Annotated in this window: 189 protein-coding genes and 1 pseudogene (2 of these 190 running past the window's edge); 66 read left to right on the top strand and 124 right to left on the bottom strand. The window is 71.0% G+C overall.

Features of this window, described 5'->3' with window-relative positions:
• Nucleotides 1–2,706: the 3' end of a hypothetical protein gene (locus tag OG446_RS31545; protein WP_328897204.1), read on the top strand. It extends 3,171 nt beyond the left edge of the window; only the last 2,706 of its 5,877 coding nucleotides appear in the window; the start codon falls outside the window, past its left edge; its stop codon occupies nt 2,704–2,706.
• Nucleotides 2,707–2,862: 156 nt separating this feature from the next.
• Here the strand turns inward: OG446_RS31545 and OG446_RS31540 are convergent.
• From OG446_RS31540 to OG446_RS31515, 6 genes and pseudogenes are all read right to left on the bottom strand, one after another.
• Nucleotides 2,863–2,958, bottom strand: a pseudogene (locus OG446_RS31540) (IS5/IS1182 family transposase); the annotation flags it as partial.
• 17 nt (nt 2,959–2,975) lie between these two features.
• Nucleotides 2,976–3,149 carry a hypothetical protein gene (locus tag OG446_RS31535; RefSeq protein WP_328897203.1) on the bottom strand — a complete coding sequence of 58 codons (174 nt, stop codon included), beginning with the start codon at nt 3,147–3,149 and terminating at the stop codon, nt 2,976–2,978.
• Between the two features lie 319 nt (nt 3,150–3,468).
• Nucleotides 3,469–4,653 (bottom strand): Wadjet anti-phage system protein JetD domain-containing protein, encoded by a 1,185-nt coding sequence (locus OG446_RS31530; protein WP_328897202.1) that lies wholly within the window; start codon nt 4,651–4,653, stop codon nt 3,469–3,471.
• Nucleotide 4,654: 1 nt separating this feature from the next.
• Nucleotides 4,655–8,074: an ATP-binding protein gene (locus OG446_RS31525; RefSeq protein ID WP_328897201.1), complete on the bottom strand. Its 3,420-nt coding sequence runs from the start codon at nt 8,072–8,074 to the stop codon at nt 4,655–4,657.
• The gene (locus tag OG446_RS31520; RefSeq protein WP_328897200.1) at nt 8,071–8,691 is read right to left on the bottom strand and encodes a DUF4194 domain-containing protein; all 621 of its coding nucleotides are present in this window, start codon (nt 8,689–8,691) and stop codon (nt 8,071–8,073) included. The genes OG446_RS31525 and OG446_RS31520 overlap by 4 nt, the downstream gene beginning before the upstream one ends.
• Nucleotides 8,688–10,169, bottom strand: a complete 1,482-nt coding sequence (locus OG446_RS31515) for a DUF3375 domain-containing protein (RefSeq protein WP_328897199.1) — start codon at nt 10,167–10,169, stop codon at nt 8,688–8,690. The genes OG446_RS31520 and OG446_RS31515 overlap by 4 nt, the downstream gene beginning before the upstream one ends.
• A 791-nt stretch (nt 10,170–10,960) precedes the next feature.
• On the opposite strand from OG446_RS31515, the gene OG446_RS31510 reads away from it, so the two are divergent.
• Entirely contained in the window at nt 10,961–12,043 is a 1,083-nt protein-coding gene (locus tag OG446_RS31510; RefSeq protein WP_328897198.1) for a hypothetical protein, read from the top strand.
• A 417-nt stretch (nt 12,044–12,460) separates the two neighbouring features.
• On the opposite strand, the gene OG446_RS31505 is transcribed toward OG446_RS31510, so the two are convergent.
• Both OG446_RS31505 and OG446_RS31500 read right to left on the bottom strand, forming a co-directional pair.
• A complete protein-coding gene (locus OG446_RS31505) occupies nt 12,461–13,237 on the bottom strand; it encodes a site-specific integrase (RefSeq protein ID WP_328897197.1) in 777 nt (258 codons plus the stop codon).
• Nucleotides 13,204–13,551, bottom strand: a complete 348-nt coding sequence (locus tag OG446_RS31500) for a hypothetical protein (RefSeq protein ID WP_328897196.1) — start codon at nt 13,549–13,551, stop codon at nt 13,204–13,206. The genes OG446_RS31505 and OG446_RS31500 overlap by 34 nt, the downstream gene beginning before the upstream one ends.
• A gap of 244 nt (nt 13,552–13,795) precedes the next feature.
• On the opposite strand from OG446_RS31500, the gene OG446_RS31495 reads away from it, so the two are divergent.
• The 3 genes from OG446_RS31495 (at nt 13,796) to OG446_RS31485 (ending at nt 20,339) form a co-directional block, all read left to right on the top strand.
• Entirely contained in the window at nt 13,796–16,552 is a 2,757-nt protein-coding gene (locus OG446_RS31495) for an RHS repeat-associated core domain-containing protein (protein WP_328897195.1), read from the top strand.
• 23 nt (nt 16,553–16,575) lie between these two features.
• On the top strand, nt 16,576–17,241 hold the full coding sequence (locus OG446_RS31490) for a hypothetical protein (RefSeq protein ID WP_328897194.1): 666 nt from the start codon (nt 16,576–16,578) through the stop codon (nt 17,239–17,241).
• 1,397 nt (nt 17,242–18,638) lie between these two features.
• Entirely contained in the window at nt 18,639–20,339 is a 1,701-nt protein-coding gene (locus OG446_RS31485) for an FG-GAP-like repeat-containing protein (RefSeq protein WP_328897193.1), read from the top strand.
• A 210-nt stretch (nt 20,340–20,549) separates the two neighbouring features.
• Here the strand turns inward: OG446_RS31485 and OG446_RS31480 are convergent, their stop codons facing one another.
• The 5 genes from OG446_RS31480 to OG446_RS31460 form a co-directional block, all read right to left on the bottom strand.
• The gene (locus OG446_RS31480) at nt 20,550–21,509 is read right to left on the bottom strand and encodes a sigma-70 family RNA polymerase sigma factor (protein ID WP_328897192.1); all 960 of its coding nucleotides are present in this window, start codon (nt 21,507–21,509) and stop codon (nt 20,550–20,552) included.
• Between the two features lie 22 nt (nt 21,510–21,531).
• Nucleotides 21,532–22,731, bottom strand: a complete 1,200-nt coding sequence (locus OG446_RS31475) for an NAD(P)/FAD-dependent oxidoreductase (protein WP_328897191.1) — start codon at nt 22,729–22,731, stop codon at nt 21,532–21,534.
• Between the two features lie 840 nt (nt 22,732–23,571).
• Nucleotides 23,572–23,991, bottom strand: coding sequence for a hypothetical protein (locus OG446_RS31470; RefSeq protein WP_328897190.1), 420 nt, complete (start codon nt 23,989–23,991; stop codon nt 23,572–23,574).
• A 313-nt stretch (nt 23,992–24,304) separates the two neighbouring features.
• The gene (locus tag OG446_RS31465; protein WP_328897189.1) at nt 24,305–24,457 is read right to left on the bottom strand and encodes a hypothetical protein; all 153 of its coding nucleotides are present in this window, start codon (nt 24,455–24,457) and stop codon (nt 24,305–24,307) included.
• A gap of 84 nt (nt 24,458–24,541) precedes the next feature.
• Nucleotides 24,542–25,144, bottom strand: coding sequence for a hypothetical protein (locus tag OG446_RS31460; RefSeq protein WP_328897188.1), 603 nt, complete (start codon nt 25,142–25,144; stop codon nt 24,542–24,544).
• Between the two features lie 999 nt (nt 25,145–26,143).
• Between OG446_RS31460 and OG446_RS31455 the strand changes: the two genes are divergently transcribed.
• Nucleotides 26,144–26,758 (top strand): hypothetical protein, encoded by a 615-nt coding sequence (locus tag OG446_RS31455; RefSeq protein WP_328897187.1) that lies wholly within the window; start codon nt 26,144–26,146, stop codon nt 26,756–26,758.
• Between the two features lie 987 nt (nt 26,759–27,745).
• Here OG446_RS31455 and OG446_RS31450 read toward each other — a convergent pair.
• Both OG446_RS31450 and OG446_RS31445 read right to left on the bottom strand, forming a co-directional pair.
• Nucleotides 27,746–28,234 (bottom strand): cupin domain-containing protein, encoded by a 489-nt coding sequence (locus OG446_RS31450; protein WP_328897186.1) that lies wholly within the window; start codon nt 28,232–28,234, stop codon nt 27,746–27,748.
• Between the two features lie 349 nt (nt 28,235–28,583).
• Entirely contained in the window at nt 28,584–29,222 is a 639-nt protein-coding gene (locus OG446_RS31445) for an NADPH-dependent F420 reductase (RefSeq protein ID WP_328897185.1), read from the bottom strand.
• A 175-nt stretch (nt 29,223–29,397) separates the two neighbouring features.
• Between OG446_RS31445 and OG446_RS31440 the strand changes: the two genes are divergently transcribed.
• Nucleotides 29,398–30,027, top strand: coding sequence for a TetR/AcrR family transcriptional regulator (locus tag OG446_RS31440; protein ID WP_443050243.1), 630 nt, complete (start codon nt 29,398–29,400; stop codon nt 30,025–30,027).
• 179 nt (nt 30,028–30,206) lie between these two features.
• Here OG446_RS31440 and OG446_RS31435 read toward each other — a convergent pair whose 3' ends face one another.
• The 8 genes from OG446_RS31435 to OG446_RS31400 form a co-directional block, all read right to left on the bottom strand.
• Nucleotides 30,207–33,155, bottom strand: a complete 2,949-nt coding sequence (locus OG446_RS31435; protein WP_328897183.1) for a hypothetical protein — start codon at nt 33,153–33,155, stop codon at nt 30,207–30,209.
• Between the two features lie 2 nt (nt 33,156–33,157).
• The gene (locus OG446_RS31430) at nt 33,158–35,005 is read right to left on the bottom strand and encodes an HSP90 family protein (protein WP_328897182.1); all 1,848 of its coding nucleotides are present in this window, start codon (nt 35,003–35,005) and stop codon (nt 33,158–33,160) included.
• 55 nt (nt 35,006–35,060) lie between these two features.
• Nucleotides 35,061–36,047, bottom strand: coding sequence for a hypothetical protein (locus OG446_RS31425; RefSeq protein ID WP_328897181.1), 987 nt, complete (start codon nt 36,045–36,047; stop codon nt 35,061–35,063).
• 127 nt (nt 36,048–36,174) lie between these two features.
• Entirely contained in the window at nt 36,175–38,295 is a 2,121-nt protein-coding gene (locus OG446_RS31420) for a phosphocholine-specific phospholipase C (protein ID WP_328897180.1), read from the bottom strand.
• 203 nt (nt 38,296–38,498) lie between these two features.
• Nucleotides 38,499–39,524 carry an RNA polymerase subunit sigma-70 gene (locus OG446_RS31415; RefSeq protein ID WP_328897179.1) on the bottom strand — a complete coding sequence of 342 codons (1,026 nt, stop codon included), beginning with the start codon at nt 39,522–39,524 and terminating at the stop codon, nt 38,499–38,501.
• Nucleotides 39,525–39,589: 65 nt separating this feature from the next.
• Nucleotides 39,590–39,847: a hypothetical protein gene (locus OG446_RS31410; protein WP_328897178.1), complete on the bottom strand. Its 258-nt coding sequence runs from the start codon at nt 39,845–39,847 to the stop codon at nt 39,590–39,592.
• A 151-nt stretch (nt 39,848–39,998) separates the two neighbouring features.
• Nucleotides 39,999–40,670 carry a ThuA domain-containing protein gene (locus OG446_RS31405; protein WP_328897177.1) on the bottom strand — a complete coding sequence of 224 codons (672 nt, stop codon included), beginning with the start codon at nt 40,668–40,670 and terminating at the stop codon, nt 39,999–40,001.
• Nucleotides 40,671–40,907: 237 nt separating this feature from the next.
• Nucleotides 40,908–44,957 (bottom strand): molybdopterin-dependent oxidoreductase, encoded by a 4,050-nt coding sequence (locus tag OG446_RS31400; RefSeq protein ID WP_443050293.1) that lies wholly within the window; start codon nt 44,955–44,957, stop codon nt 40,908–40,910.
• 340 nt (nt 44,958–45,297) lie between these two features.
• On the opposite strand from OG446_RS31400, the gene OG446_RS31395 reads away from it, so the two are divergent.
• The gene (locus OG446_RS31395) at nt 45,298–45,990 is read left to right on the top strand and encodes a TetR/AcrR family transcriptional regulator (RefSeq protein WP_328897176.1); all 693 of its coding nucleotides are present in this window, start codon (nt 45,298–45,300) and stop codon (nt 45,988–45,990) included.
• A 70-nt stretch (nt 45,991–46,060) separates the two neighbouring features.
• Nucleotides 46,061–47,587, top strand: a complete 1,527-nt coding sequence (locus tag OG446_RS31390) for an FAD-dependent monooxygenase (RefSeq protein ID WP_328897175.1) — start codon at nt 46,061–46,063, stop codon at nt 47,585–47,587.
• A gap of 27 nt (nt 47,588–47,614) precedes the next feature.
• Here the strand turns inward: OG446_RS31390 and OG446_RS31385 are convergent, their stop codons facing one another.
• The 6 genes from OG446_RS31385 to OG446_RS31360 all read right to left on the bottom strand — a co-directional run bounded on the left by OG446_RS31385 (nt 47,615) and on the right by OG446_RS31360 (nt 62,105).
• The gene (locus OG446_RS31385; RefSeq protein WP_328897174.1) at nt 47,615–49,606 is read right to left on the bottom strand and encodes a hypothetical protein; all 1,992 of its coding nucleotides are present in this window, start codon (nt 49,604–49,606) and stop codon (nt 47,615–47,617) included.
• Nucleotides 49,603–53,592, bottom strand: a complete 3,990-nt coding sequence (locus tag OG446_RS31380; RefSeq protein WP_328897173.1) for a DUF5682 family protein — start codon at nt 53,590–53,592, stop codon at nt 49,603–49,605. Before OG446_RS31380 ends, OG446_RS31385 begins: the two co-directional genes overlap by 4 nt.
• Nucleotides 53,593–53,594: 2 nt before the next feature.
• Nucleotides 53,595–54,818, bottom strand: a complete 1,224-nt coding sequence (locus OG446_RS31375) for an ATP-binding protein (protein ID WP_328897172.1) — start codon at nt 54,816–54,818, stop codon at nt 53,595–53,597.
• Nucleotides 54,815–60,010 (bottom strand): hypothetical protein, encoded by a 5,196-nt coding sequence (locus OG446_RS31370; protein ID WP_328897171.1) that lies wholly within the window; start codon nt 60,008–60,010, stop codon nt 54,815–54,817. The genes OG446_RS31375 and OG446_RS31370 overlap by 4 nt, the downstream gene beginning before the upstream one ends.
• Nucleotides 60,007–60,867, bottom strand: coding sequence for a DUF4132 domain-containing protein (locus tag OG446_RS31365; protein WP_328897170.1), 861 nt, complete (start codon nt 60,865–60,867; stop codon nt 60,007–60,009). Before OG446_RS31365 ends, OG446_RS31370 begins: the two co-directional genes overlap by 4 nt.
• A gap of 473 nt (nt 60,868–61,340) precedes the next feature.
• Nucleotides 61,341–62,105 (bottom strand): class I SAM-dependent methyltransferase, encoded by a 765-nt coding sequence (locus tag OG446_RS31360; RefSeq protein ID WP_328897169.1) that lies wholly within the window; start codon nt 62,103–62,105, stop codon nt 61,341–61,343.
• A 228-nt stretch (nt 62,106–62,333) separates the two neighbouring features.
• On the opposite strand from OG446_RS31360, the gene OG446_RS31355 reads away from it, so the two are divergent.
• Entirely contained in the window at nt 62,334–63,560 is a 1,227-nt protein-coding gene (locus OG446_RS31355; RefSeq protein WP_328897168.1) for a metallophosphoesterase, read from the top strand.
• A gap of 16 nt (nt 63,561–63,576) precedes the next feature.
• Here the strand turns inward: OG446_RS31355 and OG446_RS31350 are convergent, their stop codons facing one another.
• Together OG446_RS31350 and OG446_RS31345 are read right to left on the bottom strand one after the other, a co-directional pair.
• Nucleotides 63,577–64,305 carry an SDR family oxidoreductase gene (locus tag OG446_RS31350; RefSeq protein ID WP_328897167.1) on the bottom strand — a complete coding sequence of 243 codons (729 nt, stop codon included), beginning with the start codon at nt 64,303–64,305 and terminating at the stop codon, nt 63,577–63,579.
• 314 nt (nt 64,306–64,619) lie between these two features.
• Nucleotides 64,620–65,453 (bottom strand): PIG-L family deacetylase, encoded by an 834-nt coding sequence (locus OG446_RS31345; RefSeq protein WP_328897166.1) that lies wholly within the window; start codon nt 65,451–65,453, stop codon nt 64,620–64,622.
• 529 nt (nt 65,454–65,982) lie between these two features.
• On the opposite strand from OG446_RS31345, the gene OG446_RS31340 reads away from it, so the two are divergent.
• Both OG446_RS31340 and OG446_RS31335 read left to right on the top strand, forming a co-directional pair.
• Nucleotides 65,983–67,443 carry a basic amino acid/polyamine antiporter gene (locus OG446_RS31340; protein ID WP_328897165.1) on the top strand — a complete coding sequence of 487 codons (1,461 nt, stop codon included), beginning with the start codon at nt 65,983–65,985 and terminating at the stop codon, nt 67,441–67,443.
• A 44-nt stretch (nt 67,444–67,487) separates the two neighbouring features.
• Complete coding sequence (locus OG446_RS31335) at nt 67,488–68,747, top strand: arginine deiminase (RefSeq protein WP_328897164.1); 1,260 nt, start codon at nt 67,488–67,490, stop codon at nt 68,745–68,747.
• Between the two features lie 38 nt (nt 68,748–68,785).
• On the opposite strand, the gene OG446_RS31330 is transcribed toward OG446_RS31335, so the two are convergent.
• The 6 genes from OG446_RS31330 to OG446_RS31305 form a co-directional block, all read right to left on the bottom strand.
• Nucleotides 68,786–69,376 (bottom strand): hypothetical protein, encoded by a 591-nt coding sequence (locus OG446_RS31330; RefSeq protein WP_328897163.1) that lies wholly within the window; start codon nt 69,374–69,376, stop codon nt 68,786–68,788.
• Nucleotides 69,377–69,390: 14 nt separating this feature from the next.
• Nucleotides 69,391–70,554, bottom strand: a complete 1,164-nt coding sequence (locus OG446_RS31325; RefSeq protein WP_123463723.1) for an ROK family glucokinase — start codon at nt 70,552–70,554, stop codon at nt 69,391–69,393.
• Nucleotides 70,555–70,809: 255 nt separating this feature from the next.
• Nucleotides 70,810–71,658, bottom strand: coding sequence for an ATP-binding cassette domain-containing protein (locus OG446_RS31320; protein ID WP_328897162.1), 849 nt, complete (start codon nt 71,656–71,658; stop codon nt 70,810–70,812).
• A complete protein-coding gene (locus tag OG446_RS31315) occupies nt 71,655–72,704 on the bottom strand; it encodes an ABC transporter permease (RefSeq protein ID WP_328897161.1) in 1,050 nt (349 codons plus the stop codon). Before OG446_RS31315 ends, OG446_RS31320 begins: the two co-directional genes overlap by 4 nt.
• Nucleotides 72,701–73,714 (bottom strand): substrate-binding domain-containing protein, encoded by a 1,014-nt coding sequence (locus tag OG446_RS31310; protein ID WP_443050242.1) that lies wholly within the window; start codon nt 73,712–73,714, stop codon nt 72,701–72,703. The genes OG446_RS31315 and OG446_RS31310 overlap by 4 nt, the downstream gene beginning before the upstream one ends.
• 229 nt (nt 73,715–73,943) lie before the next feature.
• Entirely contained in the window at nt 73,944–74,702 is a 759-nt protein-coding gene (locus OG446_RS31305; RefSeq protein ID WP_328897159.1) for a GntR family transcriptional regulator, read from the bottom strand.
• 173 nt (nt 74,703–74,875) lie between these two features.
• On the opposite strand from OG446_RS31305, the gene OG446_RS31300 reads away from it, so the two are divergent.
• Complete coding sequence (locus OG446_RS31300) at nt 74,876–75,880, top strand: Gfo/Idh/MocA family protein (protein WP_328897158.1); 1,005 nt, start codon at nt 74,876–74,878, stop codon at nt 75,878–75,880.
• Nucleotides 75,881–75,962: 82 nt separating this feature from the next.
• Here the strand turns inward: OG446_RS31300 and OG446_RS31295 are convergent, their stop codons facing one another.
• The 4 genes from OG446_RS31295 to OG446_RS31280 all read right to left on the bottom strand — a co-directional run bounded on the left by OG446_RS31295 (nt 75,963) and on the right by OG446_RS31280 (nt 79,610).
• Nucleotides 75,963–77,159 carry a cytochrome P450 family protein gene (locus tag OG446_RS31295; protein ID WP_328897157.1) on the bottom strand — a complete coding sequence of 399 codons (1,197 nt, stop codon included), beginning with the start codon at nt 77,157–77,159 and terminating at the stop codon, nt 75,963–75,965.
• A gap of 11 nt (nt 77,160–77,170) precedes the next feature.
• The gene (locus OG446_RS31290; RefSeq protein WP_328897156.1) at nt 77,171–77,590 is read right to left on the bottom strand and encodes a PaaI family thioesterase; all 420 of its coding nucleotides are present in this window, start codon (nt 77,588–77,590) and stop codon (nt 77,171–77,173) included.
• A gap of 86 nt (nt 77,591–77,676) precedes the next feature.
• Nucleotides 77,677–78,396 (bottom strand): response regulator transcription factor, encoded by a 720-nt coding sequence (locus tag OG446_RS31285; RefSeq protein WP_328897155.1) that lies wholly within the window; start codon nt 78,394–78,396, stop codon nt 77,677–77,679.
• The gene (locus tag OG446_RS31280) at nt 78,393–79,610 is read right to left on the bottom strand and encodes a sensor histidine kinase (RefSeq protein WP_328897154.1); all 1,218 of its coding nucleotides are present in this window, start codon (nt 79,608–79,610) and stop codon (nt 78,393–78,395) included. The genes OG446_RS31285 and OG446_RS31280 overlap by 4 nt, the downstream gene beginning before the upstream one ends.
• 146 nt (nt 79,611–79,756) lie before the next feature.
• On the opposite strand from OG446_RS31280, the gene OG446_RS31275 reads away from it, so the two are divergent.
• On the top strand, nt 79,757–79,960 hold the full coding sequence (locus tag OG446_RS31275) for a hypothetical protein (RefSeq protein WP_328897153.1): 204 nt from the start codon (nt 79,757–79,759) through the stop codon (nt 79,958–79,960).
• Nucleotides 79,961–79,971: 11 nt separating this feature from the next.
• On the opposite strand, the gene OG446_RS31270 is transcribed toward OG446_RS31275, so the two are convergent.
• Nucleotides 79,972–80,895, bottom strand: coding sequence for a DMT family transporter (locus OG446_RS31270; RefSeq protein WP_328897152.1), 924 nt, complete (start codon nt 80,893–80,895; stop codon nt 79,972–79,974).
• 116 nt (nt 80,896–81,011) lie between these two features.
• Nucleotides 81,012–81,635, bottom strand: coding sequence for a dihydrofolate reductase family protein (locus tag OG446_RS31265; RefSeq protein ID WP_328897151.1), 624 nt, complete (start codon nt 81,633–81,635; stop codon nt 81,012–81,014).
• Between the two features lie 185 nt (nt 81,636–81,820).
• On the opposite strand from OG446_RS31265, the gene OG446_RS31260 reads away from it, so the two are divergent.
• From OG446_RS31260 to OG446_RS31250, 3 genes are all read left to right on the top strand, one after another.
• Nucleotides 81,821–82,567: an SDR family NAD(P)-dependent oxidoreductase gene (locus OG446_RS31260; protein ID WP_328897150.1), complete on the top strand. Its 747-nt coding sequence runs from the start codon at nt 81,821–81,823 to the stop codon at nt 82,565–82,567.
• 44 nt (nt 82,568–82,611) lie between these two features.
• Nucleotides 82,612–82,848 carry a hypothetical protein gene (locus OG446_RS31255; RefSeq protein ID WP_328897149.1) on the top strand — a complete coding sequence of 79 codons (237 nt, stop codon included), beginning with the start codon at nt 82,612–82,614 and terminating at the stop codon, nt 82,846–82,848.
• A 280-nt stretch (nt 82,849–83,128) separates the two neighbouring features.
• Nucleotides 83,129–83,959 carry an aldo/keto reductase gene (locus OG446_RS31250; protein ID WP_328897148.1) on the top strand — a complete coding sequence of 277 codons (831 nt, stop codon included), beginning with the start codon at nt 83,129–83,131 and terminating at the stop codon, nt 83,957–83,959.
• Between the two features lie 27 nt (nt 83,960–83,986).
• Here the strand turns inward: OG446_RS31250 and OG446_RS31245 are convergent, their stop codons facing one another.
• From OG446_RS31245 to allB, 3 genes are all read right to left on the bottom strand, one after another.
• Nucleotides 83,987–84,313 (bottom strand): putative quinol monooxygenase, encoded by a 327-nt coding sequence (locus OG446_RS31245; RefSeq protein WP_328897147.1) that lies wholly within the window; start codon nt 84,311–84,313, stop codon nt 83,987–83,989.
• 91 nt (nt 84,314–84,404) lie between these two features.
• Nucleotides 84,405–85,517, bottom strand: coding sequence for an allantoicase (gene alc / locus OG446_RS31240; protein WP_328897146.1), 1,113 nt, complete (start codon nt 85,515–85,517; stop codon nt 84,405–84,407).
• Between the two features lie 2 nt (nt 85,518–85,519).
• The gene (gene allB, locus OG446_RS31235; protein WP_328898471.1) at nt 85,520–86,863 is read right to left on the bottom strand and encodes an allantoinase AllB; all 1,344 of its coding nucleotides are present in this window, start codon (nt 86,861–86,863) and stop codon (nt 85,520–85,522) included.
• Between the two features lie 326 nt (nt 86,864–87,189).
• On the opposite strand from allB, the gene OG446_RS31230 reads away from it, so the two are divergent.
• On the top strand, nt 87,190–87,990 hold the full coding sequence (locus tag OG446_RS31230; RefSeq protein WP_328897145.1) for an IclR family transcriptional regulator: 801 nt from the start codon (nt 87,190–87,192) through the stop codon (nt 87,988–87,990).
• Between the two features lie 69 nt (nt 87,991–88,059).
• Here OG446_RS31230 and OG446_RS31225 read toward each other — a convergent pair whose 3' ends face one another.
• Nucleotides 88,060–88,740, bottom strand: a complete 681-nt coding sequence (locus OG446_RS31225; protein ID WP_328897144.1) for an ABC transporter ATP-binding protein — start codon at nt 88,738–88,740, stop codon at nt 88,060–88,062.
• Between the two features lie 67 nt (nt 88,741–88,807).
• Nucleotides 88,808–89,899: an ABC transporter permease gene (locus tag OG446_RS31220; protein ID WP_328897143.1), complete on the bottom strand. Its 1,092-nt coding sequence runs from the start codon at nt 89,897–89,899 to the stop codon at nt 88,808–88,810.
• 110 nt (nt 89,900–90,009) lie between these two features.
• Here OG446_RS31220 and OG446_RS31215 point away from each other — a divergent pair, with 110 nt between their 5' ends.
• Nucleotides 90,010–91,218, top strand: coding sequence for a sensor histidine kinase (locus OG446_RS31215; protein WP_328897142.1), 1,209 nt, complete (start codon nt 90,010–90,012; stop codon nt 91,216–91,218).
• Nucleotides 91,215–91,853, top strand: a complete 639-nt coding sequence (locus OG446_RS31210) for a response regulator transcription factor (RefSeq protein ID WP_328897141.1) — start codon at nt 91,215–91,217, stop codon at nt 91,851–91,853. Before OG446_RS31215 ends, OG446_RS31210 begins: the two co-directional genes overlap by 4 nt.
• A gap of 20 nt (nt 91,854–91,873) precedes the next feature.
• Here OG446_RS31210 and OG446_RS31205 read toward each other — a convergent pair whose 3' ends face one another.
• The gene (locus tag OG446_RS31205) at nt 91,874–92,176 is read right to left on the bottom strand and encodes a DUF5955 family protein (protein ID WP_219567907.1); all 303 of its coding nucleotides are present in this window, start codon (nt 92,174–92,176) and stop codon (nt 91,874–91,876) included.
• Nucleotides 92,177–92,394: 218 nt separating this feature from the next.
• Between OG446_RS31205 and OG446_RS31200 the strand changes: the two genes are divergently transcribed.
• Nucleotides 92,395–93,027: a nucleotidyltransferase family protein gene (locus OG446_RS31200; RefSeq protein ID WP_328897140.1), complete on the top strand. Its 633-nt coding sequence runs from the start codon at nt 92,395–92,397 to the stop codon at nt 93,025–93,027.
• A 234-nt stretch (nt 93,028–93,261) separates the two neighbouring features.
• Nucleotides 93,262–94,881: a malate synthase A gene (gene aceB / locus OG446_RS31195; protein WP_328897139.1), complete on the top strand. Its 1,620-nt coding sequence runs from the start codon at nt 93,262–93,264 to the stop codon at nt 94,879–94,881.
• 71 nt (nt 94,882–94,952) lie between these two features.
• Here the strand turns inward: aceB and OG446_RS31190 are convergent, their stop codons facing one another.
• Together OG446_RS31190 and OG446_RS31185 are read right to left on the bottom strand one after the other, a co-directional pair.
• On the bottom strand, nt 94,953–97,241 hold the full coding sequence (locus OG446_RS31190; RefSeq protein WP_328897138.1) for a glycosyl hydrolase family 18 protein: 2,289 nt from the start codon (nt 97,239–97,241) through the stop codon (nt 94,953–94,955).
• Nucleotides 97,242–97,403: 162 nt separating this feature from the next.
• Entirely contained in the window at nt 97,404–98,396 is a 993-nt protein-coding gene (locus OG446_RS31185) for a fibronectin type III domain-containing protein (RefSeq protein WP_328897137.1), read from the bottom strand.
• Nucleotides 98,397–98,564: 168 nt separating this feature from the next.
• Between OG446_RS31185 and OG446_RS31180 the strand changes: the two genes are divergently transcribed.
• A complete protein-coding gene (locus tag OG446_RS31180) occupies nt 98,565–99,170 on the top strand; it encodes a TIGR03086 family metal-binding protein (RefSeq protein ID WP_328897136.1) in 606 nt (201 codons plus the stop codon).
• 77 nt (nt 99,171–99,247) lie between these two features.
• On the opposite strand, the gene OG446_RS31175 is transcribed toward OG446_RS31180, so the two are convergent.
• Complete coding sequence (locus OG446_RS31175; protein WP_328897135.1) at nt 99,248–99,931, bottom strand: alpha/beta fold hydrolase; 684 nt, start codon at nt 99,929–99,931, stop codon at nt 99,248–99,250.
• 60 nt (nt 99,932–99,991) lie between these two features.
• Here OG446_RS31175 and OG446_RS31170 point away from each other — a divergent pair, with 60 nt between their 5' ends.
• The 3 genes from OG446_RS31170 to OG446_RS31160 all read left to right on the top strand — a co-directional run bounded on the left by OG446_RS31170 (nt 99,992) and on the right by OG446_RS31160 (nt 102,374).
• Nucleotides 99,992–100,840, top strand: a complete 849-nt coding sequence (locus tag OG446_RS31170; protein WP_328897134.1) for a chitosanase — start codon at nt 99,992–99,994, stop codon at nt 100,838–100,840.
• A gap of 188 nt (nt 100,841–101,028) precedes the next feature.
• A complete protein-coding gene (locus tag OG446_RS31165) occupies nt 101,029–101,340 on the top strand; it encodes an SH3 domain-containing protein (protein ID WP_328897133.1) in 312 nt (103 codons plus the stop codon).
• Nucleotides 101,341–101,510: 170 nt separating this feature from the next.
• Nucleotides 101,511–102,374: a chitosanase gene (locus OG446_RS31160; protein WP_328897132.1), complete on the top strand. Its 864-nt coding sequence runs from the start codon at nt 101,511–101,513 to the stop codon at nt 102,372–102,374.
• Nucleotides 102,375–102,453: 79 nt separating this feature from the next.
• Here the strand turns inward: OG446_RS31160 and OG446_RS31155 are convergent, their stop codons facing one another.
• The 10 genes from OG446_RS31155 to OG446_RS31110 all read right to left on the bottom strand — a co-directional run bounded on the left by OG446_RS31155 (nt 102,454) and on the right by OG446_RS31110 (nt 111,988).
• On the bottom strand, nt 102,454–103,890 hold the full coding sequence (locus OG446_RS31155) for a nucleobase:cation symporter-2 family protein (RefSeq protein ID WP_328897131.1): 1,437 nt from the start codon (nt 103,888–103,890) through the stop codon (nt 102,454–102,456).
• Between the two features lie 298 nt (nt 103,891–104,188).
• Complete coding sequence (locus OG446_RS31150) at nt 104,189–105,583, bottom strand: 8-oxoguanine deaminase (RefSeq protein ID WP_328897130.1); 1,395 nt, start codon at nt 105,581–105,583, stop codon at nt 104,189–104,191.
• Nucleotides 105,584–105,625: 42 nt separating this feature from the next.
• Entirely contained in the window at nt 105,626–107,023 is a 1,398-nt protein-coding gene (locus tag OG446_RS31145; RefSeq protein WP_328897129.1) for a nucleobase:cation symporter-2 family protein, read from the bottom strand.
• A 67-nt stretch (nt 107,024–107,090) separates the two neighbouring features.
• A complete protein-coding gene (gene pucL, locus OG446_RS31140; RefSeq protein ID WP_328897128.1) occupies nt 107,091–108,014 on the bottom strand; it encodes a factor-independent urate hydroxylase in 924 nt (307 codons plus the stop codon).
• Between the two features lie 7 nt (nt 108,015–108,021).
• The gene (gene uraH, locus OG446_RS31135; protein WP_328897127.1) at nt 108,022–108,414 is read right to left on the bottom strand and encodes a hydroxyisourate hydrolase; all 393 of its coding nucleotides are present in this window, start codon (nt 108,412–108,414) and stop codon (nt 108,022–108,024) included.
• Between the two features lie 5 nt (nt 108,415–108,419).
• Nucleotides 108,420–108,971 carry a 2-oxo-4-hydroxy-4-carboxy-5-ureidoimidazoline decarboxylase gene (gene uraD / locus OG446_RS31130; protein WP_328897126.1) on the bottom strand — a complete coding sequence of 184 codons (552 nt, stop codon included), beginning with the start codon at nt 108,969–108,971 and terminating at the stop codon, nt 108,420–108,422.
• Between the two features lie 176 nt (nt 108,972–109,147).
• Nucleotides 109,148–109,528 (bottom strand): helix-turn-helix domain-containing protein, encoded by a 381-nt coding sequence (locus OG446_RS31125; RefSeq protein WP_328897125.1) that lies wholly within the window; start codon nt 109,526–109,528, stop codon nt 109,148–109,150.
• Nucleotides 109,525–109,764, bottom strand: a complete 240-nt coding sequence (locus OG446_RS31120; protein WP_148022282.1) for a hypothetical protein — start codon at nt 109,762–109,764, stop codon at nt 109,525–109,527. Before OG446_RS31120 ends, OG446_RS31125 begins: the two co-directional genes overlap by 4 nt.
• Nucleotides 109,765–109,849: 85 nt before the next feature.
• Complete coding sequence (locus tag OG446_RS31115; RefSeq protein WP_328897124.1) at nt 109,850–111,022, bottom strand: lactonase family protein; 1,173 nt, start codon at nt 111,020–111,022, stop codon at nt 109,850–109,852.
• A gap of 126 nt (nt 111,023–111,148) precedes the next feature.
• The gene (locus OG446_RS31110) at nt 111,149–111,988 is read right to left on the bottom strand and encodes a GntR family transcriptional regulator (RefSeq protein ID WP_328897123.1); all 840 of its coding nucleotides are present in this window, start codon (nt 111,986–111,988) and stop codon (nt 111,149–111,151) included.
• A 258-nt stretch (nt 111,989–112,246) separates the two neighbouring features.
• On the opposite strand from OG446_RS31110, the gene OG446_RS31105 reads away from it, so the two are divergent.
• The 9 genes from OG446_RS31105 to OG446_RS31065 all read left to right on the top strand — a co-directional run bounded on the left by OG446_RS31105 (nt 112,247) and on the right by OG446_RS31065 (nt 123,868).
• Nucleotides 112,247–113,515, top strand: coding sequence for an extracellular solute-binding protein (locus OG446_RS31105; RefSeq protein WP_328897122.1), 1,269 nt, complete (start codon nt 112,247–112,249; stop codon nt 113,513–113,515).
• Nucleotides 113,516–113,555: 40 nt separating this feature from the next.
• On the top strand, nt 113,556–114,539 hold the full coding sequence (locus tag OG446_RS31100; protein ID WP_328897121.1) for a carbohydrate ABC transporter permease: 984 nt from the start codon (nt 113,556–113,558) through the stop codon (nt 114,537–114,539).
• The gene (locus OG446_RS31095) at nt 114,536–115,375 is read left to right on the top strand and encodes a carbohydrate ABC transporter permease (protein WP_328897120.1); all 840 of its coding nucleotides are present in this window, start codon (nt 114,536–114,538) and stop codon (nt 115,373–115,375) included. Before OG446_RS31100 ends, OG446_RS31095 begins: the two co-directional genes overlap by 4 nt.
• A gap of 30 nt (nt 115,376–115,405) precedes the next feature.
• On the top strand, nt 115,406–116,998 hold the full coding sequence (locus tag OG446_RS31090; protein WP_328897119.1) for a beta-N-acetylhexosaminidase: 1,593 nt from the start codon (nt 115,406–115,408) through the stop codon (nt 116,996–116,998).
• A 40-nt stretch (nt 116,999–117,038) separates the two neighbouring features.
• Nucleotides 117,039–118,472 (top strand): cellulose binding domain-containing protein, encoded by a 1,434-nt coding sequence (locus tag OG446_RS31085; RefSeq protein WP_328897118.1) that lies wholly within the window; start codon nt 117,039–117,041, stop codon nt 118,470–118,472.
• A 173-nt stretch (nt 118,473–118,645) separates the two neighbouring features.
• Complete coding sequence (locus OG446_RS31080; protein WP_328897117.1) at nt 118,646–119,485, top strand: TIM barrel protein; 840 nt, start codon at nt 118,646–118,648, stop codon at nt 119,483–119,485.
• A 48-nt stretch (nt 119,486–119,533) separates the two neighbouring features.
• Entirely contained in the window at nt 119,534–120,433 is a 900-nt protein-coding gene (locus OG446_RS31075) for a 2-hydroxy-3-oxopropionate reductase (protein ID WP_328897116.1), read from the top strand.
• Nucleotides 120,434–120,744: 311 nt separating this feature from the next.
• On the top strand, nt 120,745–122,202 hold the full coding sequence (locus OG446_RS31070; protein ID WP_328897115.1) for a catalase: 1,458 nt from the start codon (nt 120,745–120,747) through the stop codon (nt 122,200–122,202).
• Nucleotides 122,203–122,593: 391 nt separating this feature from the next.
• Nucleotides 122,594–123,868, top strand: a complete 1,275-nt coding sequence (locus OG446_RS31065; protein ID WP_328897114.1) for a phospholipase D-like domain-containing protein — start codon at nt 122,594–122,596, stop codon at nt 123,866–123,868.
• 114 nt (nt 123,869–123,982) lie between these two features.
• Here OG446_RS31065 and gcl read toward each other — a convergent pair whose 3' ends face one another.
• Entirely contained in the window at nt 123,983–125,758 is a 1,776-nt protein-coding gene (gene gcl, locus OG446_RS31060; RefSeq protein ID WP_328897113.1) for a glyoxylate carboligase, read from the bottom strand.
• 297 nt (nt 125,759–126,055) lie between these two features.
• Between gcl and OG446_RS31055 the strand changes: the two genes are divergently transcribed.
• The 3 genes from OG446_RS31055 to OG446_RS31045 all read left to right on the top strand — a co-directional run bounded on the left by OG446_RS31055 (nt 126,056) and on the right by OG446_RS31045 (nt 127,686).
• The gene (locus OG446_RS31055; protein WP_328897112.1) at nt 126,056–126,769 is read left to right on the top strand and encodes a hypothetical protein; all 714 of its coding nucleotides are present in this window, start codon (nt 126,056–126,058) and stop codon (nt 126,767–126,769) included.
• 46 nt (nt 126,770–126,815) lie between these two features.
• On the top strand, nt 126,816–127,352 hold the full coding sequence (locus tag OG446_RS31050; RefSeq protein ID WP_328897111.1) for a GNAT family N-acetyltransferase: 537 nt from the start codon (nt 126,816–126,818) through the stop codon (nt 127,350–127,352).
• Nucleotides 127,353–127,428: 76 nt separating this feature from the next.
• Complete coding sequence (locus tag OG446_RS31045; RefSeq protein ID WP_328897110.1) at nt 127,429–127,686, top strand: hypothetical protein; 258 nt, start codon at nt 127,429–127,431, stop codon at nt 127,684–127,686.
• A gap of 22 nt (nt 127,687–127,708) precedes the next feature.
• Here the strand turns inward: OG446_RS31045 and OG446_RS31040 are convergent, their stop codons facing one another.
• Both OG446_RS31040 and OG446_RS31035 read right to left on the bottom strand, forming a co-directional pair.
• The gene (locus OG446_RS31040; RefSeq protein ID WP_328897109.1) at nt 127,709–129,316 is read right to left on the bottom strand and encodes an AMP-binding protein; all 1,608 of its coding nucleotides are present in this window, start codon (nt 129,314–129,316) and stop codon (nt 127,709–127,711) included.
• The gene (locus tag OG446_RS31035) at nt 129,313–130,989 is read right to left on the bottom strand and encodes an AMP-binding protein (RefSeq protein WP_328897108.1); all 1,677 of its coding nucleotides are present in this window, start codon (nt 130,987–130,989) and stop codon (nt 129,313–129,315) included. Before OG446_RS31035 ends, OG446_RS31040 begins: the two co-directional genes overlap by 4 nt.
• A gap of 150 nt (nt 130,990–131,139) precedes the next feature.
• Between OG446_RS31035 and OG446_RS31030 the strand changes: the two genes are divergently transcribed.
• Nucleotides 131,140–131,982 carry a helix-turn-helix transcriptional regulator gene (locus tag OG446_RS31030; protein ID WP_328897107.1) on the top strand — a complete coding sequence of 281 codons (843 nt, stop codon included), beginning with the start codon at nt 131,140–131,142 and terminating at the stop codon, nt 131,980–131,982.
• Nucleotides 131,983–131,984: 2 nt separating this feature from the next.
• On the opposite strand, the gene OG446_RS31025 is transcribed toward OG446_RS31030, so the two are convergent.
• Complete coding sequence (locus OG446_RS31025) at nt 131,985–133,139, bottom strand: winged helix DNA-binding domain-containing protein (protein WP_328897106.1); 1,155 nt, start codon at nt 133,137–133,139, stop codon at nt 131,985–131,987.
• A gap of 129 nt (nt 133,140–133,268) precedes the next feature.
• Between OG446_RS31025 and OG446_RS31020 the strand changes: the two genes are divergently transcribed.
• Nucleotides 133,269–134,147, top strand: coding sequence for a DMT family transporter (locus tag OG446_RS31020; protein ID WP_328897105.1), 879 nt, complete (start codon nt 133,269–133,271; stop codon nt 134,145–134,147).
• Between the two features lie 60 nt (nt 134,148–134,207).
• Here the strand turns inward: OG446_RS31020 and OG446_RS31015 are convergent, their stop codons facing one another.
• From OG446_RS31015 to OG446_RS31005, 3 genes are all read right to left on the bottom strand, one after another.
• Nucleotides 134,208–134,792 (bottom strand): TerD family protein, encoded by a 585-nt coding sequence (locus OG446_RS31015; protein ID WP_148021658.1) that lies wholly within the window; start codon nt 134,790–134,792, stop codon nt 134,208–134,210.
• Nucleotides 134,793–134,893: 101 nt separating this feature from the next.
• Nucleotides 134,894–136,159, bottom strand: a complete 1,266-nt coding sequence (locus tag OG446_RS31010) for a CaiB/BaiF CoA transferase family protein (RefSeq protein WP_328897104.1) — start codon at nt 136,157–136,159, stop codon at nt 134,894–134,896.
• Nucleotides 136,160–136,440: 281 nt separating this feature from the next.
• The gene (locus OG446_RS31005; protein ID WP_328897103.1) at nt 136,441–136,671 is read right to left on the bottom strand and encodes a DUF6296 family protein; all 231 of its coding nucleotides are present in this window, start codon (nt 136,669–136,671) and stop codon (nt 136,441–136,443) included.
• Nucleotides 136,672–136,946: 275 nt separating this feature from the next.
• Here OG446_RS31005 and OG446_RS31000 point away from each other — a divergent pair, with 275 nt between their 5' ends.
• Both OG446_RS31000 and OG446_RS30995 read left to right on the top strand, forming a co-directional pair.
• Nucleotides 136,947–137,399 (top strand): DUF5709 domain-containing protein, encoded by a 453-nt coding sequence (locus OG446_RS31000; RefSeq protein WP_328897102.1) that lies wholly within the window; start codon nt 136,947–136,949, stop codon nt 137,397–137,399.
• A 130-nt stretch (nt 137,400–137,529) separates the two neighbouring features.
• The gene (locus tag OG446_RS30995) at nt 137,530–137,898 is read left to right on the top strand and encodes a nuclear transport factor 2 family protein (protein WP_327172834.1); all 369 of its coding nucleotides are present in this window, start codon (nt 137,530–137,532) and stop codon (nt 137,896–137,898) included.
• A gap of 111 nt (nt 137,899–138,009) precedes the next feature.
• Here OG446_RS30995 and OG446_RS30990 read toward each other — a convergent pair whose 3' ends face one another.
• The 6 genes from OG446_RS30990 to OG446_RS30965 all read right to left on the bottom strand — a co-directional run bounded on the left by OG446_RS30990 (nt 138,010) and on the right by OG446_RS30965 (nt 144,295).
• Nucleotides 138,010–139,395 (bottom strand): LLM class flavin-dependent oxidoreductase, encoded by a 1,386-nt coding sequence (locus tag OG446_RS30990; RefSeq protein WP_328897101.1) that lies wholly within the window; start codon nt 139,393–139,395, stop codon nt 138,010–138,012.
• Nucleotides 139,379–140,188, bottom strand: a complete 810-nt coding sequence (locus tag OG446_RS30985) for an ABC transporter ATP-binding protein (RefSeq protein WP_328897100.1) — start codon at nt 140,186–140,188, stop codon at nt 139,379–139,381. The genes OG446_RS30990 and OG446_RS30985 overlap by 17 nt, the downstream gene beginning before the upstream one ends.
• Entirely contained in the window at nt 140,164–141,081 is a 918-nt protein-coding gene (locus tag OG446_RS30980) for an ABC transporter permease (RefSeq protein WP_328897099.1), read from the bottom strand. The genes OG446_RS30985 and OG446_RS30980 overlap by 25 nt, the downstream gene beginning before the upstream one ends.
• Nucleotides 141,078–142,145, bottom strand: a complete 1,068-nt coding sequence (locus tag OG446_RS30975; RefSeq protein ID WP_328897098.1) for an ABC transporter substrate-binding protein — start codon at nt 142,143–142,145, stop codon at nt 141,078–141,080. The genes OG446_RS30980 and OG446_RS30975 overlap by 4 nt, the downstream gene beginning before the upstream one ends.
• A 41-nt stretch (nt 142,146–142,186) precedes the next feature.
• Nucleotides 142,187–142,699, bottom strand: a complete 513-nt coding sequence (locus OG446_RS30970) for a flavin reductase family protein (RefSeq protein WP_328897097.1) — start codon at nt 142,697–142,699, stop codon at nt 142,187–142,189.
• A 327-nt stretch (nt 142,700–143,026) separates the two neighbouring features.
• The gene (locus OG446_RS30965; protein ID WP_328897096.1) at nt 143,027–144,295 is read right to left on the bottom strand and encodes an ROK family transcriptional regulator; all 1,269 of its coding nucleotides are present in this window, start codon (nt 144,293–144,295) and stop codon (nt 143,027–143,029) included.
• Between the two features lie 539 nt (nt 144,296–144,834).
• Between OG446_RS30965 and OG446_RS30960 the strand changes: the two genes are divergently transcribed.
• Nucleotides 144,835–147,243, top strand: coding sequence for an endonuclease/exonuclease/phosphatase family protein (locus tag OG446_RS30960; RefSeq protein ID WP_328897095.1), 2,409 nt, complete (start codon nt 144,835–144,837; stop codon nt 147,241–147,243).
• 25 nt (nt 147,244–147,268) lie between these two features.
• Here OG446_RS30960 and OG446_RS30955 read toward each other — a convergent pair whose 3' ends face one another.
• From OG446_RS30955 to OG446_RS30945, 3 genes are read right to left on the bottom strand one after another with little or no spacing between them, the layout of a single operon-like run.
• Nucleotides 147,269–148,189, bottom strand: coding sequence for an alpha/beta fold hydrolase (locus tag OG446_RS30955; protein WP_328898470.1), 921 nt, complete (start codon nt 148,187–148,189; stop codon nt 147,269–147,271).
• 36 nt (nt 148,190–148,225) lie between these two features.
• A complete protein-coding gene (locus tag OG446_RS30950; RefSeq protein WP_328897094.1) occupies nt 148,226–149,473 on the bottom strand; it encodes a beta-ketoacyl-[acyl-carrier-protein] synthase family protein in 1,248 nt (415 codons plus the stop codon).
• Complete coding sequence (locus OG446_RS30945) at nt 149,470–149,703, bottom strand: acyl carrier protein (protein ID WP_328897093.1); 234 nt, start codon at nt 149,701–149,703, stop codon at nt 149,470–149,472. The genes OG446_RS30950 and OG446_RS30945 overlap by 4 nt, the downstream gene beginning before the upstream one ends.
• A gap of 278 nt (nt 149,704–149,981) precedes the next feature.
• Between OG446_RS30945 and OG446_RS30940 the strand changes: the two genes are divergently transcribed.
• Both OG446_RS30940 and OG446_RS30935 read left to right on the top strand, forming a co-directional pair.
• Nucleotides 149,982–150,710: a nitroreductase family protein gene (locus OG446_RS30940; RefSeq protein WP_328897092.1), complete on the top strand. Its 729-nt coding sequence runs from the start codon at nt 149,982–149,984 to the stop codon at nt 150,708–150,710.
• A 216-nt stretch (nt 150,711–150,926) separates the two neighbouring features.
• Nucleotides 150,927–152,480: a peptidoglycan-binding protein gene (locus tag OG446_RS30935; protein WP_328897091.1), complete on the top strand. Its 1,554-nt coding sequence runs from the start codon at nt 150,927–150,929 to the stop codon at nt 152,478–152,480.
• Between the two features lie 157 nt (nt 152,481–152,637).
• Here the strand turns inward: OG446_RS30935 and OG446_RS30930 are convergent, their stop codons facing one another.
• The 7 genes from OG446_RS30930 to OG446_RS30900 form a co-directional block, all read right to left on the bottom strand.
• Nucleotides 152,638–153,030 (bottom strand): ArsR/SmtB family transcription factor, encoded by a 393-nt coding sequence (locus OG446_RS30930; protein WP_328897090.1) that lies wholly within the window; start codon nt 153,028–153,030, stop codon nt 152,638–152,640.
• A gap of 238 nt (nt 153,031–153,268) precedes the next feature.
• The gene (locus OG446_RS30925; protein ID WP_328897089.1) at nt 153,269–153,634 is read right to left on the bottom strand and encodes a zinc ribbon domain-containing protein YjdM; all 366 of its coding nucleotides are present in this window, start codon (nt 153,632–153,634) and stop codon (nt 153,269–153,271) included.
• Between the two features lie 48 nt (nt 153,635–153,682).
• Nucleotides 153,683–154,054, bottom strand: a complete 372-nt coding sequence (locus tag OG446_RS30920) for an ATP-binding protein (RefSeq protein ID WP_443050292.1) — start codon at nt 154,052–154,054, stop codon at nt 153,683–153,685.
• 139 nt (nt 154,055–154,193) lie between these two features.
• Nucleotides 154,194–155,864: a SulP family inorganic anion transporter gene (locus OG446_RS30915; RefSeq protein WP_443050291.1), complete on the bottom strand. Its 1,671-nt coding sequence runs from the start codon at nt 155,862–155,864 to the stop codon at nt 154,194–154,196.
• A 68-nt stretch (nt 155,865–155,932) separates the two neighbouring features.
• Nucleotides 155,933–156,274, bottom strand: coding sequence for an ArsR/SmtB family transcription factor (locus tag OG446_RS30910; RefSeq protein ID WP_328897086.1), 342 nt, complete (start codon nt 156,272–156,274; stop codon nt 155,933–155,935).
• A 298-nt stretch (nt 156,275–156,572) separates the two neighbouring features.
• A complete protein-coding gene (locus OG446_RS30905) occupies nt 156,573–157,133 on the bottom strand; it encodes a dihydrofolate reductase family protein (protein ID WP_328897085.1) in 561 nt (186 codons plus the stop codon).
• Nucleotides 157,134–157,277: 144 nt separating this feature from the next.
• Complete coding sequence (locus tag OG446_RS30900) at nt 157,278–157,727, bottom strand: DUF5707 domain-containing protein (RefSeq protein ID WP_328897084.1); 450 nt, start codon at nt 157,725–157,727, stop codon at nt 157,278–157,280.
• 232 nt (nt 157,728–157,959) lie between these two features.
• On the opposite strand from OG446_RS30900, the gene OG446_RS30895 reads away from it, so the two are divergent.
• The 4 genes from OG446_RS30895 to OG446_RS30880 all read left to right on the top strand — a co-directional run bounded on the left by OG446_RS30895 (nt 157,960) and on the right by OG446_RS30880 (nt 163,447).
• A complete protein-coding gene (locus OG446_RS30895) occupies nt 157,960–160,296 on the top strand; it encodes a sensor histidine kinase (protein ID WP_328897083.1) in 2,337 nt (778 codons plus the stop codon).
• Nucleotides 160,293–160,979 (top strand): response regulator transcription factor, encoded by a 687-nt coding sequence (locus tag OG446_RS30890; RefSeq protein ID WP_328897082.1) that lies wholly within the window; start codon nt 160,293–160,295, stop codon nt 160,977–160,979. The genes OG446_RS30895 and OG446_RS30890 overlap by 4 nt, the downstream gene beginning before the upstream one ends.
• Nucleotides 160,976–162,016, top strand: a complete 1,041-nt coding sequence (locus OG446_RS30885; protein WP_328897081.1) for a hypothetical protein — start codon at nt 160,976–160,978, stop codon at nt 162,014–162,016. Before OG446_RS30890 ends, OG446_RS30885 begins: the two co-directional genes overlap by 4 nt.
• 162 nt (nt 162,017–162,178) lie before the next feature.
• Nucleotides 162,179–163,447: an MFS transporter gene (locus OG446_RS30880; RefSeq protein ID WP_443050290.1), complete on the top strand. Its 1,269-nt coding sequence runs from the start codon at nt 162,179–162,181 to the stop codon at nt 163,445–163,447.
• Here OG446_RS30880 and OG446_RS30875 read toward each other — a convergent pair.
• From OG446_RS30875 to OG446_RS30815, 13 genes are all read right to left on the bottom strand, one after another.
• Nucleotides 163,434–164,177, bottom strand: a complete 744-nt coding sequence (locus OG446_RS30875) for an SDR family NAD(P)-dependent oxidoreductase (RefSeq protein ID WP_328897080.1) — start codon at nt 164,175–164,177, stop codon at nt 163,434–163,436. The two genes, OG446_RS30880 and OG446_RS30875, sit on opposite strands and share 14 nt — an antisense overlap.
• Nucleotides 164,178–164,267: 90 nt before the next feature.
• On the bottom strand, nt 164,268–164,984 hold the full coding sequence (locus OG446_RS30870) for an urease accessory protein UreD (RefSeq protein WP_328897079.1): 717 nt from the start codon (nt 164,982–164,984) through the stop codon (nt 164,268–164,270).
• On the bottom strand, nt 164,981–165,706 hold the full coding sequence (gene ureG, locus OG446_RS30865; protein ID WP_443050289.1) for an urease accessory protein UreG: 726 nt from the start codon (nt 165,704–165,706) through the stop codon (nt 164,981–164,983). The genes OG446_RS30870 and ureG overlap by 4 nt, the downstream gene beginning before the upstream one ends.
• A gap of 7 nt (nt 165,707–165,713) precedes the next feature.
• Nucleotides 165,714–166,379, bottom strand: a complete 666-nt coding sequence (locus OG446_RS30860; RefSeq protein WP_328897078.1) for an urease accessory protein UreF — start codon at nt 166,377–166,379, stop codon at nt 165,714–165,716.
• Nucleotides 166,379–168,082, bottom strand: coding sequence for an urease subunit alpha (locus tag OG446_RS30855; RefSeq protein WP_328897077.1), 1,704 nt, complete (start codon nt 168,080–168,082; stop codon nt 166,379–166,381). Before OG446_RS30855 ends, OG446_RS30860 begins: the two co-directional genes overlap by 1 nt.
• Before the next feature lies 1 nt (nt 168,083).
• Entirely contained in the window at nt 168,084–168,413 is a 330-nt protein-coding gene (locus OG446_RS30850) for an urease subunit beta (protein ID WP_328897076.1), read from the bottom strand.
• Nucleotides 168,410–168,712, bottom strand: a complete 303-nt coding sequence (locus OG446_RS30845) for an urease subunit gamma (RefSeq protein WP_148021623.1) — start codon at nt 168,710–168,712, stop codon at nt 168,410–168,412. Before OG446_RS30845 ends, OG446_RS30850 begins: the two co-directional genes overlap by 4 nt.
• Before the next feature lie 242 nt (nt 168,713–168,954).
• Nucleotides 168,955–172,713, bottom strand: a complete 3,759-nt coding sequence (locus tag OG446_RS30840) for a S8 family serine peptidase (RefSeq protein ID WP_328897075.1) — start codon at nt 172,711–172,713, stop codon at nt 168,955–168,957.
• A gap of 184 nt (nt 172,714–172,897) precedes the next feature.
• On the bottom strand, nt 172,898–174,049 hold the full coding sequence (locus tag OG446_RS30835) for an XdhC/CoxI family protein (RefSeq protein WP_328897074.1): 1,152 nt from the start codon (nt 174,047–174,049) through the stop codon (nt 172,898–172,900).
• Between the two features lie 35 nt (nt 174,050–174,084).
• Nucleotides 174,085–175,542, bottom strand: a complete 1,458-nt coding sequence (locus OG446_RS30830) for an NCS2 family permease (protein ID WP_328897073.1) — start codon at nt 175,540–175,542, stop codon at nt 174,085–174,087.
• A 255-nt stretch (nt 175,543–175,797) separates the two neighbouring features.
• Nucleotides 175,798–178,182 (bottom strand): xanthine dehydrogenase subunit D, encoded by a 2,385-nt coding sequence (gene pucD, locus OG446_RS30825; protein WP_328897072.1) that lies wholly within the window; start codon nt 178,180–178,182, stop codon nt 175,798–175,800.
• A gap of 2 nt (nt 178,183–178,184) precedes the next feature.
• Nucleotides 178,185–178,778: a (2Fe-2S)-binding protein gene (locus tag OG446_RS30820; protein ID WP_328897071.1), complete on the bottom strand. Its 594-nt coding sequence runs from the start codon at nt 178,776–178,778 to the stop codon at nt 178,185–178,187.
• Nucleotides 178,779–178,780: 2 nt separating this feature from the next.
• Complete coding sequence (locus tag OG446_RS30815) at nt 178,781–179,671, bottom strand: FAD binding domain-containing protein (RefSeq protein ID WP_328897070.1); 891 nt, start codon at nt 179,669–179,671, stop codon at nt 178,781–178,783.
• Between the two features lie 256 nt (nt 179,672–179,927).
• On the opposite strand from OG446_RS30815, the gene OG446_RS30810 reads away from it, so the two are divergent.
• Together OG446_RS30810 and OG446_RS30805 are read left to right on the top strand one after the other, a co-directional pair.
• On the top strand, nt 179,928–181,652 hold the full coding sequence (locus tag OG446_RS30810) for a PucR family transcriptional regulator (RefSeq protein ID WP_328897069.1): 1,725 nt from the start codon (nt 179,928–179,930) through the stop codon (nt 181,650–181,652).
• Between the two features lie 195 nt (nt 181,653–181,847).
• Nucleotides 181,848–182,633 (top strand): hypothetical protein, encoded by a 786-nt coding sequence (locus OG446_RS30805; RefSeq protein ID WP_328897068.1) that lies wholly within the window; start codon nt 181,848–181,850, stop codon nt 182,631–182,633.
• A gap of 64 nt (nt 182,634–182,697) precedes the next feature.
• Here the strand turns inward: OG446_RS30805 and OG446_RS30800 are convergent, their stop codons facing one another.
• Nucleotides 182,698–183,459 (bottom strand): GntR family transcriptional regulator, encoded by a 762-nt coding sequence (locus OG446_RS30800; RefSeq protein ID WP_328897067.1) that lies wholly within the window; start codon nt 183,457–183,459, stop codon nt 182,698–182,700.
• A 146-nt stretch (nt 183,460–183,605) separates the two neighbouring features.
• On the opposite strand from OG446_RS30800, the gene OG446_RS30795 reads away from it, so the two are divergent.
• Nucleotides 183,606–184,454: a (2Fe-2S)-binding protein gene (locus OG446_RS30795; protein WP_328897066.1), complete on the top strand. Its 849-nt coding sequence runs from the start codon at nt 183,606–183,608 to the stop codon at nt 184,452–184,454.
• 226 nt (nt 184,455–184,680) lie between these two features.
• Complete coding sequence (locus OG446_RS30790) at nt 184,681–185,760, top strand: DUF2637 domain-containing protein (RefSeq protein WP_328897065.1); 1,080 nt, start codon at nt 184,681–184,683, stop codon at nt 185,758–185,760.
• 115 nt (nt 185,761–185,875) lie between these two features.
• Here the strand turns inward: OG446_RS30790 and OG446_RS30785 are convergent, their stop codons facing one another.
• On the bottom strand, nt 185,876–186,265 hold the full coding sequence (locus OG446_RS30785; RefSeq protein ID WP_328897064.1) for an ATP-binding protein: 390 nt from the start codon (nt 186,263–186,265) through the stop codon (nt 185,876–185,878).
• A 143-nt stretch (nt 186,266–186,408) separates the two neighbouring features.
• Entirely contained in the window at nt 186,409–187,680 is a 1,272-nt protein-coding gene (locus OG446_RS30780; protein ID WP_328897063.1) for an MFS transporter, read from the bottom strand.
• Between the two features lie 100 nt (nt 187,681–187,780).
• Between OG446_RS30780 and OG446_RS30775 the strand changes: the two genes are divergently transcribed.
• The 3 genes from OG446_RS30775 (at nt 187,781) to OG446_RS30765 (ending at nt 189,843) form a co-directional block, all read left to right on the top strand.
• Nucleotides 187,781–188,866 (top strand): helix-turn-helix domain-containing protein, encoded by a 1,086-nt coding sequence (locus OG446_RS30775; RefSeq protein WP_328897062.1) that lies wholly within the window; start codon nt 187,781–187,783, stop codon nt 188,864–188,866.
• A gap of 112 nt (nt 188,867–188,978) precedes the next feature.
• On the top strand, nt 188,979–189,371 hold the full coding sequence (locus tag OG446_RS30770) for a ribonuclease domain-containing protein (RefSeq protein ID WP_326656968.1): 393 nt from the start codon (nt 188,979–188,981) through the stop codon (nt 189,369–189,371).
• An 82-nt stretch (nt 189,372–189,453) separates the two neighbouring features.
• Nucleotides 189,454–189,843, top strand: a complete 390-nt coding sequence (locus tag OG446_RS30765) for a barstar family protein (protein WP_328897061.1) — start codon at nt 189,454–189,456, stop codon at nt 189,841–189,843.
• Between the two features lie 45 nt (nt 189,844–189,888).
• Here OG446_RS30765 and OG446_RS30760 read toward each other — a convergent pair whose 3' ends face one another.
• On the bottom strand, nt 189,889–192,276 hold the full coding sequence (locus OG446_RS30760; protein ID WP_328897060.1) for a M9 family metallopeptidase: 2,388 nt from the start codon (nt 192,274–192,276) through the stop codon (nt 189,889–189,891).
• Nucleotides 192,277–192,603: 327 nt separating this feature from the next.
• On the opposite strand from OG446_RS30760, the gene OG446_RS30755 reads away from it, so the two are divergent.
• Nucleotides 192,604–194,070 carry an aminopeptidase P family protein gene (locus OG446_RS30755; protein ID WP_328897059.1) on the top strand — a complete coding sequence of 489 codons (1,467 nt, stop codon included), beginning with the start codon at nt 192,604–192,606 and terminating at the stop codon, nt 194,068–194,070.
• An 81-nt stretch (nt 194,071–194,151) separates the two neighbouring features.
• Here OG446_RS30755 and OG446_RS30750 read toward each other — a convergent pair whose 3' ends face one another.
• From OG446_RS30750 to OG446_RS30710, 9 genes are all read right to left on the bottom strand, one after another.
• A complete protein-coding gene (locus OG446_RS30750) occupies nt 194,152–194,820 on the bottom strand; it encodes a GntR family transcriptional regulator (RefSeq protein WP_328897058.1) in 669 nt (222 codons plus the stop codon).
• A 69-nt stretch (nt 194,821–194,889) separates the two neighbouring features.
• Entirely contained in the window at nt 194,890–195,891 is a 1,002-nt protein-coding gene (locus OG446_RS30745; RefSeq protein ID WP_328897057.1) for a proline racemase family protein, read from the bottom strand.
• A 105-nt stretch (nt 195,892–195,996) separates the two neighbouring features.
• Nucleotides 195,997–196,905, bottom strand: coding sequence for a dihydrodipicolinate synthase family protein (locus OG446_RS30740; protein ID WP_328897056.1), 909 nt, complete (start codon nt 196,903–196,905; stop codon nt 195,997–195,999).
• Nucleotides 196,906–196,970: 65 nt separating this feature from the next.
• On the bottom strand, nt 196,971–198,425 hold the full coding sequence (locus OG446_RS30735) for an FAD/NAD(P)-dependent oxidoreductase (protein WP_328897055.1): 1,455 nt from the start codon (nt 198,423–198,425) through the stop codon (nt 196,971–196,973).
• Nucleotides 198,406–198,744, bottom strand: coding sequence for a (2Fe-2S)-binding protein (locus OG446_RS30730; protein ID WP_328897054.1), 339 nt, complete (start codon nt 198,742–198,744; stop codon nt 198,406–198,408). The genes OG446_RS30735 and OG446_RS30730 overlap by 20 nt, the downstream gene beginning before the upstream one ends.
• Before the next feature lie 82 nt (nt 198,745–198,826).
• Nucleotides 198,827–200,002: an NAD(P)/FAD-dependent oxidoreductase gene (locus OG446_RS30725; RefSeq protein WP_328897053.1), complete on the bottom strand. Its 1,176-nt coding sequence runs from the start codon at nt 200,000–200,002 to the stop codon at nt 198,827–198,829.
• Between the two features lie 87 nt (nt 200,003–200,089).
• Complete coding sequence (locus tag OG446_RS30720; RefSeq protein ID WP_328897052.1) at nt 200,090–201,832, bottom strand: pyruvate dehydrogenase; 1,743 nt, start codon at nt 201,830–201,832, stop codon at nt 200,090–200,092.
• 113 nt (nt 201,833–201,945) lie between these two features.
• Nucleotides 201,946–203,640: a protein phosphatase 2C domain-containing protein gene (locus tag OG446_RS30715; RefSeq protein ID WP_328897051.1), complete on the bottom strand. Its 1,695-nt coding sequence runs from the start codon at nt 203,638–203,640 to the stop codon at nt 201,946–201,948.
• Nucleotides 203,641–203,780: 140 nt separating this feature from the next.
• Nucleotides 203,781–207,548 carry a S8 family peptidase gene (locus OG446_RS30710; protein ID WP_328897050.1) on the bottom strand — a complete coding sequence of 1,256 codons (3,768 nt, stop codon included), beginning with the start codon at nt 207,546–207,548 and terminating at the stop codon, nt 203,781–203,783.
• 210 nt (nt 207,549–207,758) lie between these two features.
• On the opposite strand from OG446_RS30710, the gene OG446_RS30705 reads away from it, so the two are divergent.
• From OG446_RS30705 to OG446_RS30695, 3 genes are all read left to right on the top strand, one after another.
• Complete coding sequence (locus OG446_RS30705) at nt 207,759–208,748, top strand: helix-turn-helix domain-containing protein (RefSeq protein WP_328897049.1); 990 nt, start codon at nt 207,759–207,761, stop codon at nt 208,746–208,748.
• A gap of 150 nt (nt 208,749–208,898) precedes the next feature.
• Nucleotides 208,899–209,381 carry a DUF456 domain-containing protein gene (locus OG446_RS30700; RefSeq protein WP_328897048.1) on the top strand — a complete coding sequence of 161 codons (483 nt, stop codon included), beginning with the start codon at nt 208,899–208,901 and terminating at the stop codon, nt 209,379–209,381.
• 417 nt (nt 209,382–209,798) lie between these two features.
• Nucleotides 209,799–211,940 (top strand): glycosyl hydrolase family 95 catalytic domain-containing protein, encoded by a 2,142-nt coding sequence (locus OG446_RS30695; RefSeq protein ID WP_389257486.1) that lies wholly within the window; start codon nt 209,799–209,801, stop codon nt 211,938–211,940.
• Between the two features lie 5 nt (nt 211,941–211,945).
• Here OG446_RS30695 and OG446_RS30690 read toward each other — a convergent pair whose 3' ends face one another.
• Complete coding sequence (locus tag OG446_RS30690; RefSeq protein ID WP_328898466.1) at nt 211,946–213,313, bottom strand: DNA-3-methyladenine glycosylase 2 family protein; 1,368 nt, start codon at nt 213,311–213,313, stop codon at nt 211,946–211,948.
• Between the two features lie 73 nt (nt 213,314–213,386).
• Nucleotides 213,387–214,568 carry a ribosome small subunit-dependent GTPase A gene (gene rsgA / locus OG446_RS30685; RefSeq protein ID WP_328897047.1) on the bottom strand — a complete coding sequence of 394 codons (1,182 nt, stop codon included), beginning with the start codon at nt 214,566–214,568 and terminating at the stop codon, nt 213,387–213,389.
• A gap of 362 nt (nt 214,569–214,930) precedes the next feature.
• Here rsgA and OG446_RS30680 point away from each other — a divergent pair, with 362 nt between their 5' ends.
• Nucleotides 214,931–215,431 carry a DUF5949 family protein gene (locus OG446_RS30680; RefSeq protein ID WP_219573855.1) on the top strand — a complete coding sequence of 167 codons (501 nt, stop codon included), beginning with the start codon at nt 214,931–214,933 and terminating at the stop codon, nt 215,429–215,431.
• Nucleotides 215,432–215,555: 124 nt separating this feature from the next.
• Here OG446_RS30680 and OG446_RS30675 read toward each other — a convergent pair whose 3' ends face one another.
• The 6 genes from OG446_RS30675 to OG446_RS30650 all read right to left on the bottom strand — a co-directional run bounded on the left by OG446_RS30675 (nt 215,556) and on the right by OG446_RS30650 (nt 218,726).
• Nucleotides 215,556–215,966, bottom strand: a complete 411-nt coding sequence (locus OG446_RS30675) for a rodlin (protein WP_328897046.1) — start codon at nt 215,964–215,966, stop codon at nt 215,556–215,558.
• A gap of 108 nt (nt 215,967–216,074) precedes the next feature.
• Nucleotides 216,075–216,269 carry a hypothetical protein gene (locus OG446_RS30670; RefSeq protein ID WP_328897045.1) on the bottom strand — a complete coding sequence of 65 codons (195 nt, stop codon included), beginning with the start codon at nt 216,267–216,269 and terminating at the stop codon, nt 216,075–216,077.
• A 202-nt stretch (nt 216,270–216,471) separates the two neighbouring features.
• Entirely contained in the window at nt 216,472–216,882 is a 411-nt protein-coding gene (locus OG446_RS30665) for a rodlin (RefSeq protein WP_219574399.1), read from the bottom strand.
• A gap of 188 nt (nt 216,883–217,070) precedes the next feature.
• Nucleotides 217,071–217,361, bottom strand: a complete 291-nt coding sequence (locus OG446_RS30660) for a hypothetical protein (RefSeq protein ID WP_219574398.1) — start codon at nt 217,359–217,361, stop codon at nt 217,071–217,073.
• A gap of 441 nt (nt 217,362–217,802) precedes the next feature.
• Nucleotides 217,803–218,036 (bottom strand): chaplin, encoded by a 234-nt coding sequence (locus OG446_RS30655; RefSeq protein WP_389257311.1) that lies wholly within the window; start codon nt 218,034–218,036, stop codon nt 217,803–217,805.
• 288 nt (nt 218,037–218,324) lie between these two features.
• Nucleotides 218,325–218,726 (bottom strand): rodlin, encoded by a 402-nt coding sequence (locus OG446_RS30650; protein ID WP_148016803.1) that lies wholly within the window; start codon nt 218,724–218,726, stop codon nt 218,325–218,327.
• A gap of 384 nt (nt 218,727–219,110) precedes the next feature.
• Between OG446_RS30650 and OG446_RS30645 the strand changes: the two genes are divergently transcribed.
• Nucleotides 219,111–219,950 carry a chaplin gene (locus OG446_RS30645; RefSeq protein ID WP_328898464.1) on the top strand — a complete coding sequence of 280 codons (840 nt, stop codon included), beginning with the start codon at nt 219,111–219,113 and terminating at the stop codon, nt 219,948–219,950.
• A 72-nt stretch (nt 219,951–220,022) separates the two neighbouring features.
• Here the strand turns inward: OG446_RS30645 and OG446_RS30640 are convergent, their stop codons facing one another.
• The 5 genes from OG446_RS30640 to OG446_RS30620 form a co-directional block, all read right to left on the bottom strand.
• On the bottom strand, nt 220,023–220,958 hold the full coding sequence (locus OG446_RS30640) for a dihydrodipicolinate synthase family protein (RefSeq protein WP_328897044.1): 936 nt from the start codon (nt 220,956–220,958) through the stop codon (nt 220,023–220,025).
• A complete protein-coding gene (locus OG446_RS30635) occupies nt 220,955–221,962 on the bottom strand; it encodes an ABC transporter ATP-binding protein (protein WP_328897043.1) in 1,008 nt (335 codons plus the stop codon). The genes OG446_RS30640 and OG446_RS30635 overlap by 4 nt, the downstream gene beginning before the upstream one ends.
• Nucleotides 221,959–223,929, bottom strand: coding sequence for a dipeptide/oligopeptide/nickel ABC transporter permease/ATP-binding protein (locus OG446_RS30630; RefSeq protein ID WP_328897042.1), 1,971 nt, complete (start codon nt 223,927–223,929; stop codon nt 221,959–221,961). The genes OG446_RS30635 and OG446_RS30630 overlap by 4 nt, the downstream gene beginning before the upstream one ends.
• 1 nt (nt 223,930) lies before the next feature.
• Nucleotides 223,931–224,881, bottom strand: a complete 951-nt coding sequence (locus tag OG446_RS30625; RefSeq protein WP_328897041.1) for an ABC transporter permease — start codon at nt 224,879–224,881, stop codon at nt 223,931–223,933.
• 200 nt (nt 224,882–225,081) lie between these two features.
• Nucleotides 225,082–226,677, bottom strand: a complete 1,596-nt coding sequence (locus OG446_RS30620; protein ID WP_328897040.1) for an ABC transporter substrate-binding protein — start codon at nt 226,675–226,677, stop codon at nt 225,082–225,084.
• A gap of 169 nt (nt 226,678–226,846) precedes the next feature.
• Here OG446_RS30620 and OG446_RS30615 point away from each other — a divergent pair, with 169 nt between their 5' ends.
• The 4 genes from OG446_RS30615 to OG446_RS30600 form a co-directional block, all read left to right on the top strand.
• Nucleotides 226,847–227,566, top strand: coding sequence for a FadR/GntR family transcriptional regulator (locus OG446_RS30615; protein WP_328897039.1), 720 nt, complete (start codon nt 226,847–226,849; stop codon nt 227,564–227,566).
• 173 nt (nt 227,567–227,739) lie between these two features.
• Complete coding sequence (locus OG446_RS30610) at nt 227,740–228,741, top strand: acetylxylan esterase (RefSeq protein ID WP_328897038.1); 1,002 nt, start codon at nt 227,740–227,742, stop codon at nt 228,739–228,741.
• A gap of 30 nt (nt 228,742–228,771) precedes the next feature.
• Nucleotides 228,772–230,055 (top strand): GDSL-type esterase/lipase family protein, encoded by a 1,284-nt coding sequence (locus OG446_RS30605; protein WP_328897037.1) that lies wholly within the window; start codon nt 228,772–228,774, stop codon nt 230,053–230,055.
• A 68-nt stretch (nt 230,056–230,123) separates the two neighbouring features.
• Nucleotides 230,124–230,686: the 5' end (the start) of an exo-alpha-sialidase gene (locus OG446_RS30600; RefSeq protein ID WP_328897036.1), read on the top strand. Its footprint extends 874 nt past the window's final position; 563 of the gene's 1,437 nt are visible here — the first part of the coding sequence; its start codon is at nt 230,124–230,126; the stop codon falls past the right edge of the window.

Here is a 230,686-nt window from a genome sequence, read left to right as displayed (position 1 = left end):
CTGGCCGACTTCGATGCCTTTTTCCCTGCGGTCCCACAAGCCCTGGCCGATGGCATCACCCCCGCGGTGATCACCGCGGCCGAGAACGGCACCAGACTGGGCCCCTTGGACTTCGGCCCCCTGTCCCCCGGTGATCGTAAAATCGCCGTGGCCGCACTCACTGCCTGGCACCACGTTGCCACCCGATGGGCCCAGGTCCGCACCAACACCTACGTACTGAGCCCGGCTCTGCGTCTGGCCGGTATCGAATATGAGCGCGAGGCCGACCCCGGCCTGCCGGTCGCCTCAAACCTGCGCCGGTGGGTCGATCTTCGCGACGTGACACTGATCGGCAAGGTTCGCCTGCCGGCTTTCGGTACGCAAGCGGACGGCCGACTGCGACTACTGATGACGTCCGAGGTCACCGACGCTGCCAAGCTCCTCGCCTGGGTCCAGCAAGATCCCAGCTCCATTCCCGTCATGATCGCGTTCATCGGCACCCTATCTCCCGCTCAACGCAGAGCCCTGGCCGCAGTCTGCGCCGAACATCCCGCCAAACCCGTTCTGGTACTGGACGCTGCTGCTCTGGCGTACCTGGCCTCCCGCGGCAGTGGACAGTTCACCTTGACTGAACGCATCCTGGCCCCGTTCAGTGCCATCAATCCCTACACCCCCGACGCCAACGAAGCCGTGCCGGAGGAGATGTTCTACGGTCGCGCCGAGGAACTGTCCGCCGTCACTGACCAGCACGGTGTCAGTCTCTTGTACGGCGGGCGCAGGCTGGGAAAGTCGGCCCTCCTACGGGCCGCTGGTCGCCGCCACGCCCTCACCGAAGGCCATGTCGCGCTCTACCTACCGCTGCCCAGTAGCCTGGCCTCGGGCACAGAGGAGATCTGGGACATGATCTCCACCGAGCTGGGTCGGGCAGGGATCGGTCTGGCACCCGGCCGGCGCGCCTCCACCGCGTTTCGGCGTGTCCGGGATGCCGTCACGGCCTGGCTCGATCAGGACCGGACCCGACGGTTGCTGCTCCTGCTCGACGAGTGCGATTCCTTCTTCGACGCCGAAGCCGACGCCGGCTTCCCTCAGACCACCCGCCTGCGGGACCTGATGAGCGCGACCGAACGCCGCTTCAAGCCCGTCTTCGCCGGTCTGCACCAGGTCCAGCGCTTCGCCGGTCTGCCCAACCAACCTCTCGCCGAGGCGCACTTCGGCAAAGCCCTGGGCATCGGCCCCCTCTCCCCTGGCCCTGCCTACCGTCTACTCCAGGAGCCTGCTGAAGTCCTGGGGATCAACTTCGCGCACGACAGCCTCATCCACCGCCTGCTGGCCTACTGCAACTACCACCCGAAACTCCTTCAGGTCGCCGGTGAGGCCCTCGTCAGCGAAGCACTGGCCAGCCGCACGCCCGATGGGCCGCCCTGGACCATCGACAACGACATCCTCGAACGCGTTGTCGGCTCGCCGGAGTTGCGACGTCGTATCCGCGACACCGTGCGCCTCAACCTCAATCTCGACCCCCGCTACAAGGTCATCGCATTGCTCATCGCGCACAACGCCCACACGCATGGCGTCGAACACAGCATGAGCACGCGCGCCCTGCGCCAGCAATGCGCTGAATGGTGGCCCGAGAGCTTCACCCACCACACGGCCGACGAGTTCCGCGTCCTGCTGGAAGAGATGCTGGGCCTGGGGATCCTGGCCACCGAACGTGACGGCTGGCGCCTGCGCTCCTCCAACGTCCTGCGACTCTTGGGTACCCAGGACGCCATCGAGGAAGAACTCCACGCTCACGACCCCAACGACATCTCCACCCGTCTGTCCATCAGCCAGGCTCGGCGCCCGCTTCCCGGCGCCCGAATTAGTCCCCTGACGGAACAGCAGATCGCGGGTCTGGTGCGTCGCAACAACGCGCTGCGCATCGTGCTTGGCACCGACGCCACCTGCCTCGATGACGTCACCGCCGCGCTGACCGACCAGCAGCAACGCACCCCCAGCGAGCTGGCCCCCCTGATCAAACCGGCCACACCCCACGCATACCGCCAGGCGCTGAGCGCAGGCAAGGCCCGCAGCCCTCACCGGCTGATCGTCAGTGACATGCGACACTTCAAGCCCGACCGCGTCGATACCGCTCTGCGCGACGCCATCACCCGCCAACCCGCCTCCGGCGTAACCCGCTGCGTCATCGCCCTCATTGACGCCGGGAATCGCGAACACCTTGAGGTCCTGTCCCGCTACGCGGAAGAGGACATTCTTGTCCCCCTGCAGCGCGCCACCACCGACGGCATTCGCAGTTGGGTCACCCCCACCGATGTCCTGACCGCCTTCAACGCCCCGGAAGATCGCCGCCGCCTCTTCGCCACGACCGGCGGTTGGCCGATGCTGCTCAATCAAGCCGCCGAGCTGGCCGCCACGAGGCACAGCGCAGCGGACATCTGCCGCACCCTGCACGACGCCCTCGCCACCCCCGCCGGTGCCAACCAGCTTCTGGAAGCAGCCGCCCTCACCGGTCCGGCCCTGCAGGGCATCCTGCACGACCTGTCCGAACTCGACGAGCCCCTGTCCGAAGACGACCTCGTCGACCTCCTCACTTCAGAACACCCCGACGCCGCTGACGTACTGGCCACCCTGCGCCACATGTCAGCCCTGACCGAGACACCCGGCACTGACGACTCGGCGCTGGAAGCAACCATCGCTACTGCCTGGCGTGCACACGGACCACGCTAACCACCGCAGCGACACACAAAACATCGTTAAGTGCCCAAGATCCCGGTGTGACGAACGACCTGGACACCCTCGCGACTGCACTATAAGCGTGTTGTAGAAGGCCGTAGTCAGGCAGGCTGAACTGGGCATTTGGCGTGCCTGGTCAAGCGGTGAGGGCGCGAGGTGATGCATGCGGGCGACGGCCTGGACCGCGTGGTGGAGGCTGTCGCCGCGCTGCCAACAGTCACGGAGAATATTGCAGTTCTTCATCCGACTACCTCCGGTAGGGCTCACGGAGGAGGGCGGGACGGAACGGCGAAGGTACGGCCGAGGAGCCGGCCGCCGATGCACTCGACTGCTGCCGGATGCCCGTTGCCCTGCTGCGCCGCATAGCAGATCCGGTTCTGCGCTACGCGGAGCTGGATGCCCGGGCGCAGCGCGCCATGCGGGACGGCAAGAGCCACCGCCGCCGGCCCCAAGGTAGTCAGCGGCTGAGCCGCGTCGCCGGCATCCCGCCATGCGGTGCTCGAGCGCAGCCAACGGGGCTGGGAGAACCTCTGCTGCCCTGATCCCCGCTACACCTCGGCACTCAGCCGCAATGGGCCATGATCGCTCTGTGCCCGAGCTGCCATGCCCTGAAGACCCCGTGGGACGGTGACCGACGAGTTCCGTGCCTCTCCTTCGTCCTACGGCGCTCGCCAGGCACCAGGAACTGCTTGCCGCAGATCGATGAACCTGCCCCTTCATCGACACCGACAAGCTGGCTGACGGTGTGTGCGGTTGCTAGCGGAGCTCCTTGAGGGCGTCTTCAAGCAGGTGGAACCGCACGCGTTCTTGTTCGAGTCGCACGTTGAGGCCGAACTCGCCTTCCACGAGGCTGTCGTAGACATCGGCCTCGTCCGGTGTGAGCGTGCCGAGAGGCCGGTGGGTGGGGGCGTCTTCGTTCACCCACTGGCCGCGGTGCTCCAGGAGAACGCCCCGGTTCATCAGGATGGACTGCGCGTGCGGGAAGGCCCGACGCAGCCGGTCGAGGATGGTGAACCCGTGAGTGTCCAGGTCGCCCCAGTACACAAGGCGTATGCCGTGTAGCCAGTTCAGGGCGGAGAGTTGGGTGACGGCGTAGCCTGCGCCGTGGATTACGATGCTGTGGGGTTGGTCAGGGAAAGCCAGATAGGTGGTCTCGTTCTCGATGACGTAGACGGTCGTGATGCCGGGCGGGGGTGCGGTGAACTCATCTGCCCGGACGGCCAGTTCGCGGAAGCCGGCCAGCGCTTCGCCGTCGAGGAGCCGGAAGCGCAGGTAGGCGGGCTTTCGTAGAAAGCGGAAGCGGGCGGCGAAGTCGGTGCGTGCGGCTTCGGTGTTGATGCGGTCTTCGGGGAGACACTGCTCGAGCAGGGTGGTCAGGATGGCTCGGTGGCGTTCGATGAATTTGGTGTCCACGCCGGGTACGTCGAGCTGGCGCAGGTAGACGGTGGGACCGTGGTAGTCGAGGATCCATTGGATGGTGCTCTGCAAGCGGGCCCAGTCGCCTTCGCGCTGGAGCACCTGCATGGGATGGCCGGTCATCCACTCGACGAGGTCGGGCAGCACGTCTCGGGCAGAGGTCAGCAGACTCTGGTAGCGGTCGACCGTGGGACTGACGCCGAGCAGACGCCAGAGGTGGTCACGGTCGTCGATGCGAACGCGGGCGGGGACGTTGTTCACGCCGGCCAGGCGCCCGCCGAGGCGCCGGTACTCGATGTGCAGGTGCGGGTGTGCAGTGGGCGCCCAGGATTCGGTCCAGGCGAGGACGTGGTCATATTGACGGGTGATGTCCCCGGCTTTCGGACCACGCAGTGGAATCTCGACGGGTTCCCATGGTGATCCGTCCGCGAGCTGGGTGAGGTAGGTGCCCATCTTCCAGCGTTTGCGGAGGCGTTCGATGACGGCCTGCGGGGTGGTCCAGCCAACGTCGTGTTGTGTTGTCATCTCATGCTCCCTGTGCGGCAGTGGGCTGCAGGCCGGCCAGGGTGTGGGCTAGGCGTTCTTGGCGGTACTGAGCAGTGGTCAGGGTGCGCAGGCGGGAATGGTGTCCGGTGGGGTTGTCGACGAAGCCGACGGCGGACACATAGGGCTCGATGACGTGGATCTTCTGCAGCGGGGTGACGATCAGGAGCTGCAGGCCCAGGCGTTTGAAGAGATCCAGGGCGAAGCGGGCGGATTCCTCCGAGCCGCGTCCGAAGGCTTCATCGATGACCACGAAGCGGAAGGTGCGGCTCCTTGTGCTGTTGGTGTCGAGCTTGAACTGGTAGGCGAGGGAGGCGGCCAGGATGGTGTAGGCGAGTTTCTCCTTCTGGCCGCCGGACTTGCCGCCGGAGTCGGAGTACACCTCATACTCGGAATCGTCCTCGCGGCGTCGTTCACTGGCGCTGAAGACAAACCAGTAGCGGACGTCGGTGACGCGCTTGGTCCAGGTCCGGTCGCTGTCGGTGTGGTGTTCACGGCCCTTGAAGCGTTCGATCAGGCGCTGCACCTGGTGGAACTTCTCCTCGGAGTACAGGTCGGAGTCGTCACCGGACAGGACGTCGTCGGTGCAGGCACGCAGTTCAGCGGTGAATTCGCGGATCTCGGTGTTGGGTGTCTGCTCGGGCTTGAGCATGATGTAACGACCCGGGTTGTAGTCGATGTCGACCAGGGACTCGTTGATGGTGTTGATGCGGTCGCCGATCTCGTCCGCCCAGATGTTGAGCTGCGCGTGGAATCCGGCGATCTCACGGATTACGTTGGTCTTCAGATAGGTGCGGAATTGGTTCTCGAATCGCGGCAGGTCGTCCGCGACGAGCTGCTGGTGCAAGGCTCGGTAGCCGGGCGCGGAGGCGACGGAGGCGTCGAGTTCGTTGGTCTCGACCTGGTAGGCAGCTCGGAAAGAACTCATCCGGGCGGCAATCGTCTGGCCGAGGCGCGTCTGCTCCTTGGCCCAGCGGTGTCTGTCGGCCGCCATCTCCTCGCGCAGCCGGGACTCGCTCTGGGCGCACTCCTGTGTCGTCCGGCACGTCAGGTGGGCAGTGGTCAGGCGCTGCTCGAGGGCCGGGAAGTGTGGCCGCGCGTCCCTGGCGTCCGGTTCTTCGAGTACGGAGCGGGCCTCGTCGCGGGCGCGTTCAGCGGCGTCGCGGTCGCCGCCGACTCGGCCCCAGCTCTGCTGTGCTCGCTCGTATGCACGTTCCTGTGTGGTGATGTCACCGGCGATTTCAGTGAGGCGGCGGGTGAGTCCGTCCAGGTCCTGGGAGTCGGCCTGCAGACTTTGCCTCTCGGCCGTGAGCTGGGTGATGTGCCGTACTGCGGAAGGCCAGTCGATCTCGTTGTAGTCCGCCATGGCTGCCAGCCGGTCGAGGACCTTGTCATGACTGAGGGCGTCCTTGTAGGTGGCATCCAGCTCGCACTTCTTCTTCTCCGTCTCGCGCTGGGCGTCATGGACCCGATGGGCCTGGTCCAGGAGAGCGTCGATCTTGGCCTGGTTCGTCCAGCCGAGCACATAGGTGCTGCGGTCATCGATGCGGGTGGTGTCGTTCTTCTCGTGACGGCCCCGCGCCCCCTTGATCAGCCCCTGGGCGGTGATGGCGAGTTCGGTGTGCCGAAAGTCCTCCATCGTCGGCACGCAAGCGTGGGAGGCGCGGCGTTCGAGCTCGCCGGCCAGCCACGGGGCGAGCGGCGAGTCGTCACGCACCTCGAGCTTGGTGAACAGCGCCGTGGACGTGGCGGTGGACAGGCGCCGCGGCGGGAGCTTGTCCGGAACGCGGAAGTAAACCAGCTTCGCCCCCAGGTGGTGGTCATTGATCCAGTCTGAGACGCGGGCGTACTGGTCACCGGAAACCAGGAGGGACACGGCGAAGCCGCGCAGCAGACGCTCGGCGGCCCCGGCCCACTCCTGTTCCTCGTCACGGACCTGGATGAGTTCGCCGGCGAACGGCAGGGCACTCTCCTCGATGCCGAGTTCACGGCTCAGGCGAGCGCGTACCTCCAGCTGCCTGCGTGGGATGTTGCTGCGGCGCGAGCGCAAGCTGAGCAGGTCCGCGTTGATGTCCTCAGCCTGCCGCTTCAGCTGTGCGGCCTCGACCGCGAGGGTCTCCAGGGCCGTGCGCGTGTCACGGGCGGTCGCGGCGACGCTGTGCTGGGCGCGGGCGATGTCGTCGAGCCGGTCGGTGAACTGGGCCCGGTCGGTCACGGGGGCCAGCTTTGCCTGCTCCAACAGGGCGGCGTGCTGGCGGGCCCGCCCCTCCTGCGCGGTGCGCTGCTGCTCCGTCTCCTTGATCTGGCGCTCGAGCTCACCCAACCGGCCGCCGCCCAGGCCCTCGCGCTGCAGGTCCCACCGACGCTGCTGGCCACGCAGCCGTTCCAGCTCGTCCTTCGCGGCATCCTTTTCGCCCTGCAGGCGTGCGAGTGTCCGTTCCGCCTCGGCGCGCTGGGCTTCGTGCAGCGCTGACGTGCGCTCGGCCATGAAATACCGCAGGGCAGCCTGCTGCGTGTCGGCTTCGTCGATGCGTGCGGTCAGCCTCTCGTAGGCGTCGCATTCCGCGAGCAGCGGGGTGAGGGCCTCGGTCTGGGCGCGTGCTCGCTGAACGGAGTTGTAGGTGGTGGTGAGCGCGTCGAAGTGGCTGATGATGTTGTCGGTCATGGCCGCCGCATCGAACGGCTCGAGCATGTGACTGCGGACGAAGTCGTCCAGGCTGCCCACCGACTTCATCGACACCGTCTGGTGGAAGAGCTCCAGTGCCTGCTCGGACTCGATGCCCATGCGGCGCCGGAAGTCCTTGCTGTAGGGCGGGAACGTCTTGTGGACGCGGACGTCGCTCGCTTCGAGACGCTTCTTCAAGGAGCGCACCTCGGTGCCGAAGTCAGCGAAGTCGCCTGCGACGGAAAGCGCCTGGTCGGCGACGAGGAATAGCCGATCGGGGTGGGTGGCGTTCGCGTCAGCGAGCCAGAACACCTGCCCCAGCGTGACGGTCGCCGATAGCGCCGGGTTGGTGAAGACCCCAAGGATGACGGAGTAGCTGCCCGGCTTGCGCAGCGCCACCGGCTTGGTCGCTCCGGTCGTCTCGTTGCGTTCGGACTTGTAGTGGCCCAGCACATAGGAGCGCAGGCTGCGCTCGCCGCTCTCCGCGCCGGCCGCCTTGTTGTAGGCGATCTTGCGTGCAGGCATGAACAGGGTGGTGATGGCATCGACCAGGGTGGACTTCCCGGAACCGATGTCCCCGGTCAGCAAAGCATTGGCGCCGCCGATGCCGAACGTCCACACGTGCTTGTCGAACGTGCCCCAGTTGTATACCTCCAGGCGCTCCAGCCGGAAGCCGGCCGCAACCAGGTCGGTGGAGGCGACACGCGTGCCGGCGGGGCCGGACTGGGCGGGGATCACTGCTGCTTCTCCTGGTGGGTGTGGGTGACCGCGTACTGGGCCAGGTTCGTTTCGAATTCGGCGAGCCACTGACCGTCGACGAAGGCTTTGATGATCCGCTGCACCTCGAAGAGCTGGTCCTGCCTGCGGGCACGGCGCAGGAACTGCAGGTCGACCACCTTATTGATGTGGCCGTCGATCTGGTCGACCAGGCGGGCTTCATTGGTGCCGGCGGGGAGGAACAGTCGGATCATCTCCACGATCTCGTCCCGGGTGATCATCAGGCGGGTGCCGTCGGCGCCTGCGTCGAACTCTGCGAGCCGCTTGCGCAGCAGCACGACCAGCAGGCTGACGGGGTAGGACAGTGAGCGGCGGGGCATCAGCCGCGGCGGCGCCATGCGGGCATCGCGGACGTCGTCCTCGTCGTCGGGTTTCGACTGGAGGAAGGCGTAGCCTTCCATCTCGTCGATCACCACACGCAGCCCCATGACGTCGACGTAGTCCTTCACGCCGGCACTGTGGTTCAACAGGGCGTCCCATGCCCGTTCGTGCTGGTCACGGAAGATGGGACCCTTGAGCAGTTGGTTGACCGGCAGGGAGAGAACGGACGGCTGGCTGGGGGTGGCAGGCGTGGTCATCGCCCCTCCTTCGAGCTGGAAGCCCAGGCGATGCCGGGGCTGGTGCGGGCAAAGGTGACCACGGGCACGGTGGCGACCTGCTGGACAGCCTCCTCACTGGGCCAAGCGATCTCCTCCTGACGCTGGTCGTCGAACACCGTGGTGAACCCGTCGTCCGGCAACGCGAGGTAGGCGACCAGCTCGGCAAGCCCCTGCTCCAGGGGATGCTCGCGCAGTGTCTCGGCCAACGACACCTGCGTGCGCGAGCCCAGCGCCTGGTGCACCGCCGCCGTGAGCCGCGCCGAATCCACATACACCGCCTCGAACAGTGCCTCAGCCGCGAACTCCTCGTCCCCCGCCTCAATGCCGGTACTTTCGATCGGCACCTTGACCAACGGGGTGTACAGGGGCCGCTCCATCGGCAGAACAATGGTCGGCGCGGCCGCATCGATACCGGCAACCAGATCCACGCCCGGCACATCACTCAGCGCCAGAGCCTGAGCCTCAATTTCGCGCACGAGCTGCAGGACGCGCCGATCCTCCGAGCGCACCTGGTCGTCCAGGAACCGGCACAGCTGCCCCGACAGCTGCCTCACCGTGGTCTGAGTTCGCTCGGCTGCCTCCAGCCAGTCCCGGGCCATGCGCCGCATCCTGGGGTCGGGCTCGTCGATGGCCTCCATGGCTTCAACCTCGGTCAGTAGCGTCTTGAGCTCCTCCTGACGGCTCGGGGCAAGCAGGAAGTCATAGAACGCCTGGAAGGTACGCCCCTGGTCCGATTCCGCGATGCTCTCGCGGCTGCTCAGCACCTCGTCCAGCAGCTCACCCTTGGCCCCGTCCCACGCCGCGATCTTGCTCCGCAGGTCCCGGTCCAAGTCCCTGAAGTTCGCCTCGACCTCTCGGAAGTCGGCCAGCAGCCCATGCGCCGTATCGGTCACCTGCTGATAGCGGTCCCGCAGCGCCGCGCTGTCCAGAACATCCACCTCACCGGCCTCGACACGCGCGATCTCCAGATCGATTTCATGCCGACGTCGGTTGAGCTCCACCAGTCGCGCCTCGGGATCGGTTTCGGTCCCGAACGTCATCTGCCGCAGCAGGTCGAAAATCGTGCTCAGCCTCGACTCCGTGCCCACGAACGAACGCTCTTCCAACGACCGGACCCACGCGACGGCCTTCTCCACGGCGGCCGTGGCGTCATAGTGCGGCTCGTCCGTATCCGGCGGGTAGTACTTGCGCAGCCAGCCATTCTCCGGCGCCGACCAACCGTCCAGATACGCCCTCGCAGTCTTGGAGAACGTCCCCTGGCCCAGCCGATCGTTCAGGGCGAACAACTCATCATCCAAACGTTCGACAAGCTCCGCACCCGCAATCGAGCGCACTCCCTGCTCGACGAACACCTTGCTGAAGAAGCTCAGCATCAGCGCAGCATGGTCGGCCTTCAGCAGCCGCCAAGCAGCGCTCTTCTTTCGCAGAGCGACCAAACGGTCGTAGTCCAACTCCATGCACCCTCCCGTTCTCACTGCCCCAGCGGATTCGTCCGCTCCCCCGAAATGATGGAACGCACACGCCCCATCCGGCTGGCATCGATGCACGCACAGCCACGCCCGGAGCATTCCGCGCGATCAGAAAGAACCGTAGAGGCCACCACTGACAACCGGACTCGGCACAGCGGACGACCAGACGGGCCCCGACGACCGCAGAGAAGAGAAACAGCAGGCAGGAGACGAGAGAAATCCAGATTCAGGATCATTTCCGATCCTCGCCTCCCACAGCCACTTGCGAACGTAATTTCGAATGCGAGTCAAAGGCTTTGCCTAGTCCACCCACTTCGACGCCCAGCGTCGCGGCCGGCGGACGAGCCTGCATCGGTCGCTCCTTCGAGCGAATGCAGCCCGAACAGCCCACCCCTTTCCGCTACCTCTGACAGCATCCGCCCCGTCAATGAAAGCCAGGCTCAAAGGTGGTCCCCTTGAAACGGCCGGTCAATGAGGGCCAGCTCTCGGTGCTGCAGTGGGTGGGAGCGGGATGTCCTGAGGACGTGTGGGAGACAAGCTCCTACAAGACCACCTGCCAGGCACTGCAGAACCGGGGCCTGGTCACGGTCTCCCGGAGAGGCGGGCAGTGGAGCGTCGTCCTGACGAGTGCAGGCCAGCACTACCTCGCCCACGGCACGTACCCTCCCCCGGGATCGCGCCCGCGCATGGCCCAGGCCACCGCTCCACAACGGCCGTCACCCCGGACACAGGACGCTCCGGCCGTCGAGCGAAAGCCAAGCCCTCCCAAGCAGAATCGCGTGACGTTCACGGAACAGCTGCTGCAGGAGCTCGCGGACGCCGGTGGCCGGATCATCAAGACCACCACCGGCCGGGACTCTGTGAACTGGCCGTCCCGGATCGCGGCCGCTCGCAGATCGACAAGGCTCCCGAAGACAAAGGAACTGCACGGAGGCTGGTGCCGTGACGGATACGAGATCAAGCTCGTCGACACCCCCGCCTGGCGCTTTGCCGTCCTCGCCCCTGTCCCTGTCCCCACCCGGCTCACTCGGCCGCACAGCGTGGTCCGGGCCATGCAAAACGAACCCCGATCGCTGGGCCTGACCAAGCCCGTCCAAGCACGTGCCCTACGGCTCATCCAGGCACTGATCACCGCCACCGAGTCCGAAAGACACGCCTGCTCGGTGGGACGGCCGGGCTCTGCATACCCGTCTCACCGCCGCCGCAATGCGTCTCCCCACTTCACCATCACCGCGCAAGGGCTCACGGTGGGGTTCGTCGTCCAGCAAGAACAGGACCGGACCGAGCATGTCTCGACCGAGAAGGAACTCGCCGAAGCCCGGAAGCACTCCTGGATCAGAATCCCCCGCTTCGACTACACCCCGTCCGAACGCCTCCGCTTGGTCCTGAGCGGCGGCCAGCCGCACCGGGCGAGCGAATGGGCCGACACCCCCGGCCGCCCCCTCGAAGAGCAGCTTGCCGAGATCGCCCAAGAAGTCACACTCCGCGGCGAAGCCGCTGAACGCCAACGCCAGGAGGAACTCGAGGCAGCACGCCAGAAGCGCCTCCGCTGGCAAGCCGCCATGGAGAAGGCCCGCGTCCAGTACGCCGAGACGTACCGCGTCAGGCACTTCGAGGCGCAGGAAGCGGCATGGCGCCACGCGACCCGACTGGCCGACTACGTGACCGCTATGCGCACGCGAGTCGCGACCATGCCCTCAGGCGAAACCAGAACCGAAGCCGAGGCATGGATCAACTGGGCAGAAGCCACCACAGAACGCCTCGACCCGCTGAACACGCCACTCCGGATGCCCCTCATCCCCGAACCACGAGCAGACGACCTGAAGCCGTTCCTCGGACACTGGAACCCCTACGGCCCCTGACACGAAACCCTCCTGGCGCCAGCCCCAGCCGAACGCGCCAGGCGTTCAAGTACGGCCGAACTCGCGGCGAAGCCCCACCAGAGCGCCCCAGTGGCGCCTCGCCCCACCCGGCTTCAGGCGAGGCCCCGCCTGGCCCATCAGCAAGTCCCTCGCCCTATCACCGATACCGTCACACACGCCCTGTCACGCGCCTGTCACCAACACCGTCAACGCACCTGGACCACCAAGTCCAAACCCGCGTGAACAGCGTCGAACTGGACCACGTGGACGCCACAAGACGCCATCTACCACCTGTGCCATGTGGCACCGAGGGATGTGCCCATGACGAGGACCGGGGCGTCTTCTGGCCCGTCAAAGCGGTATTGCAGGGGTTCAACGTTCTTCTCACTCACCCACTCACGCTCCCACATCTCACATTCACTCCGAGAGCGGGGGCGGGACACTCGCCAGTTCTCCCCACGTTGCCGCGGCCGGCCGTAGATCCTCCACATCCGGCTTCACGTACCAGCGCTTGGTCGTGCGGACGTCGGTGTGCCCGGCCCAGCGGGCAAGAAGATGGTCCGGCACTCCTTTGTTCGCCAGGTACGTGAAACAGCTCGCACGGGCGTCGTACAGACGGACCCGGCGCAGCGAATTCTCGGCCATGACCGTGTGTGCCCGCTCACGCAACTGGCGCCCGTTGAGTGCCCTGCCGAGCCCGTCCACGAGCACGTACCCGTTGTCCTCGTACCTCTCCCCCGCGTTGAGCTTCTCGGTGATCTGTGTGGCCTTGAAGTCGGCGAGGGCCTCGCCCACCAGGTCAGGCAGGGGGAGCTGACGCTCCCCGGCAAGGGACTTCGTGTCCTTTTCGACCACGACCTTGTTGCCCATCAGCGTCCGGGTCCGGTTGACGGTCAAGGTGGCCCTGCCCAGGTCGACGTCGCTCCAGCGCATGCCGCAGATCTCCGCCGGCCGCAAACCCATCAGGGACAGGAGGAAGGCGGCGTACAGACGGTCGTTCTTGACCGCATCCACGAAGGCGCGCACCTCCTGAAGGTTCCAGGGCGGGATCACGGTCTTCGCCCGCCGCTCCGCCTTCCGATGGTTGCGAGGGACCTTCACCTCCCTGGCGACGTTCACCTCGACAAGGCGCCGAGCAACCGCCCGGTCGAGCGCCTCCTTCAACCGCGCCAGCGACATCTCGACCGAGGCCACCGCCAGCCCCGTACCCGCCTTGCCACCTCGCACCCGCCCCTCACCAGCGCCCACTTCATCCAAGCCTCGACATCATCCTCGGCAAGGTCCTGGAGCCGGATATGCCCGAGCATTCCCCGAAGACGCCCCAGAGTCATGGTGTAGCTGTAGACGGTGCTCTCCTCCAGGTCCTCCGCCTTCCTGGCCAGCCATTCAACGAGCCGCTCGTCCAGTGTCCTGACATCGAACGGCGCAGTCGCTGGCTCGTATCGGCGGTGCGTGATGTGCGCGTACTCGGCCTTCGCCTCCCTCAGCGTCCCGAAAGTGCGGGTCACCTGCCGCCCGCTTCCCAGTCGAGGGATGAGCTCCTACGTCGACCACAAACCGGTACCGGACCTTCCCCTTCGCATCAGGGGAAAGCTTCTTGATCGGAACAGACACGACTTTGACCTTCCTTGAGGGCTCGGAACCGCTCGCACAGGTTGGGCAGAGCCGGAACCTCAGCAAGGTGCCACCGCGTGGAGACACCGTCTCCGCTGAACGTCACGGCGCTAGCCGCGCCGAACGCGAGCAACTCCCATGGTCGTCACGATCGCCGGTTTGGCTAACCGGCGTTCATGGTCTACATTCCGCACCGCCGCGTGCCGCAGAAGGCACGGGCTCGGACGGGTGACCGCCGCCATCTCCCGCAAGCTCGGCGACGAGCAGTGGCGCACCACCACCACCTACGACGGAGACCGCACCACCGTCGTCCCCCCGTCGGGCGGCACCGCCACGACCACCATCGTGGACGCGCTCGGGCGCACCACTGACCTCCTGGAGTACACAAACGCCGCGCGCACCACGTCGCAGAAGACGACGTACAGCTACGGCAAGTACGACCAGCCGGCCAAGGTCACCGACCCGTCCGGCAACGAGTGGACCTACACCTTCGACGGGCGTGGCCAGCAGATCAAGGCGGACGACCCGGACAAGGGCCCGGTCACCACCGGCTACGACAAGGCCGGCCGGGCAACCAGCAGCACCGACGAGCGCGGCACCACGCTGACCACGGTCTACGACAAGCTCGGCCGGCAGACCGAGCTGAAGCAGGGCAGCACCTCGCTGGCCAAGTGGACCTACGACACGCTCGCCAAGGGCCAACTGACCTCCAGCACCCGCTACACGGACGGCGCTGCCTACACCACCGCCACCGGCGGATTCACCGACCGCTACGAGCCCACCTCCACCACCGTCACCATCCCCTCAGGCGCAGGCAGCCTGGCAGGAAGCTACGGATGGACCTACGGCTACAACGCCGAAACCGGGCTCCTCGACTGGACCATGAACCCGGCGATCGGCGACGTCACCTCGGAACGAGTAACGGTCAACTACAACGGCGATGACCTGCCGATCCGCACCAGCCGAGCCGGCGCGACGCTCGTCTCCAACACCCTCTACGACGTGTTCTCCCGCCCGACGCGTACCGAGTTCGGCGTACTGGGCAAGCAGGTCTACCAGTCCCAGATCTACGACGAGTTCACCGGCCTCATGAACCGGCAGACCACCGACCGGGACCTGGCGCCGCAGCGCATCGACGACAGCACCTACAGCTACGACCCGGCAGGCAACGTCACCGGCATCACCACTGCCAGTGGCCAGGACACCGCCCGGACCGTCGACACCCAGTGCTTCAGCAATGACACGCTCGGGCGTCTGACCGAGGCGTGGACGGCGAAGACGGACTGCTCGGCGGCACCCTCGTCGACGACGGTGGGCGGCCCGGACACGTACTGGCAGACCTATGGCTACGACGCCCTGGGCAACCGCACCAAGCTCGTCGAGCACGGCACCGGAACCCAGGCAGGCACCGACGCCGCCACCACCTACACCCACCCCGCCGCCAAGACCGGCCTGCCCCACGCGGTCCAGGAAGCCACCGTCAGCGGCGGCGCGAACAACGGCCAGAAGTCGACCTTCACGTACGACGACGCGGGCAACACCACCAAGCGCGTCATCGGCTCCCGGATTCAGGACCTGACCTGGGACGCGGAAGGCCACCTCGTCACCCTCACCGAGAGCGGCAAGACCACCAGCTACCTCTACGACGCCGACGGCAACCGCCTGCTCGCCAAGAACGGCGACGGCACCAGCACCCTCACCCTGCCGAACGGCAACGAGATCACGCTGACCACCACCGGCACCAAAGCCGGAACCCGCTACTACCAGCACAACGGCAACAATGTCGCCGTCCGCACCAGCAAGGGAATCTCCTACCTCTTCACCGACCACCAGGGCACCTCGCTGACCGCGGTCTCCACCGCGACCCTGGACATCACCCGCCGCAAACAGGACCCCTTCGGCAAAATCCGCTCCGCAGGCAGCAGCGCATTCCCCGGAACCCAGGGATTCGTCGGCGGCACCATCGACCCCACCGGCCTCACCCACCTCGGCGCCCGCGAGTACGATCCCAACCTCGGCCGCTTCCTCTCCGTCGACCCCGTCATCGACCTCGACGACCCGGCCCAGATGAACGCCTACTCCTACGCCCACAACAACCCGGTCACCCAGTCCGACCCCTCCGGCCTGCGCCCCCTGGGCCCGACCGACGGCGGCACAACCGCCGACTACAGATGGGGCAACGACCGCGGCGTCACGGCTGAGTACACGTACAAGAGCGGCAAGTACGTCTGGACCCAGACGCCCAAGAAGGACAAACCTTCCCGCCAGAAGTACGCCGCGTACAAGGCCAACCCCACCCACTACATGATCGACGACGGCCACGCAAAAGCCCGCGCCAAACAGCAGGCCGAATACCGCGCGCAAGCCATTAAGGCAGCTAAAGCAAAGGCCGACGCAGAACGCCGAAAAAAGGATGGAATATTCGGCAATATCATGAAGGGGAACTTCGGCGCCGCCTGGGACAACACCAAGAACTCAACCGTTGGGCAGTGGGTTGGGGATCACTGGAGGGATATGGCGGACATCGCTGCTTTCGGAGCATGTTTCGTGTCGCTCGGGATATGTGCTCTTGCCGTTGCCGCAGCGATTACAGTAAAGGCTCTGGGTGACATCCACACCCACGGGCTGGATTCCGCCTCCAGCAATTTCAGTTACAACATGCAATGGGGTGCGATCGGTCTCGGAGTGGGAGCGTCAGTCGGCGGCGCCTGGCAAATGGGCGTTCGCTCCGGGAGGATAATAGTGCAGCTCCCTGCGGGGCGCCACGCAAGCGGCCGAGGTCGACACGGCTCCACACGTGACCCGCTGGTCAGAGGCGGCGAACTAGGGTTCGCGGGCGCAACTGGGCTCGGGGCATGTGCTGTTCCCTCCGTGGTGAACCCCGGATTCTGCTGATCTGAATAGGATTAGGATGAAAAATGCAGAATGAAGATGAGCAGGCCAGTTTCACTTTCGAGCGAATGGTCGAAGCAGGTGAAAGCCAAGCCCGCTATCGGGGCTTGGAGCAATCGACAATGCGTCGAGAGTCAGACGTTCGCCGGGTCATGTGGTGGCGGGTCAGAGGGCTGCAATACTCGAGCCATCTCATCCCCTTCCTCGGCACACTTGCCCTGAATGCTGCGGCGGTGATGGTGGGTTCTCGGAAGCCGGACAGCGTTCCATTCTGGATTTTCATTCTCCCGTTGATCACTGTCGTCTGGGCAGTGATCGCGGGGTTTGGCTGCAGGCGCGCGTGGCGGATGGCGCGCGTTGCCCGCCTGCAGCCAGCCATCCAAGTCAGATACGTTTTGCTTCACAGCTATGCGTCAGAGGCCCCGTGGCTCTTCTTCTTCCCTCAATCCGGAGGGGAAGAAGAGGGGCCAGTGGGGGCCCTGCCGCTACGGTACGGCCCCCTGCGTGACCGCCTTCGGGATCTACCAGAGCCCGTCGGAGTCGCAGCACTGACCGGGGAGATTAATGGCGCCTCCATTGTGGTTCCGTGGATCAACGGCCAACCAGTTTGGCCGGCAGCAGAATTTAAGGAGATCGACTTGAATGACCCCCAGAATGCGAGAATGGTCAGCGAAATGATTCGAGCGGAATAGGGCATTGTCTAGAGGGACGAGTGGGTGAGACCATAACGCTCACCCACCCATGCCGCGCATTCACGAGTGGACACATAAGGGAAGGGACGCCGATATTGAAAGGCCGCGAGGGCGAGATCCTGCATAGGATGCTGTTCAGGGTTCCGTCTTGGACCATCACCGTCGGCTTCGGAGTGGTAGCGGTTGGTCTGCTCGTCAGCCTCACTTACAGCCTCGAAGGTGGACCGATGTCAGGCGTGGCTGCCTGTCTCTTCACAATCGCGCTTGGTCGACGCGTCATGGGTTCGCGCATCACGCTCGGCCCATCCGTTGTGACGGTTGTCAATCCACTGGCCACCTACACGGTTCCGTACGACGCTATCGCCGAGGTGCGTGGTGGTGGCGGAGGAACGCTGTACCTGGTCACACGGACAGGTGACGAGATCTACTCCACCGGATACGGCGGATCGATCATCGACAACGTTGTGGGGTCTGCCGACCGCGCTGTCGCGCGCATCGATAAGCGAGTGAAACGAGGGCGGCGGGGTGCAGGAAAGGCCCCGGTGGCAAATACGTTCACGGTCTCCTGGAACTCGAAACTCGGCGGAGTGGCCCAAGGTATTCATTCGCGTCGCCTTCATTCTGACGCTGATGTGGATCCTGACCTTTGCGGCAGTTGGCATGAATTGGAGTTAGATCAAGTTATATCGGCTCCAGCTGGGCCATCCCATCGCGATGTCAACCGGACCGCCATTCCTGAGCAGATTCTGCATACTTTGCCTATCCCTACGCTGTGGCCCCAAGCGATCACGGTCCGCGCGAGCGTAGCTATCACGCGTCTCACGCCAACACCTGGGCCCAGGCACTCAGGGCGTTTCGCGGGAGTAGGAGGGGCGGCTGACGCCGGTGCCGTGGCGACTTCGAGCTGTCCCGCTGCGCGGCCTGGCGTGGGCGCCGGCAAGCGCCGCGAGGCGGTTGTCGAGCATGTACTCCTCCTTCCCCGCCAAGACCACATGCGGCCGCGGGATGTCCGGAGTGCGGGCCCCGCGAAGAGTAGGAAGCGAAGCGGAGCGGAAATTGCCGGGTCCCAGCATCATCAGGCGCGATCGGATCCAGCACTATGGGCGTCCTTGGGGGCCATCTGGGCCACCAACACCGATGGGCCACTGCTCCAACCTCGCAAACAGCGGGGTCATGGTCGACCAGGCGGCTGGAAAGATTTTCGAATCGCTGAGCTGACCCGAGTGTCATGTGTCAGGCCCCGAGGAGGGCGCAACACGCGAGCCGACCCCTTTTTAGAGGCGGCCACCCAGCCTCTCGTGGCTCCCATCCCACAGTTGTTTCTCCAACACCCGCTGAACAAACCGCTACTCCGCTACCTGGCCACCGACGGGCGGCTGACTCTGAAAGGCATCGTCATGCGACTCACCAAACGGCACCGCGCCGCTCTCACCGCGGCACTTCTCGGCACGGCGCTCGGCGTCACCCCGCTGACGACGGCCAACGCCGCCGCAGTCGCCATGACCCTCCATACCTCGGGCACCATCGACACGGTCGGTACCCCCGAGGACATCGACATCACCCTCACCACCCCGCCCAGCGCCGACAGCTTCGTCGAACTCAATCTCGACACTGCGAACGCAGCCCATCTGACCGTCACCGACGACACCGGGACCATCCTGGCCCACGAGCCCGTCTACACCGACGACTCCCTGGCCACCTTCCGCTTCGGCAAGGAGGACAGCGACCACGACGGCATACCCGGTGCCACCCTCGTTCCGAGTTCACTGCACGTCCAGGTCACCGCGGACGGATACGTGGGCGACGGTCTCAACATCAACGCCTACTACATCGACGGTGCCACCGGCAGCCGTATACCGATCAATCCCGCACACGCCAGCATCCACATCAAAAAGCCGAGCGTGATCCCGTACTGGCAGTCGCCTCGCTGGTACACAGTCGCAGCTGGAACAACAGAAGCTGCAGAGGTCCGTCTGGACACCCTGATGCAGCTGAGCACCCCGCCCCCTTCCACCCGGCTCCGGCTGCTGTTCACCGCCCAGCAGATCGCCAAGGCCGGCTACACCGCCGCACAGATGGCCCGCTACGTGCACGTTCAGCACTCCAGTGACGGAATCGCCTACAGCGCCCGCCCCTGGACCACCGGCGCCGACGGCTCCGTGTACCTGGAGATTTCCGAGCAGGTCTGGACGGCAGGCACCGTCAAGACCAGCGACTACCTCCGCTTCACCGCGGCCTGGGGCCTGCCCGCCGGACACCTCTCCGGCATCTTCCAGACCCTCGGCCCCGACGGAACCCAGCTCGGCAACCAGCCCCAAACCCTTGACTTCACGGCCGACCGGGCGGCGTTCTACGGCCGCGACAGCTCCGGAGTCCTCTGGCAGTACCAGGCCAGCACAACCACCGACCCCGCCCAATACACCCGGCGGGCGAAGGTCGGCGGCGGCTGGAACGTCTACAGCGCCCTCACCAAGCTCTCCACCCTCAAGGCAGACGGAACGGGTGATCTCGTCGCCCGCGACAAGGCCGGAATCCTCTGGCTCTACAAGGCCACCGGCGACATCAGCCGCCCCTTCGCCGCCCGCAGCAAGGTCGGCGGCGGCTGGAACACCTACAACCAGCTCACCGGGCCCGGCGATATCACCGGCGACCACAAGGCGGACCTGATCGCCCGCGACCGCGACGGCGTCCTCTGGCCCTACCGCGGCACCGACAGCACCAGCACCCCCTTCACCACACGCACCCGCATCGGCGCCGGGTGGAACGCCTACAACCAGCTCACCGGCGGAGCCGACCTCACCGGCGACCGCAAGGCTGACCTGCTCGCCCGCGACAGCGACGGAGTCCTCTGGCTCTACCGGGGCACCTCCAGCATCAAGTCCCCGTTCGCCTCCCGCATCCGCGTCGGCGCCGGCTGGAACACGTACACCCACCTCGTCAGCACCGGAGACACGACCGGCGACGGCAACAACGACCTGATCGCCACCGACCGCAGCGGCGCTCTATGGCTCTACCGGGGCACGTCCGAAATCAAATCGCCCTTCTCCGCCCGCACCCGCATCGGCAGCGGCTGGAACATCTACAACACACTCACCTGACCGTCGCCACCGCACGCACACCGGTCGGCGCTCGTGAGAAGCGCCGACCCTCAACGCAAGCCTGCATCAGGCCCTTTTGGCTTCGTAGATGACGGTTGACGCCACTTGATAGGTCAGTTCTGACTCCACCCGGTGGGTCGGGGTGCCGACTTTGCAGGCAAGAGACATGACTCCACAAAGCGGTCCGTGGCGGGTTGAGCCTGTGTCGGGTCACCACTGGGTGACGAGCGGCGTGTCCGGTCCGTGCTGCCGCCAGGCTTTCTCGATGCGGACGAGGCGGGAGGGGGCGGCGATGCCACGCACGGTTGCGATCTTGCCGCCTGCGATGTCGAACGTCACGGCGCCGATGACCCGGTCGCCGATCAGGAAGAGGATCGCGGGGGCGCCGTTGACGAGCGCGTAGTGGATGGCGGGCGTGCCGCCGGCAAGTCGCCGTTTCGCGGGTGTGAGTGTGAAACCGGCCCGCGCGATGGCGGCGATGCGCTGCGGAGTGTCGTACTGCAGCAGCGTCTTGGCCGTGCCGGCGGCGTTGGAGTCGGCGATCGCGGTCGCGTCGTTGGTGAGCAGCGCGACCAGGCGTTCGGTGCGGCCTGAGGAGGCGGCGGCGAGGAATTCCTCGACGATCCTGCGGGCAGATGCCGGGTCGGCTTCGCTGCCGATGGGGCGCGCGGCGGTGATGCGGTGCCGAGCCCGGTGGAGGTGCTGCTGGCTCGCGGATTCGGTGATGTCGAGGATCTCGGCCATCTCGGCGTGGCTGTGGGAGAACGCTTCGCGCAGGACGTAGACGGCCCGCTCGAGCGGTGAGAGGCGTTCCATGAGAGTCAGCACAGCCAGGGAGACCGATTCGCGCTGCTCGAAAGTGTCGGCCGGGCCGAGCATCGGGTCGCCGTCCAGGAGCGGTTCGGGCAGCCAGGCGCCGGCGGTGCGTTCGCGGCGTGCCTGTGCCGAGCGGAGCTGGTCGAGGCACAGGTTGGTGACGACCTTGGTCAGCCATGCTTCCGGCACCTTGATCAGCTGCCGGTCGGCGGCCTGCCAGCGCAGGAACGCGTCCTGCACGGCGTCTTCGGCGTCGGCGGCGGAGCCCAGCAGGCGGTACGCCAGCGAAGCCAGCCGGTTTCGGCTGGCCTCGAACCGGCTGGTGTCGAGGCGATCAGTGGTGGTGCTGTCCACGCGGACCCTCCTGGTCAGGCGGCTACGCGGCCGTCTTCTCGGCTGCCGCATCCGGTACGGCCACCAGGTGGCGCTTGAGCTTGGGCAGGCCGAAGGTCGGGTGCGAGGTGGTCCACAGCGACATCTTGAGGATGGCCGCCTTGATCCGCGCGGCCTTCCGGCCGCCCGCATACTTCGGCTTCGCCTTCCCTTCGTCATCGACCATCTGCAGGATCCCGTCCCGCCGCCCGAGGCTGATGTGGTTGCCCAGGTACTCCAGCTTGGTGTTCGGGATCTTGCGGCCGGTCAGGCGTCCCACGACCGCGGCCGTGGCCTGCATGCCGGTGTAGCCGGCCGAAGCGCAGGACATCGGCAGAGGCCGGCCGCTGTCGCTGATGGCGTAGGCACTGTCGCCGACGGCGTAGACGTTCGGGTGCGAGACAGACCGCATGGTGCGATCGACGACGATCCGACCGCTCTCGGTGACCTCCAGCCCGCTGGTAGTTGCGATGGAGCCGACCGCGAACCCTGCCGTCCACACGGTTGCGTCGGACGCCAGGGCAGTGCCGTCGGCGCACAGCACCCTCGTCGCTTCGACGGCTTCAACGCTGATGTGCTCCAGGACAGTGATGCCCAGCCGGTCGCAGGCCCGGCGCAGGTGGCTGCGGGCTCCAGCGGATAGCTGGGCGCCCAGCTCGCCGCGGGCGATCAGCGCCACCGACAGGCCGGGCCGGGATTCGGCGATCTCGGTGACGGTCTCGATGCCGGTCAACCCGTCGCCGACGACCAGCACACTCCCGCCCTCGTCCCGCCTGCTCAGGGTGTCCAGGCGCTCGCGCAGGCGCAGCGCCGCCGGACGACTGCCGACATCGAAGGCGTGCTCGGCCACTCCGGGGACGCCGCGGTCGGCGGCGCGACTGCCGAGCGCGTAGAGGAGTGTGTCGTAGCCAAGTTCGCCGCAGCCCTCGGCGTCGGCCACAGCGACGAGCTGGTGCTCGGGGTCGACGGCGGTGACACGGGCCAAGCGCAGCCGTATCCCTGTGCCCACAAAGACGTCGGCGAGCTGTGGAGCCTCGATCTCCTGGCCGGCCGCGAGCTGGTGCAGCCGCAGCCGCTGGACGAAGTCCGGCTCGGCGTTGACCACGGTGATCTCGGTGTCCGCCGGGGACAGCCGGCGGGCCAGGGTTCCGGCCACGTAGGCGCCGGCATAGCCGGCACCCAGGACGACGATGCGGTGTTTCATGTGCTGCTCCTGTCGGTTCGCTTGGCTCTCAGTGACTTGAGCGGAACAGCGCCCCGATTACTGACAGGAACTGCATGTGGGGTGCGTCACGTCGCGGCAGTGGCTGCCTTGCACCGCGAGTCGCGGATAGGAGTCAGGGGCCTACAGCAGAACGGTGCCTCCTCAACAGCCCGCGGCGACCGCCGCGGGCTGCTGTTCGGCGCGGGCGCCGATGGCCGCCTGGCGGTAGGAGTGAGTGCCGGTCTCGATGACGTCACCCGCCGCCACACGGGGATCTTGCATGCCAGATGCGTTACCTCTGTGGACCCGAAACAAAGCACCCACGCAAGGTTTGCTCACGCAGGCACCCTCGGCGTATTGAGCCGCTCTGCATTACCGCAACGTCGCGAGTCCGAGAACAGTCTCACGTAAAGCGCGAGAGCGGTGACTTGCAGAGCCAGGGTGATCACGGTGTGGGCTGTGCGATGCCAGCGGTCTCCCAGGCCGAGGTGCGCGCGGGCAGCCGCACTGACGCTCGGCTAACCGTGCTGGTCGGCACCGGTGCGCTGCAATGCACGCACCAATGCCCGCTGGCTTCTGATGGAAGTGAGGCCGACGCGGAAACCACGGCAGCATGGGAAGTCCGCCCGCCGCGGGTGACAGAGTCAGATGGAATCCGGCCAGCCCTGCGGTCAACGCGAGGATCACCGACCCACCGACGGGAACGATGTCCGCCAGGGCCAGCAGTCATGCACTAAGTGGCAAGAGGGTGAGGAAAGCGGCACCGGAGGCGGGCGCGGGACCGGGCCGTTGCTGGTGCCGTCTCGGCGGGATTCACGACAGCAGCGTAAGCGCAGGGGGTCAGGGTCCGGTTCTCCGCATCCGCATCGCCCGCTCGGCCCGGCGGGCGGCCAGTACCCCGAGGTCGGAGCGCATATGGGGCGGCACGAGGATCTTCGGGGCGTTGAACAGGACGACAGCCACCTCGCACAGGATGCAGAGGAGGATGACCACTACGGTGAGGGCGAAGAGAACCGTTACCGGGCCGGCCATCTCCACGTCCAGGAGGCCCAGGAGAAGAAGGACCGTGACGCCCCAGAGGGACACGACGGTGAGGGCGAGGGACCGCACCTCTCCTCGTTTGACCTCCTTGCCGAACGGCATGAAGGCGAACGTCTGCATGAAGTGGTCGACCAGGCCGGCGTCGCGCCAGAGCTGAGTGACCTTCCAGGTCATGAATGCGGACCCGGTCACGAAGAAGAGTCCGATGAAGTACGGCATTGCGCGATCCCTCCATGTCTGTTGCCGCCGGGCGGGCTCCGTGGTCCGTGGTCCGTGGTCCGTGGTCCGTGACGACTCTCGCAGCTTGCTCGGCGCACTGCTCTGGTCCGGCTGTCAGCTGAACCAGCCCTTCACCCCCTTCCATCCCCTCAGCCTCACGTTGTTGACGGTTCGCGTCGCCATGATGCCCGCGACGGCTCCTGCGCCGGCGCCGATGGCGCCCGCCGATTGCGGTGCCCACACCGGGCGTGATGGCGGCTCCAAGAGTGGCCCCCCTTGGTCGCTCCCATGACCACGACGGTCGACCGCGCCGTCAGGTGGATGTCATCGCCTGTGCGGTCAGCCTCTCGTAGGCATCGCAATCCGCGACCTGCGCGGCGAGGGTCTCGGTCTGGGCGCGTGCTCGCTGAACGGAGTTGCAGCTGGTGGTGAGCGCTTCGAAGTGGCTGATGATGTTGTCGGTCACGGCCACCGACATCGAATGGCTCGAGCCTGTGACTGCCCTCTCGCGCAAGCGATACCGCTGATCCCCTACCACCGAGGGCCGCGCCTAGAAGGCCGACGAGTCCGCGGAGGCCAGTCCAGTGTCCGACGGCTTACCGGGTTGGTCGCCCACCAACAGGGTGAGCCCACACAGACCACCGGCCAACCAGCTAGCCATCATCCACGTTCCCCAGCCGAAGCCCAACGTCACGACGAAGACGACAGCCGATGTCGTGAGACCGGCAACAGCGGCACGTCGCGGACCGTTGCCGGCATCCCACTCACGGCGCAGCACTCCCGTGCGCTGCCAGGTCCTCCAGAGGACGACACCCACGATGGTCGCTTCCACCACGACGAGCCACGCGGGAATTGGAGGCAGACTGTCCGACCCCGCCTCGCCTCGCCACACATCCATGAGCCCGCCGACCAAGACGACCGGACCAGCCAGGGCGAACACTCCTGCCAGCAAGCGGAAGAAGCCAACGCCCACGACCCACACGCCGACACTGTCAAACGGCATGGCAGCGTGGGACAACTTGTGGAAGCGGTGGGCAGCTCCCCGGAGATCCGTCGCAACGATCCAGCCCATGGCCGTCGCAAACACCCCCCAAACCACAGAGAACATCGCGCCCCCTTCGCCATATATTTCCGCCCCGGCCAGCGACGCCACCGGCTGTGCCCGCCACGGTATGCCGGTGTCGTCAGCTCCCGGTATGCCGGATCCCGGCAACGTACGGGCTCGCCGGATGCCGGATGGACGCCCAGCCACGGGTGGGCTCCACTCCGCGGCTGACGATTCACTCGGCAGGGGTTCTGCATACTCCGGTGCCTCGCGGTTGTCTCCCAGCACCTCAAACGAGCAAGATCCTTAACCCTGCATCCTGCCCGTTCCGGGAGTGATTCAAAGGAATGGCCCTAGTCCGCCCACTTTGACGCCCAGCGTCACGGCTTGCGGATGAGCCGGCATCGGTCGCTCCTTCGAGCGAGTGCAGCCCGAACAGCCCACCCCTTTCCGCTACCGCTGACAGCATCCGCCCCGTCAATGAAAGCCAGGATCAAAGGTGGTCCCCTTGAAACGGCCGGTCAATGAGGGACAGCTCTCGGTGCTGCAGTGGGTGGGAGCGGGATGTCCTGAGGACGTGTGGAGACAAGCCGCTCCACAACGGCCGTCACCCCGGACACAGGACGCTCCGGCCGTCGAGCGAAAGCCACGTCCTCCCCAGCAGAATCGCGTGACGTTCACGGAACAGCTACTTCAGGAGCTCGCGGACGCCGGTGGCCGGATCGTCAAAACCACCGCCGGCCGGGACTCTGCGAACTGGCCGTCCCGGATCGCGGCCGCTCGCAGATCGGCAAAGCTCCCGAAGACAGATACGAGATCAAACTCGTCGACACCCCCGCCTGGCGCTTTGCCGTCCTCGCCCCTGTCCCTGTCCCCACCCGGCTCACTCGGCCGCACAGCGTGGTCCGGGCCATGCAAAACGAACCCCGACCGCTGGGCCTGACCAAGCCCGTCCAAGCACGTGCCCTACGGCTCATCCAGGCACTGATCACCGCCACCGAGTCCGAAGGACACGCCTGCTCCGCGGGACGACCCGGCTCTGCACCCCCGTCTCACCACCGCCGCAGCGCGTCTCCCCACTTCACCATCACCGCGCAAGGGCTCACGGTGGGGTTCGTCGTCCAGCAGGAACAGGACCGGACCGAGCATGTCGCGACCGAGAAGGAACTCGCCGAAGCCCGGAAGCACTCCTGGATCAGAATCCCCCGCTTCGACTACACCCCGTCCGAACGCCTCCGCTTGGTCCTGAGCGGCGGCCAGCCACACCGGGCGAGCGAATGGGCCGACACCCCCGGCCGCCCCCTCGAAGAGCAGCTTGCCGAGATCGCCCAAGAAGTCACACTCCGCGGCGAAGCCGCCGAACGCCAACGCCAGGAGGAACTCGAAGCAGCACGCCAGAAGCGCCTCCGCTGGCAAGCCGCCATGGAGAAGGCCCGCGTCCAGTACGCCGAGACGTACCGCGTCAGGCACTTCGAGGCGCAGGAAGCGGCATGGCGCCACGCGACCCGACTGGCCGAGTACGTGACCGCTATGCGCACGCGAGTCGAGACCATGCTCCCAGACGAAACCAGAACCGAAGCCGAGGCATGGATCAACTGGGCAGAAGCCACCACAGAACGCCTCGACCCGCTGAACACGCCACTCCGGATGCCCCTCATCCCCGAACCACAAGCCAACGACCTGAAGCCGTTCCTCGGACACTGGAACCCCTACGGCCCCTGACACGAAACCCTCCTGGCGCCAGCCCCAGCCGAACGCACCAGGCGTTCAAGTACGGCCGAACTCGCGGCGAAGCCCCACCAGAGCTCCCCAGTGGGGCCTCGCCCCACCCGGCTCCAGGCGAGGCCCCGCCTGGCCCATCAGCAAGTCCCTCGCCCTATCACCGATGTCGTCGCACACGCCCTGTCACGCGCCTGTCACCAACACCGTCAACGCACCTGGACCACCAAGTCCAAACCCGCGTGAACAGCGTCGAACTGGACCACGTGGACGCCACAAGACGCCATCTACCACCTGTGCCATGTGGCACCGAGGGATGTGCCCATGACGAGGACCGGGGCGTCTTCTGGCCCGTCGAAGCGGTATTGCAGGGGTTCAACGTTCTTCTCGCTCACCCACTCACGCTCCCACATCTCCCATCCGCTCCGAGAACGGGGGGCGGGGCACTCGCCAGTTCTCCCCACGTTGCCGCGGCCGGCCGTAGATCCTCCACATCCGGCTTCACGTGCCGTCGCCTGGTCGTGCGGACGTCGGTGTGCCCGGCCCCGCGGGCAAGAAGGCGGTCCCGCGTCCCTGTGTTCGCGAGTCGATCGCGCACCGCGTCCAGTCCGGCTCGACCCGAACCCCGAGTTCGTCCGGGACCACACCGTCGAGACGGGCCCGGGCCCGCTCCGCGCTCCGCAGGGCGAGCCGCCGGTAGACCGTCCGCCAGGCCGGGCCGGACGCTGGTGGGAGCTGCCACCACGTACGGTCCGAGGTGGCCACGAAGACGACCCGCCGCCAGAACCTCACCGCCACCGGCCCTACCGCGGCCTCCGTCCTGTGGACGTTTCATGTCCCTGGGCGGCACCACCGCCGGAACAACACCCACGACTCGTCCGGCACCAACCCGCTCGGTCTGAGCCGCCATGCACAGCTCAACGAACGATCACGCCACAGGACCCGACGTCCCGAGCTCGTTGATTCTGTGGGTGGGGTGCTCTCGTTGATCTACTGCAACGGAGGTCCGACATGCTCGGTGTCGTACTTGACCGCAAGCACCTCGATGCGCACGTCATCGTCATTGATGACTCCGCCGTTTTCCTGAGCGAGTGCGGCGATCTCGTAGAACAGCCCGTCCGGGCCGGCGGGCGCGAACATGACCAGGAACCTGGCCCGCTCGCGTCCGACCACCCGGGGCGCGTGGGCCGTTCCGCGCGGCACCATGACGAGCGTGCCTGGCGTGGCACTCACCCGCTGGCCGCCGATCTGGAAGTCCATCTGGCCCTGGAGGACATAGAAGAGCTCCTCGCTGCTGTGATGGATATGAAGAGGGGGCCCGAATCCGGGCTCCGCCGTCCCCTCCATCACGGCGATGGAGCCTGAGCCCTGGTCGGCGGTGACCTTGCCGAGCAAGTCGGGGATCAGCAGGCCGTCGCCGGGGATCGGCAGGCCCTCGCCGGCCGGGAGGACGATCGCCCCATTTGGCAGGTAGCTCACGAGGTTCCCTTCTGAACGGAAGCGGACCTCACGTACGACACGGACGGACCGTTTCCCGTGCATGCCGTCTCCGCGAGGTGGTTTTCTGGATGAACGGCTGCCGATGTGTTCCATCCAGCTGTCCGCTGCGCGGGCATGCGCTCCGGACTTGCGGATGGGCCCGACCGCCGAGACTTTCAGGTGCCCGGATCAGTCCGGCCGTGGTGCGCACCGGTCCTCGACAGGCTTGTGATTCGAGTGGTGAGCGCCCCTGGCGCGGCGCGCGTGGAGACGGCGAACTCCTTCAGCGGTTCGATGGGCTCCTCGCGTCGTCCGGCGTCTTCAGTACGGATGGACGAGGTGCGGAGGGTCAGTCGCGGACGGTGAGGCCGATGGAGAAGCTGCTGCTGCGGACGGCTTTGCCGGACATGGCGCACATCAACAGCACGCTCGTCCCTTCGAGCCACCGAGCGCTCGTCAGGTCGCCGACGTCGAGCGGGCGCAGCGTGAGGCTCTCGACGAACGAGGACACGCGCGCCTTGGCCCCGGCGTCGTCGCCGGCGATGAACACGTCCAGCGGCCGGGGGTCCTCGGGCGTGCAGGCGGCCAGCACGTGGCCGAAGACGGTGTTGAACGCCTTGACGACGTGCGCTCCCGCGGGAGCGGACTTGGCGATCTCCTGCGCCGCGGAACCGCCCTCCGGCGTAACCAGTCCCGTGAGGTCGTGATTGAACGGGTTGGTGATGTCGACGATCACCTTGCCCGACAGCGCGTCGCCGAACCGGCGCACGAGCGGGACGGCGTGGGCGTAGGGCACGGCGAGGATGACAATGTCGCCGGCCGGGGCCGCACCGATCGTCCCCGCCGTGGCGCCGCCGATCGTCCTGGCCAGAGCTTCGGCCTTGGAAGCATCGCGGCCGATGACCTCGACCGCGTTGCCGCCGGCGACTGCACGGCTGCCCAGGGCGCGGGCCATGTTCCCCGTCCCGATGATGCTGATCCTGCTCATGGTGTGCGCTCTCTTCCTTCTCGATCTTTCGGACTCCCTCGCCGGCCTGGTCAGGCGCGCCCGGTCCAGTTCGCCGCACACATGTGGGCGGCGGGGGTTGTGATGCGGGCTCAGCGGCCCGCATCACCGTAACCGGACTTTACCCCGCTTCTATTCCCTCGGCTACCGTATGGCCGTGGACACTCCCCTGCTGCCCATCGGGCCCCCTCCCGCCGAGCGTGCCGACGCCGCGCGCAATCGCGAACACCTGCTCAACGTCGCCCGCGAGATGATCTCCGAGAGCGGTGCGAGGCGGGTCACCATGGACGCACTGGCCGAGCGGGCCCAACTGGGCAAGGGAACCGTCTTTCGGCGTTTCGGCAGCCGGGCGGGCATCTTCGCCGCGTTGCTCGACGACGCCGACCGCACATTCCAGCAGCGGGTGCTCTACGGGCCGCCGCCACTGGGTCCCGGAGCCGACGTGACCGCCCGGCTGGTCGCCTACGGCCGCGCGCGCACCGGATTCCTGCTCGAGCACCATGCGATCGAGCGCGCCGCACTCGATCGCAACCAGAAGGTGGCCGTCGCCGCCGGAGGGATGTCGACCACCCACATCCGGATGCTCCTCGGGCAAGCCCGGCGCGAAGGCCTCCTGGACACCGCCGATATCGACAGCCTGGCCATGCAGCTCGCCGCAGCCCTTGAGGGCCCCTTCGTGATGTACCTGGCGCCCGCGGAGGACACCGACCCGGAGTCGGCACGCCAAGAAGCCGCGCTCGCCGACAGCTGGCAATCACTCGTCGAACGCGTTCTGAAATTCGGGTGACGGCGAAGACCGAGGCTCTGTGCATCTTGCCGGTCAGCGCGTGATGGGCCGTCACAGACCAATGGTCACGCGGCTGCCTGCTCAGCCCTCGGCACGAGGCCGGAGGACAGGGAACGAGCCGAGCGCGGTGGGCCGCCGCGCACCTGGCGCACGGCGGCCCGTTCCCGGGGTCCCGCGTCTCAGGCCTGGTCGTGCAGCCGGGCCGCCAGCGAGGCCAGCGGCTTGGCCTCCTCGGTGTGCCCGAGGGCGTTCAGCCGGGAGACCGCCGCGTCGAGCCGGATGAGTGCGGGAGCGATGCGCCCCAGGTAGATGCCCTCCACCGCACCCGCGAGGCGCGTGCACTCGGCCCACTCACCGGCGCGGTCCTGATCGGCATCCGGCTCACCGAGCAGACCGAGAGCCTTCTCCAGTGCGGCCAGTGCGGTCTCGTACTCACCGGCATAGGCGTTGACCCGCCCGTGTTCGTAGGCCAGGGCGGTCTCGAGGGTACGGCCTTCCGCCTCGAACGCAGCGGCTCGCGCCTCCTCGGCGATCCTGCCCGCCCGCGCGAGGTGGTCGAGGGCGGAGGCCAGGCCGTCGGAGCCCTCCTGCTCGGCCTGGAGGCGGGCGAGTTCGCGCAGGGAGTTGCTGAGCTGCTCGTAGCGCGGGGCCTGCGCGTGGGCGGCGAGCGCCTGGTCCATGACCTCGCGGGCCCGGTCGAACTCACCGGACTCGCCGAGGAGTACGGCCGTTTCCGCGGCGATCATGGCGTGGCTGCCCGGGTCGTCCTCCCAGCCGGCCGACTCTGCGGCCAGCGCGACGAACTCCGCCGTGGCGGCCTTCAGGTCCTCCCCCGCGTGCAGCGCACGGGCACGGGTCAGGCGCAGCTGCGCCACCAGCCGGTCGTCCAGCTCCCCGGCGGCGACGCCGGGATCGGTCAGCAGGGAGTCGAGCAGGGCGATGCAGTCCTCGATGCGGCCCAGGTCGAGGCTGAGCCGCGCCGCGTTGCTGAAGGTGCAGAACGCGTCGGTCCTGCTGCCGCGACGAAGATCCACTTCCGCCGACCGGGTCAGGTGCCGCAGGGCCTCGTCGGGGCGTCCCAGGTGCATACAGGCCTGGGCCAGATCACCGTACAGCCGGCCGTTCTCGGCAGCCATCGCCGTCCATTCGCCGGCCAGTCGCACCCCCTCGGCCAGATCGGCGTACGCCGCCTGCGCGTCCTGGCGGCCGAGGTTGATGCGGCCACGCAGTCCGAGTGCGCGGGGCAGATGCCAGGCGGGGCCGTGCTCCCTCAGCCGGACGACGAGGGCGTCGAGCTCGGTGCCCGCGGTCGCCAGGTCGCCGGAGATGGCGTGGGTGCCGGCCCGCAGCAGCGCGGCGCCGGACACCTGCCCGCCGATGTCGTGCCGTTCGGCATACGCGTGCAGCAGCTCCACCTCGGCGAACGTCGCCGCGACGTGCTCGTCGCTCACCGATGCCTGGAGGCGCAGCCCCAGCGCGGTGGCGCGCAGCCGCAGCAGCCGGGCCTCCTGAAACGGGACGAGACCGGGCGTCTCCTCGTGCAGCCGGACCATGGCCGCGTGGGCGGCGGTCAGGGCGGCAGCGGCCTCGTCCCCGGCGTCGCCGTCACCATCGCCGTTGCGTTCCTTGGGGATTTCGGCGGTGGCGAGCGCGGCACAGGCGCGGGCGAGCGCCGCGTCACCCGGTGCTCCGCCGTCCTCGTACAGGCCCGCGGCCTCCTCGTACAGGTCGGCGGCTTCGGCGAAGTCGTCCCGGTCACCGGCCCGGCCCGCCTCGTCGTCGAGCAGGTCCGCGCGCAGCCGTACGAGCGGGCCCACGGCCGGGTCGTCGGGGTGGGTGTAGCCGCGGGCGGCGACGAGCCTCCGCAGCCGCGCCCAGCAGAGCTGTGCGTCGGGGTGCCCCTCCTCGTCGAGTTCCCTGGCCCGCAGGATGAGTGCGGGCAGCTCCTCGGGGAGGTCGGCGCTCTTGCGGGTGGCGGGCGCGGCGACCGGGTCGGCGGGGTCCACCTCGTCGAGGGTGCGGGTGCGCAGGGTCAGTTCGAGGCCGTCCAGCAGCGGGGCACGGTCGAGGCGGGCCTTGCGGCGGTCGGTGAGGGCCGTGGTTCCGTTTCGGGCGTCGAAGCGGGCGGCGAGGTCGTCGGCGCGCCCGCGCACCTCCGCGCCCAGACCGCTGACCGTCCAGCTGCGGCCCGCGTATCCGGCCGCGGGCAGCTCGCCGTGGCCAAGTGACTCGACGCGCCGCAGGAGAACGTCCACGCCGGTGAGGAAGTCGAACAGGTCCAGCGGCGAGTCCACCTCGTCGAACAGGTTCCGGTTCTCGGCCAGCAGTTCCAGGCCGCGTGCCTCGTTGCCGGTGAGCGCGCAGAACTCCAGGTGCCGGCCGACCTCCCCGGCCATCGAGGCGTTGCGGCGGCAGCCCCGGTAGCCGGAGAGGTGCAGTTCGCGGGCCCGGTCGGCGTCGCCGGTGCGCAGCAGGGGCAGCAGCGCGTACGAGAGGGAGCGGGCCGGCTCCTCCTGGCAGGACTCCTGGCCGGCCAGGACGGGTTCCCAGGCGCGCAGCGCGCGCTCGTCGTCGCCTGCCGCCAGGTGGTACAGGGCGCGTTCGCAGATCTCGCAGGCCTCGCAGTCGCTCAACGCGGTACGGGTGCGGCCCGCCCACAGCTCGTAGGCGACGGCGGTGTCCTCACCCGTGTGCGAGGCGAGCTGGTACACCTGCCCGTAGTAGGGCTGGAGGCCGAGACCGGCCTTCTCGTACCGGTCCTTCATCTCCTTGAGCCACTGGCGCAGGCTGGCCAGCGGCATCTCGGGCAGTGCCCGCAGGGCGCCCGCGACCCACTTGAACCGCCAGAACAGCAGGTGCCGCAGCCGCTCGTCGAAGACGTCGGGCTGCTCGTCGAAGAGGGTCAGCAGACGGGCGAAGACGACGGGGGACTTGCGGGGCTCGGAGCCGTACGCGTACGCCTCCTGGAGTTCGAGGAGGGTACGGACCAGAGCGACGGGCTCCTCGAACCGCTCGGCGGCGTCGACCAGTTCCTCGGCGGTGACGGTGCGGGTGCGGCCGTAGGGGCGCCGCTGGTTCTCCTGGAGTGCCTGGTACAGCTCGTCGGTGTTCTGGGGCGCGGTCGGCATCGTCAGCTGTCCTTGCGGAGGGCGTGGGCGAGGAGGTCGAGGAAGGAGCGGTTGATCAGGCTCGATTCGGCGGGCCTGAGCGGGCGCCGGGACAACAGCGCGGCCTGCCCGTAGAGGGCTTCGGCGCTGGTGCGGGCCAGTTCGGGTTCGTCGATGGCAAGGGCGGTCCGGACGAGCGGGTTCAGCTGGTTGAGGATCAGCTGGGCGCGCGGGGCCTCCTGGCGCAGCGCGCCGAGGATGTCGCCCCACAGGCCGCCGTCCTGCTCACGGGCGAGCTGGGAGCGGGTGCGCTCGTGCCGCGCCTCACGGCTGTCGATGAGGAGGGCGGGGGCGGAGGCGGGATGGAAGGTGCGCAGCGCGACGTCGCAGTCGAAGACGGCGAGTGCGTCACGGGCCCGGGCGAGGTAGGCGGCGGCGGCCAGTTCCGTCTCGCGCTCGACGGGGTCGAGGTGTGCGGTGAGGGTCGCCGGGTCGAGGTCGGCGACGCTGACCTCGGGCCTGATCTCAGGGAGCCGGTGGACCAGTTCGCGGTCGTAGGTGTAGCCGCCGTTGACGACCCCGAGCCCGGCGGCCGAAGCGATCGCGGCGACCTGCCGGAACTCCTCCACGCTCGACGTGACGAGGACGCTGCGGTGGGTGCGCGCGAACTCGTCGAGGCTGGTGGACCCGTCCGTCGTCTCGAACGGCAGCCAGGGAAGCAGCATCCGCAGGATCTCGTCGTCGTGCACCGCGAGCGACTTCACGGCCAGGTGGTGGGCCTGGAGGAAGCGGGCGAGCAGGTCGGGATCGCTGGCGGCCGCACGCGCGATCCACGCGCGGAGCCGCTCGGCCAGGGCGTCGCGGACGGCGGCGAGGGTGTCGTCCTCGTACAGGGCCTCCCGGGAAGCGGTCGGGCGCAGGCTCTCGGCGTCGACGACGCAGCGGACGAAGAACGCCCACTCGGGCAGGATCTCCTCGGCCTGCTCCGACAGCAGCATGCCCTTGACGTGCACACGGTGCCCGTGGCGGCGCCCGGTCGGCACCGCCTCGGGCAGCACGCACGCGATGCCCTTGAGCCCCACGGCCGGGAGGTCCAGATCAATGGTGTCCAGCGGCTTGAACCCGAAGACCTCCTCGCCGTAGGCGGCCAGCGCGCGGGAGCGGGCGCCCGGCGTGGGGTACGTGCCCTGCCAGGGCGCGGGCTCGGGGTTGACCCGGGCGCCCGGGCCGCCGGAGCCGTCGTCGAAGGTCACCGGGTGGCGCAGCAGGGAGCCGAAGTGCCGGGCCAGGGAGTGCACCTGCCCCGGACGGGTCCATTCGCCGGCGTCGGTGCGCGGTGTCAGAGTGACGGTGGTTCCGGGGCGCGGGCGGGCGGAGGCCGGCAGGGCACGGACGCTGTAGCTGCCGTCGCCGCGCCCCCGCCACTCCACCACGGGTGCGTCGGGGGTGCGGGCGGAGCGGCTGACGACCAGGATCTCGTCGGCGACCAGGAAGCAGGAGAGCAGGCCGATCCCGAACTGGCCGATGAAGTCGCCGCGTTGCTCCGCGATCCGGTCGGCGCGCTTGCTGCTCCGGCCGATCGTGGCGAGGAAGGTGTGCACGTCGGCCTCGGTGAGACCGACGCCGTCGTCCTCGACTCGTACGACGGCACCGTCGGCGTACAGACGGATTCCGAAGGCATCGGCGGGGGCGCCCGGTTCCAGTCCGTGCCGGGCTGTGAGCGCGTCCACCGCGTTCTGCAGCAGTTCGCGGAGGTAGACGCGAGGGCTGGAGTAGAGGTGGTGGGAGAGGAGATCGACGAGGCCGCGCAGATCCACCTGAAAGGTGCGGTCGGCGTCGGCCGGGTTCGAGGCGGTGTCGGGCAGAGTCATCGGGCAGTCCGGTGTGGGAGAAGCGGCAGGAACGGAGGCGGGCCGGGGCCGGCGCTCAGGCGCGGCGGTGGTGACGGGCGAACTGCTTCTCGGGTTCCTCGAAGTAGGCCCAGGGCCATTCGGTGTAGGCACCGTCGAGCGCCTGGAAGACGCGCCCGACCGTGTGGCGTTCACCGGCGAGCGACAGCGCCATCGCGAACACGTTGAAGTCGTGCTGCCATCCCGGACGGCGGGCGTAGGCGGGGTGGAGGATGCTGCGGTCGGCCGCGTCGCGCAACTCGGCCTGGATCGCGGAGGTCCGCAGACAGGACGTGTCGTCCGACTCGACCCAGTCCTCTATGTGGGCCAGGGCGATCGCGCAGCCGATCCGGTCACCGTGCGGAGCCTGGGCGACCGCGTCGCGGGCGAACGCCATGGCCTCGCCCGGTTCGCCGCCCCAGCGGGGCTGCAGCTGCGAGATCCATTCGATGTGGGTCTCCAGGTCCAGCGGGGCCCGGCGCAGGGCGGCTTCGAGCCGGGTCTCGTTGATGACCGTGCCCAGCGACATGCCACGGCCGGAAGTGAGCAGTCGGCGCCATGGCGTGACCCAGTCCGGCCGCAGCTCCGCCGCCCGGAACAGCTGCTCCTCGGCGATGTGGAGACGCTCGTGGAAGACCCGCCACTGCTCCTGAGTGACGTTGACGGCCCGCGCGCTGGTGCGCGCTTCCCAGCCCCAGCTGACGTGGCGCGTCCCCGATATCAGCAGTGCGGTCGCCCGGTGCTCCTCGTCCTGCTCCACGGCCCGGCCGATCCAGTTCTGCACACCGTCCAAGTCGGCGAGCTCGCCCAGCACTTGGTGATCGCTGCCGAGATCGAACGGCCCCAGAGCCGCCTTGACCGCTTCCCAGTCCCCCGCACGGGCCGCATCGACCAGCGCGAGCACCCGCGCGTCCCCGAGCGCGCGCAGCGTGTACACGCCGTTCCGCTGTCTGCGCGGCACGGGAAGGGCGTGCGGATCCGCCTCCGGTCTCTCGCCGCCCCTGCCGAAAAGCTTGCCGAACATGCCGCGCCCTCCCCTGGTCCCGCGTGATCGTCGGGTGCAGCATAAGGGGACGCCCCACCATCACTTCCACAGGGTATTCACGGTTGCTCCATGAATCCGGTGCAGGGTTGCCACCGCCCGGGCCGGGTCAGCCCGAGACGCTCGCCCGGCCGTTCTCGATGTGCCCCATCAGCCGGCGCCGGAAGGCGTCGTCCCCGTCGACGGTGACGTCCAGGTCGTACCAGCCGTGTGCGTCGGCCGCCGAGTGCACCACGGTGCGGCTGCGCCCCGGCTTGACCTTGACGGTCCTGGTCCAGTCGCGCAGGTCCGCCTCGTCGACGTATCCCCGCGGCCGCACGTCGAAGGTGAGCGTCGTCCGTCCCGTGTTCCGCAGCGTGAGATGCAGATCGCGCTCACGGGCGTCGACCCGCGACGCGACCTCGGCCGGGGCACCGTCCTTCGTGGACCCGGCGAACTCGCGGCGGAAGCCGTTCGGCCCCGTCACCGTGAACCGGTACGCCGCGCCGGTGACGGGCACCGTCCACTGCGCCGTGCCCTTCACGTCCCGGTGCTGCGGTACGGGGAACTCGCCCGCGTACGGATACAGCGCGAAGTGCGCCGACGAGCGCCCCGTGTTGCTGAGGGTCACCCGCACCGCGCCGTCCACCACCTTCGCCTGCGCGTCCGGCTGGTACGGCAGCGCACGGGCCGGACGCGTGCCCGGCTCCTGCACGGGCATGTGCTGCACGAGCGGCGGCCTCGGCGACCAGCGGCCGCTGAACGGCGGTATGGCGCCCGGCTGCTCCACCTCGGGTCGGCGACGTGCCCGCGAGAAGTCGAAGGCGGAGGTCAGGTCGCCGGTGACGGTGCGACGCCAGTCGCCGATGTTCGGTTCCTCCACCCCGGTCCAGCGCTCCAGGAAGCGGATCACGGAGGTGTGGTCGAAGACCTCGGAGCAGACGTAGCCGCCGACGGTCCATGGCGACACGACGAGCATCGGCACGCGTATGCCGAGACCGGTGGGCTTGCCCTCCCACTGCTCCTCGGTCACCTCGGGCGAGGCCACCGGCGGCGGCACGTGGTCGAAGAAGCCGTCGTTCTCGTCGTAGTTGATGAGGACGGCGGTGTGCCGCCACACGTCGGGATGCTTGCCCAGCGCGTCCAGGACCTTGTAGACGATGGTCGCGCTGTGGATCGGCGAGGAGACGCTCGGGTGCTCGGAGTCGACGGCGGAAGGCACCAGGTAGGAGACCTCCGGCAGGGTGCCCGCCGCGACGTCCCTGGCGAACTCGTCGGCCAGCGTCCCGGTCTCCACCCTGCGCAACGCCCGCTCGAACAGGCTGCGTTCGGTCTTGTCGAGGGTCGCGACACCTTCCTCCAGCAGGCCGAACAGCCGCTCCCGCTCCGTGGCGTCGGCATCCCGCACCGCGGCGTAGAACGACTCCATGAAGGTATGGCCGCCGGTCTTCGCCAGCGCCTTGCGGGCCACCGCCTTGAAGGTGGCGAAGAACTCGATCTGGTTGTCGGTGAAGTTCTCCCACTCGGTGTACGTGCGCCAGCTGCGCCCGGCCTTCTCCAGCCGCTCCGCGTAGGTGCCCCAGTCGTATCCGGGGTGGGCGCCCTCGTCGTACGCGTCGTTGCCGACGGCCCGCTTGCCGTTCGGCTCGTTACCCGTCTTCCCGCTCCACAGGTGGTTGCGGTTGGGGCTGGTCGAGGAGTGGATGGAGGAGTGGTAGGCGTCGCAGACCGTGAACGTGTCGGCCAGCTCGTAGTGCAGCGGGATGTCACGGCGGTCGTAGTACGCCATGGTGGCGGCCGTCTTCGCGGACACCCAGCCGTTCATCCACCCGCCGGCCCACGCCTTGCCGCCGCCGCTCCAGGAGTGGTCGAGCGCACCGATGTACTGGAGGTCCTTCTTCTGCGTCTCGGCGGCGCCGCGCACCGGGAACGGCAGCACGGTGGTCCCCAGCGGTGCGGGCTGCTCGAAGACCGGCTTGCCCGTGGGCAGCTCGACGGCGTTGCGGTCACCGAAGCCGCGTACGCCCCGGAGCGTCCCGAAGTAGTGGTCGAAGGAACGGTTCTCCTGCATCAGGATCACCACGTGCTTGATGGCTCCGAGCCCGTCACGGCCTCCGGCCCCCGCCGCGTGTGCCGGCTGCGCGGCCATCGCGGCCTGCAGCGAAGGCGGCAGCAGCGACCCCGCCGCCGCCGCGCCGAGCGCACCGCCGCCGAGTGCGAAGAGCCGTCGCCGTGAAATGTCCGTGGTCAAGTTGAGCCTCCCGAGTCCTGTCGTACAGCCGGGAAGCTAATCAAGCCGGGTGGCGCGGGGAAGGATTTCGTCCGGCTTCACGGTGAACCTCCAACGGTTCGTGAGGGAAAGCCCGGCCGCCCAGCACCCATCCCCGCGGACCCGCGCCGCCGGACCCGCGCCGCCGGACCGCGCCGCTCGGAGCGCGAGCGTCCGCACGGGCACTATTCCGTGCCCTCCGCCGGCAGGCGCTCCGGCAGCCCGATCCGCGGGAACCGGTCGTCGTGGAACGTGGTGATTTCGGTGATCGCCCCGCCGGCGATCCGCAGGACGTCGATCGTCAGCGGCAGGTACGCACCTTTCTGCTCCTGCCAGAGGTAGAAGCCGATGGCGGGCTGCCGGTTCACGGAGGTGGATACGGCACGCAGGCCCTTCATGCCCTCAAAGCCGCTTTCGGACCAGTAGTTCGCGACCGTGTCGCGGCCGATGTACAGGCCCGGGGTGGGCGGCATCGAGCAGCGGACGTCGTCCCGCAGCATCGTGACGAGCGCCTCGACGTCCGTGGCCACGGCGGCGTCGGTGAAACGGCGTACCAGCTCGCGCGTCCGGGCGTCGTCCTCGCCACCGGCCCAGTCCTGCCGCTCGGCGGGCAGGTGCTCCCGCATGCCGGCCCGGGCCCGCTGCAGCGCGCTGTTCACGGAGTTCACGGAGTCTCCGAGGAGCTCCGCGACGTCCTTCGCCCGCCAGCCGATCACATCCCGCAGGATCAGCACGGCCCGCGGGCGCGGCGCGAGATGCTGGACGGCGACCAGGTAGGCCAGCTCGATGGTCTCCCGGGCGACGGCGACCGCCTCCGGCTCGTCCCCGTCGCCCGCCGACAGCTCGTCGAGCAGCCGGTCCGGGTAGGGCTGAAGCCACAGCACCTCACCATCGACGGCCGGCTCCGGGCGGCACTTGGCGAGCAGGTCCAGGCAGGCGTTGGTGGCGATCTTGTACAGCCAGGCCCGCAGGGTGGACCGGCCCTGGAAGGTCTCCCGCCGCCGCCAGGCACGCAGGAACGTCTCCTGCACGGTGTCCTCGGCGTCCTCGAACGATCCGAGCATCCGGTAGCAGTGCACATGCAGCTCCCGCCGGTGCCGTTCCGTCAGCCCCGAGAACCCCCGCTCGTCGACCTCGCCCAGCCCGCTCACGGCCGGCTCGTTCTCGCCCAGATCGTTCATGCCCAGCTCCTCCGGTCGCGTGACCGCCATCGCGGCATCCTTCCGCCTCGTCGTGCCCTGTTTGTGGATATGACGGGGGCGGGCGCGAAAACTCATCACTGGGGCTGACCGCCATGGCTCATCCGGTGAACCTGCCGGATCGGCTCGAAGCGGTCCGCTGACCGAACCAGGACCCGGTGCACGTCGTCCAGCAGTTCGGCGCTCCCGCTCCGGATCTGGGCCGCGGAGACGTGAACCTGGCTCGAACTGCGTCGACGTGCCTGGATGTCGACGGTGTGGACTCGTCCGCGGGCATGCCGGAGCGCCTGAAGCGCCGCGCCGATGGGGCCGGCATCGCCGTCAGCGTGTTCCATCGGCGTACGGAGGCGCAGGACCCGCCACGCCGATCCCCCTGCGGCTCCCCCGCCGGCTCCGGACCCTCGGGCCTGATCCCGGACGACGACGTCGCACCGGCGGACTCGCCAGGGATCCGCGAGGCTGTGCCCCGTGGGCCAGGACGAGGGATCAGCCCGCAGCCCAGCGCAGGCCGCCCAGGAGATGACCTCGGAAGTCCGGATCGGTGTAGGCCTCGTCCGCGTGACCCAGCGACGTGTAGAACGAACGGCCGGCGCCGGACTCCCTGCACCACACGAGGGGGTGATCGGCGCCCATGGCGCCTCCCTCGTAGCCGGCTTCGTCGATGGTGACGAGGACCTGCACGCCGGGGCGCCGCGGGTTGCTCCGGAAGTCGTACCACTCGTCGTTCCAGTCCCACCGTGGCGGCAGATGGCGCATGGCCGGATGGCTCCGGTCCTCCACCAGCACGGTGCCGGACTGGAAATCCGGGTGGCCGGCGAAGCGTGCTCCGAGCAACTCCCCGTAGTACGGCCAGTCGTACTCGGTGCACGCGGCGGCATGGATTCCCATGAAGCCGCCACCGCCCGAGGTCCACCGGCGCAGCGCCAGCCGCCCGTCCGGGGCGAGCACGTCGCCGCTGGTGGACAGGAAGACCACTGCACTGCGCCCGGCCAGCGAGGCATCGGTGAAGACCGCGGGGTCCTCGGAGGTCTCCACGGTGAAGCCGTGCTCCTCCCCCAGCTCACGCAGAGCCGCTTGCCCGGCCGGGATCGATTCGTGACGGTAGGCCGTGGTGCGGGTGAAGACGAGAACGTCCGACAGGCGGCCGGTCTGGGGCATATGGGCACTCCGGGTTCTGCCGCGCGGCATGGTGCGGTGATCGCTATTGTCGCGGGTCGGGCGGCACGGCAGCCACCCGGATGCGGCGCAGGCCGGTGCCGTCCGGGCCGCACGGGTCGCGGCATACGGCTCGGGTCAACAACGCGGCGCGGCCGACGGCTTCAACTCCGCAGCGTGCGAGCCGGCCGCTCTGCGGGTCGCCTTCCATTCGGCGCTCCTGGGCGTGCTGCCGCGCGGTCAGTAGACGTCCCGGACATAACGCTTGTCGGCGGCGAGTTGTTTGACGTACACGGCGGCGGTGTCGGGATCGAGGCCCCCGTGGGCGACCGCGATGTCGCGCAGTGCCCGGTCGACGTCCTTGGCCATCCGCGCGGCGTCGCCGCAGACGTAGAAGTGGGCGCCGTCCCGGAGCCAGGACCACAGTTTGGCCCCGTGCTCACGCATCCGGTCCTGTACGTAGACCTTGGAGCGCTGATCGCGTGAGAAGGCGGTGTCCAGGCGGGTGAGGGTGCCATCGGCGAGGAAGGCGGTCAGCTCGTCCTCGTAGTAGAAGTCGGTGGCGCGGCGCTGTTCACCGAAGAAGAGCCAGTTGGGGCCGGTATGGCGCTGGGCGCGACGTTGTTCCAGGAAGCCGATGAACGGAGCCACCCCGGTCCCCGGGCCGACCATCACCGCCGGAGCGCCGGCGTCGGCGGGCGGCCGGAAGTGCGGGGCGCGCTGCACGAAGACCGACACCGGGTCGCCCAGGGCGGCTTCTGCCAGGAAGGGCGAACACACACCGGTGCGGGGGCGGCCGTGCAGGTTCTCGTACCGGACGACGGAGACGGTCAGGGACACCTGGTGGGGGTCGGTGAGCGGGCTGGACGATATCGAGTAGAGGCGGGGCTGCAGGCGCGTGAGGACGCCGGCCCACTCCTGCGGTGCGGCCCGGACCGGGTACTCGGCGAGTACGTCGACGGCTTGGCGGCCCCAGGACCAGCGGGCGAGTTCGCCCTTGTTGTCGGGCCGCAGCATCTTCTTCAGTGCGCGGTCGCCGGTGCGCTCGGTGACGAAGCCCAGCAGGGCCGGAGTGAGGCGGGTGATGTCCAGGTGCCGGTGGAGGGCCTCCGAGAGCCGGATCTCCCCGCCATCGGCGAAAGTGACACCCGCGGCAGGGTCGAGACCGGTCACAGCCAGCCATTCGGCCACCAGATCAGGGCTGTTGAGAGGACGTACGCCGAGAGCGTCCCCGGCCTCGTAGGCGAGAGGGATGCCGGCGTCCCGGGTGTCGAAGGTGAAGCGACGGACCTCCTTGGCCGCGCCGGGGAGGCTGAGCAGGCGGTTGCCGACCAGCCGGGCCGTGGCGGGTGACGCCTTCGTGCCGCGAACCGGCGTGGCGGCTCGTGCGGCGGGAGTGGACGTGGGGGCGGGGGCGGAAACCGGGGCCGTCGATGACGGGGCCGGGAAGGCCTCTGCGGCAAGACCGGCGAGGACGCGGTCCAGCCAGGTCCGGGCGGAGGACTCGTAGTCGGGCTCGCAGTCGGTGCGCGGGGCCAGGCGTGCCGCCCCCAGTTCGTCCAGGCGCTGGTCGAGACGCCGGCCATGTCCGCAGAAGTCGTCGTACGAGGAGTCGCCGAAGGCCAGCACCGCGTACCGCCTGCCGTCCAGGGACGGGACATCGGCGGCGGTCAGCGCCTCCCAGAAGCCCGAGCCGTTGTCGGGCGCGTCCCCGTCCCCGAAAGTGCTGGTGATCAGCAGGAGGTCGGCCGCGTGCGGGAGGGTGCGAGGATCCGCCGTGTCCATCCCTACGAGCCGGGCCCGGTGTCCGACCTCGGTGAGCCGGTCGGCGGCCTCGGCTGCGAACTCCTCGGCGTTCCCGGTCTGCGAAGCCCACAGCACGACCACGTCACGGCCTTGGGCGGGAGTCTGCGCCATCGGCACCTCCGCAGCCTGCGGCGCCCGCGAGTACATGCCGGCGAGGACACCGTTCACCCATCGTGCGTGCTCCGCGCTGAACGGCGCACCGGCCGGAAGAACCGGAACGCCGGGCAGGCCCGGCTGAAGTCCGGCGAGGAACCCCACCAGGTACTGGCGCTCCTGCTGCCCGAGGACGGGCGGCGTGCTGTCCAGCCCGAACACGGCAGCCGCACCCGGCGGGGTCGTGCTCGGTACGACGTCGAGCAGCCCCACGGCGGAGGAAGCAGCGGGTGGCGGGGCAGCCTCTGCTGCGGCGGCGACCTTCGTGAGCGTCACCGCACACATCTTGAACTCGGGCTGAAAGGAGATCGGGTCGACAGCGTCGCTGGTCACCGCGTTGACGCTCAGATACTCCCCGAACAGGTCGTTCCAGTGGAACGGCGCGAAGCAGCACCCCGGCCGGACCCGGTCCGTCACCACGGCCGGCAGCACGGCGCGGCCGCGCCGGGACGCGACCTCGACCGTGTCGCCGTCCGCGATGCCGAGCCGGCCGGCGTCCTCCGGATGCAGCTCGACGAAGGGGGCAGGGTTCAGCTTGTTGAGCTTGGCGACCTTCCCGGTCTTGGTGAGGGTGTGCCATTGATGCTGCAGACGCCCGGTGTTGAGAACGAACGGATAGTCGTCGTCCGGCATCTCCGCGGCCGGCACGTGCGGGCGGGCGAAGAAGACGGCCCGTCCGCTCGGCGTCGGGAAGACCGGACCGCCGTCCTCGGCCAGATAGCGGATCGGGTTGCGGTCGGGACCTTCGAGCGAGGGCGCGGGCCACTGAACGGACGTGGTGCGCAGCCTCTCGTACGTCACACCCCGCAGGTCGTAACCGGTCTTCGGATTCGCGGCGCCCTTGATCTCCTCGAAGATCTCCTCGGCGCTTCCGTAGGAGAAGGCCTCGGCATACCCCATCTCGCAGGCGACTCGTGCGATGATCCGCCAGTCCGCGAGCGCCTCTCCCGGCGGGTCCACCGCCGGGCGGGCGAGAGTCAGGTTGCGTTCGCTGTTGATCAGTACGCCCTCGCTCTCGCTCCACAGCGCCGCGGGCAGCACGACATCGGCGTAGGCATTGGTCTCGGTGTCGGCGAACGCATCCTGGGTGATGACGAGTTCGGCCGTCTCCAGCGCCTCGATCACCGTCCGGCGGTTGGCGACGGAGGCCACCGGATTCGTACAGATGATCCAGCACGCTTTGATGTCGCCGTTCGCCATCCGCCGGAACATCTCGACGGTTCCCTTGCCGGACCCGTCCTTGCGGAGGGTGCCGGGCTGCAGCCCCCAGAGGTCTTCGACGAAAGCACGGTCCTCGTCGACCAGGACGGATCGCTGTCCGGGCAGGCCGGGGCCCATGTAGCCCATCTCCCGCCCGCCCATGGCGTTGGGCTGGCCGGTGAGCGAGAACGGGCCGCTGCCCGGGCGGCAGATCGCTCCGGTGGCCAGATGCAGGTTGATCAGCGCGTTGGTGTTCCAGGTGCCGTGCGTGGACTGGTTGAGGCCCATGGTCCAGCAGCTCGTCCACTCCCCCGCTTCACCGATCCACCGCGCCGCCCGGCGGATGTCCGCCTCGGGGATGCCGGTGATGTCCGCGACCGTGGTGGGCGGGTAGTCCGCGAGGAACTGCGGCATCGCCTCCCAGCCCTCGGTCCGTTCCGCGATGAATCCGTCGTCCGTGTGTCCGTTCTCGTGGAGGAGGTACAGCAGGCCGTTGAGGAGGGCGAGGTCGGTTCCGGGCCTGATCTGGAGGAAGAGGTCGGCCTTGTCGGCGGTGGCGTTGCGCCGCGGGTCCACGACGATCAGCTTGGCCCCCGCCTTCACCCGTTCCATCAGGCGCAGGAACAAGATCGGGTGGCAGTCGGCCATGTTGGAGCCGATGACGAGGAAGACGTCGGCCTTCTCGAAGTCCTGGTACGACCCCGGTGGCCCGTCGGCCCCGAGGGAGAGTTTGTAGCCGCTGCCCGCACTCGCCATGCACAACCGGGAGTTGGACTCGATCTGGTTGGTCCGGACGAAGCCCTTGGCCAGTTTGTTCGCCAGGTACTGCGCCTCCAGACTCATCTGCCCGGACACGTAGAAGGAGACCGCGTCGGCCCCGTGCTCATCGATGATCGACCGCAGTCGTCGGGCTGTGCCGGTGATCGCCTCGTCCACCGTTGCCGCCGTGGGCTCGGCGCCACGGTCGGGGCGCATCAGCGCGGTGGTCAGTCTGCCGGGAGCGGCGAGCATGTCGGCGGTCGTCGCGCCCTTCGTGCACAGCCGCCCGAAGTTCGCCGGGTGCGCCTTGTCCCCCGACGCCTTGAGAACCGCGCGGCGGCCGTCCGCATCGGAGGCGATGTCGAGCACCAGACCGCAGCCCACCCCGCAGTACGAGCAGACCGTCCGTATCCGGGAGACAGCCGTCGACTCATCCTTTGGGGGCACCGAAGGCCTTCCTGTTGTTCTCAACGAAGCCTTGACGGTACGAAACGCCCATTACGTAGGCGTGACCTCAGCCGATCATGGGCGGTAACGCCCGGCACACACACGCCGCACCGGCGTCGTGAGATCGCGCGGAAATCACCTGGCAGCCGGGGAAGACGTGCGCATGCGTATGCCCGGATGTGCCCAGGTGCCACAGATACCCAGGTACCCATTTGGATCGCTGCACCAATTTGGAACAGTGCTCCAAACGTGTCACCATGGAGGCATGGCAACGCGAGACGGGCGCCCTCAGCGGCGTAACCAGGTGCTCTCCCGGGAGCAGATCATCGCTACGGCGATCGAGCTGCTGGACACGGGCGGCGAGGGCGCCCTGACCGTCCGGGCGCTGACCGAGCGCCTGGCGACCGGCTCGGGAGCGATCTACTACCAGGTGGGTACGCGCGACGAACTGCTGGACACGGTGACGGAGACCGTGATCACCGCGGCTCTGACGGCCGGGCCCGGCGGAGGTGCGGGCGCACCGGCGGACGAGATCCGCCTCGTCGCGCTGGCGCTGTTCGACTCGATCGCCGAGCATCCATGGCTCGCCACGCGTCTGATCCTCCAGGTCGTACGAAATCCCGTCGGCCCGGTGACCGTGGGGATCTTCGAGAGGATCGGCCGGCAGGTGAGCGCTCTGGGCGTGCCACGGGACTCCTGGTTCGACGCCGCCTCGACGCTCGTGCACTACATCCTCGGGGCGGTCAGCCAGAACGCGCGCATCGACGGGGACGCCTCGGACGCCGAGCCCGACCGCGAAGCGTTCTTCGACGCGACGGCGACGGCGTTGCAGGAGCTCGACCCGCAGCGGTACCCGTTCATGCACGCCATCGTCGGCCAGATCGGCGGGCACGACGACCGCGAGCAATTCCTCACCGGTATCGCGATCGTGCTCGACGGCCTCACTCGCCCGCGCTGACCCGGACATACGGCTCGGGTGAGCCCACCCCGCCTGTTCGACAGCTGTGCAGCTCGGAAGGGAATCTCTCATGCACGACGTAGTGATCGCGGGCGGCGGCCCGGTCGGCCTTTTCCTGGCGGGCGAGCTTGCCCTGGCCGGCTGCTCCGTCCTGGTCCTGGAGCGGGACGAGGCACCCCGCTCACCCTGGAAGGCGCTCCCTCTCGGACTGCGGGGCCTCAACGCCGGGTCGGCCGAGACGCTCCACCGTCGCGGGCTGCTCGACGCGGTGATCGGTGCTTCGCGTGCCGACGCGACGAAGGTCGGCGCGGCCCCGGACGCGGTCGAGGCACCGGCTCCCCGCGAGGTGAGCCATTTCGCGGGGATGGGGCTCGACGCGGGAGACATCGACGTGACCTCGCTTCCGTTCCGGTTGCCCGGTCCGGCGATGGAGGGCTTCATGACGAGCCTCGAAGCGCTCGGCACCGTCCTGGCCGAGCACGCCGCCTCCGTCGGTGTCCAGGTCGTCCGGGGTGCTGCCGTCACGGCCGTGGCGCAGGACGACGAGTCCGTCGTCGTCACGGCGGGCGGGCAGGAGTACCCGGCACGCTGGCTGGTGGGATGCGACGGCGGACGCAGCACGGTCCGCCGGCTCGCCGGCTTCGACTTCGTCGGCACCGAGCCGCTGTTCACCGGCTACGTCGCGCAGGTCGTCTTCGCCGACCCCGATCCGGCGAAGCTGCCGTTCGGTTTCAACCTGACGGCGAAAGGCATGTATCTGCGCACCCCGTTCGAGGGGCATCTGGGCATGATGGACTTCGACGGCGGCGACTTCGACCGCTCCCGGCCGCTGACGCGTGAGCACCTGCAAGACGTACTTCGCCGCATCACCGGCACGGACGTCGCCCTCAACGGTGTGCACCGGGCATCCAGCTTCACCGACCGCGCGATGCAGGTGACCGACTACCGCGCGGGGCGTGTGCTGCTGGCGGGCGACGCCGCTCACATCCACTCCCCGCTGGGCGGCCAGGGACTCAACCTCGGTATCGGCGACGCCATGAACCTCGGCTGGAAGCTCGCGGCCACCGTGCACGGCACCGCCTCCGAGGACCTGCTCGACACGTACACCAACGAGCGCCACCCCGTCGGCGCGTCGGTGCTGGACTGGTCGCGCGCCCAAGTGGCCACCATGAAGCCGGGCCCCAACGCCGCCGCCCTGCGGCAACTCGTCCACGACCTGATGAGCACCCCGTCCGGAACGACCCACGTACACCGGAACACGACAGGGCTGTACAACCGCTACGACCTGGGCAGCGACCACCCCCTCGTCGGCTGCACGGCTCCCGACTTCCGCTACGAGGACGGCACCAGCCTCGGGCAGCTGCTGCGGCGGGGCCAGGGTGTCGTACTCGACTTCAGCAGCGACCACGCGCTGCGGTCCGCGGCCCAGGACCGGAAGGGCCGCGTCGCGTACGTGCCGGGCTCGCCGCGCGACGGCCTAGGTTTCTCGGCGCTGCTCGTCCGCCCCGACGGCGTCGTCGCCTGGGCCAGTGAACACACCCCCGACCGCGTCATGTTCGAGCGGGCTGCCGCACGCTGGTTCGGCAGCCCGGCATGATCCGAACGAGAGGCCTGGGACCTTGCCCTACGCCCGCTCTACGTGTTCCGCCTGCCCTTCTCGCGCCGGATTCCAGGCTGCCGCGCACAGGGACTCGGCCACGGCGGCCGTGTAACGGGCGGCGCTGAGCCAGTGGGTGGCGAAGCCGTCGGTGTCGGCAGGGAGCAGACGGCCGAAGAGGTCGCGCTCACGTTGGGCCGCCGAGGCACACAGGGCGGTGAGGAGCCCGGCGGCGGTGGGAAGGCCCGCGCGGCGGATGCGGCGGGCCTCGGCGGTGACGTCGCCGAGCAGGCCGAGGGCGGCGCGGCCCGCCGGGACCGCCTGTTCGACCCGGCGCTCCAGGAGGTACAGGGGCGAGTGCCCGCCGGAGTCTTCGGGCTGTGGCGGGGCGAGGTGCACGGGTGCGGCCGGATCCGGGAGGTCGGCGCGGCGCAGGCGGTCGAAGCCGAGGTCGATGGTGCCCCGGCCGGAGGGGTGCGAGCAGGCGAGCAGGGTGAGCCGGGGGTGGAGGGCGGGGACCAGGCGGCCGATGATCCTCAGCCGTGTCCCCGGCGCCGTGGCCAACAGCGTCAGGTTGTCCCGGTGGGCCAGAGCGGGATCGTCGTCGGCGACGGTGAGCCGGACGGTCATGCCTCCCTCGCACCGGGCGAGCAGGCACGTTCCACCCGACTCCCTTACGGCTCCGAGGAGTTCGACGTCCAGGAAGAGCAGGTCGCGGCCGCCGCCCTCCGGTTCCGCGTAGCGGGAGGTGGACCGCAGGGCGCGGGCGGCCTGTTCGGACGGCGGCGTCTCCCACAGGGCGGCGAGCGGAGGTTCCGTCCACACCGCGCCCCGGGCGGAGACGGCCTTGACGCCCTTCCCGGCGCCCAGCCTGCCGTCCGGCGAGACCGTCGCCCCGGAGACCGCCAGGCCGGCCCGGCCCAGCTCCCGGTGGGTGAGCGCGCTGTCTCCCAGGCGCACGGCCCGGTCGGCCACGCCCAGGGCTCGCCCGACGCCGCCGGGTGCCACGTCACCGACCGTGCAGAGGCGGCCGTCCGATCCGGCGACCCAGGTGCGGGCGCCGCCGTGCCCCGAGTCGGTGACCACGGGTTCGGTGAACAGGCCGTACAGGCGCAGCGAGCCGTCGGGGCTGTACGGGCGGCGCGCGCGGCCCCTGACCGCGGCCAGCTCAGCCCCGGACGCCGTCCCCACGCGGTGGGCGGTCCCCAGGAGTTCGGCCAGCGCCGTGACCAGGTCGGCGGTGCGGTAGGACGGGTCCCCGGCGCGGGCCGCGCGCAGCAACGTGACGACGGACAGCGCGGCGCCCGCGGCGCGCGGCAGCTGCCGGAGCCGGGCCGTGTGCGCGGCCCGGAGAAGGACCGCCTGCGTGACGGCGCCTGCCCCGTCGACGCCGGCCTCCAGCACGGCGGCACCCGCCGCCCACAGAGCGTCGGCCGCCACGCGCTGGTCCGGGCTCGCCGCCTCGGGCGAGGCGGCGGAATCCGGGGTGGGGGTGGGGGTGGGGCCCGTCGTGGGAGCGGGATCGGACGTGGGGGCGGGGCCCGCCGTGGGAGCGGGGCCCGACGTGGGAGCGGGGCCCGACGTGGGAGCGGGGCCCGTCGTGGGAGCGGGATCGGACGTGGGAGCGGGACCCGACGTGGGAGCGGGATCGGACGTGGGAGCGGGACCCGACGTGGGAGCAGGTTCGGGGGCCGTCCGGTCGGGCCGGTCGGCGGGCTCGGGCGCCGGGTCCGCGGTGGGGGCGGCGCAGGCGGCGGCCGCGCGGTGGACGCATGCCGGGGCGAGGAGACAGCCGCAGCTGATGCCGTCCGCCGTCGCCACCACGCCGCCCGGGGCGTGCAGGCGCAACTCCGTCTCGTCGTCGACCGCGATCGTCACGGTGTCCCCGTCGCGGTGCGTCGGGCGGGCACCGAGCTTGGTGACCGCCGCGTCCAGCCGCTTGCGCAGCCGGGGCGAGAGGTTCTCCACCAGTGTGGCCGTTACCTCCGGCGCGACAGGTGGCAACTGAGCGGCGGTCATGCGGTCTTCTCCCCTATCCAGCGGGCCAGTTCGAGTGGGCTGAGGGCCGCCACGGGCATGCCGGCGGCCACGAGCTGCCCGGCGACGCCCGTCGAGTAGCGAGGCCGGCCGGCGTCGTCGAGACTCGCGCACCCGAGGACGTGGCAGCCGGTGGCCACCAGGGCCCGTACCTCGGCCAGCAGTCCGCCCAGCGGCGCACCCTCCTCGAAGTCGCTGATGACGACGACAAGGGTGCGGCTGGGAACCGCGATCAGGCTGCGGGCGTGCCGTAGCCCGGCGGCAATGTGCGTGCCTCCGCCCACACTCACCTCCAGCAGGAGGGAGAGAGGGTCCCCCACATGGCCGGTGAGGTCGACGACCTCCGTGGAGAAGGCCAGGAAATGGGTGCTCAGGGTGGGCACCCCGGCGAGTACGGAAGCGGTCAGCGCGGACCAGATCGTGGACGCCTCCATGGATCCGGAGACGTCGGTGACCAGGATCAGGCGCCAGTCGGCCGACCGGCGCGCGCGGCTGCGGAACACCGGCTTCTCGGGGATGACCTGGACCGTTCCTTCGGCCGTCCGGCGGGCGGTGGCCAGGTTGGCGCGCAGCGTACGCGGCAGGTCCAGCCGGCCGCCGGGGCGGCGGGTGGGCCGGGGCGACATCGCGCCGGTGAGGGCGGGGCGCAGCCGGGTGGCGAGTTGCCGGGTCAGCTCGTCGACCAGTCGGCGGACCAGGGGCCGGAGCGCCGCAAGGCGGGCTTCGGGCAGACCGCCGGCGTACCGCAGGATCGTCCGGAGCAGTTCCACCGAGGGGGTGGCGGCAGCCGGGTCGAGCTCGGCGAGAACGTCCTGCCGGCCTGTCACGGCTGCGGCGGCGAGGACCTCCTCGCGGATGCCGGGGCCGAACAGCGCGGCCAGTTCCTCGGACCACTCGCGGACGCCGGGGAACGACGGTTCCCGGCCGCCGTGCGGTCCGGATCCGCCGCCGTGACCGGGCAGGCCGCCACGGGATCCCTCGCCGTGTCCCGCGCCGTAGAGCTCGTCCAGAGCGGTCGCCAGGCGGGCGGCGCCGGACGGCAGTCGGTCGGAACGCCGGCCGAGCACGAGCCGCCACCGGTCAGCGGGCGCCAGGGTCCGCGCGGGGGCGGCCTCGGTGGCGAGTGCGGTGACGGACATGGCGATGGGGTGCGTTGTGGCGGGCATGACGGCGGGGTGCGTTGTGACGGGCGTGACGGCGGGGCGCGTAGCGGCAGGCGGGACGGCGGGGTGCGTAGCGGCGGGCATGACGGCGGGGCGCGTAGTGGCGGGGTGGCCGGACTGTGGCGTGAACCGGTCGTCGTGTGCGGGTGGCGGGACGGGCAGGCCGAGGCCGGTCAGGAGCTCGCGGGCCGCGAGGTCAGCGACCGTACGGCGGGCCAGCTCGGCCGGGTCGTCCGCTCCGAGGGTGTCCACCCGTTCGCCCAGCCGTTCCTCGACGGTGTCCAGCAGGCGGTCCCGGGCGGCCGGGCTCAAGGTGTCGAAGCCACCACGCAGGGCCGGCAGCCGGGCCAGGAACGCGGTGTCGTCCAGCTCGACGACCCGCTGCAACAACGGGTCCAGGGCGCCGACGCCGACGGTCAGGAGCGGACCCGCCACCGTGAGGACGCCCGTGAGCCGGGCGGTGAGCGCGGCCCGTGCGGTGCTGTCCACGGCTCCGTCCACCCAGGAGGCGACACGCCCTCCGAAGGCCTCGGCCTCCTCGTGGCCGGTGAGCACCCGGACCGCTCCGGCGGCCGCGGCGATCAGCGGGGTGCCTTCGGCGGCCAGCCGGGCGAGGGCAGCCGTCAGCCGGATGCCGCCCAACCGGTCGGCCCGCTGGGACAGTTCGAGCAGGGCTCGGGCGTCATCGGGCTCCTCGGAACCGGTCAGGCCGTCGACCTGGCGGACCGCGGCAGTGGTCAGGAGTTCGGCCACGTGCGCGGTGCGGGCGGCGCGGGCGGAGGCGTCCGGGGCCGAGGGGTCGTCGGGCGCGGCCGGGCCCGCCAGGTGGCCGGCGTCGATGCGATCCAACAGGTCGAGGCCTGCGAGGAGTTCGGGAAGGGTGCCGCTCGCGGGGAGTACGGCCGCCAGTTCCGTCAGCCGTTCGTCGGCAAGGCCGGGGAGTCCGCACTCGGCGGCCTCCGTGAGGCCTCGGACCACTTGGGCGGCCGTCGGGCCGTCCTCCGCGTGTTCGGCCGCGCGCCGCTGCCGCAGCACGCCCTCGGCCGCCTGGGCCGGGGTGACGCCGCGGGCCCCGGCCGCGGTGAGCATCGCGGCCGTCGCCGGCGTCCACCGCACCTGCCAGCGCGTCGTGAGCCCGTCCGTCCCCGCCGCGCCGGTCACGCCCTGCTCCTGGGCGTAAGGGATGCCGCACACCGTCAGCCTGCGCAGCAGCAGTTCGCGGCGCCGGTCCAGGGTGGAGCGCGCCGGGTCGAGCCGGAGGTCGCGCGGTGTCTTCTCGTGCGCGTCCTCGGGGCCGGGCAGGGAGAGCGCCGCGGTCTCGGCCTCGACCGCGGGGCCCAGTCCGCTGCGGGGAGCGGCGGGCGCGGGCCGTCCCGTGCGGGCTCCGACGAGTACGCGTTCGAGGGCCCGGGCGACGGCGCGGCCCGTGCCGTAGGTCTCGCCGCGCCCCAGTACCGTCTGCACGGCTTCCAGGAGTTCGCCGCGGCCGGGGGCGGGCAGGTCGCGCAGGCGGGCCAGGTCACCGGCCACCCGGACGACCTCCCGGCCCTCCGCCGGGCCGTAGGGGTGACCCTGTTCACGCAGGGCCGCGCAGACTCGGACGGCGGTGCGGACCAGCGCCTCGTGCAGGGCGGCCGGGTCCCCGGCGGCGTCCAGGACGATGTGCTGCCACTCCGGGTCCCGGATGCCGGCCGGATAGCCGGACCGTGAGTCGAGCAGCGGGTACGTGTACGGGATCAGGGAAACCGTGCACGCCGCCGTGCCGACAGCTCCGTTCACGTGCCCGGCAGCTCCGTTCACGTGCCCGTCCGCGCCCGGATCGGGCGCGGTGGCGGGTGCGTCGGCGAACGCCTCCGCGCACGCGTCCGGTGCGGGGCCCCCGGCGGCGGACGGCAGGAGGGCCGGGGTGTGGAAGGCTCCGACCACCACGGCGGGCCGCCGCCCGCTCGCCAGGGCCTCGGCCACCCGTTCGCGCATCCATGCCTCGCGCACCAGGTCCGTGCGGTCCACCCCGCCCCGCGCCTCCGCCTCGTGTCGCAGCGCCCAGCCGGTGAGCAGGGCTGCACGGCGGAGCGCCTCGGGTGTCGAGCCGGGTGCGAGGGCCTCCACCAGCCGGTCCCACAGGTCGTCGCCGTCCCGGCCGGTGAGCCGGGACCGGAGCGCGTCGGACAACCCGTGCCCGTCCGTCGCCACGGGGGCGGGGACCGGGGTGCCCGGGCCGCCCTTCGCCCACGCCCGGTCGGCCAGCGGCAGGTCGCAGGCCACGGCCGGGACGCCGTTTCTCGCCGCCCAGCGCAGGGCGACCAGTTCGGGCGAGAAATCCGCGAACGGGTAGAAGGCCGTGCCCCGTTCACCTGCCGGGCCGGGCCCGGGGCCGTCGGCGGGCACGGCGGCCAGCGCCACCGGGGCCTCCGTCTCCTCGTGGGCGAGCCAGCCCAGCCAGGGCTGGAACTCGGCGGGCAGCTCGACGAGCAGGACGTCGGGGGCCGCCGCGTCCAGCAGCGCCGGGAGAGCAGCCGCGAGCGAGGGCGCGTGGTGGCGCACCCCGATCAGGAACGGCACCCCGGGCCCGGTCGCCGCGAGCGCCGCCACCGCGGCCTCCGGTGTGCCGGGCCCTGGCGCCGGGTCGTGCGACGGGGAAGCGCCCGGCGTACCAGGGGTGGGCGCCACCTCAGTCGCGGGCTCCGCCTCGGCGGTGGGGGGCGCCGCCTCAGCAGTGGGCGCCGCCTCGGCGATGGGCCGCCTCTCCGCAAAGGGCCCCGCCTCGGCGGTGGGCCGCGTCCCGGGAATGGTCGACTCGCTCATCCTCAGTTCTCCAGCACCGCGCGCAGGTCCCACAGGGCACGCCAGGTGGCCGACCCCTGCTCCGCGCGCCTGCGCACCGGCCCGTCCCAGTACCCCAGCAGCCGTGCCGCGTCGGCGGGGTCGTCCTTCCGGACGACGCCGAGCAGATGGCCGGGCAGGAGGGAGAGCACGTCCCGGTCGCCCGGGAAGTAGGCGGCGGCCAGACCGAGGGCACCTGCGACGGAGACCGCCTCCGCCGTGCTCATCACCGTGGAGGGGCGCTCGACCTCCCAGCCCTCCACGGAGCGGCCCTCGCGCAGGTCCCGGAAGGCGATGACCAGCGCTTCGAGGACCGCGTCGTCCACCTGGAAGGCGGCACCCACGCGTTCGACGGCCGCCCGCGACTGGCGCCGGACGAGCGCGGTCTCGGCGTCCACGTCCGCGATGGGGCCCACGGTCTCGAAGTTGAAGCGCCGCTTCAGCGCGGCGGACATCTCCGAGACGCCCTTGTCCCGCAGGTTGGCGGTGGCGATGAGGGTGAACCCGGGCGCCGCGTGCACCTGGGCGCCCTCGCCGCCCGCGAGTTCGGGGACCGCGATCCGCCGCTCGGAGAGCAGCGACACCAGGGCGTCCTGGACCTCCGGCAGACAGCGGGTGACCTCCTCGACGCGGGCGACGGCGCCCCGTGTCATGGCGGCGAGTACCGGGGAGGGCACCAGGGCCTGTTCGGTCGGTCCCTGGGCCAGCAGCAGCGCGTAGTTCCAGCCGTACTTGAGCTGGTCCTCGGTGGTGCCCGCAGTGCCTTGCACGGTGAGCGCACTGGTCCCGCAGACGGCCGCCGACAGCAGCTCGGAGAGCATGGACTTGGCGGTGCCCGGCTCGCCCACGAGGAGGAGTCCGCGCTCGCCGGCCAGGGTCACCACGCACCGTTCGACCAGGGCACGTTCGCCGACGAACTTCTGCTCGATCACCAGACGGGTCGGCACCCCGGCTCCGGGCCGGGCGCCCTTCGGCAGGGCCAGTGCCTCGCCCGCACTGCCCATCACGAAGGTGACGACGGCGCGCGGGGTGAGCAGCCAGCCGGGCGGGCGGGCTCCGGAATCGTGGGCGGCGAGGAAGGCCAGCTCGGTGGCGTACCGGTCCTCGGGCGGTGTGACCTGGCGCGGCTCCCGTCCGGGAGCCGCCGTGGGGTGCGGGATGCCGCCCGTAGTGGTGCTGTTCACGGTGGTCGTGGTGTCGTTCGTCATCGGCGGCGGCCCTTCCGGGGTGCGCGGGTGTCCAGTTCCTCGAAGGCGGGGGCGTCGCCGCCGCGGACCCGTGCCCAGGCGGCTGCGAACAGCTCGGGCACGGGGAGGTGGGGCAGGGTCCGGGCGGACCCTGCCACGGCGTACAGGCGTTCCTTCCAGGTCTCCAGCGGCAGTCCCGGTGCTCCGCGTTCGAGCCAGCCGCAGGGAAGGAACAGGGTGCGGCCGGCGCGGGAGCGCTTCGCCTCCACGACGAGGTCAGTGGCGGCGAGTTCCGCCCGGGCCTTCTTGACCCGGGCCGGCTTCCACTCGGTCCAGCGGACGCAGTTGCGGTCCGTCGGGTCGGGCAGGGCGAGCAGCATCAGGTAGAGGGCGGCGGCGTCCGCGCTCAGGCCGAGGACGTCGGCGGCTTCGGCCACCAGGTCCGGCACCGCACGCGTCGGGTCCTGGGCCGGGTGGTGCGGGGAGCCGTCGGGCGTGCCCGCCGAGACCAACGCGACGCTCTCCTCTCCCAGCAGGGTGCGCAGGGCGAGCAGATCCCCGGTGCCGTAGGGGCCGACGGTGCCCTCGACAAGGCCGAACGCCGGGTCGTCGGGGCCCGCCAGACCGGCTGGGCGGATCAGGAGCTTCTCGTTGTCGGCGTAGCCGGGGGCGAGGAGCAGGGCCGCGCCGGCCCTGACCAGACCGTCGGCATCGGCGCCGCCGGACTCGGGGAGTCCGTAGGCGGCGCGGACCACGGGACCGATCGAGCCTCCCGACTCGGCCCATTCCAGACCGAGGTCCAGCACCAGGTCCGGGTCGGCGAGGCGGTCCCGCAAGGCGGTGAGCCCGACGGGGAGGTGCGCCCGCAGGGGGTGCCCGTACGGCAGCGTGTAGGCGAGGGTGCGCAGGGCGGTCAGGGCCGAGAAGACCGCGCCTCGTGCGCCCGTCCGGCGCAGGCCCGGGCGGCCGGATCCGTCCGGGACGTCGGTGCCGTGGGCGAGCCAGGTCCGGGAGCCCGAGTTGAGGATCAGGTCGACGGCGTCCGCGGTGGTGCCCGACAGGTCGAGATCCAGTTCCTCGGGGACGCGGACGAGGGAGGCCAGGCGCTTCTGCCACACCTCGGCGGCGGCCCGGACGTCGGGGCCCGTGGACCACAGCTCGGCCGGGTCGGCGGGCAGCAGTGCCTGGAGCACCGCGTGCCGGTCGTCACGAGGCAGGGCGTCCAGCCTCGACTGGGCCGCCTCGAAGACACGCGTCTTCACTCCGAGGAGCGCGAGCGACTCGGCGCCGGGCTCCTTGACGGCCGCCGACAGCAGGGCACTGGCCTGGAGGGGACCGATGCCGGTGGCGGTGTGGAACGCCTCGGCTGCCTCCTGACGCCAGGGGGCCGGGCCCTGCTCCCGTACCAGGGCGATGAGCCGGGTGAGCCGGTCGCGGTCGATGCCCTGTCGGTGAACCTTCTCGTGGTCCAGGGTGAAGCCGGGGACGGGGCCGAAGGCTCCGGTCGGGTCGTGGTCCAGGGCGAGCCAGCGTACGGCGTCGTTACGGGAGTTCCATCCGCGGCCGGCGAGGACCACGATGGTGCGGGCGCCTCTGCGCAGCACCTGGCCGAGGCGGTGCACGGTCTCGGGGCGCCCCGATCCGGTCGTCCCTCGGGAGATCGGCTCGACGAGTTCCACCTGCCTGACGGTGCCCGCCGGGTCGGCCAGCGGGCCTGCGGCGAGGGTCTCCAGGAATACGAGGAGCCCGGTGCGGTGCTCGGGGGAGGTGGTCGCCGAGGCAGCCCGGTAGGCCAGTTCGGGCAGGTTGTCGAGAAGGTCGGTCCAGGTCAGGGAGTTAGCGGGCACGGTGTACTCATCCCGCTGCCACCCGTCCACGGGGGTGAACGGGACCTGGGACAGGATGGGTGGGCCGAAGGCCGGCTCGCCGCCGAAGACGTGGTTGACGGCAAGGATCTGCCGGATCACGGTCCATCCGCGCCCGGCTCCCCACCAACCGCCCCGCATCTGCTCGGAGTCCCAGGCCGAGGCCGACTGCAGGGTCTCGTCGTCGCCGTGCTCGGGCTCGTGGTCGAAGAACATGCCCTTGGTGCGCGCGGTGTTCCGGGGCGTGGCCGGCTCCACGGGCTTGGGCGGTTCCAGGTAACGGGCGGCTGCGACGGCCCGGTCCACCGCGTTACGTGCGAGCGCGGTGACGCCCGCGAGGAGCCGTGCGTCGGACACCTCGGGCAGCACCCGGGCCACCGCTTCCTGGCTCAGCTCCTGCGCCGAGGGGCCGGTGTACTCCTTGACGGCCCGGAACGCCTCCAGGTGACGGGCCACCGCGGCGGCGACCTCGTTGAACAGCTCCCCCGCCCGGGAGTCCGGCAGGTTGCGCAGGACGGCGGATGCCCGCTCGTCCCTCGGGCGCAGGGCGTGCCAGTAGGCGACGGGAGACACATAGGGGGTACCCGCCGCGTCGCTCCCACCGCTGGAGCCGGGGGTGACGGACCACAGGTAGCCGCCGGTGCCGTCGGTGTCCGCCGGGTACGCGTCGACGGACCGGTGGCGCCGGGCCACGACCGGCCGTGCCCCACCGGGCAGGGTGAGGGCGCCGAGCGGCACCGGCCAGTCGCCGCCGGGCAGCGGGTACGGCAGGCTGACCGTGTGACCGTCGGGGGTGCCGGCGACGATCCGGTGGCCGTCGGCGGGGGCGGCCGTGCCGGGCTCGGTGACCGTGCGACGGATCCAGCGGCCGAGGACCGTGCCGTCCGTGCCGAAGGGGGTGGTCTCCAGACCGGGCTGGAGCGGCAGCACCTGGCAGTGCTCGGTGAGCAGCCGGGAGCCGTCCCGCACCCCGGAGCGGAGGAAGGCGGGGAGGGATGCGCGGCCGTGCGTGCCGCCGGCCGGGTCGTACTCCAGCCACACCCGCTCCGTGCCCTGGTGGCCTTCCCGCCAGAGACCGGTGCCGTCGGAGATGACGGCGCGCTGAGGCGGGAGCGAGGTGTCGCCCGCGTGCAGGGCCTTGCCACCGGTGGCGCGGCCGCCGCCGGGCAGCGGCAGGCAGACCTCGTCCGAGGGACCGGAGCCGCCCCAGCGGGGGATCTGCTCGCCGCCGACGGTGAACACCTCGGCGGGACGGTGCGACCAGTAGCCGTGCAGCGTGCCGTCCTCCCACCAGACGACCAGCAACTCGCCGTCGACGTAACGGAAGGCGAGCTGCCGCCAGTGGTCGACGGTGGCGGGCAGCCGCAGGGTGTGCCGCAGCAGAACGCCTTCCGGGCCGACGACGACAGCCCGTTCGAACGTGTTGAGGATCAGTGCGGGCCAGGCGCCGGTGACTCCGACGTCCTTCGACCGGTGGCGCTGCTGATGCGTGGCGGCGGCGGCCTCGGCGGCCAGTTCGGCGTAGGTCTCGTCCAGCGCGGACCAGCCCAGTTCGTCGAGGATGCCGGTACGCAGGGTGGAGGCGAGCAACGGCACGACATCGTGGGCCCCGATGAGCCGCACGGCTTCCGGGGCGACGTCCGCGACGACGGTACGGAACGCCGAGAGCCTGTTGAGAGCGGCGTTCAGCGCGGGGAGCCCTCGCGCGGCCACGTACTCCTCGGCGCGGCCGGTGAGCCACTCCCGCAGGATCACGGAGAGCACGGGGTGCGCCGCCAGTTTCGCCATGCCGGCGTCGCTGAGCCCCTGGCCGTGTCGTTCGCCGAGGCCGCCGACGTTCCGGCTCAGAAGGGCGCGGAAGACCGGCTGTCCGGCGACGGCGGTGAGATCACGTGCGCCGGGCGCCTTGTCGATGAGCCACGGGCCGACCGGGACACCGGCGGGCTGCGCGGTGCCCGTGTCCTGGTCGTCGGGCTCGGCGACGGGGACGCCGGCAGCCAGGCAGAGGTCGAGAAGGTCCAGGTCGGCGTTGCGCTGCCAGCGGCCCTGGAACAGTTCGACGGGGCGCCCGTCGGTGCGCAGCCGGTCCGCCATCCGGGCGGCCAGGTCGAGGGTCTGCGGGCTGCGGCCCGCGGTGGCCCGATGGCGCCGGCGGTGGGCCTCCCAGCGGGCGAGCCAGTCCGCCGGTGAGACGGACGGATCGCCGACGGAGGAATCGGAGGGAGCGGCGCCGGAGGTGTCCGGGAGAGCCGTCAGCAGGTCTTCTGCGCCGGACTCGGCCAGCAACGCGAGCCAGCCGCTTTCCCCGTCCGAGTCCCCGCCGCTCTCGCTGAAGCTCTCCGGGAAGAAGCCGAGCAGCCGGGCCCGCACGGCCGCGTCCCGTCGGGCGAGTGCGACGAGCGCGGAGCGGTAGGCCGTCCAGAAGGAGGCGGGGGCGCGGACGACTCCCGGGGAGCCGATCAGATCGGCCACCAGGTCGTGTTCGGCGGCCTCACGGTCGAGCCCGGCGGCCTTGACCAGCGCGCGCACGTCCTGCGGCAGCGCCGCGTACGGTGGCATGCCGGCCGCGCAGCGCTCGACCAGCAGACGGCGGTACTGCGCCCAGGCGTCCGCCGGTGCGAGCCGGGCCACCAGGTCCCGTACGTACTGGCGCAGCGCCTTGACGGTCAGTGCGCCGGAGAAGGCGAACTCCAGGAAGACGGCCCGCTGCCGGTCCTCGTCCACTGCCAGCCCGTGCACCCGCTCGGCCTCGCGGGCCTTGCCGAAGAAGGTGGCGGCGTAGCTGGTGTTCTCCGCCTGGAGGAAGAGACGTGCCACCTGCTCGTAGTAGGTGGGCAGGAAGTGGGGCACGGCCCGGCCGAGCCGGGTGCCGAGTGCGTCGAAGCCCTCCTTGGCCGCTCCGGCACGGGTCTTGGCCTGCCGGCCCAGCCGCTCGATGTCCTTGACCAGGGCCAGGGCGTGGTGCCCGTTGGCCGGGTCGTTGACCAGCGCCCAGGCCGGGAAGCCCAGTGTCTCGCGGCGCACCTGGCCCACGACGGGGGCCTCGGCGGTCCGGGCCAGCCCGAGGAACTCCAGGGCCAGATCCTCGGCTTCGCCGAGGGTGCCGGGCACGAGCCGGACCACGGGGCGGTCGCCGAGGGCGGTGTGGGTGTAGGTGCGGGCGGTCAGCGCGTCTGCGTCGTCCCGGTCGGTGGTGGAGGCCGGGAGGATCGCGCCCGCGTCCAGCAGAGCCGCCGCGCGGACCCCGTCGGCGAGGGCGGCAGTGGTCTCTCCCCGGTCCTGGGCGGGCAGGAACGCTGCGCCGGCTGCCGTCGTGTTCTCGTTGGTGTTCGTCGTCGTGGTGCTCATGCCGCCCGCTCCTCGTCCTCCACGTCGCGGCCGGCGTAGAGCGCCGCCGCCATGCGCATGCCCTCGGACCACGTGACGGGGCCGACCTCGGCGGCCGTCAGCGAGCGCCCCGAAGGGTCGGTCCAGCCCAGAGGGCCCGTCTCCGTGCCGTACTCGTCGTATCCGTCGTGCTCGCCGATCCAGATGCGTGCCTCGGCGGTGGCGCCGTCCTCGACGACCGGGCAGACCGCGTATCCGCCGCGTGTCCGGTACCCGAGCTGCGTGACACGGCCGTGCAGGAAGCGCAGTTCCTTGAACACCCCGCCGGCGTAGGTGTCCACGGAGGTGGTGTCCGCAGCCAGGCCCGGCGGGCGGCGCCACACCTCGCGGAACAACTGCTCCACGTTCTGGCGCACCCCCAGCTCGACCGCGAAGTCCCGCAGGTCGTCGAGGTCGTCGAGGAGGACGGGGTGGGGCACGCTGACGACGTCCGGAGTGATGCGGACCGTGTCGCCGTCCAGGTCGACCAGGCCGAGGCCGCGGTCGGGGTCGACATCGCGCAGGAATCCGGCGACCCCGCCGTCCGCACCGGTGACCACGACGTCCCGCAGGGCCGCCTGCCAGGACGGGTCGGGCCAGACCCGGGCGAGCACGGCCGTGGGGACGGGCAGTGAACGCACCATCCACTGCTCGACGTCGGTCAGACACCGGTGTGCGTGCCGATCCAGCCACTCGGTCAACTGCCGGAGCCCGACTACGGCCGGGTCGTCCTTCAACTTGGCCGGGACGGACTTCAGCCGCCGGCCCTTCCCGTTGCGGCAGACCACCTTGCCCGCCTCCAGAGCGACTTCGTAGTCACCCGCCTGAACCCACCCCATGCGCTGTTCTCCCCGTCGTTCCGGACAGCCGCCGAACCGGCGGCACGCTGATGAAACCCGCCGACGGCAACGCACCGTGACGAGTGGGAGAGACTCTAGGCGCCGCCTGTGACAATGAGGCCGGCTCCCTCCGCTTCGTCGCACGGACCCGCGCCGCGAAAGGGGCAGCCGGGCCGTGCCCGCCGTCCTGACGCGGCCGGCGACGCCAGTAACCCGACGGCCGGAGCCTTTCGTTCGGAGCGGGCCGGATCAGGGAGCGGGGTCCGGCGCGTGCAGCCGCAAGGCGGCGGAGGAAGTCACCGCGGACCATCGGCAAGGCACGGGACGCACCGGACTCACCGAACGCACCGGACTCACCGAACGCACCTGACTCACCGAACGCACCGAACGCACCGGACGCACCGAACGCACCGAACGCACCGAACGCACCGAACGCACCGAACGCACCGGCCCGAGCAACGCCTGAGGTGCTCTCAGCCTTCCAGGCGGGCCTTCCAGATCTCTTCGCTCGGCCATTGCCGGGCCCAGTCCGCGGGAACTTCGGCGTAGTCCCTGTGCGCCGGCCGGGGCGCCTGAACCTCGATCAGGTCCTCAACGACGAAGCCGCAGGACCGCAGGAGACGGATCATCTCCCCGTGCGGCAGGATGAACTGCACGTGATTCCCCGAGTCCAGCCGGGTCAGCCCGAACTGGCGGCGAAGCAGCGTGGTCGACGCCGGCCCTTCGGACGGTACGCACAGCGCGAACAGCGCCGAGTACCGCATGAAGACCAGTTGGCCTCCGGGCACCAGCAGCCGGGCCGCCTCCGGGATCCATTGGTACGGGTCACACCACAACGAGGCGCCGTACTCGCTGATGGCCAGGTCGAACGTGTTGTCCGCGCAGGGCACCGTCTCGGCATTGCCCAGGAGGAGGGGGAAGTCGATGCCGAACTCCGTCTGCATCGCGCGCGCGGTGGCGAGCTGCTGCTCGGAGACGTCGATCCCGACCGGGAGCGCTCCTCCTCGGGCGAGCCAGGCCGACACATAGGCGGTCCCACAGCCGAGTTCGATGGCGCGCATCCCGGCCAGGCCGTCCGGAAGCAGGGAGACCTGGGACTCGGGAGTGGCCCACAATCCCCAGCGTGGCTCTTCCTGCGCCCAGTGGTCGCGGGCCAACGGCCCGTGCCAGGCGGCCGCCTGCTCGTCCCAGTACCGTCGGTTCTGTTCCAGATGGTCCCCGGGGCTGCCATGAGTCATGGAGGCATTCGATCGAAGCGGCCGGTGTTCCGGCAACGGAATTACGGCTGCACGGGAGTCCGTCCCGCTCTCCTGCGGCCCCCGACAGGCCGGTGTTCGCGCGGGCCGGGATCAACGTCCGCCGAGTCCTGCGGACTACGGCGTCTGCCCTCACCGCACGAGGGAGCCGTGCCCGGAACGACCGGGTACAGTGCGCGCCGGCAGTCCGGATACCCGAGGATGGAAAGCGTGACCGACACCAGCGAAGCCCGATCAGCGGACGGTTCGGCGCACACGACCCAGCAGAGTCGACTGCGCCGCCTGATGCGCTACATCCCTTTGATCGCCCCCGTCCTGCTGTGGGCGGTGCCCTGCTGGGTGCTGCTGCACGCCGGCCAGCACTGGCCGCTCCCCGTGGCGCTGGGAGGCACGGCCCTGTTCGTCCTCGGTCTGGTCGCCATGCCGCTCGCGATGGCGCGCGGTCATGGCCGGCGACAGCAGGACTGGGCGGCGATCATCGGAGACACCCTCCTCGGGGCAGGCTGGGTCCTGTTCACCTGGTCCGTGCTGCTCGGCGTCCTGCTGCGTACCGCCCTGACCGTGGCGGGCGTGGGCGACGGCCAGAACCGGGCCAGGATCGTCACCTGGGCGGTGCTCGGCACAGCCGCCGTGCTGCTCGCCTGGGGGTACGCCGAGGCCCGTCGGGTGCCACGGGTCCGCGAGCTCGACGTGGAACTCCCGCGCCTGGGGGCCGGTTTGGACGGCACGCGCGTCGCCCTCATCACCGACACCCACTACGGTCCGCTCGACCGCGCACGCTGGTCGGAGCGGGTCTGCGCGAAGGTCAACAGCCTGGAGGCCGACCTGGTCTGCCACACCGGCGACATCGCGGACGGCACCGCCGAACGCCGCCGAGCCCAGGCCGTTCCGCTCGGCACCGTGCAGGCCACCCGGGCCCGGGTCTACGTCACCGGCAACCACGAGTACTACAGCGAGGCCCAGGGCTGGGTCGACCTGATGGACGAGCTGGGCTGGGAGCCGCTGCGCAACCGTCATCTGCTGCTCGAACGCGGCGGCGACACCCTGGTGGTCGCCGGCGTGGACGACGTCACCGCCGAGTCCTCCGGCCTGGCCGGTCACCGTGCCCACCTCGCCGGAGCCCTGGAAGGCGCCGACCCCGACCTGCCCGTCCTGCTCCTGGCCCACCAGCCCAAGTTCGTCGACCGGGCCGCGGCGGGCGGCGTCGACCTCCAGCTCTCGGGTCACACCCACGGCGGACAGATCTGGCCCTTCCACCACCTGGTCCGCATCGACCAGCCCGCCCTCGCCGGCCTCAGCCGCCACGGCACCCGCACCCTCCTCTACACCAGCCGCGGCACCGGCTTCTGGGGCCCGCCCTTCCGTGTCTTCGCCCCCAGCGAGATCACCCTTCTCGTACTCCGCTCACCGCAGCGGTCTTCCGAGCCTCCCGTATGAGCGCGGTCGTCGACGGTCAGACCTGTTCGAAGTGGAACGCCTTGATGAAGCAGTCCCGGGGCTGGGCGACGGCGAAGAGGATGCACTCCACGAGTGACTGCGCGGTGAGGTCGTCCTGGGCCTCGCGCGGCGTGGTCTCCCATGCCTCGGAGAGCGGGTCAGGGTTGGCGAAGTCGGGCGGGTAGAGGGAGATCACCCGTACCCCCTGGGGCCGCAGGCGCTTGGAGAGGATCTCGGCGAACCCCGCCTGGGCGCTCTTGGCCGCGTAGAAGGCGTCGTGCGCCTCCGAGCGCTGATGGCCCGCCGCCCCGCAGGCGGAGACCATGGTCACCACGTCCGGCTTGTCCGAGTTGAGCAGGAGCGGGAGGAAGTTCTTCACCGTGAGAACGGTTCCCGTGGCGCCGGACGCGATCGTTTCCGCGATGTCGGCGTCGGAGGCGGATTCCAGGTCCGGGCCTTCGAGGTAGCGCGAACCGTTGTTGATCAGCACGTCGATGTGATCAGTACGCCGGGCGACCTCGGCAGCGAAGTCCCGGATCGATGCGGGGTCCGTCAAGTCGCAGGCGAAGGCATGGACCCGCTGGTGCCCCCGTTCGCGCACCTCGTCGCGCACCCGCTCCGCCGCGGCGAGGGTCCGGGCGGAGAGGAAGACCTCGGCCCCGAGATCCGCGAGACGGATGGCCAGGGTACGGCCGAAGTCACGGCCGGCGGCCGTGATGACCACGCGGTGGTTGTCGAATCCCATGGCGTCACTCCTGCTCGGTGGGGTTGCCTGCCGGTTCCTGGGCCCGGCCGTTCTGCTGACCGGTGCGGTCCGGGGACCGCACCGGCCGGCCCCGCAGGGCCGGGCCTGCGTGCCGGTGCGGCGTTCGGCTACCGGCCGGCCCCGCCACGGCGCAGCCGGTCACCCCCTCGGGCCGGTTCCGACAGCCTGTCAGGACCGATTGCGCCGCGAGCCGACAGGACGTGACCCGGACCGCCGCGGGCAAGGGCCGTGACGGATCCCGCGTCACAGCGCCTCGTTCCCGGCCCCGGACGGGCGAACATCGGGCGGGCGGGTCAGCGCAGTCCGGCGAAGAGATCGTTCTCGGGTACGGGAGCGTCCGTGGTGTCCTTGACGCGCACGAAGGTCTCCATGCCCATGAACTCGCCGAACCTCTCCTTGCCCATCTTGAGGAAGAAGATGTTCTCGCCCTGGCTGGCGTGCGCGGCCAGGGCGTCGAACTTCTGACCGCTGAACGCGGTGGTGTCCACCCAAGTGGTGATCTCGTCGTCGGGAAGGCCGATCTCGGCCATCGCGGCGGCCTCGGCGGGGTCCGGCTCCGGCATGTCCTCGTGGAACTCGCGCATGATCTCGCCGAACCGCTGCATCCCCGAGCGGGGCATCGTCGTCCAGTACACCTTCGGTGTCAGCCCGGTCATCTCCAGCGCCGCCGTCGTGATGCGGTTGGCCTGGATGTGATCGGGGTGACCGTAGAAGCCGTTCTCGTCATAGGTGACGACCACATCGGGCCGGTAGTGGCGCATGAGCTCCGCGAGCCGGGCGGCGCCTTCCTCCACGGGGGTCCGCCAGAAGGAGCCGGGGGCGTCGTTGCTCGGCCAGCCCATCATTCCGGAGTCGGCGTAGTCCAGCATCTCAAGATCGCTGATGTTCAACACCTCACAGCTCGCCTCGAGTTCCTGTCGGCGCATCAGGGCGACGGCCGCCGGATCGTGTCCGGGGTCGCCAGGCTTGGCGCCTCCTTTCCCGTCGCCGCAACTGCCGTCGGTACAGGTCACAAGAACGGTGCGGATGCCTTCCGCCGCATACCGCGCGAGGACTCCTCCCGTTCCGGTGGCCTCGTCGTCGGGGTGTGCGTGCACTGCCATGAGCGTCAAAGGCCGGTCAGTCATGAAGGAGTCCTTCTGCAGAAAGTGCGTATCGGTACGAGTGTGCGGCGGGTACCGCGATCCGGGGGGCGTCCCGGCGGAGCGGACGACCTTGCGGCCCCCGTGTCTCCCCACCCGTGCGACGCCGGTCCCCCGCTCGTTGCAACCGTTCCGGACGGGCCTGCTGTTCCCGGCCGGGCGTCCGGTCCGCATCGGTCGCTGCGGACCGGCACCCTGAGGTAGTCCCCATCGGTCCGGCGGTGAGCGTAGCGGGTGGCCAGGGCTCGTACGGTGGCGGTCCAGCCGGTCCGGTGACCGATACGGCCGGTGTGCAGCCCGTGAGGCACACCGGGCCATTCCCGGCGGCAGGTCACGGCGGCCATTCGCGGCGGCCGTTCGACGCGATACGTACCGTATTGCACTATATTTCCGTTTCGACGGGATCATGGGGCATGGGAGTTCACTCGGCCTTTGAACGGGGGTTACCGAACGACGAGCGGGCGCGGGCCCCTTCGCGGCCTACAGCTCCTCCGGCGTACAGACGAGGGAAGTCATGAGCAACGCAGAGACCAGCACGCCGGCCGCCACCTCCGGTGACCGGCCCGCGGCCAAGCTGACCCTGGTGACGCTGACCGCGATGGTGGTCGGCTCGATGGTCGGGGCCGGGGTCTTCTCGCTGCCGCGCCGCTTCGCCCAGGAGACCGGAGTGGCCGGGGCGTTGATCGCCTGGGCGATCGCGGGCACGGGCATGCTGATGCTCGCCTTCGTCTTCCAGACGCTCGCCGTGCGGAGGCCCGACCTGGACGCCGGGGTGTACGCGTACGCCAAGGCCGGGTTCGGCGAGTACCTCGGGTTCTTCTCCGCGTTCGGCTACTGGGCGAGCGCCTGCGTCGGCAACGTCACGTACTGGGTACTGATCATGTCGACGATCGGCGCGATCTGGCCCGCGCTCGGTGACGGCGACACGTTCCTCGCCGTCGTCCTCTCCTCGGTCGGGCTGTGGGCGTTCTTCCTGCTGATCAGGCGCGGCGTCAAGGAGGCGGCGGCGATCAACAGAATCGTCACCGTGGCCAAGGTCGTGCCGATCCTGGTGTTCGTCGTCCTCGCGCTGTTCTACCTCGACACGGATGTGTTCGTGGACAACTGGGGCGGGGCCGACTACGCGGGCTCACTGTTCAACCAGGTCCGCGGGACGATGCTGGCCACGGTCTTCGTCTTCCTCGGCGTCGAGGGCGCCAGCGTCTACTCCCGGCACGCCAAACGGCGGGAGGACGTCGGCAGGGCCACGATTCTCGGCTTCCTCAGCGTCTTCGCGGTCTTCGCCTCCGTCACCATCGTCTCGTACGGCATCATGCCGATGGCCGAGATCGCCGAGCTGCGCCAGCCGTCCATGGCCGGTGTGCTGGAACACGCCGTCGGCACCTGGGGCAAGGTGTTCGTCAGCGTCGGACTCATCGTCTCCGTGCTCGGCGCGTATCTCGCCTGGACGCTGATGGCCGCGGAAGTGCTCTTCGTCGCCGCCAAGGACAAGGACATGCCCCGGTTCCTGGGCCGCGCCACCTCCGAGGACGTGCCGGTCCCCGCCCTGCTCATGACGACCGCCCTCAGTCAGGTCGTCCTGGTCGTCACGATGTTCTCCGACGACGCGTTCAACTTCGCGCTCGACCTGACCAGTGCCCTGAGCCTGATCCCGTTCCTGCTCGCCGCCGCGTTCGCCGTGAAGATCTGCTTCGGACGCGAACGGGCGGAGACCTCCGGGCGGAGTACCCGCCCCGAGGTCGTGGTCGCCGTCGTCGCCACGGTGTACACGGCCTTCCTGCTGTACGCGGCCGGGCTGAAGTTCGTCCTCGTCTCCTTCATCCTCTACGCCCCCGCGACGTTCCTGTTCATCAAGGCCCGGCGCGAGCAGAACCGACGGCTGTTCTCTCCCCGTGAGGCCCTCATCTGCGCCGTCTCGGTCGCCGGTGCCGTGATGGGCGTGATCGCCCTGGCCGTGGGCTGGATCGAACTGTGACCCGTACCCGACCCGTGCCGTACCCGATCGAAAGGCGCACTGCGATGAGTTCAGATCCCACTCCCGGACCGGCCCTCGGCGTTCACTCCGAGGTCGGCAGGCTCCGCAAGGTGCTGGTGTGCGCGCCCGGCCTCGCCCACCGCCGGCTCACCCCGACCAACTCCGACGACCTGCTCTTCGACGACGTCATGTGGGTGGAGAACGCTCAGCGCGATCACGCGGACTTCGTCGACCAGCTGACCGGTCACGGGGTCGAGGTCGTCGAACTGCACGAGCTGCTCGCCCGGACCATGGACATCCCCGAGGCCAGGAGCTGGCTCCTGGACCGCAAGATCGTCGCCAACGAGGTCGGCCTCGGGCTCATCGACGACACGCGCGCCTTCCTGGACTCGCTGGACTCCCGGCAGCTGGCGGAGTACCTCATCGGCGGGCTGTCGACCGCCGACCTGCCGGCCGGCTTCCGCTCCGGCTACGTGGCGCTCGCCCGCGAGGCGACCGGGGCGCGGGAGTACCTCATGCCCCCGCTCCCCAACACCCTGTACACCCGTGACACCACCTGCTGGCTCTACGGCGGTGTGACGCTGAACCCGCTCTACTGGCCCGCCCGGCACGGCGAGACCCTGCTGATGAAGGCGGTCTACACCTTCCACCCCGACTTCAGGGACAGCGTGGTGTGGTGGGGCGATCCCGAACAGGACTGGGGCCAGGCCACGTTCGAAGGCGGAGACATCATGCCCGTCGGCAACGGGGTCGTCCTGATGGGCATGAGCGAACGCACCTCCCGCCAGGCCATCACCCAGGTCGCCGCCTCCCTGTTCCGGAACGGGGCGGCCGAGCAGGTCATCGTCGCCGGAATGCCCAGGCTCCGCTCCGCCATGCATCTCGACACGGTCTTCACCTTCGCCGACCGGGACATCGTGACCCTCTACCCCAAGATCATGGACGCGGTGCACACCTTCTCGCTGCGCCCGGGCGACAAGGGCGCGGGGGTGGAGATCATCGATGAGGGCTCGGCACCGTTCGTCGACGTCGTCGCCAAGGGGCTCGGTCTGCCCGGGCTGCGGGTGGTCGAGACGGGCGGCGATGTGTACGCCTCCGAGCGGCAGCAGTGGGACAGCGGCAACAACGCCGTCGCGCTGCGGCCCGGCGTCGTCTTCACCTATGACCGCAACACCCAGACCAACGCGCTGCTGCGCAAGGCGGGCGTCGAGGTCATCACGATCGTCGGCGCGGAACTCGGCCGTGGGCGTGGTGGCGGCCACTGCATGACCTGCCCGCTGATCCGCGAGCCCGTCGACTTCTGATCACGGCCGGCGGATGCCGTGCCGGTCCCGTGCCGCGCTCAGGGGGTCGCCGCGGAGACGACGTAGACGACCGGTGCCGCCGGGTCGGTCATGTTGACGGTGATGTCCTGCGTGGGGCGCGGGTCCTTGTTGGTGTGCGTGGTGCCCGCCCACGACGGGCCGCCGTTGAAGTACCAGCCCGCGATCTTCATGTCGCGCTCGCCGACGGTGAGCTTGCCGCTCTCCAGGGCGGCCCGGCCCGTGCCCACCTGGGTCAGGAACCGGTCCAGGCCGTTGGACGTCGTGCGGAACTGCACGTACATCCGGCTGGCCTTCCAGTTGTTGGTCTCGTAGTACTGGACCTCCACGGCGTCCTTGGGGATCGGCACCTCGAAGATGCGGCGGAGCATCCGTGACGGCCAGCCCCCGCGGAGCCCCTGAGCCGCCGCCTCGGCGGCCTTGTCCTGGCCGGAGCGGCGGCTCTGGCCCGCGGAGATCAGCAGATAGCCGGCCGGGATGCCGATGAGCAGCACGATGATGGTCGCCGTGATCAGGCGCCGGCGGATGGTCCGGCGCCGGTCTTCCGGCGTCGGGTCCTCGCCGGGCGGCGGGGACTGACGCGGCACGACGGGGTGCTCGGCTGCGGTCATGGGTGCGGGGATCCCTAGGAAGTGCGGGTGTTACGCGTGTTACGGATGGTGCTGGCGGCCTGGTCGTAGATCTGGGCGTACCGCTCGTACCGCTCGACGCGCCGGCGGTTGGTCCGCCGGAAGCGGCGGGCCACCAGTCGCGCGAGGTCGGCCGCGCCGACCATACCTGCCTCGGGGCCGAGCTGCGCCTTCGCGATCCGGGCCTCGGGCCGGTAGCCGCGGCCGGTGAGGTGGCGTTTGAAGGCGTCCCTGGCCGGTCCGATCAGGAGGTCGTCGGCGGCGCTGACACCGCCTCCGATGACGAAGCAGGAGGGGTCGAGCGCGGCGGCCAGATTGGCGATGCCGACGCCGAGCCACTGACCGATGTCCTGGAGGAGCTCGATGCACATCGCATCGCCCTCGCGGGCCAGTTCGGTGATGAGCGGTCCCGTGATGTCGGGGATGTTGCCCTTGACCCGCTCGATGAGTCCGTGGGCGACCGGGGAGTCCGCCGCGGCCAGTTCCCTGGCCTCCCGGACGAGTGCGTTCCCGGAGCTGTACTGCTCCCAGCAGCCGCGGTTTCCGCAGGGGCAGCGGTGGCCGCCGGGCACCACCTGCATGTGGCCGAACTCACCGGCGACGCCGTACTTGCCGCGCTTGACCTGGCCGTCCTCCAGGATCGCGCCGCCGATGCCGGTGCCGAGCGTGATCATGACGAGGTGGTCCTCGCCGCGGCCGGCGCCGAAGCGCCACTCGGCCCAGGCGGCGGTGTTGGCGTCGTTGTCGACCATGACGGGGACGACGAGCCGGGAGGCGATGGCATCGCGCAGGGGCTCGTCACGCCAGGCCAGGTGCGGGGCGAACAGGACCTTGGAGCGGTCCGCGTCGACCCAGCCGGCTGCGCCGATGCCCACCGCGTGGACGTCGTGGCGGTCCGAGAGGTCCAGCACGAGCTCGACGATGGTGTCCTCGACGACCTTGGGGCTCTTGGACTTGTCGGGCGTCTCGGTGCGCAGGGTCTCCAGGATGTTGCCGTCGGCGTCGACGACGCCGGCCATCACCTTCGTCCCCCCGATGTCGATGCCGACCGTGGGCACCCGCGGCGCGGTGAGGTGCGAGCGCCGCTCCCTGGTGCCGACGGTCCGCAGGACGGTGGCGCGGGCGGAGCCGCGGTGCGTGAAGTCGCGGTACGTGCTCATCGTCCCTGCGGGGTCTGGGGGGCCGGTTCGTCGTGCTCCCGGCGGTGGACGGTGCCCACCGGTGTCGATTCTGCCATTGCCGGTCCCGGTCCGTACGTCGACCTGCCTGCCGCCCGGAACCCGGCGGGCCGGACACCGGTCCCGTCGGGCGCCGGGCAGGGGTTGTGGACGCGGTCACCCCGAGGTGCCGTCCTGGGGTCGCTCGTGCGGACCGGGCCGGACTCGCGGGGTCCGGCCCGGTCCGAACGAGGGACCCTAATCCCGGGGGCCGCCCAGCGGCCCGGGCCCGGGGGCGCGCTCCAGCTCGTGGCTGAGCTCCTCCAGCTCGCTGCCGCCCGCCATCTGGCGGGTCAGCTCGTCCAGCGTGACGCCGGCCTTGGTGTGGCTGCCCGCCATGGCGCCCCGCTTGAGCAGCACGAAGCGGTCACCGACGAGGTAGGCGTGGTGCGGGTTGTGCGTGATGAGGACCACGCCGAGTCCCGCGTCCCGGGCGGCGGCGACGTACTTGAGCACCACCCCGGACTGCTTGACGCCGAGCGCCGCGGTCGGTTCGTCCAGGACGAGGACCTTGGCACCGAAGTGGACGGCCCGCGCGATGGCGACGCACTGGCGCTCGCCGCCGGACAGCGTGCCGATGGGCTGGTCGACGTCGCGCAGGTCGATGCCCATCCGCAGCAGCGCGGAACGCGTCGTCTGCCGCATCAGCCGCACATCCAGACTCTTGAACGGCCCGGTGCCCTTCGTCGGCTCGGAGCCGAGGAAGAAGTTGCGCCAGACCGGCATCAGGGGGACGACGGCGAGGTCCTGGTAGACCGTGGCGATGCCCCGGTCCAGGGCGTCACGCGGGTTGGCGAGCGTGGTCTCCTCGCCATCGATCAGGAAGGTGCCCGCGTCGTGCCGGTGCAGCCCTGCGATGATCTTGATCAGGGTGGACTTGCCGGCGCCGTTGTCCCCGAGGACACAGGAGATCTCGCCCGCGTGAACCTCCAGCGAGACGTCCTGGAGTGCCTTGATGTTGCCGTAGAACTTGCTGACGTGGTCCAGCTCGACCAGTGCCCGCCGGCCGGTGTCCGTGGGCCCGCTCGATTCCTTGGGGGCCGTCATTTCGTCGCCTCCGCGCGCTTGCGTACCCATGCGTTGAGCAGGGTGGCCAGGAGCAGCATGGCTCCGAGGAAGAACTTGAACCAGTCCGGGTTCCACTCCGCGTACACGATGCCCTTGCTGGTCATGCCGAAGATGAAGGCACCGACCGCCGAGCCGATCGCGGAGCCGTATCCGCCGGTGATCAGACAGCCGCCGATGACGGCCGCGATGATGTAGATCAGCTCGTTGCCGACGCCCTCGCCGGACTGCACCACGTCGTAGCTGAACAGCAGGTGCTGTCCGGAGACCCAGGCCGCGAAGGCCACCCCGAGGTAGAGGCCGATCTTGGTCCGGATCACGGGGACGCCGACCGCGCGGGCCGCGTCGGCCTCGCCGCCGACGGCGAAGATCCAGTTGCCGAAGCGGGTGCGGATGAGGATCCAGGTGGCGATGGCGACGAGGACGGCCCACCACAGGATGGTCACCTTCAGCTCGACGCCGCCGACCGTCCAGTGCGAGGCGAAGACCTTGCGGGCCGAGTCGAAGCCCTCCATGTTGCCGATGGTCTTCGTCGAGACGGTCCCGCTGATCAGCTTGGTGAATCCCAGGTTGAGGCCGGTCAGCATCAGGAACGTGCCGAGCGTGATGATGAAGCTCGGCAGTTTCGTCCGCGTCAGCATGAAGCCGTTGAAAGCACCGATGGCCAGCGTGACCAGCAGGGACACGAAGACGCCGACCCAGACGTTGGCCGTCATCTGGTAGCTGAACATCGACGAGATCAGTGCGGAGCTGGTGACCATCACGCCCGCGGAGAGGTCGAACTCGCCGCCGATCATCAGCAGCGCCACCGGCGCCGCCATGATGCCGATGGTGGAGGCCGCGTAGAGCACCGTGCCGAAGCTGGTGGCGCGCAGGAAACTGTCGGCGACGATCGCGAAGAAGAGGAAGACGGCCAGCGCGCCGACCACCGAGCCGAGCTCCGGGCGGCCGAGCAGCCTGCGCAGCGGTGAGACGCGCACCAGCCGCTCGTCCGCCACGGCGGAGGACGTGCCGGGCCCCGCGCTCATCGGGTTCCCCGGTCCGCGTACTCGGCGAGCTGCGCGGCGTCGTCCGAGGTGATGACCTGCGGGCCGGTCAGGACCGGGCGGCCGCCGCCGAGCACGTTGCGGTTGTAGCGGTAGAGCCAGAGCAGGTCGACGGCCTCGTACCCCTGGAGGTAGGGCTGCTGGTCGACGGCGAAGCCGAGGGTCTTGGCCTGGAGCTCGGCGGCGACCTTGGCGTTCAGGTCGAAGGTGTCGATCTCGGCCTTGCTGCCTGCGGTCTTCTTCGCCTGGACGGCGGCGTCCGCGAAGGGGGCGCCCAGGGTGACGACCGCGTCGATGTCCTTGTCGGCCTGGAGCTTCGCCTCGATGGAGGCCTGGACGTCGGGCATGTTGGTGCCCTCGACGTAGAGGTTCTGCATCTGGCCGTCGAAGGTCTTCTTCGCGCCGGCGCAGCGCTGCTCGTGGCCGACGTTGCCCTGCTCGTGGAGGATGCACAGGGCCTTCTTGCGGCCTCGTGCGTTGAGCTCGTCACCGACGGCCTCGCCGGCGATCGACTCGTCCTGGCCGATGTGGGTGAGCGCGCCGTACGCCTTCGACTCGGCGGAGCCCGAGTTCACCGTGATGACCGGGATGCCGGCCTTGACGGCTTTGGCCACGACGGCCTTCATGGCATCGGGCTTGGCGAGCGTGACGATCAGCCCGTCGACCTTCTTGTCGATGGCGGCCTGGACGAGCTGGGCCTGCTGCTGCGCCTCGTCGTTGTGCGAGTACAGGAAGTTGATGTTGTCCTTCTTGGCCGCCATGTCGGCGCCCTTCTGGACGATGTCCCAGAAGGTGTCGCCGTCGCCCGAGTGGGTGACCATGGCGAAGGTCCAACGGGGCGTGTTCACCGCGGACCGGCCCTCGGCGGCGGCCTGCTCCGCCCGTTCCTCCGCCCGCTTGCCGCCGGTGCTGCTGCATCCCATGAGGGAGGCCCCGAGCACCGCCGCAAGCACGGCGCCCATCGCACGTACCCCTGTCCGAACCCTTGCCACGACGCCGTGCCCTTCTTGTGCTGCTCGCTGTGCTGCTGGTGGAGCCGGGGCCATACGGTCCCGGCCCGGCTGGGCAAGTATCCCCGAGCCCGGGCCGCGCCCGCCCGGCAGGGGCGCGGCGCGTGTGTCGGACGGGGCGTGTACGGGGGCGGAGCGGCCGGGTGCGGCCGTCGTCACCGTACGGGTAGCCGAGAAGCCTGTGACACCGTACGAGAGCCGGGGCCCCGTGTCACCGTACGAGGAGCTGGAAATCGAAGGCGTAGCGCGTGGCGCGGTAGAGGTGGGAGGCGAATTCGACCGCTCTGCCGGTGTCGTCGTAGGTGGTGCGCTCCATCGTGAGCAGGGCGGCGCCCTCGCTCTCGCCGAGCGGGCCGGCCTCGTCCGCGGTGGCGAGGCGGGCGCCGACGGTCTGGCGGGCGCTGTGCAGGGTGATGCCCGCGCCGCGCATCATCCGGTAGAGGCCGGTGGCGGCCGGCCGTTCGCCGGAGAGGTCGAGGAGTCCGACGGGCAGGTGGTTGCGCAGGAGGGCGAGGGGTTCGCCGTCCGCCGCGCGGAGGCGCTCGATGTACTGCACCTCGGCGCCCGCAGTGACGCCCAGGGCCGCGGCGACGGCTGCCGTCGCGGGCCGCAGGTCGTTGGCCAGGACGGTGGTCGAGGGGTGCCGGCCGGCGGCTTCCAGGTCGTCGTACAGGCTGCTGAGTTCGAGGGGGCGCCTGACCTTGCTGTGCAGCACCTGGGTGCCGACGCCGCGGCGGCGGACCAGCAGGCCCTTGTCGACGAGCGACTGGATGGCCTGACGGACGGTGGGCCGGGACAGCCCGAGCCGCGCGGCAAGCTCGATCTCGTTGCCGAGGAGTCCGCCGGCGGCGAGCCTGCCGTCCGCGATCGCCGCCTCCAGCTGCTGGGCGAGCTGGTAGTAGAGCGGGACGGGGCTGGAGCGGTCCACGCCCAGGTCGAGGGCGGTCGCGTCGGCGGTGGATTTCGGCACGTCGGGAGCCTAACCCGCACGTCCGCAACTCCGGTAGTACGGTCGTCCTGTTGTCCGGACAGCATCACACTCGGTGACCGGACGGAGCCGCCACCGGCCAAACCGCCGAAGGCGCCCGCGATTTGTCAGGACATTCGATTGACATCGTCACGGGTGGACGGCACGTTGGAACCATGCGCATCGGACTCCTCGGCACCGGCCGGATCGGCTCCTTCCACGCGGGCGTCCTCGCCCGCCATCCCGCGGTCGAGGCACTGGTGGTGGCGGACGCCGAGCCGGCCCGCGCGGTCGCCGTCGCCCGCCGGACCGGAGCGCGCGCCGTGGCCACGGCGACGGAGGTGTTCGACGCCGGAGTGGACGCCGTGGTGATCGCCTCCGCCACCTCCGCCCACGCCGAGCTGATCGGCCGGGCCGCCCGCGCGGGACTGCCCGCCTTCTGCGAGAAGCCCGTCGCGCTCGACCTGGCGGGCACCCTCGGGGCGCTGCGCGAGGCGGAGCGTACGCAGAGCGTGCTCCAGCTCGGCTTCATGCGCCGGTTCGACGCCGGATACAGGGCGGCACGCGCGGCGGTGCGCGACGGTGCGCTCGGCAGGCTGCACACCGTACGGACGGCCACCTCCGACCCCGCGCCGCCGCCCGCCGCGTATCTGCCGCTCTCCGGCGGGCTGTTCCGGGACTGTCTGATCCATGACTTCGACATGGTGCGCTGGGTGACGGGCCGCGAGGTGACGCGGGTGTACGCCACCGGGTCGGACGCCGGGCCCCCGATGTTCCGCGCGGCCGGCGACGTGGACACGGCGGCGGCGCTGCTGACGCTCGACGACGGCACCCTCGTCACCGCGACGTCGACCCGCTGCAACGGCGCGGGATACGACGTCCGCATGGAACTCGCGGGCGAGACCGACCAGATCGCGGTCGGCCTCGACGGCCGCACCCCGCTCACCTCCGCCGAACCGGACGGCCCCGGCGCCCCGGCCGATCCCTGGCCGGGCTTCCTGGAACGCTTCGCCGCCGCGTACGAGGCCGAACTCGACGCCTTCGTACGCCTGGTGCGCGGTGAGACGGCCAATCCGTGCGACGGCCGGGAGGCACTGAGCGCCCTGCGGATCGCGGAGGCGTGCGAGATCTCGCGGCGGGAGCGGCGCGCGGTGGAGCTGACGGAGATCCCGTCCGCCTGACCCCGGGCGCGCGGAGGTCCCGTCCGCCTGACCGGGGCGCGCGGAGGTCCCGTCCGCCCGGCCCGGGCACGCCGCCTGCCGCTCACCACCTGACCGGCAGCCCCTCCGGCCCCCGGATGAGCATGCCCGTACGCCAGGTCAGCTCCGCCGGGTCCCCGTCCAGCGCCAGCTCCGGGCAGCGCTCCAGCAGCGACCTGATGGCCACCGCCGCTTCGATGCGGGCCAGCGGCGCACCCAGGCAGAAGTGGATGCCGTGACCGAAGGCCAGGTGCCCGCGGGCGTCCCGGGTGATGTCGAAACGGTCGGCGTCCGGGTAGCGGTCCGGGTCGCGGTTGGCGTCGGACATCGCGACCAGGACGAGCTCACCGCCGCCCGGGATCACCGTGCCGCCGATGTCGATCGCTTCGGTGGTGAAGCGGTACGTGGGCGTCTCGACCGGGCCCGCCCAGCGGAGCATCTCCTCCACCGCGTTGTCGATCAGACCGAAGTCGGCCCGGAGTGACGCCAGTTGGTCCGGGTGTGCGAGCAGGGCCAGTACCCCGTTGGAGATCAGGTTCACCGTGGTCTCGTGGCCGGCGACGAGCAGCAGCCAGGCCATGCCCATGAGTTCTCCGGCCGAGAGCCGGTCGCCCTCCTCGTCGGCCGTGTGGATCAGTGCGCTCATCAGGTCGTCGCCGGGCTGTTCCCGCTTGTCGTCGAGCAGTCCGGCGAGGAAGCCGGACATCTGGGCGGTCGCGTCGCGGCGTACCCCGGCGTCGAGGGAGGACACCACGGTGTTGGACCACTCACGGAAGACCTGGCGGTCCAGGAACGGCACACCGAGCAGTTCGCAGATGACGGACATGGGCAGCGGGAAGGACAGGGCCTCGACCAGGTCGGTTCTGCGGTCCGGGCGCGCCAGCATGGTGTCGAGCAGTTCGTCCGTCATCTGCTGGACGCGTGGGACGAGTTGCCTCATCCGGCGGGAGGTGAACTCGCGGGCCACCAGTTTGCGCAGCCGGGTGTGGGCGGGCGCGTCCGAGCTGAGCATGGAGATCCCCGAGGCGACCTGGCCGGCACCGAGGGAGGGCGAGGCATTGCGCCACTCCTTGGAGAACCGCTGGTCCGCGAGCGCGGCCCGGCCCTCCTCGTACCCGACGACGAGCCAGGCGAGGGATCCCTCCGGGATCCGGACCCGGTGCACGGGGCCGCGGGCCCGTAAGTCCGCGTACACGGGGAACGGATCGCGGGTGAACCGCTCGCCGAGCGCCCCGAGGTCGACTATGGCTTCGGTGGTCACGTGGGGCTCCTTCAGGACGAGGTGGCGCTCAGCACGGTGCCCTGGGCGACGGCGCAGAGTGTTTCGGTACCGTCCTGCCCCACGACGGACAGATCGCAACGTGCCACGGCCTGCCGGCGCCCGGTGTGGACGACCTCCGCGCGCGCGACGAGCGAGACGCCGGTGGCGGGGCGGAGGTACTGGATGGAGAAGCCACCGGTCAGCACCGCCGGGCCGAGCGTCGTGCCGGCGGCGAAGGTGAGGGCGTTGTCGGCGGCGTAGGCGAGCACCCCGCCGTGCAGGAATCCGTTCTGCTGCCGCAACTCCTCGCGGCTGTCGATCTCCAGCGTGGCCGCCCCGTCGCCGAACGCGGTGATCCGCGCACCGACGAGCGCGCTGAACGGCTGACTGTCGAGTACCTTCTGTGCCGTCGGCAGGTCGAGTCCGGTCATGACGGGTCCCTTCTGTCTCACCAACTGGGTGCATCTGTCCCGAAGGCTGTTCCGTGGCTGTTCCGTGGCTGTTCCGCGGCTCCGTGTCAGGACGGGCCGCTGTCGCCCTCGTCGTCGAGCAGGCCCGCGTCATGGACCAGCAGCGCGATCTGGACACGGTTGTTGAAGTCGAACTTGGCGAGGATGCGGGACACCTGGGTCTTCACGGTGGCCACGCTGAGATAGAGGGCGGCGGCGATCTCGGCGTTGGAACGGCCCTGCCCGACGGCGACCGCCACCTCACGCTCGCGGTCGGCCAGCAACGCGATGCGCTGCCGGGCCCGTTCGGCCCGGCCGGCCCGCTCCTCCTGGCCGAAGCCCGTGGCACGGGCCATCAACTGCCGGGTGACCGCGGGCGAGAGAACGGGGTCGCCGGCCGCCACCCGCCGTACGGAGTCGACGATCTGCGCGGGCGGGGTGTCCTTGAGGACGAAGCCGGCGGCTCCGGCACGAATGGCACGGAGCACCTGCTCGTCGGCGTGGAACGTCGTCAGGAGGACGACCTCGGGTGCGTCGGGGCGGCTGCGCAGCGCCTCCGTCGCGGTCAGCCCGTCCATGACGGGCATCCGGATGTCCATCAGGACCACGTCCGGCCGGAGCCGGTCCACGAGTTCGGCCGCCTCGCTGCCGTCGGCCCCCTCCCCCACGATGTCGATGTCCTCGGCGCCGCCCAGCATGAGGGTGAGCCCCGCCCGGACCAGCGGGTCGTCGTCGACGATCAGCAGCCGGACGGGACGGGGCGCGGAGGCGGGAGCCGGGGTGGTCATGAGGACCACGGTAGCCAGGCACGCACCCCGAACCCGCCGTCAGGTTCCGGTCCGTGGTCGAGACGGCCCCCGGCGAGGGTGGCCCGCTCGGTCAGACCGATGAGGCCCTGGCCGGATCCCGGTACCTGCTCGAACGGTTCGACGGGGGCCGGGTTGCTCACCTCGACGGTGATCCCCCGGCCGGGTCCGCCGGCGACCGTGACGGTGACCTCGGCGCCCGGCGCGTGCTTGCGGGCGTTGGTCAGGCCCTCCTGGGCGATGCGGTAGACGGTCCGGCCGGTGGCGGCGGGGGCTGCGGCCGGGTCGGCGATGCGGTTGTCGAGCGTGACCTTCGTGCCGGCCAGCCGGGACTCGGCGACGAGGGCGTCCAGGGTGGCGAGGGTGGGCTGCGGCCGGTCGCCTTCCCCGTCGCGAGGGCTGCGCAGGACGCCGATGATCTCGCGGAGGTCCTGGAGCGCCTCGTGGGCGCTGTCCCGGATGACCCCGGCGGCGCGGGCGACCTCGGCCGTGGGTGCGTCGGGGCGGAACTCCAGGGCGCCCGCGTGGACGCTGAGCAGGGTCAGCCGGTGGGCGAGGACGTCGTGCATCTCGCGGGCGATGTCCTCACGGGCCAGCCGCTGTGCCCGCTCGGCCCGCAGGCCGGCCTCGGACTCGGCCCGCCTCGCGCGCTCGCGCAGGGTGACGACCAGCTGGCGCCGGGACCGTACGACCATGCCCCAGCTGAGCACGAGCAGGACCAGCAGTACCCCGATGATGGTGGACGCGACGTACGAGGTGGACGGGTCCGGGCGCAGATACGGCTGTACGGGGGCGACCAGCAGGGCTCCCGCGCCGATGAAGGCCACGGGGCGGAACGGCCGGTGCACGGCCACGCTGAACAGCGCCACCAGCCAGGCCCCCGCCGCGACCGGTTCGACGACGGACAGGAGTGTCAGCGCGACCGCGAGGCCGACCGGCCAGCGACGCCGGACCCACAGCGCGCAGCAGGCCGCGGCGCCGACGAGCGAGTCGATGAGGACGAAGACGTCGGGGGTGGTCTCGTCGGCCTCGACCGCGGCGACGGCCGCCAGGCCGATCCCCGCCGCACACAGGAACGCCGTGATGTCGACGACCCAGTCCCGCACGGTACGGCGCGTCCGGCTGCCCCGGTCGCCCGGCAGTTCGGGGTCGGCCATCGCCGAGGGCAGCAGCCAGGGGTATTCGGTGCGCGTCATATCGACAAAGCTACGCAGCCGGGGCGGGGCTTCCGGGCGTTCCGGGCCGCGGAGCGACCAAAGTCGTGGAAGGCGAGACTTTCGGACCGGCGGCGCAGACCACCGGCCGACGCGGGGCCCGTACGCGGCCCGCCAGGCTCGTCCCCATGAAGAAGCTCTGCGAGACGGTCGGCTTCCTGGTCTTCGTCCAGGGTGCGGCCGGGCTGCTCCACGAATGGTTCGACTGGTTCAGGTTCTTCAGCGTGGTGCGGCGGCTGCCGTTCTTCGGTGACCACTCGCTGTTCGTCTGCATCGTGCTGGTGGTGGCGGGGGTCGCCGTCATGATCGCGTCGGATTCGGTCAAGGAGTGACCCGGCGGAGGTCATGGGGTGACGGGGTCCGCGCTGCGGCGCCCCCACGCCGTTCCGGCCAGCACGAGCACCGCGCCCGCGATCCCGAGGACGCCGAGGCGTTCGCCGCCGATCGCGATGCCGACGGCGGCGGCCCAGAGCGGTTCCGTACCGAGCAGCAGGCTGACCCGGGACGGTGAGGTGCGGCGTACGGACCACATCTGCACGAAGAACGCGAAGAGCGTGCAGAAGACCGAGAGGAACAGCAGTCCGCCCCATTCCCGGGCGCCGAACCCGGCCGCGACCGACCAGGGTGACTCCCCCGTGCCGGGGGCGGCGGCCAGCAGGGCGAAGACGGCGACCGCGCTGCCGAGCTGGACCGTCGTGAGGGACAGCGAGTCCGCCGACCGGACGGACTTGATGCGCGCCATCAGGAGCACGTGGAGGGTACGGGCGAGCGCGGCGACGAGCATCAGCAGGTCGCCCGCCGAGGGGCTGGTGAATCCGCCGCCCTGGGTCAGGAGGACCACTCCGGCGACGGAGAGCCCGGCGGCCGCCAGGAAGGCCCCGGTCGGCCGGTTCCGCGTCACGGCGGCCTCGGCGAGCGGGGTGAAGATCATGGTGAGGCTGATGATGAGCCCGGCGTTGGTCGCCGAGGTGTGCACGATGCCGTACGTCTCCACGAGGAAGATCCCGCTGAGTACGAGGCCCAGCAGCCCCGCACCCCGCCACTGGGCGGCGGTCAGCGCCCGCAGCCGGGACCATCCGGCGATCACCAGGACGGGCAGCACGACGGCGAACCGCAGCACGAGGACGGCGATGACGGTCTGCGTCGTGGTGATGCCCTTGGCGGCCAGATAGCTGGAGCCCCACACCACGGCGACGAGCAGGACAGGCAGATCGGTCAGCCACGCACGGCGCGGCGGGGCGAGGACGGGCACGGTGACGGAGGACACCCGGATCTCCTGGTTCTCCACAGGGCAGATGTGGAGACCTCACTGGCTCGCACGCGGAACGATCACGCTACCCGGCGCCCTCCTTCGATGGCGAGTCCCCTGACCGCTCCGATCGCTCAGGTGCCGTCCGGGACCGAGCCGAAGGCGGCCCGTCCCGCGGGCCGGTAGGTCTGGATCGTGATCCCGTTGGGCGTCGTCCGGGAGCCGGTCAGTCCGAAGGCCGTCGGCAGTCCGCCGTCCGGGAACAGCCGCCGCCCGCGGCCGAGCACGACGGGGAACACCAGCAGGTTGTACGCGTCGATCAGGTCGTGCGCCATCAGGGACCGGGCGAGCAGGCCGCTGCCGTGGATCTGCAGCTCACCGCCTTCCGTACGGTCCTTGATCCGGGCGATCTCCTCGGCGACACCGGCGGAGATCACCGTGCTGTTCTGCCAGTCCGCCTTTTCCAGCGTGGTCGAGACGACGTACTTGGGCAGGGCGTTGAGGCGGGAGGCGATCGGGTCCCCGGGGTCGGTGACGCCCGGCCAGTACGCCGCGAAGATGTCGTACGTGTGCCGGCCCAGCACGAACGCCGCCGCACGGTCGAACACCTCGGTCATGAACGCTCCCATGCCCTCGTCCAGGAACGGCGCGACCCAGCCGCCGTACGTGAACCCGTCACTCGTGTCCTCCTCGGGGCCGCCGGGCGCCTGCATGACGCCGTCGAGGGTGAGAAAGGTGGTCAGCGTCAGCTGTGCCATGGTCCTGCTCCTTCGGGAACATCCGCCGATCGTGCTTCCACCTGTTCCGACCTCGCCGGCGGCCGGAACTCATCGGTGGCCGCCACCGCCGTACCGGAGTGGGCGTCCGTTTCCCGCCGGTATCCGGTCCGCGAAAAGACTTTGCTGGTTCCTGTCAGCACGACCGGCAAGGGACAGGAACCCTCATGAACAGCAACGTCAGCACGAACCGCACCGCGCTCGTCACCGGCGGCAGCCGCGGCATCGGCGCCGCGACCGCCCTGCGGCTCGCCCAGGACGGCGCCGATGTGGCGCTGACCTACGTACAGGACGAGGTGGCCGCCCACGAGGTCGTACGGAAGATCGAGGCGGTCGGCCGTCGCGCCGTCGCCCTGCGTGCGGACTCGGCCGACCCGGAGGCCGTCCCCGGGGCGGTGCACCGGGCTGCGGAGACCTTCGGGCGGCTCGACATCCTCGTCAACAACGCGGGCATCGGCGTCCTCGGCCCGATCGACGGCATCACCGACGCCGATGTCGACCGGGTTCTCGCGGTCAACGTCCGGGCGGTCTTCCTGGCCTGCCGGGCGGCGGCCGGTGTCATGGAGCGGGGCGGCCGCATCATCTCGGTCGGTACGGCCCTGAGCCGGTACGCGGGCGGCCCCGGCTCCACGCTCTACGCGATGAGCAAGTCGGCACTGTCCGGACTGACCAAGCCGCTCGCCCGCGAGCTCGGCCCGCGCGGCATCACGGTCAACCTGGTCCAGGCAGGCGCGGTCGACACCGACATGAACCCCGCCGACGGCCCGTTCGCCGCCGGGCAGCGGGCCGCCAACGCACTGGACCGGTTCGGGACGACCGGTGAAGTGGCCGCGATGGTCGCCTACTTGGCCAGTGACGAGGCGGCGTTCGTCACCGGTGCGGAAATGGTCGTGGACGGTGGCCACGCGGCCTGAGCGTGGCAGGGTGGGGGAACTGATCCCGCCCTGAGGAGGCCCTCGTGTCCGTGCCGGGTGAGAAGGACGACCGTCCGCTGTACGAGCGGTTCGGACTCCGTATCGCCCGGCGCGGTTACGACCGCGACCAGGTCGAGGCCTACCTCACCCGGCTCCTCGCCGGCGCCCCGCCGGCCGGGGTCGTGGCCTTCGACCTGGCCCGGCGCGGCTATGAGCGCGGCCGGGTCGACGAGGTCATCAACCGGCTCCACCGCGAGGCGGGGCCGGGCGGACCGTCGTAGAACCTGGGGTCTTTCGTCCGGATCATGCCGGGCTCGCGGGGTCCGGCCTGATCCGGCCTGATCCAGACGAAAGACCCTAAGGGCTGTCCCGCAATTCCTGGTGGATCAGCGCGCGGCGTCAGATGCGGTGCATCGCAAGGCGGAGAGGCGCCCGCATACTGGATGTATTCGGGCGTTTCGACAACGCGGCGAGGTGCCGTAGCTGGCGTCGCGCGCCCGCCAGGAATTGCGGGACAGCCCTTAGGCTGGCGGGGCAGTGATCCGTACAGAAGGGACGACCATGCCCGCGACCCCGGCGCACACCCTCAACGACGGCCGCGCGATCCCCGCGGTCGGACTCGGTACCTGGCCGCTGGACGACGACGCGGCCGAGGAAGCGGTCGCCGGGGCGCTGGAGCGTGGCTACCGGCTCGTGGACACCGCGCTGAACTACGGCAACGAGACCGGCACGGGGCGCGGCATCGCCCGCAGCGGCGTACCGCGCGAGGACGTCTTCGTCACCACCAAGGTGCCGGGCCGCCACCAGGGGTACGAGAAGACCCTCGCCTCGTTCGAGGAGTCCCGTCGCAACCTCGGCCTCGACTACGTGGACCTGTACCTCATCCACTGGCCGCTGCCGCGTGTCGATCTGTACGCCGACACGTGGCGGGCGCTGATCCGGCTGCGCGAGGACGGGCTCGTGCGGTCGATCGGGGTCTCCAACTTCACCGCGGAGCATCTGGCACGGCTGGAGGAGGAGACGGGCGTACTGCCCGCCGTCAACCAGATCGAGATGCATCCGCGGCTGCCGCAGGAGGAGCTGCGGGCCCTGCACGCCGCCAAGGGCATCGTCACGGAGAGCTGGAGCCCGCTGGGCCGCGGCCATGACCTGCTGGCCGACCCGGCGGTCACCGCCGCAGCCGGGGCGCACGGTGTGACGCCCGGCCAGGTGGTGCTGCGCTGGCACACCCAGCTGGGCGCCGTGCCGATCCCGAAGTCCGCCGATCCGGGCCGGCAGCGGGAGAACCTCGATCTGTTCGGGTTCGAGCTGACGCCCGACGAGCTGGCGCGTATCGCGGCCGGCCCGCAGGAGCGGTTCGGCGGGGACCCCGAGGTGCACGAGGAGTTCTGAGCCGGGGCGGCGCACCGCCCGTTCGCCCTACGACCGCGGCTGTACCTCCGCCATGCGGGACCAGCCCTCGCCCGGCACCTCGACGTTGATGATCTCGGGCACCTCCGCCACCAGGTCCGCCATCGTGTCCATCGCCGCGGCGAAGTGCGCCGACTGCACGTGGGCCGCGCCGGCTTCGGCGGACGCGAACGCCTCAAGCAGCACGAACTGGTCCGGGTTCTCGACGCTGTAGGACCAGTCGAAGAACACGTTGCCGGGCTCCTGCCGGGTGGCGAGGGTGAAGTCCTCGACGGCCGGCAGCCAGTTGTCGCGCTCGGCGGTGCGCACGGTGAACTTGACGGCGATGAAGATCATGGCGACTCCTGTGGGGATGCGCGGGAACCAGGACAGGCTCCCGCATCCCTACGGTATCGCCCGAATACGGACAGTCCTCGGCCGGGCCGGTTCAGCCGCCCAGTTCGACGTGGCGGGCCGTCAGCCGTGCGGCACCCGGCCCGGTCAGCGAGCCGAAGAGGCGCAGCCGCGAGATGCCGCCGTCCGGGTAGATGTCGATGCGGACCTCGGCGGCCCGAACGGCCTCCGGCAGCACGAAGCGGTGGTTGGTGTCGGGCTGCAGGCGGGTCCTGGGCAGCACTTCGGTCCAGTCGCCGCCCGTGAGCCGGGCCGAAAGGCGCGCCCAGCCGGCCGAGTTGCCCTTCAGGTACGCGGTGTCGATCTCGACGGCACGGATCTCCGCCTCCTCGACGAGGTGGTAATGGATCCAGTCGTTGCCCCGGTCGCGCCGGCGCCGGGTCTCCCAGCCGTCGTCCATCTTGCGCGAGCGGCCGGGCTGGATGGTGTTCGTCGCCGGGGAGTAGAAGCGGTCGGACGCGTCCTCGACCCGGCCGCCGTTCTCCAGCGCGACGAGGTCGAAGGTGCCGAGCGCCGTCAGCCAGGCCGGGTCCGGGGCGACTTCTCCGTACACCCGGAGCCTGGCTATGCCCCCGTCCGGGTGCTGGTTGACCCGCAGGTGGGTGAAGCGCTGCGCCGCTTCGACGGCGAACCCGTTGGCCGCGTGGCCACCGACTGCCGTACGGGGGACGAGCGTCGTCCACTTCACGTCCGGGGCGAGGAGGTCCTCGGGGGACGGCGAGCCCGGCAGCGAGACGCCTTCCACGGAGACCGCCTGCGGGTAGTTGCCGCGGAAGTGAGCGGTGTCGACGACGATGCCGCGCACGACACCGGGCGCGCCGAGGCGGACCAGCGCCCAGTCGTGGTCCTCGTCCACCGGGTGCGGCTGTGCGGCACTCACGCCACGGCGACGGCGGGTCTCCCAGCCGTCCATGATCTTGCCCTTGTGCCCGAAGCGCTCGGGGTCGAAGTGGGCGGGCTCCGGCTTCAGCAGGTTCTCGCGTTCCGCGAAGAACTCGTCGTTGGCGGCGATCACACCCGCGCCGAGCCGCCGGTCGGCGAGGTCGACGAGGTGGGTGAAGGGGAAATCGGCGGTGCGGTAGTCGGCGTACGGGTCGCCGCCGCCGTAGGGGTTCGCGTCACCGGTGAAGTGCGTGGTCGCCGTCATGGTCAGTGCTTCCTTGTCTGGAGGCGGCCGGTGGGCTCGGCGAGGGTGCCTTCGGTGGCGATGCGTACGCCGCGCAGCCAGGTCGAGCGCACGACGCCGTGCAGGGTCCGGCCGGCGTATGCGGTGACCTGGTTGCGGTGGAAGAGTTCGGCCGGGTCGACGGTGAAGGTGGCGTCGGGCGCGAGGACCGCGAAGTCGGCGTCGCGTCCGGCCTCGATCGCGCCCTTGGCGGTCAGTCCGGCCAGTTCGGCGGGGGCGGCCGACATCCAGCGGGCGACGTCGTCGAGGCTGTGGCCACGCCTGCGGGCCTCGGTCCAGATGGCGGGCAGGCCGAGCTGGAGGGAGGAGATGCCGCCCCAGGCCGAGGCGAAGTCCGGCGTCTTGAGGTCCGTGGTGCAGGGCGAGTGGTCGGAGACGATGCAGTCGATGGTGCCGTCGGCGAGTCCCTGCCACAGCGCGTCCTGGTTGGCGGCCTCACGGATGGGCGGGCAGCATTTGAACTCGGTGGCCCCGTCCGGGACTTCCTCGGCGGTGAGGGTGAGGAAGTGCGGGCAGGACTCGACGGTGACGCGGACACCCTCGCGCTTGGCGGCGGCGATCAGCGGCAGTGCGTCACTGGAGGAGAGGTGCAGGATGTGGATGCGTGCGTTCAGCCGCTTCGCGTGGGCGATGAGGCCCTCGATCGCGGTGTTCTCGGCGTCGCGCGGCCGGGAGGCGAGGAAGTCGGCGTACGCCGGGCCGCTGCGCTGCGGCGCGGACGCCAGGTGGTGCGGGTCCTCGGCGTGCACGATCAGGAGGCCGCCGAAGCCCGCGATCTCGGCCATCGACCGGGCCAGCTGCTCCTGGTCGAGCTCGGGGAACTCCTCGACGCCGGAGGGCGAGAGGAAGCACTTGAAGCCGAAGACCCCGGCCTCGTACAACGGGCGCAGGTCCTTGACGTTGGAGGGGATGGCGCCGCCCCAGAAGCCGGTGTCGACGTGCACCTTGGGGGCCGCCACCTGCTGCTTGACGCGCAGGTGCTCGACGGTGGTGGTCGGCGGGAGGGAGTTGAGCGGCATGTCGAGCAGTGTGGTGATCCCGCCGGCCGCGGCGGCGCGGGTGGCGGTGTAGAACCCCTCCCACTCGGTTCGGCCGGGATCGTTCACATGGACGTGCGTGTCCACGAGTCCGGGCAGCAGGACGTCGTCGCCGAAGTCCTCCACCCGGGCCCCCTCCGGCACCTCGGCGTCGTACGGCAGGACGGCGTCGATCGTCGCGCCGGTGACATGGACCGCGGCGGGCCGGGTGCCCCCGGGGGTGACGACGCGCGTCGAGCGCAGAACCAGCTTCACGTCCGTACCGGACACCCGTGCTCCCCACTTCATGAATTCAACGAACTGTTGAAGGAGTCTTCACTCGGGAGTGTCACCCGTCAAGACCCCATCCTCCCCTCGGACCGCCCAGCCGACCATGTGCGGCTCGGACTGGAGATTTCCACAAAGTAAAAGTCATATTTCGTAGTGCGGAATGTAGAATGGGCCATACGTGGCACCGCACGGACCGTCGGGCCGGCCCCGGACACCGGGACAAACGAGCCCTGACCGGCCAGGACGGTGCCCCTGCGACAGTGGGCCGATCGGGAAGTGCCCGGTAGGCTGCTGCCTTGCTCTTCCGCTTCGAAAGGACCGTTGACGTGCCGCCGTCCCACGCCAGCACTTCCGACTCCAAGTCCGCCGGTTCCAGCGGTGGTGTGCAGTCCCTTGAGCGCGCCTTCGATCTGCTGGAGCGGATGGCCGACGCGGGGGGCGAGGTCGGCCTGAGCGAGCTCTCCGCGAGCAGCGGGCTTCCGCTGCCCACCATTCACCGGCTGATGCGCACGCTCGTCGTGTGCGGTTACGTACGCCAGCAGCCCAACCGGCGCTATGCGCTCGGCCCGCGGCTGATCCGGCTCGGGGAGTCCGCCTCGCGGCTGCTCGGCACCTGGGCCCGCCCGTACCTGGCCCGGCTGGTCGAGGAGACCGGCGAGACGGCCAACATGGCCCTGCTCGACGGCGACGAGATCGTGTACGTGGCCCAGGTGCCGTCCAAGCACTCCATGCGCATGTTCACCGAGGTGGGCCGCCGGGTGCTGCCGCACTCCACCGGAGTGGGCAAGGCGCTGCTGGCGCACACCCCGCCGGACGAGGTGCGGGCCCTGCTCGCACGGACCGGGATGCCGGCCGCCACCGAGAAGACGATCACCACCCCGGACGGCTTCCTGGACGCCCTGGAGCAGGTCCGCCGGGTGGGCTACGCGGTGGACGACAACGAGCAGGAGATAGGGGTCCGCTGCCTGGCGGTCCCGGTCCCCAACTCCCCCACCTCCGCGGCGATCTCGATCTCCGGGCCGGCGGGCCGGGTGACCGAGGCGGCGACCGAGCGCATTGTGCCGATCCTCCAGCAGGCCGCGAAGGAACTGTCCGAGGCGCTGGCCAGCAGCGGGTCGGCCGGCTGAGACGTGAGGAGGGGCGGCCGGAGCCTGCGGGCTCCGGCCGCCCCTTCGCGGTATCCGCCCCCGGGGCACTCAGGTCAGGGCCGGGGCGGTCAGCCTGCCGTCCTGCATGGTGACGGTGAGGTCCGTCCGCTCCAGATGGGTCCGGTCGTGCGTGACCATGACGGTCGCCGTGGACCGCTGCCGGGTCAGCGAGACGAGCAGATCGAGCACCGCCGCTCCCCGTTCGTGGTCCAGCGCGCTGGTCGGTTCGTCGACGAGCAGGACCGCCGGGTCGTTCATCAGGGCCCGCGCGATGTTGATCCGCTGGCGCTGCCCGCCCGAGAGCTGGTGCGGCCTGCGGTCCGCCTTGTCGGCGAGACCGACCGCGTCCAGGAGCTCCAGGGCGCGGGCCCGGGCGGTCCGCGCCGCGCGGCCCGACAGGTGGGTCATGACCTGGAGCTGTTCGGCGGCGGTCAGCGACGGCAGCAGATTGGGCTGCTGGAAGACGATGCCGATCCGTTCGCGACGCAGCGCCGCCTTGTCCGCGCGGCCGAGTCCGGCCGTGTCCGTACCGGCGACGACGACGGCGCCCTCGTCCGGCGTGACCAGGGTGGCCGCCACGGCGAGCAGACTCGACTTGCCGGAGCCCGAGGGGCCGACGACGGCGGTGAGGGTGCCCGCCGGCACGTCGAGCGTGACACGGTCCAGGGCGGTGAGCCGGCCGTCGCCGTCCGGGTAGGTGAGCGTGACGTCGGTGAGTGTGAGGGTCATCGGGCACTCCGGGGCGCTGAGCGGCGGCATCGGGAACCGCGGGGCGGGCTGAGGGGCGGCATCGTGGTCATCGGGCACTCCCCAGTGCGGTGAGCGGGTCGACGGCGGTGATCCGCCGGATGGACAGGGCCGCACCGACCGCGCCGAGGGCGATCATGACGGCGGCCGGGAACAGGACGGTCGACGCCTCCAGGACGAAGGGCACGGCCCCGCCGCTGACCAGCGCACCGATGCCGGAGGCGAGCGCGGTGCCCACTCCCGTACCGATCGCGAGCATCACCACGGCCTGCCCGAGTGCGTCCCTCAGCAGATACGGCGTGGAGGCACCCAGTGCCTTGAGAACGGCGACATCGCCGCTGCGCTGGATCGTCCAGACGGTGAAGAAGGCACCGATGACCAGGGCGGAGATGGCGAAGAGGAAGCCGCGCATCAGCTGGAGCGAGCCGTTCTCGGCCTGGTAGGAGCCGATCGCTGTGAGGGAACCGTCGAGCGTGAGCGTGCTGGTGCCCGCCGCACGGTCACCGGCGGCCAGGTCGGCCCCGTCGGTGGTGGTCAGCGCGATCACCGTGGCGTGCTCCGCGCCGCCCTCGCCATCGGCCCCGAACCGCTGCCAGTCCGCGAGCGACGTCCACACGACCGGCGTATGGCTGTACGAGGCGTCACCGGCGACCGCCGCGACGGTGACCTCGTCGCCGCCGATCCTCAGCCGGTCACCGGCGCCGGCCGCCAGGTCCTCGGCGGCCTGCTCGGAGAGCACGACCTCGCCCGGTCCGACCGGGGCGCCCCGGGGTGCCAGCCCGCTCCCCGGCTCGACACCGAACGCCGACACGGCCGCCGCCCGCTCCCCCGCCACCGCGGCGGCGTTCAGCGTGCGGATGCCGAGGGGCTGCGCCGCGGTGATCCCGGGCTGCTTCTCCCAGCTCCGCCAGGCGGTCTCCCGGACGGTCGAACTGGTGAAGGACACCGACTGGCCGTCGGGCGGGGCGGCGAACGCGATGTGGTCGGCGTTCAGCCCCGTGACGGCCGAGGTGTTCTCCCGGGCCAGCCCGGCGGTGAGGCCGGACAGCAGACCCACGAGCAGCGTGATCAGGACCACGACCGTGCCCATGAGCGCGAACCGGCCCTTGGCGAACCGAAGATCTCTCCATGCGACGAACATGACTCCAGCCTGGGATTTCCCGGCCGCGGAAACATCGCCCGCGGGCCGGTCGAGACATCAACCTTTCGATTGACCGGCCCCGCGCACCCCGCGTCTACGCTGGACGAATCATGGAAAAACGTGTCCACCCCCCGGTCGCCGCCGCGCTGCGGCTGTGCCTGCACGCGCTCCTGCTGGGGCTGCTGGCGCTCGCCGCGGTGAAGGCCGTGAGCGGCGGCGCCCCGCACTCGGGAGCCGTCGTCGTGATCGCGGCGGTGCTGGCGGCGGTGTACGCGGCGGGCGCCCTCGCTCCCGTCGTGCAGCCGCGGACCCGGGCGGGGGCGCTCTGGCTCGCGGTGCTGTGGGCACTCTGGCTGGCGCTGCTGGTGCTGTCGCCGGACGCGCTGTGGCTGGCGTTCCCGCTCTACTTCCTCCAGCTGCACCTGTTGCCGATGCGCTGGAGCCTGCCCGCCGTGGTGGTGACGGCGGGGGCCGCCATCGCCGGCTTCCTGCTGCACGGCCAGGAGATCACCCCCGGCACGTTCATCGGCCCGCTGCTCGGGGCGGCGGTCGCGGTCGCCACGGTCCTCGGATACGACGCGCTGTTCCGCGAGAGCGAACGCCGCCGCGAGCTCATCGAGGAGCTCGTCTCGACCCGTGCGGAGCTGGCCGAGGCGGAGCGCACCGCCGGGACGCTCGCCGAACGCGAACGGCTGGCCCGCGAGATCCACGACACCCTCGCGCAGGGCCTGTCCAGCATCCAGCTGCTGCTCCGCGCCGCCGAGCGCACCCTCCCCGCGGATGCCCCCGCCGCGGCCCACGTCCGTCAGGCCCGCGAGGCCGCCCAGGACAATCTCGCCGAGGCCCGTCGCTTCGTACGCGCCCTGACCCCGCCCGATCTGGAGAACGGCTCCCTGGCAGCCGCCCTGGAGCGGCTCTCCGCCCGCACCACCACGCCCGGGCTGACGGTCCAGTTCGCCGTGAGCGGCACCCCGGTGGAGCTGCCCACCCCCTACGAGGTGGCGCTGCTGCGTACCGCCCAGTCGGCGCTGGCCAACACGGTGCAGCACTCCGACGCACGGCGGGCGGAGATCACCCTGAGCTTCATGGACACCTCGGTGGCGCTGGACGTGGTCGACGACGGCCGCGGCTTCACCGACGACTCCGCCGCGAGCAGGGGCACCGGGACGGGCGGCTTCGGTCTGCCGGCCATGCGGTCCCGGGCCCGTTCCTTGGGTGGCACCCTGAGCGTCGAATCGGCGCCGGGCCAGGGCACCGCCGTCGCCCTGACCCTGCCGCTGCCCCTGCCCGACGGCCGGACCGGACAGGATGCCGCATGACCGTGCCCCCTCCGATCCGGCTGCTGCTCGCCGATGACCACCCGGTCGTACGGGCGGGCCTGCGGGCCGTCCTGGACACCGAGCCGGACTTCCGCGTCGTCGCCGAGGCCGACACGGCGGAACGAGCGGTGGCGCTGGCCGCGACCGGCGAGTTCGACGTCGTCCTGATGGACCTGCAGTTCGGTGCGGGTATGCACGGCTCCGAGGCGACCGCCGCGATCACCGCGGTGCCCGGCGCGCCCCGGGTCCTGATCCTGACGACGTACGACAGCGACGCCGACATCCTGGCGGCGGTGGAGGCGGGTGCGGCCGGCTATCTGCTCAAGGACGCCCCGCCGGAGGAGCTGGCCGCCGCGGTCCGTACCGCGGCGGCGGGCCGCTCCGCCCTGGCACCGGCCGTCGCGCACCGGCTGATGGACCGCATGCGGATGCCTGCCCAGGCGCTCACCAAGCGCGAGCTGGAGGTTCTGCAGCTGGTCGGCGAGGGACTGTCGAACCTGCAGATCAGCAAGAAGCTGTTCCTCAGCCAGGCGACGGTGAAGTCCCATCTGGTGCACATCTACGCCAAGCTGGGCGTGGACTCGCGCACCGCGGCCGTTGCGGCGGCGACGGCCCGCAGGCTCATCCGCCGCTGAACAACATCCCCCCGACCGCTTCAGCGACGCGGCGGCTCACCGAACAGATCGACCGCGATCCGTACGTCCCTGAGTGCCGACGCCAGCGCGCTGACCGAGCCGACCGCCCCCGCGATCAGCAGCAGCGACCGGCGGAGCCGGGGAATCTCGGGCGCGCCGCCGGCCGCCATCGCGTCCAGCGCCGCCAGCTCGTCCTCGGCGATCGCCCGGTCCGGGAACTCCGCGGGATGTCCGGCCAGCTCCCGTCGGAGCCGGGAGACGGCCGTACGCAACTCCGCCACCCTCGGGTCCTCGCCACTGCTGGTCACCCGCGCCTGCCCCACGCTCTTCAACAAAGCACTCCCCCTCGCACATCTTTGTGCCGGTGTTTCGACCACGCCCCGAACGGTGGTCAAGTGTCCGGGGGTGCGGGCAAGTTAACGCCATGACAGGTGCCGGGCGCCACTCCGAGGACGGAACTCGGAGTGTCCACCGCGTCGACGCGGGCCGGGAGGCCGGTCCGGTCCGTGCACGAACGGCCGGTCCGGTGTATCCAGGCGGCATGACAAGCACACCGCACTCCCCCTCCTCACCCACCCCGCCCGCCTCGCCCGTCGTCGCCGGCCTCCTGCTCGCGGCAGGCGGCGGACGGCGGCTCGGCGGGCGCCCGAAGGCGCTGCTGGAGCACCGTGGCCGCCTGCTGGCCGACCACGCGGTGACCACGCTCCGGGAGGGCGGCTGCGGCCCGCTGCACGTGGTGCTCGGCGCGGCCGCCGGGGAGGTGCGGGCCCGCGCCGAACTGTCCGGCTGCGCGGTGAGCGTCAACCCGGAGTGGGCCGAGGGCATGGGCTCCTCGCTGCGGGCGGGACTCGACGCCCTCACCGGCACGGGCGCGGACGCGGTGGTCGTCCTGCTGGTCGACCAGCCCGGTATCGGCGCCGAAGCGGTGGCCCGGGTGCGGGCGGCGTACCGCTCACGGACGAGCCTGGCGGCGGCCTCGTACGACGGGGAGCGGGGCCATCCGGTGCTCTTCGGGGCCGCGCTCTGGGCAGACATCGCGGCGGGGGCGGTGGGCGATCAGGGGGCCCGGGCGTATCTGCGGGCGCACCGCGATGCGATCACGCTCGTCGAGTGTTCCGATGTGGCTCAGGCGTACGACATCGACACGGCGGAGGACTTGGCGCACCTTGAGTGAACGCACTGGCACGCTGCGCCAGCAGGGCCCCACTTCTGTCGACCCGGAGAATCTCGACATCAACAAACCATTGAACTTCCACCATGAGGAAACTACTATCCACTGGTCAGAAGCCCTCTGCACCTCAGACGGCGACCACGGCCGTATCCCGGAGCCCTGGCACGCCGTGCCATTTCAGGCGACCCGGCGGCCGTGAGACGTCGCCCGCACCGCCCGCTGAAGGAGTGACAGCTCATGTCCGCACCAGCGCCGTCCTCGCTGGCCATCGTCGATGCCGAGCCCCTGCCCCGGCAGGACGAGGTCCTCACCCCCGCGGCCCTCGCGTTCGTGGCCGAGCTGCACCGCCGGTTCACGCCCCGGCGTGACGAGCTGCTCGCCCGGCGCGGTGAGCGCCGCGCGGAGATCGCCCGCACCTCCACGCTGGACTTCCTGCCGGAGACCGCCGCGATCCGTGCGGACGACTCCTGGAAGGTCGCACCGGCGCCCGCCGCGCTGAACGACCGCCGGGTGGAGATCACCGGTCCGACCGACCGCAAGATGACCATCAACGCCCTGAACTCGGGCGCGAAGGTCTGGCTCGCCGACTTCGAGGACGCCTCCGCTCCGACGTGGGAGAACGTCATCACCGGCCAGCTCAACCTGATCGACGCGTACAACCGGTCCATCGACTTCACCGACCCGAAGTCCGGCAAGTCCTACGCCCTGAAGCCCGCCGACGAGCTCGCGACCGTCGTCACCCGCCCCCGCGGCTGGCACCTGGACGAGCGCCACCTCCAGCTCGACGGCACCCCGGTGCCCGGCGCGCTGGTCGACTTCGGTCTCTACTTCTTCCACAACGCGCAGCGCCTGATCGACCTCGGCAAGGGCCCCTACTTCTACCTCCCCAAGACGGAGTCGCACCTGGAGGCCCGCCTCTGGAACGACATCTTCGTCTTCGCCCAGGACGAGCTCGGCATCCCGCAGGGCACGGTCCGCGCCACGGTCCTGATCGAGACGATCACCGCCGCGTACGAGATGGAGGAGATCCTCTACGAACTGCGCGACCACGCCTCCGGGCTGAACGCGGGCCGTTGGGACTACCTCTTCTCCATCGTCAAGAACTTCCGCGACGGCGGCTCCAAGTTCGTCCTGCCCGACCGCAACGCGGTGACGATGACCGCCCCGTTCATGCGGGCGTACACCGAACTCCTCGTCCGCACCTGCCACAAGCGCGGCGCCCACGCGATCGGCGGCATGGCGGCCTTCATCCCGTCGCGCCGGGACGCCGAGGTCAACAAGGTCGCCTTCGAGAAGGTCAAGGCCGACAAGGACCGCGAGGCCGGCGACGGCTTCGACGGCTCCTGGGTCGCCCACCCGGACCTCGTCCCGATCGCCATGGCCTCCTTCGACGCGGTCCTCGGCGAGAAGCCGAACCAGAAGGAGCGCCTGCGCGAGGACGTCTCGGTGGCCGCGGGCGACCTGATCGCCATCGACACCCTGCACGCCAAGCCCACGTACGACGGCCTGCGCAACGCCGTCGCGGTCGGCATCCGCTACATCGAGGCGTGGCTGCGCGGCATGGGCGCGGTCGCCATCTTCAACCTGATGGAGGACGCGGCCACCGCCGAGATCTCGCGCTCGCAGATCTGGCAGTGGATCAACGCGGACGTGGTCTTCGAGAACGGCGAGCACGCCACGGCGGAGCTGGCCCGCAAGGTCGCGGCCGAGGAACTGACCGCGATCCGCGCCGAGATCGGCGACGAGGCCTTCGCGGCCGGCAAGTGGCAGCAGGCCCACGACCTCCTGCTCCAGGTCTCCCTGGACCAGGACTACGCGGACTTCCTGACGCTGCCGGCGTACGAGCAGCTGCGCTGACGCGGCTCGTCCTGCGTATGCCTCCGCCCCCGGTGCCGCACGGCGCCGGGGGCGGAGGTGTGGCCAGAGGGCTAGCCCAGACCCGAATCCAGGGCGCTCATCAGCGTGCCCTGCGGGGTGTCTCCCGACATCTCCCAGACCATGACGCCCAGCAGGCCCTTGTCCTTCACGTAGGCCGTCTTCTTGCCGATGGACCATGTGTCGTCGAACGACCACCACTGGTTGCCGGTATATCCGTAAGTCGATACGGACTGTTCGTCGTGGTGGACCGCCATCGTGGGGTACGCGCCGATGAGGTTGGCGTAGCCACGGGTGCCGGCCTCCTCCGCGAACTGGCCGGGGGCGGCGCCGCCCGCGGGCTGCCATTCGCCCGCTGCTCCGCCGTCGGTCACGTTCTGCCAGCCGCGGCCGTAGAACGGGATGCCGAGGGTCAGCTTCCGGGGTTCGACGCCCACGTCCGTGTAGGCCTTGATGGCGGCGTCCGCGCTGAAGTGGAAGCCGTAGGGGTCCTGGTCGTCGGTGTAGAGGTTGGCCTGGTGGCCGGTGCGGTTCGGCTCCCAGGAGTTGTCGCTGCCGGAGCCGTGGAAGTCGTAGCCCTGGACGTTGGCCACGTCGAGGGAGTCGAACACCTTCGACAGGTCCCAGCCCTCGTCGATCTTCTGCGGATCAGCGGGGGTGAAGGCGGTCAGGAGGCGGTGGCCGCCGCCGAGGGCGTCGAGCTGCTTGCGGAACTCGGCGAGGAGGAGGGTGAGGTTGCCCTTGTCGTTCGGCGAGTAGTGGTTGCCGGGGTGTCCGGTGCCGGTGCCGGGCCACTCCCAGTCGATGTCGAAGCCGTCGAAGATGCCGGCCGCGGTGCCGGGGCCGCCTGCGCCGTTGTACGCGGGCAGGTTGCCCTTGATGTACATGTCGATGCAGGAGGAGACGAACTTCTTGCGGGCCGCGTCGGTGGCGGCGACGTCGGAGAAGTACTTCGAGTAGGTCCAGCCGCCGAGCGAGACCACGATCTTGAGGTCCGGGTGGAGCTTCTTCAGCTTCTTCAACTGGTTGAAGTTGCCGCGCAGTTTGCCCCAGCCGTCGTCCGCGACACCGTCCACGGACTGGGCGGCACTGAACGGGCGGGCGTAGTCGGCGTCCGCGTCACCGGCTCCGGTGCCCTGCTCGGGGTCCTGGGGGTCGGCGGTGGTGCCCTTGGTGACTCCGTTGAGGCAGGTGAGGTTGTTGGGGTCGATGTTGGCGAAGGCGTAGTTGACGATGTCGAGCTTCCCGGCGGCGCCGGAGTCGTGGAGGTTCTTGACGAAGTACTGGCGGCCGTAGATCCCCCACTGGACGAAGTAGCCGACCTTCGCATAGTTGCCGGCGCCCACGATGTCGTCGGTCTTCACGGTCAGGGTGTTGCTCGCGGGCGAGGCGTTGTCGGCCGCATCGCGCGCCTTCACGGTGAAGGTGTACGAGGTCGAGGGCGACAGGCCGCCGATGGTGGCGGTGGTCGTGGTGCCGGAGACCGTGGTGGCCAGGGCGCCGCCCTTGTAGATGTCGTACGCGGCGACCCGTTGGTTGTCCGTCGCGGCGGTCCAGGCCAGGGTGACGGACGAGGCGTCGGTCGCGGTGGCGTGCAGCGCGCCGGGGGCCGTGGGCGGGGAGGTGTCGGTGGCCGGGTCGACGGTGGCGACGGTCAGCGGGGCGCTCTCGGCGGAGGTGTTGCCCCGGGTGTCCTTGGCCCGGACGGTGAAGGAGTAGGTGGTGGCGGGGGTGAGACCGGTGACCGTGGCGGAGGTCGTCGCGGTGGCCGATCCGACCACCTTGCCGCCGGCCAGGATGTCGTACGAGGCCACCGGGAAGTCGCCCGCGGCGGCGGCCGTCCACGCCAGGGAGGCGGTGCGGGCGGTGACATCGGTCCGCTTCAGGCCGCCGGGTGCGCCGGGCGGCACGTCGGCGGAGCCGTCGCACTTGTCACCGTTGATCCGGCAGCCCGTCGGTGCGGTGATCGGGCCGGTGGCGACGAACCAGAAGCTGTACGGCTCGGTCGTGCTGTGTGCGGCCACCGTGCCGTTGTAGTGGGCGTTGACCGCGGTGAGGTGACTGCCCTGGGTGGTGACGGTGCCGTTGTACGAGGAGCTGATCGCGACCCCGGCGGGCAGGTCGAACTCGAGGCTCCAGCCGGTGACGGCCGTGTCGGTGTCGTTGCGCAGGATGTAGGTCCCCTTCCACCACGGGCCGTTGTCGGCCGAGGTGAAGGTCGCCGTCAGCCTGCCCGCCGCGTGCGCGGGGGTCGCCTGGAGGGACAGCAGGGTGAGGAGGAGGGCGAGGGCGGCAAGCAGTGCGGTCGCCGTTCTCCGTCTGAGGGGCAGGTGCTCGAACATGGTTCTCCCTTGCGGCTGGGACCGGTGAGGCGGTCCTCGGGGGGAGCGGAGGCACGTCGTTCCATGGAGCACTGCGGAAAGTAATTGGTCTGGACCAACTCGTCAATAGGTACAGACCAATTATTCAATCGCCGCCCTCGCCGGCGCCGGCAGGGAAGCTGCTCAGCCGCCCAGCACGACGGTGCGCGCCGCCGAGAAGTCGCCCCACGTCCCGTCGGGGAGCTTGGCGCGGATCTTCATCGAGTAGCGGGTGCCGCGCGGGTCGGTGACGGTGAGCCGGTAGCTCGCCCGGCCCGCGGGAGGTTCGCCGCCCCAGACGATCGTGGTGGTCAGCCGGCCGTCCAGGTAGAGCTGGTAGGCGGGTATCTTCCCGCCCGTCTTTGGCTGCTTCCAGTCCAGGTCGACGGCGTACTCCTTGCCCTGGGCGCTGCTCGTGATCCGCAGGTCCGTGGGGGCCGTGCCGGCGGGTGCGCCGAGGGCGGACGCGGTGGTGAGGTCGACGGTGTCGCTGTCGGGCGACGAGGTGTCGGCCGCGTCGCGGGCCCGGACGGTGAACGTGTAGATGGTGCCGGGCCGCAGCCCGGTCAGCCGGGCCGTGGTCTGCGTGCCGGGCACGCTGTGGATGCGGGAGCCCTCCTGGTAGATGTCGTACGCGGTGACGCCGACATCGTCCGTGGAACCGCCCCAGGAGAGGGTCGCGGCCTGGGAGCCGTCGGTCTTGCCGCGCAGTTTCACCGGCCGGGTGGGGGCCTCGTGGTCGGCGGGGGTCGGCGCGGGGGTGGTGACGGACGCGGCGGCGCTTGGCGCGGAGAGGTTTCCGGCGGCGTCACGGGCCCGGACGGTGAAGGTGTACGCGGTGGAGGCGGCCAGCCCGTCCACGTCGATCATCACCTTGGCCGCCGGGACGGACTTGACCTTCCTGCCCTGACGGTAGACCTCGTAGCCGGTGACGGCCTTGTCGTCGGTGGCGGGCTCCCACATCACATGGGCGGACGTGGCACTGCTCGCCTGGACCGTCACCCCGTGGGGCGCGGTCGGTTTCCGGGAGTCCGCCTCGGCCTCCGATCCGCAGGCGGTGAGCGTGGCGAGGAACAGGGCGGCGGAACAGGCCAACGCGGCGGTTGCGTGGGGGCGTTGCACGATGGTGCCTTCCATCCGACAGCAATGGTCCAGACCTGTATCGCATGGTGCGGGGGTCGCCGACAAGGGGATGAAGCGGAACGTTCCGCAATGTGCCGGTGTGCGCCGCGCGGGTGCGGCGTGACATGGCCTCCACCGCGCGCCGAGCGATGATTCCGGGGCGCTCGGGCAGTCTGCACAGATATGAATACGCAGACGAACTCCGCACCCCTCCTCGACCTGGGACCCGCGGCCCGGCAGATCGCCGGAATGCTCCCCGCCATCGACGACGCCCGGCTGTCCGGCCCGACCCCCTGCCCCGATGTCGCCGTGGGCGCGCTGCTGGCCCACGTGGAAGGGCTGGCCGTGGCGTTCCGGGATGCCGCACGCAAGGACCTGGGGGCCACGACCGACACGGCACCCTCGGTGGAGTCGGGGGTGCTCGACGGCGGCTGGCGTTCCACCCTGCCCGCGGCCCTCGACGAGATGGTGGCGGCCTGGCGCTCGCCCGACGCCTGGCAGGGAATGACCCGGGCGGGCAGCGTCGACCTGCCGGGCGAGGTGGCCGGCATGGTCGCGCTCAACGAACTGGTGCTGCACGGCTGGGACCTGGCGAGGTCGACCGGGCAGCCGTACGGGGCCGAGGAGGCGCATCTGCGCAGCACGCTGGCACTGCTGGCCGACCTGGGCGACAACCCGCCGGCCGGCTCCCCGTTCGGCCCGCCGGTCCCGGTCCCGGACGACGCGCCGCTGCTGGACCGGGCGGTGGCGCGCAGTGGCCGGCGCCCGGACTGGCAGCCCGAGAACTGACGACCACGCACGATCCGGCAGCCCGAGGCCTGACGGCCACGCACGAACCGGCAGCCGGGGAGCTGAGGGCAACCGCGTCAGCTGGTGAAGAACTCCGTGATCTGCTGGGCGACCTGGTCGGCGTGGACCTGGTGCACCCGGTGGCCGCCGCCGAGGGTGATCAGGTGGCAGTCCGGGATCAACGTGGCCATGTCCTGGAGGCGGGCCTGCGGCATGGTGCTGGCCGGGCCGCCGGCGAGCATCAGCGTCGGGGCCACGATCTCGCCGAGGCCCTCCTCCCACGCCGGGTCGGGGTCGGCCAGCTGGGTGCGTACGGCTCCGAGCACGGCCTCGTCGTAGTCGACCGGGCCTTCGGGCCGCACGTCGGGGCCCGCCGCTCCGGGGAACGGCGGCGGGGTCTCCACCAGCACCAGCCGCTCCACCCGGTCCGCGTGCGTCTGGGCGAAGAGATGGGCGACGACGCCTCCCATGCCGTGGCCGACCAGGCCGACGCGGTCGAGTTCGCACGCGTCGAGAAAGCCGAAGAGGTCGTCGAGCATCAGCTCGAAGTCGTACTCGTCGGGCCAGTCGCTCTCGCCGTGACCCCGCAGGTCGAGGGCGTACACCCGCCATTCCTGGCCGAGCAGACTCCCGGCCGCCTCCCAGCTCGCGGCGGAATCGCCGAGGCCGTGCAGCAGCACGACGGGCGAGCCGAACGGGTCGCCCCAGGTCCGGTACGCCAGACGTACATCGCCGACATCCACAACAGACTGATCATCCATGCCCCTGACGCTACAGCCGAATGGGCAAAGATCATTCCCACGGCCTGGCAGGCTGGAAAGGTGAAGCTCACCGCGCGTTCTCCCGTCGTCACCTCCGTCGCTCTCGCCCTGGCCGCCGCCCTGCTGTCCGGATGCGCGGGGGCGGGTCCCGGCGGCTCCTCGGGCAAGGGGGGCCCGGGTCCGGGGCTGGACGATCCGGCGAAGAAGGACATCGCCATGCAACTGGTGTCCAGCGCGGAGAACTCGACCCTGGACTGGAAGGCGCAGTACGGCTACATCGAGGACATCGGTGACGGCCGGGGCTACACGGCGGGCATCATCGGCTTCTGTTCCGCGACCGGCGACATGCTCAGCGTGGTCGAGCGGTATGCCGAAGCGCGGCCCGGAAATCCGCTGGAGCGGTTCCTGCCCGCGCTGCGCGCGGTGAAGGGGACCGACGCGCATACGGGACTCGGCCGTCCGTTCACCGAGGCATGGTCGAGGGCCGCGGGTGACGCGGCGTTCCGTGCGGCCCAGGACACCGAGCGGGACCGGGGGTACTTCGAGCCGGCGGTCGCACAGGCGAAGAAGGACGGGCTGGGCACGCTCGGCCAGTTCATCTACTACGACGCCTATGTGATGCACGGGGCCGGTGACACGGAGGGCACGGTCGGGTTCCGTACGATGCGCCGTCAGGCACTCGCCGAGGACCGGCCCCCGGCGGAGGACGGCGACGAGGGCACGTACCTCGACGCCTTCCTCGACGCACGCGTCGGGGCGATCGGCAAGGAGCCCTCGCACAGCGACACCAGCCGGGTCGAGACGGCACAGCGGGTCTTCGTGCGCGAGGAGAATTTCGGCCTGGAGACACCGCTGCGATGGACGGTGTACGGCGACAGCTATCTGATCAAGGGCCCGGACGCTTCGTAAACCCATGATCGGCAGGCGCACGAAGCGTTGGCCGGGTGGCCCGTGTGCGCCGGTGCGTATGGCATGTGACCTGCGCTTTCACTCCTTTCGTGATGGCTTCCTCCACCCGTGTCCCGGTGGCCGGCCGACCCGTTGAGGCGGGCGGACGGTCCACGCGCCGTGGGCCGGATCACTGAGGAGTTCGCGACATGATGAAGAAGATTCTGCTGGGCGCGGCCATGCTGACCGCCGGTCTGGGCCTGGCCGTCTCCCCCGCCGCCCAGGCCACCCCGAGCACGACCGCCGCGCACAGCGTCGAGGCGGCCCCGGCGCTCGTCTGCACGGTCAACGACAACGGGGTGAACTTCCGTGGCGGTCCGGGAACGGACTACCCGGTGCTGGGCCAGGTGAACCGGGGCCAGAACCTCGACGCACGCGGCCAGGAGGGCAGCTGGGTGATGGGTGACCTGTGGGGCGGCCCCACAGGCGTCTGGATCCACGTGGCCTACCTGGACTGCTGAACCCGCACTCCACAGCCCCGCACCGGGCACCCATGCGCCCGGTGCGGGGCCTTCGCATACCCGGACCGCACGAACTCGCCCGCGTCGCAGGGGTGTACGACCGTCGTTCGACTCTGATAGGAAAGCTTCCTAACAGAACAATCGGAACGACGAACTCCCTTGGAGGACTGGTGCACGCTCCCCACAAGCGCACCGCACGTCGCAGCAACCGATCCGTGCGCGTCGCACTCGTCGCGCTCGGTCTGACCCTCACGGCGATTCCCGCCACCGCCTTCGCAGGCACCGCACCCGCCCCCACGGCGGTTCACCAACAGGAGGCAGCCGCGACCGGGCTCGACGATCCGGCGAAGAAGGACATCGCCATGCAACTGGTCTCCAGCGCGGAGAACTCCTCGCTGGACTGGAAGGCGCAGTACGGCTACATCGAGGACATCGGTGACGGCCGCGGCTACACGGCGGGCATCATCGGATTCTGCTCCGGCACGGGCGACATGCTGGACCTGGTCGAGCTGTACACCCAGCGGGAGCCGGGCAACCCGCTCGCCGAGTACCTGCCCGCCCTGCGCGACGTGGACGGCACGGATTCGCACGACGGTCTCGACCCCGGCTTCACCGAGGCCTGGGAGACCGCGGCCGGTGATCCGGCGTTCCAGCAGGCGCAGAACGACGAACGCGACCGGGTGTACTTCGACCCGGCGGTCGGCCGGGGCAAGAGCGACGGGCTGGGCACACTGGGCCAGTTCGCGTACTACGACGCCATCGTGATGCACGGCGACGGCGGCGACAGCACGAGCTTCGGCTCGATCCGCGAGCGCGCCCTCGCGCAGGCGGAGCCGCCGTCCCAGGGCGGTGACGAGGTCACCTACCTCAACGCCTTCCTGGACGCGCGGGTCTGGGCCATGAAGCAGGAGGAGGCCCACTCGGACACCAGCCGGGTGGACACCGCCCAGCGGGTCTTCCTGGAGAACGGCAATCTGAACCTGGACCCGCCGCTCGACTGGAAGGTGTACGGCGACAGCTTCCACATCGGCTGACGGACCGGGCCGCGACCGGCTGTGGCGCGTACGACCGCCCTCATGGCGGAACCGTACGCGCCACAGCTGTGACAGGACGTCAGTGAACGGCCACGGGAGCGGGGGTGGCCTTCTCGTGGTCTCCCGACTCCGCATCGGGCCCGGCGTCCGGCTTCCTGCCCAGGTGGTTGAAGGCCAGGTTGAGGACGATCGCCACGACGCACCCGGTCGAGATGCCCGAGTCGAGGACGACGAGCAGGTCCTTCGGGAACGCGTGGTAGAACTCCGGCGCGGCGATCGGTATCAGCCCGACACCCACGGCGGCGGCGACGATCAGCGCGTTCTCGCCCTTCTCCAGCGCGGCGGTGGCCAGCGTCTGGATGCCGCTCGCCGCGACGGAGCCGAACAGCACGATGCCCGCACCGCCCAGTACCGGCAGCGGCACCAGCGCGATGACGGAGGCCGCCACCGGGCACAGGCCGAGCAGGATGAGGATGCCGCCGCCGGCGGCGACGACGAACCGGCTGCGGACCTTCGTCATCGCGACCAGCCCGATGTTCTGGGCGAAGGCGCTGCACATGAAGCCGTTGAACAGCGGGCTGATGGCGCTGCCCAGGGTGTCGGCGCGCAGCCCGCCCTCGATGGTGCGCTCGTCCGCCGGCCGGTCGACGATCTTGCCGAGGGCCAGCATGTCCGCGGTCGACTCCGTCATGCAGACCAGCATCACGATGCACATCGAGACGATCGCGGCGATCTCGAACTGCGGCGCCCCGAAGTGGAACGGGGTGGGGAAGCCGATGACGTCGGCGTCCTTGATGGCCCCGAAGTCCGTGGTGCCGACCGGGATCGCGATGAGCGTGCCGGCCACGAGGCCGAGCAGGATCGCGATCTGCTGGAGGAAGCCGCGCAGCAGCTTCCTCAGGGCGAGGACGATCACCAGGGTGACGGCCGCCACCGTGATGTTGGTGGTGGAGCCGTAGTCGTCTGCCGTGGCGTTGCCGCCCTGGGACCAGTTGAAGGCGACCGGCAGCAGGGAGACACCGATCAGGGTGATGACCGTGCCGGTGACGACGGGCGGGAAGAAGCGGACCAGTTTGCAGAAGTAGGGCGCGAGGACGAAGCCCAGGAGGCTGGCGACGATGATCGCGCCGAAGATCACGGCGATGCCGTCGTGACCGCGGTCCTTGCCGATGGCGACCATCGGCGTCACCCCGGCGAACGAGACGCCGTTGACGAACGGCAGCCGGGCGCCTATGCGCCAGAAGCCGAGCGTCTGGAGCAGGGTGGCTATGCCCGCGGTGAAGAGGCTCGCCCCCATCAGGAAGGCGGTCTCCTTGGCGGTGAGGCCCACGGCGGGCCCCACGATCATGGGCGGGGCCACCACGCCCGCGTACATCGCGGCCACGTGCTGGAGACCGCTGGTGAACATCTTCAGTGGGGGGAGCGTCTCGTCGACCGGGTGTTTCCGGTCGGCCGGCGACGATTCCGGGTCGGGTGCTGCACTTGCGTCGTTGCGAAACCTGGGCGTAGCTGCCACGGCGGTTCCTCCGGTCGGGTACACGTCTGCGGCGACGTGGGTGTCAGGGAGGTGGTGCCGGGACCGGCCGTCGGGACATGCGCCAGACATGTCCGCCGGACCGGGCCCCGTGTGGTGCGTTGATGCAGGTGGGGCAGGTCGTGCAGCTGGTGCGGGCAGCTCGGGTCACCGGTACGGGAGGCGCGTACGTCTGAGGTATGCGCCTCCCCTACCGGTTGCCGTGGACCCCGCTCGGGTCCACGGCGGCCGGCCGAGGGCCGTCCCCCTCGGCCGGCCGGTATCGGGGGCCGCCGGGCCGTCAGGCTCCGGCGGCGATCTGCGCGAGGCGGCGGGCCTCGTCGCGGGTGGCGCGGGCGATGGCGTCCTCGTCCACGGTGGTCAGGCGGTTGGACTCGACGACCGGCTTGCCGTTGACGAGCGACAGGGTGACCGGGGCGGCGGCGCCGAAGACCAGGGCGGTCACCGGGTCCGCGATGGAGGCGTGGGCGAGGGTGTCCAGCTTCCACAGCACGAGGTCGGCGAGCTTGCCGGGCTCCAGGGAGCCGATCTGGTCCGCGCGGCCGAGGACCTGGGCGCCGCCGTACGTACCCAGGCGCAGGGCCTGACGGGCGTTCAGGGCGCGTTCGCGGTGCGGGCCGAGGCGGTTGATGAGGAGGGCGTTGCGCAGTTCGGTGTGGAGTTCGCCGGACTCGTTGGAGGCGGTTCCGTCGACGCCGAGGCCGACCGGGACGCCTGCGGCGAGCATGTCCGGGACCCGGGCGATGCCCGCGGCGAGGCGGGCGTTGGAGGACGGGCAGTGCGCGACCCCGGTGCCGGTGCGGGCGAACGCGGCGATGTCGGAGTCGTTCATGTGGACGCAGTGCGCCATCCACACGTCGGCGCCGAGCCAGCCGGTCGACTCGAAGTAGTCGGTCGGCCCCATGCCGAACAGCTCGTGGCAGAACTTCTCCTCCTCCACGGTCTCCGATCCGTGCGTGTGCAGCCTGACCCCGCGACGGCGCGCCAACGCGGCACCCTCACGCATCAGTTCGGTGGACACGGAGAACGGGGAGCAGGGTGCGACGGCGATCTGGGTCATCGCGTCGAAGGAGGTGTCGTGGTGCGCGTCGATGGTCGCCTCGGTGGCGGCCAGCGCGCCTTCGAGGGTCTCCACGGCGAAGTCCGGCGGCAGCCCGCCGTCCTTCTCGCTGCGGTCCATGGACCCGCGGGCGAGGGTGAACCGTACGCCCATGTCACGGGCGGCGCCGATGATCGCGCCGGACAGGTCGCCGGAGCCCTTCGGGTACACGTAGTGGTGGTCCATGGCGGTGGTGACACCACCGCGGGCCATCATGGCGAGCGAGCCCTGCGCGGCGGTGCGGGCCATCGGCTCGTCGATGCGCGCCCACGTCGGGTACAGCGCGACCAGCCACTCGAAGAGGTTGTGGTCGGTGGCCAGTCCGCGGGTGATCCACTGGTAGAAGTGGTGGTGCGTGTTGACCAGACCGGGCGTGACGAGGTGCCCGGTGCCGTCGATCCGGCGTACGACGTTCTCCAGTGCCTCCGGCGCCCGGCCGGCGCCGACGGACTCGATGCGGTTGCCCGCGACGACGACGTGGCCCGAGGCGTACTCGGTGTCGTCGGCGTCGACGGTCGCGATCGAACAGTTCTCGATGACGATGCGTTCCACTCGGTCGGCTCCCGGTGCTGCCATGGTGCTTCCTTCTCTCATCAGCGATGTGGGCACGGCAGGACCCTAGGAGGATTTGAGTGCCACAGCCGTGCGGCCGTGGGTGCCGAGATGGTGGAAGAACAGGTTGAGCAGGACCGCGACCAGCGCTCCGGCACTGATGCCGGACCCCAGGACGGTCTGTGCCCAGGACGGGAATCCCGCGTAGAAGCCGGGCGCGGCGAGCGGGATGATGCCCGCGCCGAGCGCCACGGCGACCAGGACGATGTTGGAGCCGTCGTCGAGTCCGGCCTCGGAGAGCGTACGGATGCCGCTGACGGCGATCGAGCCGAACAGGACGATGCCGGCGCCGCCGAGCACGGGCATCGGGACGAGCGAGACGACCGCTCCGAGGACCGGGAAGGCGCCGAGGACCAGCAGGGCGCCGCCGGCGGCGGCCACCACGTACCGGCTGCGCACCTTCGTCAGTGACACCACGCCGACGTTCTGCGCGAAGGCACTGGTCGGGAATCCGCCGAAGACCGGTCCGACGAGGGTGGCGATGCCGTCGGTGCGCAGTCCGCGGGTGATGGTCCTGCCGTCGGTGCGCCGGTCGCAGATCTCGCCGAGCGCGAGCATGCCGGCGGAGGACTCGGTCATCAGGACGAGCATCACGATGCAGAGGGAGAGGATCGCGGCGGGCTGGAACTCGGGTGCGCCGAAGGCGAAGGGCGTGGGGAGGGCGGCGACGGGCGCGGACCCGATCGCGGAGAAGTCCGCGAGCCCGAACGGGACGGCGGCCAGCGTGCCGACCACCAGGCCGATGAGCAAGGCCACTTGCTTGAGGAATCCGCGTCCGAATCGCTGGACGATCAGGATGACGGTGAGGGTGAAGGCGGCCAGGGCGAGGTACTTCATGGCGCCGAAGTCGGCTGCTTCCTTGTCACCGCCCTGGGCCCAGGAGACCGGGACCGGCATCAGGGTGACCCCGATGAGGGTGATGACGACGCCGGTGACGAGCGGCGGGAAGAAGCGCAGCAGTCTGCCGAAGAACGGGCCGACGGCCAGGCAGAACACCCCGGCGACGAGCACCGCCCCGTAGATCGCGGGCAGTTGGTGTCCGGGAGCGCTGGTCTCCGCGATGGCGAGCATCGGCGCGATGCCCGCCGATGAGGCGGCGTTGACGAACGGCAGCCGGTTACCGGCGAAGCCGCCGATGCCGAGGGTCTGGAGGAGGGTGGCGCAGCCGGCGATCAGGAGGCTCGCCGCGATCAGCCGGGTCATGCCGGCCTGGTCGAGGCCGACCGCCTGTCCGATGATGAGCGGTGGTGTGACGACGCCGGCGTACATGGCGGCGATGTGCTGGAGCGCGGCGGGGACGAGCCGCGACGGGGCAGGCTTCTCGTCCACCGGGTGGACCGGGCTCTCCAGCGGGGTGGAACACGGGCCTTCTGCTTCTGCGGGCCCAAGTGCAGGCTGTGCCATGGGAGTTCCCTCCGGTCCGCCCGGCCCCCGTCCGCTGTGGACGGACGGGAACCGGGGCGGCACCGCGTCAGAGGTTGGTCATGTCGACCGGGATCTGCGGCTCGACTCCGTCCCGCAGCACGGTGGCTTCGATGAGCCCGTACGGACGGTCGGCCGCGAAGTAGACCTCGTTGTCGTTCTTGAGGCCGAACGGCTCCAGGTCCACCAGGAAGTGGTGGTTGTTCGGCAGCGAGAAGCGGATCTCGTCGATCTCGCTGCGGCTGTTGATGACGCGCGAACCCATCTGGTACAGGGTCTGCTGGAGCGAGAGCGAGTACGTCTCCGCGAAGGCCTGCAGGATGTGCTTCCTGGCCTGCTCGTACGACTTCTCCCAGTTGGGCATGCGGTCGTCGTCACTGGTCCAGTTGTAGCGCCAGGCGGCGGCGACGTCGGTGCACAGGATGCGGTCGTACGCTTCCTTGAGCGTCGTGTACTTGTCCTTGACGTAGCCCCAGAACTCCGAGTTGGTGGAGTTCATGACCGTGAGGTCCTTCAGGCCGGAGATGATCTCCCACTTCTCGCCGTCGTAGGTGACCTGCGTGGTCCGCAGCTCCTGGCCCTTGCGGGCGAAGGAGTGGTTGACCTCGTCCGATCCGATGAACCTGGAGCTGTTGTCCGAGGTCGCGATGCGCTCCCAGGAGTACTCCTGGATGCGGATGCGGGCGACCTTGATCGGCTCCTGCGACGTCACGAAGTGGCGGGCGAGGTGGATGCCGAACTGCTCGGCGGACTCGATGCCGTGCTCCTTGGCGAACGCGAACACCGTGTTCTTGGTGGTGTCGGTGGGCAGGACGTTCGCGTTGGAGCCGGAGTAGTGCACGTCGTCCATGTCGCCCGAGAGGGCGACGGAGACGTTCAGGTCCTTGATGTGGTGGGTGTCGCCGTCCCGCGTGATCCTGACGACGCGGTTCTCTGCTTTGCCGTACTGGTTCTGGCCGAGAATCGTGGGCATGTGTCTGCTAGCTCCCTCGGTATACGGAGTAGCCGAACGGGTTGAGCAGCAGCGGTACGTGATAGTGCTCGCCCGGGGTGACGGCGAACGTGATCGCCACCTCCGGGAAGAACGCGCCGCTGTCCCTTACGCGGGGGGCGTCCTGCTGCGCCTCGGCTTGCTTCTTGGCGGTGAAGTACGACTCGGTCTCGAAGTCGAGCCGTACGTGGGTGGTGCCTTCCGGCAGGGCCGGCAGGTCCTTGCAGCGCCCGTCCGCATCGGTCGCGGATCCGCCGAGCGCCACCCACTGCGCGTCGCTGCCCGAGCGGGCGGCGAGCGTGATGGTGACGCCTGCGGCGGGGCGGCCGATGCTGGTGTCCAGGATGTGGGTGGACACCGATGCGGTGGCGAAGGTGCTCAAGACCTTCACTCTCCTTCTGTTTCGAGCTCTCCGTCCGTTACGAGCTCTGACGAGCCTTCCGTGACGAGACGGGTGAGGCGGATGCGGTTGATCTTGCCCAGTTCGGTACGCACGACGGCGCGCTCCTGCTCGGGCGTGTTCCCGGTCCGGGACTTCACCGCGTCGCGCATCTGCTCACCGGTGGCGCCGGTGGCGCAGATCAGGAAGACATGTCCGAACCGCTCCTGGTAGGCCAGGTTCAGTGCGAGCATCTCGGCCTTGAGCTCCTCGGTGGCGCCGGCCATCCCCCGCTGTTCGCGGGAGGAGGTCGGGTCCCCGGGCTTCGGGCGGCCGATCGGCGGGTGACCGGCCATGGCCTCGGCCAGGTCCTCCGCGCCCAGTGCCGCCGTGGCGGTGTCGCTCGCGGAGAACAGGGCTTCGGCGGTGGCGTACGGACGGCGGGAGAGGATCGCTCTTCCCCAGGCCGCACTGGCACAGACCTCGTGCAGCGCGGTTGCCGCCTCGTCGTCCGCCAGGGTGTTGAACCGGGCGAGGCCCGGTGTGGAGCTCGAAGTCACGGGAGCCTCCGTGGCTGTTTTTCGCTGTGCGTTGGTCGGGCTGCGGATAGCTAACGCCCTCCACAACACCACGTCAACACTTTGTTGAAATTCCGTTCATGTAAAAAGCCGTCGCCCGATGATCCGGACGACGGCTCTCGCGTTCATGTGCTGTTTACATCTACCGATGGGTCCAACTACTCGCCCTTGGCGCCGTTTTCCGCCCTGTTCAGGTAGTTGTAGACGGTGAAGCGGGAGACCCCCAGGGCCCCCGCCACCGTCTCGACGCCGTGCCGCACCGAGAAGGCACCGCGTGCCTCCAGGGTGCGGACGACCTCCTGCTTGGTCCTGCGGTCCAGCTCGGCGAGCGGCCTGCCGTGCCGGCGCTCCATCGCGGCCAGGATGTGGTCCAGCGAGTCGGAGAGCTGGGGCAGCCGGACGGCTATGACGTCCTCGCCCTCCCAGGCCAGGACGACGTCGTCGGCCTGCGCCTGCTCGGGTCCGAGCAGCTCGGCGCCCATGGCGTCGACGAGCGGCTTCACGGCGGCGACGAGAGGGTGGTCCGCGGCCTCGGTCACTTCGGGTCCTCCCCGATGACGTTGACCTGGAGCGAGACCCGGGTGGCACCGGATGCCAGCGCCTGGCGCAGCAGGGAGTCCACCGCGGTGAGCACCTCGTCGGCGCCGCCCTCCGCCGTGTTGCCGAAGGGGCCGACGTCGACCGCGTCCAGTTCGGCCGACTGGATGACCTCGCGGGCCACGACCGCATGGGCCGGCGCCTCGTCGAGATCGAACGGCTCGGTGGTGAACTCCACTCTCAAGCGCACTGTGTCTCCCTCATGCGTCGCGCCGCGTCCGGGGCGACCCGCGGCTCGGGCACGACCCTAACCCGCGCAGGCTCTACACCGGCAGCACACAGACCGCCACCGGGGCGGGGAACGGGCTCCCGACCGGGCTCAGGGCGCCGCTGTCCGCGTCGACCCGGAAGGCGGTGACCGTGCCGGACCGCTGGTTGGCGGCGAAGAGGAGGGTCCCGTCCGGGGAGAAGGCGGCGTGCCGGGGGAAGTCGCCGCCCACCGGCACGGTGTCCAGCAGGCGCAGCGTGGCCCCGTCGTCCTCGACGGCGTACCGGGTGAGGCTGTTGTGTCCCCGGTTGGCGAGGTAGGCGAAGCGGCCGTCGCCGGTGACCAGGAGCTGGGCGGGGTAGCTGGTGCCCTCGCCGGTTCCGGTGGGCTGCGGGGCACCCGGGGTCAGCGTGCCGGTGGCGGGGTCGTAGCCGCAGACGACGACCGTGTTGTCGAGCTCACAGGCGAGGTAGGCGTGGCGGCCGCCCGGATGGAAGGTGAGGTGGCGCGGTCCGGCGCCCGGTCGCAGTGCGGCGTACGAGAGCTGCTCCAGGGTGCCGTGGTCCTCGTCGAGCCGATACGTGTACACCGTGTCGTTGCCCAGGTCGACGGCGAGGACGTGGCCGCCGTCGGGGGCGGTGACGATCTGGTGGGCGTGGGGTCCGTCCTGGCCGGGGCCGGGTGCGGGCGCGGTGTGAGCGACCAGGTCGGTGCGCTCCCCCACCGATCCGTCGGCGGCGAGGGGGTGCACGGCGACACTGCCGGAGGTGTAGTTGGCGCTGAGCAGCCACCGCCCGGCCGGATGGACCGAGAGGTGGCAGGGGCCGGCGCCGCCGGTGGGCCGTGTCCCCAGCACCCGGAAGGTGCCGTCACCGGCGAGGGCGACGGCCGTGACGCCGCCGTTCTGCTGCTCGTCGACGGCGTAGAGCGTGCGGCCGGTGGGGTGCGTCGCGAGGTACGAGGGGTTCTCGACGCCGGTGATGACGGTGCGGGAGATGATGCCGCCCGTCGCCGTGTCGTACGAGGCGACACCGATGCCGGTGCCGCCCGGGGTGGCCGAGGTGTACGTGCCCAGGAAGAGCGTCCCGGTCCGGCGCACCCCGGGTTTCGCGGGGTGCGGCGGCGGGCCGGGGCGGCGCTCGCTGCGGGGAAGGCCGGGGGCGGCGGCGAGGGCGCCGCCCGCCAGGAGGGCGCCGAGGACGGTGCGGCGGCTGGTGGACGATGTCATGCGAGGCACCTCGTGGGGTCGGTGGCGTCGGATGTGTCAGCCACAGTGGCCTCCTGCCGATGGCCCGCACAAGAGACGCACCGGCCATGGCGCGGTGCGCGCGGCGGGTACGGGGCGGCCTCCTGGTCAGTCACCGGACTGGATGTCGCCCCGGGTGGACGACGTGATCGGGTCCCTCTGGGCGAAGTCACCCGGCGGGATCCCCGGGTGGTGCCCGCCCTCCACGGGCTCCACGGCGGCGGCCGGGCCGAGGGCCAGACGGGAGACGATCCGGTAGCGGTCGCCGCGGTAGAGCGAGTGCACGTACTCCACGGGACGGCCGGCGGTGTCCGAGGTCAGCCGCTCGAAGAGCAGGGCCGGGGACAGCTCCGGCACGTCGAGGAGCCGGGCCTCGGCGCGCGTCACCACGGTGGGCTCGATGGCCTGGACCGCTTCGTGGACGTGCACGTCGTGGCGCTCGCGCAGGTGCTCGTACAGGTCGCCGTGCTCCAGCTCCCGGGCGGTCAGCCCCGGGACCAGTTCGGCCCTGATGTGCAGGTGCTCGATGGCCATCGGGGCGCCGTCGACGAGCCGCAGCCGGGCGACGTACACGATCTCCGCCGCGGGCGACATGCGCAGTTTCCGGCCGACCCGGGCGCCGGCCTGGAGGGTGGTGAACTCCAGCAGCCGGCTCGACCAGGCCCCCGCCGCCTGCGGGACCGTCAGGGCCAGGTCGGCCGAGATGAGCTCCTGGGTGATCTTCGCGGGTGCGACGAACATGCCGCGGCCGTGCTCCCGCACCAGCAGCCCGACGGCCACCAGCTCGTCGATCGCGGCGCGCAGGGTGGGCCGCGAGACGCCGAGCGTGGCGCACAGCGCCCGCTCCGAAGGAATGGCGTCCCCCGGGCGGCGCGACTCGATCAGCTCCAGCACGGCGTCGCGGGCCCGCTCCCGTTTGAGCACCGTTCCCGATGCGTCGGAGTCCATGCGCTGCCCCTCCTGACCTTTCTCTCACTTACCAGTTGAGGAACCAGTAAGGCGAACTCGGTTACTGGTCAGGGGAAGTGTAGCCGGTCTCCGTCCGATCATCCGCGCCCACATTTCCGGGAGATCACCAAAACCCATAGCTACCAAGGGGCTTGACGACCCCATTGGTCTATGCCACCTTCATCCACCATCAAGAGGTGAGCTGTCCAGTGGGCTTCACTGGTCAGGTGGTCAGGTCCTGTCTCCCAGAGGTGAACCGTGAAGTACCGCTTGCTTGCCGGTGGGTCCGCGCTCGTGATGGCCGCCGTTCTCAGTGCCTGCAGCTCGTCGTCCGACTCGTCCGGGGCGTCCGGTGACGGGAAGACGGACATCGATGTGTGGCTGATGCGCGACAGCGTCTCCGCCCAGTTCCAGAAGGAGTTCGTCAAGGGCTTCGAGGCCGCACATCCCACGATCAAGGTCCGGGTCCAGATCCAGGAGTGGGACGGCATCGGCGAGAAGATCACCGCCGCGCTGGCCAGCAACGACGCACCGGACGTGATCGAGAGCGGCAACACCCAGGTCGCCCAGTTCGCCCAGAGCGGCGGGCTGCTCGACCTGAGCGACAAGGTCGACGAGCTGAACGGCAAGGACTGGCTCAAGGGGCTCGCCGAGCCCGGGGCGTACGAGGGCAAGCAGTACGGCATCCCGTACTACGCGGCCAACCGTGTCGTCATCTACCGCACCGACCTGTTCGAGAAGGCGGGGGTCGACGCGTCCGGGATCAAGACGCGGGAGCAGTGGATCGAGGCCACCGGCAAGCTCAACAAGGGCGGCACGCAGGGCATCTACCTGCCCGGTCAGATGTGGTACGCGCTTGCGGGCTTCGTCTGGGACGAGGGCGGCGACCTCGCCACCGAGTCCGGCGGCGCGTGGAAGGGCGCGCTGGACACTCCCGAGGCACTGCGCGGGATGGAGTTCTACGAACAGCTCCAGGCACTCGGCAAGGGGCCGAAGGACTCGGACGAGGACTCCCCGCCGCAGGCCGACGTGATGGCCCAGGGGAAGGTCGCCCAGGTGATCTCGACCCCGGGCGGCGCCAAGGTCGTCATGGAGAAGAACCCGGAACTGAAGGGCAAGCTCGCCTTCTTCCCGATCCCGGGCAAGAGCGCGGACACCCCGGGTGCCGTCTTCACCGGCGGCTCCGACCTGGTGATTCCCACGGCGTCCGGCAAGCAGGAGGCCGCACTGACCTTCGTCAAGGAGCTCACCGGTGACGCCTGGCAGAAGAAACTGGCCGTGGCCATGAGCTACGTACCGAACCGCACGACCCTCGCCTCGGCGGTGGCAGGCGATCCGGGGGCGGCCGCGATGGCGGTCGGCGCGGCGAACGGGCACGCGACGCCGAACACGCCGGGCTGGGCCGCCGTCGAGGCGGAGAACCCGATCAAGGACTACATGGCCGCCGTCCTGACCGGCGGCGACCCGGCGAAGGAGGCCGCCAAGGCCTCCGCCGACATCACCCGGGCCATGAACACCGCTTCCTGATCCCTCACCCATCCGCCCGACCACCGAGAGGAGGCGTGCCGTGTCGGTCATCCGGGAACGGACCGCACCCCCCAGCCGCCTGCGCCGCCCGGCGACCGGCACGGCAGGACCGCCGCGCCGGCGGCGGTCCGGGGAGCCGCGCGGACTCTGGCCGTACGTCCTGATCGCACCCGCCGTCGGCGGCATGCTCTATCTGCTGCTCTACCCGCTCCTGCGGGCCGTGCTGATCTCGTTGCAGGACTTCCGGCTGCGCCAATTGATCATGGGCGACGCGGAGTTCGTCGGACTGCGGAACTACCGGACGCTGCTGTCCGACCCGCGGTTCTGGGAGGTGGTGCGGCGCACCTTCCTGTTCATGGCGGTCAACGTGGTCCTGATCATGGTGATCGCGACCCTGGTCGCGCTGATGACCGAGCGGCTGGGCCGGTTCGGCCGCACGGTGGTGCTCAGTTCGCTGGTGCTCGCGTGGGCGATGCCGGTGGTCGCGGCGACCACCGTCTTCCAGTGGCTGTTCCACTCCGAGTTCGGCATCGTCAACCGGCTGCTGACCGAGGCCGGGTTCTCCTCCTTCGACCGCTATCCGTGGTTCGCGCACGGGAGCGCCGCCTTCTCGATCCTGGTCCTGCTGATCGTCTGGCAGTCGGTGCCGTTCGCGGCCATCACCGTCTACTCGGCGCTCACCACGGTCCCGGCGGAGCTGTACGAGTCGGCGCGGCTGGACGGGGCGACCGGTTCACGGATCTTCCGCTCCGTCACCTTCCCGATCCTCCGGCCCATCTTCCTGCTGGTCTTCTCGCTCGAAGTGATCTGGACGTTCAAGGCGTTCGTCCAGATCTGGGTGATGACCCGCGGGGGTCCGGGCGACGCCACGACGATCCTGCCCGTGTACGCGGTGCAGAAGGCACTCGCGGGGCAGCGCTACGACCTGGGTTCGGCCGCCTCGATGATCACCGTGGTCCTGATGTCCGGGGTGCTCGTCCTCTACTTCCGCCAGATGTTCCGCCAGGAGGACGAGTACCGATGACCCTGCTGCGCCCGAGGATCCGGCGGATCCCGCTGAACGCCGCCGCCGTACTGACCGTCCTGGTCTGTCTGTTCCCCGTCTACTGGATGATCTCGACCGCGTTCAAACCGTCGCGGGACATCCAGTCCGCCGACCCGAAGCTCTTCCCGCACACCTGGACGCTCGACCACTTCCGCACGGCCGTGCGGGCCGACGGGTTCGAGCTGTTCTGGCGCAACAGCATCCTGGTGACACTCAGCGCGATCCTGCTGGCCCTGCTCGTCGCCATCGGCTCGGCGTACGCCGTGGCACGGATGCGCTGGAAGGGGCGCCGGCAGTTCATGCTCATGGTCTTCATCGCCCAGATGGCGCCCTGGGAGTCGCTGATCATCCCGATCTACATCATCTCCCGCGACACGGACATGCTCGACCGGCTGCCGACCCTCACGCTCGTCTACTTCATGGTCACGCTGCCGTTCTCGATCGTGGTGCTGCGCGGCTTCATCGCCACCATTCCGCCGGAACTGGAGGAGGCCGCGCAGGTCGACGGCTGCACCCGGACCGGCGCGTTCCGGCGGGTGGCGCTGCCCCTGCTCGCACCGGGGCTGATGGCGACCTCGCTGTTCGGCTTCATCACCGCGTGGAACGAGTTCGCGTACGCCAACTTCCTGATCATCAAGCACCAGGACAGCCGCACCCTGCCGGTCTGGCTGTCGTCGTTCCAGAACACCTTCGGCACCGACTGGGGCGCCACCATGGCCGCCTCGACCCTCTTCGCCCTGCCCGCGCTGGTCGTCTTCCTGCTCCTCCAGCGCCATGTCACCTCCGGCTTCGCAGCCGGCGCCGTCAAGGGCTGAAGCCCGAGAACCGAACCCCGGAGGCCCCCCGTGCCCGCATCACGCCCGGAACAGTCCCTCGTGCCCCGCCCCCGCAAGGTCTCGGCCCGCCCCGGCCGGTTCACCCTCGACCAGGACACCTCGGTACGGGCCTATCCCGGCGCGGAGGGCGCCGCGGACCTGCTGCGCACCCTGCTCGCCCCGGCCACCGGCCTGCCCCTGCCGCCCTCCGCCACCGGCCGCATCGTGCTGGCGCTCGATCCCCAGCTGGGCGGCCTCGGCGAGGAGGGGTACGGGCTCACCATCGGCCCCGACTCCCTGCTGCTGCGCGCCGCGCGGCTCCCGGGCCTGCTCTGCGGTGTCCAGACGATCCGTCAGCTGCTGCCCGCCGAGGCCCTGTCGGGCACGGCGCCGCGGGACGCGCCGTGGATGCTGCCCTGTGTCGAGATCAGCGACGTGCCCGCGCATCCGTGGCGGGGGTCGATGCTCGACGTGGCCCGGCACTTCCAGCCGGTCTCGTATCTGCGCCGGTACGTGGACCTGATGGCGCTGCACAAGCTCAACACGCTCCATCTCCACCTCACCGACGACCAGGGCTGGCGGATGCCCGTCCCCGCCTACCCCCGGCTGACCGGGATCGGCGGTCACCGCAGGCAGTCGATGTCCGGGCCGCCGGGGCGCGGCGACGAGTCCTTCGACGGGATTCCGCACTCGGGGGCGTACACCCGGCAGGAACTGCGGGACCTGGTCCGCTACGCGGCGGCGCGCGGGGTGCGGGTGGTGCCGGAGATCGAGATGCCGGGCCATGTGCGCGCGGCGCTGGCCGCCCATCCCGAGCTGGGCAACGACCCTGGGCGGCGGCTGGACGTGTGGACCCGCTGGGGCGTCTGCGACACCGTGTTCGGCGTCCACGAGGAGGTCTTCGACTTCTGCCGGACGGTGCTGGAGGAGGTCATGGACGTCTTCCCGTCCCCGTACATCCACATCGGCGGCGAGGAGTGCCCGACCACCGAGTGGGAGGCGAGTCCGGCGGCGCGGGCGCGGGCCGCCGCCGAGGGGCTGCCCGACGCCCGGGCGCTGCACGGCTGGTTCATGGGCCGGATCGGTTCGTTCCTGGTCGAGCAGGGCAGGCGCCCGGTCGGCTGGGCCGAGACGGGCACCGAACTGCCCCTCGAATTCACGGTGATGACGTGGCGCGACCCGGCCCACGCGCTGGCGGCCGCCCGCCGCGGCCATCAGGTGGTCGCCGCGCACCACCGGGCCACCTACCTCGACTACGCCCAGTCCGACGACCCCCGCGAACCGGCCGCGCAGCCGGGCCCGCCCGTCGGTCTGCGGGCCGTCCACGGCAACCGGCCCGTGCCGGACGGCTGGGACGCGGCGGACGCGGCCCGCGTGCTGGGCACCCAGGCCCAGCTGTGGACCGAGTACGCGCGCACGCCGGAGCAGATCGAGTACCTGACCTACCCACGGCTGTGCGCCCTCGCGGACCGCGCCTGGTCGGGCGGGCGCAGCGACTGGCCCGGCTTCCTGTCCCGCCTCGGCCGGCACACGGCGCGGCTCGACGCACTCGGCGTCGGCTACCGCCCCCTCAACCCCCGGTCGCTCCAGACCACTTCCCCAGGAGCAGCGCCACCCCGGTAGGAACCACTCCCCCACGACCGTTCCGGAAAGGAACACGTCCATGAAGTCACTCGCGAAGAGCCGGATCCGCGCGGCGGCGGCAGCCGCCGCCACCGTGGCCCTGGGCTGTACGGCCCTGGCCGCCGTCCCGTCGTCGGCGAGCGCCGCCGACGGATCGCTCAGCGTGCAGTACCGCACCAGTGCGTCGGGAGCCACCGCCGACCAGAGCGAACCCTGGCTGAAGGTGCGCAACACCGGCAGCGCGGCCGTACAGCTCAGCTCCGTCAAGGTCCGCTACTACTTCAAGGGCGAGGCGGCGGGCGACGCCTACCGGTTCGCCTGCTCCTGGGCGGTGAAGGGCTGCGCGAACATCACCGGTACGTTCGGCACGCTCGCCTCCCCGACCGCCACCGCCGACCGCTACCTGGAGATCGGCTTCACCGCCGGTGCGGGATCGCTCGCGCCGGGCGCCGACACCGGAGACATGCAGCTGCGCTTCTACCGGTCGAGCTGGCAGACCCTGGTGCAGAGCGACGACTACTCCTTCGACGCGGGCCGGACGGCGTACGGCGACTGGTCGAAGGTGACCGCGCAGCTCGGTGGCGCCACGGTCTGGGGCCAGGCCCCGGAGGGCAACGATCCGACGGATCCGACCGACCCGACGGACCCGACCGATCCGCCGGAGGGCGCGCCGACCCTGTTCGACGACTTCAACTACAGCGGGCACACGGACCCGCAGATCGCCGCGCACGGCTGGAGCGTCCGCTCCAACTCCGGTGGACCGGGGGTGCCCGGCGCCACCTGGGCGCCGGAGAACGTCACGTTCGCCGCCCAGAGCGGAAACTCGGTGATGAACCTGGAGACGTCGACCGCGGGCAGCGGCGGGTCGACGAAGCAGACCGAGATCCTGACCCAGTCGATGAAGTTCCGCAACGGCACGTATGCGGCCCGGGTGAAGTTCAACGACGCGCCGGTCTCCGGCCCCGACGGCGACCATCTCGTCCAGACGTTCTTCACCATCAACGACCTCAAGGCGCCGATGGCGGACGACTACGCGGAGTACGACTTCGAGTACCTGCCGAACGGCGGCTGGGGCGAGAGCGGCAACATCCTCTACACGACGTCGTGGGAGACCTACCGCCCGGACCCGTGGGAGGCGGTCAACGCGCACAGCGAGGCCCGGCAGAGCTTCGCGGGCTGGCACGACCTGGTCGTGACGATCAACGACAGCGCGATCACGTACTACGTCGACGGCCAGCTGTTCGGGACCCACGGTGCGGCGTATCTGCCGGAGCGGGGCATGTCGATCAACTTCAACCAGTGGCTGATCGACCTGGCCGGGCAGACGAGCACGACGCCGCGCTCGTACGACCAGCAGGTGGACTACGTCCTGCACGTGAAGGACCAGGTCCTCACCCCGGCGCAGGTGGGCGCCAAGGTGGCGGCGTTCCGCACGGCGGGGACGACGTTCCAGGACACGGTGCCGGCCGGGTGAGCCGGTAGCGGACGCGGAGGGCGGGGCGGAGGGCCGGGGCGGCTTCCGCCCCGCCTTCGGTCCGTCCGGGGCCCGTTTTCCGGGCACCCCCTTGACATCCCCCCCACCCTCCGGGCAATCTTCCGTTAAGCAGAAACTAACTTCCGCAATACGGAAGGAGCGCCGAAACCCTCATGGGCTACCCGGACCAGCGCTTCGATGTGAACCTTTCGATCCTCTTCACGGAACTCCCGCTCCTGGAGCGACCCGCGGCAGCCGCCGCGGCGGGCTTCACCGCGGTCGAGCTGTGGTGGCCGTGGATCGAGACCCCCACCCCTCCGCAGGCCGAGCTCGACGCGCTGAAGAAGGCGCTCGACGAGGCGGGCACCCAGTTGGTGGGGCTGAACTTCTACGCCGGACAGCTGCCCGGCCCCGACCGCGGCGCTCTCTCCGTGCCCGGCACGGAGTCGGACCGCTTCCGGGCCAACATCGAGGTGGCGGCAGACTTCGCCGCCTCGGTCGGCTGCAGGGCGCTCAACGCGCTCTACGGCAACCGGGTCGACGGTGTCGACCCGGCCGCGCAGGACGAACTCGCTCTGGAGAACCTGGTCACCGCCGCCCGCGCGGCCGACCGGATCGGGGCGGTCCTGCTGATCGAGACCCTGAACAAGCCGGAGTCACCGCGCTACCCGCTGGTGAGCGCGCCGGCCGGGATCGAGGTCGTGGACCGCGTCAACGCGGCGACGGGCCTCGGCAACGCGAAGTTCCTGCTGGACCTGTACCACCTGTCGATGAACGGCGAGGACCTCAGCCAGGTCATCTCCGCCTACGCCGACCGGACCGGTCACGTCCAGATCGCGGACAACCCGGGCCGCGGCGCGCCCGGCACCGGCTCGCTCCCGCTGGAACAGCTGCTCGACGAGCTGACGAAGGCCGGTTACGACGGCTGGGTCGGCCTGGAGTACAAGCCGGGCGACCGGCCGAGCGCCGAGTCCTTCGCGTGGCTCCCGGCCACCGCGCGGGCCGCCCGCTGAGGGCAGCGGACTCCCCCTCGTACACACGCTGAATCGGAAGGCACCCTCATGAGCAACAACCTCCCCAAGGTTGCGTGGATCGGGCTCGGCATCATGGGCTCGCCCATGTCCGAGAACCTGATCAAGGCCGGTTACGACGTCACCGGTTACACCCTGGAGCAGGACAAGGTCGACCGGCTGGCCGCGGCCGGCGGCACCGGCGCCTCCTCGATCGCCGAGGCGGTCAAGGACGCGGACGTGGTCATCACGATGGTGCCCGCCTCCCCGCAGGTCGAGGCGATCGCGTACGGCCCCGAGGGCATCCTGGAGAACGCGAAGCGCGGCGCACTGCTGGTCGACATGTCCTCGATCACCCCGCAGACCTCGGTGGACCTGGCGAAGAACGCCGCCGAGAAGGGCATCCGGGTGCTGGACGCCCCCGTCTCGGGCGGCGAGGCCGGAGCCATCGAGGCCGTGCTGTCCATCATGGTGGGCGGCGAGCAGGCCGACTTCGACGCCGCGAAGCCGGTGCTCGACGCGCTGGGCAAGACCATCGTGCTCTGCGGTCCGCACGGATCGGGCCAGACGGTGAAGGCGGCCAACCAGCTGATCGTCGCGGTCAACATCCAGGCCTGCGCCGAGGCCGTGGTCTTCCTGGAGAAGTCGGGCGTCGATCTCGCCGCCGCGCTGGACGTCCTGAACGGCGGACTCGCCGGCTCGACCGTGCTGACCCGCAAGAAGGACAACTTCCTGAACCGGAACTTCGCTCCCGGCTTCCGGATCGACCTGCACCACAAGGACATGGGCATCGTCACGGACGCCGCCCGCAACGTCGGTGCCGCGCTGCCGGTCGGCGGCGTGGTCGCCCAGCTCGTCGCCTCGCTGCGCGCGCAGGGCGACGGCGGCCTGGACCACTCGGCGCTGCTGCGCTCGGTGGAGCGCCTCTCCGGCCAGTCCGTCCAGGACTGACCGACGCGGCCGGGCCCCGCCGGGGTCTGTCGTCACGCTGCCGTCGCACGGCAGACGGCAGTGTGACGACAGGCCCTGGGGCCGGCCGGCACCACCCCGCCGGGTGCGTATCCCCCGGCCCTCAGACTTCCGGGCGGCGTCGGCGCTGACACCTGTCCTGTCGCGCCCAGGCGCCGGCGCCGTCCGGAACACCCTCCCCCATCAAGAATTTCAACAAACTGTTGACGTCAGGTTCGGAGCGTACTTACGCTCCTGGAGCCCCCAGGCCGTCGCAGTTCAGCAGCTCCCGTACGGAAGGTCGCCCCGACACCATGACGCAGCGCGTGCTTACGACCGAGTCCGGCGCCCCGGTCGCCGACAACCAGAACTCCGCCACCGCCGGCGCCGGAGGCCCGATCCTCCTCCAGGACGGTCACCTCCTGGAGAAGCTCGCCCGCTTCAACCGGGAGCGCATCCCGGAGCGCGTGGTGCACGCCCGGGGTTCCGGCGCGTACGGATACTTCGAGGTGACCGACGACGTCACCGGCTTCACCCGCGCGGACTTCCTCTCCGAAGTGGGCCGCCGTACCGAGACCTTCATCCGGTTCTCCACGGTCGCCGACTCGCTCGGCGGCGCGGACGCGGTACGCGACCCGCGCGGCTTCGCCCTCAAGTTCTATACCGACGAGGGCAATTACGACCTCGTCGGCAACAACACCCCGGTGTTCTTCATCAAGGACCCGATCAAGTTCCCCGACTTCATCCACTCGCAGAAGCGCGACCCGTTCACGGGACGTCAGGAGCCGGACAACGTCTGGGACTTCTGGGCACACGCCCCCGAGGCCACGCACCAGATCACCTGGCTCATGGGCGACCGCGGCATCCCTGCCTCGTACCGCCACATGAACGGCTACGGCTCGCACACCTACCAGTGGACGAACGCCGCGGGTGAGGCCTTCTTCGTCAAGTACCACTTCAAGACGAACCAGGGCGTGCGCTCGCTCTCCGCCGACCAGGCCGCCGAGCTCGTCGGCAAGGACGCCAGCTCCCACCAGACGGACCTGCTCCAGGCGATCGAGCGCGGGGTGAACCCGTCCTGGACGCTGTACGTGCAGGTCATGCCGGCCGCCGAGGCCGCGGACTACCGGTTCAACCCGTTCGACCTCACCAAGGTGTGGCCGCACAGCGACTACCCGCTCCAGCGGGTGGGCCGGCTGGTCCTGGACCGGAACCCGGACAACGTCTTCGCCGAGGTGGAGCAGGCCGCGTTCTCCCCGAACAACTTCGTGCCCGGTATCGGTCCGTCCCCGGACAAGATGCTCCAGGGCCGGCTGTTCGCCTACGCGGACGCGCACCGCTACCGGCTGGGCGTCAACCACACCCACCTTCCGGTGAACGCGCCGCGCACGGCCGTCGTCGACAACTACGGCCGCGACGGGCTGCACGCGACGCGCAACGGGGCCCGGCACGACAAGAACTACGAGCCCAACTCGTACGCGGGCCCGGCCCAGACGGACGCGGCGTTCTCCGCCCCGATCGCCGTCCAGGGCTGGACCGGCACGCACGAGGCGCCCGCCCACACCAAGGACGACGACTTCTTCCAGGCGGGTGAGCTGTACCGGCTGATGTCGGACGACGAGAAGGGCCGGCTGATCGCCAACATCGCGGGGGGCCTGTCGCAGGTCACGCGCGACGACGTGATCGAGAAGAACCTCGCCCACTTCCACGCCGCGGACGCCGAGTACGGCAAGCGCGTGGAAGAGGCCGTCCGCGCCCTGCGCGAGGACTGAGCCTCCCTCATACCCTGCCCGTTCCGTCGCGCCCACCCGGATGAGGGGTTGCGCGGGGCGCGGGCAGGACGGGGGCGTCCGGCGGATACCCCCGAGGCCGCGGCGGCGGTGCGATGCCAGTGCGGTGGTGTGGGTGGCGGTCCGGCCTCCTGACCTGAAGGAACCGGCCCCTGCCGCCCTCTCGCACCTCGCCGCGGCCCCTGTCCTTCCCCTTCGCCAGGGCGTGGAGCACGGATACGGTCCCGTGCTCCACGCCCTTTGTCCCGTACCCGGGACCCGGCATCCGGCCTGGTGACTTCACGCTGAACTCGTGCTTTGCTGACCCGGTTTGACGTACCGGAAGTCACCATCGCGCACCACGCGGAAGCACGAGGAAAGAGGGAAGCCGCCGATGACACCGACGCTCGCCAGAACCCGCCCCTGGTCCCTGTCCCGGTGCTCCGCCTCCCCGCGTTCCTCCGCGCCGGGCAAGCGCGCGGCCGGCGTGCTGCTGGCCGTCACCGCCTGCGTGGCCGCGCTGCTCGCGCCCGCGCAGACCGCCGACGCGGCGACTGTTCCCGCCGGCCCGGTCTTCAACAAGCCGACCGGCACCGCATCCGAGCAGCAGGCCATCCGCGCCCAGGTCCGCTCCGTGATCGCGAACGCGGACAGCGGCTCGGTCCTGCGGCTCGCGATGTACCACCTGTGGGACGAGACGGTCGCCACGGACCTCGGCGCCGCGAAGGCCCGGGGTGTCAGCGTCAAGGTAGTCCTCGACGAGAGCACCCTGGAGTACCGGGCCTCCTACGACCTCCTCAGGAGCAGCCTCGGCACCAGCACCTCCGCCGCCTCCTGGGTGGTCCTGTGCGCCAAGGACCGCTCATGTCTCGGTACCGCGACGACGGGCATCAACCACAACAAGTTCCTGCTCGCGAGCAGCGTCGGCGACGGCGCCCGGAAGGACGTCGTCGTCCAGCTCACCTCGAACCTGACGCCGTCCAACTACAGCCGCTACTGGAACAGTTCGGTGACCGTCGCCGGCAACACCGCCATGTACGACGGCTACGTGGACTACTTCACCCGTCTCCCGGCCCAGAACCGCGCCGCCTGGTCCTACACGTACGGCAACGCGGGCGACTACAAGTACTACTTCTTCCCCCGCGCGGGCAGCGACGCGACCACGGACACCGTGGTGAACGCCATGGACAACATCACGTGCCGCTGGACCGACTCCGCGGGCACCGCGCGCCGCACCACCGTCCACGCCGCCATGCTGAAGATCACCCGGCAGGCCGTCGCGGACGAGCTGCGCGCGCTGGCGGGCCGGGGCTGCCTGGTCGATCTGGTCTACAGCGAGACCGACTCCGGCACCTGGAACGCCCTGCACGGAGTCTCCGGCATCACGAACCGCTGCTACCAGCACGACGACGACGGCGACTCCACCACGCCCAACCGGATCGTGCACTCGAAGAACTGGATGGTCGACGGCATGTACGCGGGCACCGTCCAGAAGGTGATGTTCACCGGCAGCCACAACTGGAGCGGCTCGGCCCTGCGCGACAACGACGAGGCCATGCTGCGCATCACCACGCCGTCGGTCTTCGACGCGTTCGAGGCCAACTTCCAGGCCGCACGGTCCGCCGCCGTGCCCGGCACCAGCGACAGCGTGGCCGTCTGCAAGAGCTGACGGCGGCCGGACCCATCGCGGCGTCGATCGCCATGTCGTCCACGGCGCAACCGGCGGGAGCACCTACGGATCTCCGTAGGTGCTCCCGGGAAACGGGACCGCGGGCCCGACGGATCAGGCCTTCACGAACGGCCGGATCGCCGTCGGCGCGTGGCCCGGCTCCGTCGCCACGTCCTCGAACTCGTTGACCGACGCGATGTCCGTACCGCTCATCGCGATGTTCGTGACCCGCTCCAGGATCGCCTCGACCACCACCGGCACCCGGAACTCCGCGGCCAGCTTCTTGGCCTCCTCGAACGCCGGCAGCAGCTGGTCCGGCTCGGTGACCCGGATCGCCTTGCATCCCAGGCCCTCGACGACCTTGACGTGGTCCACGCCGTAGACGCCCAGCTCCGGGGAGTTGAGGTTCTCGAACTCCAGGTTGACCTGGAAGTCGATGTCGAAGTTGCGCTGCGCCTGGCGGATCAGCCCCAGGTAGGAGTTGTTCACCAGGACGTGCACGTACGGGATGCGGTGCTGCGCGCCGACCGCGAGCTCCTCCAGCATGAACTGGAAGTCGTAGTCGCCGGACAGGGCGACGACGGAGCCCTCGGGGTCGGCCGTCGCGACGCCCAGGGCGGCCGGGATGGTCCAGCCGAGCGGGCCCGCCTGGCCGCAGTTGATCCAGTGGCGCGGCCGGTAGACGTGCAGCATCTGCGCGCCGGCGATCTGGGAGAGGCCGATCGTGGTGACGTACCGGGTCTCGGGGCCGAACGCCCGGTTCATCTCCTCGTACACGCGCTGCGGCTTCAGCGGCACGTTGTCGAAGTGCGTGCGCCGCTGGAGCGTCGCCCTGCGCTCCTGCGCGGAGGCCGCCCACCGCGAGCGGTCCTTCAGCTTGCCGGCCGCCTTCAGCTCGCGCGCCACCTCGATGAACAGCTCCAGCGCGGCCTTGGCGTCGGAGGCGATGCCGAGGTCGGGGGCGAAGATCCTGCCCAGCTGGGTGGGCTCGACGTCGACGTGGACGAACGTCCGGCCCCGGGTGTAGACATCCAGCTTGCCGGTGTGGCGGTTGGCCCAGCGGTTGCCGATGCCGAGGACGAAGTCGGACTCCAGGAAGGTCGCGTTGCCGTAGCGGTGCGAGGTCTGGAGACCGACCATGCCGGCGTTGAGCGCGTGGTCGTCCGGGATGATGCCCCAGCCCATCAGGGTGGGAACGACCGGGATGCCGGTCAGCTCGGCGAACTCCACCAGGAGTTCGGGTGCGTCGGCGTTGATGATGCCGCCGCCCGCGACGAGCAGCGGGCGCTCGGAGGCGTTCAGCATCTCCAGGGCGCGCTCGATCTGCTTGCGGGTCGCGGCGGGCTTGTGCACCGGCAGCGGCTCGTACAGATCGGGGTCGAACTCGATCTCGGTGAGCTGCACGTCGATCGGCAGGTCGATGAGGACCGGTCCGGGACGGCCGGTGCGCATCAGGTGGAAGGCCTGCTGGAAGACGCCGGGGACCTGCGCGGCCTCCAGGACGGTGGTGGCCGCCTTCGTGACCGGACCCGCGATCGAGGCGATGTCGACGGCCTGGAAGTCCTCCTTGTGGAGCACCGCGGTCGGGGCCTGGCCGGTGATGCACAGGATCGGGACGGAGTCCGCGATGGCGGAGTAGAGGCCGGTGATCATGTCGGTGCCGGCCGGTCCCGACGTACCGATGCAGACACCGATGTTCCCCGGGCGGGCCCGGGTGTAGCCCTCCGCCATGTGGGAGGCGCCCTCGACGTGGCGGGCGAGCGTGTGATGAACCCCGCCGGAGGCCTTGAGGGCCGCGTAGAAGGGGTTGATCGCCGCGCCCGGCACACCGAACGCGTTGCTGACGCCTTCGCGCTTGAGGATCTCAACTGCCGCTCGGGCAGCGGTCATTCGAGGCATTGAGTGCTCCTGCTCGGACCTGGGTGGAGTCGGGCTCTGTCGCGCCACCTGAGAGCGCCAATTCCGCATTACGGAAGATTGATTCTGCTATACGGAAGCAAATCTAAGGCGCACCCGGACAGCCGTCAAGAGAGACGGTCGGGGAGGTCACACCTGCGGACCGGAGTGGCGAAGTGCCCCAAGTCCCTCCCCGAGGCCTCGCTCTTGGTGGAGCATGGAGGTACGGAGCGGAGCCGGCCCGGAATCCGGGCGCCGGCCGCATGGTCGTCGGCCGTAGGGAGTCCGAGGGTGGAATCAGTGCCGGTACGGTGCCCGGCCTGCCGCCGCGACCACGCGTACGTGACCCCCGCGTATCCCTGCCCCTGCGGCGCACCGACCGCCCCGCCCCTGCTGCGCGGCGCTCCCGTCACCCCGATCACCCACCGCACCTGGAACGACGACTGGGTGACGGTGCGCTGCCGCGGCTGCGGCCGGCACGACCAGTGGCCGCAGCCGGAGCTGTGCTGCCCGTGCGGGGCAGTCCTGCGGATCCCGGTCCGCCCGGTGGCGGCGCCCGGCCGCGGAGGCCGCTCGTCCTCCCGGCCGTCGCACATACCGCTGCCACGTACGGCTCCGGCGCCGCGGCCCCCTTTCCGGCCGCTGACGATCCGTACCGCGCGCGACGCGGTCGGCGCCGCCGCGCTGTACCTGAAGTGGCTGGGCTACCGCGACGTCGTGCAGCCCGCCGGGCGCCCCGCCTCCCGGATCGACCTGCGGGCGGCCGGACTCATCGCGCAGGTCGACTCCGCCACCCGGCCGACCGCGCTGCGCGATGTCGAATGCCTGTGGCTCAACGCCCTCAGCGCCTCGGTGTCGAGCGTCTTCTTCTCGCTGGCGGGATACGCGCCGGACGCCCGGGAGCGGGCGGACGGGCTCCGCATCCCGCTGTTCGTCATGGACCTCACCGGGACCCCGCAGCCGGTGAACAGCCCGGCGGACGAGCTGCTCAGCACGGGCGCCTGAGCTCGGTACGCCACCGCCGGACAGGCCTCACGCGCCATACTGAAGCATGCGCATCCGTCCCGCCCGCCGCTCGGATCTTCCGCTCCTCCAGGACATCGAGCGCGCCGCAGGCGAACCCTTCCGCACGCTCGGCATGTCCTTCGTGGCCGACGACGACCCCCCGCCCCTGGATCTGCTGGACGGCTACCGCGAGGCCGGCCGTGCCTGGGTGACCACGGGCCCCGACGACCGGCCACTCGGCTATCTGATCGCCGACCCGGTCGACGGCGCCGCCCACATCGAACAGGTCTCCGTCCATCCGTCGGCCGCCCGGCGCGGCCTGGGCGGCGCCCTCATCGACCGCGCCGGGGCCTGGGCCGCACACGAAGGGCTGACCGCACTGACCCTGACGACGTTCACCCACGTCCCGTGGAACGCGCCGTACTACGCCCGGCTCGGTTTCCGCGTCCTGACGGAATCCGGCCTCACGGACGGGCTGCGCAAGATTCGCGCCGAGGAGGCGGAACACGGCCTCGACCGGTGGCCGCGGGTCTGCATGCGGCGCGACGTGCCGCACCTCACAGAAACCGACCGGCCACAGTGAGTGCTATCGGTCACGTTCGAGCCAGGGGCCACAGATGTTCGGTCTGTTGTCAGTGTCGGGCCCTAGAGTGGGGCGCATGGTCTTAACTCCACGGCTTTCTCCACCCGCGAGATCCGCGACACCCGCTCCATCGACGACTCCGTCGCACAGCACCCTTCCCGCACAGCCGGCCCACCCCGCCGCCGTCGAGGCGAACGAGGCGATCCGCGCGCTCGTGGACGCGCAGGCCGGCCAGGACTGGTCCCCCATGGAGTCCGCCGCTTACGAGGTGCTCCTGATCGAGTGGGCGGCCGCGACCCAGGGCACCGCCGGCGACATCATCGAAGCCGCCTGACAGCGCCCCGCGCCCCCGCCGTCTACCGGCCGTAGTTCTCCCGCAGTTCGATCTTGCGGACCTTCCCGCTGACCGTCATCGGGAAGGTCTCCATGATCCGGAGCAGGCGCGGCACCTTGTAGTACGCCAGCTGCTCGGCGCAGAAGGCCTTGACCTCCTCCAGGCTCGGCGGATCGGCCGGGTCCGAGGGAATGACGCAGGCCAGGATCTCCTCGCCGTACCGCTCGTCCGCGACACCCACCACCTGCACGTCGGCGATCTTCGGGTGCCGGTAGAGGAACTCCTCGACCTCCCGGGGATAGACGTTCTCACCGCCCCGGATGATCACGTCCTTGATCCGGCCGACGATCTGCACATAGCCGTCCTCGCGCATCACCGCGAGGTCCCCGGTGTGCATCCAGCGCCCCGCGTCGATCACCTCCGCGGTCCGCTCGGACTGCTCCCAGTAGCCGAGCATCACGCTGTAGCCGCGGACACACAGTTCGCCCGACACACCGCGCTCCAGCGTCGCCCCGGTCGCCGGGTCGACGACCTTGACCTCGATGTGCGGCATCACGCGGCCGACCGTGCCGGTGCGCCGCTCCAGGTCGTCGTCGCGACGGGTCTGGGTGGAGACCGGCGAGGTCTCCGTCATGCCGTAGCAGATGGACACCTCGTCCATGTGCATCTCCGCGACGACCCGCTTCATCACCTCGACCGGGCAGGGTGATCCGGCCATGATGCCGGTGCGCAGCGAGGAGAGGTCGTACGAGGAGAAGGCGGGGAGGTTCAGCTCCGCGATGAACATGGTCGGGACGCCGTACAGCGAGGTGCAGCGCTCCTGTTCGACGGCGGCGAGCACGGCTGCCGCCTCGAAGGCGGGCGCGGGGATCACGATGCAGGCGCCGTGGGAGGTGGCGCCGAGGTTGCCCATGACCATGCCGAAGCAGTGGTAGAAGGGCACCGGGAGACAGATCCGGTCCTGTTCGGTGTAGGCGACCAACTCACCGACGAAGTAGCCGTTGTTGAGGATGTTGTGGTGGGAGAGGGTGGCCCCCTTGGGGAAGCCCGTCGTGCCGGAGGTGTACTGGATGTTGATCGGGTCGTCGCAGGACAACGCGGCCTCGCGGGCGGCGAGTTGCCCGGCAGTCACCGATCCGGAGACGGCGATCAGCTCGTCCCAGGAGCGGTCGCCGATGTAGTGGACGGCGCGCAGGGCGGGGCAGTTCGCCCGTACCTCGTCGACCAGGGCCCGGTAGTCGCTGGTGCGGTGCGCACGCGAGGCGACCAGCAGGGAGATCCCGGCCTGCTGGAGTACGTACTCCAGCTCGTGTGCCCGGTAGGCGGGGTTGATGTTGACCATGACGGCGCCGATGCGCGCGGTCGCGTACTGGACGAGCACCCACTCCGGGCAGTTGACCGCCCAGATGCCGACCCGGTCGCCCCGGTCCACGCCCGAGGCCATGAGCGCGCGGGCCAGTTCGTCGACGGCCGCGCCGAACTCGGCGTAGGTCCAGCGCCGCCCGGACGGTACGTCGACGAGCGCCTCCCGGTCCGGGTACGCCTGGACCGCCCGGTCGAGGTTGCGTCCGATGGTGTCGCCGAGCAGGGCGGTGGTGCCGGTGCCGTGGGCGTAGGACGGCTCGGTCATGTCAGGTCCCCCTCGCTGTACTCGGTGCCGCCGCCCTGGGCGGTGCGCTCGCGCAGCTCGATGCGGCGGATCTTCCCCGAGACGGTCTTGGGCAGCTCGGCGAACTCCAGCCTGCGGACCCGCTTGTACGGGGCGAGCACGGCCCGGGAGTGGGCGAAGAGCACCTTGGCGGTGTCCGGTCCGGGCTCCCAGCCCTCGGCGAGCACGATGTACGCCTTCGGGACGGAGAGCCGCACCGGGTCGGGGGCCGGTACGACGGCGGCCTCGGCGACCGCCTCGTGCTCCAGGAGTGCGCTCTCCAGCTCGAACGGGGAGATCTTGTAGTCGGAGGCCTTGAAGACGTCGTCGGCGCGGCCGACATAGGTGATGTAGCCGTCGACGTCACGGGCGCCGATGTCGCCGGTGCGGTAGTAGCCGCCCGCCATGGCCTCGGCGGTGCGGTCCGGGTCGCCGTGGTATCCGGTCATCAGGCCGACCGGGTGGCCCGAGAGGTCGAGCGAGATCTCTCCCTCGACGGCTCCGGGCTCCCCGCTGACCGGGTCGAGGAGGACGACCTTGAAGCCCGGGCTGGGGCGGCCCATCGAACCGGCCTTGAGGACCTGGCCGGGGGTGTTCGCGACCTGGACGGCGGTCTCCGTCTGGCCGAAGCCGTCGCGGATCGTGACGCCCCAGGCACGCCGGACCGTCTCGATGACCTCGGGGTTCAGCGGTTCGCCCGCCGCGACGACCTCGCGCGGCGGGGTCGCCAGCTGGGAGAGGTCGGCCTGGATGAGCATGCGCCAGACGGTGGGCGGGGCGCAGAAGCTGGTGACGCCGGAGCGGTCCATCTCGGCCATCAGCCGGCCGGCGTCGAAGCGGGTGTAGTTGAAGATGAAAACGGTCGCCTCGGCGCTCCACGGGGCGAAGAGGTTGGACCAGGCGTGCTTGGCCCAGCCGGGCGAGGAGATGTTGAGGTGGACGTCTCCGGGCTTGAGCCCGATCCAGTACATCGTCGACAAGTGGCCCACGGGGTAGGAGACGTGGGTGTGCTCGACGAGCTTGGGGCTGGCGGTGGTGCCCGAGGTGAAGTAGAGCATCAGGGGTTCGTCGGCGTCGGTCTCGCGGTCCGCCGTGAAGGTCTCCGGCTGTTCGTCGGCCCCGGTGTAGGAGATCCAGCCCTCGGTGTCGGCGCCCACGGAGATCCGGGTGTACTCGCCGGGCACCTCGTCGAACTTGGCGGTGTCGGCGTCCCGGACCAGGACGTGGCGGACCCGGCCGCGCTCGACCCGGTCGCGCAGGTCGACGGGGCCCAGCAGCGGCGTCGCCGGGATGACGACGGCGCGCAGCTTCATCGCGGCGAGCGCGGTCTCCCAGAGTTCGGTCTGGTTGCCGAGCATGACGAGGATGCGGTCGCCCTCGCGCACCCCCTGGGCGCGCAGCCAGTTCGCGGCCTGGTTGGAGCGGGCGGACATCCGGGCGAAGGACACCTCGGTGCGTCCGCCGTCCTCCTCCACGATGTGCAGGGCAGTGCGGTCGTTGCCCTCGGCGATGACGTCGAACCAGTCGAGCGCCCAGTTGAAGTGGTCGCTGCGGGGCCAGCGGAAGCCCTCGTAGGCCGCGGTGTAGTCCTCGCGGTGCCGGAGCAGGAAGTCCCGGGCGGCCCGGAACGTCTCCGTCGAGCTGGATGCCGACATGTGCCCTCCTCATTGCGGACCGGACCGGACGGGTCACGGTCTCGGCCGGTCGCTTAACATCATGTAAACAGTGACCCAGCTCTCACCACCCCCGAACGGGGGTGCCACGGGGAATACGGTGTTCCCGGAGCCGGGTGGAGAGGCGTCAGCGTGCCGGAATCGGTCGATGCGGTCGAGATGCAAGCGGCGCTGCTGCGGCTGCGCCGGACGAGCGGGCTGCCCGTGGCGTTCGGCGGGCTGCTCTCCGACACCCGCCACGCCAGGATCGCGGAGCTCAACGGGGCACAGACCACGGCCCTGCGCGGACTCGTGATCTCGGCGGGAAGCGGCCTCGGCGGCAAGTCGATCGCCCTGTCCCGGCCGTGCGCGGTGACCGACTACCACTCCTCACGCCACATCAGCCACGAGTACGACCTGGCCGTGGCCGCGGAGGGCCTGCGCTCGGTGGTGGCCGTGCCCGTCGTCGTACGCCGCAAGGTGCGGGGCGTGCTGTACGGGGCGCTGCGCGAGCCCATCGGTCTGGGGGACCGTACGTTCGACGCGGCGGTCGCGGCGGCCCGCGACGTGGAGCAGGCGCTGGCCGTGCGCGACGAGGTGCAGCAGTTGCTCGCCGTCACCCGGGAGGAGGTCACCGACCCACGGGCGGTGCCCGGGGCGTGGGAGGACGTCCGGGAGGCGCACCGCGAGCTGCGCGCTCTCGCGCCCAAGGTCGTCGACCCGGCGCTGCGGGAGGAGTTGCTCGCGGTGTGCGGGCGGCTCGCCGCCGCGGCGGGTGCCCGGGCGCCCAGGTCTCGCGATGTCCAGCTGGCGCCGCGCGAGGTGGACGTCCTCGCCTGTGTCGCGGCGGGCGCCACGAACGCGGTGGCGGCGGACCGGCTCGGGCTGCGGCCGGAGACGGTGAAGGGGTATCTGCGCGCGGCGATGCGGAAGCTGGGCGCGCACACCCGGCTGGAGGCGGTCGTCGCGGCCCGGAGGGCGGGTCTGCTGCCGTAGGTTCAGTCGCCGAAGTCGACGAACGAGGCGAAACGGACGTCACCGACGTTGCCGTCGGTGGCCGCCTTCGTCATCACGGAGAGCAGGGCCACGGCCTCGTCCGTGACCTCGTCCCGCTCCGCCGCGGTGAGCGGGCGCAGCTCCTGCACGGTGACCGTCGCCGGCGCACCGGCCGCGCCGGACTCCAGCCGCCAGACGGCCGCGAGGAATCCGTCGACCAGCACGGTGCCGTACGCCTGGTTTCCCACCCCGTTGCGTCCCTTGAGCGGCAGCGGGATCACCCGGGTCCGGTCCGCATGGCCGAGCAGGACGTTGTCGAACTCGGGCAGGAAGCGCGGCGGGGCGGGGGTGTCCTCGTCGGGGCGCGGGGCGTCGGGCAGGTCGAAGAGTTCGACGCCGTTCTCGTCCCGGAAGGTGACCAGCTGTGGGCGGAGCCGTTCGAAGACCTCGCGCAACCGGGTCAGCCCGGCCCAGGACTGCATGTCCTTGACCGAGGCGGGTCCGAAGGCGGCGAGGTAGCGCAGCACGGTGCCGTCGGGCGCGGGGACCGGAGCGGAGGGTCTGCCGAGCCAGTGCTCCGCGGTGGTCAGGGCGACCTGGCCGCTCTTGCCCCACACCCCGCGCGGGGTGATCTGGACGAGGGGCAGCAGACAGCGCGCGGCCGTGCTCAGCGCCTGCGGGTCCGCGTCCGGCCACTCGGTGAGCAGCCTTTCGCGGATCTCCTTCGGGGTGCGGGGCGCCTCCTCGACGTACTGCCTGCTGAGGTCCCTCAGCCGGTCCAGGTCCACGCCCACCAGCCCCTTCCGGAAGATCCTGAGCTCCCGGTCGCGGGCCTCCTGGACGAGGGGCCGCAGGGTCAGGGCGTCGTCGGCGGTGTGGGTGTGGATGGTGGAGCGCAGGGTGACGATGCGGACGAGGTCGCGCGACTCCATCAGCCCGGCGAGTTCGGCCGGATCGAAGCCCTCCAGCCGGGCGAGGAGCTGGTAGTACGGCGGTTTGGTGTTCTGCGCCTGGAGTCCCACGAGATGGCGTACGGCGTCCTGGGCGCTCATCGTCGTACGACGGAGCAGGAGTTGGCGCTCCAGGGTGGCGCGCCCCAGCGCCCGCGGCGAGAGCACGGGAGCCTGGGCGGCTGAGGTCTTCTTCTTGACGGCCATGGACGGCACGCTACGCGGCCATGCGGTCAGGTTCCGTCCTGATGGTGCGACTTCCCCCGGGCCGTCCCTCCGCCATGCCGCTGCCGACGGGTTCCCGGATTGCGTGCCGGGCGCCCGCATCATGGTCCGGTGATCAGCGTCCTGTTCGCCGTCCTGACCGCGCTCAGCAACGGTGCGGCCTCCGTCCTCCAGCGTCGTGCCGCGAGCACCGCCCCCGACAGCGACGCGATGCGGCTGTCCCTGATCGGCCATCTGCTGCGCCAGAAGGTGTGGTTGGCCGGCATCGGCCTGGTGATCGTCGCCGCCGTCTGCCAGGCCGTGGCGCTGGCCACCGGCCCCATCGCCGTGGTGCAGCCGATCTTCGTGATCGAACTGCCGGCGACGCTCCTGATGGCCGGCTCCGTGATGCGGGTGCGGCTGCCGCGGCCGGTGTGGTCCGGCGTGGCGGCCGTGACGTTCGGTCTGGCCCTCGGCATGGCGTCGGCCGCTCCGGGCGGGGGCAGCGCGAGGGTGCACGGGGCCGCGTGGGTGCCCGCGCTGATCCTGACCGGTCTGTTCGAGGCGGCGCTGATCGGGGCCGCTCTGGCCACCCGCGGCAATCCCCGGGCGGCGCTGCTGGGCCTGGCCGCCGCTTGTGCGTACGCGTTGACCGCAGCCCTGATGAAGGACGCCATGGCCCGGCTCGACGAGGGCGGGGCGGCGGCGCTGTTCACGTCCTGGCAGCTCTACGGCACCGCGGTGGCGGGCGTCGGCGCGTTGTTCCTGCTGCAGAACGCGCTGCAGGCGGGGACGCTGGTCGCGGTCCAGCCGTGTCTGACCCTGGGCGATGCCCTGATCAGCATCCTCTACGGGGTGACCCTGTTCGGCGAGGACCTGCGCACCGGCTGGTGGGTGATTCCGGAGCTGCTGGCGCTCGGCCTGATCGCCGTGGGCTGCGTGGCACTGGCGCGCTCGCCGCTGGCCTCCGGGAACGCGACGGCCCCGGCCCGTGCGCGGCGCGTCGACTGAGACGCCGCGTACGGGCCGGGGCCGGGGCGCTCACGCCGGACGCCTGCCAGTGGCCGTTGGCTACTTGCTGACCGCGAAGCGCATCAGGGCCTGCTCGTCGCCCTGCTTGATCTTCCCCGTCTCGTTGATCACCTCAAGCTTCCAGCTGCCGCCGACCCGCATGGCCTTCGCCACGGCGCAGCCGTTGTCGTTGCTGAGCAGGCTCGGCCAGATGTCGGCGACCTGCTGGGTGGTGCCGCCCGTCGCGTCGTACACCTTGAAGCTGATGTTGCGCGCGCTCTGGAAGGAGCTGTGCTTCTTGTACGCGGCGGCGATGAAGACGATGGACGTGATGTTGGGCGGCACCCGGGCGAAGTCGACGGTCACCGTCTCGTCGTCACCGTCACCGTGCCCGGTCTGGTTGTCGCCGCTGTGCACGAGCGCGCCGTTGGCCAGCGGGTCGAGGGAATCCAGGCCTGCCAGCCGGACGGGCTCCGCGCCCTGCATCGCGATGGCGATCAGGTCGAGGTCGGTGCCCTTCTTCTGACGGAGCTTGCCCATCAGTCCGCCACTGGCACCGACCGTGGGGTCCCAGGACACCCCGATGGACAGGTGGGTCACCCCGTCCAGATCCGCCGGGCCGTCTTCCTTCTTCAACGTGATCATGCGTGATCCTCTTCGTGGCGAGATTCCTACAGGTCGAGTGTGCCTGGTGTCCTCCGGATGCATCCCATCAGGGGCAAAATTTCGACCAAGTGTTGGACGGCTCAGGACGAATTGTCCTGCGTCGGCATGATGTCGTCGGGTGCGGCGTCGTGATAAGGACCCGCGGTCTCCACGACGCCGCGGGCGCACAGCCGCTCGATGTCGGCCGCGCTGCGGCCCAGACCGGCGAGGATCCGCTCGGTGTGCCGGCCCGCCGCCGGCACCGGGTCCATCCTCGGGGCGACCCCGCCCAGGTCCACCGGCGGGAGGAGTGCCCGTACGGGCCCAGGGGCGCCGGGCACGGATACGTCACGCCAGCGTTCGCGTTCGATGAGCGCGGGATGGTCGAGGAACTCCGCGACGGAGTTCACGCCGGCGTTGGCGATCGCCGCCCGGTCCAGTAGTTCCCCGGCCTCCTCGCTGCCGAGGTCCGCGAACCGTGCGGCGACGATCGCGTTGAGCTCCTCGCGGTGGGCGACCCGGTCCGGGCCGGTGCGGAACCGGGCGTCGTCGACGAGCCCGGGCAGACCGAGGACGGTGACGCACAGGGCGTCCCACTCGCGCTCGTTCTGGATGGAGAGCATCACGTCCTTGCCGTCGGCGGCGGTGAACGGCCCGTACGGCGCGATCGTGGCGTGCTGTGCGCCGATCCGCGGCGGCTGGGTACCGCCGTAGCGCGTGTAGTACGCGGGCTGGCTCATCCACTCGGCGAGCGCGTCGAACAGGGAGACCTCGACGGTCGGGGCCCGGCCGGTGGTGGCCCGGGTGAAGAGGGCGGACAGGATGCCGCTGTACGCATACATGCCGCCGGCGATGTCCGCCACGGAGATGCCCGAGCGCGCGGGCTCGTCGGGCGACCCGGTGATCGAGAGCAGTCCGGTCTGGCACTGCACCAGGAGGTCGTACGCCTTGCGTCCGGACCACGATCCGCTCGTGCCGTAGCCGCTGACCGTACAGGTGATGAGGGAGGGGTGCCGGGCCTGGAGGGCGGCGGCGCCGAGTCCCATCCGGTCGGCCGCGCCGGGGGCGAGGTTCTGTACGAACACATCGGCTGTGGCGATGAGTTCATCGAGGATCTCGCGCCCCTCGGGCGCCTTGAGGTCCAGGGTCAGGGACTCCTTGGAGCGGTTGAGCCAGACGAAGTAGCTGGCCTGGCCGTGCACGGTGGTGTCGTAGCGGCGGGCGAAGTCACCGCCGCCGGGACGCTCGACCTTGATGACGCGCGCGCCGAGGTCGGCCAGCTGACGGGTGGCGAAGGGCGCCGCGACGGCCTGTTCCAGGCTGACGACGGTGATGCCCGCGAGCGGAAGCGGATGCGGTTCGGTCATGCGCACATGATCCCGGGGCGGTGGTCCGCAGGGGTGAGGGCCGCCGCCCGCTCAGGCGGTTAGGGCGTGTTTCGGAAGTAGCGCCGTCCGCCCGGAGGGCGGGCTCGGCGGCGTCTGGTGCGTGCGATCGCAAGGCGGAGGGTCGCCCCGATACTGGTTGTATCGGGGTGATCCCGACAACGCGGCGAGCGTGCGTGCCAGACGCCGCCGAGCAGGCGGGACTTTCGAAACACGCCCTAGCGGGCGGTGGTCGCCGCGGGGGTGCGGGCGGCCCGGCCGGCTCAGGCGGTCGGGCCGGGCGCGACCAGCGGTGTCCCGAGGAGCTGGTGCCCGCCGCTGGCGAGCATGCGCACCTCTCCGCGCTCGCTGATCTCCGCGCGGACGATCCCGGTCTCGTCCTCGTACACCGGGTATCCGCCCGCCCCGGACTGTGCGGTCCGCCGCACGATCACCGTGTCGTCCTCCACGGCGGACGACTGGAACACCAGCTGATAAGTCTCGGGGTAATCCATGACGGCCTCTCCACGACGGCCTTCGGCGGGCTGTGCGGACCGGGCTGCGAACGGGCTGCTCACGCGGCGCCCGTCCGTCCGGCCCGCACCTTCCATGGTCTCGCACACCGGCCGTCCCCGCCCGTGCACGGCCGCACGGTGCGAGCCCCGGCCCCGGCTGCCTATCCTGAAGGGGTATGGGAGAAGTTCAAGGCAATCGGGCCGCTACGGCCCTTTGCTCCCGCGTCGTACGGCAGGCATGGCCCGGGATCCCCGACACCGGGAAGGGAATCGTCATGGAAGGTGCCGACCGGGGCGACGATGTGTACCAGCCCCAGCAGCCGGAGGCCTCCGACCCCGTCGAGCAGCTGGACGCGGCGGACACCCTCGACGACCGGCAGCTCGCCGACGTCCTGGACGAGGGGTACTCGCCTCCCGAGCGGCCGTGGGTCGTGGAGGACCGGGGCACCACCGGGTCCGAGCAGCTCAGCGGGGAGACGCTGGAGGGCCGGCTGGCCCGTGAGCTGCCCGAGACCGCCGATCCGCCCGGCGACGACGACGGCGACCTGTCCGACGGGGACGGCGAGCCGCGGGACGCGGAGGTCGGCGACGTACGCGCCGGACGGCTCACCCGTGAACTGGACCTGAACGAGCCGGACAGCATGGCGGGCGAGGACGTCGGGATCGACGGAGCGGCCGCGTCCGCCGAGGAGGCGGCCATGCACGTCATTCCGGACGCGCAGCTGTAGGCCCTGCCGGACCGCCTCCGCCGCCCTTACCCCGGAGGTAATCGACGCTCTCCACCCCGTCCGGCATCGTGTTCCTCACCAGCACAGCGCTCCCGGCCCAGCGGCCGGAGCCGAGGGAGAGGACCCCACGATGACCGCATACGACGAGGCCGTCCAGCGTTACTTCGCCGCCTGGAACGCCGCCACCGCCGAGGAGCTGGAGAAGGCCGTCGCGGCGGCGTTCACCGAGGACGCCACGTACACCGACCCGCTGGCCGACGTACGGGGACACGAGGCCCTGGCCGCCGCCATCAGCGGTGCCCAGCAGCAGTTCCCCGGGTTCTCCTTCCGGCCGGCCGGTGCCGTGGACGGGCACCATGCCCTGGCCCGCTTCAGCTGGGAACTGGTCGCCGCGGCCGACGGCTCGGCGCCCGTCGCCGGTTCGGACGTGATCACTCTGGCCGACGACGGGCGGATCAGCTCGGTCAGCGGCTTCCTGGACCGGGTGCCGGTCTCCTGAACTGCCCGCCCGGGCGGTGGTCACCGGTGCGTGCCGGATTCCGGTTCGGGGCCGTCCGTGACGGGCCCACGGCACGCACCCACGGTCAAGCCCTTCATCACGGACAGTCCGTCACCGGGCCTCCGCCAGGCCGATACCGAAGTGGCCCTCACCGCGGTCGACGGTCTCGAAGAGCCGGTTGGCGGGCCGCGGCAGCCCGTAGTGTCCGCGCAGGGTGCTCGCGGTGTACTCGGTGCGGAAGAGGCCGCGTTCCTGGAGGATCGGGACGACCCGGTCGACGAAGACCTCCAGGCCGGAGGGGAGGACGGCGGGCATGATGTTGAAGCCGTCGGCGGCCCCGCTGTCGTACCAGTGCTCGATGGTGTCGGCGACCTGCTCGGCGGTGCCGGCGAAGGTGCGGTGACCGCGGCCGCCACCGAGCCGGCCGATCAGCTGACGCACGGTCAGCTTCTCGCGCCTGGCCAGCTCCACGATGAGGGTGTAGCGGCTCTTGGCACCCTCGATCTCGTCCTCGGTGGGAATGTCCTCGGGGATCTCCGCGTCGAGGTCCAGGTCGTCCGGGGCGATCCTCAGTGTCCGGGCGAGCTGCCGCTTGGCGTACTCGGGGACGATGAGGTTCTCCAGCTCGGCGTCGAGCGCCAGGGCCTCGGCCTCGGTGTCGCCGATCACGGGCACGATGCCGGGCAGGATCTTGATGCCGTCGGGGTTGCGGCGGATGAGCTCGGCGCGCTGCTTGACGTCCTTGTAGAAGGCGATGCCCTCCTCCAGGGTCTGCTGGGCGGTGAACACCGCCTCCGCGTAACGGGCCGCGAAGTCCTTGCCGTCCTCGCTGGACCCGGCCTGCACGAGCAACGGATAGCCCTGCGGGGGCCGTTGTACGTTGAGCGGGCCGTCGACGCGGAAGAACTCCCCACTGTGGCCGATCTTCCGTACCCGTTCGGCCAGGGCGTGGACGCCGCGTTCCTTGTCGGCGATCACGGCGTCGTCGGCCCAGCTGTCCCAGAGCTTGGTGGACACCTCGACGAACTCACCGGCGCGCCGGTAGCGGTCGTGGTGCAGCGGGGTGTCGTCCAGGCCGAAGTTGCGGGCCGCGTCGGCGCCCGCGGTGGTGACGATGTTCCAGCCGGCCCGGCCGCCGGAGACGTGGTCGAGCGAGGCGAACCGGCGGGCCAGGTTGTACGGCTCGTTGTAGCTCGTCGAGGCGGTGGCGATCAGGCCGATGTGACGGGTGGCCCCGGCCAGCGCGGTGAGCAGGACGGTGGGCTCCAGCTTGGCGGAGGGCCGCCGGCCGGGGTCACCCATCAGGACGGGGCTGTCGGCGAGGAACACCGAGTCCAGCCTGCCGCGTTCGGCGATCCGGGCGAGGTTCTTGTAGTGCTCGATGTCGGAGTTGGCCTCGGCCGGACTCTCGGGAAGCCGCCAGGACGCCTCGTGATGACCGGTGGACATGAGGAACGCGTTGAGGTGCAGCTGCTTGCGGTCAGGCGTGCGGGACATGGGCTTCCTTCTGCTGCTCGGAAAGGGTCGGGGTCTGCGCCACACCGAGGGCGGTGAGCAGCGTGTCGCGGTACTCCTGGAACCGGGGGTCGCGGCGGGATCGCGGGGTGGGCAGGTCGACCGTGAGATCGACGGAGATCCGGCCGTCCTCCAGGACCAGCACCCGGTCGGCGAGTTCGACGGCCTCGTCGACGTCGTGCGTGACCAGCAGCACCGCGGGACGGTGGCGATCGAAGAGTTCGCGCAGCAGTCCGTGCATCTTGATCCGGGTCAGCGCGTCCAGGGCGCCGAACGGCTCGTCGGCCAGGAGGAGTTCGGGCTCCCGGACCAGGGCGCGGGCCAGTGCGGCGCGCTGCTGCTCACCGCCGGACAGCTCGTGCGGCCAGGACCGGTCGCGGCCCTCCAGGCCGACCTCGGCCAGGGCGGTGAGGCCGCGCTCGCGCGCCTTGGGGCCGCGCAGTCCGAGGGTGACGTTGTCGATCACCCGGAGCCAGGGCAGCAGCCGGGAGTCCTGGAAGGAGAGCGAGACCCGGTCGGGGACCGTGAGTTCGCCCGATCCCTCGACGGTGTGGTCGAGCCGGGCGACGGCCCGCAGCAGGGTGGACTTGCCGGAGCCGCTGCGGCCGAGCAGCGCGGTGAACTCGCCCGGCGCGACGGTGAGATCGAGCTCCTTGAGGATGTCGCGGTCCCCGAACCGGCGGACCAGCTTCCTGGTACGGATGGCGGGACGTTCCCCGACCGCCGTCGTGCCGGTCCCGTGGACGGGGTTCAGCCCGCCAGAGTGCGTCGCCATGACAGGACCTTCCTCTCGACGGCGCGGACCGCCGCGTCCGATGCGAAGCCGAAGATCCCGTAGGCCACCAGGCCCACGATGATCACGTCGGACTGGGCGTACTGCTGGGCCTGGAACATCATGTAACCGATGCCGCTGGTGGCGTTGATCTGCTCGACGACGATCAGTCCGAGCCAGGACGCGGTGACGCCGAGGCGCAGTCCGACGAAGAAGCCGGGCAGCGAACCGGGCACGACGACCTTGCGGATGAACTGCGCGCGGCTCAGGTCGAGGCCCTCGGCCAGCTCGACGTACCTGCTGTCGATGCCGGTCAGCGAGGCGTACGTGTTGATGTACATGTTCACCGCGACGCCGAGCGCGATGACGGTGACCTTCATCTGCTCGCCGATGCCGAGCCAGAGGATCAGCAGCGGGAGCATGGCCAGGGAGGGGATGGCGCGCTTGATCTGGAGCGGCCCGTCCAGCAGGTACTCGCCGGTGCGGCTGAGCCCGGCGGCGACGGCGAGGAGGACCCCGGCGGTCACCCCGAAGAACAGGCCCAGTCCGGCGCGCTGGAGCGAGATGAGGACGTTGTCCTGGAGCCGGCCGCTGGAGACGAGATCGGACGCGGTGGAGAGGACCGTGCCGGGTCCGGACAGGATCCTCGGGTCGAGGTAGCCGATGGCCGAGGCGAACCACCACAGGGCGATGACCAGCACGGGGCCGATCAGCCGCCCGAAGGGAACGGCACGGCCGGGGCCGAGCCGCCGGCGGGTGGCGGCGCGGGGTGCGGGCGGTTCCGGCTTCGTCCCGGGCGCCCGCCCGTCGGCCGGCTCGGCCGCGGTCTTCTCCAGCGGCACGTCGGCCGTACTCACGCGGTCGGCGGTGGCGGTGTTCGTCAGCACCTCGGTCATGACGTCTCCCGGTACTGGGCGGCCACGGCCGCGGCCGCGATCCCCTCGAAGCGGCGGTCGAACAGTGCGGCGGCGTCCTGCTCCGGTACGAAGCCGCCGTCGGCCAGCAGGTCGGCGGTCTCCTGCTCCCATGCGATCGCCTTGTCCCAGCTGACCGGGAACTGCGGCTTGTGGAGTGAGGCGACGATGCGCTTGCCGTCCTCCCGGGTGACGCCCTGGTCCTTCACGTAGTACGTGTCGATCCACTCGTCGGTGTTCTCCCAGGCCCAGGTCTGACCGCGGGCCCACAGCGGGATGAAGCTGCGGACGGCGGCCACCTTGGCCCGGTCGTTCAGCACCTCGTTGGGCGCCCAGAGCACCGAGAGCAGGTCCACCACGTCGGTCGTCACCCCGCGCGCCCCGTCCTTCTCGTACTGGGCGAGGTACTTCGTGAGGGTCGGTTCGCCGAGCGGCGCCACGTCGACCTGCTCGGACTGCAGGGCGGTGAGGAACTGGGTGCTGGGCAGGGCGACCAGTTCGACGTCCTCATTGGCGATGCCCGCCTGCTTCAGTGCGCGCAGGACGACGACGCCCTGCGCCTGGCCCTGGGAGAAGCCGATCTTCTTCCCGCGGAAGTCGGCCACGGACCTGATGTCCGAGCCGGGCGCGGTCGCGAAGACGTACGAGGGATGGTTCCGCACCTGCACGGCGACGATCTTCGCTCCGACGCCGATGGCGTGGGCCTGGATCGGCGGAATTCCGGCATTGATCGCGAGGTCGATGGAATGGGCCCGGAATCCCTGGATGATATCGGGACCCGCAGCCAGATTGGGCCACTGCGAAACGGTGAAGGGAAGTTCCTTCCGCAATCCGGCGGGACCCAGCTGGAGTTGCGTGGACCGGACGGCTATGGAGAGTTTCGTACCCGGCGGCGGCGCCCCCGAGGGGAGTTTCCCTGCGGGCTCGGCGCTTGCCGCTGTCTTGACCTGGGGTGAGCAGGCGGCAAGACCGCCGATGACCGCTCCTCCGGCGAGGGCGAGAAACGACCTGCGGCCGACGGTCCTGTACGAGTCGTGGCGTGCCATGGTGAATTCCTGATCCGTAGTCTTTTGGAGTGGGCCGGCTGTCAGAGGGAGTGGTAGGCGCCGTCGTGGAAGAGCAGCGGGCTGCGTCCCTCGTCGAGCCGGACGTCCACCACCCGGGCGATGACGATGCGGTGGTCGCCGGCCGGGACGATCTGCTCGGTCTCCAGCCGCAGCCAGCCGGCCACCCCGTCGAGCACCGGCTCGCCCTCCGGCAGACGGCGCCAGCGGGTGGGGGCGGCGAACCGGTCGATGCCGCTGGTGGCGAAGGTGGTGGCCAGGGACCGCTGTTCGGCGCCGAGGAAGTTCACGACGGTGGTGCGGGCCCGTTCGATGTGCGGCCAGGACGAGGTGCCGGTCCCGATGCCGAACGACACGAGCGGCGGGTCGAGCGAGAGGGAGCTGAGCGAGGTTGCGGTGAAGCCGATCGGGCCGTGGCCCGCGTCGGCGGTGACGACGACCACTCCGGCGGGGTAGCGGCGGAACGCCTGCTTGAACCGGTCCGGGGCGACGCCCTTCGCGGCGGGCGCCAGATATGAGTGCGCGGTGATGGTCAACGTCTCTCCCGTGATGGAAAGCGGAACAAAATGGCAGGGGGATGCGACAGGTGAATACACCTGTGCGGGGCGAGGCGCGCGACGGCGCGGAACTCTCACCCGAATTCAGCGGATGGTTATCGGGGCCCCGGACAGGGGCGACAACACCGACACCATGCGCACACACGGGACGGCACGACGGGGCGGAAGGCGCGCGTCACCGAGGACGCGTCTCCTGAATTCCGCTGTCGGCTGGTCATGAATCCATCATCCCGTTCCGATTCGGGCCCGGTCAACAATGCAACTGTCTGAATTAAGTCGGATACGAGGGCCGGGGTTGAAGGGGCGTCAGGAAACCGCGGGCAGCGCCGGCCAGGGGCCGAGCGGGTCCACGTACAGCGCACCGAGCGCCACCGCGCCACCGGCTGTGGCCAGCACGGAGCCCGTGAAGCTGGAAGGGACGACGGCTCGCTCCGGGTCGTCGCAGACCCACGAGCGCTCCGCCACCTCCGCCCGCAGATCGGCCAGACACTCCGGGATCCGGCCCGCCCCGGGCTCGACCACGACGAGCACCTCCGGATCGAACACGTCCAGCAGCAGGGCCGCCGCCCGGCCGACCAGCCGCGCCCGCCGGCGGAACAGCGCCACCGCCCGCGCGTCACCGGCCAGCGCCTGTTCCAGGAGCTCCGGGAACGAGCCGACGTACAGCCCCCGCGCCGCCGCACGCCGCACCATGGCGCGCTCCGACACCTCCGACTGGAGGCACCCGGACCGCCCGCAGGAGCACGGTTCCGCACCGCCCGTCCCGCCCGCGCCGAGCGGCAGATGCGCCACGCTGCCGGCCCCCGAGCGCGGGCCCCGATGCACGGCCCCCTCGGTGGCGAAGGCCGCGTCCACCACGGCGCCGACGAAGAGCAGGACGGCGCTGCTGCGGGTCGACTCCTCGCCGAACAGCTGCTCCGCCCGGGCCAGTGCCCGGGAGTGGCTGTCCACGTGGACCGGCAGCCCGGTCGCGGCGGAGAGGATGTCCCGGGCCGGCACATCGCGCCAGCCGAGCTGCGGATGGGCCACGATGACCCCGGTCACAGGGTCGACCCGGTGGCCGGTGGCCAGGCCGAGGGCGAGCACGGTGCGTCCGCCGGCGTGCGCGGCCACCAGCCGGGGCAGCCGGGCCGCGAGTCCGGCCAGCATGGAGCGGGGTTCGGTGGTGCGGTGCGGCTGCCGGTCCTCGGCGACGATCCGGCCCCGCAGGTCCATCAGGGAGACGGTGGAGTGGGCTACGGCGATGTGCGCGCCGGCCACCAGGAAGCGCGCGGTGTCGACCTCGACGGGGACGTGCGGCCGGCCGAGCCCCTTGGGGCCGGATGTCTCCGCGCTCTCCCGGACCAGCCCGCGGGCGAGCAGCCGGCCTACGTGCCCGCTGACGGAGGCGGGCGAGAGGCCGGTGAGCCGGGCGACGGTGGAGCGGGCGACCGGCCCGTGGTCGAGGATCGCGCCGAAGACGGAGCCGGTGCCGGCGAGCCGGCGGCCGGGTGCGGCGGCGGGTATGTCGGAGCGGCGCAGCGGGGTGGGGCGGTCCTTGTGAGGGCGGCGGACGGGCGCAGACAGACTCTTCACAGTGTCTTCCAGGTCCTCGGTGGCAGCGGTTGACGCGGTGCGTGCTCCGGTACGGAGCTCGGGGCAGGCCGTCTGCGGCGCGGGGCCGGAGGGTGCTGCCTCTTCCGTGGAGAGAGACCGTGCGAGGAAACCGGGGCGGGCGTGGGCCCCTCGGCGCGGGCGTGGTGCTCTCAGACGCGGTGACACACGGCGGAGCACACACGCTTCAGGTCGATATGACCTCGCGTCGTCAGGTGTGCGGATCGCTGCATGCCGCGCAACGTAGCCGGACCGGCTCAACCCGGTCAAACCCTCACCGCATCCTGGACACCTCTGCGCAGGGCGGGCGTTGCCCCGGAGTTGCGGGGCATGACGGGAGTACGGCAGGCATGTGAACAGCGGGTCCGGAAGCGGGCAGGGGCACGGCGTCGGAAGGGCCGGGCGGCGCCCACCCGGCAGGACCGGGGAACGATTTCTGGAATTAACCTCTGATGCCTTGTCATCGCCGGTTCTACGCGCATAGCTTGTGCTCCCTCACCACACTCTGAGGGGCAGTATCCGTGCGCATATCCAGATCCCGTTCCGTCCTGCTGGCCGGCGCGGTCGCCGTGACCCTCTCGGCGACCGCGCTGCCCGCCGCCTTCGCGGCACCGTCCTCGACCGCCGTGATCTCCGAGGTGTACGGCGGCGGCGGGAACTCGGGGGCGACGCTGACCCGCGACTTCGTCGAGCTGGCCAACTCCGGCTCCGCCGCGTACGACCTGTCCGGGTTCAGCGTCCAGTACCTTCCCGGTGCTCCGTCCGCGGGCTCGCTCTGGCAGGTCTCCGCGCTGACGGGTTCCGTCGCGCCCGGCGGCCGCTATCTGGTCGCCCAGGCCGCGGGCACCGGTGGCACCGTCGCCCTGCCCGCACCGGACGCCACCGGTACGGTCGCCATGTCCGCCGCGAGCGGAACCATCGCGCTGGTCTCCGGCACCACTCCGCTGACCTGCAAGACAGCGGCCGACTGCGCCGCCGACACCCGCATCGTCGACCTGGTGGGCTACGGCTCCGCGGTCGTCCGGGAAGGCAGCGGCCCGGCCACCGGCGCCTCCGCCACCGCCTCCGTGGCACGCGCGGCCTCCCTCTCCGACACCGACGACAACGCCGCGGACCTGGCCGCCGCACCCCCCACCCCGGTCAACGCGGCCGGCCTGACGTCCGGCGGCGGCACGGACCCGGGTGACCCGGGCAACCCGACCGAGCCCGGCACCGTGCGCGTGCACGACATCCAGGGCACCACCCGTGTCTCCCCGCTGGACGGCAAGGCGGTGACCGGGGTGCCCGGCATCGTCACCGCCGTGCGCACCACGGGTTCGAAGGGCTTCTGGATCCAGGACGCCGCCCCGGACGCGGACCCGCGCACCGGCGAGGGCGTGTTCGTGTACACGGGCTCCACCGCCCCGGCGGTCGCGGTGGGCGACTCCGTCCTGGTCAGCGGCACGGTCGACGAGTACTACCCGTCGGCCACCACGCAGTCCATCACCGAGATCACCGCCCCCAGGACCACGGTCCTCTCGTCGGGCAACGCCCTTCCGGCACCGGTGGTGCTCGACGCGGCCTCGGTGCCCGACGCGTACGTGCCCTCGGCGGGCGGCGCCTCCATCGACGCGCTGCCGCTGGAGCCCTCGACGTACGCCCTCGACCTCTACGAGTCCCTCGAAGGCACCCGCGTACAGATCGCCGACACCCGCGTCACGGGGGCCACGACCTCGTACGACGAGATCTGGGTGACCGTCGAGCCGAAGCAGAACCCGACCGTGCGCGGCGGGACGCTGTACTCCTCGTACACCGACCAGAACACCGGCCGGATCAAGGTGATGTCGCTCGACACCACGCGGCCCTTCCCGGTCGGGAACGTCGGCGACGTGCTGTCCGGCACCACCACCGGTGTGATCGACTACGCCTCGTTCGGCGGCTACAACCTCCAGGCGACCGAGCTCGGCACGCTCACCGACAACCACCTGCGGCGCGAGGTCACCCGGAAGCAGAAGGGCGGCGAACTCGCCGTCGCCACGTACAACGTGGAGAACCTGGACGCGCTGGACGAGCAGGCGAAGTTCGACACGCTCGCCGAGGGCGTCGCGGTGAACCTCTCCTCCCCCGACATCGTCTCGCTTGAGGAGATCCAGGACGACAACGGCGCGGTCAGCGACGGCACGGTCGGCTCCGAGGCGACGCTGAAGCGGTTCACCGACGCGATCGTCGCGGCGGGCGGACCCCGGTACGCCTGGCGCTATGTCGCCCCGCAGGACGGCCAGGACGGCGGCGAGCCCGGCGGCAACATCCGCAACGTCTTCCTCTTCAACCCGCACCGGGTCTCCTTCGTGGACCGGGCGGGCGGCGACGCGACGACCGCCGTGGCGGCGGTGCCGACGCGGAAGGGCGTGACCCTGTCGGTGTCGCCCGGCCGCATCAACCCGGCGAGCGAGGCCTGGTCCGACAGCCGCAAGCCCCTGGTCGGCGAGTTCCGCTTCCACGGGAAGCCGGTGTTCGTCATCGGCAACCACTTCGCCTCCAAGGGCGGCGACCAGCCGCTGCACGGCCGCTACCAGGAGCCGTCGCGCAGCTCCGAGACGAAGCGGGTCCAGCAGGCCGCGGAGGTCAACACCTTCGTGAAGTCCCTGCTGGCGGCGGACAAGTCGGCGCAGGTCGTGACGCTCGGCGACCTCAACGACTTCGCGTTCTCGCCCACGATGTCCGCGCTGACCGCGGGCAAGGCCCTCAAGCCGCTGATCACCACGCTGCCGGCGAACGAGCAGTACAGCTATGTGTACGAGGGCAACTCGCAGACGCTGGACCACATCCTGACGAGCCCCGGTGTCCGGCGCTTCGACTACGACGTGGTGCACATCAACGCGGAGTTCGCCGACCAGGCGAGCGACCACGACCCGCAGATCGTGCGGATCAAGGTCGACGGCCGCCGCTGATCCCGTGATCGGAGGGCCGGGCGGCTCAGCCGCCCGGCCGTGGCAGGACCGGACCTGCCGCGCCCGTGCGCGGGCGCGGCAGCGAGGCGAGCGGCCGCAGTGCGGGCGCGGCCTCCAGGGGGCGGTCGGTGAAGAACCGGGCGACGAGGTCCGCCACGTCGTCGGGCCGTTCCAGCACGACCCAGTGGTCGGAGTCGCCGATCGTCAGGAAGCGGCTGCCCTCGATCGTCTCCGCGAAGACGCGCTGCCGTTCGGGCGAGGTCACGGTGTCGTGCTCACCCGCGAAGACGAGCGCGGGCACTCCGCTCAACCCGCCGGAGAAGTCGGGCCGGTGAGCCAGCGCCCGGCGCAGCGACCGCTCCGCGTGCGGGGAGTGGGTGAGCGCGTGCGCGAAAGACCGCCGGACGTAACGGAGGGCGAGTTCCCTGCGGTGGACCGTCCGCCCCGGGTCCAGGCACATCAGCGCCTCGGCGGCCAGAGTGGCCAGTCCCTCCACGTCCCCGGCCCTCAGCCGTTCGACCGCTTGGCCCCACTGGCTCCGCTGGGCGTCGCTGATGTGCGCGGGTACGCCGCCGAGGGCCAGCCGGGCGATCCGGCCGGGGTTGCGCCGGGCGCAACCGAACGCGATCGCCGCACCGTAGGAGAACCCGAAGAGGTTGACCCGGGCCACGCCCAGGTCGTCGATGATGCCCGCGACGGCGGCGTACAGGAGGTCGTCGCCGGTGCCGGGCGGCAGCGGGTCGGCGCCGCCCATCCCGGGCAGGTCGGCGGTGACGACCTGGGCGTGCGGGCCCAGGTGCTCGTCCAACTGCGGCCAGCCGTACATCCCCTGGAGGGCGCCGCCGAGGACGACGACCGGTTCGGTGCGGGGCGAGGGCTGCGTCAGGACGCGGTAGCTGTAGCGCAGCCCCTGCACCGACAGGTTCCGGATGATCTCTTCGGGCATGGTCATCGGTGCTTGGTCCTTACGTCCGCCGCGCGGTCAGGCCCTGGTGAGGACGAGTGCGGCGTTGTGCCCGCCGAAGCCGAGCGAGGTCTTGACCGCGGCGTCGAACGCACCCGCCCTGGCCTCCTTGCTCACCACCTCGATGGGGATCTCCGGGTCGGGGGCGTCGAGGTTGACCGTGGGCGGTACGAGCTGGTGCTGGAGGGCGAGCACGGTCAGCGCGGTCTCGATGCCGCCCGCGGCGCCGAGGGTGTGGCCGGTCATCGCCTTGGTCGACGTGACGAGGGGGTGCTCGCCCAGGACGCGGCGCAGCATCGTCGCCTCGATCAGGTCGTTCGCCACGGTCGAGGTGCCGTGGGCGTTGACGTGGCCGATGTCGGCGCCGGCCAGCCCGGCGTCGGCGAGTGCGGTGCGCAGGGCCCGTTCGATGCCGCGGCCGTCGGGGTCGGGGGCGACGGCGGAGTACGCGTCGCTGGAGGCCCCGTAACCGGCGATGTGGGCGCGGACGGTGGCGCCGCGGGCGGCGGCGTGCTCGGGACGTTCCAGGACGAGAAGGCCGGCACCCTCGCCGACGACGAAGCCGTCGCGGTGGGTGTCGAAGGGCCGGCACGCCGCCTCGGGGTCGTCGCGCCGGGTGGAGACGGCCTTCAGCCGGCAGGCGCTGGCGATCAGCAGCCGGGAGCAGACGGATTCGGCGCCGCCCGCGACGACGATGTCGCAGGCGCCGGTGCGCAGCATCTGGTGGGCGGTGCCGATGGCGACGGTGCCGGAGGAGCAGGCGGTGGAGACGGCCTGGCTCGGGCCGTGGGCGCCGAGATCGGTGGCGACGCTGCTGGCGGCGCCGTTGACGACGGTGAGCGGGGCCAGCTTCGGCGAGACCCTGCGGGCGCCGCGCTCGGTGAGGGCGGTGTGCTGCTCGTCGTAGAAGGGCAGCCCGCCGTGCGCGGAGCCGATGACGACGGCGACACGGCCGCTGTCCCAGACCGAGGGGTCGAGTCCGGCGTCGGCGACGGCCTCACGGGCGGCGATCACGGCGAGCTGCGAGAAGCGGTCCATGAGCCGCTGGGCGGCGATCCCGAGCAGGGCCTTCGTGTCGAGACCCGTGATGGTGTACATGAAGTCACAGGGCAGGTCGTGGAGTTCGGGCCGGTGCAGGACCGAAGGAGCCTCGGCGGCCCCGGACACCCCGCGCCAGGCGGCGGCGGTGCCGACGCCGGCCGCGGTGACCAGGCCGATGCCCGTGACAGCGGCGGAGAACGGCTCCGGCCGGTAGCGGGCCGTCATGCCGCGGCCTTGCCGTGCACGGCGTCGACGAGTTGGGCGACGGTGTCGCGCGAGGTCAGCTGGACGTCGTCGAGATCGACGCCCAGCCGGTCCTCGATGAGGAGCCGTAGTTCCTCCAGGGCCAGGGAATCCAGCCTGAGCTGACGGAGTGACGCCTCGGGCCGGATCGCCACCGGGTCGGTTCCGAAGTTCGCCACCAGCAAGGTGCTGATCTCGTCTGCCGTACTCATGGGGGCACTCCTCCGCTGTCGTACGCGGTGACGCCATGCCGCGTGGGGTGTGCCTGCCATCGGGGGACGCCGGCTGGTCCGGAGGAACCTTTTATACGCCCTGCCGGCGGCGGGTCCGGTCCGCGTTCCCCCGTGCGGTGGGGGGTTGTCCAGGTGTGCGATTTGGCCGGGGCGCGGCAAGGGGCGGAGGCGCGGGCGGGGCCGGCGCGGCGCACGCCCTTCACAGGCCGGCCAACGGGCCTCCTCAAGGCCGGGCTTCGCCCGTAAACTCCGCGATCATGAAGATCGAAACGACTCAGGCAGCCGGAACGGCCGAGGCCGAGGCCCTGTTCTCCACCATGTCCACGATGCGCGCGATGCGCCGACTCAAGCCGGAGCCCGTCCCGGACGAGACGCTGGAGCAGCTCATACAGGCCGCCGTCTGGGGCCCCAGCGGCGGGAACATGCAGTGTTACGAGTACGTGGTCGTGACCGACCGTGAGGTGATGGCCCGTCTGGCTCCGCTGTGGAAGCGGTGCGTGGACGCGTATCTGGCGACGACCGGGAAGTACGCGCCCAAGGGCATGGACGACGCGGCGTACGGCCGGATGGTCGCCGCGATCGAGTACCAGCGCGACCACTTCGCCGACACACCGGCACTGATCGTGCCCTGCTACCGGTTCCCGGAGCCCCGGATGGAGGAGGAGGGCCTGGCCGCCTACGCGCAGGCGCTCGGCCCGGCGGGGGTCGAGCACATGATGAGCACACAGACCCGCTTCCAGGCACTCGCCGAGGGCTCCTGCGTGTACCCGGGGGTCCAGAACGTCCTGCTCGCGGCCCGGGCGCTCGGGCTGGCGGCGAACATCACCATCTGGCACCTGATGCTGGAACAGGAGTGGAAGGAAGCACTCGGCATCCCCGAGGACATGCGGACCTTCGCGGCCATTCCCGTCGGATGGCCGCAGGGCAACTTCGGGCCGATCCGGCGCCGCCCGGTGGCCGACGTCATCCACCGCGACCGCTGGTAGGACCAGGCGTCCGGACCCCGCCCCGGCGGCGGGGTCCGGAGGGCATTTCCTTCCTTCGCGGGAGCCTCAACTCCATTGGGATGAAAGGGAGTTCGACACGCCCTGCAATGTTTGTCATGCCCTTGGCGGGTCGATAGCCTGAGCGGGCTTCGCGGCCCCCGGTCCCAGCTGTCCGGGTCCGGCGCCGTTCTCCTCCCACCACGAGCAGGAGCAGGTATGCCCACACGCGCCGCCCCCCACACCCAGGCCCGCGCCACCGTGCTCGCGGCCCTCACCGCCACCGTCCTGGCCGCGACCGGCACCCCGGCCCTCGCCTCGACGGACACCGGGCGCCCCATGAACCGGGCGTTCGAGCGGGCCGCCGAGACGTACGACGTACCCCGCGATCTGCTCGCCGCCGTCGGTTACGGCGAGACCCGGCTCGACGGCCACTCCGGGCGCCCCAGCCAGGCGAACGGCTTCGGCGTCATGCACCTGGTCAGCAACCCCGCCCACCGGACCCTGGAGCAGGCCGCCGGCCTCACCGGGAAGCCTCCGGCCGAGCTCCGCACCGACACCCCGGCCAACATCCTGGGCGGCGCGGCCGTCCTGCGGGGGTACGCGGACAAGCTGGGTCTCGACGCCGGGGACCGCGGCGACCTCGGCGCCTGGTACCCGGTCGTCGCCCGGTACAGCGGCGCCGACGGGCCGGCCGCCGCCCTCTACGCCGACACGGTCTACACGTTCCTGGCCGACGGACTCGACGCCGTCGCCCCGGACGGCGAGCGCATCTCGGTGACGGGCCGCCCGGTCTCCCCGCACAAGGACGGCCTCACCACCACGGACGCGAGCGTCCGGAGCGCCGACTACCCGTCCGCCCTCTGGGCCGCGGCCGACCCGAACAACTTCGCCACGGGCCGCTCGGCGACCATCGACAAGGTGGTCGTCCATGTCACGCAGGGCTCGTACGCGGGCACGATCAGCTGGTTCCAGGACCCGGTGTCCGAGGTGAGCTCCCACTACGTGGTGCGCTCGTCGGACGGCCAGATCACCCAGATGGTGCGCGACAGCGACACCGCGTACCACGCGCGGAGTGCCAACGCCTCGTCGCTCGGCATCGAGCACGAGGGCTTCATCGACGACCCGTCCTGGTTCACGGACTCGATGTACCGGTCCTCGGCCGCCCTGACCGCGTACCTGTGCGACCGGTACGACATCCCGAAGGACCGCACGCACATCATGGGACACGTCGACGTGCCCGGCAACGACCACACCGACCCCGGACCGTACTGGGACTGGGACCGCTACATGGAGCTGGTCGGCGGGAGCAACGACGGCGGCACCGGCGCCGACGGGCTGAGCTTCACGGCGTACGCGACGCAGCGCAGCGGTTCGACGGGCACCCAGGTGCGAGCCGTCCAGACGCTGCTGAACGCGCAGAACTACCCGGTGGGCGAGGTGGACGGCAGCTTCGGCCCGGACACGGAGGGTGCGGTGAAGAAGTTCCAGACCGCGCGCGGGCTGCAGTCGGACGGCGTGGTGGGGGCCAGGACGTGGACCGCGCTGCTGTCCGCGGGTACCACGCCCGAGATCGCGGAAGGCGCCTCGGGCGACACGGTGAAGCGGCTCCAGCGCGCGCTGACCGCGGCGCTCGGCTCGACGGTCGGCATCGACGGGAGCTTCGGCCCTGGGACGGCGACCGCGGTGCGGAGCTACCAGACGAGCCGGGGCCTGACGGTCGACGGCATCGTGGGACCGGGCACCTGGGGAGCGCTCCAGGCGGGCAAGTGACGGCCGAAGAGCCCCGGGGGCGCGGCCAGGGCCTTCGGCCTGATCCGCCTAGGAGCCCCCGGGACCCCGGGGGCTCCTAGGCACGTTCGGGACGCCGGAGCTGCTGAGGCCTACTGAGGGTCGCAGCAACGGTGCGAGAAGAGCGTCCTGCCGGCCTTCACCGCGGCGTGGGCCCGCGCCGCCGGGGCTCGGCGTCGGAATCGCGTGCGGAATCGGCATAGGGTTCGGCGGCCTGAAGATCGGCCAGCAGTTCGGCCTGGCCCGTCAGCACGCCGGACAGGATGTTCCGCGCCACCCGCAGCAGCTCCGCCGTCTGCGGGTTGGTCAGCGAGTAGTAGACGGCGGAGCCCTCGCGACGGGGAACGACCAGGTTGGCCCGGCGCAGGACGGCCAGTTGCTGGGAGAGGTGCGCCGCTTCGACGCCGATTTCGGACAGCATCTCGGACACCGCGTGCTCGCGTCGGCTGAGGAGTTCCAGCACGCGAATACGCACCGGGTGACCGAGGGTTTTGAAGAACTCCGCCTTGAGCTGGTACAGCGGCGCGCTCACCGACCGGACCCCGCCCCGCTCCGGGCCGCCGGCCCGCCGGGGGCCCGGCCGGCCGCTGTCGGGCGAGTACCGCCCACCGCATCCACCTCAGAACACTTCACCATGGGACCATCATCGCGCCCCCGCACCGAGGTCGTGACCTCGGGATCGCCGGGAACGGCGCTGCGGCAGCCACCCGGGGTGACGTCGCGGCGCGGCGGCGCTCCGCTCGCCCGCCGCCGCTCACCGAAGCGCCCGGTCAGGCCTTCTTGACCACTCCGGACTTGAGCTGCATGGGGCCGAAGCCCTCGATCCTGCAGTCGATGTCGTGACCGTCCACACCGTCCACCAGGCGGATGTTGCGTACCTTGGTGCCGGCCTTGATTCCGCCCGGGCTTCCCTTGACCTTCAGCGTCCTGGTCACCGTCACCGTGTCGCCGTCGGCGAGCACGTTCCCGACCGCATCCCTGATCAGCCCGTCGTCCTCGGTGCCGGCCGCGGCTTCGGCGGACGCGGGCGACCATTCATGACCACATTCGGGGCAGACCAGCAGCGCACCCATCTCGTAGGTGTACACGCCGGAGCATTCAGGGCAGGGCGGCAGCGTCTCGGTCGCATCGCTCATGGTGATTCCTTCTCTGATCGTTCTTGTGCGGGGGTCGGTAGCTGTCTTTCACAGCGGGAGGGTGATCCAGATGCTCTTGCCCCGGCCGTCCGCGTCGCCCCGGATGACGGCGGTGCCGCCGAGGCCGAGGGTGAGTTCCATGACGGTGCCCAGTCCGCCGCTGCCCGTACGGGTGGTCGCCGAGAGGAGCGGAGGCCGGCAGGGGTGCAGGTCGTGCACGGCGAACGCGAACGTGTCCGGACCGGCCGCGTAGATGACGGTCACGTTCGGGGACAGCGCGGCGGCGTGCCGGACGCTGTTCGTGACCAGCTCGGACAGGATCAGCAGCGCCGGATCGACCGCGGGGTGACGTCGGCTGACGCCCCACTCGGTCAGGACCTGCTCGGTGGTCTCACGGGCGATCCGCACGGCGGAGCCCATCGCGGGCAGAGTCAGTACGTGCCGCAATGGAAGAGCCTGGAGTTGTCCGCTCACCGGGCGGCCCCGGCGCCGGCCGGAAGGAGCCCCGTGGCGGTCCGGGGGATGCTCACCGGCATGCCGTACGACCCGTGTGTGAGCATCAGGAGGCCTCTTCCGTGACGAGTGCGGTGACGGGTGCGGTGACTGGTGCGGGTGCGGCGGGCAGGAGTCCGGCCTGATGCAGGTGGGCGCGGGCCCCGGCGATCGCCTCCGGTGTGGTGGCGTACTCGCGCCCCTCCCGGCGCAGCAGGTCCAGCGCGCCGACCGATGCGAGGGCGCGTCGCTGGCCGGGCCGGATGCCCGAGGTCAGTACCGCGATGCCGCGCCGGTTCAGCTTCTCCACGGCGTCCTTGAGGACCAGGGCCCCGGTGGCGTCCATCGTGGTGATCCGTGACATCCGCAGGATCACCACGCGGGCGTCGGCGACCTCGGAGAGTTCCAGGAGGAAGCGATGGGCACCGGCGAAGAACACCGGCCCGTCGATGCGGTAGGCGACGATGTGCTCGGCCAGCAGCGCGTGCTCCTCCTCGCTGTGTTCGCCCGGCAGATCGGCCGTGAAGTCGACCTGGTCCATCCGGGCGTGCTGGGCGACCGCCTTCAGCGCGAGGGCCCCCGCCACGACCAGGCCGATGACGACCGCGTAGACAAGGTCGAGGACCAGGGTGGCCACGGCCGTCAGCACCAGCACGACCGCGTCCGAGCGGGTCGCCCGGATCATCGCCCGCAGGGCGCCGACCTCGACCATGCGGATCGCGGTGGCCAGCAGCACCCCGGCGAGCGCGGCCAGGGGGATCCTGGAGACGAGCGGGGCGGCGGCGAACACGATCACCGCGAGGACGGCGGCATGGGTCAGGGAGGCGAGGCGGGAGCCCGCGCCGCTGCGGACGTTGACGGCGGTACGGGCGATCGCCGCGGTGGCGGGCACACCGCCGAACAGCGGGGCGGCCAGGTTCGCGATGCCCTGCCCGAAGAGCTCCTTGTCCGGGTCGTGCTTCTGGCCCACCGTCATGCCGTCGGCGACCGTGGCCGACAGCAGCGACTCCAGCGCCGCGAGCGCGGCGACCGCCACGGCCGGGGCGAGCAGCGAGCCCAGTGCGGACAGGTCGAGGAAGGCGAGCGACGGCGCGGGCAGCCCGGACGGCAGGTCACCGATGGGGGCCGCCGCGTCGAGGTGGAAGATCTGGGCGGCCAGCGTCGCGGCGACGACACCGACGATCGAGAACGGGATGGTGGGCCTCCACCGGGCACCGAGCAGCATCACGGCCGCCACGGCGAGGGCAAGAGCGATCGCGGTCCAGTTCGGTGTGCGTACGAACTCCTCGACGGCCCTCCAGGTCACCACCAGGACCTTGTCGCCCTCGGGTTTGGGCACACCGAGGGCGTTCGGGACCTGCTGCAGGCCGATCACGCACGCGATGCCAAGGGTGAAGCCCTCCACCACGGGCGCCGGGACGTACCGCATGTACTGGCCGGCCTTCAGGAGGGCCAGAGTGATCAGCAGCCCGCCGGCCATCAGGCCGACCGTCAGCACCCCGCCCGGCCCGTACCGGTCCACGATCGGCACCAGCACCACCGTCATCGCGCCGGTCGGCCCGGATACCTGGAGGTTGGAGCCGCCGAAGAGCGCCGCGAGCGCACCGGCGACGACAGCCGTGGCCAGTCCGGCCTCGGCGCCCAGACCGGAGGAGACCCCGAAGCCGAGCGCGAGCGGCAGTGCCACGATCGCCACGGTGAGGCCGGCGAGCAGGTCGCGCCGAGGATTGCGGGCCATGACGGCGAAGTCCGCACGGGCGGGCAGCAGGGACCGCACCCGGTCCCAGGACCGGGCAGTCGACAGGCTCACCGCGCCGAGACCTCGGCTTCCCGCAGCTCCGCCAGCAGTTGGTTCTGCCCGTCCAGCATCTCGGTCAGGATCCGCCGCGCCGCCCGCATCAGCTCCGCCACGTCCCCACCCGCCAGCTCGTAGACGACCGTCGAGCCCTCGCGCGCGGAGGAGACGATGCCCGAACGGCGCAGCACCGCCAGTTGCTGGGACAGCGCCGAAGGCTCCACCCCGATCGCCGCCAGCAGGTCACGGACCGGCATCCGGCCGTCCTGCAGCAGCTCCAGAACCCTTATCCGCACGGGGTGCCCGAGCATGCGGAAAAACTCGGCCTTGGCCTGATACAGCGGAACGGGCACGGTCTCGGACTCCCTTCGCACCCCGACGGTTGGGGCTGCGCTCGGCGCTGTGCCCGCGGGTACCCGCCGGCACAGCCACCACAGCATGTAATGAATTGCAGAATTTCGCAATTCATAGATTCACTGCACGGGCTTGGCTTTGCCGGGGGCAGGAGTCCCTCATGCGGACCGTGGCGGCGGGCCTACGGCCCCGGCGGACCGACGCGAGGGCCGGACCGAGTGGCACGACCGCATCAGCGGCGGCACCCGCGCGCTCGGGTGCCGGTGCCCGAGTGCCCGATTCGGCCCACGCCGCCGCTCAGGCCCGCGCGTACCGCAGTTCCACGACCCCGCTGCCGAAGGTCCGCGTTCCCGCGAGCCGGAGTGCGGTCCTGGTGTCCGACGACGGGAACATGGACCTCCCCCGGCCGATCAGGACCGGATGGACGTAGACGCAGTACTCGTCGATCAGGTCGAGCGCCGCGAAGGACGCGGCGAGGTCGGCACCGCCGAGCCCCAGGTCACCGCCGGGCTGCTCCTTCAGTGCCCTGACCTCTTCGGGCACGACCTCGCGCACGATCGTGGTGTTCCAGTCCGCCCGCTCCAGCGTCCGGGAGTAGACGTACTTCGGCATGTTCCGCCAGATGACGGCGAAATCGGCCATCGGCCCCGCGTTCGCCGGGTCCTGGTCCGCGGTGGGCCAGAAATCCGCCATCAGCTCATGGACGACCCGCCCGTGAAGGAACCCGCCCATGCCGGCGATCCGCTCGTTGAAGTAGCGGTGCAGTTCGTCGTCGACGAGATGCCAGCTGATGTCCCGGTCCGGTCCCTCGAAGAAGCCGTCGAGGGAGACCGACATGGAATAGATGATCTTTCGCATCGCGAACCTCACCGGAAGCCTCGGGACGGAACTGTCGGGACGATTCCCGACCATACCGGGCAGCCGGTCGCGGGCGCGGGAACCGGCCGCTTCAGACGATTCGCCTCTGACGGTTCGGCGTGGGGCGGTTCGGCGTGGGGCGGTTCAGCGCGTGACGGTGAAAGTGGCCGCGCGCGGCACGAACTTCGTGTCTCCGTCCTTCGCGGTCACCAGCACCGACACGTCCCAGGCACCTTCCGCCAGACCGGCCGCGTCCTGCTGTGTCACCTTCAGCGTGTAGGTGCAGCGCGAGGTGGTGTCCGAGGTGCTGCGGCAGGTGGCCGCGTCCACGGACCGCATCTCCGCCTCGGTCGGGTCGAGCTTCGAACTCGTCGGCCAGGCAAGGACCTTGAGGCTGCGCACACCCGAGTCGTCGCTGACGTCCGCGGTGTACCTGAGTGCCCCCGCACCGCGCGGGGACGGTGCCGCGTAGTGGGCCGAACCGTTCTTCACGCTCGGCTCGGTGGTGGCCGTGGCCATGGCGTATCCGCCGGCGGCGACGGCGCCGAGAGCGACGGCGCCGATGAGGGACGGGACGAGGACGCGCTTGGACATGGGGACCCCTTGAATCGATGGAGGAGTTGACGGGCGGGAGGTGCGGAAGCCGGTGACCGGCCGCTTTCCCGATGTGATCGAGCCTAGGGCCGGCAGATGCCCGCGGTCCTCGGGCTGCGGGACGATCGCGGCCTCCCACCGCGGGTGCAGAGCCTGCACCCCAGGTAAGAGACCGGCGTCCACCTCCGGTCGGAGGACGGCCGCTCACCTGCGGTCATACCCTTGGTCCCTGATGAATCGAACCGACCACCGACTGCTTCCGCTCCTGCTGATCTGCGCCCAGGCCGCGGTGTGGCCGGGGGCGGGCCTGATCCGTGGGTCCGTCCCGGCCGGGTCCGCGCTCCTCGTGGCGGCCCTCGTCGCCGGGCTGGTGACGGCCGCGCTCCTCGTCCGCCGCGCAAGGCCGGTGACCACCCTCGTCCTGGTCACCGCCGCCTGCGCCCTGGGGGCCGGTCCGCTGCCGCCGGGCGCGGTGGCCGTACTGGGTACGGCCGGTGTCGCGCTGGCGCTGTTCACGGTGGCCTGCGAACACGACACCTTCACCGCCGTGTTGTGCGTCCTGGCACTCGCCGCCTGGCAATCCGTGTACAACCTCAGCCTGCACGGGCTCAGTGACCGCGACGGACTCGACCTCGTCCTGACGGCCGTGCTGTACGCCGCCACGTGCGCCGCCGGGCTGCTCGTACGCCGGGCCCGGCAGGCGCGACGGACCGCCGGGCAACTGTTGATCCGGGCCGAGACCGAACGCCATCGCCTCCCCGGTGCCGAACGGAAGCGGATGGAGCGGGAGTTGCACGATGTCAGCGCCCACCACCTGACCGCCGTGGTCGTCACGGCCGGTGCCGCCCTCGGGCTGCGCGAGCGCCGGCCGGAGCTGGCCGGTGAAGCACTGCAGTTCGCTGCCGAGACCGGCCGCGAGGTCACCCGGGCGCTGGGAGCGGTGCGGGCTCCGGCGCCCTCGCGGGAACAGCTCCCGTCGCCGAGGGAGCGGTTGCTGGGACTGGCCGCCGGATTCTCCCGGCTGGGCAGGCAGGTGGAGTGCGAGATCGATTCCCTGCCGGACGGCGCCGTCGCGGACGCTGCGTTCGGCATCGTGCGCGAGGCGCTGACCAACGTGGCCCGGCACGCTCCGGGTGCGGCAACGACGGTGACGTGCCGGTACGGCGACGCGCGCACGGAGGTCGTGATCACGAGCGCGGCGCCACCGGCGGGAGCGGCCGCGCACGGCGCGGGGCTCGGTTCGGGGCGCGGACAGGGTTTTCTGCGGTCCCGGGCGCGGGAGGCGGGCGGCACGCTGACCAGCGGTCCGACGGCGGAGGGCGGCTGGGAGGTGTACGCGGTCCTGCCCGGCAGGAGCGCGGCCTCGGTGGAGCAGCCGGTCCCGTGGAACTACCGCCTCGCGCAGTTGACGGCCGCGGTCGTCCTCGTCCTGCAGCCGCTTCTTCCGATGCTGGTCATCCGGACGGATTCCGTTTCGAGCGGTGCGCGGGTGTCGGCAGGTGTGCTCTTCGCCCTGCTGGCCGCGGCGCAGGCGTTCGCGCTGCTGTGGCGGCGACGGGCGCCCGTCGCCACCCTGGGGATCGTGACGGCCCTGGCCCTGCTCTGGCCGGTGGCGATGGCCGTGGGCCAGTACACCGGTCCGGTGCTCCTGCCGCTGGTGCTGAGCATGGCCGCCACGTGTGCGGCGGTCGCCTCCGCCGCGGTGCGCGCTGCCGTCACCGGCACGCTCGACGCCGACGGCCGCCCGCGCGTCGCCCTGCCGATCGTCCCGTTGGTGGCCGTGGTGGCACACGCGGCCGCCACGACCGCCGCCTTCCTGCACCGGGGCGCGGGCGTACCCGTGTGGGCGCTCGCCGCAGGGGCGACGGCCCAGGCGGCCCTGGTGACCGGCGCGGCATGGTGGGCCGGGTCCTTGCGCGGGCGTCGCATCCGGGCGGCCCGCAGCTCGCAGGCGGAACACCTCGCGGCCTGGACCGAGGAGGCGGTGCGGGACGCGTGGGCGGAGCGCCGCCGGATCGCCGACGGGCTGGAGACCACCGTGCTGGCGCGCACCGCCGACATGGTCGCGCAGGCCGAGGCGGGCCGGCTCGACGCGGTCGCCGACCACGCCCGCGAGGCCCTGGCCGCGATGCGCGGCCTGCTCGACACGGCCCGCGAGGCGCAGGAGCCGCCGGCGCTCCGTCCGCAGCCCACGCTCCAGGCCCTTGACCTGCTGGCCCATCAGATCCGGGCCACCGGCCGCGAGGTCGAGATACGGCCGGCCGGTCTGATGCCGGGACAGCTGTCCACCACCGTGGACCTGGCCGCCTACCATGCCTGCGAAACGATCATCACGGCCGGCGGCGAGGAGCCCATGGTGCTGGCACTCGACGCGGACGACACGGCGTTGACGCTCACGGCGACCGGAGTGCCGGATCACGTGCGCCCGTCCCTGTGCCGGCAACTGGCCGTGCGGGCCGCGGTGATCGGCGGGACCGTCGCCGGCGGTCCTTCGGGCCCGGTGCGGGTCCGGCTCCCGCTGACGGCGGCACCTGCCGTGCGGCGATACGACGAGGAGGGACAACGATGAGCCTCAGCGTGCTGGTCGTCGACGACCAGGGCATCGTACGGGCGGGATTCGCCGCCGTGGTCGACGGCGAGGAGGACATGACAGTGGTCGGCGAGGCCGCCGACGGAGCGGAGGCGGTGCGGCTTGCCGAGGAGTTGGCACCCGACGTGGTCCTCATGGACGTCCGTATGCCGGAACTCGACGGCATCGCCGCCACCCGCATCATCACCGGCCGCCCCGACGCCCCTCGCGTCCTGGTGCTGACCACCTTCGACCTCGACGCGTACGTGTTCGACGCCCTGCGCGCCGGGGCGTCCGGCTTCCTCCTCAAGGACGTGCGTCCCGGCGAACTGCTGGACGGCATCAGGGTGGTGGCCGCCGGCGAGAGCGTCCTCGCCCCGTCCGCCACCCATCGGCTCATCGGCCACTACGCGTCCGCACCGGGCGCCGGCATCCCGGGCGCCCCGGCCCCCCGCGAGCTGAACGGCCTGACCGGCCGTGAGCAGGGGGTCCTGACCCTGATCGCGGCCGGGCTCACCAACACGGAGATCGCCGAGCACCTCGACATCACCGTCGGCACCGTGAAATCACATGTCAACGCGGTACTCCGCAAGCTCGGACTGCGCGACCGGGTCCAGGCGACGATCCTCGCCTACGATCTCGGGCTCGCCCGGCCGGACCGGTCCCGGGGAGTTCCGTCATGAGGATCGGAGCCGCGCGCGCCGCCGCGGTCCGCTGGGTGGCCACCCACGCCCGTCCCGTCGCCGGCTACCGCGGGGCGTACTTCAGCGGCTCGACGGTCGGCCGGCCCGACGACGCCGAGCTGCCGCCCTCCTCCGACGTCGACGTCGTGGTCGTCACGGAGGAGGACGACCCGCCCGCCAAGCCCGGCAAACTCCGCCACGAGGGCGTGCTGCTGGAGATCACGTACGTGCCGTGGGCCGAACTGCGCGACCCGGAGACGGTGCTCTCCTCGTACCATCTGGCCGGCAGTTTCCGCCGGGACACGGTCATCGACGATCCCACCGGCGGCCTGCGCGTCCTGTACGCGGACGTCGCGCCCCGCTTCGCCGAGCGCGACTGGGTGCGCCGCCGGTGTCTGGACGCCCGGCAGCGCGTCGAGGGCCGCCTGGCCGCGTTCGACGCCTCCGTCCCCTTTCACGAGCAGGTCCCGGCGTGGATGTTCCCCACCGGGGTCACCACGCACGTCCTGCTGGTCGCCGCCCTGCGCAACCCCACCGTCCGGCTGCGCTACCGGGCCGTACGCGACGTCCTCACCTCGTACGGGCAGCCGGAGCTCTATCGCGAGCTCCTGGAACTTCTCGGCTGCGCCGACGTGTCCGCGGATCTGGTCCGTCACCACCTGGCCGAGCTGACGCGGACGTTCGACGCCACGGTCCCGGTGGCGCGCACCCCGTTCTTCTTCAGCAGCGACCTCACCCGGCAGGCGCGGCCCATCGCCGTCGACGGAAGCCTGGAGCTGATCGACCTCGGTGAGCACCGCGAGGCGGTCTTCTGGATCGTCGCGACGCTCGCCCGCTGCCACGCGGTCCTGGCCGTGGACGACCCCGCACTGCACGCCGAACGGCTCCCGGCGTTCCGGGCGGCGGTGGCTGATCTGACCGGGATCACCGGTACCGCCGATCTGCTGGAGCGGCGCGACGAGGTCCTTCGGTTCTTGCCTCGGCTGGACACGGCCGCGGAGAGCGTCCTGGCGGCCAACGCGGACATCAACAAATAGGGCCCCCTGCCACCGCGGCGCGCGCTCTGCTAATTTGCCCGCATGTTCCTTCCTCGTGCGTAGGACCCCGCACTGACCGCACCCCTCGTCCGGGGTGCGGCACTCCGGTGTCCCCGCATGCCCGCAGCGCCGCGTCCTCGCGCTGCCCTCACGAGGAAAGTCATCGTGTTCACACCCTCCGCGCCCTCGCGCGCGCCTTCGTACGCCACCGTGCTCCGCACCCCGCACGCCGCACGCACCTTCGGGGCCGCGCTGCTGGGACGGCTCTCGTACGGAATCGTCCCCCTCTCCCTCCTCCTCGCGATCAAGGACGCCACCGGCTCGTACGCCGCGGCCGGTGGTGCGATGGCGGTGTTCGGGGCCGCAAGTGTCGTCCTCTCCCCCGCCCGTGCCGCGCTGATCGACCGGCACGGGCCGCGCCGGGTCCTGCCGCCGATGGCGGGGCTGTACGCGGCGCTGCTCGCCGTGATCGCCCTGGCCGCCTGGCGGCCGGGGGCCCCACCGCTCGCCCTGGGCACCCTGGCCGTGGCGGCGGGGGCCTGCACGCCGCCGCTCGGGCCGGTCATGCGGACGCTGTGGAGCAGCCTCGTTCCCGACCGGGAGCTGCTGCAGCGCGCGTACAGCCTGGACGGCGTCGCCGAGGAACTGCTGTATGTGACAGGCCCCTTGCTGGTGGGCATCGTGGTGACGGTCACCGAACCTGCGGCCGGTGTCCTGGCCGGTGCGGTGCTCGTGTTCGTGGGGGCGTCGGCTCTGGTGTCGTCGCCCGCGGTGTCCCGCGCGCGCACGGTACGGCCCCCGGGCGGAGGGCCGGTCGCGCCCCGGCTGCGGTTGCACGGCATCGTCGCGCTGCGGCACGCGGTCGTGGTGACGGCCGCCGTGGGCCTCTGCCTCGGGGCACTCGATCTGCTGGTGGTGGCGTTCACCGAGCAGCTCCAGCGGCCGGCGGCGGTGTCCTGGGTGCTGGCGGCCCTCTCGGCCGGGAGCGCCGTCGGCGGTCTGGCCTACGGGGCGGTGCGGTGGAGGTCGGCGAGCCGGGTGCGGCTTCCGGTGGTGGCCGCCGCGCTGGGTGCGGCGCTCATGGTGGCCGGGGTCGCGCCGCACCTGTACGTGCTGGTCGCCGTCGCCGCGGTCGCCGGGCTGTTCGTCGCCCCGGCGCTCACGACCGCGTATCTGATCGCCGACGAGTCCGTGGACGCCGCCCGGCGCACCCAGGCGGGCGCCTGGGTGAACACCGCGTTCAACGCCGGTTCGTCGGGCGGTACGGCCGTGGTCGGCCTGCTCGTGGACCGGCTGCCGCTCGCCCTGTGCTTCGCGCTGGCGGCGGCCCCGGCGCTGGCGTGCGCGGCGCTGGTGGGCGCCGGGGCCCGCGGCCGCCGGGCGGCGGGAACAGGGGCCCCGGACGAGAGACCTCAGGTCAGCGGAGCTTGATCGCGCCGCCGTCGGCCATCAGGGTCTGGCCGGTGATGTAACGGGCGTCGTCGCTCGCCAGGAACGCGATGACGGGGGCGACGTCCGTGCGCGGGTCACCGAAGCGGCCGAGCGGGACCTTGGCGGCGGAGAGGGCGTACTGCTCGGGGTTGGCCTCGGCCCAGGCGGCGACGCCCGCGGTCTTCGCCATCGGCGCGACGACGTTGACGCGGATCTGGTCGGCGGCCCACTCGTTGGCGACGACCCGGCTCAGTCCGCGGATCGCCTCCTTCGCGGCGGCGTACGAGGCCTGGTTCGGCTGGCCGTCGATGCCCGCGCCCGAGCCGAAGTTGATCACCGAGCCCTGGCTCTTGCGGAGCTCGGGGTACGCGGCGAGCATGAAGTTGCGGGTGGCGAACAGGCCGGTGTCCAGGGCGAGCTTCCAGTCGTCCTCGGTCTGCTCGGTGAAGGGCCGTACGCGCGAGGCGCTGGCGTTGTTCACCAGGATGTCCACCGCGCCGAAGCGCTCGACGGCGGTGGCCACCGCCAGGTCGGCGACCGCCCGGTCGGAGACGTCTCCCCGGAGGAACGCGACCGCGTTCCCGAGATCGGCCACGAGGGCGTCGCCGGCCTCCTGCTGGAGGTCGACGACCACGACGCGTGCGCCGCGCTCGACGAGAATCCGGGTGACGGCCTCGCCGATGCCCGAGGCTCCTCCGGTGACGACGGCGACCTTGTTCTCCAGTGTCATTGCGCTGTTCCTCCGACTCGATGGGCCCGGCGCGGCTCCCCCGCACCACACCCTTGATATGCACCATACAGCTCATATGTATGGTGCATATCAAGGGCCGAGCCAGGACTCCCAGACCGCGTCCAGCTCCGCCGCGACCGCCGGGGCGGCCGTGTCCAGCAGCCGCACCTGCGCACCCGGGCCCGCCAGGTCCGTCCGGTAGGGATGCGGCGGGCCCGCCGGGGACGCGCCGAGTGCGGTGACGGCACCGATGACCCGGTGGGGACCGAGGACGCCGGGCAGTTCGCGCAGGTCCGGATCGGTCAGGTCGAGGTCCTCGACGAGGAGCTCACGCCCCTCGTACGTCACCCGCGTGGTGGCCCGCAGGCGGCCGCCGCGTTCGCCCGAGCGGCCGAGGACCAGAGTGTCGCGCCACAGCATCCGGGCCCCGGCGGCGAGCCGGGCATCCATCGTACGGACGACGTCCGCCCCGTCCGAGACGACGAACGGCAGTCCGTGCCACAGGAGTTCACCACCCTCGGCGATGTCCACCCGGGCCTGCCAGCGGGAGCGGCCGCCCCGGTGGTCGTAGGCGACCAGGCCGGCCGGCTCGACGAGCTCCAGGCGCGCGCCCGGGCCGACCGAGATCCGCAGTCCGAGGTCGTCGCCCGCCAGCAGCCCCGCCCGGGTGCCGACCAGGGCGATCCGTATCCGGTCGGGGGCGGGCATCAGGGGGCGGGGCGCGAGGAACGCGCCGGGCCGCAGCTCGCGCGCCAGGTGGCGGCCCGAGGCGTCGCGCTCGACGCCGACGACAACCGGTTCGTTCACGAGTGGCTGTGGGGTGCCATCGGACCCGGGTCCGTGGGCACATGGCTCCCCGCACGGTGGCGGGCGAGCAGGGACCGCACCCAGTCGGCGAGTTCGGCGACGGAGGCCGGGTCCTTCCGGGACAGGGCGAGGACGGGAAGACCGCCGCGGGCCCCTTCGGCGTCGGCCACCATGGCGGCGACGTCCACCTCCACGTAGGGCGCGAGGTCGGTCTTGTTGATGATCAGGAGGTCGGCGCCGGTGATGCCCGGGCCGCCCTTGCGGGCGACGTCGCCGCCGCCCGCGACATCGATGCAGAACAACTGCGCGTCGGCGAGGGCCGGGCTGAACGTGGCGGTGAGATTGTCGCCGCCGCTCTCGATGAGGACCAGGTCCAGCGGCCCGTACGCCTCCTCCAGGTCCTCGACGGCGTCCAGGTTGGCGCTGACGTCGTCGCGGATCGCGGTGTGCGGGCAGGCGCCGGTCTCGACCGCCCGGATCCGTTCGGTGGGCAGGACACCCGCCGAGCGCAGGAAGCGGGCGTCCTCGTCGGTGTAGATGTCGTTGGTGACGACCGCCATGGACAGTTCACCGGCGAGCTCGCGGCACAGGGTGGCCAGGATCGAGCTCTTCCCGGTGCCGACGGGGCCCGCGACGCCCAGGCGCAGCGCGCGCGGCTGGTTGAGCGGCTCGTGGAAGTGGGGGTTCGGCTGCGGGGCGGGAGTGGTGTGGTTGTCGGGCAGGGAGTTGTCAGGCAAGGAAGAGTCTCCGTTCGCGTCGTGCGTGTTCGAGCGCCCACTGTTCGGTGAGCGGGGCCGTACGGGCGGGCAGCCGGTCCGGGCCCGGTACGGCGAGGGCGGCGGTCACCGCCCGCGCCGCGTCGGGTTCGGCGGCGAGGATCCAGGCGACCGAGTCGAGCGGGTCGCCCGGCAGGAGTTTCAGCGCGGCCGAGGCGATGGTCTGGAGTTCGTCGTAGACGACGGCGTGCGCCAGTTCCTCCTCGGAGACGTTCAGTACGGCTCCGAGTGCGCCGAGCGCGACCGGTCGCAGCGGCCTGGGCCGCAGGGCGGCCAGTGCGGTGACCGCCGGATGGTCCGGCGCCAGCCGCCGGGCCAGCCGGTGCACGCCCCGGCCGAGCGCCGCCGACGCCTCGCGCTGGGGTGCGGCCGGGGTCCGGGCGGCGAGGGCGTGCTGTACGGGTCCGTAGTCGACCCTGTCCTGCCCGGCCGCCCGCAGCGCGAGGACGGCGGAGGCCGCCTCGGTCACGGCGGTGGTGTGCAGCCGGGCCCTGAGCAGTGCGGGGATCCGGTCGCGGGTGAGGCCGGCGGCGACGGCGGGTTCGAGTCCCGCGCTGTAGGTGTACGCGCCGACCGGGAGCCGCCCGTCGCCGAGCAGAAGAGAGGCGAGCGATGCCATCAGAACATGGAGTACCGCTGGGTCAGCGGCAGTTCGGTGGCGGGCGACGGCTCGACGAGTTCCCCGTCGATCCGGATGGCGAAGGTCTCCGGATCGACCTCGATGGCCGGGAGCGCGGTGTTGTTCGGCAGATCGGCCTTGGTGAGGTGACGGGTGGGGCGCACGGCGACCAGTTCGCGTACGAGACCGAGCCGTTCGGCGAGCCCGTCGTCCAGGGCGGCCGGGGAGACGAAGCCGACCGAGAGGTGCGGGGCCGCCCCGGCGGCGGCCGTGGGGCGCAGCAGTACGGGCTGGGTGGTGGGGATCGCGGCGTTGGCGTCGCCCAGGGGCGCGCACACGACCATGCCGCCCTTGATGACGGCGGCGGGACGGATGCCGAAGAACGCGGGGTCCCAGAGCACCAGGTCGGCGAGCTTGCCCGGTTCGACGGAGCCGATGACGTGGTCGATGCCATGGGCGACGGCGGGGCAGACCGTGTACTTGGCGACGTAGCGGCGGGCGCGTTCGTTGTCTGCGGGCAGCGCGCTGCCGCGGTCCCCGAAGCGCTGCTTCATGACGTGGGCGACCTGCCAGGTGCGGCAGACGACCTCACCGATGCGACCCATGGCCTGCGCGTCGGACGAGGTGATGGAGAGCGCGCCGATGTCGTGGAGGATGTCCTCGGCCGCGATGGTGGTGGCGCGGATGCGGGACTCGGCGAAGGCGAGGTCCTCGGGGACGCGCGGGTTGAGGTGGTGGCAGACCATCAGCATGTCGAGGTGTTCGTCGACGGTGTTGACGGTGTGCGGGAGCGTCGGGTTGGTGGAGGCCGGGAGGATGTTGGGGTGGGAGGCCACGGTGATGATGTCGGGTGCGTGGCCGCCGCCGGCGCCCTCGGCGTGGAAGACGTGGATCCCGCGTCCGGCGATGGCGTCGAGCGTCCCCTCGACGTAGCCGGCCTCGTTGAGGCTGTCGCCGTGCAGGGCGACCTGGAGGCCGTAGGTGTCGGCGGCCTTCAGCGCGGCGTCGATCGCCGCGGGGGTCGCACCCCAGTCCTCGTGGACCTTGTAGCCGCCCGCGCCGCCGAGCGCCGCCTCGCGCAGGGCCTCTTCACCGACGGTGGAGCCCTTGCCGAACAGCATGACGTTGAGCGGGACGTTCTCCAGGGACCGGAACATCATCGCGAGGTTCCACGCGCCGGGGGTGACGGTGGTGGCCTTGGATCCCTCGGTCGCTCCGGTGCCGCCGCCGATGACGGTCGTGGTGCCGGTGGCCAGGGCCTCGTGGAGGGTCTCCGGCATCAGGAAGTGGACGTGGGTGTCGACGGCCCCGGCGGTGAGGATGCGGCCCTCGCCGGAGACGACGTCGGTGCCGGGCCCGATGACGAGGTCAGGGTGGACCCCGTCGGCGATGTCGGGGTTGCCGGAGCGGCCGAGGGCGACGATCCGGCCGGCCCGGATGCCGACGTCGGCCTTGACGATGCCCCAGTGGTCGAGGACCACGGCGTTGGTGATGACCAGGTCGAGGGCGCCGTCGGCCCGCGAGGTGGTCGCCTGGGCCATGGATTCGCGGATCGACTTGCCACCGCCGAAGACGGCCTCCTCGCCGCCGAAGCAGCGGTCCTCCTCGACCTCGATCCAGAGGTCGGTGTCGGCGAGCCGGATGCGGTCGCCGGTGGTGGGCCCGTAGAGCGACGCATAGGCGGCGCGGGTCAGTTGTGCCATGTCACACGGCCTCCTCTACTGGGGCGTCCGTCCGGGGTGCACCGGGTACGACGATGCCGGGCACGGTCCCGCGTCCGCCGAGCGCGACGAGGGTGATCTCCGCGCCGACGCCGGGCTCGAAGCGCAGCGACGTGCCGGACGGAATATCGAGCCGGAATCCCCTCGCCGACAACCGGTCGAAGGAAAGCGCGGGATTGACGTCGAAGAAATGAAAATGGGATCCGACCTGAATGGGACGGTCCCCGTCATTCACCACGGTGAGCCGAATTTTCGGACGGTCGGAATTAATGTGCAGTACGCCGGATCCCGTCCGGATCTCGCCGGGGATCACGGGATCGGCGAGGTGATCGTGACGAGCTTGCGCCCGTCGGGGAAGGTCGCCTCGACCTGGACGTCGTGGAGCATCTCCGGGACACCTTCGAGCACGTCAGCGCGGGTGAGCACAGAACGTCCCGCCGTCATGAGGTCGGCGACGCGAGCCCCTTCGCGGGCCCGTTCCATCGCCCAGCAGGCGAGCAGGGCGACGGCCTCGGGATAGTTGAGGCGCACGCCCCGCTCCCGCCGGTCACGGGCGACCATTCCGGCAACACTCAGCAGCAATTTCTCCGTGTCGGACGGAGTCAGAAACATGGGAAACCTCCATGGCGGCAGTCCCCGGAATTCCCGGAATCGCCTCGGCCACCCTCCTCTTATAAGCCTCCGGGTGGAGCCGTGGCAACTCGCACCACACCGCAAAAAGTCCCTTTCTGGCGTTATCGCCTGCCATATACGGGCAAAGCAGACAAAATTTGATCATCAAGGGCAGGGAAAGAAAGGCGGTCGCGCACCCCGGGCCGGGGTGCGCGACCGCCTCAAGCGGATCTCTCAGCAGGTCACTTCAGGCCGAAGGCCCGGATGATCTCCTGCTCCACCGCGAGACCGTTGCCGGCCTCGGCGTGCGCCTTGAGCGACACGGCCGTGGCGCCCTTCTTCGGCGTCTTGAACCGGGCGGTCCAGGAACCGGCCGCGTCCTTCTTCAGCTGCACCGCGCTCCAGGTCTTCCCGTCGTCGTAACTGACCGACAGGGAGGCCTTCGACGCCTTCACGGCGCCCTCCAGCCATTCCTGGGTGATGGACGACAGACCGATCTCCGTCCACTTCCCGGCCTTCACGTCACCGGCCAGGTCGGTCGCCACGTCGTAGTCCAGCTGCAGGAGCGGGATATCGGCCCGTACGGCGCCCTGCGGGTCGGTCTCGCCCGAGACGAAGTCCCACTCGGTGTGCGTCCGGGTCGAGGTCTTCCAGGTCTCCGCGTCGCGCGAGGCGTCGAGGACCAGCCGGTACGGGAGCTTCTCGGGCGAGAGGTCCCAGGCGTAGCCCGCACGGCCCGCGAACCCCTTGACCTTGGTGTCGCCCTGGTAGAAGGCGAGCGTGGTGGTTTCGTACTCCGCCGCGGGCATGGCGCCCGAGTGACCGGCGCCCGAGTCCGTCCACGGGGTGATGTTGAACTGCATGTCGTTGGCGGACCTGAACGGACCCCAGTAGCCGGTGCCCAGCCGGGGGCGGGCGACCGGTGCGAACCACTCGTCGTGGTAGCTGCGGCCGGCGGTGTAGTCGGTCCTGTCGCCGCGCTGCTCCAGCGCGGTGGCGGTGCCGGTCTCGGTCTCGGTGAAGATCTCGTGCTGCTCGAACCAGTGGGAGGAACCCGGCAGCGGGGTGACCCATTCGGTGCGGGTGGCGGGGTACTTCTCGTACTCAGCGAAGCCGACGCCGGGGCCGTATTCGGGGATGTCGTAGCGGAAGCCGCCGCCGACGACGTCCCGGTCTCCGTAGTAGGTGTTCTCCACCTTCGCCAGCTGCCGGGTGGTCGGTGCGAAGGTGAGCGAGCGGTCCGGGATCGTGCCGTCGTGGCGGTCGACCAGGTCGTAGACGTAGTTCGCGTACCGGAGCTGGTCGACAGTCACGTTCTCACCGCGCTGAGCGGCCTTGATCAGCGCCTCGCCCGCGAGGCGCTGGACGGAGGCGACCGGGATCGGCAGCGTGATGCCGTAGTCGGCGTAGGTCTCCATCAGCACGCCGTCGCCCTGGTTGACGACGAAGAGGGCCTTCGCGCCGGCCGCGATCGCCGCCGCGGCGCGGTCGGCGGGAGCCACCGCGTCACTGCTGCGGATCACGACGACCTTGTCCTTGGCGTCGAGGGCCGCGTAGTCGGCGGTGGCGCCGTTGCCCGCGAAGACGCTGCGCAGCTTCTGCCGGCTGTCCTCGGCCACGGCCGAGCCGCCCTGCGCCGCCACCGGAACGTCGCGTCCGCCGGCGGTGAGGTCGATCCGCTTCTCACCCTGACGCCAGCGGGTCAGGAAGGAGAAGTCTCCCTGGGTGACCTTCTCGGTGGGGCTCGCCCACAGCTGGTCGTACGTCAGCGGGATCTGGTACGCGTCGCGCTGGACGGTGCCGTCCGGGGCGGTGCGCGCCATGTCGTAGCGCAGCTGCCGGGTCTCCGCCTCCTGCGGCGTTCTGGCGCTCACCTTGTGCGCCTTGGACGCGTCGAGGGCGACGGTGACGGACTTGTCGAGGATGATCTCGGGGGCGGACAGGAAGGCGAGGGCCTGGGAGTCGGCCGTGTCGCCCTTGATGTCGGCGGCGGACCAGGCGGTGTAGTTGCCCGGGGGCAGCCTGAGCGTGGTGTCGCCGGACACCTGGACGGGCGACAGGTTCGGGTCGCCGAGCGCGCCGAGGACGACGATGCCGTCCATCGGCTTGCCCGCGCGGTCGCGCAGCTGGAGCGTCAGGTCGTACAGCTCCTGCTCCTTGTTCAGCGCGAAGCCGGTGTGTGCGACGACGGCTCCGGAGGCGTCCTTCGCGAGGACCTGTCCGGAGAACGTGGTGTTGACCGCGACCTTGGACGGGTCGAGCGAGAGCACCGCCTCGGCGGTCGAGCCGGCCGGGACGGTCAGCTGCTTCACCGACAGCGTGTAGGCGTCCGCTTCGCTGTCCGTCGCCAGGTCGAGGGTGACGTCCTCCGTGCCGCTGTTGCGGTACGTGATCGTCCGCTCGGCGACGGGGTCCGAGGCGCTGTGCGGCCAGTTGTAGGACGCGACCTCGACGGAACCGGTGGCCTCGATCGTCGTGTCGATCGCGGCCTTCACGTCGAGCCGGCCGGTGCCCTGCTCGTACGGGGTGTAGGCGGGCAGCACCTTGGACGAGGTCATCAGCGCGTCCTTGATGCGCTGACCGGACCAGTCGGGGTGCCGCTCCTTCACGATGGCCGCGGCGCCCGCGACGTGCGGAGTGGCCATCGACGTACCGTCCATCGACCGGTACATGCCTTCGACGCCCGGAACCGACTGCGAGGCCGCCGCGTTGATGCCGACGCCGGGTGCGGAGAGGTCCGGCTTGAGGCCGTGGGAGCGGGTGAGCGGGCCCATGGAGGAGAAGTCCGCGCGGTTGTCCTGCTTGTCGACGGCGGCGATGGTGAGCGCCTTGTCGGCGGAGCCGGGCGAGCCGATCGTGCCGGCGCCGTACGCGTTGCCCGCGGCGATCACGAAGAGCGGACCGCCGTCCGCGGACAGGGCATTGACGGCCTGCGCCATCGGGTCGGAACCGTCGTCCGGGATGGTGGAGCCGAGGCTCATGGAGACGACGTCGGCGCCTTCCGCCTTCGCCCACTCCATCGCCTCGATGATGCCGGAGTCAGCACCCGAGCCGCTGTTGTCCAGCACCTTGCCGACGAGCAGGTCCGCGGCCGGGGCGACGCCCTTGTTGGCGCCGTCCGACGCGGCACCGGAACCCGCGATCGTGGATGCCACGTGCGTACCGTGACCGTGCTTGTCGTCGACGTCCTCACCCGGGACGAAGCTCCTGGCCTCCAGGACGCGGTCCTTGACGTCCGGGTGGTCCTGGTCGATGCCGGTGTCCAGGACGGCGATCTTGGTGCCCTTGCCGTCGTAGCCCTCGGCCCAGGCCTGTGGGGCGTTGACCTGCGGGACGGAGTCCTTCAGCGCGGCCTCGACGCGGCCGTCGAGCCAGAGCTCGGCGATGCCGTTGTCGAGGGAGCGGGTCTTCGGCGTGCGGGCGATGTCGTCCCAGAACGCGCGCGTGGTGTCCTTGCCGGCCTTCAGCGCCGCGCCGTGGATGGACTCCAGCGTCCGGACCCTCTTGCTGCCGCGCGGCGCGGCGGGCAGTGAACGGGCCTTGCTCGCCGGGTAGGTGGCGATCAGCGGGATGCCGCCGCTCTTCGCGTCGTCGTAGCCCATCTTCGCGAGGGCGGTGACGTTGAAGAGGCGGCGGTCCAGCTTGCCGGCGGCGAGCAGTGACTGCGCCTCGTCGGGCAGGACGTAGAGGTCTTCTCCGGCCTGCTGGACGTGGACCCCGCCCTGTGCGCCGTCGGGGCGGTCCACGGTCACCGTGTCCTGCGTGCCGGGGACGTCGGTGTAGTGGACGACGTCCCCGGTGAGCAGGGTGATGTCGTAGGTCTGGACCGGAGTCCCTTCGCGGCCGGCGGCCGGGGCGGGGCCGCCTGCGGCGGAAGCGGAGCCGGCTGCCGGCAGCAGAGCACCGCTCACGAGGGCGACGGAGGTCGCTATGAGCAGGGCTCTGCGACCCGCACGGGCGGATCTCGCCCGGCCGGAGGCGGAGGAGGAGATAAATGTCATGCAGCTGATTTACCGGCAAAATCGCGGCCGCGGTGCGGTTCACCTCTGGCGTGAAACCGCCGTGGCGGCAACCCGCCCGGAGAGGACGGACCGCCAAGACGTCCGCGCGGCCACGGGACCCCCAGACATTCACGGTCTGCGGGTCTCTTCGCGGCGCCGTCGGGCGCCGCGCGGTGGAGGCCGTTCAGGCCACGGAACCGATGCGCCCGGCCGGTGCCGGGGCGCCGCCGGGGTGGATCGGGGTGTGCGCTCCGGTCAGCGGAACGCCGCTGCCGCCGCGGCGGTCGGCGACTATCTCGGCGGCGATCGACAGGGCCGTCTCCTCGGGCGTACGGGCGCCGAGGTCGAGACCGATCGGCGAGTGCAGCCGGGCGAGCTCCAGCTCGGTGACGCCCACCTCGCGCAACCGGTCGTTGCGCTCCAGGTGGGTGCGGCGCGAGCCCATCGCACCGACGTACGCGACCGGCAGTTTCAGGGCCGCCTCCAGGAGCGGGACGTCGAACTTGGGGTCGTGCGTCAGGACGCACAGGACGGTACGGGCGTCCACGCCGGTGGTGGCCAGATAGCGGTGCGGCCAGTCGACGACCAGTTCGTCGGCGTCCGGGAAGCGGGCCTCGGTCGCGAAGACGGGACGGGCGTCGCACACCGTGACGTGGTAGCCGAGGAACTTCCCGGCCCGCACCAGCGCGGAGGCGAAGTCGATGGCCCCGAACACGATCATCCGGGGTGGCGGGACGCTGGACTCGACGAGCAGCGTGAGCGGCTGCCCGCACTGCGAGCCGTCCGCGCCGATGGTGAGGGTGCCGGTGCGGCCCGCATCCAGCACGGCCCGGGTCTCGGCCGCCGCGGTGCGGTCCAGCTCCGGGTGTCCGCCGAGCCCGCCCTCGTCACGGCCGTCGGGGTGGACCAGCAGGGGCCGGCCGAGGAGTTCGGCCGGCCCCTCGGTGATCCGGGCCAGCGCCGCCGCCTCTCCCCGCGAGGCGGCGGCGAGCGCGGCGGCGAACACCGGGCGGGCAGGGTCGTCCGCCCGGACCGGGGTCACCAGGATGTCGATGACGCCCCCGCAGGTCAGGCCGACCGCGAAGGCGGTCTCGTCGCTGTAGCCGAACCGCTCCCGTACGGCTCTGCCGTCATCGAGGGCCTGTCGGCACAGCTCGTACACCGCGCCCTCCACACACCCGCCGGAGACCGAGCCGATCGCCGTGCCGTCACGGTCGACGGCCAGTGCGGCACCCGGCTGGCGGGGCGCGCTGCCGCCGACGGCGACGACGGTGGCCACGGCGAAGTCGCGTCCCTGCCCGGCCCACCGGTCGAGCTCCTCGGCGATGTCCAGCATCTCGGTCTCCTTGGCGGATGTGGGGAGCGGCGGCGTCAGCTGACGCCGAGCCAGCTCTCGATCGGGTTCAGGGCGAAGTAGATGACGAAGATCACCGTCAGCCCCCACATGAAGGCGCCGACCTCGCGGGCCCGGCCCTGGGCCGCCTTGATGGCGACGTAACTGATGACGCCCGCGGCCACACCGGTGGTGATGGTGTACGTGAACGGCATCAGGACCACGGTCAGGAAGACCGGGATGGCGACGGAGCGGTCGCTCCAGTCCACGTGCCGGGCGTTCTGCATCATCATGGCGCCGATGACGACCAGGGCGGCGGAGGCCACCTCGGCCGGCACGATCGCCGTGAGCGGGGTGAAGAAGAGGCAGGCGGCGAAGAAGAGTCCCGTGACGACGGAGGCGAGTCCGGTCCGGGCACCCTCCCCGACCCCGGTCGCCGACTCGACGAAGACCGTCTGGCCGGAGCCGCCGGCGACGCCGCCGATCGCCCCGCCCGCGCCGTCGATGAACAGCGCCTTGGACAGGCCCGGCATCCGGCCCCTGTCGTCGGCGAGCTTGGCCTCCGTACCGACCCCGATGATGGTGGCCATCGCGTCGAAGAAGCCGGCCAGCACCAGGGTGAAGACGATGAAGCCGACGGTCATCGCGCCGACGTCGCCCCAGCCGCCGAACTCGACGTCCCCGAAGAGGGAGAAGTCGGGTGAGGAGACCGCGGAGCCCTTGAGCTCGGGCGGGCCGCTGCTCCAGATCTTCGGGTCGACGTCGGCGACCTTGTTGATCACGACGGCGATCACGGTGCCGACCACGATGCCGATGAGGATCGCGCCGGGGATGTTGCGGGCCTGCAGCATGAAGATCAGCAGCAGGGTCACCGCGAAGACGAGGACGGGCCAGCCGGCGAGTTCACCGGCGGGGCCGAGGGTCACCGGAGTGGCGGTGCCCTTCCCCACGAACCCGGCCTTGTAGAGGCCGATCAGGGCGATGAACAGGCCGATGCCCATGGTGATGCCGTGCTTCAGCGGGAGCGGGATCGCGTTCATGATCAGCTCACGCAGACCGGTGACCACCAGGAGGCAGATCACCAGGCCGTACATCACGCACATGCCCATGGCCTGCGGCCAGGTCATCTCCGGGGCTACCTGCGAGGACAGGACGCCGGAGACGCTGAGTCCCGCGGCGAGCGCGAGGGGGACCTTGCCGACGAAGCCCATCAGCAGGGTGGTCGCAGCCGCCGCGAGCGCGGTCGCGGTGATCAGGCCGGGCTGGCTGAGGAGGTTGCCGTCGACGTCCTTGCCGCCGAGGATCAGCGGGTTGAGCAGCAGGATGTACGCCATGGCCATGAAGGTCGTGACGCCGCCGCGCACTTCGGTGGCCACGGTCGATCCGCGTTCGGATATGTGGAAGTACCGGTCGAGCCACGATCTGCCCGCGGGGACGCGCGAGCCCGGGCCCGCGTCCTCCGCACCGGTCTTCGGTTCCACTGACTGCTGGGTCATGATGCCTGACTCCCAAGGTTCACAGGGGCACCCGCGATGGTGAGTGGAGATGCGGGATTTGGGATGAATGCTCTGGCTGCACGACCCGGGGGACGGCCCGAGACGAACTGTTCATGCATGGGGAACGGGAACTGCGTACATCAGGTCAAGGGCCGCTAGCGGTGCGGAACTTGGGATCTCCGGGCGGTACGGGCGAAGGAAGTGTGACGTTCCCGTCAGGCGCGCACCGCCCGGAGAGCTGTGGCGGAGCTCCGGTCAGGTGCCGGTGAGGTGCTCCGGTCGGACCGGGGTCCGGTTGAGCTCCAGCCCGGTCGCGTTCCGGATCGCCGCGAGGACGGCCGGGGTCGACGACAGGGTGGGGGCCTCGCCGATGCCACGGAGCCCGTACGGGGCGTGGTCGTCGGCGAGTTCGAGCACATCGACCGGGATGGTCGGGGTGTCGAGGATCGTGGGCAGGAGGTAGTCCGTGAAGGACGGGTTGCGTACCTTCGCGGTCTTCGGGTCGACGATGATCTCCTCCATGACGGCGATGCCCATGCCCTGGAGGGTGCCGCCCTGGATCTGGCCGAGGACGGAGAGCGGGTTGAGCGCCTTGCCGACGTCCTGGGCGCAGGCCAGTTCGATGACCTTGACCAGGCCGAGCTCGGTGTCGACCTCGACGACCGCGCGGTGCGCGGCGAAGGAGTACTGGACGTGGCCGTTGCCCTGTCCGGTCCGCAGGTCGAAGGCCTCGGTGGGCCGGTGGCGCCACTCCAGCTCGACGTCGACCGCCTCGTCCTCCAGCACATCGGCCAGGTCGGCGAGCACCTCGCCGCCGTCGGTGACGACCTTGCCGCCCTCCAGGAGGAGTTCGGCGGTGGCCCAGGCCGGGTGGTACGTACCGAACTTGCGGCGGCCGATCTCCAGGACCTGCTCCCGGACGGCCTCGCACGAGTTCTTCACGGCGCCGCCGGTGACGTAGGTCTGGCGGGACGCGGACGTGGAGCCCGCCGAGCCGACGCGGGTGTCGGCCGGGTGGATGGTGACCTGGGAGACGCCCAGTTCGGTACGGGCGATCTGGGCGTGCACGGTGACGCCGCCCTGTCCGACCTCCGCCATGGCGGTGTGCACGGTCGCGACGGGTTCGCCGCCGATGACCTCCATGCGCACCCGGGCGGTGGAGTAGTCGTCGAAGCCCTCGGAGAAGCCGACGTTCTTCAGGCCGACCGCGTAGCCGATCCCGCGTACGACGCCTTCGCCGTGCGTGGTGTTGGAGAGCCCACCGGGCAGTGCGCGCACGTCGGGGTGCTCGCCGGCGCTCTCCCACTGGCGCTCGGGCGGCAGCGGCCTGGCCTTGACCAGACGCAGCAGTTCGGCGACCGGTGCGGGTGAGTCGACCACCTGGCCGGTCGGCAGCAGGGTGCCCTGCTCCATGGCGTTGAGCTGCCTGAACTCGACCGGGTCCATGCCGAGTTCGGCGGCGACCTTGTCCATCTGCGCCTCGTAGGCGAAGCAGGCCTGGACCGCGCCGAAGCCGCGCATCGCACCGCACGGCGGGTTGTTGGTGTAGAGCGCGATGGCCTCGATGTCGACGTCGTCGATGACGTACGGGCCCACCGCGAGCGAGGAGGCGTTGCCCACCACGGCCGGCGAGGCGGACGCGTAGGCGCCGCCGTCCAGCACGATGCGGCACTTCATGTGCGTGAGCTTGCCGTCACGGGTGGCGCCGTGCTCGTACCAGAGCTTGGCGGGGTGACGGTGGACGTGCCCGAAGAAGGACTCGAAGCGGTTGTAGACGATCTTCACCGGCTTGCCGGTGCGCAGCGCCAGCAGGCAGGCGTGGATCTGCATCGACAGGTCCTCGCGGCCGCCGAAGGCGCCGCCGACGCCGGAGAGCGTCATGCGGACCTTGTCCTCGGGCAGGCCGAGGACGGGGGCGATCTGGCGGAGGTCGGAGTGCAGCCACTGGGTGGCGACGTACAGGTCGACGCCGCCGTCCTCGGAGGGCACGGCGAGTCCGGACTCGGGGCCGAGGAAGGCCTGGTCCTGCATGCCGAAGACGTACTCCCCGCTGACCACGACATCGGCGCGGGCCTTCGCGGCCTCCGCGTCACCGCGGACGATCGGCTGGCGGTGGACGATGTTGGGGTGCGGTACGTGCCCGATGTGGTGGTCCTCGCGGCCCTCGTGGAGGAGGGGTGCGTCGGGCGCGGTCGCGGAGGCCTCGTCGGTGACGACCGGCAGCTCGCGGTAGTCGATCCTGATCTTCGCGGCGGCGCGGCGGGCCGTCTCGGGGTGGTCGGCGGCGACCAGTGCCACCGGCTCGCCGTGGTGGCGGACCCGGCCGTGGGCCAGGACGGGGGTGTCCTGGATCTCCAGGCCGTAGTTCTTCACCGCGGTCGGCAGGTCGTCGTAGGTGAGGACGGCGTAGACGCCCGAGGTGGCGAGGGCCTCGGAGGTGTCGATCGAGACGATCTCGGCGTGCGCGACGGTGGACCGCAGGGTGTGTCCCCAGAGCATGTCCTCGTGCCACATGTCCGAGGAGTACGCGAACTCGCCGGTGACCTTCAGGATCCCGTCGGGGCGGAGCGTGGACTCGCCGATGCCGCCCTTGGTGCGGGTGCCCTGGTTGATGTTGGTGGGGGAACCGGTGACGCCCATGGCTAGACCGCCTCTTCCGCGCGGGCGGCCGCGAGGCGGACCGCGTCGAGGATCTTCTCGTAGCCGGTGCAGCGGCAGAGGTTGCCGGAGAGCGCCTCGCGGATGTCCGCGTCGGACGGTTCCGGGGTGCGTTCCAGGAGCTCGTCGGCTGCAACCAGCAGGCCGGGGGTGCAGAAGCCGCACTGGACGGCTCCGGCGTCGATGAACGCCTGCTGGATCGGGGAGAGCTCCCCGGTGTCCCGGGTCTCCTCGCCGGTCGGCTTGGCCTTCCACCGCTGCGCCTGGTCGACCGTGGTACCGCAGGCGCCCGAAGCGCAGCCGGTGCCGGGGTGGGCCTCGGAGCGGTGGGCGGCGAAGTCGGCGAGGCCCTCGACGGTGACGACCTCGCGGCCCTCGACCTGGCCGGCGGCGACCAGACAGGAGCAGACCGGGACGCCGTCGAGGCGGACCGTGCAGGAGCCGCACTCGCCCTGCTCGCAGGCGTTCTTGGAGCCGGGCAGGCCCATCCGCTCACGCAGGACGTACAGGAGGGACTCGCCCTCCCAGACGTCGTCGGCCTCGTGACGTCGGCCGTTGACCGTGAAATTGACGCGCATGATCAGGCAGCTCCTTCGGTGCTGCGGCCGTTGCCGCGGTACGACTCCCAGGTCCAGCCGAGGGTCCGGCGGGCCATGATCCCGACCGCGTGGCGGCGATAGCTCGCGGTGCCGCGCACGTCGTCGATCGGGTTGCAGGCGCCCGCGGCGAGCGTGGCGAACTGCTTGGCGACGGAGGGCGTGATGACGGTCCGGCTGTCCCAGAACCCGCCCTCCTCCAGCGCGGCGTTCAGGAAGGCCTCGGCCTCCTTCGCCCGTACGGGTGTCGGGGCGGCGGATCCGATGCCGGTGCGGACCGTGCGGGTCTCGGGGTGCAGGGCCAGGCCGAAGGCGCAGACGGCGATGACCATCGCGTTGCGGGTGCCGACCTTGGAGTACTGCTGCGGTCCGTCGGCCTTCTTGATGTGCACGGCCCGGATCAGCTCGTCCGGCGCCAGGGCGTTCCGCTTGACGCCGGTGTAGAAGTCGTCGATGGGGATCAGCCGGGTCCCGCGGACGGACTCGGCCTCCACCTCGGCGCCCGCGGCGAGCAGCGCCGGGTGGGCGTCACCGGCGGGCGACGCGGTGCCGAGGTTGCCGCCGACACCGCCGCGGTTGCGGATCTGCGGCGAGGCGACGGTGTGCGAGGCGAGCGCCAGTCCGGGCAGCTCGGTCCGCAGGTGCTCCATGATGGCGCTGTACGGGACCGAGGCGCCGAGCCGTACGCTCTCCTGGCCCACCTCCCACTCGGACAGCTCACCGATGCGGTTCAGGTCCAGGAGGTACTCGGGCCGCCGGTGGTCGAAGTTGATCTCGACCATCACATCGGTGCCGCCCGCGATGGGTACAGCCGTCGGGTGCTCGGCCTTGGCGGCGAGCGCCTCCTCCCAGCTGGCGGGGCGAAGGAAGTCCATGAGTGGCTCTCTTCTTCTCAATCGGGTTGTTCGCTGGGGCAGGAGACGGCCGGCCCTCGACTTGTTCATGTCTTGTTCACGCGGTGTGTGACTCAGTACACAAGCCCTGCTCCACCTGGTGCAGTCACCGAAACCATGAAGGAGTTGGCTGGTCTCCTCGCTCGTCTTGTAGATTCGAACGAATGGCGGGGATCGGTGACCTCACCGCAATACCCAGTTTTCACCCGCACCAACGAATGAGAACGGCGGCGACGAGATGCGGCTGCGCGCACTGCTGGAGACCGACGCGCTGGGCCTGCGGCTGCTCGGCGGCGACGAGGAGCTGGACCGGTCGGTCCGCGGCGTGATGACCACGGACCTGAAGGACCCCAGTCGCTACCTCACGGGCGGCGAGCTGGTGCTGACCGGGCTGGCCTGGCACCGGGACGCGAAGGACTCGGAGCCGTTCGTACGGATCCTGTCGGGGGCCGGGGTCGCCGGGCTCGCGGCGGGCGAGGCGGAGCTCGGTGCCATCCCGGACGATCTGGTCGAGGCGTGCCGCCACCACCGGCTGCCGCTCTTCGCCGTGCATGAGACCGTCGCGTTCGCAACGATCACCGAGCATGTGGTCCGCCAGGTGTCCGGCGAGCGGGCGGGTGACCTGGCCGCGGTGGTGGACCGCCACCGCAGGCTGATGACCTCGGGTCCCGCGGGCGGTGGCCCCGAGGTGGTCCTCGATCTGCTCGGCTCCGACCTCGACCTGCACGCCTGGGTACTCTCGCCCACCGGCCGGCAGATCGCGGGCGCGGGCGCGCCGCTCTCCGGCCCTGCCGGTACGGAGCTGGCCGGGCTGCATCTGGCCGCGGTGCGCTCCGGCCGGCGTGCCCCGCACCGGGTCACCGTCGACGGGGTGACGTATTCGCTCTTCCCGATCCGCAACAACGGCCGGGGCGCCGTGCCGGCCTCCCGCGATGTGCGGGAGTCGGTACTCTCCGACTGGCTGCTGGCCGTCGAGGCCGATGCGGGCGACTGGCCGGCCGCCCGGCTCGACCTGCTCCAGGGCGTCACCCAGCTGATCGCGGTGGAACGGGACCGGCGCGACGCAGCCCGTACGGTGCGCCGCAGGCTCGCCCAGGAGGTTCTGGAACTCGTCCAGGCGGGCGCCCCGCCCGCCGAGATCGCCGCCAGGCTGCGGGTGGCCGCCCCGGTCCTGCTGCCCGGCGTCGGCACCGCACCGCACTGGCAGGTGGTGGTGGCCCGGGTCGAGTGGGACGCGGCGGAAGCGCCAGGCGGTACGGGCTCCGGGATCGCGGGCGGCCCGGTCGCCCAGGCGCTGCTGGAGGAGATCCTGGTCGACCCGGCGGTGACCGGGCCGGATTCGGCGGACCGGATCGCGGTCGCCCACACGGGTGACGAGGCCATCGCGCTCGTACCGCTGCCCGCCCTGTCCGACGCCCGGCCGGAGGCGGACGGGGCCGCGGACGGGGAGAGCCCGCCACAGGACCCCGCGCTGCACGCCGACGCCCTGCTGGCCACCGTGCGCGCGCCGCTTTCCGCGGGCCTCGCCGACGACGGCCGCCTGACACTGGGTGTCAGCGCCTCGGTGCACTCCCCGGAGGGGCTGCGCGGCGCCCTGGAGGAGGCCCGGCACGCCCGCCGGGTGGCTGCGGCCCGGCCGGGACGGGTCTGCGCGGCCGGCCATCACGAGCTGGCCTCGCACGTGCTGCTGCTGCCGTTCGTGCCCGACGACGTCCGTCGCGCGTTCACCGCACGGCTGCTCGACCCGCTGCGCGAATACGACCGGCGGCACCGCGCGGAACTGATCCCCACCTTGGAGGCGTTCCTGGACTGCGACGGTTCGTGGACCCGCTGCGCGGCCCGGCTGCACCTCCACGTCAACACGCTGCGCTACCGCGTCGGGCGTATCGAGCAGTTGACGGGGCGTGACCTTTCGCGGCTCGAGGACAAGCTCGATTTCTTCCTCGCCCTGCGCATGAGCTGAATTCCGGGGGCCACGGTGGCTCCCGCGGGGTCCCGCCGATTGTGAAAAGTTTCACCTGACATTGCCTCGACCTCTTGGCCCGGCGTGCCATTCCGTGCTGTGATGCGGCCAGACTCAGAGCATCCGGCCCCCTGGGCCGGACGCTCTCCACAGCTCGATGGCGCGCTCGGGGAGGGCAATGTGGCGGATACCGCCATGTCTGGTTCCGGAACGACAGCTGATGACGATCCGCCGCTCCAGACAGCGGTATGGCGGCTGCGGTCACGCGCCTGCTGGACGGACGCCGCGGCACTGCTCGAACACGACGCCGCCACCGACCCGGCCGCGGCGCTCCAGCGCACGGCGCTGCTGACCGAACGGTGTCTCTACACCGGACAGGGCTGGACCGAGGCGGAGGACGCGCTGCGCATCTCCGAGGCCATGGCCCAGGACGACGCCGAACGGGGGGCCGCCGCCTGTGAGCGCGGCTATCTCGCCTACGCCTCGACCCTGCTCGGCGTGCGGGACCGGGCCGACGAGGCGCGGGTGGCGCTGAGCCGGGCCGCGGCGCTCCTGGCCCCGGCAGCCGCGGGCCGCCCCCTGCTCGACTTCCGGCGGGGCCTGATCGCGCAGAACATCGCCGACTCGCCCCAGGCCGCCCGCGCCGCGTACCGCAGGGCCCACGCGGGTGCCACCGCGCAGGGGGACGCGCTGCTGCTCTCGTCCACCTGGCGCCATCTGGCCCTGATCGCCCTGCGCGAGGGCGAGCTGGCCGAGGCCAGGCACGGCTTCTCGGAGTCCCTGCGGATAAGGGAGGAGCTGGGGTATCTGGTCGGTACGGCCCCGGCGCTCATCGCGATGGCGGACGCCGAGCCGGAGCCGGAGGCGGCCACCAGGCTGCGCGCCGAGGCGGGCCGGCTGTTCCGGCTGCTGGGCGGCGTGCCGACCTGGCTGGCGCCGCATCTGGATCCGCCGGGTCCGGAAACGGCCGAGGCGAACTGACGACGGGAGGGTCCGGGGATGCGCATGCCCCGGACCGGGTCCCTGATCGGCCGTGGGGGCGGGCTCAGCCGTCGGAGCCCGCGAAGTGCTCCCGTACGAGTGACTGCACGACGGCCAGGTCCTGGGCGATCAGCGCGTCCAGCAGGGCCGTGTGTTCGGCCGCGTCCGCCAGCAGGTCGGCCCGGCGGGTGACGGGGTTGCCCTCCAGGGGCCACTGGGAGCGGCGGTGCAGCTCGTCGGCCACGATCACCAGCTGGGCGTTGCCCGCCAGCGTCAGCACCGCTCCGTGGAAGGCCCGGTCGGCCTCCGCGTAGCTCGCCCGGTCACCGACGGCCGCCGCCGCGACCGTGGCGTCGGCCAGCGGGCGCAGGGCGCACCAGCCCGCCGGCGGGACGGTGCGGGCGAGCCGCAGCATGACGGGGACTTCGAGCAGTGCCCGCACCTCGGCCAGCTCGGCCAGCTCGCCCGGCCCGCGCTCCGCGACCCGGAAGCCGCGGTTCGGCACCACCTCGACGGCCCCTTCCACGGCCAGTTGCTGCATGGCCTCGCGCACGGGAGTGGCCGAGACCCCGAAGCGGGCGCCGAGCGCCGGGGCGGAGTAGACCTGCCCGGGGACCAGCTCGCCGTCGACGAGGGCGGCGCGCAGGGCGTCCAGGATCTGACCGCGTACGGAGTGCCGCCGCACCGCGGCCCTGGGAACGGGCGCCTCGCCGTGGGTGTGCTCGCCGCGGGCCTGCTCGGGCACCCGGAGCGACGAGGAGGTGGACGCGGCCGCGGCGGACGCATGCGGCGCCCACACGTCGTCACGGGCTCTGCCCTGCTCCACGGATACCCCCTCGGCCGGTCACGGGCGCGGCTCGCGTGCTCGGCGCCTCCTGTGCACGATAGGCGGAGGAGGCTGCAGTTCAAACATCGATCGCGTCGGGTAAGGTAAGGCTAACCTGCAAACGATCGCGATTCGGTGGTCCCTGCATGACCCTTCCCACGCTCCTTCCGGGCACGACGGCCTCGGCGGTCACGGGCGCGTACGCGCGTCTTGCCGAGGTCTTTCCCGGGCTGCGCGCCGAGGCGCTCGACGACGGCGAGCCGGCCCCCGGCGGTGCCGGCTGGGTGGGCGCCCACGAGCTCGCGGCCGGGGGAGGCGGACTCGACGCCTTCCTCGCCTGGGACGAGGCGCAGGTGCTGCGGGACTACGGGCAGCCGGCCCGGCCCGATGTGATCGCCGGCTTCGGACTGCACCGGTACGCCTGGCCGGCCTGTCTGCTCGTGACGGTGCCGTGGTTCCTGCACCGGCGGGTACCCAGGATCCCGGTCGAGGACGTCGCCTTCCAGCGGGCGCTGGGCCATCTGACCGTACGGGTGCGGGAATTCGCCTGCCTGCCCGGTGATCCGGCTGCGGAGCTGCCCGGCGCGCGCGTGGTGGCGGACGAGGCCGCGCTGCGCGCCGAGGTGCTCGCCTCCGTCGCCGAACACATCGGCCCGGTGCTCGACGGCTTCGGCCCGCGGATGCGGCGCGGCAGGCGGGCCCTGTGGGGCATGGCCACCGACGAGATCGTCGAGGGCCTCTGGTACATCGCCCATCTCCTCGGTGAGGAGCGGCGGGCGATGGCCGAACTGGAGGCGCTCCTGCCGGGCACCACGAAGCCGTACGTCGGCACCGCCGGCTTCCGTGAGCTGACCGGACCGAACGGCGAGTCGCTGCCCACCCGGGACCGGGCGAGCTGCTGCATGTTCTACACACTGCGGCCGGAGGACACCTGTGTCACCTGCCCGCGCACCTGCGATGCGGACCGCGTGCGGAAGCTGACGCCCGCCCCCTGATCCATGCGGTGGATCGGCGCCGGACGGCTCCTGATCCACACCGCCCGCAAGGGTGGCGCGAATCGAACACAACTCGTCTGCGGCATACGGGCATTCGACCAGATCGCGGTAATCCGTCGACTCCGCCACCCCATTGGCGTTCTCTTGCCCCGAAACCACCTGAACGCGAGGAAATCCCCGGCACGATGGCGGCCGAAACGCCCTATCGCAACGCAAGGGACCGCGCATGAGACTGACCGACATATCGCTTGACTGGCTGCTTCCGGCTGCCGTGCTGCTGGCGGGGGTCATGGCGGCGGTGGCGGTGGTCGCGCGCGGCAAGCGCGCCTCTGACACATCCGCGGCCGAAGACTCCTGGGAACGCAGCGAGGAACGGCGCAGACGCAAGGAAGCGCTCTACGCCACCGCTTCGTACGTACTGCTGTTCTGCTGCGCGGCGGTCGCCGCCGCGCTCTCCTTCCACGGACTCGTCGGCTTCGGCACACAGAACCTCGGCCTCTCCGGCGGCTGGGAGTACCTGGTGCCGTTCGGCCTCGACGGGGCGGCGATGTTCTGCTCCGTGCTCGCCGTACGCGAGGCCAGCCACGGCGACGCGGCGCTCGGCTCACGGTTGCTGGTGTGGACCTTCGCCGGTGCCGCCGCCTGGTTCAACTGGGTGCACGCACCCCGCGGGCTGGACCACGCGGGTGCGCCGCACTTCTTCGCGGGGATGTCGCTCTCGGCGGCCGTGCTCTTCGACCGGGCGCTGAAGCAGACCCGGGTGGCCGCGCTGCGCGAGCAGGGCCTCGTGCCCCGCCCGCTGCCGCAGATCCGGATCGTACGGTGGCTGCGCGCGCCCCGGGAGACCTTCGGCGCCTGGTCGCTGATGCTGCTCGAAGGCGTACGCACGCTGGACGAAGCGGTCGACGAGGTACGCGAGGACCGCCGGGAGAAGGAGCAGAACCGTCTCCGCAGGAGGGACCAGGAGAAGCTGGACCGGGCGCAGATCAAGGCCCTGAACCGGCAGAACCGGGCCTGGGGACGGGTCGGCCGGGGCGGCGCCCAGGTCGACGTCCAGGCCATCGCCCCCGCGACGGGCTCCGCGCAGTCCGTCGCGGAGCCCGCCATATCGGAGCCGGGTCAGCTGCCCCTGCGACCCCGGCCATCCCTGCAAGCCGTGAACGGCCCGAAATCCAGGGACGTACCGGAGCTGAACGCGACTGATCCGAGAACCGTCGACCTCACCGTCGAGGACGACACCCAGGCGCTGCCCCGGCTCGACTCGCTGGAGCAGAAGCTGAAGGATCTGGAGCAGCAGTTCGGCTGATGCGGCGCCAGGCGGACGTGCAGGACACGGCCCTGACGATCCCCGCGGATCGTCAGGGCCGTCTCGTTCGGGTCATGCCGGGCTCGCGGGTCCGGCCTGACGCGAACGGAAGACCCTAGCCGTCCAGTTCGAACCAGACCACTTTGCCCAGGGGATGGGAGCTGATCCCCCAGGAGTCCGCGAGGCTCTCCACCAGGACGAGTCCCCTGCCGTGCGTACCGTCGTCGGCGTCCGGTACGTGCGACACGGGCATGTCCGGGACGAAGTCCCGTACCTCCACGCGCAGCCTCTGCGGTGCCACGCTCACGGCGACGACCGCTCCGTCGTCCGTGTGGACCAGCGCGTTGGTCACCAGCTCGCTGAGCAGCAGCTCGGCCACCTGCGCGGGCTCCTCCTCCCATCGATACCGCAGTAAATCCCGTACCGCGCCCCGCACTTCGGATACGGCCGCCACATCGGCGCGGCCGACTCTGCGATGCAGCCGGGCCAGTTCCTGACGCTCCATCGTTTCCCCCGCCCACACAGTGAATCGCCCCCTGTTCTCGAAGGTGCTCACTCCATGCATGCCCCGCCTACGGGCTGTCACGCTTGCCGAAGCTTCACAGGGAGGGTGTTCCCGGCAACTCCGCCGTGGGTGCCATGCGGATCTCAGGCTCGTTTGCAGTCGTAGCCGTCGTCGTGGGCGGTTGCCGACTGCATCGGACTGCGCACGCCCGGCGTCGGCCGTTGGTCCTTCTCGGCGGCCACGGCGGACGCGGAGAGAAGCGTCGCGGCGGCGAGGCTGCCCCAGAGGGCGGCCGGGCCGTGGGGTGCGAGCGTGGTGATGACGGCCGGGGACACGGCGAGGCCGAGGCCCGTGGAGAACTGGAAGCGCGCGAGGGTGCGTCCCAGGACGTGGGCCGGGGCGAGGGCCGTGACGAGTGCGGTGGCGCTGCCGGCGTAGATGATCTCGCCGATGGTGCAGACCACGGAGACCGCGGCGACGGCCGCGGCACCCCAGCCGGGTCCCAGTGAGGTGGCCGCGAGGAAGCCGAGGTAGGACACGGTCAGGACCGCGCCGGCCAGGACCAGCACCGCTCGGCGGGGGAAGCGGGACAGCAGGACGGTGACCGGAATCTGCAGGGTGACCACGAGCACCGTGTTCGCCACGAAGATGGCCGCCGACCACACGGGGGACGCGTGCAACTGGGTCACCAGGACCAGGGGCAGGGCGATTTCGGGGACGTTGAGGCAGAAGACGTAGATCACGTTGGCGGCCAGCAGGACGCGCATGCGGGGCGGCGGCCCGTCGCGCCCCTCCTCGACCGGGGAAGCGGACGGGCGGGCGTGCACATGGACGGACCACGCCAGGGCCGCCGCAGCGAGATAGGCGAGCCCCGTGACGACTGCCAGCGCCCGCAAGGCGGTGGTGCCGCCCGCCAGGCATGCGGTGGCGAGAAGCGCCCCCACGCCCAGGCCGGCGTTGCGCAGGGCGCGGCCTCCCGCGAGCGCGGCGTCGCGTTCCCGGCCGTGGGCGACCGTGGCGACGAGAGCCGCGTGGGCGGCCGGCCACGCCTGGTTGCCGATGCCGAGGAAGAGCGCCGCCGTCGCGAAGAGCCGGGCGTCTCCCGCCGGAGTGGCCAGCAGCAGCGCCACACCCAGCACCCGCACGAGCATCGACGCTGCCACGACCGTGCTGCGCGCGCCCCGGTCCAGCCAGCGGCCGACCACGGGCATGCACACCAGGCCCACGACGACGCCGATCGTCATGGCGATGCCGGTGGCGGGCGCGGACAGCCTCAGCACGGTGACCCCGTAGAGCAGCAGAAAGGGCCGCAGCAGACCGGTGCCCAGCGCGTCCACCGCCAGGGCGACGGCATAGCGGGGGCCTCCGGAGGCCCGGACGAGAGCGCGCGGCTGGAGCTTGGTGGTGGTTGCCATGGCGTCAACGGTCGGTTCGAACCTCCTGACCGGGCCCGTCGGTTGACGGACATCGTCAACCGACACCGCACCCGGCCGTACCGTCGGTGATGATGAGGGGGTGACGCTGAGGATCGACATCAGCGGCCTGCCGTCCGGGCGACTGCGGTTCGCCGCCTCCCCGCTGGCCGAGCTGACCGCGATGCTGCACGTGCTGGCCGAGCCCGGGCATCATCCGGAACTCGCCGGCTGGGCCGGGGATGTCCGGGCGGGGCTGCGGCCGGAGCTGGCCGAGCGGCTCGGGGAGGCGGAGTTCCTCTGGCGTTCCTCACGAGCCGATTTCCTGGTCCCCGCGCGTCCCCGGCCGACCCTCGCCGAGGAACTGGACGACGTGGACCGGATCGACGACGAAACGTATGTGAGGTCCGCGCTCGTCACCACGTGCGGCAGCAACCGGGTCCGCTTCGGCGCGCCGTCGCCGCTCGCCGACACGACCGCGCGCGAGCGCGCCCTGGACCTGGCCCAGGCCCGCGGCCCGTTGCAGGAGGCCTTCGCACGACGGCTGCTCTCGGATCCGTCCGCCGTGCGGGCGAGGGTGCGCCACACCCTCGAACAGTGCGCCGAGGCCTTCTTCGACGCTGCCTGGACGAGCGTCGTCGTGCGCATCGCCACCGACCTGCGGCTGAAGAACGATCTGCTGAAGCGCCAGGGTCTCGGGGCGGCACTCGCGTCGGTCTCCGACGCGGTCACCCTGTCCCCGGACGGCGACAGCATCGTCGTGGACAAGCTGCAGGACAACGCGACCACCGCCCACGGCGCCGGGCCCACCTTCCTCCCCAGCGTCTTCGGGCGCCCGCACCTCGTGGTGGTCCACGCGCCCGGGTGGCAGCCGGTGGTGCAGTACCCCGTGGCCGCGCCGGGTCCGGCGGAGCCGGTACCACTGGAAACCGTCACCCTGCGGCTGACGGCGCTCGCGCATCCGGTACGGCTACGGCTGCTGCGCACCCTGGCCCGCGGCCCGCACACCACCGGCGAGCTGGCCCACGCCTGGGACCTCTCGTCCCCCGAGGTGTCCCGCCATCTCGCCGTGCTGCGCCACGCCGGTCTGCTCACGGCCCGGCGGCGCGGCCGCTACGTCCACTACACCCTCGACCTCTCCGCGACGGCGGCGTTGGGCACGGACCTGCTGTCGGCCGTGCTGCGCTGAGCAGCTGCGGTCCGCCGCCACACGGTGTGTGCCGTCTCCTCGGTTAACTCCAGGAAAATTCACTCTTGTTGGCGTTGACGGGAGGGTATCTACGCGCGTCATCATGGTGGTTATGCGAATCCCCCCACGGATCACCACGCTCGGCGGCGTCGCCGCCCTCCTGTCCGTCCTCTTCGTCGGCGGCCCGGTCACGGCGACCGCGACCGCCGCCACCACCTCGGTCGGCAGCATCTGTTACTCCGCGCTGCCGTCCCAGGCCCACGACACCCTCGACCTCATCGACGCCGGCGGCCCCTTCCCGTACGACCAGGACGGGACCGTCTTCCAGAACCGTGAAGGCGTCCTGCCCGGACAGAGCACCGGGTACTACCACGAGTACACGGTGATCACCCCCGGCTCCCCCACCCGCGGCGCGCGACGCATCGTCACGGGCGAGGAGGTCCAGGAGGACTACTACACCGCCGACCACTACGAGACCTTCGACCTCGTCGACCACGGCTGCTGAGCCGCACCCCCGGTCCGGTCCGCGCCGTAGCCCCCCACCTGCGGCGCGGACCTCCCGGGCGGGGTACTTGTACGCTCACCCCATGACCGTGACCTATGTGATCGACGGCTCCGAGGTCACCGGCCTGGAGCGCTTCTGGGACGTGCTGGGCGAGGCGGTGAACGGGCCGGGCGGCTACTTCGGCCGGGGCCTCGACTCCTTCGCGGACTGCCTGAGAGGCGGGATGGGCACGCCGGACGACGGCGACTTCGTCATCGAGTGGCGGGACCACGCACGGTCCGCACGGGCTCTGGACCACGACGAGACCGCGCGATTTCTCCGCGGCCTCTCCGGCCGCGCCCATACGAGCAACCTGCCGCGGCTGCGGCAGGAACTGGCACAGGCGGAGGCCGGCCTGGGGCCGACGCTCTTCGACCGGCTGCTGGAGATCATCCGGGACGAGACCGCCCCCGGCACCCTTCGGCTGCTCTGAGGGCCACGGACGCGGCCGGCCGCGTCCGTGGCCCCCGGGGACCGGTCAGTACTGCGTGGAGACCTTCACCCCGCCGAAGTCCTGCACGGCGTAGAGGCTGATGTAGTGCGCTCCTGCCGCCGGGTTGTCGACCGTCAGCGTGTGGGCGTTGCCGCTGCCGGTCGACCGTGAGGTGTAGGCGCCGGTGGTGGCCCAGCCGTTGGCGTTGTAGTAGAGGTCGGCGTCGCCCGTGCCGCCGCTCGTGGTGATCGTGAGCCGGGTGGTTCCGGCGGGCACGTAGAGGTACAGGTAGGAGTAGTTGCCCCGGGTGGCCTGCCGTCCGCTCCGGGCACAGTCCTCGCCGAGCTCCCGGACGTCACTCGCGGTGCACTCGGCCGTCGGCTCGGTCGGCGGGTTGCCGAGGGTGCCGCAGTTGCCGGCCGCGCACGCAGTCAGCCAGGCGTTCCAGTCGGCGTCGTAGCGGCTGCCGATGGTGGAGGTGAGCAGGGTGCGGGCACCGTTCCAGTCACCGTTGCGGTAGCGCCCCAGGAGCGTGTCCACATCGGCACGGTGTGACTGGAGCATGTAACGGACGGCCAGGTAGCCCCAGTTGTAGATACGCGTCTGGTCGGCGTTCTCGTAGGTGGTGTCGAACAGGGAGCGCAGGGTGTAGGTGTGTGCGGCGGCCTGGGTGACGGCGTCGTCGTAGGTCACGTCACGGTAGGAGTAGGAGACGTACTCCGCGAAGCCCTCGACCCACCAGATGGTCGGCGTGGTGAGGCCGTCCTCGAAGTCGCCGGACATGTTGAAGCGCCCGTCGAGGTAGTGCGTGTACTCGTGGTTGAGATTCCAGATCTGGAAGGCGGGGCGCACCCATTCGGCCTCGTAGGCGATGAAGCGCGGCTGGTTGCCGGCCGCCGCCGGGTCGCCCTCCAGGTACATTCCGCCGTTGTTGGTGTCGATGCCGTAGATGGCTCCGGCGTAGGTCTGGTAGTCGGTGCTCGAATCGAAGACGACCACCTCGATGGTGGTGTTCCTGTCGTTGGCGACCGGTCCGCTGTCGCGGGCGATCCCGTGGAAGTAGGCGTCCTGGCCCTTCAGGCTGGTGCAGGCCGCCGAGAGGTCGGCCGAGGACATCTGCTGGGCGAGGATGCGGATGCTGTCGCTGCAGGTGTACGCGACGGGAAGGACGGCGCTCTTGATGCGGGCCGCCAGGTCGCAGGTGTTGTACGCGGTGCAGTTGGCCCGGTCGTAGTAGTCGGTCATCTCGGCGAGACCGACCCAGAGCGGTGCGGTGGGCCCGGTGAGGGAGCTGCGGCCGAGCAGGTCGATGACGAGCGGGCGCGCCTTGGGCCGCAGCTGCTCCTCCTGGAGGAAGCGCCCGAGCTCGCGACCGGCGTTGGAGGTCAGGTAGGAGCGGTCCGTGCCCAGCAGGTCGAGGTGGTCGCGGGCGAAGCCGGCGAGCGAGTCGAGCAGGCTCGGGTCGGCCTGGACGGCGCTGACGAACTCGGGCACCTGGTGGCCCCGGAAGGTCACCGTGTAGACGCTGTTGACGGCGTTCAGCATGTACCAGGAGCTGTCGTACGAGGAGTCGTAGTCGGCGAGCAGGCGCTTGACGACGGACAGGTAGCGGGCGTTCTGTACAGCGCTGTCGATGAGGACGACGGCTTCGGACAGGGTCTCCCCGTTGGCGTCCGTGACGTCGTAGGCGTGCGCGGAGCCGAAGAAGGCGTCGAGCCCGCCCTGGATGGCGGTGCGGAGCGCGTCACCGTAGTCGCCGACGGTGGCGGGGTCGTAGTACTGCACGTAGTAGCCGGCCCGGAGGAACAGCACCAGCTGGGGCATGCCGGTGCTGCTGTCACCCGGGTACGCGGCCGATCCGTCGCGCAGGGCCTGGGCGACGGTGACCATCTGGGCCTCGCGGAAGGCGAGGTAGCCGTCGTTGCCCTTGACCGTGAACAGGGTGTTGACACAGTCGGTCGTCGACGACTTGATCTGCTGCACCAGGGCGCTGCCGGTGCGGCTGGTGAAGTCGGCGACGGAGCAGGCGGCGGCAGGGGCGATTCCGGCGGCCTTCGCCGCGGAGCGGGCCTTGGCCTTCATCGAAGGGGCCGGGTGGCTCGGCGCGGTGGCGCGCGGGTCGTCGTAGTCGCGCTTCAGCGCGTCCCTGGACGCGGTCTGCGGTGCCCGGTCGGCGGGCTTCAGGGCCGTGCCACCGATGTGGCCGGGGTCCTGGACGGGCGCGGTGAGTGCCTGCGCGGCGGGGCCGCCCGGCTCGGGCGTCCCGGGAGCAACGGCCTTGCCCGCGGCGGCGGTCGTGGCGGCGGCTGCCGGGGCGGAGGTCCGGGGCTCGGCGGCCCGGCTCGGTGCGGCGAGCATGCCGACACCCAGACAGGCCGCCAGGGCCACGGTGGACAAGCCGGTGAATCTCTGTCGAACCGTACGGTTCTTCACGTGCCGCCTCCCAGCGGTGTGGTGCCGCGCGACGGTGCGCGGCGTGGGGGATGGCGCGGTCGGGGCCGGAGGGCCGGCCCATGAACCGGCCCATGACAGCCGGTCCTTCAACCGGCCCATGACAGTCGGTCCTTGAACCAACCCATGACAGTCGGGTCCATGAATCCGACTGATGACATGAGCACGACCTCAACCGCGGCCGTCTGTACAATGGCACATGTCACATGTTCTTTGGAAGGCGCTGGGCGCACATTCATCTGCGCGCCAACTCCCGTCCGCAGCGCTCTGCTTGCGGGCGATTCCGCTTCAGCCCGAGGAGTTCCGCCCGTGACCGAGCCCCTGCTTCGCCCGCACACCGGCCGCCACGACCTGCCGGTGTCGCCGGCCCTGGACACCTTCATGCGTACGGGCTGGGCCAAGGCCCCGCGCCCCGACGACGCCCGCGTCCCCGCCCACGCCCTCACACCGGCCCGCCGCGCCCGCGTCGCCGCACGGTTCCCGGGCGAACGGCTCGTCATCCCGTCGGGCTCCCCCGCCGTCCCGTCCCTCGACGCGGACCACCGCTTCCGTCCGCACTCCTCGTACGCCTGGCTCACCGGCCTCACCGGCGACGACCAGGCCGGCCATGTACTGGTCCTGGAACCGGACGGCGACGCGCGCCACGAGGCGGTCCTGTACATGAGGCCCGGCTCGCCCCGCAGCGGCCAGGACTTCCACCGCGACCGCGCGCACGGGGAGTTCTGGGTGGGCCGCAGACCGGACCTGGCCGAGGCCGCCGCGCTCACCGGCATCCGGTGCGAGCACCGGGACGCCTGGGACAAGCTGTTGACGGGCAGTCAGCCCCCGACCCGGGTCCTCACCGGCGTGGACCCGTCCGTCGACGCCTGGCTCGGGGACGCCCGCCGGCTGCCCGCCGTCCGGTCCGCACCCGCCGGGCTCGACGCGGTGATCGATGAGCTCAGACTCGTCAAGGACTCATGGGAGCAGTCCCAGTTGCAGCGTGCCGTCGACGCGACGGCCACCGGATTCGAGGACGTCGTCCGCTGCCTCCCGGAGGCGATCGCCGACCCGCGGGGAGAGCGCCGGGTGGAAGGAGTCTTCGCGCTGCGGGCCCGGATCGAGGGCAACGGCCCCGGCTTCCCGACCGTCGCGGCCGCCGGCGACCACGCGTGCGTGCTGCGCCGGACCCGCAACGACGGCCCGCTGGAGCGCGGCCGGCTGCTGCTGCTGGACGCGGGCGTGGCGGCCGATTCCCTCTACACGGCCGACATCACCCGCACGATCCCGCTGTCCGGCGCCTTCACCCCCGTCCAGCGCTCCGTGTACGAACTGGTCCTGGCCGCACAGGATGCGGGCATCGCCGCGCTGCGGCCGGGCGCCCGCTTCCACGACTTCCACCACGCGGCGATGCGGGTCATCGCCGAGGGCCTGCACGACTGGGGCGTGCTCGCGGTCCCCGCGGACGAGGCACTCGCCCCCGAGAACGGACTCCACCGCCGCTACACCCTGTGCGGCAGCGGCCACATGCTCGGTATGGACGTCCACGACTGCGCGCGGGCCCGAGCCCGGATCTATCGGGACGGGGCCCTGGAGGCGGGGCAGGTGCTGACCGTGGGCCCGGGGCTGTACCTCCGGCCGGACGACGAGACACTGCCGCGCTCGCTCCGGGGCAACGGCGTCAGGATCGAGGACGACCTCGTCATCACCGGGGACGGCGCCCGCCTCATGTCGTCCGCGCTCCCCCGCACGCCGGACGCCGTCGAGGACTGGATGGCGGGGCTGCTGGACGGCTGAGCACGCGAAGGCTGCCACCCCCGGGCAGGAGGTGGCAGCCGCCGTCGCACCGACTCAGGGCTTCAGTCGCCGTCGCACGGCTCAGGGCTTCTTCTCGGCCCACAGCGAGCGGACATGCGACATGTGCGCGAGCATGCAGGCCTCGGCCCCCGGAGCGTCCCCGGCGACCACCAGATCGAGCAGCTGCACGTGCTCCTGCGCAGAGGCGATCAACTGGCCGGACTCGGCAAGGCGGTTGAGCCCGAAGAGCCGGGAGCGCTTGCGCAGTTCGCCGACCTCCTCGACCAGCCGGCGGTTCCCGGCCAGCGCCAGCAGGGCGAGGTGGAAGCGGCGGTCCGCCTCCAGGTAGCCGAGGATGTCGTGCCGCCGCGCGGCCTCGACGATCTCCAGCGCGACGGGCCGCAACGCCTCCAACTCCTGCGTGAGGCCCATCCGGGCGATCCGGCCCACGGTGGGAACCTCGATCATGGCGCGGAGTTCGGTGAAGTCGTCCAGGTCCTGCTCGGTGAGTTCGGTGATCCGGAAGCCCTTGTTGCGGACGGCCTCGACCAGGCCCTCCCGGGCCAGGTCGAGCATCGCCTCACGGACGGGCGTCGCGGACACCCCGAACTCGGAGGCGAGCGCGGGCGCGGAGTAGACCGTCCCGGGCTTCAGTTCGCCGGAGATGAGCGCCGCCCGCAGCGCGTGCGCCACCTGGTCGCGCAGATGCTCCTGCGCCGAGATCACGTTGAGCGACGTCAGGCGGGCCATGTCTGTTCCTCCAGGACCGTGCGGAGCCCAAGAATACAATGTGACGTTGTCCGCCCCGGACCCGACGGGTCACAGCAGGAACCCCTCGGGGAACGGGTCGGCCGGGTCAAGGAAGTACTGCGCGGTCCCGGTGATCCAGGCGCGCCCCGTGACGGTGGGCACGACGGCGGGCAGCGGCCCGACGGTGGTCTCGGCGACGAGCCGGCCGGTGAACTCCGTGCCGATGAAGGACTCGTTGACGAAGTCGGTGTTCAGGGCGAGTTCGCCGCGTGCGTGCAGCTGGGCCATGCGCGCGGAGGTTCCGGTGCCGCACGGCGAGCGGTCGAACCAGCCGGGGTGGATGGCCATGGCGTGCCGGGAGCGGGCGGCGTCCGAACCGGGGGCGATCAGCTGGACGTGCTTGAGTCCGTGGATGGCGGGGTCGAGCGGGTGGACGGGGCGGTCGGTGGCGTTGACCGCGTCCATCAGGGCGAGCCCGGCGGCCAGCAGCTCGTCCTTGCGGGACCGGTCGAACGGCAGGCCCAGGTCGTCCAGGTGGACCATCGCGTAGAAGTTGCCGCCGTACGCGAGGTCGTACGGCACGGTGCCGTGCCCGGGGACCTTCACGGTGAGCCCGAGTCCGGCGCTGAAGGCAGGCACGTTGGTGAGCGTGACGGAGGTGGCGGCGCCGTCCTCCACCCGGACGTCGACGCTCACCAGTCCGGCGGGGGTGTCCAGCCGCACGGTGGTGACCGGCTCGGTGACCTCCACCATGCCGGTCTCCACCAGGACGGTGGCCACCCCGATGGTGCCGTGGCCGCACATCGGCAGGCAGCCGGAGACCTCCATGAACAGGACCCCGAAGTCGGCGTCGGGGCGCGTCGGCGGCTGGAGCACGGCCCCGCTCATGGCGGCGTGGCCGCGCGGCTCGTACATCAGCAGGGTGCGCACCGCGTCCCGGTGCGCCATGAAGTGGGCGCGGCGCTCGGCCATGGTGGCGCCGGGCAGCGTACCGATGCCGCCGGTGATCACCCGGGTCGGCATGCCCTCGGTGTGCGAGTCGACGGCGTGGAAGATGTGACGCGTGCGCAAGGGTCCCCCTCGGTCGTCCGGCCGGTCCGGGACGACGCTCCGGCCGGCCGGTGTCTGCTGTGGCGATGGGTGGTGCGGGAGGTTCGGACGGGCACTGCGAGTGGTTCAGTCGAGGCCCTCGGCGAGGGCCTTCTCGGTGGCCGCGCGCACGGCGGCCAGGGAAGCGGCGTCGAGCGGTGTGCGCGGCGGCCGGGTGGGGCCGCCGTGCCGGCCGACGATGTCCATCGACGCCTTGATGGCCTGGACGAACTCCGGCTTGGAGTCCCAGCGCAGCAGCGGGTGCAGCCGCCGGTACAGCGGCAGCGCCGTCTCCAGGTCCCCGGACACGGCGGCCCGGTACAGCGCGACACAGCCGGCGGGCAGCATGTTGGGGCAGCCCGCGATCCAGCCGACGGCCCCGGCGAGCGCGAGCTCCAGCAGCACGTCGTCGGCGCCGACCAGGAGGTCGAGCCCCGGTGCCTCCTCGGCGATCTCGTAGGCCCTGCGGACGTCGCCGCTGAACTCCTTGACGGCGACGACCGAACCCTCCGCGTGGAGCTGGGCGAGCAGCCGCGGCGTCAGGTCCACCTTGGTGTCGTACGGGTTGTTGTACGCGACGACCGGCAGGCCCGCCGACGCGACCTCCGCGTAGTGCGCGCGGACCGCCGTGTCGTCGCAGGCGTATCCGTTGGGCGGCAGCAACAGGACGGAGCCGGCGCCCGCCTCGGCGGCCTGCTCGGCGCGGCGCCGCGACTGGGTGCTGTCGTACGCGGAGACGCCCGGCATCACCCTGGCCCCGTCCCCGGCCGCCTCGACCGCGACGCGCACGACCTGGTCACGCTCCTGGTCCGTGAGCGTCTGGTACTCCCCCAGTGAGCCGTTGGGCACCACCCCGTCGCAGCCTGCGGCAACGAGGTCGTGCACATGTGCGGCGTACGCGTCGAAGTCGATGGACCGGTCCTCGCGCAGGGTGAGCGGAGTGGCGACCATGACGCCCCGCCAGGGGCTGGTGCGTGCAGGGGTGTTCGTGGACATGAAGACTCCTTGAGAGATGCGGCGAGGGGAAGAGGAGGGCGATGGTGTGGGCGCGTCGCGCGTGCTCACGTGTCCTCGGGGCGGTCGGCACGGGCGAGTACGGACAGGGGGACCGGGCAGGCGAGCGGCCGGCGAGCGGGCGCCCCGGTGTCGGCGGCGCAGCCGGCGAGTTCCCGCACGGCGAAACCGCAGGTCCGGCCCTGGCACCAGCCCATTCCGGCCCGGGTGAGGAGCTTGACCGTGCGGCTGTCCCCGGCGCCGAGTTCCCCGACGGCGGTGCGGATCGCGCCCGTGGTGACCTCCTCGCACCGGCAGACCTCGGTGTCGGCCGCCGTCCAGTCGGTCCAGCCCGGCCCGGGACGGTGGACGGCGCCCATGAGTGCGGCGAACGCGCGCATCCGGTTCCGGGACCGGAGCAGCGCCGCCGTACGGGCCGAGCCCGGGCCGCCGCGGGCGTCCGCGATCACGGAGCGGGCGGCCAGTTCGCCCTCGGTCAGGGCGAGACGGACGCCGCCGATGCCGCCGGTCTCGCCGGCGGCCCAGACTCCGGGCACGGTGGTGCGCAGTTCGTCGTCGAGCTCCAGCGCTGCCGAACCGTCCGCGCCGCACCGGGTGGTGCAGCCGATCCCCACCGCGAGGTCGAGTTGGGGCACCAGACCGTGCCCGACGGCCAGGACGTCGCAGTCGATGCGGCGCCCGGTCCCGGGCAGCGGGCGCCAGTCGCGGTCCAGCCGGCTGACCGTGACACCCTCCACCCGGTCGGTGCCGTGCACGGCAGTGACCGCCCGGTGCGTCAGCGGCCGGATCCGGTGGCGGGCCAGCGCGGCGCCATGGCGGGCGCCCTCCGCGAGCCGGCCGGGGTTGGCGGCCAGCACCAGTGGTGACCGCCCGTACGCCCCGTAGCCGGAGGCCTCGATCAGGGCGGGGACCCGGGCGCCCGCCCTGGCGAGGGAGACGGCGACGGCCTGCAGCAGGGGTCCGCTGCCGGCGACGACGATGCGGCGGCCCGGCAGCACCAGGCCCGACTTCAGCATGGCCTGTGCCCCGGCCGCTCCGACGACACCGGGCAGGGTCCAGCCCGGGAACGGGAGTTGGCGCTCGTGGGAGCCGGCCGCGATCAGCAGGCGGCGTGCGTCGAGGGCGGTGGCTCCGTCGCGTCCGTCGGGCCCGGTGACCGCGTGCAGGGTCCAGTCCGCCCCGCTCCGCTCGACGGCCCAGACATGGTGTCCGGTGAGGTGGCGGATCCGGCCCGCCGTGCGGTGGCGGTCGAGCCGCGCGGTGAGCGCGGCGAACTCCGCCCAGCCGTGGTGCAGCGCTTCGGGGCGGGTGGCGCCGAGGCCGGGCGCGGGGGCGCGGTAGTACTGGCCACCCGGTGCGTCCGCGGCGTCGAGCAGGACCACGTCGAGTCCGCCGTCGGCCGCGGTGACGGCGGCGGCAAGACCTGCGGGTCCGGCGCCCACGACGGCGAGTTCGGTGCGCTCCGGCCGGGCGGCGGGCCGGTCAGCGGACGGGGCCGGCATGTCCGTCCCCTTCCTGCGGGGTGACGATGTCGCCGGGACGGGCGGGGAGCAGGCAGGCCCGTCGGTTGGGCTGCCCGTTGACCGTGGCCAGGCAGTCGAAGCAGGAGCCGATCCCGCAGAAGGCGCCGCGCGGCCGTCCGTTCACCCGGGTGGTGCGCCAGGTGAGGACGGAGGCGGCCCAGAGGGCGGCCGCGATGCTCTGGCCGGGCAGGGCCCGGACCGGTTGTCCGTCGAAGATGATCTCGAACGCGGGGCCGGGACCGGCTCCGGCCAGGGCGGCCGGGGTCCGTCCGGCCGTGCGTGTGCGGGGACGTCTCACCAGGGCTCCTGCTCAGTCGGCGGTCGGTCGTTCCGGACCGTCAGCGGGCATCTCGGGGGCGTACGGCATCACAGCGGCGGCCTCAGCCGCCGGGGCCGGGGCGGGACGCCGCGTCGAACCGGTCCGGGCGGAACGGCTCCGGGTCCAGGGCGGGTTCCTCCTCCCGGATCGCGGCGGTGACCAGCACGGCGGTGGCGGGTGCGAGTCCGATCCCCGCGCCCTCGTGACCGCAGGCGTGGAAGAGGCCGGGCACCCGTTGGTCGGGCCCGATCGCGGGGAGGTGGTCGGGCAGGTAGGGGCGGAAGCCGTGGTAGGTCCGCAGCACCCGGGCATCGGCCAGTACCGGGAAGAGCGCGGCCGCCGCCGCGGCCAGCCGGCTGACCACCGGAACGGACAACGTCCGGTCGAATCCCACCCGTTCGCGGCTGGCGCCGATGAGAACGGGCCCTGCCGGGGTGCCCTCCACCACGGGTGAGGTCTGCAGGGCGGCCGACGCGCTCGACACGTCGGCCACGTACTCCGCCGCGTACACCTTGTGCCGGATCAGCCGGGGCAGCGGCTCGGTCACCAGGACGAAGCCGCGTCGGGGAAGCACGGGCAGTTCCACGCCCGCCAGGGCCGCCAGTTCGCCGCCCCGTACGCCCGTCGCGTTGACCACCGCCGGGGCGAGCAGATCGCCCGCGGCGGTGCGTACGCCGCGCACCGCGCCGGTCGGTCCTCTCAGCACGGCCGTGACCGCCTGCCCGGGGTGGAGGCTCGCTCCGGCATCACGGGCCGCGCGGACGAGGTGGGCCGCCGCCAGGGCCGGCTGGACCTGGGCATCCTGCGGGTAGAGGAAGCCGCCGGCGAGGCCGGGCGCCAAGTGCGGTTCGAGTGAGCGCAGTTCGTCCGCCGCCACGGCGGTGGCCCGCACCCCTGCTGCCAGCTGTCCGGAGGCGGTCGCGGTCAGGGTGGCCAGCGACTCGGGGCTCGCCGCGACGACCAGGCCGCCCTTCTGCTCGAACTCGATGGCGTCGGGCAGCTCGTGCGCCAGCTCGCGCCAGAGCGCGGCGGACAGGAGCGCCAGGTCAAGCTCCGGGCCCGGCACCTTGTCGGAGACCAGGAGGTTGCCCTCCCCCGCTCCGGTGGTGCCGCCGGCGACCGGTCCGCCGTCCACCACCGCGACGACAAGTCCGGACCGGGCGGCGTAGTACGCGCAGGCGGCACCGACCACTCCGGCGCCGACGACGACCACGTCCAAAGGCTGTCTCGTGAACACGCCAGTAATATGTCACATTGCTCTGTGCGCGCCAAGGGGGCGTCAAAGACCTTCCCTTGACGCCCCGTCAGCTATCTGTCCCGGCTTCTAGGGACGGGGCACGTTGCGCAGGTTGGACCGGGCCATCTGGACCATCCGGCCCACGCCGCCGTCCAGCACGATCTTGCTGGCGGAGAGCGCGAAGCCGGTCACCATCTCGGCGCTGATCTTCGGCGGGATGGAGAGCGCGTTCGGGTCGGTGACGATGTCGACGAGGGCCGGACCCTTGTGCTTGAAGGCGTCCTTGAGGGCGCTCTCCAGCTGCTTGGGCTTCTCGACGCGGACGCCGTACGCCCCCGAGGCCCGCGCGACGGCCGCGAAGTCCGGGTTCTTGTTGGTCGTACCGAACGACGGCAGCCCGGCGACCAGCATCTCCAGCTCGACCATGCCCAGCGAGGAGTTGTTGAACAGAACGACCTTCACCGGCAGGTCGTACTGGACGAGGGTCAGGAAGTCCCCCATCAGCATCGTGAATCCGCCGTCCCCGGACATCGACACGACCTGCCGGTTCCGGTCGGTGAACTGGGCGCCGATGGCCTGCGGCAGCGCGTTCGCCATCGAGCCGTGGCTGAACGAACCGATCACCCTCCGCTTGCCGTTCGGCGTCAGATAGCGCGCCGCCCAGACGTTGCACATGCCGGTGTCGACGGTGAACACCGCGTCCTCGTCGGCGAGTTCGTCGAGGACAGAGGCGACGTACTCCGGATGGATCGGTACGTGCTTGTCGACCTTGCGGGTGTACGCGCTGATCACACCCTCCAGCGCGTCGGCGTGCTTCTTGAGCATCCGGTCGAGGAACTTGCGGTCGCTCTTGGCCTTCACCCGCGGCGTCAGACAGCGCAGTGTCTCGCGGACATCGCCCCAGACCGCGAGATCGAGCTTGGAGCGGCGGCCCAGGTGTTCGGGGCGCACATCGACCTGGACGATCTTCACGTCGGTGGGGAGGAAGGCGTTGTACGGGAAGTCCGTGCCGAGCAGGATCAGCAGATCGCACTCGTTCGTGGCCTCGTACGCGGCGCCGTAGCCGAGCAGCCCGCTCATGCCGACGTCGTACGGGTTGTCGTACTGGATCCACTCCTTGCCGCGCAGCGCGTGGCCCACCGGGGCCTTCACCCGCTCGGCGAACTCCATCACTTCGGCGTGCGCGCCCGCTGTGCCGCTGCCGCAGAACAGCGTCACCCGTTTGGCCTCGTCGACCATCCGGCAGAGCTTCTCGATCTCCGCGTCACCCGGGCGCACGGTGGGCCGCGAGGTGACCAGGGCGTGCTCGACGGACTTCTCCGGCGCGGGCTGAGAGGCGACGTCGCCCGGCATCGAGACGACGGCGACGCCGCCCCGGCCGATCGCGTGCTGGATCGCCGTCTGCAGCAGCCGCGGCATCTGCTGCGGGTTGGAGATCATCTCGTTGTAGTGGCTGCACTCCTGGAAGAGCAGCTCCGGATGAGTCTCCTGGAAGTAGCCGAGGCCGATCTCGCTCGACGGAATGTGCGAGGCGAGCGCGAGGACGGGGGCCATGGAGCGGTGGGCGTCGTAGAGGCCGTTGATGAGGTGCAGGTTGCCGGGTCCGCACGATCCGGCGCAGGCCGCCAGCTCGCCGGTGATCTGCGCCTCGGCACCCGCGGCGAACGCGGCCGTCTCCTCGTGCCGTACCTGGATCCAGTCGACGTCGGGGTTGCGGCGGATCGCGTCGACGACCGGGTTGAGACTGTCGCCGACCACCCCGTAGAGGCGTTTGACGCCCGCCCGGGCGAGGATGTCGACGAACTGCTCCGACACGTTCTGCTTGGCCATGGGTGCGCACTCCCTCTGCCTGTGCTCCGTGCACGATCGGCTGTCCGGATCCCGGGGCGCGAAACCCCCGCCGGACGGGTTCTCCGGAGTCCATCAACCCATGACCCGGGCGGTTACGCCTCCCAGACGCCGACCGCCGTCCGGTCGTCGGCGTATCCCTTGACCCGCAGCTGGGTGTCGGCCAGGAACTCCCCGAGGCCGGGAGCACCGGCCGGTGTCCAGCGCTCGGCGAGTTCCGCGGCGAGCGCCGGTTCGCCGCGCAACGGCTCGGCGAGGCCCGGGGTGCACAGCAACAGCGTGTCGCCCGGCCGGGCGACCGACGCACGGAAGCGGAACGGCTCGGCGGGCGGCGGGACCGGGTCCTCGATGTACGGGGGCGGGGCGGTGGTGACCCCCAGGTCCATGGTCAGCCGGTCGCCCCCGGGCCCGCTCTCGGGCACCGGCGACCCGAAGCCCACCACGGCCTCACCGGTGAGCGCGCCGGTTCGCGGCACGAGCGGTTCGAGGTCGTGCCAGCTGCCGTCCCGCAGCCGGAAGAGCCCGCCGCCGCCCACTCCGAAGAAGACCCGGGTGCGGCATTCGGGGTCGGCGGACAGCAGGAGGCAGCGCAGCCCCACCGTGTACTCGTGCGGTTCACGGCCGAGTTCGGCGGCGCGGGCACGCAGCTTGCCGTAACCGCGGTCGGTCAGCCGGTGGAGCCCGGACTTGAGGTCGCCCCGGCGGCCCGCCCTTATGTCGTCGGAGAGGCGGGCGTGGCTGCGTCCGACGGCTTCGGCGATCCAGCGGCAGGCGTCGGCCGCGGCCAGGTGCCCGCTCTCGGAGGACCGGGCACCGCCCGCGACGGCGACCAGGACGAGCGCACTCTCCGCGGTGCCGAACCGTGCGGTCAGCAGCGCGTCGCGCCGGGGTTCGCCCCGGAAGCGGGCGGAGTCGCCCCGCACGGAGGCGGCACGCAGGGTGTACGTGCCGTACCGGGCGCCGTCGAGCACGGTGTCGGCGACGAGGCCGTCCAGTTCGCGCGGGTCGCTCTCGGGCAGCGCGGTGGGCTCGGCGTCGTACGTGGGCGGGCGGGCGCCCACGTGGACGACCGGCGGGCGCGGAGCCGGCGCCTCGGCGGCGGGGGCCGGTTCCGGGACGGGTTCGGCCGGCGCGGTGTCATGGGTCCGCTCGACGACCGGGCGCCTGGGCAGCGGCGGCACGGCCTCGTCCGGCCGGTCCGGCCCGACGGGCGGCCGGACCGCGACGGTGGGCGCCTCGGCGGGCACCGGCGGCCCAGGAGGCGCGGGCGGCGTGGCGGGGGCCGATGGCGCGGCCTCCGGCTCCGCCGGTACCGGAAGGCTCTGGGCGATGCGGGGATCGGCGGGCGGCCGCTGGGGCTCCGGCGCGAGGGCCGGGGGTGGCGGCGGTGGCGGCGGAGCAACCGGGGCGGGAGTGGGGGCGGGGGGCGGAGGGGCGACCGGGGCCGGAGTGGGGGCGGGGGGTGGCGGGGGCGGGCCCGCGAAGGTGCGGGGCCGTGCCGGGCCGGCCGGTGGTTCCCACGGAGCACGTGCGATCACCTCGGACGGCGGGGCCGCGGGCGGGTCCGCCATTCGGGTGACCGCGGAGGCTGCCGTCCTCGGTTCGGGCACCGCGGCGGCGGTCCCGTACACCTCACCGCCGTCGGATCCCACCGCGCCCGACGCGGAGTCGAAGCGGTCGTCGAGACTGTCGGCGGCCTGGCTCGCCCCGGTGTCCGGTGCGGAATCGTCGTACAGCCTGCGCCACCAGTCGTCCTCATGGGCGGCGGGCTTCTCCCCCTGCTGACTCATGCCCTTATTGTCCACCGCGAGGGCCGTGCGAAAACGGGACATCCGGAAAAAGTGGCTGAGTCCCGTCCGGAAAAAGGTCCGCCGGGCGGCCCCACCCCCCACGGGAAGGACGCCCGGCGGACCGGTCGGGTGACGCGCCGTCAGCGCACCGCGTAGGCGTCGGTCACGGTCTGGACGACGGAGTTGCCGTTGGCGTCCGTCAGTTCGGTGCGCAGGGTGACCGGCTTGCCGGTCGCGTCCGCGTGGTTCACGGTCGCGGTCCAACGGCCGCCGCGCTGAGCGGTGGTGGCCGCGGTCCAGGTCTCGCCGCCGTCGTACGAGTACGAGACCTCGGCGGCCGTGACCGTGCCGGGCGTGTAGCCGGCGTGGCCCGAAACGCTCAGGCCGATCTGCTGACCGTCCTTCGCCGCAAGGGTCTTCATGCCGTCCGACGGGAGGTCGTAGCCCGGGAAGAGCAATGGGATGCCCTGCGAGTAGGCGTTCTCGTCACGGTGCGAGCGGAACCTCCAGGTCGTCTCGGTACGGGTGGACCGCTTCCACACCTTGGCCGGCTGGCCGCCCTTCGACGTCGTCATGGTGAGTTCGTAGGCTGCGTCCTCGGCCGGGACGGTGAACACCCCGGACGGCCAGCCGGATACACCGAGCACCTGGCCACCACTGGTGAGCCGCAGGCTGCCCATGTCCCCGAAGGAGCCCTGGAGACCGCCGTGTTCGCTGTCGCTCCAGAAGCCCGGGGCGACGCCGATCAGATTGTCCTGGCGCTCCGCGGCGAGCATGGCCCCGCCCCGCTCGTCCCGGGGCGCGGACGGGACGACGAGACCCCGGTACCAGTTGGCCGTGCGCCGGGAACCGGCTTCGTACGTCCGGAACCTGTCCTCCATGAACTCGCCCCACGGGAAGCTGGACGAGATCCGCTGGCGCCAGGTGTCGTCGCCCGCCGAGTAGTACTCGGTGCGCTTTCCGGGTGCGGGGACGCTGTCGAACGCACCGACGCCGTACCGGGCGCCGTAGGGGGTGGCGACGAGCAGCGTGTCCACGAAGTCGGTCCTGACCCCCATCGATTCGTAGGTGGACTCGACCGCGCCGAGCTGCGTGTCCCTGACTCTGTACGTCCGGTCCGAGGTGACGGTTCCCGTCTCGGGGAAGGCCAGGTTGTAGACGAACGGGCTGGCTGCGGTGGCCTTCCAGCTCAGCTCCACGGGTCCGGCGGCCAGGGCGGCGAGCAGACCTGCGGCCTCGTCGGACTGGATACCGAGCGCGGGCAGGGGCGCCGCACCGTAGCCCACGGACGGCTTCCACGGGCCCGCGGACGGGCGGTGCACGATGATCGCCGACGCGCCCGCGGCCTGGGCGTCGCGCGCCTGTGTGAGGACGGCGCCGCCGTCATCGACGCCGACCAGGGCTATCTTGCCCGAGACATCGGCGGCCTTCAGCTCATCGGGGGTGCCGGAACCGGCGTCGACGAGTGCGGCCTGTCCCGTTCCGTCGAGGTTGACGGAGCCTGCGGAGGCGGCGGTGGGGTGCAGGGTCGCACCGCCGACGACCGCGAGCTTCTCGATCTGTGGGGCGTAGGCCCGCCAGAAACTGTCGAACTCGAAGTCGCCGTCACGGGCCCTGCCCTGGATGTCGACCAGGTAGTCGCCGGTGACGTCGCTGCCGGAGATGGATCCCGAGTGCAGCCAGACATCGTCCCAGCTGCGGCCGAAGGCCAGCGTCGCGCCGCGCGTCTCGGTGGTCCGGTCCTCGGTCCTCACCTTGATCCGGTGTGCCTTGCGGGCGTCCAGCACCAGGACGGTGTCCTTGGTGACGTCCAGCTGGGGCCGGGCCAGGTAGCCGACCGAACCTGTGAGCCGGCCGGTGGCGTCCTCGGGGTCGGCCGAGACGATGAAGCTGGAGACGAAGTAGGCGCCGGGGCGCACCTCGTACACCTGGTCGGTCGAGCCGTCGTTGAAGCGGCGCTCACCGGTGGCGGTGTCGGTGCCGATGACGTCGACCGAGGACGAGCCCGTCGCGGCCTTGCCATTGCCGTCGATCAGCTTGACGCGCAGGGTGACGGTCTCGGCGCCGACGTACAGCGAGAACGGGGTGGAGACCTTGACGCCACCGGCGCCGGTGGCCAGCACCCGGCCGGTGACGTCGCCGTACTGGCTGTCCCGGAGGCGGGCGGTCGGGTCGAGCTTCAGCGGGACCTCGGCCGTCGCACCGGCGGGCACGGTGACGCTCTTCACGCCGAGTGCGGCGACGGACGACCGGACGGCCGAACCGTCGTTGCCCGTGACGCCCTGGACGGAGAGCGACAGCTTCACCGGCTTGTCGCCCGTGTTCGTGTACGGGACCTGCACCGTGGTGCGGTCGGTCCTGTCCTGCGGCCAGTTGAAGGTGCCGCCCTGGACGGCGGGTGCGCCGGTGAGCGTCGTGTCGATGGCGGCCTTCACGTCGAGCCGGCCGCCGCCGGTCTCGCGTACGTCACCGGGGATGTCGCTCTTCGCGGACGACACCAGGGCCGCCTTGATCTGCTGGGCCGTCCAGTCGGGGTGGCGTTCCTTGACGATGGCGGCGGCGCCCGCGACATGCGGGGTGGCCATCGACGTACCGGACATCGACTGGTAGGCGTACACACCGCGACCGCCTGCCGCCGCGGCGGATATGTCGACGCCGGGGGCGGCGATCTCCGGCTTGAGGGTGTGCGAGACGATCGCCGGCCCGCGGCTGGAGAACGAGGCGGTGGAGTCGTCGCGGTCGACCGCGCCGACGGTCAGCACGTTGGGCGCGCACCCGGGCGAGGACACGGTGTTGAGCGTCGGCCCCGAGTTGCCGGCCGCGATGACGAAGAGGGTGTCCTTGCTCCTGCCGAGTTCCTCGGCCGCCATGCTCATCGGGTCGGTGCAGTCGGTGGGGGTCTGGCTGCCCAGGCTCATGGAGACGACGTCGGCCTTCTGGTCGACGGCCCACTGCATGCCCGCGATGATCCAGGACGAGTCGCCGGAGCCGCTGTCGTTGAGCACCTTGCCGACGAGCAGGTCGGCGCCGGGGGCGACGCCCTTCTTCTTGCCGTCGCCGGCCGCGCCGCTGCCGCCCACGGTGGAGACGGTGTGGGTGCCGTGTCCCTGACGGTCGTCGGTGGTGTCGGAGTCGGTGAAGTTCTTCGACTCGGTGATCCGGCCCTTGAGATCGGGGTGTTCGGCGTCGGCGCCGGTGTCCAGGACGGCAACCTTGGTGCCCTTGCCGTCGTAGCCGGCGGCCCAGGCGAGGTCGGCGCCGATCTGCTTGGTGGAGCGGTCGAGGCTGGCCTCGACCTGGCGGTCCAGCCAGAGCTTCTTCAGCCCGGCGCCGGAGCGGGACCGGGGGGCGGTGACGTCCGACCAGAACCCGGCGGTCTGCTTCTTGTCGGCCTTGAGCGCCACACCGTCGATGGACGGGAGAGCGAGGCCGCGCTCGGCGCCGCGCGGGGTGACGGGCGCGCTGCGTGCGGTGTCCGTGGAGTAGGTCGCGATCAGCGGTACGGAGTCCGCGTGCGCGTCGTCGTACCCCTGCCGGATCAGCCCGGTGACGTTGAAGAGTTCCTCGTCGACGGTGCCCTCGGCCAGCGCCTTCACGGCGGTGTCCGGGTAGACGTACAGGTCCTCGCCCGAGCGGCGGGTCTGTACGAGCGGGACGGTGCCGTCCTCGCGGGGCAGGGCGGTGGCCGAGGCGTTCCCCGAACCGTCCGTGCTCACCAGCACCTTGTCGCCGGTGACCAGGGTGACGGTGACCGGCTTGTCCGCCTTGGGCGTGGCGGCCGCGGTGCCCGTCAGCGGTCTCTTCGTGTCCGCGTCGCCCTGTGGCGCTGCCACGGACGGTGCGATCACCGTGACGGCGAGGACGGCGGCGGTGGCCGCCCCCAGTGCCGTACGCGAAATCGGACGCATCGCTCTCCCCAAGTGAAACCGGCATGGAAGGCGCAAAAAGCCCTCATTCCGGAGGTTGTTGGTGCTGCGGTGGCGCCACATTGGCAGAGTGACGGGCGGTACAGCGATGATGTGCCACGGCGGGTTTACGCCGTGGCCGCTTTCCGCCACGGCCGGTCGGCCTGCCGGCACGACATGACGGGGCAGCAAGCGGTTCGGGGAGGTCCGGGGATGTTGGGAGCCATAGGTCTCGACGAGACGCAGGAGTCGGCCTATCGCGCGCTGGTGGCGGTGGGAGCCGCGGAGGTCTCCGATCTCGCGCACCGGCTGGCGCTGCCCGAACGGGACACCGAGCGGGCGCTGCGGCGACTGGAGCAGCACGGGCTGGCCGCGCAGTCGTCGGCCCGTACCGGCCGGTGGGTGGCGGCGCCGCCCGGGGTCGCGCTGGGGGCGCTGCTGACCCAGCAGCGCCACGAGCTGGAGCAGGCGGAGCTGGCCGCGGTCCTGCTGGCCGAGGAGTACCGGGCGGACGCGGCCGAGCCGGCCGTGCACGATCTGGTCGAGGTGGTCACCGGGGCGAGCGCCGTGGCTCATCGTTTCCATCAGCTGCAGCTGGGGGCGACGAGCGAGGTGTGCGCCCTGGTCACCGGGAATCCGATCGCGGTCAGCGGCCTCGACAACGAGTCCGAGGAGCAGGCGGCCACCCGCGGGGTGTCGTTCCGGGTGGTGGTCGAGCGCGAGGTGCTGGGACTGCCGTCGGGGCTTCTGGAGCTGTCGGCGGCACTGAGCCGCAACGAGCAGTGCCGGGTCGTGGACCGGGTTCCGACGAAGCTGGTCGTCGCGGACCGGGCGCTGGCGATGGTGCCGCTGACCGCCCGCGGCGCGGAGCCGGCGGCGCTGGTGGTACACGCGTCGGGGCTGCTGGAGTCGCTGACAGGGCTCTTCGAGGCGGTGTGGCGCGAGGCGATGCCGCTGCGGTTCGCCGAGAACGGCCGGGTCGAAGAGGAGGCGACGGGGCCCGATCCGACGGACCTGGAGATCCTTTCGCTGCTGCTGGCCGGCCTGACCGATGCCAGCGTGGCGAAGCAGCTCGATCTGGGGCTGCGGACGGTGCAGCGCCGGGTCAAGGGCCTGATGGAGCTCACCGGGGTGTCGACCCGGCTCCAGCTGGGCTGGCATGCGTACGAGCGGGGCTGGGTCGCCCGCGACCCCCGCCCCTGACCGGCCCCGCTCCCGTTGTGGGCGGCCGGCTGCCGCCGCCCGCCCACGTCGGGTGGGGAACACCGCCGTCACACCTCTGAGCTGCGCCTACGACCCCGGAGCGGGGCGCGACGACGGGCAGGACCGGCCGGACTCCGGCAGGCTGGTCAGATGAGTGTGTGGCAGCTCGTCGCCGTCGGACTGGTCATGATGCTCGGCCTGATCGGCGTGCTGGTGCCCGGTGTGCCCGGGCAGGCGATCGTCTGGGCCGCCGTCCTGTGGTGGGCGCTGACCGACATGACTCCGGCCGCCTGGGGGGTCCTGATCGGGTCCACGGCGCTGCTGCTGCTGAACCAGGCGCTGAAACCGCTCCTGCCACCGCGCCGGCCGCGGGAGTCCGGGGCGCCGCGCCGGACGCTGATGCTCGGCGGGATCGGGGCCATCACCGGGTTCTTCGTGATCCCCGTGGTGGGAGCGATCGCCGGGTACGTGGGCGTGATCTACGGGGCCGAGCGACTACGGCTGGGCAGCCGGGGGGCCGGCTGGGCCTCGGTCCGCTCCGTGATGCGGGCGACCGGCTACTCCGTGCTCGTCGAACTGTTCGCATGCCTGCTGGTGGCAGGGGCATGGCTGGGTGCGGTGATCTGGGGCTGACGCCCCTCCACGCCCGTCATGTAGGCGAAGCCCGACCACATGGAGAGAAACACATCGGATCTCTCGCGCCCTATTGACGGACAGAAGGCTCAAGCCTACGTTCCGTGAGGACATAGCTCGGATGAATTGATGCGCCTGTCTGCGTACGAATCGCCAGGAGATGCCTTGCCCACAGCACCGGATCACGCCTCCTCCCCCCGCACCGATTCCTCGCCCGCCCCCTCCCGGTCCGCCCCCTCCCGCAGAAGCGTGATCGCCACCGGCACCGCGCTCGGCGGAGCCCTCGTGGTGGGCGGCACCGCCGTCCCCGCCCAGGCCGCTGCCGCGTCGGCCGCCGCGGCCGCCCCCGTCGTGGTGCGCTCCCCCGCGGACAGCTGGAGCACCGTCCTCGACGACGCCGACCTGCGCTGGCAGCGCATGCCGAAGACCTGGTACGAGGGCCCCTACCTGGGCAACGGCCGGCTCGGCTCCGGTATCTACGCGGAGCCCGGCGCGGAGACCACGGCGATCCGCTTCAACGTCCAGCACTCCGAGGTCCAGGACCACCGGCCCGAGTTCGGTTCGCTCTTCGGCCTGGCGCGGCTCCCGATCGGCCACTTCACCCTGGAGCCGGCCGGCACCGTCACGGGCGTCGACTGGCGGATGCGGCTGCACACCGCCGAGTTGCAGGGCACCGTCACCACCTCGGCCGGCACCCTCACGCTCCGCGCCTTCGTGCAGTCGACCGGTGACGTGCTGGCCGTCGAGGTGACCCCGAGCGACGGCGAGAAGGACTTCCGCTGGGTCTTCCACCCGGCCGAGGCGATCAGTCCCCGGGCCGCCTTCAAGCCGCTGCCGGACGGCTACACGGGCAACCCCCCGGCCGTCGTCGAGGAGCACGGCGGGACGACCGCGGCCGTGCAGTCACTGCTCGCGGGCGGAGCCCACGTCACCGCCTGGCGCGAGCGGGCACGCGGCGCCGCCCGCACCCTGTACGTGACCGTCACGCACTCCCACCCCGGGAACACCGCCCGCGCACGCGCGCTGCGTACGGTCACGGCCGCCTCCGCCCTTCCGTACACCCTGCTCGCCGCCCCGCACCGCACCTGGTGGGACCGCTTCTACCGCAAGAGCTTCCTGTCGCTCCCCGATGCACGACTGCAGCGCTTCTACTGGATCCAGCTCTACAAAACGGCCTCGGCCGCGCGCAGGGACGCACCCGTGATGGCCACCTCGGGCCCCTGGCTGGAGCCCACACCGTGGCCCAACACCTGGTGGAACCTCAACGTCCAGCTGGAGTACTGGCTGATCCACGGCTCCAACCACCTGGAGCTCGACGCCGTCACCCGGGCCCTGGGCGAATTCCGCGAGCAGCTCTCCCGCGAGGTCGCCGCCCCCTACCGGGCCGACTCCGCCGGCATCCCCCGCACCACCGACCCGCAGCTGGTCAACGGGGCCGCGGTCGCCGACGGCGGCTACGGCGTCGGCATCCCCGGCCAGGACCCGCCCACCCCCGAGGTCGGCAATCTGACCTGGGCCCTTCACAACGTCTGGCTCTCCTACCGCCACACGATGGACCGGTCCGTCCTGCGCGACACCCTCTTCCCGCTGCTGCGCAAGGCCGTCAACTACTACCTGCACTTCCTCACCCCGGGCGCCGACGGCAAGCTGCACCTCCCGGCCACCTTCTCCCCCGAGTACGGCGTCAACGCCCCCGACTGCAACTACGACCTGATGCTCCTGCGCTGGGGCTGCCGCACCCTGCTCGAATCGGCCCGCGAACTGGACGTCGACGACCCGCTGACCGCCCGCTGGCAGGAGGTGCTGGCCAGGCTCACCCCGTACCCCGTCGACGAGAACGGCTACATGATCGGCGCCGGGGTGCCGTTCGCGAAGTCCCACCGCCACTACTCGCACATGCTCGCCGTCTACCCGCTGTACGAGGTCACCGGCACGACCGGCTCCGAACGCGCCCTGATCGAGAAGTCCCTCGCCCACTGGGTCGGCTTCGAGGGCGCGCTGCAGGGCTACACCTTCACCGGCGCCGCCTCCATGTCGGCACTGCTCGGCAAGGGCGAGGACGCCTTGGCGTACCTGGGACAGCTGATGAGCCGGTTCATCCAGGCCAACACGATGTACAAGGAGTCCGGCCCCGTCATCGAGACCCCGCTGTCGGCCGCCCAGTCGCTCCACGACATGGTCTGCCAGTCCTGGGGCGACACCATCAGGGTCTTCCCCGCCCTGCCCGCCGCCTGGCAGGACCTCACCGTCCACGACTTCCGCACCCAGGGCGCCTTCCTGCTCAGCGCCGTGCGGGAGGGCGGCCGGACGCGCTGGGTCCGCCTCACCAGCGAGGCGGGCGCGCCCTGCGTCGTACGGCACGGCATCGAGGGCGCCATCGAGGTCCGGGACCGGCACGGACGCCCCCTGGCCCACGAGGAGCAGGACGGCGGTGCGGTACGCATCCGGCTCCGCAAGGGCGAATCGGCGCTGATCACCGCAGCCGGCGACCGCCCGGACCTGACCGTCCGCCCGGTCGCGGCGAACGGACCCGCACCGAGCTGGGGCCTGCCGGCCTGATCCCGTTACGCGGGCACCCGGTCCACGGCCTCCGCACGGCGTACGCCGTAGGAGCGCCAGGGCCGCCACCGGTCGGAGCCGGGCGTTCCGTACGGGTCCACATCGGGGTCGCCCAGGCCGCGCATCCGGATCAGCTTCGCGGTGGCCGGGCCGATGCCGGGCAGCCGCAGCAGCGCCTGTTCGGCCGCCTCCCGGTCGGCGCCCGCGTCGAGCCGTACGTCGCCGTCGGCGAGGGCGGTGGCGAGGGCCCGCAGCGCCGGGTCGGACACCGCGCCGGCCAGGACGCCCGGTTCGGGGAACACATGGGTGAGCCCGCCGCAGGAGACGTCCAGGACCTTTCCGTACAGCTCGACCAGCTCAGCGGCTGCCGCCGGACCCACCAGCGCCCGCACGGCGAACTCCTCGGGGTCCGCCGTGCCGGGCGAGCGCACCCCCGGGCGGTCGGCCACCCCGGCCGCGAGCAGCGGATCGGCGCCGAGCAGTTCGTCCACGGCGTACGGGTCGGCGTCCAGGTCGAAGAGGCGGCGCAGCCGCTGCACGGCGGTGGTCAGATCACGCAGGTCCGTGAGGTGGATGCGGGCCTCAAGCCAGGACCCGGCGGACCGCTCGTCGACGGCGGCGATCCCGGTACCGTGCGGCAGGCGCAGAGTGCGGCGGTACGTCCGGGCCCCGGGGTCCCCGCTGACCTCCTCGATCCGGGCGACCGTCTCGGCCGCGAGCAGATCGAAGACCTCGCGGGCCGCGTACGGACCCCGGTGCGCGAGCCGGAGCGGAATGCCGGTGGTGCGGGCCTGCCGGGGTGCGGCGCCGAGCCCGGTGCCGGCCTCGGTACGCAGGTCGCTCGGAGTGCGGGCGTAGATCTGCCGAACCGTGTCGTTGAACTGACGCACCGAGGCGAAACCCGCCGCGAACGCGATCTCGGTGACGGGCAGCCCGGTGGTCTGGAGCAGGACCCGCGCGGTGTGCGCGCGCTGGGCGCGGGCCAGCGCGACCGGCCCGGCGCCCAGTTCCGCGTTGAGCTGGCGCTGGACCTGCCGCGAGCTGTAGCCGAGCCGGTGGGCGAGACCGGGGACGCCTTCCCGGTCCACCACACCGTCGCCGATCATGCGCATGGCACGGCCGACCACGTCCGCCCGGACGTTCCAGTCCGCGGAGCCGGGAACGGCGTCCGGGCGGCAGCGCCTGCACGCCCGGAATCCGTTGCCCTGCGCGGCGGCCGCGGTCGGGTAGAAGCGGACGTTCTTCCGCTTGGGGGTGACGGCGGGGCAGCTCGGCCGGCAGTAGATGCCGGTCGTCTCGACGGCGAAGAAGAACTCCCCGTCGAAACGCGCGTCGCGGCTGCTCACCGCCTCGTATCTGGTCTCTTCGTCCATCACACCGTCCAGTGTGCGCCACCGGACCCGGGCCGCACTCGCGGTTTTCGGACGTCGACCAGGGGTGCTCCGGCTACCGCACGCGGCCCCGCTTCGCCTCCATGGCGGCCCGGCCCTCCGCCCCCTTGCGCTTCCAGTCCCGGCGGATCTCGGACCGGACCCGCGCATCGGTCTTGGCGACGATGCGCTGGTTCTCGCGCAGCAGCTTGCGGTAGCTGTCGTAGCGCCGCTCGGGCAGCGTTCCGTCCTCGATCGCCGCCAGCACCGCGCAGCCCGGTTCGGCCGCGTGGGAGCAGTCCTGGAACCGGCACTGCGCGGCCAGCTCCTCGATTTCGGAGAACACCTGGCCGACGCCTGTCTCCGCGTCCCACAGGCCGACCCCGCGCAGCCCCGGGGTGTCGATCAGGACGCCGCCGGAGGGCAGGACCAGCAGGTTGCGGGTCGTGGTGGTGTGCCGGCCCTTGCCGTCCACGTCACGGGTGGTCCGCACCTCCATCGCGTCCTGCCCGAGCAGGGTGTTGGCGAGCGTGGACTTGCCCGCACCCGAGGCACCGAGCAGCACGCTCGTACCCCCGGAGACGATCGCGGAGAACACATCGACGCCCTCACCGGTCGCGGAGCTGACGGGCAGCACCTGCACGCCAGGCGCGAGGCGCTCGACGTCCTGGACGAGGTGGGACAAGGTCACGGCGTCCGGGACCAGGTCGGCCTTGGTCAGGACGACGAGGGTCTCGGCGACGCCGTCCCCGGCCGATGCCGCGTCCCGCAGCAGCGCGTCGCCGCCGCCACTGGACATGGCCAGGGCGAGGAACCGCTCCACCCTGCCCAGGTCGAGTTCCACCGCCAGCGAGACGCAGATGGCGATGTGGTCGACGTTGGTGGCGAGCACCTGGCCCTCGGAACGCTTGGACGAGGTCGAGCGGACGAAGGCCGTGCGCCGCGGCAGCAGCGTACGGACGAACTGCGGGTCACCGTCGGGGTCGACGGCCGCCCAGTCGCCCGTGCAGACGATCCGCATCGGGTCTCGGGGCACGACGAACGCGGTGTCCGCGCGCACCGTGCCCTGCGGGGTGACGATGTCGCACTGCCCGCGGTCGACCCGCACCACGCGTCCGGGCAGCAGCCCCTGTTCGGCGTACGGGGCGAACTCGGCCGCCCAGTCGTCGTCCCAGCCGTAGGCGGACAGGGGATGCGACGACGAGGAGCCCTGAAGAGTGGAGAAGGAGGAAAGGGAAGAGGAAGACGGGAAAGACAAGGGAAACCCTTCACAGGGTGGCCCCGGCGGTGCGCACTGCGGCGCAGAGGTTCTGAGGAAGGTCAGCCGGTGGCCACGGGGGTGGGAACGATGCTCTTCGGCTTGTGGGCAGCGCCCATCGCGGCGACAGTCATCAATGTCCTCACCTCCGGTTTCACACGGTTCGGCACCGGCGGTCTTCTCCGCCGTCCGTCACGCCGCACACGATAGCCCGCGGTGGCCGGGCGGCGTCAACGGATTTATCAGGGCGCTCCGTTCCGGTGCGCCGGAACGGAGCCCTTCAGCCGGAATATCACCCACCGTCCCTCGATCGGGTGATACGCATGGAGATCAGCCGGTCGCGGACGGTTAGGGTGCCGGACATGACCTCCCCCCAGACAGCCCCCGGCACGTTCACCCAGGCCCAGTTGGGCACGCTCATCCTGATCGGCTGGAGCGGCGAGCACCCCCACGACGGGCACGACGTCGCCTTCCTGCTCGCCTACTCGCTGGGCGACGGATCGGAAGGGCCCGCGGTCGGCGAGGCCGCCATGCGCATCGCCCTGGACCGCTGCGGACTCCCGGCCGGTGGCGGCACGGTGCGCGCCGACGAGACGCCCGGCCTGCCGGTGAAGCTCCTCGTCCAGGCGGGCCAGGCCGTCCTGACACTGCCTCACTTCAAGGCCCAGTACCCCGTGCCGCCCCAGTGGCTGGCGGCCGCCACCGCACAGGGTGAGGTGCACGCGATGTTCGCCACCCGGCCGTGGCCGCAGGGGGCGCCCGGGCTCCCGGTGGGCGAGGAGGAGCTGCGCCTGTTCGCGGGCGACCCGGAGGTCATCGCGAGCTCCGCCCACTGCGTCCTCCCCGTACGCAGCCTGGGCTGACCGCTCCCGGCACGACGATGCCCACCGCCCCCGTGGAGCGGTGGGCATCCTCATGCTCGGCGCCTCACCCACGCACCGCGGGCGGCCCGGTAGCTTCCGGGCCGCCCGCGGTGTGTGTCCGGGATCAGTTGTTGCCGATGCCGTTCCCGGAGAGGACCGGGATGCCGTTCACCAGGTGCGAGAGGGCCTCGTCGCCCTTGGCCTGGGTGGAGTTGTCGGCGCACTGCTGGTTCTGCGGGGAGGACAGGACGTTGATGTCCTGGACCGCGACGGGCACGAGGATGCCCACGAGCGCACCCGCGTTGGCCTTGATCGGGGCCCCGACGCAGAGCTTGTTCAGCGAGCCCTGGACGAGCTGGACCTGCGGGCTGCCGTCGCCCCGGGTCACGCTGTTGCCGAACGAGTCCACGGCGCCGTTGCCGTTGACCGACGTGGTGCCCCCCTCGTTCCCGATCGCCATGGCCGAGGGGGCCGCGGCGGCCGAGATACCGACCAGGGACACGGCCACTGCTGCGCCGGCCATCATCTTCTTCATCACGCTTCACCTTTCGGAGCGTTCCGTTCTGGAACGTACTGATCAACCTCTTACGGAGGCATCGGTTCCGCGGTTCCACTCAAACGGGTTCGATCCGGCGTGAGTTCGTTACCTCTCCCCGGAGGTACGCGCTCCGGGTACGAGGCCGCCGGCGCCGGGATGTCCGGGCTCCGCGCCGCCCGGCGGTGCCGTGTCGCCGCGGGCCGCCGCCTGCCACTCGGCGAGGAGGCGGTCGTAGATCGGTGTGCCGTCCTGCGGGTACCGATGCGGGTCCCGCCGTCGTTGACTGTCGTGCTGGTCCATGAGGGGGCCCTACCCGGTACGGCGGTGAGCCTCCGCCGCCACTACGGCAACCGGCCCAGCGGACCCGTCCTTTCGGGGGAGCTCCCGGCCACGCCTCGGCACACGACGTGGGGCCGACACGTCCGGGCGGCCGGAACTCCGGCTGCCACGAGGACGGGTCGGCCCCACGGGTGATCCAGGAGGCGCGGGCGCCTCGGAACGACTAGTCGTTGGCGACGCCGTTGCCGGACAGGATCGGGATCCCGGACAGGATGTGCGACAGAGCCTCGTCACCCTTGGCCTGGGTGGAGTTCTCGGTGCACTGCTGGTTCTGCGGGGAGGACAGGACGTTGATGTCCTGGACCGCGATCGGGATGGCACCGATCAGCGAACCGACGTTGGCCTTGGCCGGCAGCGCGATGCAGGGCTTGTTGAGCGAGCCCTGGATGAGCGCGAACTGCGGGCTCCAGTCGCCGTGGGTGGCGGAGTTGCCGTACGACTGGACGGCGCCGTTGCCGTTGACCGACGTGGTGCCCCCTTCGTTCCCGATCGCCATCGCCGAGGGGGCGGCCGCGGCGGAGACGCCGACGATCGAAGCAGCGACGGCTGCCGAGGCCATAATCTTCTTGATCATGAAAAAGCCCTTCTGGGGTTTTCTGTTGCCCGCCTGTCCGGAGCGACCTGATCAACTCGCGGTGGCGGAAATGGTTGTGGCGCTTCACTCGAACGGTGTTTCCGCGATCCGTACGGTCACGGAATGCGCGGCACCGGAGATACGCGCGCGCCTCGTGACGAGGCGGGAACCGCCGTCGTGGGGACGGGTCAGCCGCCGAGCGGGAGGCCGCCCATGAGCGGGGCGGCACCCTTGGCGGCACCGGTGGCCTGGCCGGCGACCTTGGTGACCGTGCCGTCCTTCTGCAGCGACTCGGCGGCACCGCCGACGGTGTCGACGACCGGGTCGACGGCCTGCGGGGCCGCGGCCACCACCTGGTTGACACCGCCGTCGAGGCTGAAGCTGGGGGCCGTGGCGTTGGTAACGGCGAAGGCGGGAGCAGCCGTTCCGAGAGCGACCACGGAACCGGCAACGAACGCAGCTGTCTTCGCGTACTTCACTTTCGGGTTCCCTTCTGCAGCGGCATCCGTTTCGGTCGCGTCCCCGCGCCGCACCAGCCTTCTTTAGCTGTGACTTCTGCCGCTTTCCCTCTGGATAACGATCCGATTGCGGCCGGGCAACTGGACAGTCCGTCTTTTTCTTCCGGCCGCTTTCCCGAGACTTCGGAAAGTTGCATGACTAATCACCGATTCGAGTGCGAGGGGGGACAGCGGACACGATTCGGTGGTGCACTGTCGGTACTCCGTCCTGCGCACCCGCCGGATGTCCGCCCCCAGCCGCCGGCGCACCGCGCCCCGGGCCGGCGGAAGGCCCTCGGCCGTTCCGCCGCATCGAGGAGGGCTGCGAACTCCCGGGACGGAACGCAGAAAAGAGGAAAGCCCCGGATCGCATGGAATGCGATCCGGGGCAGACCGGCGCCGAACGGGTTCGGCGAGCGTCGATCAGACGTTGGCGCAGGTGTTGCCGAAGGTCGGGTTCAGCAGCGCGATGACGTTCACGGTGTTGCCGCAGACGTTGACCGGCACGTGGATCGGAACCTGCACGACGTTGCCGGACAGGACGCCCGGGGAGTGCACGGCCGCACCCTCGGCGCCGGAGTCGGCGAAGGCCGGAGCAGCGGCACCCATCGCCATGAGGGTTCCGGCGGCGACGGCGGCGATCTTGGTGTACTTCACTTTCAACCCTTTCTTCGACGGAGTCCGGAGCGGCCACGACTTTCGTGCCGCACGAGCGCGGTCCTGATCACTCGTAACTCCGCCGCTGTAATTCGTAACGATTTCAGACGGTAAGCGAAACTCTTCATCGAGGAGATTCTTCCGAATCCGCCCGAATGACGCAGTTTCGGTCACGTGCTGTTACCGCTGAGGTCGGGCCCGACGTCCCGGGCGAACCCGCGATGGGCAGCAGCAGGCCCGGGCCACCGGACGGGAAACGCCGAAGGCCCGGGCCTGTTGACAGCTGGATCAGCTGTTGCCGGCACCGTTGCCGGAGAGAACCGGAATGCCGGACAGGATGTGCGACAGCGGCTCGTCACCCTTGGCCTGGGTGGAGTTCTCGGTGCACTGCTGGTTCTGCGGGGAGGACAGGACGTTGACGTCCTGGACCGCGATCGGGATGAGGCCGATCAGCGAACCGACGTTGGCCTTGGCCGGCAGGCCGATGCAGGGCTTGTTCAGCGACCCCTGGACCAGGCCGAACTGCGGGCTGCCGTCGCCGTGCGTCTCGGCGTTGCCGAACGACTGCGAGGCACCGTTGCCGTTGACGGAGGTCGTGCCGCCGGCGTCGCCAATGGCCATCGCCTGCGTCGCGCCGAGACCGAGGATGGAGGCGGCGACGGCGCCCGTAGCCAGGACCTTCTTGATCACGATGAACCCTTCTCGTACTGGATGCCCCGTACCGGAGCGCACTGACCAACCGGCTTCCGGACGTTTGGTTATCCCCATTCACCCGAATGCCGGGGGCGCACGGACGCCCGTACGAAAAGGCCCGGTCAACGTGAAACGAAAACTCCGGGCGAACGCGCATTCGTAGTCCGTCCGAGTGATCACAGGATTCTCACTGATTCCACGTTTCCCTCTCGCTTTTGCCTCGTTATGGGTGTCGTCAAGCTCGCCCGACGGGACGCCCACCCAGTACGAATGGCAGGCCCGACGGTTGCTGGACCGCCTGATGAATGAAATGCGGGTCAATACTGCCCGCGCGTAATGTCCTAAGGAAGGGCAACCATGCGAAAAGCCTTGAGTAAAAGCGTGCTCGTCATGGCGGCGGCGTCAGGCATCCTGACCGCCTCCGGCGGCTACGCGTTCGCCGACGCCTCGGCCGACGGTGCCGCGATCGGTTCGCCCGGTGTGGGTTCGGGCAACGCGGTGCAGGTGCCCGTGCACATCCCGGTCAACCTGTGCGGCAACACGGTCAACGTGATCGGTGCCCTGAACCCGGCATTCGGTAACGAGTGCGAGAACGAGAGCGACGGCGCCGAGGCCGGCGACGCCCAGGGCGCGGACGCCGACGGTGTCGCGGCCGGCTCCCCCGGCGTGCTGTCGGGCAACCTGATCCAGGCTCCGGTCGACGTTCCGGTCAACGTCTGCGGCAACACGATCAACGTGATCGGTGCGCTGAACCCCGCCTTCGGCAACGAGTGCGAGAACGAGTCGGGCGGTGTCGACACCCCGAAGCCCCCGCACCCCCACAAGCCCCCGAAGCCGCACAAGCCGCCGACGCACCACCACCACCACGATCACGACTGCGCCTGCGAGCCCGGCCACCACCACCCGCCGAAGCCTCCGAAGCCGCACAAGCCGCCGACGCACCACCACGACCACAACTGCCCGCCCAGCCACCACCACAACCCGCCCACGCACAACCCCCCGACCCACAACCCGCCCACGCACAACCCGCCGACCCACACGTGGCACCCGCACAACCCGCCGACCCACAGCTGGCACCACAACCCGCCGAAGCACCACAAGCCGCCGCAGATGGCGCACACCGGTGCCAACGACAACCTGGGCATCGCGGGTGGCGCCAGTGCCGCCCTCGTGCTCGGTGGCGGCCTGCTGATGCGCCGCAGCCGCGCCGCGCAGAAGTGATGTAGCCCCGCACGCGAAAAGGTCCGGCCGGACAGCACGAAGCTGTCGGCCGGACCTTCTCCTGTCCGGGGGTCAGACCCGGGAGAGCCCCGCGCGGTCGAGGCAGTCGGCGACCGCCGCCGTCTCCGCGGCGTCCAGCCTGCGCATCGGCGGACTCATCACGTTGGTGGTGATGACCCCGCGCAGCATCAGCGCGGTCTTGAAGGCGCCGAGTCCGGCCGCCGTGGCGGACGCGGTGCCGGGGCGGGCGGCCCGGATGATGTCGAAGAGCGCGACGAGACGGTCCTGCTCGGCCTTCGCCGTTGCCCAGTCGCCGGTGACCGCGGCGTGGTGGAGGCGGACGTACCCGTGCGGGTCGACGTTGCCCAGCCCCGGGACCGAGCCGTCGGCGCCGCCGAGCATCATCGCGTCGACGACCAGCTCATGCCCGGTCAGGACGGAGAAGTCCGGCAGTTCGCGGGCACCGATGGCCAGTTGGCGGAACGAGCCGTCGTCCCCGCTGGAGTCCTTCACGCCGGCCAGCACTCCGTCTGCGGCGAGCGGCAGGAGCAGCTCCGGGGTCAGCTTGCTGTGCACGCAGACCGGTACGTCGTACGCCAGGACCGGCAGTTCGACCGCGGCGGCGACGTCGCGGAAGTGCCGGTCGATCTCCTGGTCGCTGGTGCGGGTGTAGAACGGCGCGGTGACGACGACGGCGTCGGCGCCCAGCGTGGCCGCGCTGCGGGCGCGCTCGATCGCACGGTTGGTGGTGGTCTCGATGGCGCCGACGATGACCGGCACCCGGCCGGCTGCCGCCGAGACGATGACCTTGATGACCTCGTCCTGCTGACCGGGCGTCAGGTAGGCGGTCTCACCGGAGCTGCCGAGGGCGAAGAGCCCCGTGACACCGCCGTCGAGGAGGTGCTCCACCACTCGCTCGAGAGAGGGGCGGTCGAGCTCGCCGTCCGCGGTGAGCGGGGTGACGACGGGCGGGATCACTCCTGAGTAGCGGGGGGTTCGGGCGGTCATGCGGTGCTCCTTGCGGACGGTACGGGGGTCGGGTCCCCGGAGGGGGACGCGGGGGTCTGGGGGTGGACGCAGTGCCAGCGGTGTTCGCCGGAACCGAACGTCTCCGCCGGGAAGACCGTGGAGCACGCGTCGTCGGCCTTCCAGCAACGGGTGCTGAAGGGACAACCGGGCGGCGGGTTGGTCGCGGAGGGCACCGGGCCGGTGAGCACGATGCGCTCCGTCGTTTCCAGGAGGCTGGGTGTGGCGGAGAGCAGGGCTTCGGTGTACGGGTGGCGGGGGCTGCCCGCCACGTCGGCGGCGCGCCCCTCCTCGACGATGCGGCCGAGGTAGAGGACGGCGATGCGGTCGGCGAGGTAGCGCACGGTCTGGATGTCGTGCGAGATGAACACCATGCCGAGGCCGAGGCGTTCGCGCAGGTCCACGAGAAGGTTGAGGACCTGGGCGCGGACCGAGACGTCGAGCGCGGAGGTGGGTTCGTCGGCGACGATCAGCTCGGGTTCCAGGGCCAGGGCGCGGGCGATGGCGACGCGCTGGCGCTGGCCGCCGGAGAGCTGTCCGGGCAGCGCGGCGAGGGTGTGTCCGGGGAGGCCGACCAGGTCGAGGAGTTCCTCGACGCGGGCCTCGCGCTCCTCGCGGGTGCCGCGCCGGTGCACGTCGAGCGGGTCGCGCAGGATCTGGCGGACGGTGAGCCGGGGGTTGAGCGCGGTGGACGGGTCCTGGAAGACGACGCCGACGGCGGAGCCGAAGTCCTTGCGGCGCTCGGCGCCCGTCATGTCCCAGAGGTCGCGGCCGTGGAAGAGGACCTCGCCCTCGGTGGGCTTCTGCAGTCCGGTCAGGACCCGCGCCATCGTCGACTTGCCGCAGCCCGACTCGCCGACCAGGCCGACGATCTCGCCGCGCTTGACCTCCAGCGTGGCGTCCGTCAGCGCGTGCACGGCGTCGCGGCTGAAGACGCCTCCGCTGCGTGCCTTGTGGCGTACGTGAACGCCGTTGAGCCTGATCACAGGGCGCTCCCTTCCAGCTTCTTCGCGGCGTCGGCCGGGTGGTGGCAGGCGAAGCCGTGGTCCTTCGCGGTGCCGCGCCCGGCGAGTGCGGGGGTGGTGGTGCGGCAGAGGTCGGTCGCCGCACCGCAGCGGCCGGCGAAGCGGCATCCCGCGCCGAAGCCCTGGGGCGCGGGGACGACGCCGCGGATCTGGTGGAGCCGCTCGGCACCGGCCTCCAGGGAGACGACGGAGCCGAGAAGCCCGCGGCTGTAGTGGTGGGCGGGGTCGGTGAGGACCGACCGGGTCTCGCCGACCTCGGCGAGCCGTCCCGCGTACATCACGGCGACCCGGTGGGAGAGGTCGCCGACGAGGGCGAGGTCGTGCGAGACCAGCACCATGGCGAAGCCGAGTTCGTCGCGGAGCCGGATGAGGAGTTCGACGACCTGGGCCTGGACGGTGACGTCGAGGGCGGTGGTCGGCTCGTCCGCGATCAGCAGGCGCGGGCTGCGGGACAGGGCCATGGCGATGAGCACGCGCTGGCGCTGGCCGCCGGAGAGCTCGTGCGGGTAGCTGCGCAGGGTCCGCTCGGGCGAGAGGCCGACGAGCTCCAGGAGTTCGGCGGGTGTCTTCGTACCCCCGCGCGAGGTCAGCTGCCGCAGCTGGGTGCCGACGAGCACGGAGGGGTTCAGGGAGGAGAGCGCGTCCTGGTAGACCATCGCGATCTCGGGGCCCATCAGGGCACGGCGTTCCCTGGGCGGGAGCTTCAGCAGGTCCCGGCCGCGGTAGAGGATCTCGCCGCTGACCTCGGCGTTGCGGGCGAGGAGGCCCATGACGGCGAGGCTGGTGATGGACTTGCCGCAGCCGGACTCGCCGACCAGGCCGAGGGTCTCGCCCTCGTGGACGGTGAAGTTCAGCTTGTCGACGACGGGGATCTCGCCGTAGCGGTCCGGGAAGCGGATCGCCAGGTCACGGACGACGAGGAGCTCTTCGGCGGCCGCGCGGACCGGGGTGATGGTGGGCTCGGTGGCGTTGATGTGCCGGGCGAGCTTGGTGAGGGCGGCGTCGATGTCGACGGTGGCGGCGGCCTCGACCGGGTCCGGCGCAGTGGTCGCGGTGGGGTCGACGGCCGCGCGGGCGCTCTTGGGCGCGGCGGAGGCGTCGGTGAGGCCCTCGGAGAGGATGTTGAGCGCGAGGACGGTGATCAGCAGGGCGAGGCCGGGGAAGAAGGTGGCCCACCAGCCGCCGGCCAGGAGGATCTGCCGGCCGTAGGCGAGGACGCTGCCCCAGCTGGGGTCGGGGTCCTGCACACCGGCGCCGATGAACGAGAGGCTGGCCTCGAAGATGATGGCCTCGGCGACCATGACGGTCGCGAAGACCATGACCGGGGCCATGCAGTTGACGGCGACGTGCTTGAGCACGATGTAGCCGCGCCGGGCGCCGATCACCTTCTCCGCGGCGACGTAGTCCTCGCCGTACTGGGAGAGGACGTTGGCGCGGACCACACGGGCCAGCGACGGGGTGTACACGAAGGCGATCGTGAAGATGATCACCGGGATGCTGGTGCCGAACACGGCGACGAGGACGGCCGCGAGCGCGATCGGCGGGAACGACATGACGACGTCGAGGGTGCGCATGACGGACTCGTCGCCGAGCTTGCGCGAGGTGGCGGCGAACGAGCCGAGCAGGGCCCCGGCCACCAGCGCGCAGGCGGTCGCGCCGAGGCCGATGACCAGCGAGTAGCGCGAGCCGTGCAGGACGCGGGCGAACACGTCGCGTCCGGCCCGGTCGGTGCCGAACCAGTGCTCGCCGCTCGGGGCCTGGACGGGGGTGCCCGTGGTCAGGGGGTCCTGGGTGAGCAGGGGGGCGAGCACGGCGCCGAGGAGGACGACGATCAGGACGCCGAGAGCGACGCGGGAGGTTACCGGGAGGGCGCGGAAGGCGACGCCCGGTCGGGAGAGCTTCTTGGCCAGACGGCCCGTGGCGAACATGTCACACCGTCCTGATGCGCGGATTGACCAGCAGGTAGAGCAGGTCGACGATGACGTTGACCACCAGGAACGCGATGGCGATGGTCAGTACGGTGCCCTGGACCAGGGCGATGTCGCCTCCGGTGACACCTTCGAGGATGAGTTTGCCCATGCCGGGCAGGTCGAAGATCGCCTCGATGACGACGGCGCCGCTGAGCAGGTAGCCGACCTTGACGCCGAGCACGGTGAGCGGGGTGACGAGCGCGTTGCGCAGCACGGAGCGGATGACCAGGAAGACCGGCAGGCCGTTGCCCCGGGCGGTACGGACGTAGTCCCGGTCCAGTTCGGTGACCATCGAGGTGCGGATCAGGCGGGCGAGCGAGGCGGCGACGGGCACGGCGAGCGAGACGGCGGGCAGGATCATCGTTTCGAGCCACCCGCCGAACGAGTCGGCGATGTTGGTGTATCCGCCGGTCGGGAAGATCTGGGTGTTCAGGGCGAACTGCTGGATGAGCAGGACGCCGAGCCAGAAGGACGGAATGGCGACCCCGGCCATCGACAGGACCCGGAAGAGCTGGTCGGGCCAGCGGTCGCGGTACATCGCGCCCAGGACGCCGCCGAGGACGGCGAGGACGATGGCGATGACGAGCCCGAGGATGGTGAGCTGGAGGGTCAGCGGGAAGGCGGCGGTGATCCGGTCGACCACGGGCTGGCTCGGCGGGACGGTCATCCCGAGATCGAAGTGGAGCAGTTGGCCGAGGAAGTGGAAGTAGCGGACGGGCAGCGGGTCGTTGAGCCCGTTGGCCTCGGCGAAGGCCTCCCGGGCCTCAGGACTGGCGCTCTCCCCGAGCGCGTTGTAGGCCGGGTCGACCGGCGAGAACTGCAGCACCACGAAGACGAGCAACGCGATACCGAGGATCATCACCGGCATCATCGCGACGCGACGCAGCGCGAGCCGGAGAAAAGCAACCATCGTCGGGTTCCTTGCGGTTGGGCGGTCATCCGGTCCGGTGCACCGGGGGTGCCCGGTGTCCCGGACCGGGTTGTCGGGCGCTCTCGGAGAGCGCCGTTCTGTGGCCTCTCGTCCGGATCGGAGCGGTTCGGCCGGCTCGGATCCGGACGAGAGGAGCTGGGTGCCGGGGGTGCTCGCGCGGGACCCGGCGGGTGCGGCCGTCAGGCGCGGCCGACGTCCAGGAAGGAGAGGCCGGTGGTCGGCAGCGGCTTGAAGCCGGTCAGGCCCTTCTCGTTCCAGGCGGTGGGCAGCTTGCGGTGCAGGATCGGGTAGAGCGGGACCTCGTCGGCGAGGACGTCGGTGATCTGGCCCCACAGCTGCTTGCGGGCCGCCTCGTCGCCGGACTGGGCAGCCTTGTCGAGGAGCTGCTTGACCTTCTTGTACTCGGCGGTCTTCGACCAGCCGTAGCGCTTCTCCGGCCAGAAGCCGTAGTAGAACCAGCGCATCAGCAGGTCGACGTCGTTGCCGAAGACCGAGGGGTCACCGGGGGCGACGAGCACCTCGAAGTCGCCGCTGTCGACCTTGGCGTACTGGGCGGCCGACTGGGAGATGCCGAGGGTGGCCTCGATGCCGGCACCGGCCCAGCTCTCCTTGATCAGCGGGGCGATGTCCTTGACCCAGCCGGTGTCGGTGGTCAGGACGGTGAACTTGAGGTCCTTCACCCCTGCTTCGGCGAGCAGCTTCTTCGCCTTGGCCACGTCGTGCGTGTAGACGGTGGCGGCCTTGTGGTAGTCGGGGTGCGTGGTGGGCACGTAGCCCGTGGCGGCCGTGGCGTTGCCGACCATGGCGGTCTTGATGATCTTCTCGGTGTCCAGCGCGTAGTGCAGGGCCTGGCGGACCCGCTTGTCGGCGAACCGCTTGTCGGCGGTGTTGAACATCAGGAAGAGCAGGCCGAAGGACTGCACGGACTCGGTCTTCGCCGAGGCGGAGAGACCCTTGACGTCGATGTAGGGGACGTCCTCGATGGCCTGGACGCGGCCGGACTGCATGGCGCTGACGCGGGCCGACTGGTCCGATATCAGGCGCCAGATCATCTTCTTGGCCTTGGCCGGGTGGGCGCCGTTGTACTTGTCGTACTTCTCGAAGACGATCTTGTCTTCACGGGTCGCCGAGACGAACTTGTACGGGCCCGAGCCGACGGGCTTGGCGTCGAACCCCTTGACGTCCGCCTCGACGATCTTCTTCGGCACGATCCGGGCCACCGCGATGCGGGACGGGAAGAGCGCGAAGGGGTACTTGAGCTTGAACTCGACCGTTCCGGCGTCGACGGCCTTGACGGTGTCGATGAAGGGCACGAACTGTGCCATCAGCGAGGCGTTCTTCTCGTCCAGGATGCGTTCGAAGCTGAACACGACGTCGTCGGCGGTGACGGCCGAGCCGTCGTGGAAGGTCGCGCCCTTGCGGAGAGTGGCGCGGTAGGTGGTCGCGTTGATCTTCTTCGGCATCTCGGTGGCGAGAGCGGGCCGTGCCACGAGTGTTGCCGGATCGAGATCCACCAGCCCCTCGAAGATGTGCATATTGGCCGCGTACGGCGTCGCACCCGAGGTGATCATCGGGTCGAAGCCCGTCGACAGCGGGTAGGACATACCGGCCTCGATGAGAGCGGTGTCGCCGCCCTTGTCCGGCGAGCCGTTGGACGTCGAGGACGGTCCGCCGCACGCGGAAAGGCCGGCCGTGATGGCGGCCGCGGCACCGACGGCACTGGTGTAACGCAGGAAGGTGCGGCGCTCGACACCGGCTGCTCTCAGCTCGGGCACTGGTCCTCCAGGGACTTGAGGTGGGGCGTCAGGGGTAAGAACGGGGGGTTCGGCGCAGGTTCACGGGGACCGTGGAACCTGAAGCATCAGACGTCAGATGTCTGATGCCTTGATAGCGTGGGAACGTAGCTTGACAATCGATGGGGGTCAAGAGGTGGGGAGTTCACATATGTCCGGAACGAGGCCCGGGCGACAGCTGCTCCGGCAGGAAGTCGTCGACGGCATCAAGCGGTACATCCTCGAAAAAAGGCTTCGTCCCGGAGACCCGCTGCCCACGGAGCCCGCCCTCTGCGAGGCGCTCGGCGCCAGCCGCTCCAGCGTCCGTGAGGCCGTGAAGATCCTCAACGCGCTCGACATCGTGGAGGTCCGGCACGGGCACGGCACCTACGTCGGCCGGCTGAGCCTGTCCGCCCTGGTGGAGAGCCTCACCTTCCGCGGGCTGCTCTCGCCCGACGACGACTTCCAGGTGATGTCCGACCTGGTCGACGTGCGCGAGCTCTTCGAGCGCGGGATGGCCGAGCGGATCGTCTCCCTGCTCACCCCGGACCAGCTGGACACCCTGGACGGCCTGGTGACCACCATGCGCGAGACCGGCGCCCAGGAGGGTCACGGATTCGTCGACGCCGACCGCGCCTTCCACGCCCTGCTCGTCGCCCCGCTCGGCAACGACCTGATCGGTCAGCTCTCGATGGCGTTCTGGGACGTCTACACGATCGTCGCGCCGCATCTGGACGGCTTCACGCACAGCGACGAGACGGAGACGATCGCCGCCCACCAGAACATCGTGGACGCGGCCCGGGCCGGCGACAGCGCCGGGTTCATCAAGGCGCTCGGTGAGCACTACGCCCCGGTCCGGCGCCGCATCACCGAGGCCCGCGCCCGGCGCTGAGCCGCGCGCCCGGACCGTCCCGAGCGGGCGTAGCGAGCCGGACGGACCCTTGACGCCCCCTGCGGTGGGTGCCTAGGGTCCGTGTGCCGACAGGACATCTGACGTCATCCGTCTGATGTTCGGTGCACCCTTCGCACCTGGCACTTCCCGCTGCGCCCCAGGAGGGCACCCCCATGCCGTTCACGGACCTCTCGCTCGCGGACTGCCGCGACTACCGGCCGACGCTCCCCGTTCCGGCGGACTTCGACGCCTTCTGGTCGCGGACCCTGGACGAGGCCCGGTCCTGCGCGGCGGACAAGCCCTCGTTCACGGCGGTGGAGACCGGGCTCACCCAGGTCCGTACGTACGACGTGACGGTCCCCGGCTTCGCCGGGCAGCCCGTGCGCGGCTGGCTGCGGATGCCGGCCGGGGCGAGCGAACCGCTCGGCTGCGTCGTGGAGTTCCTGGGCTACGGCCGCGGGCGGGGCCTGGCGCACGAGAACCTGCTGTGGGCGTCGGCCGGTTACGCCCACCTGCTCACGGACACCCGCGGCCAGGGCTGGTCGGCGGCGGGTGGCGACACCGCCGATCCGGACGGCGGCGCGTCCGGAGCCGTACCCGGCTTCCTCACCCGGGGCATCGAGAGCCCCGAAACCTACTACTACCGGCGGCTGTTCACCGATGCCGTGCGCTGCGTCGACGCGGTGCGCACCCGGCCCGAGATCGATCCGGACCGGATCGTGGTGACCGGCGTGAGCCAGGGCGGCGGCATCGCACTGGCCGTCGCCGGGCTCGTTCCCGGACTGGCGGGGGTGATGCCGGACGTGCCGTTCCTCTGCAACTTCCGGCGTGGGGCCGAGATTTCGGCGCGGCCGCCGTTCACCGAGATCGCCGAGTACCTCAAGCTCCACCGCGACCGCACCGAGTCCGTCTTCGCCACCCTGTCGTACTTCGACGCCGCACTGCTCGCCACCCGGGCCACGGCCCCCGCACTGTTCTCCATCGCGATGATGGACGACATCTGCCCGCCCTCCACCTGCTTCACCGCCTACAACGGCTACGCCGGGCCCAAGGACGTGCGGATCTACGCGTTCAACGGGCACGAGGGCGGGGCGGAGTACCAGCAGCGGGAGCAACTGGCCTGGGTGGCCTCCCTGTTCGCAGGCCTGCCGTCGGGGCAGGCCGGCCACTCCTGACCGGAGGCACCTTCCGTGCGAAGACGATCCATGCTTCTTGCCGCCGGCGCGGCAGCCCTGAGCACCCAGCTCGGTGGCCGCGCCTTCGCCGCCCCTTCGGGCAGCGACCCGATCCTGGACCACAACACCCCTGTGGACCTGGACGGGAGCGAGTACGTCGACCTGTCGAACCGGGCCGGCGTACTCGCCCCGCTCACCACGGGAACCATCGTCGTCACCTTCCGCACCACCAGCCACAACCAGGCGATGACCCTGCTCAGCGCCTCGGACCCCACCGCCCCCTCCTCCAACATCACGCTGAACCTGAGCGGCGGCGCCCTTCAGTTCTCCGTACGCGAGAAGGGCACCGTCCTTATAAATGTCATGACCAGGACACGGTACGACGACGGCCTGCGCCACACCGTCGCCGTCACCGTCGACGGGTCGGGCACCAGGCTGTCCGCCGGCGGGCGCCCCGTCTTCGAGACGGCGCAGCACGCCTTCTTCAAGAACGTCACCGGGCCGACCGCCCTCTCCCTGGGGCGCAACACCGACAGCGACCACCCCGGCGGCGAGTGGTTCTTCACCGGCGCCATCGAGCGGGCCGCGGTCTGGGACCGGGTGCTGAGCGAGACCGAGCTGGTCGCGCAGAGCCCGCGCCCCGATCTCGCGGACCTGGGCCGGATCTCCACGATCCTCAACAGCAACACCCCGGCCACCTGGGTCATCACCGGTGACAGCATCACCCACGGCGCACTGCACACCCATGGCCGGCGCAGTTACCCGGAGCACTGGATGGAGCGGGTGCGCTGGGAGCTGGGCAAGCCGAAGAACCGCGATTTCATGGTCGATTCCGGGGTGAGCGGCGCGACCAGCGCCGAACTCGTCGCGCGGTTCGGCGAGCGGGTCACCGCCTTCTCGCCGCACATCGTGTCGATCATGATCGGTACGAACGACATCGCGACGGCCGGCCTCGGCCTCGACGCCTACCGGGCCAACCTCGTCTCGCTCGTGGGCTCGGTGCGGGCGCTGCCCGGCTCCCCGGTGCCGGTGCTCCAGTCACCCAACCCCGTCGATCCGGCGAAGTGGCCGGGCCGGGTGAACCTCTCGCAGTACGCGCGGGTCATGGGCGAGGTCGCGGCACAGCAGAACGCCGTCTTCATCGACCACTACAACGACTGGCTGGACGGCAACGACGGCCAGGTCCCCCTGTCCCTCCTCAGTGACGGACTCCACCCCAACGAGCGCGGCCACCACCGCGTCGCGCTCAGGATGATCAAGGATCTGCGGATCTTCGAGGCAAGCAGCGCGGTCTGTTCCCTGAACATTCCGTAGCCGGGCGCGCCTCCCCCTGTCTCCCACCCTTCGAGAAGCCCCACCCCTTCCGAGAAGAGAGATCGTCCATGAAGAGAACTGTCCCCCTCGCCCTGCTCGGCGCCGCCCTGATGGTGGTCACCACGACCGGCACCGCGCAGGCCGCGTCGCCCGCCCCCGGCACGCTCACGTCCCAGGACCTGACCGTCGCCGGAGTCGGCTCCCCCTACTACCGCATCCCGGCTCTGACCACGTCGGTCAAGGGCACCGTGCTGGCTGCCTACGACGCCCGCCCCACGCTCGGGGACCTGCCGTCCAACATCGGCATCGTGCTGCGGCGCAGCACCGACGGCGGTACGACCTGGCAGGCGCAGCAGGTGGTCCGCAAGGACCCCGCTCCCCAGGGCTACGGGGACCCGAGCCTGCTCGTCGACCGGACCACCGGCCGCATCTTCCTGTTCTACGCGGCGGGGGTGAACCAGGGCTTCTTCGGCTCCGCCACCGGCAACGACGAGTCGGACCCCAACGTCCTGCAGGCGGACTACAGCTACTCGGACGACGACGGGGTGACCTGGACCCACCGCCGGATCACCAAGCAGATCAAGAACCCGGCCTGGGGCGGCATGTTCGCGTCGTCCGGCGAGGGCATCCA

This window comes from Streptomyces sp. NBC_00236 (assembly GCF_036195045.1).
Taxonomy (GTDB): Bacteria; Actinomycetota; Actinomycetes; order Streptomycetales; family Streptomycetaceae; genus Streptomyces.
Note: the sequence above shows the minus strand (reverse complement) of the source record. Positions and strands in the feature narration are given on the sequence as shown.

What these genes read in the sequence shown, in the direction of transcription:
- OG446_RS31385 (WP_328897174.1), bottom strand. Translation starts at nt 49,606, where the DNA reads ATGACCGCCGCTCAGTTGCCACCTGTCGCGCCGGAGGTAACGGCCACA.
- OG446_RS31395 (WP_328897176.1), top strand. Translation starts at nt 45,298, where the DNA reads ATGGCAACGCGAGACGGGCGCCCTCAGCGGCGTAACCAGGTGCTCTCC.
- OG446_RS31490 (WP_328897194.1), top strand. Translation starts at nt 16,576, where the DNA reads ATGCAGAATGAAGATGAGCAGGCCAGTTTCACTTTCGAGCGAATGGTC.
- OG446_RS31390 (WP_328897175.1), top strand. Translation starts at nt 46,061, where the DNA reads ATGCACGACGTAGTGATCGCGGGCGGCGGCCCGGTCGGCCTTTTCCTG.
- OG446_RS31005 (WP_328897103.1), bottom strand. Translation starts at nt 136,671, where the DNA reads ATGGATTACCCCGAGACTTATCAGCTGGTGTTCCAGTCGTCCGCCGTG.
- OG446_RS30795 (WP_328897066.1), top strand. Translation starts at nt 183,606, where the DNA reads ATGACCCTTCCCACGCTCCTTCCGGGCACGACGGCCTCGGCGGTCACG.
- OG446_RS30680 (WP_219573855.1), top strand. Translation starts at nt 214,931, where the DNA reads ATGACCTCCCCCCAGACAGCCCCCGGCACGTTCACCCAGGCCCAGTTG.
- OG446_RS30790 (WP_328897065.1), top strand. Translation starts at nt 184,681, where the DNA reads ATGAGACTGACCGACATATCGCTTGACTGGCTGCTTCCGGCTGCCGTG.
- OG446_RS31290 (WP_328897156.1), bottom strand. Translation starts at nt 77,590, where the DNA reads ATGACCGGACTCGACCTGCCGACGGCACAGAAGGTACTCGACAGTCAG.
- OG446_RS30610 (WP_328897038.1), top strand. Translation starts at nt 227,740, where the DNA reads ATGCCGTTCACGGACCTCTCGCTCGCGGACTGCCGCGACTACCGGCCG.
- OG446_RS31470 (WP_328897190.1), bottom strand. Translation starts at nt 23,991, where the DNA reads ATGCCGTACTTCATCGGACTCTTCTTCGTGACCGGGTCCGCATTCATG.
- OG446_RS31415 (WP_328897179.1), bottom strand. Translation starts at nt 39,524, where the DNA reads ATGGCGGTCACGCGACCGGAGGAGCTGGGCATGAACGATCTGGGCGAG.
- OG446_RS31325 (WP_123463723.1), bottom strand. Translation starts at nt 70,554, where the DNA reads ATGAGCACGTACCGCGACTTCACGCACCGCGGCTCCGCCCGCGCCACC.
- OG446_RS30990 (WP_328897101.1), bottom strand. Translation starts at nt 139,395, where the DNA reads ATGTCCCGCACGCCTGACCGCAAGCAGCTGCACCTCAACGCGTTCCTC.
- OG446_RS31300 (WP_328897158.1), top strand. Translation starts at nt 74,876, where the DNA reads ATGCGCATCGGACTCCTCGGCACCGGCCGGATCGGCTCCTTCCACGCG.
- OG446_RS30835 (WP_328897074.1), bottom strand. Translation starts at nt 174,049, where the DNA reads ATGCTGGACATCGCCGAGGAGCTCGACCGGTGGGCCGGGCAGGGACGC.
- OG446_RS30705 (WP_328897049.1), top strand. Translation starts at nt 207,759, where the DNA reads ATGTTGGGAGCCATAGGTCTCGACGAGACGCAGGAGTCGGCCTATCGC.
- OG446_RS31260 (WP_328897150.1), top strand. Translation starts at nt 81,821, where the DNA reads ATGAACAGCAACGTCAGCACGAACCGCACCGCGCTCGTCACCGGCGGC.
- OG446_RS30875 (WP_328897080.1), bottom strand. Translation starts at nt 164,177, where the DNA reads ATGACACTGGAGAACAAGGTCGCCGTCGTCACCGGAGGAGCCTCGGGC.
- OG446_RS31475 (WP_328897191.1), bottom strand. Translation starts at nt 22,731, where the DNA reads ATGAAACACCGCATCGTCGTCCTGGGTGCCGGCTATGCCGGCGCCTAC.
- OG446_RS30820 (WP_328897071.1), bottom strand. Translation starts at nt 178,778, where the DNA reads ATGCGCGTCAATTTCACGGTCAACGGCCGACGTCACGAGGCCGACGAC.
- OG446_RS30975 (WP_328897098.1), bottom strand. Translation starts at nt 142,145, where the DNA reads ATGGCACGCCACGACTCGTACAGGACCGTCGGCCGCAGGTCGTTTCTC.
- OG446_RS31175 (WP_328897135.1), bottom strand. Translation starts at nt 99,931, where the DNA reads ATGGATGATCAGTCTGTTGTGGATGTCGGCGATGTACGTCTGGCGTAC.
- OG446_RS30840 (WP_328897075.1), bottom strand. Translation starts at nt 172,713, where the DNA reads ATGACATTTATCTCCTCCTCCGCCTCCGGCCGGGCGAGATCCGCCCGT.
- OG446_RS31365 (WP_328897170.1), bottom strand. Translation starts at nt 60,867, where the DNA reads ATGGGGTGGGTTCAGGCGGGTGACTACGAAGTCGCTCTGGAGGCGGGC.
- OG446_RS30810 (WP_328897069.1), top strand. Translation starts at nt 179,928, where the DNA reads ATGCGGCTGCGCGCACTGCTGGAGACCGACGCGCTGGGCCTGCGGCTG.
- OG446_RS31210 (WP_328897141.1), top strand. Translation starts at nt 91,215, where the DNA reads ATGACCGTGCCCCCTCCGATCCGGCTGCTGCTCGCCGATGACCACCCG.
- OG446_RS31220 (WP_328897143.1), bottom strand. Translation starts at nt 89,899, where the DNA reads ATGTTCGTCGCATGGAGAGATCTTCGGTTCGCCAAGGGCCGGTTCGCG.
- OG446_RS31145 (WP_328897129.1), bottom strand. Translation starts at nt 107,023, where the DNA reads ATGGCACAGCCTGCACTTGGGCCCGCAGAAGCAGAAGGCCCGTGTTCC.
- OG446_RS31435 (WP_328897183.1), bottom strand. Translation starts at nt 33,155, where the DNA reads ATGCCGACCGCGCCCCAGAACACCGACGAGCTGTACCAGGCACTCCAG.
- OG446_RS31485 (WP_328897193.1), top strand. Translation starts at nt 18,639, where the DNA reads ATGCGACTCACCAAACGGCACCGCGCCGCTCTCACCGCGGCACTTCTC.
- OG446_RS30700 (WP_328897048.1), top strand. Translation starts at nt 208,899, where the DNA reads ATGAGTGTGTGGCAGCTCGTCGCCGTCGGACTGGTCATGATGCTCGGC.
- OG446_RS30920 (WP_443050292.1), bottom strand. Translation starts at nt 154,054, where the DNA reads ATGGGCTCCGCCGTGCGGATCGCCCGTGAGACCACCGAGCAGGTCCTG.
- OG446_RS30675 (WP_328897046.1), bottom strand. Translation starts at nt 215,966, where the DNA reads ATGAAGAAGATGATGGCCGGCGCAGCAGTGGCCGTGTCCCTGGTCGGT.
- OG446_RS31495 (WP_328897195.1), top strand. Translation starts at nt 13,796, where the DNA reads ATGGTCGTCACGATCGCCGGTTTGGCTAACCGGCGTTCATGGTCTACA.
- aceB (WP_328897139.1), top strand. Translation starts at nt 93,262, where the DNA reads ATGTCCGCACCAGCGCCGTCCTCGCTGGCCATCGTCGATGCCGAGCCC.
- OG446_RS30735 (WP_328897055.1), bottom strand. Translation starts at nt 198,425, where the DNA reads ATGCCGGCCCCGTCCGCTGACCGGCCCGCCGCCCGGCCGGAGCGCACC.
- OG446_RS31320 (WP_328897162.1), bottom strand. Translation starts at nt 71,658, where the DNA reads ATGACGGCCCCCAAGGAATCGAGCGGGCCCACGGACACCGGCCGGCGG.
- gcl (WP_328897113.1), bottom strand. Translation starts at nt 125,758, where the DNA reads ATGACCGCTGCCCGAGCGGCAGTTGAGATCCTCAAGCGCGAAGGCGTC.
- OG446_RS30885 (WP_328897081.1), top strand. Translation starts at nt 160,976, where the DNA reads ATGAGGATCGGAGCCGCGCGCGCCGCCGCGGTCCGCTGGGTGGCCACC.
- OG446_RS31405 (WP_328897177.1), bottom strand. Translation starts at nt 40,670, where the DNA reads ATGCCCCAGACCGGCCGCCTGTCGGACGTTCTCGTCTTCACCCGCACC.
- OG446_RS31375 (WP_328897172.1), bottom strand. Translation starts at nt 54,818, where the DNA reads ATGACGAACGACACCACGACCACCGTGAACAGCACCACTACGGGCGGC.
- OG446_RS30625 (WP_328897041.1), bottom strand. Translation starts at nt 224,881, where the DNA reads ATGGTTGCTTTTCTCCGGCTCGCGCTGCGTCGCGTCGCGATGATGCCG.
- OG446_RS31165 (WP_328897133.1), top strand. Translation starts at nt 101,029, where the DNA reads ATGATGAAGAAGATTCTGCTGGGCGCGGCCATGCTGACCGCCGGTCTG.
- OG446_RS30995 (WP_327172834.1), top strand. Translation starts at nt 137,530, where the DNA reads ATGACCGCATACGACGAGGCCGTCCAGCGTTACTTCGCCGCCTGGAAC.
- OG446_RS30905 (WP_328897085.1), bottom strand. Translation starts at nt 157,133, where the DNA reads ATGCGAAAGATCATCTATTCCATGTCGGTCTCCCTCGACGGCTTCTTC.
- OG446_RS31200 (WP_328897140.1), top strand. Translation starts at nt 92,395, where the DNA reads ATGACAAGCACACCGCACTCCCCCTCCTCACCCACCCCGCCCGCCTCG.
- OG446_RS30765 (WP_328897061.1), top strand. Translation starts at nt 189,454, where the DNA reads ATGACCGTGACCTATGTGATCGACGGCTCCGAGGTCACCGGCCTGGAG.
- OG446_RS31410 (WP_328897178.1), bottom strand. Translation starts at nt 39,847, where the DNA reads ATGGAACACGCTGACGGCGATGCCGGCCCCATCGGCGCGGCGCTTCAG.
- OG446_RS31180 (WP_328897136.1), top strand. Translation starts at nt 98,565, where the DNA reads ATGAATACGCAGACGAACTCCGCACCCCTCCTCGACCTGGGACCCGCG.
- OG446_RS31045 (WP_328897110.1), top strand. Translation starts at nt 127,429, where the DNA reads ATGGTCTTAACTCCACGGCTTTCTCCACCCGCGAGATCCGCGACACCC.
- OG446_RS31190 (WP_328897138.1), bottom strand. Translation starts at nt 97,241, where the DNA reads ATGTTCGAGCACCTGCCCCTCAGACGGAGAACGGCGACCGCACTGCTT.
- OG446_RS31035 (WP_328897108.1), bottom strand. Translation starts at nt 130,989, where the DNA reads ATGTCGGCATCCAGCTCGACGGAGACGTTCCGGGCCGCCCGGGACTTC.
- OG446_RS31010 (WP_328897104.1), bottom strand. Translation starts at nt 136,159, where the DNA reads ATGACCGAACCGCATCCGCTTCCGCTCGCGGGCATCACCGTCGTCAGC.
- OG446_RS31215 (WP_328897142.1), top strand. Translation starts at nt 90,010, where the DNA reads ATGGAAAAACGTGTCCACCCCCCGGTCGCCGCCGCGCTGCGGCTGTGC.
- OG446_RS30915 (WP_443050291.1), bottom strand. Translation starts at nt 155,864, where the DNA reads ATGGCCCGCAATCCTCGGCGCGACCTGCTCGCCGGCCTCACCGTGGCG.
- OG446_RS30845 (WP_148021623.1), bottom strand. Translation starts at nt 168,712, where the DNA reads ATGTTTCTGACTCCGTCCGACACGGAGAAATTGCTGCTGAGTGTTGCC.
- OG446_RS31315 (WP_328897161.1), bottom strand. Translation starts at nt 72,704, where the DNA reads ATGAGCGCGGGGCCCGGCACGTCCTCCGCCGTGGCGGACGAGCGGCTG.
- OG446_RS31345 (WP_328897166.1), bottom strand. Translation starts at nt 65,453, where the DNA reads ATGACTGACCGGCCTTTGACGCTCATGGCAGTGCACGCACACCCCGAC.
- OG446_RS31110 (WP_328897123.1), bottom strand. Translation starts at nt 111,988, where the DNA reads ATGGACTCCGACGCATCGGGAACGGTGCTCAAACGGGAGCGGGCCCGC.
- OG446_RS30860 (WP_328897078.1), bottom strand. Translation starts at nt 166,379, where the DNA reads ATGGCATCGCTCGCCTCTCTTCTGCTCGGCGACGGGCGGCTCCCGGTC.
- OG446_RS30985 (WP_328897100.1), bottom strand. Translation starts at nt 140,188, where the DNA reads ATGGCGACGCACTCTGGCGGGCTGAACCCCGTCCACGGGACCGGCACG.
- OG446_RS30925 (WP_328897089.1), bottom strand. Translation starts at nt 153,634, where the DNA reads ATGAGCGATGCGACCGAGACGCTGCCGCCCTGCCCTGAATGCTCCGGC.
- OG446_RS31070 (WP_328897115.1), top strand. Translation starts at nt 120,745, where the DNA reads ATGACGCAGCGCGTGCTTACGACCGAGTCCGGCGCCCCGGTCGCCGAC.
- OG446_RS30785 (WP_328897064.1), bottom strand. Translation starts at nt 186,265, where the DNA reads ATGGAGCGTCAGGAACTGGCCCGGCTGCATCGCAGAGTCGGCCGCGCC.
- OG446_RS30670 (WP_328897045.1), bottom strand. Translation starts at nt 216,269, where the DNA reads ATGGACCAGCACGACAGTCAACGACGGCGGGACCCGCATCGGTACCCG.
- OG446_RS30630 (WP_328897042.1), bottom strand. Translation starts at nt 223,929, where the DNA reads ATGTTCGCCACGGGCCGTCTGGCCAAGAAGCTCTCCCGACCGGGCGTC.
- OG446_RS31340 (WP_328897165.1), top strand. Translation starts at nt 65,983, where the DNA reads ATGAGCAACGCAGAGACCAGCACGCCGGCCGCCACCTCCGGTGACCGG.
- OG446_RS30780 (WP_328897063.1), bottom strand. Translation starts at nt 187,680, where the DNA reads ATGGCAACCACCACCAAGCTCCAGCCGCGCGCTCTCGTCCGGGCCTCC.
- OG446_RS31445 (WP_328897185.1), bottom strand. Translation starts at nt 29,222, where the DNA reads ATGAGCAGGATCAGCATCATCGGGACGGGGAACATGGCCCGCGCCCTG.
- OG446_RS30950 (WP_328897094.1), bottom strand. Translation starts at nt 149,473, where the DNA reads ATGACGGCCCGCTACCGGCCGGAGCCGTTCTCCGCCGCTGTCACGGGC.
- OG446_RS30715 (WP_328897051.1), bottom strand. Translation starts at nt 203,640, where the DNA reads ATGAGTCAGCAGGGGGAGAAGCCCGCCGCCCATGAGGACGACTGGTGG.
- OG446_RS31150 (WP_328897130.1), bottom strand. Translation starts at nt 105,583, where the DNA reads ATGGCAGCACCGGGAGCCGACCGAGTGGAACGCATCGTCATCGAGAAC.
- OG446_RS30815 (WP_328897070.1), bottom strand. Translation starts at nt 179,671, where the DNA reads ATGGACTTCCTTCGCCCCGCCAGCTGGGAGGAGGCGCTCGCCGCCAAG.
- OG446_RS31520 (WP_328897200.1), bottom strand. Translation starts at nt 8,691, where the DNA reads ATGACCACGCCTGCCACCCCCAGCCAGCCGTCCGTTCTCTCCCTGCCG.
- OG446_RS31085 (WP_328897118.1), top strand. Translation starts at nt 117,039, where the DNA reads ATGAAGTCACTCGCGAAGAGCCGGATCCGCGCGGCGGCGGCAGCCGCC.
- OG446_RS31330 (WP_328897163.1), bottom strand. Translation starts at nt 69,376, where the DNA reads ATGACCGCAGCCGAGCACCCCGTCGTGCCGCGTCAGTCCCCGCCGCCC.
- OG446_RS31185 (WP_328897137.1), bottom strand. Translation starts at nt 98,396, where the DNA reads ATGGAAGGCACCATCGTGCAACGCCCCCACGCAACCGCCGCGTTGGCC.
- OG446_RS31095 (WP_328897120.1), top strand. Translation starts at nt 114,536, where the DNA reads ATGACCCTGCTGCGCCCGAGGATCCGGCGGATCCCGCTGAACGCCGCC.
- OG446_RS30935 (WP_328897091.1), top strand. Translation starts at nt 150,927, where the DNA reads ATGCCCACACGCGCCGCCCCCCACACCCAGGCCCGCGCCACCGTGCTC.
- OG446_RS31350 (WP_328897167.1), bottom strand. Translation starts at nt 64,305, where the DNA reads ATGGGATTCGACAACCACCGCGTGGTCATCACGGCCGCCGGCCGTGAC.
- OG446_RS30980 (WP_328897099.1), bottom strand. Translation starts at nt 141,081, where the DNA reads ATGACCGAGGTGCTGACGAACACCGCCACCGCCGACCGCGTGAGTACG.
- OG446_RS31360 (WP_328897169.1), bottom strand. Translation starts at nt 62,105, where the DNA reads ATGACTCATGGCAGCCCCGGGGACCATCTGGAACAGAACCGACGGTAC.
- OG446_RS31250 (WP_328897148.1), top strand. Translation starts at nt 83,129, where the DNA reads ATGCCCGCGACCCCGGCGCACACCCTCAACGACGGCCGCGCGATCCCC.
- OG446_RS31025 (WP_328897106.1), bottom strand. Translation starts at nt 133,139, where the DNA reads ATGGCCGTCAAGAAGAAGACCTCAGCCGCCCAGGCTCCCGTGCTCTCG.
- OG446_RS30665 (WP_219574399.1), bottom strand. Translation starts at nt 216,882, where the DNA reads ATGATCAAGAAGATTATGGCCTCGGCAGCCGTCGCTGCTTCGATCGTC.
- OG446_RS31040 (WP_328897109.1), bottom strand. Translation starts at nt 129,316, where the DNA reads ATGACCGAGCCGTCCTACGCCCACGGCACCGGCACCACCGCCCTGCTC.
- OG446_RS31015 (WP_148021658.1), bottom strand. Translation starts at nt 134,792, where the DNA reads ATGATCACGTTGAAGAAGGAAGACGGCCCGGCGGATCTGGACGGGGTG.
- OG446_RS30690 (WP_328898466.1), bottom strand. Translation starts at nt 213,313, where the DNA reads ATGGACGAAGAGACCAGATACGAGGCGGTGAGCAGCCGCGACGCGCGT.
- OG446_RS30720 (WP_328897052.1), bottom strand. Translation starts at nt 201,832, where the DNA reads ATGGCCAAGCAGAACGTGTCGGAGCAGTTCGTCGACATCCTCGCCCGG.
- OG446_RS30605 (WP_328897037.1), top strand. Translation starts at nt 228,772, where the DNA reads ATGCTTCTTGCCGCCGGCGCGGCAGCCCTGAGCACCCAGCTCGGTGGC.
- OG446_RS30855 (WP_328897077.1), bottom strand. Translation starts at nt 168,082, where the DNA reads ATGGCACAACTGACCCGCGCCGCCTATGCGTCGCTCTACGGGCCCACC.
- pucD (WP_328897072.1), bottom strand. Translation starts at nt 178,182, where the DNA reads ATGGGCGTCACCGGTTCCCCCACCAACATCAACCAGGGCACCCGCACC.
- OG446_RS31515 (WP_328897199.1), bottom strand. Translation starts at nt 10,169, where the DNA reads ATGGAGTTGGACTACGACCGTTTGGTCGCTCTGCGAAAGAAGAGCGCT.
- OG446_RS30900 (WP_328897084.1), bottom strand. Translation starts at nt 157,727, where the DNA reads ATGTCCAAGCGCGTCCTCGTCCCGTCCCTCATCGGCGCCGTCGCTCTC.
- OG446_RS30695 (WP_389257486.1), top strand. Translation starts at nt 209,799, where the DNA reads ATGCCGAAGACCTGGTACGAGGGCCCCTACCTGGGCAACGGCCGGCTC.
- pucL (WP_328897128.1), bottom strand. Translation starts at nt 108,014, where the DNA reads ATGCCCACGATTCTCGGCCAGAACCAGTACGGCAAAGCAGAGAACCGC.
- alc (WP_328897146.1), bottom strand. Translation starts at nt 85,517, where the DNA reads ATGACGGCGACCACGCACTTCACCGGTGACGCGAACCCCTACGGCGGC.
- OG446_RS30890 (WP_328897082.1), top strand. Translation starts at nt 160,293, where the DNA reads ATGAGCCTCAGCGTGCTGGTCGTCGACGACCAGGGCATCGTACGGGCG.
- OG446_RS30770 (WP_326656968.1), top strand. Translation starts at nt 188,979, where the DNA reads ATGCGAATCCCCCCACGGATCACCACGCTCGGCGGCGTCGCCGCCCTC.
- OG446_RS30895 (WP_328897083.1), top strand. Translation starts at nt 157,960, where the DNA reads ATGAATCGAACCGACCACCGACTGCTTCCGCTCCTGCTGATCTGCGCC.
- OG446_RS30940 (WP_328897092.1), top strand. Translation starts at nt 149,982, where the DNA reads ATGAAGATCGAAACGACTCAGGCAGCCGGAACGGCCGAGGCCGAGGCC.
- OG446_RS31275 (WP_328897153.1), top strand. Translation starts at nt 79,757, where the DNA reads ATGAAGAAGCTCTGCGAGACGGTCGGCTTCCTGGTCTTCGTCCAGGGT.
- OG446_RS31115 (WP_328897124.1), bottom strand. Translation starts at nt 111,022, where the DNA reads ATGACATCGTCCACCAGCCGCCGCACCGTCCTCGGCGCCCTCCTGGCG.
- OG446_RS30640 (WP_328897044.1), bottom strand. Translation starts at nt 220,958, where the DNA reads ATGACCGCCCGAACCCCCCGCTACTCAGGAGTGATCCCGCCCGTCGTC.
- OG446_RS30750 (WP_328897058.1), bottom strand. Translation starts at nt 194,820, where the DNA reads ATGGCCCGCCTGACGTCGCTCAACGTGATCTCGGCGCAGGAGCATCTG.
- OG446_RS30710 (WP_328897050.1), bottom strand. Translation starts at nt 207,548, where the DNA reads ATGCGTCCGATTTCGCGTACGGCACTGGGGGCGGCCACCGCCGCCGTC.
- OG446_RS31065 (WP_328897114.1), top strand. Translation starts at nt 122,594, where the DNA reads ATGACACCGACGCTCGCCAGAACCCGCCCCTGGTCCCTGTCCCGGTGC.
- OG446_RS30615 (WP_328897039.1), top strand. Translation starts at nt 226,847, where the DNA reads ATGTCCGGAACGAGGCCCGGGCGACAGCTGCTCCGGCAGGAAGTCGTC.
- OG446_RS31370 (WP_328897171.1), bottom strand. Translation starts at nt 60,010, where the DNA reads ATGAGCACCACGACGACGAACACCAACGAGAACACGACGGCAGCCGGC.
- OG446_RS30740 (WP_328897056.1), bottom strand. Translation starts at nt 196,905, where the DNA reads ATGTCCACGAACACCCCTGCACGCACCAGCCCCTGGCGGGGCGTCATG.
- OG446_RS31050 (WP_328897111.1), top strand. Translation starts at nt 126,816, where the DNA reads ATGCGCATCCGTCCCGCCCGCCGCTCGGATCTTCCGCTCCTCCAGGAC.
- OG446_RS31425 (WP_328897181.1), bottom strand. Translation starts at nt 36,047, where the DNA reads ATGTTCGGCAAGCTTTTCGGCAGGGGCGGCGAGAGACCGGAGGCGGAT.
- OG446_RS31075 (WP_328897116.1), top strand. Translation starts at nt 119,534, where the DNA reads ATGAGCAACAACCTCCCCAAGGTTGCGTGGATCGGGCTCGGCATCATG.
- OG446_RS31280 (WP_328897154.1), bottom strand. Translation starts at nt 79,610, where the DNA reads ATGACGCGCACCGAATACCCCTGGCTGCTGCCCTCGGCGATGGCCGAC.
- OG446_RS31430 (WP_328897182.1), bottom strand. Translation starts at nt 35,005, where the DNA reads ATGACTCTGCCCGACACCGCCTCGAACCCGGCCGACGCCGACCGCACC.
- OG446_RS31530 (WP_328897202.1), bottom strand. Translation starts at nt 4,653, where the DNA reads ATGACAACACAACACGACGTTGGCTGGACCACCCCGCAGGCCGTCATC.
- OG446_RS30830 (WP_328897073.1), bottom strand. Translation starts at nt 175,542, where the DNA reads ATGACCCAGCAGTCAGTGGAACCGAAGACCGGTGCGGAGGACGCGGGC.
- OG446_RS31380 (WP_328897173.1), bottom strand. Translation starts at nt 53,592, where the DNA reads ATGAGCGAGTCGACCATTCCCGGGACGCGGCCCACCGCCGAGGCGGGG.
- OG446_RS30955 (WP_328898470.1), bottom strand. Translation starts at nt 148,189, where the DNA reads ATGCCCGAAGAGATCATCCGGAACCTGTCGGTGCAGGGGCTGCGCTAC.
- OG446_RS31245 (WP_328897147.1), bottom strand. Translation starts at nt 84,313, where the DNA reads ATGATCTTCATCGCCGTCAAGTTCACCGTGCGCACCGCCGAGCGCGAC.
- OG446_RS31285 (WP_328897155.1), bottom strand. Translation starts at nt 78,396, where the DNA reads ATGACCACCCCGGCTCCCGCCTCCGCGCCCCGTCCCGTCCGGCTGCTG.
- OG446_RS31080 (WP_328897117.1), top strand. Translation starts at nt 118,646, where the DNA reads ATGGGCTACCCGGACCAGCGCTTCGATGTGAACCTTTCGATCCTCTTC.
- OG446_RS30945 (WP_328897093.1), bottom strand. Translation starts at nt 149,703, where the DNA reads ATGAGTACGGCAGACGAGATCAGCACCTTGCTGGTGGCGAACTTCGGA.
- OG446_RS31335 (WP_328897164.1), top strand. Translation starts at nt 67,488, where the DNA reads ATGAGTTCAGATCCCACTCCCGGACCGGCCCTCGGCGTTCACTCCGAG.
- OG446_RS31000 (WP_328897102.1), top strand. Translation starts at nt 136,947, where the DNA reads ATGGAAGGTGCCGACCGGGGCGACGATGTGTACCAGCCCCAGCAGCCG.
- OG446_RS31225 (WP_328897144.1), bottom strand. Translation starts at nt 88,740, where the DNA reads ATGACCCTCACACTCACCGACGTCACGCTCACCTACCCGGACGGCGAC.
- OG446_RS31265 (WP_328897151.1), bottom strand. Translation starts at nt 81,635, where the DNA reads ATGGCACAGCTGACGCTGACCACCTTTCTCACCCTCGACGGCGTCATG.
- OG446_RS30805 (WP_328897068.1), top strand. Translation starts at nt 181,848, where the DNA reads ATGTCTGGTTCCGGAACGACAGCTGATGACGATCCGCCGCTCCAGACA.